This window comes from Mucilaginibacter sp. 14171R-50, from assembly GCF_010093045.1.
GTDB lineage: Bacteria > Bacteroidota > Bacteroidia > Sphingobacteriales > Sphingobacteriaceae > Mucilaginibacter.
The window spans coordinates 57,672-288,357 of the sequence record NZ_CP048115.1 but is presented as its reverse complement, the minus strand read 5'-3'; the positions used below and the strand labels follow the sequence as shown (position 1 = coordinate 288,357).

207 protein-coding genes, 4 tRNA genes and 1 riboswitch (2 of these 212 only partly in view) are annotated in these 230,686 nt (G+C 45.4%); of the genes, 116 read left to right on the top strand and 95 right to left on the bottom strand.

Features of this window, described 5'->3' with window-relative positions; all coding sequences use genetic code 11:
- From dnaE to trxA, 3 genes are all read left to right on the top strand, one after another.
- Positions 1-799: the final stretch of a DNA polymerase III subunit alpha gene (gene dnaE, locus GWR56_RS01290; protein WP_162429390.1), read on the top strand. The gene continues 2,792 nt to the left of window position 1, outside the view; 799 of the gene's 3,591 nt are visible here — the last part of the coding sequence; its start codon lies off the left edge, out of view; the stop codon is at positions 797-799.
- Between the two features lie 58 nt (positions 800-857).
- Positions 858-1,262 (top strand): EthD family reductase, encoded by a 405-nt coding sequence (locus tag GWR56_RS01285; RefSeq protein WP_202925360.1) that lies wholly within the window; start codon positions 858-860, stop codon positions 1,260-1,262.
- A 164-nt stretch (positions 1,263-1,426) separates the two neighbouring features.
- Positions 1,427-1,747, top strand: coding sequence for a thioredoxin (gene trxA, locus GWR56_RS01280; protein WP_129876852.1), 321 nt, complete (start codon positions 1,427-1,429; stop codon positions 1,745-1,747).
- Positions 1,748-1,844: 97 nt separating this feature from the next.
- Here the strand turns inward: trxA and GWR56_RS01275 are convergent, their stop codons facing one another.
- The 3 genes from GWR56_RS01275 to GWR56_RS01265 all read right to left on the bottom strand — a co-directional run bounded on the left by GWR56_RS01275 (position 1,845) and on the right by GWR56_RS01265 (position 6,329).
- Positions 1,845-2,540, bottom strand: coding sequence for a head GIN domain-containing protein (locus GWR56_RS01275; RefSeq protein WP_162429389.1), 696 nt, complete (start codon positions 2,538-2,540; stop codon positions 1,845-1,847).
- Between the two features lie 169 nt (positions 2,541-2,709).
- Positions 2,710-4,359, bottom strand: a complete 1,650-nt coding sequence (locus GWR56_RS01270; protein WP_162429388.1) for a M1 family metallopeptidase — start codon at positions 4,357-4,359, stop codon at positions 2,710-2,712.
- A gap of 104 nt (positions 4,360-4,463) precedes the next feature.
- Positions 4,464-6,329, bottom strand: a complete 1,866-nt coding sequence (locus tag GWR56_RS01265; protein ID WP_162429387.1) for a CocE/NonD family hydrolase — start codon at positions 6,327-6,329, stop codon at positions 4,464-4,466.
- A gap of 168 nt (positions 6,330-6,497) precedes the next feature.
- Here GWR56_RS01265 and GWR56_RS01260 point away from each other — a divergent pair, with 168 nt between their 5' ends.
- The 5 genes from GWR56_RS01260 (at position 6,498) to GWR56_RS01240 (ending at position 10,958) form a co-directional block, all read left to right on the top strand.
- A complete protein-coding gene (locus tag GWR56_RS01260) occupies positions 6,498-6,872 on the top strand; it encodes a GxxExxY protein (RefSeq protein WP_162429386.1) in 375 nt (124 codons plus the stop codon).
- A gap of 206 nt (positions 6,873-7,078) precedes the next feature.
- A complete protein-coding gene (gene lpdA / locus GWR56_RS01255) occupies positions 7,079-8,482 on the top strand; it encodes a dihydrolipoyl dehydrogenase (protein WP_162429385.1) in 1,404 nt (467 codons plus the stop codon).
- A 68-nt stretch (positions 8,483-8,550) separates the two neighbouring features.
- Positions 8,551-8,988, top strand: a complete 438-nt coding sequence (locus GWR56_RS01250; RefSeq protein WP_162429384.1) for a sterol desaturase family protein — start codon at positions 8,551-8,553, stop codon at positions 8,986-8,988.
- A gap of 141 nt (positions 8,989-9,129) precedes the next feature.
- Positions 9,130-10,149, top strand: a complete 1,020-nt coding sequence (gene murB, locus GWR56_RS01245) for a UDP-N-acetylmuramate dehydrogenase (RefSeq protein ID WP_162429383.1) — start codon at positions 9,130-9,132, stop codon at positions 10,147-10,149.
- A 272-nt stretch (positions 10,150-10,421) separates the two neighbouring features.
- Positions 10,422-10,958: an RNA polymerase sigma factor gene (locus GWR56_RS01240; protein WP_162429382.1), complete on the top strand. Its 537-nt coding sequence runs from the start codon at positions 10,422-10,424 to the stop codon at positions 10,956-10,958.
- Positions 10,959-11,117: 159 nt separating this feature from the next.
- On the opposite strand, the gene GWR56_RS01235 is transcribed toward GWR56_RS01240, so the two are convergent.
- Genes GWR56_RS01235 through GWR56_RS01220 form a run of 4 tightly spaced genes read right to left on the bottom strand, consistent with a single transcriptional unit; the run spans position 11,118 to position 13,457 of the window.
- The gene (locus GWR56_RS01235; protein ID WP_162429381.1) at positions 11,118-11,357 is read right to left on the bottom strand and encodes a cytochrome b5 domain-containing protein; all 240 of its coding nucleotides are present in this window, start codon (positions 11,355-11,357) and stop codon (positions 11,118-11,120) included.
- Positions 11,357-12,037, bottom strand: a complete 681-nt coding sequence (locus GWR56_RS01230; protein ID WP_162429380.1) for a lycopene cyclase domain-containing protein — start codon at positions 12,035-12,037, stop codon at positions 11,357-11,359. The genes GWR56_RS01235 and GWR56_RS01230 overlap by 1 nt, the downstream gene beginning before the upstream one ends.
- A complete protein-coding gene (locus GWR56_RS01225; protein ID WP_162429379.1) occupies positions 12,038-12,601 on the bottom strand; it encodes a hypothetical protein in 564 nt (187 codons plus the stop codon).
- Between the two features lie 22 nt (positions 12,602-12,623).
- The gene (locus GWR56_RS01220; protein ID WP_162429378.1) at positions 12,624-13,457 is read right to left on the bottom strand and encodes a phytoene/squalene synthase family protein; all 834 of its coding nucleotides are present in this window, start codon (positions 13,455-13,457) and stop codon (positions 12,624-12,626) included.
- A 130-nt stretch (positions 13,458-13,587) separates the two neighbouring features.
- Between GWR56_RS01220 and GWR56_RS01215 the strand changes: the two genes are divergently transcribed.
- Positions 13,588-15,072, top strand: a complete 1,485-nt coding sequence (locus GWR56_RS01215; RefSeq protein WP_202925358.1) for an NAD(P)/FAD-dependent oxidoreductase — start codon at positions 13,588-13,590, stop codon at positions 15,070-15,072.
- A gap of 335 nt (positions 15,073-15,407) precedes the next feature.
- Here GWR56_RS01215 and ilvA read toward each other — a convergent pair whose 3' ends face one another.
- The 15 genes from ilvA to GWR56_RS01140 form a co-directional block, all read right to left on the bottom strand.
- A complete protein-coding gene (gene ilvA / locus GWR56_RS01210) occupies positions 15,408-16,658 on the bottom strand; it encodes a threonine ammonia-lyase IlvA (protein ID WP_162429377.1) in 1,251 nt (416 codons plus the stop codon).
- Between the two features lie 3 nt (positions 16,659-16,661).
- On the bottom strand, positions 16,662-17,828 hold the full coding sequence (locus GWR56_RS01205; RefSeq protein ID WP_162429376.1) for a 2-isopropylmalate synthase: 1,167 nt from the start codon (positions 17,826-17,828) through the stop codon (positions 16,662-16,664).
- Positions 17,829-17,960: 132 nt separating this feature from the next.
- Positions 17,961-18,719, bottom strand: coding sequence for a class I SAM-dependent methyltransferase (locus GWR56_RS01200; RefSeq protein ID WP_162429375.1), 759 nt, complete (start codon positions 18,717-18,719; stop codon positions 17,961-17,963).
- An 81-nt stretch (positions 18,720-18,800) separates the two neighbouring features.
- Complete coding sequence (leuB, locus tag GWR56_RS01195; RefSeq protein ID WP_162429374.1) at positions 18,801-19,877, bottom strand: 3-isopropylmalate dehydrogenase; 1,077 nt, start codon at positions 19,875-19,877, stop codon at positions 18,801-18,803.
- 37 nt (positions 19,878-19,914) lie between these two features.
- Positions 19,915-20,709, bottom strand: coding sequence for a methyltransferase domain-containing protein (locus GWR56_RS01190; protein WP_162429373.1), 795 nt, complete (start codon positions 20,707-20,709; stop codon positions 19,915-19,917).
- 56 nt (positions 20,710-20,765) lie between these two features.
- Positions 20,766-21,356, bottom strand: a complete 591-nt coding sequence (gene leuD, locus GWR56_RS01185) for a 3-isopropylmalate dehydratase small subunit (protein WP_162429372.1) — start codon at positions 21,354-21,356, stop codon at positions 20,766-20,768.
- 1 nt (position 21,357) lies between these two features.
- Positions 21,358-21,696, bottom strand: a complete 339-nt coding sequence (locus GWR56_RS01180; RefSeq protein ID WP_162429371.1) for an antibiotic biosynthesis monooxygenase — start codon at positions 21,694-21,696, stop codon at positions 21,358-21,360.
- Positions 21,696-23,114, bottom strand: coding sequence for a 3-isopropylmalate dehydratase large subunit (gene leuC, locus GWR56_RS01175; RefSeq protein WP_162429370.1), 1,419 nt, complete (start codon positions 23,112-23,114; stop codon positions 21,696-21,698). Before leuC ends, GWR56_RS01180 begins: the two co-directional genes overlap by 1 nt.
- A gap of 87 nt (positions 23,115-23,201) precedes the next feature.
- The gene (ilvC, locus tag GWR56_RS01170; protein ID WP_162429369.1) at positions 23,202-24,260 is read right to left on the bottom strand and encodes a ketol-acid reductoisomerase; all 1,059 of its coding nucleotides are present in this window, start codon (positions 24,258-24,260) and stop codon (positions 23,202-23,204) included.
- A gap of 110 nt (positions 24,261-24,370) precedes the next feature.
- Positions 24,371-24,976, bottom strand: a complete 606-nt coding sequence (gene ilvN, locus GWR56_RS01165; RefSeq protein ID WP_162429368.1) for an acetolactate synthase small subunit — start codon at positions 24,974-24,976, stop codon at positions 24,371-24,373.
- 19 nt (positions 24,977-24,995) lie between these two features.
- Positions 24,996-26,750, bottom strand: a complete 1,755-nt coding sequence (ilvB, locus tag GWR56_RS01160) for a biosynthetic-type acetolactate synthase large subunit (protein ID WP_162429367.1) — start codon at positions 26,748-26,750, stop codon at positions 24,996-24,998.
- A gap of 97 nt (positions 26,751-26,847) precedes the next feature.
- On the bottom strand, positions 26,848-28,557 hold the full coding sequence (ilvD, locus tag GWR56_RS01155; RefSeq protein WP_162429366.1) for a dihydroxy-acid dehydratase: 1,710 nt from the start codon (positions 28,555-28,557) through the stop codon (positions 26,848-26,850).
- Between the two features lie 363 nt (positions 28,558-28,920).
- Positions 28,921-29,175, bottom strand: coding sequence for an ATP synthase F1 subunit epsilon (gene atpC, locus GWR56_RS01150; protein ID WP_162429365.1), 255 nt, complete (start codon positions 29,173-29,175; stop codon positions 28,921-28,923).
- Positions 29,176-29,320: 145 nt separating this feature from the next.
- Positions 29,321-30,826, bottom strand: coding sequence for a F0F1 ATP synthase subunit beta (gene atpD, locus GWR56_RS01145; RefSeq protein WP_162429364.1), 1,506 nt, complete (start codon positions 30,824-30,826; stop codon positions 29,321-29,323).
- 205 nt (positions 30,827-31,031) lie between these two features.
- Positions 31,032-32,129, bottom strand: coding sequence for an NAD(P)H-quinone oxidoreductase (locus GWR56_RS01140; RefSeq protein ID WP_370463807.1), 1,098 nt, complete (start codon positions 32,127-32,129; stop codon positions 31,032-31,034).
- A gap of 149 nt (positions 32,130-32,278) precedes the next feature.
- Here GWR56_RS01140 and GWR56_RS01135 point away from each other — a divergent pair, with 149 nt between their 5' ends.
- The 4 genes from GWR56_RS01135 (at position 32,279) to obgE (ending at position 34,651) form a co-directional block, all read left to right on the top strand.
- Positions 32,279-32,740, top strand: a complete 462-nt coding sequence (locus GWR56_RS01135; RefSeq protein ID WP_162429363.1) for a redoxin domain-containing protein — start codon at positions 32,279-32,281, stop codon at positions 32,738-32,740.
- A gap of 101 nt (positions 32,741-32,841) precedes the next feature.
- A tRNA-Arg gene (locus GWR56_RS01130) sits at positions 32,842-32,915 on the top strand.
- Between the two features lie 56 nt (positions 32,916-32,971).
- Entirely contained in the window at positions 32,972-33,544 is a 573-nt protein-coding gene (locus GWR56_RS01125) for an adenylate kinase (protein ID WP_162429362.1), read from the top strand.
- Between the two features lie 108 nt (positions 33,545-33,652).
- Positions 33,653-34,651, top strand: coding sequence for a GTPase ObgE (gene obgE / locus GWR56_RS01120; protein WP_162429361.1), 999 nt, complete (start codon positions 33,653-33,655; stop codon positions 34,649-34,651).
- Positions 34,652-34,657: 6 nt separating this feature from the next.
- Here obgE and GWR56_RS01115 read toward each other — a convergent pair whose 3' ends face one another.
- A complete protein-coding gene (locus GWR56_RS01115) occupies positions 34,658-35,431 on the bottom strand; it encodes a polysaccharide biosynthesis/export family protein (RefSeq protein ID WP_162429360.1) in 774 nt (257 codons plus the stop codon).
- Between the two features lie 87 nt (positions 35,432-35,518).
- Between GWR56_RS01115 and GWR56_RS01110 the strand changes: the two genes are divergently transcribed.
- From GWR56_RS01110 to GWR56_RS01070, 9 genes are all read left to right on the top strand, one after another.
- Positions 35,519-36,265 (top strand): glycosyltransferase family 2 protein, encoded by a 747-nt coding sequence (locus tag GWR56_RS01110; RefSeq protein ID WP_162429359.1) that lies wholly within the window; start codon positions 35,519-35,521, stop codon positions 36,263-36,265.
- A gap of 54 nt (positions 36,266-36,319) precedes the next feature.
- The gene (locus tag GWR56_RS01105; RefSeq protein WP_162429358.1) at positions 36,320-37,423 is read left to right on the top strand and encodes an MraY family glycosyltransferase; all 1,104 of its coding nucleotides are present in this window, start codon (positions 36,320-36,322) and stop codon (positions 37,421-37,423) included.
- Positions 37,424-37,475: 52 nt separating this feature from the next.
- A complete protein-coding gene (gene gap, locus GWR56_RS01100) occupies positions 37,476-38,474 on the top strand; it encodes a type I glyceraldehyde-3-phosphate dehydrogenase (protein ID WP_162429357.1) in 999 nt (332 codons plus the stop codon).
- A complete protein-coding gene (locus GWR56_RS01095) occupies positions 38,471-38,905 on the top strand; it encodes a GNAT family N-acetyltransferase (protein ID WP_162429356.1) in 435 nt (144 codons plus the stop codon). Before gap ends, GWR56_RS01095 begins: the two co-directional genes overlap by 4 nt.
- Before the next feature lie 97 nt (positions 38,906-39,002).
- Positions 39,003-40,196, top strand: a complete 1,194-nt coding sequence (gene pgk, locus GWR56_RS01090; RefSeq protein ID WP_162429355.1) for a phosphoglycerate kinase — start codon at positions 39,003-39,005, stop codon at positions 40,194-40,196.
- A gap of 60 nt (positions 40,197-40,256) precedes the next feature.
- Entirely contained in the window at positions 40,257-40,718 is a 462-nt protein-coding gene (locus GWR56_RS01085) for a DUF2314 domain-containing protein (protein ID WP_162429354.1), read from the top strand.
- A gap of 86 nt (positions 40,719-40,804) precedes the next feature.
- Entirely contained in the window at positions 40,805-42,661 is a 1,857-nt protein-coding gene (locus GWR56_RS01080) for a CocE/NonD family hydrolase (protein WP_162429353.1), read from the top strand.
- A 212-nt stretch (positions 42,662-42,873) separates the two neighbouring features.
- A complete protein-coding gene (locus tag GWR56_RS01075) occupies positions 42,874-43,290 on the top strand; it encodes a VOC family protein (RefSeq protein ID WP_162429352.1) in 417 nt (138 codons plus the stop codon).
- 110 nt (positions 43,291-43,400) lie between these two features.
- Complete coding sequence (locus GWR56_RS01070) at positions 43,401-44,921, top strand: glycoside hydrolase family 32 protein (RefSeq protein WP_162429351.1); 1,521 nt, start codon at positions 43,401-43,403, stop codon at positions 44,919-44,921.
- A 5-nt stretch (positions 44,922-44,926) separates the two neighbouring features.
- On the opposite strand, the gene GWR56_RS01065 is transcribed toward GWR56_RS01070, so the two are convergent.
- Together GWR56_RS01065 and purU are read right to left on the bottom strand one after the other, a co-directional pair.
- Positions 44,927-46,033, bottom strand: coding sequence for a toxin-antitoxin system YwqK family antitoxin (locus GWR56_RS01065; RefSeq protein ID WP_162429350.1), 1,107 nt, complete (start codon positions 46,031-46,033; stop codon positions 44,927-44,929).
- Between the two features lie 73 nt (positions 46,034-46,106).
- Positions 46,107-46,931: a formyltetrahydrofolate deformylase gene (gene purU, locus GWR56_RS01060; protein WP_162429349.1), complete on the bottom strand. Its 825-nt coding sequence runs from the start codon at positions 46,929-46,931 to the stop codon at positions 46,107-46,109.
- A 157-nt stretch (positions 46,932-47,088) separates the two neighbouring features.
- Between purU and mraZ the strand changes: the two genes are divergently transcribed.
- The 15 genes from mraZ (at position 47,089) to GWR56_RS00985 (ending at position 64,967) form a co-directional block, all read left to right on the top strand.
- Positions 47,089-47,553 (top strand): division/cell wall cluster transcriptional repressor MraZ, encoded by a 465-nt coding sequence (mraZ, locus tag GWR56_RS01055; protein WP_162429348.1) that lies wholly within the window; start codon positions 47,089-47,091, stop codon positions 47,551-47,553.
- Positions 47,546-48,448: a 16S rRNA (cytosine(1402)-N(4))-methyltransferase RsmH gene (gene rsmH, locus GWR56_RS01050; RefSeq protein WP_162429347.1), complete on the top strand. Its 903-nt coding sequence runs from the start codon at positions 47,546-47,548 to the stop codon at positions 48,446-48,448. Before mraZ ends, rsmH begins: the two co-directional genes overlap by 8 nt.
- On the top strand, positions 48,445-48,852 hold the full coding sequence (locus GWR56_RS01045; protein ID WP_162429346.1) for an FtsL-like putative cell division protein: 408 nt from the start codon (positions 48,445-48,447) through the stop codon (positions 48,850-48,852). Before rsmH ends, GWR56_RS01045 begins: the two co-directional genes overlap by 4 nt.
- On the top strand, positions 48,852-50,942 hold the full coding sequence (locus GWR56_RS01040) for a penicillin-binding protein (RefSeq protein WP_162429345.1): 2,091 nt from the start codon (positions 48,852-48,854) through the stop codon (positions 50,940-50,942). The genes GWR56_RS01045 and GWR56_RS01040 overlap by 1 nt, the downstream gene beginning before the upstream one ends.
- Positions 50,939-52,399: a UDP-N-acetylmuramoyl-L-alanyl-D-glutamate--2,6-diaminopimelate ligase gene (locus tag GWR56_RS01035; protein WP_162429344.1), complete on the top strand. Its 1,461-nt coding sequence runs from the start codon at positions 50,939-50,941 to the stop codon at positions 52,397-52,399. The genes GWR56_RS01040 and GWR56_RS01035 overlap by 4 nt, the downstream gene beginning before the upstream one ends.
- A 65-nt stretch (positions 52,400-52,464) precedes the next feature.
- Positions 52,465-53,706, top strand: coding sequence for a phospho-N-acetylmuramoyl-pentapeptide-transferase (mraY, locus tag GWR56_RS01030; protein ID WP_162429343.1), 1,242 nt, complete (start codon positions 52,465-52,467; stop codon positions 53,704-53,706).
- 77 nt (positions 53,707-53,783) lie between these two features.
- The gene (murD, locus tag GWR56_RS01025) at positions 53,784-55,139 is read left to right on the top strand and encodes a UDP-N-acetylmuramoyl-L-alanine--D-glutamate ligase (protein ID WP_162429342.1); all 1,356 of its coding nucleotides are present in this window, start codon (positions 53,784-53,786) and stop codon (positions 55,137-55,139) included.
- 50 nt (positions 55,140-55,189) lie between these two features.
- A complete protein-coding gene (locus tag GWR56_RS01020) occupies positions 55,190-55,531 on the top strand; it encodes a four helix bundle protein (protein ID WP_162429341.1) in 342 nt (113 codons plus the stop codon).
- Between the two features lie 57 nt (positions 55,532-55,588).
- Positions 55,589-56,737: an FtsW/RodA/SpoVE family cell cycle protein gene (locus GWR56_RS01015; RefSeq protein WP_162429340.1), complete on the top strand. Its 1,149-nt coding sequence runs from the start codon at positions 55,589-55,591 to the stop codon at positions 56,735-56,737.
- Positions 56,738-56,876: 139 nt separating this feature from the next.
- A complete protein-coding gene (gene murG, locus GWR56_RS01010; protein WP_162429339.1) occupies positions 56,877-57,980 on the top strand; it encodes an undecaprenyldiphospho-muramoylpentapeptide beta-N-acetylglucosaminyltransferase in 1,104 nt (367 codons plus the stop codon).
- Between the two features lie 182 nt (positions 57,981-58,162).
- The gene (gene murC / locus GWR56_RS01005) at positions 58,163-59,518 is read left to right on the top strand and encodes a UDP-N-acetylmuramate--L-alanine ligase (RefSeq protein WP_162429338.1); all 1,356 of its coding nucleotides are present in this window, start codon (positions 58,163-58,165) and stop codon (positions 59,516-59,518) included.
- Positions 59,511-60,425: a cell division protein FtsQ/DivIB gene (locus tag GWR56_RS01000; protein WP_202925357.1), complete on the top strand. Its 915-nt coding sequence runs from the start codon at positions 59,511-59,513 to the stop codon at positions 60,423-60,425. Before murC ends, GWR56_RS01000 begins: the two co-directional genes overlap by 8 nt.
- 5 nt (positions 60,426-60,430) lie before the next feature.
- The gene (gene ftsA / locus GWR56_RS00995; RefSeq protein ID WP_202925356.1) at positions 60,431-61,780 is read left to right on the top strand and encodes a cell division protein FtsA; all 1,350 of its coding nucleotides are present in this window, start codon (positions 60,431-60,433) and stop codon (positions 61,778-61,780) included.
- Positions 61,781-61,992: 212 nt separating this feature from the next.
- A complete protein-coding gene (gene ftsZ, locus GWR56_RS00990; protein ID WP_162429337.1) occupies positions 61,993-63,600 on the top strand; it encodes a cell division protein FtsZ in 1,608 nt (535 codons plus the stop codon).
- A 128-nt stretch (positions 63,601-63,728) separates the two neighbouring features.
- A complete protein-coding gene (locus GWR56_RS00985; RefSeq protein ID WP_162429336.1) occupies positions 63,729-64,967 on the top strand; it encodes a pyridoxal phosphate-dependent aminotransferase family protein in 1,239 nt (412 codons plus the stop codon).
- Positions 64,968-65,014: 47 nt separating this feature from the next.
- Here the strand turns inward: GWR56_RS00985 and GWR56_RS00980 are convergent, their stop codons facing one another.
- Positions 65,015-65,752: a DUF5020 family protein gene (locus GWR56_RS00980; protein ID WP_162429335.1), complete on the bottom strand. Its 738-nt coding sequence runs from the start codon at positions 65,750-65,752 to the stop codon at positions 65,015-65,017.
- A 104-nt stretch (positions 65,753-65,856) separates the two neighbouring features.
- On the opposite strand from GWR56_RS00980, the gene GWR56_RS00975 reads away from it, so the two are divergent.
- Both GWR56_RS00975 and GWR56_RS00970 read left to right on the top strand, forming a co-directional pair.
- Positions 65,857-67,008, top strand: coding sequence for a hypothetical protein (locus tag GWR56_RS00975; RefSeq protein ID WP_162429334.1), 1,152 nt, complete (start codon positions 65,857-65,859; stop codon positions 67,006-67,008).
- Between the two features lie 288 nt (positions 67,009-67,296).
- Positions 67,297-67,473 (top strand): histone H1, encoded by a 177-nt coding sequence (locus tag GWR56_RS00970; RefSeq protein WP_129876789.1) that lies wholly within the window; start codon positions 67,297-67,299, stop codon positions 67,471-67,473.
- 185 nt (positions 67,474-67,658) lie between these two features.
- Here GWR56_RS00970 and fabG read toward each other — a convergent pair whose 3' ends face one another.
- Positions 67,659-68,402 (bottom strand): 3-oxoacyl-[acyl-carrier-protein] reductase, encoded by a 744-nt coding sequence (gene fabG, locus GWR56_RS00965; RefSeq protein WP_162429333.1) that lies wholly within the window; start codon positions 68,400-68,402, stop codon positions 67,659-67,661.
- 156 nt (positions 68,403-68,558) lie between these two features.
- On the opposite strand from fabG, the gene GWR56_RS00960 reads away from it, so the two are divergent.
- A complete protein-coding gene (locus GWR56_RS00960) occupies positions 68,559-68,897 on the top strand; it encodes a hypothetical protein (protein WP_162429332.1) in 339 nt (112 codons plus the stop codon).
- A gap of 620 nt (positions 68,898-69,517) precedes the next feature.
- On the opposite strand, the gene GWR56_RS00955 is transcribed toward GWR56_RS00960, so the two are convergent.
- From GWR56_RS00955 to sucD, 6 genes are all read right to left on the bottom strand, one after another.
- Positions 69,518-69,724, bottom strand: coding sequence for a cysteine-rich CWC family protein (locus tag GWR56_RS00955; protein ID WP_162429331.1), 207 nt, complete (start codon positions 69,722-69,724; stop codon positions 69,518-69,520).
- Positions 69,725-69,881: 157 nt separating this feature from the next.
- A complete protein-coding gene (locus GWR56_RS00950) occupies positions 69,882-72,257 on the bottom strand; it encodes a ribonucleoside-diphosphate reductase subunit alpha (RefSeq protein ID WP_162429330.1) in 2,376 nt (791 codons plus the stop codon).
- Positions 72,258-72,392: 135 nt separating this feature from the next.
- Entirely contained in the window at positions 72,393-73,367 is a 975-nt protein-coding gene (locus tag GWR56_RS00945; protein WP_162429329.1) for a ribonucleoside-diphosphate reductase small subunit, read from the bottom strand.
- 670 nt (positions 73,368-74,037) lie between these two features.
- Positions 74,038-74,412: a methionine-R-sulfoxide reductase gene (locus tag GWR56_RS00940; RefSeq protein WP_162429328.1), complete on the bottom strand. Its 375-nt coding sequence runs from the start codon at positions 74,410-74,412 to the stop codon at positions 74,038-74,040.
- A gap of 230 nt (positions 74,413-74,642) precedes the next feature.
- Positions 74,643-76,163, bottom strand: a complete 1,521-nt coding sequence (locus tag GWR56_RS00935) for a serine hydrolase (protein WP_162429327.1) — start codon at positions 76,161-76,163, stop codon at positions 74,643-74,645.
- Between the two features lie 234 nt (positions 76,164-76,397).
- Positions 76,398-77,273, bottom strand: coding sequence for a succinate--CoA ligase subunit alpha (gene sucD / locus GWR56_RS00930; RefSeq protein WP_162429326.1), 876 nt, complete (start codon positions 77,271-77,273; stop codon positions 76,398-76,400).
- Positions 77,274-77,455: 182 nt separating this feature from the next.
- On the opposite strand from sucD, the gene GWR56_RS00925 reads away from it, so the two are divergent.
- The gene (locus GWR56_RS00925) at positions 77,456-78,226 is read left to right on the top strand and encodes a carboxypeptidase-like regulatory domain-containing protein (protein ID WP_162429325.1); all 771 of its coding nucleotides are present in this window, start codon (positions 77,456-77,458) and stop codon (positions 78,224-78,226) included.
- A 4-nt stretch (positions 78,227-78,230) separates the two neighbouring features.
- On the opposite strand, the gene dctA is transcribed toward GWR56_RS00925, so the two are convergent.
- From dctA to GWR56_RS00910, 3 genes are all read right to left on the bottom strand, one after another.
- A complete protein-coding gene (gene dctA / locus GWR56_RS00920) occupies positions 78,231-79,472 on the bottom strand; it encodes a C4-dicarboxylate transporter DctA (RefSeq protein ID WP_162429324.1) in 1,242 nt (413 codons plus the stop codon).
- Between the two features lie 103 nt (positions 79,473-79,575).
- Complete coding sequence (locus GWR56_RS00915; protein ID WP_162429323.1) at positions 79,576-80,415, bottom strand: sulfite exporter TauE/SafE family protein; 840 nt, start codon at positions 80,413-80,415, stop codon at positions 79,576-79,578.
- Between the two features lie 89 nt (positions 80,416-80,504).
- A complete protein-coding gene (locus GWR56_RS00910) occupies positions 80,505-80,957 on the bottom strand; it encodes a hypothetical protein (RefSeq protein ID WP_162429322.1) in 453 nt (150 codons plus the stop codon).
- A 50-nt stretch (positions 80,958-81,007) separates the two neighbouring features.
- Between GWR56_RS00910 and GWR56_RS00905 the strand changes: the two genes are divergently transcribed.
- On the top strand, positions 81,008-82,846 hold the full coding sequence (locus GWR56_RS00905) for a UbiD family decarboxylase (RefSeq protein ID WP_162429321.1): 1,839 nt from the start codon (positions 81,008-81,010) through the stop codon (positions 82,844-82,846).
- Between the two features lie 10 nt (positions 82,847-82,856).
- Here GWR56_RS00905 and GWR56_RS00900 read toward each other — a convergent pair whose 3' ends face one another.
- Positions 82,857-82,994, bottom strand: coding sequence for a hypothetical protein (locus GWR56_RS00900; RefSeq protein ID WP_162429320.1), 138 nt, complete (start codon positions 82,992-82,994; stop codon positions 82,857-82,859).
- A gap of 44 nt (positions 82,995-83,038) precedes the next feature.
- Between GWR56_RS00900 and dapA the strand changes: the two genes are divergently transcribed.
- The 7 genes from dapA to GWR56_RS00865 all read left to right on the top strand — a co-directional run bounded on the left by dapA (position 83,039) and on the right by GWR56_RS00865 (position 91,076).
- On the top strand, positions 83,039-83,920 hold the full coding sequence (dapA, locus tag GWR56_RS00895; RefSeq protein WP_162429319.1) for a 4-hydroxy-tetrahydrodipicolinate synthase: 882 nt from the start codon (positions 83,039-83,041) through the stop codon (positions 83,918-83,920).
- Between the two features lie 149 nt (positions 83,921-84,069).
- Entirely contained in the window at positions 84,070-84,312 is a 243-nt protein-coding gene (locus GWR56_RS00890) for a DUF3253 domain-containing protein (protein WP_162429318.1), read from the top strand.
- A gap of 85 nt (positions 84,313-84,397) precedes the next feature.
- The gene (locus GWR56_RS00885; RefSeq protein ID WP_162429317.1) at positions 84,398-86,461 is read left to right on the top strand and encodes a hypothetical protein; all 2,064 of its coding nucleotides are present in this window, start codon (positions 84,398-84,400) and stop codon (positions 86,459-86,461) included.
- Between the two features lie 132 nt (positions 86,462-86,593).
- On the top strand, positions 86,594-87,442 hold the full coding sequence (locus GWR56_RS00880; RefSeq protein ID WP_162429316.1) for an endonuclease/exonuclease/phosphatase family protein: 849 nt from the start codon (positions 86,594-86,596) through the stop codon (positions 87,440-87,442).
- A 93-nt stretch (positions 87,443-87,535) separates the two neighbouring features.
- Complete coding sequence (ligA, locus tag GWR56_RS00875; protein WP_162429315.1) at positions 87,536-89,542, top strand: NAD-dependent DNA ligase LigA; 2,007 nt, start codon at positions 87,536-87,538, stop codon at positions 89,540-89,542.
- Positions 89,543-89,555: 13 nt separating this feature from the next.
- Positions 89,556-90,548, top strand: coding sequence for a Gfo/Idh/MocA family protein (locus GWR56_RS00870; RefSeq protein WP_162429314.1), 993 nt, complete (start codon positions 89,556-89,558; stop codon positions 90,546-90,548).
- 15 nt (positions 90,549-90,563) lie between these two features.
- Complete coding sequence (locus tag GWR56_RS00865; RefSeq protein WP_162429313.1) at positions 90,564-91,076, top strand: hypothetical protein; 513 nt, start codon at positions 90,564-90,566, stop codon at positions 91,074-91,076.
- A gap of 76 nt (positions 91,077-91,152) precedes the next feature.
- Here GWR56_RS00865 and GWR56_RS20525 read toward each other — a convergent pair whose 3' ends face one another.
- Positions 91,153-91,326, bottom strand: a complete 174-nt coding sequence (locus GWR56_RS20525) for a DUF6496 domain-containing protein (RefSeq protein WP_183551407.1) — start codon at positions 91,324-91,326, stop codon at positions 91,153-91,155.
- A 185-nt stretch (positions 91,327-91,511) separates the two neighbouring features.
- Here GWR56_RS20525 and GWR56_RS00860 point away from each other — a divergent pair, with 185 nt between their 5' ends.
- Positions 91,512-92,606 (top strand): AI-2E family transporter, encoded by a 1,095-nt coding sequence (locus GWR56_RS00860; RefSeq protein ID WP_162429312.1) that lies wholly within the window; start codon positions 91,512-91,514, stop codon positions 92,604-92,606.
- A 27-nt stretch (positions 92,607-92,633) separates the two neighbouring features.
- Here GWR56_RS00860 and GWR56_RS00855 read toward each other — a convergent pair whose 3' ends face one another.
- Positions 92,634-92,939 carry a hypothetical protein gene (locus tag GWR56_RS00855; protein ID WP_162429311.1) on the bottom strand — a complete coding sequence of 102 codons (306 nt, stop codon included), beginning with the start codon at positions 92,937-92,939 and terminating at the stop codon, positions 92,634-92,636.
- 28 nt (positions 92,940-92,967) lie between these two features.
- Here GWR56_RS00855 and GWR56_RS00850 point away from each other — a divergent pair, with 28 nt between their 5' ends.
- On the top strand, positions 92,968-93,927 hold the full coding sequence (locus GWR56_RS00850) for an MBL fold metallo-hydrolase (protein WP_162429310.1): 960 nt from the start codon (positions 92,968-92,970) through the stop codon (positions 93,925-93,927).
- 2 nt (positions 93,928-93,929) lie between these two features.
- On the opposite strand, the gene GWR56_RS00845 is transcribed toward GWR56_RS00850, so the two are convergent.
- The 5 genes from GWR56_RS00845 to rpsF form a co-directional block, all read right to left on the bottom strand.
- A complete protein-coding gene (locus GWR56_RS00845) occupies positions 93,930-94,526 on the bottom strand; it encodes a lipopolysaccharide assembly protein LapB (RefSeq protein ID WP_162429309.1) in 597 nt (198 codons plus the stop codon).
- Positions 94,527-94,576: 50 nt separating this feature from the next.
- Positions 94,577-95,320 carry a monofunctional biosynthetic peptidoglycan transglycosylase gene (gene mtgA / locus GWR56_RS00840; protein WP_162429308.1) on the bottom strand — a complete coding sequence of 248 codons (744 nt, stop codon included), beginning with the start codon at positions 95,318-95,320 and terminating at the stop codon, positions 94,577-94,579.
- A 150-nt stretch (positions 95,321-95,470) separates the two neighbouring features.
- Positions 95,471-95,914: a 50S ribosomal protein L9 gene (gene rplI / locus GWR56_RS00835; RefSeq protein ID WP_162429307.1), complete on the bottom strand. Its 444-nt coding sequence runs from the start codon at positions 95,912-95,914 to the stop codon at positions 95,471-95,473.
- 16 nt (positions 95,915-95,930) lie between these two features.
- A complete protein-coding gene (rpsR, locus tag GWR56_RS00830) occupies positions 95,931-96,194 on the bottom strand; it encodes a 30S ribosomal protein S18 (protein WP_095705209.1) in 264 nt (87 codons plus the stop codon).
- Complete coding sequence (rpsF, locus tag GWR56_RS00825; protein WP_162429306.1) at positions 96,194-96,559, bottom strand: 30S ribosomal protein S6; 366 nt, start codon at positions 96,557-96,559, stop codon at positions 96,194-96,196. Before rpsF ends, rpsR begins: the two co-directional genes overlap by 1 nt.
- 172 nt (positions 96,560-96,731) lie before the next feature.
- Here rpsF and GWR56_RS00820 point away from each other — a divergent pair, with 172 nt between their 5' ends.
- Positions 96,732-97,025: a hypothetical protein gene (locus tag GWR56_RS00820; RefSeq protein WP_162429305.1), complete on the top strand. Its 294-nt coding sequence runs from the start codon at positions 96,732-96,734 to the stop codon at positions 97,023-97,025.
- A gap of 72 nt (positions 97,026-97,097) precedes the next feature.
- Positions 97,098-98,924: a DNA polymerase III subunit gamma/tau gene (locus GWR56_RS00815; RefSeq protein ID WP_162429304.1), complete on the top strand. Its 1,827-nt coding sequence runs from the start codon at positions 97,098-97,100 to the stop codon at positions 98,922-98,924.
- Between the two features lie 65 nt (positions 98,925-98,989).
- Here GWR56_RS00815 and GWR56_RS00810 read toward each other — a convergent pair whose 3' ends face one another.
- Entirely contained in the window at positions 98,990-99,424 is a 435-nt protein-coding gene (locus tag GWR56_RS00810) for a hypothetical protein (protein ID WP_162429303.1), read from the bottom strand.
- 69 nt (positions 99,425-99,493) lie between these two features.
- Positions 99,494-100,204 carry a hypothetical protein gene (locus tag GWR56_RS00805; RefSeq protein WP_162429302.1) on the bottom strand — a complete coding sequence of 237 codons (711 nt, stop codon included), beginning with the start codon at positions 100,202-100,204 and terminating at the stop codon, positions 99,494-99,496.
- Positions 100,205-100,463: 259 nt separating this feature from the next.
- Here GWR56_RS00805 and GWR56_RS00800 point away from each other — a divergent pair, with 259 nt between their 5' ends.
- Both GWR56_RS00800 and GWR56_RS00795 read left to right on the top strand, forming a co-directional pair.
- Positions 100,464-101,693: an NADP-dependent isocitrate dehydrogenase gene (locus tag GWR56_RS00800; protein ID WP_162429301.1), complete on the top strand. Its 1,230-nt coding sequence runs from the start codon at positions 100,464-100,466 to the stop codon at positions 101,691-101,693.
- A gap of 215 nt (positions 101,694-101,908) precedes the next feature.
- Entirely contained in the window at positions 101,909-102,889 is a 981-nt protein-coding gene (locus tag GWR56_RS00795; protein ID WP_162429300.1) for a type I phosphomannose isomerase catalytic subunit, read from the top strand.
- Positions 102,890-103,008: 119 nt separating this feature from the next.
- Here GWR56_RS00795 and GWR56_RS00790 read toward each other — a convergent pair whose 3' ends face one another.
- Both GWR56_RS00790 and GWR56_RS00785 read right to left on the bottom strand, forming a co-directional pair.
- The gene (locus GWR56_RS00790; RefSeq protein WP_162429299.1) at positions 103,009-103,443 is read right to left on the bottom strand and encodes a response regulator; all 435 of its coding nucleotides are present in this window, start codon (positions 103,441-103,443) and stop codon (positions 103,009-103,011) included.
- Between the two features lie 13 nt (positions 103,444-103,456).
- The gene (locus GWR56_RS00785) at positions 103,457-104,938 is read right to left on the bottom strand and encodes an ATP-binding protein (protein ID WP_162429298.1); all 1,482 of its coding nucleotides are present in this window, start codon (positions 104,936-104,938) and stop codon (positions 103,457-103,459) included.
- A gap of 437 nt (positions 104,939-105,375) precedes the next feature.
- Between GWR56_RS00785 and GWR56_RS00780 the strand changes: the two genes are divergently transcribed.
- The 4 genes from GWR56_RS00780 (at position 105,376) to GWR56_RS00765 (ending at position 109,133) form a co-directional block, all read left to right on the top strand.
- On the top strand, positions 105,376-106,443 hold the full coding sequence (locus GWR56_RS00780; protein WP_162429297.1) for a glycoside hydrolase family 2 TIM barrel-domain containing protein: 1,068 nt from the start codon (positions 105,376-105,378) through the stop codon (positions 106,441-106,443).
- Positions 106,444-106,488: 45 nt separating this feature from the next.
- Positions 106,489-108,036 (top strand): SulP family inorganic anion transporter, encoded by a 1,548-nt coding sequence (locus GWR56_RS00775; protein ID WP_162429296.1) that lies wholly within the window; start codon positions 106,489-106,491, stop codon positions 108,034-108,036.
- 114 nt (positions 108,037-108,150) lie between these two features.
- Positions 108,151-108,269: riboswitch (SAM riboswitch) on the top strand.
- 140 nt (positions 108,270-108,409) lie between these two features.
- On the top strand, positions 108,410-109,045 hold the full coding sequence (locus GWR56_RS00770) for a peroxiredoxin (protein ID WP_162429295.1): 636 nt from the start codon (positions 108,410-108,412) through the stop codon (positions 109,043-109,045).
- A gap of 16 nt (positions 109,046-109,061) precedes the next feature.
- A tRNA-Cys gene (locus GWR56_RS00765) sits at positions 109,062-109,133 on the top strand.
- Positions 109,134-109,213: 80 nt separating this feature from the next.
- Here GWR56_RS00765 and GWR56_RS00760 read toward each other — a convergent pair.
- Positions 109,214-109,726 (bottom strand): hypothetical protein, encoded by a 513-nt coding sequence (locus GWR56_RS00760; protein WP_162429294.1) that lies wholly within the window; start codon positions 109,724-109,726, stop codon positions 109,214-109,216.
- A gap of 90 nt (positions 109,727-109,816) precedes the next feature.
- Between GWR56_RS00760 and GWR56_RS00755 the strand changes: the two genes are divergently transcribed.
- The gene (locus GWR56_RS00755; RefSeq protein ID WP_162429293.1) at positions 109,817-110,746 is read left to right on the top strand and encodes a DUF5996 family protein; all 930 of its coding nucleotides are present in this window, start codon (positions 109,817-109,819) and stop codon (positions 110,744-110,746) included.
- Positions 110,747-110,787: 41 nt separating this feature from the next.
- Here GWR56_RS00755 and GWR56_RS00750 read toward each other — a convergent pair whose 3' ends face one another.
- Positions 110,788-111,441, bottom strand: a complete 654-nt coding sequence (locus GWR56_RS00750) for a bifunctional 2-polyprenyl-6-hydroxyphenol methylase/3-demethylubiquinol 3-O-methyltransferase UbiG (protein WP_162429292.1) — start codon at positions 111,439-111,441, stop codon at positions 110,788-110,790.
- Positions 111,441-111,920: a RidA family protein gene (locus GWR56_RS00745; protein WP_162429291.1), complete on the bottom strand. Its 480-nt coding sequence runs from the start codon at positions 111,918-111,920 to the stop codon at positions 111,441-111,443. The genes GWR56_RS00750 and GWR56_RS00745 overlap by 1 nt, the downstream gene beginning before the upstream one ends.
- Positions 111,921-112,163: 243 nt before the next feature.
- On the opposite strand from GWR56_RS00745, the gene GWR56_RS00740 reads away from it, so the two are divergent.
- Together GWR56_RS00740 and GWR56_RS00735 are read left to right on the top strand one after the other, a co-directional pair.
- Positions 112,164-114,293, top strand: a complete 2,130-nt coding sequence (locus GWR56_RS00740; RefSeq protein ID WP_202925355.1) for a carbohydrate binding family 9 domain-containing protein — start codon at positions 112,164-112,166, stop codon at positions 114,291-114,293.
- 211 nt (positions 114,294-114,504) lie between these two features.
- Positions 114,505-114,575: transfer RNA gene (locus GWR56_RS00735), tRNA-Gln, on the top strand.
- A gap of 59 nt (positions 114,576-114,634) precedes the next feature.
- Here GWR56_RS00735 and GWR56_RS00730 read toward each other — a convergent pair.
- The 5 genes from GWR56_RS00730 to GWR56_RS00710 are packed head-to-tail and all read right to left on the bottom strand — an operon-like array spanning position 114,635 to position 119,180.
- A complete protein-coding gene (locus GWR56_RS00730) occupies positions 114,635-115,726 on the bottom strand; it encodes an alginate lyase family protein (protein ID WP_162429290.1) in 1,092 nt (363 codons plus the stop codon).
- 6 nt (positions 115,727-115,732) lie between these two features.
- Entirely contained in the window at positions 115,733-116,920 is a 1,188-nt protein-coding gene (uxuA, locus tag GWR56_RS00725; protein ID WP_162429289.1) for a mannonate dehydratase, read from the bottom strand.
- A 23-nt stretch (positions 116,921-116,943) separates the two neighbouring features.
- A complete protein-coding gene (locus tag GWR56_RS00720; protein WP_162429288.1) occupies positions 116,944-117,306 on the bottom strand; it encodes a cupin domain-containing protein in 363 nt (120 codons plus the stop codon).
- A 3-nt stretch (positions 117,307-117,309) separates the two neighbouring features.
- Complete coding sequence (locus tag GWR56_RS00715; protein ID WP_162429287.1) at positions 117,310-118,536, bottom strand: glycoside hydrolase family 88 protein; 1,227 nt, start codon at positions 118,534-118,536, stop codon at positions 117,310-117,312.
- A 20-nt stretch (positions 118,537-118,556) separates the two neighbouring features.
- The gene (locus GWR56_RS00710) at positions 118,557-119,180 is read right to left on the bottom strand and encodes a YhcH/YjgK/YiaL family protein (protein ID WP_162429286.1); all 624 of its coding nucleotides are present in this window, start codon (positions 119,178-119,180) and stop codon (positions 118,557-118,559) included.
- A gap of 281 nt (positions 119,181-119,461) precedes the next feature.
- Between GWR56_RS00710 and kduI the strand changes: the two genes are divergently transcribed.
- From kduI to GWR56_RS20520, 11 genes are all read left to right on the top strand, one after another.
- Positions 119,462-120,298, top strand: a complete 837-nt coding sequence (kduI, locus tag GWR56_RS00705; protein ID WP_162429285.1) for a 5-dehydro-4-deoxy-D-glucuronate isomerase — start codon at positions 119,462-119,464, stop codon at positions 120,296-120,298.
- A gap of 11 nt (positions 120,299-120,309) precedes the next feature.
- A complete protein-coding gene (locus tag GWR56_RS00700; protein WP_162429284.1) occupies positions 120,310-121,125 on the top strand; it encodes an SDR family oxidoreductase in 816 nt (271 codons plus the stop codon).
- Entirely contained in the window at positions 121,125-122,162 is a 1,038-nt protein-coding gene (locus GWR56_RS00695; RefSeq protein ID WP_162429283.1) for a sugar kinase, read from the top strand. The genes GWR56_RS00700 and GWR56_RS00695 overlap by 1 nt, the downstream gene beginning before the upstream one ends.
- Positions 122,152-122,808 (top strand): bifunctional 4-hydroxy-2-oxoglutarate aldolase/2-dehydro-3-deoxy-phosphogluconate aldolase, encoded by a 657-nt coding sequence (locus tag GWR56_RS00690; RefSeq protein ID WP_162429282.1) that lies wholly within the window; start codon positions 122,152-122,154, stop codon positions 122,806-122,808. Before GWR56_RS00695 ends, GWR56_RS00690 begins: the two co-directional genes overlap by 11 nt.
- Positions 122,809-122,819: 11 nt before the next feature.
- Positions 122,820-124,112: an MFS transporter gene (locus GWR56_RS00685; protein ID WP_162429281.1), complete on the top strand. Its 1,293-nt coding sequence runs from the start codon at positions 122,820-122,822 to the stop codon at positions 124,110-124,112.
- 88 nt (positions 124,113-124,200) lie between these two features.
- The gene (locus tag GWR56_RS00680) at positions 124,201-125,238 is read left to right on the top strand and encodes a LacI family DNA-binding transcriptional regulator (RefSeq protein WP_162429280.1); all 1,038 of its coding nucleotides are present in this window, start codon (positions 124,201-124,203) and stop codon (positions 125,236-125,238) included.
- Between the two features lie 142 nt (positions 125,239-125,380).
- A complete protein-coding gene (locus GWR56_RS00675; protein ID WP_162429279.1) occupies positions 125,381-126,187 on the top strand; it encodes a DUF4350 domain-containing protein in 807 nt (268 codons plus the stop codon).
- Positions 126,188-126,313: 126 nt separating this feature from the next.
- Positions 126,314-127,480 carry a polysaccharide lyase 6 family protein gene (locus GWR56_RS00670; RefSeq protein ID WP_162429278.1) on the top strand — a complete coding sequence of 389 codons (1,167 nt, stop codon included), beginning with the start codon at positions 126,314-126,316 and terminating at the stop codon, positions 127,478-127,480.
- A 263-nt stretch (positions 127,481-127,743) separates the two neighbouring features.
- Positions 127,744-131,568: a two-component regulator propeller domain-containing protein gene (locus GWR56_RS00665; protein ID WP_162429277.1), complete on the top strand. Its 3,825-nt coding sequence runs from the start codon at positions 127,744-127,746 to the stop codon at positions 131,566-131,568.
- Between the two features lie 82 nt (positions 131,569-131,650).
- Positions 131,651-134,158 (top strand): hypothetical protein, encoded by a 2,508-nt coding sequence (locus GWR56_RS00660; protein WP_162429276.1) that lies wholly within the window; start codon positions 131,651-131,653, stop codon positions 134,156-134,158.
- A 52-nt stretch (positions 134,159-134,210) separates the two neighbouring features.
- The gene (locus GWR56_RS20520; RefSeq protein ID WP_183551297.1) at positions 134,211-134,387 is read left to right on the top strand and encodes a hypothetical protein; all 177 of its coding nucleotides are present in this window, start codon (positions 134,211-134,213) and stop codon (positions 134,385-134,387) included.
- A 178-nt stretch (positions 134,388-134,565) separates the two neighbouring features.
- Here GWR56_RS20520 and GWR56_RS00655 read toward each other — a convergent pair whose 3' ends face one another.
- On the bottom strand, positions 134,566-135,810 hold the full coding sequence (locus tag GWR56_RS00655) for a cystathionine gamma-synthase family protein (RefSeq protein ID WP_162429275.1): 1,245 nt from the start codon (positions 135,808-135,810) through the stop codon (positions 134,566-134,568).
- A 193-nt stretch (positions 135,811-136,003) separates the two neighbouring features.
- On the opposite strand from GWR56_RS00655, the gene GWR56_RS00650 reads away from it, so the two are divergent.
- Positions 136,004-136,606, top strand: coding sequence for a trimeric intracellular cation channel family protein (locus GWR56_RS00650; protein ID WP_162429274.1), 603 nt, complete (start codon positions 136,004-136,006; stop codon positions 136,604-136,606).
- Between the two features lies 1 nt (position 136,607).
- Here GWR56_RS00650 and GWR56_RS00645 read toward each other — a convergent pair whose 3' ends face one another.
- On the bottom strand, positions 136,608-138,971 hold the full coding sequence (locus GWR56_RS00645; RefSeq protein WP_162429273.1) for a TonB-dependent receptor: 2,364 nt from the start codon (positions 138,969-138,971) through the stop codon (positions 136,608-136,610).
- A gap of 143 nt (positions 138,972-139,114) precedes the next feature.
- Here GWR56_RS00645 and GWR56_RS00640 point away from each other — a divergent pair, with 143 nt between their 5' ends.
- A complete protein-coding gene (locus GWR56_RS00640) occupies positions 139,115-140,425 on the top strand; it encodes a hypothetical protein (RefSeq protein WP_162429272.1) in 1,311 nt (436 codons plus the stop codon).
- Positions 140,426-140,434: 9 nt separating this feature from the next.
- Here the strand turns inward: GWR56_RS00640 and GWR56_RS00635 are convergent, their stop codons facing one another.
- The 3 genes from GWR56_RS00635 to GWR56_RS00625 all read right to left on the bottom strand — a co-directional run bounded on the left by GWR56_RS00635 (position 140,435) and on the right by GWR56_RS00625 (position 143,243).
- Positions 140,435-141,616: a hypothetical protein gene (locus GWR56_RS00635; protein WP_162429271.1), complete on the bottom strand. Its 1,182-nt coding sequence runs from the start codon at positions 141,614-141,616 to the stop codon at positions 140,435-140,437.
- Positions 141,603-142,592, bottom strand: coding sequence for a DUF2157 domain-containing protein (locus GWR56_RS00630; RefSeq protein ID WP_162429270.1), 990 nt, complete (start codon positions 142,590-142,592; stop codon positions 141,603-141,605). The genes GWR56_RS00635 and GWR56_RS00630 overlap by 14 nt, the downstream gene beginning before the upstream one ends.
- 114 nt (positions 142,593-142,706) lie before the next feature.
- Positions 142,707-143,243, bottom strand: a complete 537-nt coding sequence (locus GWR56_RS00625; RefSeq protein ID WP_162429269.1) for an OmpA family protein — start codon at positions 143,241-143,243, stop codon at positions 142,707-142,709.
- A gap of 277 nt (positions 143,244-143,520) precedes the next feature.
- On the opposite strand from GWR56_RS00625, the gene GWR56_RS00620 reads away from it, so the two are divergent.
- From GWR56_RS00620 to GWR56_RS00595, 6 genes are all read left to right on the top strand, one after another.
- Positions 143,521-146,547: a TonB-dependent receptor gene (locus GWR56_RS00620; RefSeq protein WP_162429268.1), complete on the top strand. Its 3,027-nt coding sequence runs from the start codon at positions 143,521-143,523 to the stop codon at positions 146,545-146,547.
- A 26-nt stretch (positions 146,548-146,573) separates the two neighbouring features.
- Complete coding sequence (locus GWR56_RS00615; RefSeq protein WP_162429267.1) at positions 146,574-148,079, top strand: RagB/SusD family nutrient uptake outer membrane protein; 1,506 nt, start codon at positions 146,574-146,576, stop codon at positions 148,077-148,079.
- Positions 148,080-148,098: 19 nt separating this feature from the next.
- Positions 148,099-149,022, top strand: a complete 924-nt coding sequence (locus GWR56_RS00610; protein ID WP_162429266.1) for a hypothetical protein — start codon at positions 148,099-148,101, stop codon at positions 149,020-149,022.
- A 268-nt stretch (positions 149,023-149,290) separates the two neighbouring features.
- Entirely contained in the window at positions 149,291-150,349 is a 1,059-nt protein-coding gene (locus GWR56_RS00605; RefSeq protein WP_202925354.1) for a glycoside hydrolase family 26 protein, read from the top strand.
- A gap of 16 nt (positions 150,350-150,365) precedes the next feature.
- A complete protein-coding gene (locus GWR56_RS00600; RefSeq protein WP_162429265.1) occupies positions 150,366-152,057 on the top strand; it encodes a DUF5060 domain-containing protein in 1,692 nt (563 codons plus the stop codon).
- A 244-nt stretch (positions 152,058-152,301) separates the two neighbouring features.
- Positions 152,302-156,423, top strand: a complete 4,122-nt coding sequence (locus GWR56_RS00595) for a two-component regulator propeller domain-containing protein (RefSeq protein ID WP_162429264.1) — start codon at positions 152,302-152,304, stop codon at positions 156,421-156,423.
- On the opposite strand, the gene GWR56_RS00590 is transcribed toward GWR56_RS00595, so the two are convergent.
- Positions 156,420-157,226, bottom strand: coding sequence for a class I SAM-dependent methyltransferase (locus GWR56_RS00590; RefSeq protein WP_162429263.1), 807 nt, complete (start codon positions 157,224-157,226; stop codon positions 156,420-156,422). The two genes, GWR56_RS00595 and GWR56_RS00590, sit on opposite strands and share 4 nt — an antisense overlap.
- 142 nt (positions 157,227-157,368) lie before the next feature.
- On the opposite strand from GWR56_RS00590, the gene GWR56_RS00585 reads away from it, so the two are divergent.
- A complete protein-coding gene (locus GWR56_RS00585; protein ID WP_162429262.1) occupies positions 157,369-157,638 on the top strand; it encodes a hypothetical protein in 270 nt (89 codons plus the stop codon).
- On the opposite strand, the gene GWR56_RS00580 is transcribed toward GWR56_RS00585, so the two are convergent.
- From GWR56_RS00580 to GWR56_RS00570, 3 genes are all read right to left on the bottom strand, one after another.
- Positions 157,635-158,237, bottom strand: a complete 603-nt coding sequence (locus GWR56_RS00580) for a DUF2238 domain-containing protein (RefSeq protein WP_162429261.1) — start codon at positions 158,235-158,237, stop codon at positions 157,635-157,637. The two genes, GWR56_RS00585 and GWR56_RS00580, sit on opposite strands and share 4 nt — an antisense overlap.
- Positions 158,238-158,271: 34 nt before the next feature.
- Positions 158,272-158,682, bottom strand: a complete 411-nt coding sequence (locus GWR56_RS00575) for a GNAT family N-acetyltransferase (protein WP_162429260.1) — start codon at positions 158,680-158,682, stop codon at positions 158,272-158,274.
- A 237-nt stretch (positions 158,683-158,919) separates the two neighbouring features.
- Positions 158,920-160,461 carry an acyl-CoA carboxylase subunit beta gene (locus tag GWR56_RS00570; protein ID WP_162429259.1) on the bottom strand — a complete coding sequence of 514 codons (1,542 nt, stop codon included), beginning with the start codon at positions 160,459-160,461 and terminating at the stop codon, positions 158,920-158,922.
- A gap of 108 nt (positions 160,462-160,569) precedes the next feature.
- On the opposite strand from GWR56_RS00570, the gene GWR56_RS00565 reads away from it, so the two are divergent.
- The 5 genes from GWR56_RS00565 to can all read left to right on the top strand — a co-directional run bounded on the left by GWR56_RS00565 (position 160,570) and on the right by can (position 164,948).
- Positions 160,570-160,902, top strand: coding sequence for a hypothetical protein (locus GWR56_RS00565; RefSeq protein ID WP_162429258.1), 333 nt, complete (start codon positions 160,570-160,572; stop codon positions 160,900-160,902).
- 149 nt (positions 160,903-161,051) lie between these two features.
- The gene (locus GWR56_RS00560; RefSeq protein WP_162429257.1) at positions 161,052-162,653 is read left to right on the top strand and encodes a SulP family inorganic anion transporter; all 1,602 of its coding nucleotides are present in this window, start codon (positions 161,052-161,054) and stop codon (positions 162,651-162,653) included.
- Between the two features lie 14 nt (positions 162,654-162,667).
- Positions 162,668-163,393: a carbonic anhydrase gene (locus GWR56_RS00555; protein ID WP_162429256.1), complete on the top strand. Its 726-nt coding sequence runs from the start codon at positions 162,668-162,670 to the stop codon at positions 163,391-163,393.
- Positions 163,394-163,523: 130 nt separating this feature from the next.
- Complete coding sequence (locus tag GWR56_RS00550; RefSeq protein ID WP_162429255.1) at positions 163,524-164,273, top strand: YoaK family protein; 750 nt, start codon at positions 163,524-163,526, stop codon at positions 164,271-164,273.
- 15 nt (positions 164,274-164,288) lie between these two features.
- Complete coding sequence (gene can / locus GWR56_RS00545) at positions 164,289-164,948, top strand: carbonate dehydratase (RefSeq protein ID WP_162429254.1); 660 nt, start codon at positions 164,289-164,291, stop codon at positions 164,946-164,948.
- A gap of 171 nt (positions 164,949-165,119) precedes the next feature.
- On the opposite strand, the gene pruA is transcribed toward can, so the two are convergent.
- The gene (gene pruA, locus GWR56_RS00540; protein ID WP_162429253.1) at positions 165,120-166,757 is read right to left on the bottom strand and encodes an L-glutamate gamma-semialdehyde dehydrogenase; all 1,638 of its coding nucleotides are present in this window, start codon (positions 166,755-166,757) and stop codon (positions 165,120-165,122) included.
- A 309-nt stretch (positions 166,758-167,066) separates the two neighbouring features.
- Here pruA and GWR56_RS00535 point away from each other — a divergent pair, with 309 nt between their 5' ends.
- Positions 167,067-167,327, top strand: a complete 261-nt coding sequence (locus GWR56_RS00535) for a hypothetical protein (protein ID WP_162429252.1) — start codon at positions 167,067-167,069, stop codon at positions 167,325-167,327.
- Positions 167,328-167,381: 54 nt separating this feature from the next.
- On the opposite strand, the gene GWR56_RS00530 is transcribed toward GWR56_RS00535, so the two are convergent.
- Complete coding sequence (locus GWR56_RS00530; RefSeq protein ID WP_162429251.1) at positions 167,382-168,272, bottom strand: M12 family metallopeptidase; 891 nt, start codon at positions 168,270-168,272, stop codon at positions 167,382-167,384.
- 215 nt (positions 168,273-168,487) lie between these two features.
- Between GWR56_RS00530 and GWR56_RS00525 the strand changes: the two genes are divergently transcribed.
- From GWR56_RS00525 to GWR56_RS00515, 3 genes are all read left to right on the top strand, one after another.
- Positions 168,488-168,850 (top strand): helix-turn-helix domain-containing protein, encoded by a 363-nt coding sequence (locus tag GWR56_RS00525; RefSeq protein ID WP_162429250.1) that lies wholly within the window; start codon positions 168,488-168,490, stop codon positions 168,848-168,850.
- 116 nt (positions 168,851-168,966) lie between these two features.
- Positions 168,967-171,744 (top strand): TonB-dependent receptor, encoded by a 2,778-nt coding sequence (locus GWR56_RS00520; protein ID WP_238395281.1) that lies wholly within the window; start codon positions 168,967-168,969, stop codon positions 171,742-171,744.
- Between the two features lie 81 nt (positions 171,745-171,825).
- Complete coding sequence (locus tag GWR56_RS00515) at positions 171,826-173,283, top strand: hypothetical protein (protein WP_162429249.1); 1,458 nt, start codon at positions 171,826-171,828, stop codon at positions 173,281-173,283.
- Between the two features lie 81 nt (positions 173,284-173,364).
- Here GWR56_RS00515 and GWR56_RS00510 read toward each other — a convergent pair whose 3' ends face one another.
- Entirely contained in the window at positions 173,365-174,657 is a 1,293-nt protein-coding gene (locus tag GWR56_RS00510; protein ID WP_162429248.1) for a hypothetical protein, read from the bottom strand.
- 180 nt (positions 174,658-174,837) lie between these two features.
- Between GWR56_RS00510 and GWR56_RS00505 the strand changes: the two genes are divergently transcribed.
- The 3 genes from GWR56_RS00505 to GWR56_RS00495 all read left to right on the top strand — a co-directional run bounded on the left by GWR56_RS00505 (position 174,838) and on the right by GWR56_RS00495 (position 177,563).
- Positions 174,838-175,182: a hypothetical protein gene (locus GWR56_RS00505; protein ID WP_162429247.1), complete on the top strand. Its 345-nt coding sequence runs from the start codon at positions 174,838-174,840 to the stop codon at positions 175,180-175,182.
- Positions 175,183-175,185: 3 nt separating this feature from the next.
- Complete coding sequence (locus GWR56_RS00500; protein ID WP_162429246.1) at positions 175,186-175,740, top strand: arylesterase; 555 nt, start codon at positions 175,186-175,188, stop codon at positions 175,738-175,740.
- Positions 175,741-175,847: 107 nt separating this feature from the next.
- Entirely contained in the window at positions 175,848-177,563 is a 1,716-nt protein-coding gene (locus GWR56_RS00495; protein ID WP_162429245.1) for a GMC oxidoreductase, read from the top strand.
- Between the two features lie 40 nt (positions 177,564-177,603).
- On the opposite strand, the gene GWR56_RS00490 is transcribed toward GWR56_RS00495, so the two are convergent.
- The gene (locus GWR56_RS00490) at positions 177,604-178,938 is read right to left on the bottom strand and encodes a rhodanese-like domain-containing protein (protein WP_162429244.1); all 1,335 of its coding nucleotides are present in this window, start codon (positions 178,936-178,938) and stop codon (positions 177,604-177,606) included.
- Between the two features lie 134 nt (positions 178,939-179,072).
- Here GWR56_RS00490 and GWR56_RS00485 point away from each other — a divergent pair, with 134 nt between their 5' ends.
- On the top strand, positions 179,073-179,588 hold the full coding sequence (locus GWR56_RS00485; RefSeq protein ID WP_162429243.1) for an O-acetyl-ADP-ribose deacetylase: 516 nt from the start codon (positions 179,073-179,075) through the stop codon (positions 179,586-179,588).
- 35 nt (positions 179,589-179,623) lie between these two features.
- Here the strand turns inward: GWR56_RS00485 and GWR56_RS00480 are convergent, their stop codons facing one another.
- The gene (locus GWR56_RS00480; protein ID WP_162429242.1) at positions 179,624-180,028 is read right to left on the bottom strand and encodes an EVE domain-containing protein; all 405 of its coding nucleotides are present in this window, start codon (positions 180,026-180,028) and stop codon (positions 179,624-179,626) included.
- Positions 180,029-180,184: 156 nt separating this feature from the next.
- On the opposite strand from GWR56_RS00480, the gene GWR56_RS00475 reads away from it, so the two are divergent.
- Complete coding sequence (locus tag GWR56_RS00475; RefSeq protein ID WP_162429241.1) at positions 180,185-180,448, top strand: hypothetical protein; 264 nt, start codon at positions 180,185-180,187, stop codon at positions 180,446-180,448.
- 105 nt (positions 180,449-180,553) lie between these two features.
- Entirely contained in the window at positions 180,554-181,513 is a 960-nt protein-coding gene (locus GWR56_RS00470) for a PAS domain S-box protein (protein ID WP_162429240.1), read from the top strand.
- Between the two features lie 5 nt (positions 181,514-181,518).
- Here the strand turns inward: GWR56_RS00470 and holA are convergent, their stop codons facing one another.
- Positions 181,519-182,541 carry a DNA polymerase III subunit delta gene (gene holA / locus GWR56_RS00465; protein WP_162429239.1) on the bottom strand — a complete coding sequence of 341 codons (1,023 nt, stop codon included), beginning with the start codon at positions 182,539-182,541 and terminating at the stop codon, positions 181,519-181,521.
- A 123-nt stretch (positions 182,542-182,664) separates the two neighbouring features.
- Between holA and GWR56_RS00460 the strand changes: the two genes are divergently transcribed.
- Entirely contained in the window at positions 182,665-183,123 is a 459-nt protein-coding gene (locus GWR56_RS00460) for a type I restriction enzyme HsdR N-terminal domain-containing protein (protein ID WP_162429238.1), read from the top strand.
- On the opposite strand, the gene GWR56_RS00455 is transcribed toward GWR56_RS00460, so the two are convergent.
- Both GWR56_RS00455 and GWR56_RS00450 read right to left on the bottom strand, forming a co-directional pair.
- Positions 183,120-184,946 carry an ATP-binding protein gene (locus GWR56_RS00455; RefSeq protein WP_162429237.1) on the bottom strand — a complete coding sequence of 609 codons (1,827 nt, stop codon included), beginning with the start codon at positions 184,944-184,946 and terminating at the stop codon, positions 183,120-183,122. The genes GWR56_RS00460 and GWR56_RS00455 overlap by 4 nt on opposite strands.
- Before the next feature lie 109 nt (positions 184,947-185,055).
- On the bottom strand, positions 185,056-187,758 hold the full coding sequence (locus GWR56_RS00450) for a valine--tRNA ligase (protein WP_162429236.1): 2,703 nt from the start codon (positions 187,756-187,758) through the stop codon (positions 185,056-185,058).
- A gap of 382 nt (positions 187,759-188,140) precedes the next feature.
- Here GWR56_RS00450 and GWR56_RS00445 point away from each other — a divergent pair, with 382 nt between their 5' ends.
- Positions 188,141-190,210: a M13 family metallopeptidase gene (locus GWR56_RS00445; protein WP_162429235.1), complete on the top strand. Its 2,070-nt coding sequence runs from the start codon at positions 188,141-188,143 to the stop codon at positions 190,208-190,210.
- A gap of 122 nt (positions 190,211-190,332) precedes the next feature.
- Here GWR56_RS00445 and GWR56_RS00440 read toward each other — a convergent pair whose 3' ends face one another.
- The 4 genes from GWR56_RS00440 to GWR56_RS00425 all read right to left on the bottom strand — a co-directional run bounded on the left by GWR56_RS00440 (position 190,333) and on the right by GWR56_RS00425 (position 195,324).
- Positions 190,333-190,860 (bottom strand): acyl-CoA thioesterase, encoded by a 528-nt coding sequence (locus GWR56_RS00440; protein WP_162429234.1) that lies wholly within the window; start codon positions 190,858-190,860, stop codon positions 190,333-190,335.
- A gap of 187 nt (positions 190,861-191,047) precedes the next feature.
- Entirely contained in the window at positions 191,048-192,307 is a 1,260-nt protein-coding gene (locus GWR56_RS00435; protein ID WP_162429233.1) for a type IX secretion system plug protein domain-containing protein, read from the bottom strand.
- Between the two features lie 230 nt (positions 192,308-192,537).
- Positions 192,538-194,460: a ribosomal protection-like ABC-F family protein gene (abc-f, locus tag GWR56_RS00430; RefSeq protein ID WP_162429232.1), complete on the bottom strand. Its 1,923-nt coding sequence runs from the start codon at positions 194,458-194,460 to the stop codon at positions 192,538-192,540.
- Positions 194,461-194,565: 105 nt separating this feature from the next.
- A complete protein-coding gene (locus tag GWR56_RS00425; RefSeq protein ID WP_162429231.1) occupies positions 194,566-195,324 on the bottom strand; it encodes a GDSL-type esterase/lipase family protein in 759 nt (252 codons plus the stop codon).
- A 122-nt stretch (positions 195,325-195,446) separates the two neighbouring features.
- Between GWR56_RS00425 and GWR56_RS00420 the strand changes: the two genes are divergently transcribed.
- On the top strand, positions 195,447-196,484 hold the full coding sequence (locus GWR56_RS00420; RefSeq protein WP_162429230.1) for a quinone-dependent dihydroorotate dehydrogenase: 1,038 nt from the start codon (positions 195,447-195,449) through the stop codon (positions 196,482-196,484).
- An 82-nt stretch (positions 196,485-196,566) separates the two neighbouring features.
- Here GWR56_RS00420 and GWR56_RS00415 read toward each other — a convergent pair whose 3' ends face one another.
- From GWR56_RS00415 to GWR56_RS00405, 3 genes are all read right to left on the bottom strand, one after another.
- Positions 196,567-196,743, bottom strand: a complete 177-nt coding sequence (locus tag GWR56_RS00415) for a spore protein (RefSeq protein ID WP_162429229.1) — start codon at positions 196,741-196,743, stop codon at positions 196,567-196,569.
- A 30-nt stretch (positions 196,744-196,773) separates the two neighbouring features.
- Positions 196,774-196,844 (bottom strand) — tRNA-Cys (locus GWR56_RS00410).
- Between the two features lie 47 nt (positions 196,845-196,891).
- Positions 196,892-197,566: an RNA methyltransferase gene (locus tag GWR56_RS00405; RefSeq protein ID WP_370463806.1), complete on the bottom strand. Its 675-nt coding sequence runs from the start codon at positions 197,564-197,566 to the stop codon at positions 196,892-196,894.
- A 65-nt stretch (positions 197,567-197,631) separates the two neighbouring features.
- Here GWR56_RS00405 and GWR56_RS00400 point away from each other — a divergent pair, with 65 nt between their 5' ends.
- Complete coding sequence (locus GWR56_RS00400; protein WP_162429227.1) at positions 197,632-200,025, top strand: BamA/TamA family outer membrane protein; 2,394 nt, start codon at positions 197,632-197,634, stop codon at positions 200,023-200,025.
- A 59-nt stretch (positions 200,026-200,084) separates the two neighbouring features.
- Here the strand turns inward: GWR56_RS00400 and GWR56_RS00395 are convergent, their stop codons facing one another.
- The 4 genes from GWR56_RS00395 to GWR56_RS00380 all read right to left on the bottom strand — a co-directional run bounded on the left by GWR56_RS00395 (position 200,085) and on the right by GWR56_RS00380 (position 203,726).
- On the bottom strand, positions 200,085-200,621 hold the full coding sequence (locus GWR56_RS00395; protein ID WP_162429226.1) for a hypothetical protein: 537 nt from the start codon (positions 200,619-200,621) through the stop codon (positions 200,085-200,087).
- A gap of 40 nt (positions 200,622-200,661) precedes the next feature.
- Positions 200,662-201,159: a TspO/MBR family protein gene (locus tag GWR56_RS00390; RefSeq protein ID WP_162429225.1), complete on the bottom strand. Its 498-nt coding sequence runs from the start codon at positions 201,157-201,159 to the stop codon at positions 200,662-200,664.
- A 204-nt stretch (positions 201,160-201,363) separates the two neighbouring features.
- Positions 201,364-202,488, bottom strand: a complete 1,125-nt coding sequence (hppD, locus tag GWR56_RS00385) for a 4-hydroxyphenylpyruvate dioxygenase (RefSeq protein WP_162429224.1) — start codon at positions 202,486-202,488, stop codon at positions 201,364-201,366.
- An 80-nt stretch (positions 202,489-202,568) separates the two neighbouring features.
- On the bottom strand, positions 202,569-203,726 hold the full coding sequence (locus GWR56_RS00380) for a homogentisate 1,2-dioxygenase (protein ID WP_162429223.1): 1,158 nt from the start codon (positions 203,724-203,726) through the stop codon (positions 202,569-202,571).
- 425 nt (positions 203,727-204,151) lie between these two features.
- Here GWR56_RS00380 and GWR56_RS00375 point away from each other — a divergent pair, with 425 nt between their 5' ends.
- The 3 genes from GWR56_RS00375 to GWR56_RS00365 all read left to right on the top strand — a co-directional run bounded on the left by GWR56_RS00375 (position 204,152) and on the right by GWR56_RS00365 (position 207,011).
- Positions 204,152-205,147 (top strand): fumarylacetoacetate hydrolase family protein, encoded by a 996-nt coding sequence (locus tag GWR56_RS00375; protein WP_162429222.1) that lies wholly within the window; start codon positions 204,152-204,154, stop codon positions 205,145-205,147.
- Between the two features lie 120 nt (positions 205,148-205,267).
- A complete protein-coding gene (locus GWR56_RS00370) occupies positions 205,268-206,158 on the top strand; it encodes a flavin reductase family protein (RefSeq protein WP_162429221.1) in 891 nt (296 codons plus the stop codon).
- A 127-nt stretch (positions 206,159-206,285) separates the two neighbouring features.
- On the top strand, positions 206,286-207,011 hold the full coding sequence (locus GWR56_RS00365) for a DUF3891 family protein (protein WP_162429220.1): 726 nt from the start codon (positions 206,286-206,288) through the stop codon (positions 207,009-207,011).
- 113 nt (positions 207,012-207,124) lie between these two features.
- Here GWR56_RS00365 and GWR56_RS00360 read toward each other — a convergent pair whose 3' ends face one another.
- On the bottom strand, positions 207,125-208,843 hold the full coding sequence (locus GWR56_RS00360) for an amino acid permease (protein ID WP_162429219.1): 1,719 nt from the start codon (positions 208,841-208,843) through the stop codon (positions 207,125-207,127).
- 81 nt (positions 208,844-208,924) lie between these two features.
- Between GWR56_RS00360 and GWR56_RS00355 the strand changes: the two genes are divergently transcribed.
- Positions 208,925-209,587 carry a phosphatase PAP2 family protein gene (locus tag GWR56_RS00355; protein ID WP_162429218.1) on the top strand — a complete coding sequence of 221 codons (663 nt, stop codon included), beginning with the start codon at positions 208,925-208,927 and terminating at the stop codon, positions 209,585-209,587.
- Positions 209,588-209,594: 7 nt separating this feature from the next.
- Here GWR56_RS00355 and GWR56_RS00350 read toward each other — a convergent pair whose 3' ends face one another.
- From GWR56_RS00350 to yihA, 5 genes are all read right to left on the bottom strand, one after another.
- A complete protein-coding gene (locus tag GWR56_RS00350) occupies positions 209,595-210,239 on the bottom strand; it encodes a hypothetical protein (RefSeq protein ID WP_162429217.1) in 645 nt (214 codons plus the stop codon).
- A 77-nt stretch (positions 210,240-210,316) separates the two neighbouring features.
- Positions 210,317-210,805: a hypothetical protein gene (locus GWR56_RS00345; protein WP_162429216.1), complete on the bottom strand. Its 489-nt coding sequence runs from the start codon at positions 210,803-210,805 to the stop codon at positions 210,317-210,319.
- A gap of 38 nt (positions 210,806-210,843) precedes the next feature.
- On the bottom strand, positions 210,844-212,544 hold the full coding sequence (locus GWR56_RS00340; protein ID WP_162429215.1) for a M3 family oligoendopeptidase: 1,701 nt from the start codon (positions 212,542-212,544) through the stop codon (positions 210,844-210,846).
- A gap of 214 nt (positions 212,545-212,758) precedes the next feature.
- Positions 212,759-213,613, bottom strand: coding sequence for a UbiA-like polyprenyltransferase (locus tag GWR56_RS00335; RefSeq protein WP_162429214.1), 855 nt, complete (start codon positions 213,611-213,613; stop codon positions 212,759-212,761).
- 100 nt (positions 213,614-213,713) lie between these two features.
- Positions 213,714-214,343: a ribosome biogenesis GTP-binding protein YihA/YsxC gene (gene yihA / locus GWR56_RS00330; RefSeq protein WP_162429213.1), complete on the bottom strand. Its 630-nt coding sequence runs from the start codon at positions 214,341-214,343 to the stop codon at positions 213,714-213,716.
- A 146-nt stretch (positions 214,344-214,489) separates the two neighbouring features.
- On the opposite strand from yihA, the gene GWR56_RS00325 reads away from it, so the two are divergent.
- Positions 214,490-214,978 (top strand): VOC family protein, encoded by a 489-nt coding sequence (locus GWR56_RS00325; protein ID WP_162429212.1) that lies wholly within the window; start codon positions 214,490-214,492, stop codon positions 214,976-214,978.
- Between the two features lies 1 nt (position 214,979).
- Here GWR56_RS00325 and GWR56_RS00320 read toward each other — a convergent pair whose 3' ends face one another.
- On the bottom strand, positions 214,980-215,888 hold the full coding sequence (locus GWR56_RS00320) for a serine hydrolase (RefSeq protein ID WP_162429211.1): 909 nt from the start codon (positions 215,886-215,888) through the stop codon (positions 214,980-214,982).
- 98 nt (positions 215,889-215,986) lie between these two features.
- On the opposite strand from GWR56_RS00320, the gene lpxK reads away from it, so the two are divergent.
- Genes lpxK through GWR56_RS00305 form a run of 3 tightly spaced genes read left to right on the top strand, consistent with a single transcriptional unit; the run spans position 215,987 to position 219,940 of the window.
- On the top strand, positions 215,987-217,042 hold the full coding sequence (lpxK, locus tag GWR56_RS00315; protein WP_162429210.1) for a tetraacyldisaccharide 4'-kinase: 1,056 nt from the start codon (positions 215,987-215,989) through the stop codon (positions 217,040-217,042).
- Complete coding sequence (locus GWR56_RS00310) at positions 217,014-217,829, top strand: purine-nucleoside phosphorylase (RefSeq protein WP_162429209.1); 816 nt, start codon at positions 217,014-217,016, stop codon at positions 217,827-217,829. Before lpxK ends, GWR56_RS00310 begins: the two co-directional genes overlap by 29 nt.
- Entirely contained in the window at positions 217,829-219,940 is a 2,112-nt protein-coding gene (locus GWR56_RS00305; RefSeq protein ID WP_162429208.1) for a putative porin, read from the top strand. The genes GWR56_RS00310 and GWR56_RS00305 overlap by 1 nt, the downstream gene beginning before the upstream one ends.
- A gap of 88 nt (positions 219,941-220,028) precedes the next feature.
- Here the strand turns inward: GWR56_RS00305 and GWR56_RS00300 are convergent, their stop codons facing one another.
- Positions 220,029-221,210: an asparagine synthetase B gene (locus GWR56_RS00300; RefSeq protein ID WP_162433059.1), complete on the bottom strand. Its 1,182-nt coding sequence runs from the start codon at positions 221,208-221,210 to the stop codon at positions 220,029-220,031.
- A gap of 301 nt (positions 221,211-221,511) precedes the next feature.
- Between GWR56_RS00300 and GWR56_RS00295 the strand changes: the two genes are divergently transcribed.
- Positions 221,512-221,949 (top strand): peptidylprolyl isomerase, encoded by a 438-nt coding sequence (locus GWR56_RS00295; RefSeq protein ID WP_162429207.1) that lies wholly within the window; start codon positions 221,512-221,514, stop codon positions 221,947-221,949.
- An 80-nt stretch (positions 221,950-222,029) separates the two neighbouring features.
- Positions 222,030-222,530 carry a DUF5606 domain-containing protein gene (locus GWR56_RS00290; protein ID WP_162429206.1) on the top strand — a complete coding sequence of 167 codons (501 nt, stop codon included), beginning with the start codon at positions 222,030-222,032 and terminating at the stop codon, positions 222,528-222,530.
- A gap of 184 nt (positions 222,531-222,714) precedes the next feature.
- Here GWR56_RS00290 and GWR56_RS00285 read toward each other — a convergent pair whose 3' ends face one another.
- The 3 genes from GWR56_RS00285 to rlmH form a co-directional block, all read right to left on the bottom strand.
- Complete coding sequence (locus GWR56_RS00285) at positions 222,715-223,137, bottom strand: Dabb family protein (protein ID WP_162429205.1); 423 nt, start codon at positions 223,135-223,137, stop codon at positions 222,715-222,717.
- A gap of 33 nt (positions 223,138-223,170) precedes the next feature.
- Positions 223,171-224,082 carry a cation diffusion facilitator family transporter gene (locus GWR56_RS00280; protein WP_162429204.1) on the bottom strand — a complete coding sequence of 304 codons (912 nt, stop codon included), beginning with the start codon at positions 224,080-224,082 and terminating at the stop codon, positions 223,171-223,173.
- A 131-nt stretch (positions 224,083-224,213) separates the two neighbouring features.
- Positions 224,214-224,687: a 23S rRNA (pseudouridine(1915)-N(3))-methyltransferase RlmH gene (rlmH, locus tag GWR56_RS00275; protein ID WP_162429202.1), complete on the bottom strand. Its 474-nt coding sequence runs from the start codon at positions 224,685-224,687 to the stop codon at positions 224,214-224,216.
- A gap of 88 nt (positions 224,688-224,775) precedes the next feature.
- On the opposite strand from rlmH, the gene GWR56_RS00270 reads away from it, so the two are divergent.
- The 5 genes from GWR56_RS00270 to eno form a co-directional block, all read left to right on the top strand.
- Positions 224,776-226,581 (top strand): DNA mismatch repair protein MutS, encoded by a 1,806-nt coding sequence (locus GWR56_RS00270; RefSeq protein ID WP_162429201.1) that lies wholly within the window; start codon positions 224,776-224,778, stop codon positions 226,579-226,581.
- Positions 226,582-226,964: 383 nt separating this feature from the next.
- Complete coding sequence (locus tag GWR56_RS00265) at positions 226,965-227,729, top strand: ABC transporter ATP-binding protein (protein WP_162429200.1); 765 nt, start codon at positions 226,965-226,967, stop codon at positions 227,727-227,729.
- 74 nt (positions 227,730-227,803) lie between these two features.
- A complete protein-coding gene (locus tag GWR56_RS00260) occupies positions 227,804-228,922 on the top strand; it encodes an ABC transporter permease (protein WP_162429199.1) in 1,119 nt (372 codons plus the stop codon).
- A 168-nt stretch (positions 228,923-229,090) separates the two neighbouring features.
- Positions 229,091-229,828, top strand: coding sequence for a DUF2490 domain-containing protein (locus tag GWR56_RS00255; RefSeq protein ID WP_162429198.1), 738 nt, complete (start codon positions 229,091-229,093; stop codon positions 229,826-229,828).
- Between the two features lie 105 nt (positions 229,829-229,933).
- On the top strand, positions 229,934-230,686 hold the 5' portion of the coding sequence (gene eno, locus GWR56_RS00250; RefSeq protein WP_162429197.1) for a phosphopyruvate hydratase. It continues 546 nt past the right edge of the window; only the first 753 of its 1,299 coding nucleotides appear in the window; it begins with the start codon at positions 229,934-229,936; its stop codon lies off the right edge, out of view.

Below are 230,686 nucleotides of genomic sequence, written 5' to 3'. Positions count from 1 at the left end.
GCAAAGCAGTTCGCAGTCGTCGTTATTTGGAGGATCGGTGGCTTCGTATATCCCTGAACCAGCCATGCCCGAGGCCGAAGAGTGGCCGCTGATTGAAAAGCTTAAATACGAAAAGGAAGTTATAGGGATTTACTTGACCGGGCACCCGCTTGATAATTACAAACTGGAGCTTGACAAATATTGCAATACCACCATTACCGAGCTAAAGAATATCCAAAAAGCCCGCTCGGGCGAAGGCGGCGAAGAGGTGATGGAAAACCTGGCCAACCTGCGCAAGCGCGGGGAAATTTGCATAGGCGGCCTGGTAGCTAATGTGCAGCACAAAACCACAAAAATGGGTAAGCCTTTTGGCACCTTTGTTTTGGAGGATTATAACGAGAGTTACGAATTCGCCTTTTTTGGCGAAGACTATGTAAAATTCCGTAACCTGATGGTTGACGGATATTTCTTGCATATCAAAGGTAACATCGAAGAGAAGTTTAGGCAGAAGGATAACTGGGACCTGAGGGTAACTACCATGAGTCTGTTATCTGAAATGCGCGATAAACTAACCAAATCGCTGACGGTATGCCTCGACGTAAAAGCACTGAACGATCAACTGCTTGATGACCTGCTACAGGTTATCAATACCAATAACGAAAAGTACCCCGCAAAAAGCTGCCAGCTTAAATTTAAGATCCGCGACGGCGAGGAGGCCATGTATGTAGACCTGCTCTCCAAATCGCACAAGGTTAGCCCCAGCGACGACCTGATGGCGGATATTTTTACTTTAACAAACGCGCCGGCTGTTTTGATGTAGTGCCGAAATTTTTCTGTAATTTGCTGATAACAATTTAAACCATTAACCTCAAAATTACATGAAAACGAAGATCTGTTTACTAATTGCGGCACTTGCATTTGTTTTTGCTTGCCAGGCTAACACAGCAAGTGCCCAGGCAGTTAAAAAGGGAATGATAAAAGTAACTATCGTATATCCAAACGGCGAAGGCAAAACGTTCGACATGAACTATTATACCACCAAACACTTCCCGATGCTGAGACGGTTGTTTGGCGATGCCATGAAAGCGACGGCGATAGATAAAGGTATTGCAGGCGGCGCACCAGGGGCGGCAGCACCATACGCTGCAATTGGTTACCTGTACTTTGACAATATTGCTGCATTTCAGGGGGGAATGAAAAATCATGCCGCGGAGATAAGAGCCGATATCCCTAACTACACCAATATTACACCGGTGATACAGATAAGCGAGGTGGTTGAATAACACGTTATCCACACCAAAAGTAACCATCCAATTAATTGCAACTATAAAGGGTTTGTAATTACGGCAGGTGTTGATAATATAATTGTCACATTGTCATGCACCCAGTTGTGGCAAGCTATTTGAATACTATATATTTGTACGACAAAATTTAAAAAATAGAAATCATGGCTTTAGAAATAACTGATGCAAACTTTGACGAACTTGTATTAAAATCAGATAAACCGGTACTGATTGACTTTTGGGCAGAATGGTGTGGCCCATGTAGAATGGTAGGCCCGGTAGTTGAAGAACTTGCTAAAGACTACGAAGGCAAAGCTGTTGTAGGTAAAGTAAACGTAGATAACAACCCCGGCATATCGATGAAATATGGTATCCGTAACATCCCTGCTTTATTATATTTTAAAGGGGGCGAAATTGTTGACAAACAAATTGGCGCTGTACCAAAATCAGTACTTGCAGATAAGTTAGCTAAGCAATTAGCATAACATCATCATATAAATGAGAAGCCTCCCGGATTATCCGGGAGGCTTTTTTTGTGGACATTCGTCCCTTATCTTCGTCTATTTATTTTTATTAAAAGAATTACATCCTGCTAACGCTGCCGCTGCCTGCTTTGGAGCTGGAAATGTTCTTGGCAGAGCCGGTGTAATGTACATCGCCCGAACCTACAACAGAGGCATCTATCTTATCGTTAGCATTTACCCTTGCATCGCCTGAACCTGCAACCTTAACTCTGGTATTGGTTGTCACTAAGTTCGACCCGGTAAAATCGCCCGAGCCTACTACGCTAACTGTTGAGTTATCAGCACGGCCTGATAAAGTTATATCGCCTGAGCCGCCAATGCTGCTTTCCAGTTCTTTTACATCAACTTTACCGCTTATATCACCAGAGCCGGTTAGCTTTATTTTTAACGATGGCGCTCTTAAGCCCTCTTTAAAGAATACATCGCCTGAACCTGCAAGGCTTACGGCATTTACATCCTTAATGGCGACGTAAACGATCATTTTTTTATTGCCTGTCCAGTTCCAGTTAGTACCTTCTTTAGTGTGGATCATTAATACACCGCCTTTTACTTCGGTGATGATGCGGTCGATAATATCCGCCGGTGCGTCTACTTTAACCGACTCGGTTGAGCCTTGGGTAATGTATACATCGTACGAACCTGCAACGCTCACGGCGTTAAATCCGGTTAAGTGGCGATCTTGCGTATCAGCTTTGGCAATGCTTGTGGCTGCTACCATTAAGCCTGCAATAATTAATGTCTTTAGTGTTCTCATGGGGTTTGGTTTTAGTATTGTTTTACTATTAGACGCACCTTGTAACACGTTAGTTGCACGTTTTTCAAAATAAATTCAAACCGTCGTTGTGAGCGTAGCGTGGCAATCTTCGATAGAAAAGTGGGCGACAAGTGTGTAAGGAATTGCTTCGTTCCTGGTAATTACTCCTTTAATTCACCAATACGCCTATATAATAATTAAAGGTGTCAACCTCAATGTTGTCTTTGGTAGCGCCCTCAATATTAACCGGTGTATAGCGTGTTTTTGGGGTGATAAACTTATATTGTCCTCCTTTAATACGTACCCTTACCGGCATATTAAACTCGCGCACATCAGCTATCCACTTACACATCAGTTTGCCGTTAATGGTCATAAAATCAAGCGTTGGGATATTGGCGTGCCTTAAATATTGATCGAATACAGGCGTTAAATTCTTGCCGCTTTGTTCGTTAATGTAGCCTACGATCTGCTCGTGGGTAACGGTTTGGTGATAGAATGTTTTATTTAACCCACGCAGTATACCGCGCCATTTTTCATCATCGTTAATAATGGTGCGGATCATATTGAGCAGGTTGCCGCCCTTGTAATACATATCGCCCGAGCCTTCTTTGTTAACATTATACGGACCGATAATCGGGCGGTCGTTCTGGATATTCATTCGGGTGCCGTGTACGTACTCCTGACCGGCCTGCTTGCCCCAATTATCTTCAATAAATAACGATTCGCTGTAATTGGTGAATCCTTCATGTATCCACATATCGGCAAGGTCTTTTGAGGTGATGTTGTTGGCAAACCATTCGTGGCCGCTCTCATGCACTACTATAAAATCCCACTTTAAGCCCCAGCCGGTACCCGATAGATCGCGGCCCAGGTAGCCATTTTGGTAATGGTTGCCATAGGCGGTTCCGCTTTGGTGTTCCATACCCAAATGGTGTGTTTCTATCAGCTTATAGCCGTCTTCGTAAAACGGGTATGGCCCAAACCAATGCTCAAAGGCTTTTAACATGGGTTTGGTGTTGGCCCCCCACTGTTTTTTTGCTTTCTCCAGGTTGTAGCTTAGCGGCCAAAAATCAAGTGTTAGCTTGCCCTTTTCGCCCATGTAGGTATCGCTGTAATGCACGTAATCGCCAATGTTGGCTTCTATGTTATAGTTGTTGATAGGGTTTGCCACAAACCAATCGAAGCGGGTGTAGCCATCCTTTAACTTGGTAACCTTACGCAGGCGGCCGTTACTTACATCTTTCAACCCATTTGGTACGCTGATGCTAATGAGGGCGCTGTCCACCTCGTCGGCCTGGTGATCTTTTGTGGGCCACCACACACTGGCACCCATCCCCTGGCAAGCGGTTGAAACCCATTTATGCCCAAGCGAATCTACATTGTACTCGATACCGCCATCCCATGGCGCGCGTTTGGCAATGGTTGGGTTGCCTGAATAATACACGGTAAACTCCTCCTTGCTGCCACTTTTGATGGTTTGCGGGAAGGTTACAAACACCGCGTTAAACTCGCGGGTATAAGGTACTTCCTTACCTTTGTAAACTACCTTTTCCACCTTCATATTGGCAAACAGGTCGAACTGCAGTTTGGTAAAATCCTGTGTAGCGGTGTATTTAAAAAGCACATTGCCGCTGATGAATTTGTTATCGATATCAAACTTCACATCAAGGTGATAATAGTTAATATCGTAACAGGTGCGCAGCGGCGTAAGCATTCCCCGCAAAGTATCGGCACGGATAAAGGTTTCTTTTTGCGCGCCAAGCTGGGCGTGAGCAGTAAAACCGCTTAGAACCAGGAGAGCGAATATGCGTAATTTCATTTTTTATTTTTCAATTTCTAAATAAGTAATTGCAGCGTAGGTCCAACGCCCTTTCCTTCCCGCCCCTCGCAATTACAGGCGGGGATTTTCATGATCGCGATCTATTACTTCAAAACCTCCACATCAATAAAACTATCGTTAAACACGGTATGCGTAGCTTTTTGGTAATCGCTTTCGCTGGCCTTGTAAGGGTTCTCTACAAACTTTTGCGGGTTACGCGCATACAGCGGGAACGATGTACTTTGTACTTGTATCATTATACGGTGGCCTTTTTTAAAGGTATGCAACACATCCTGCAGGCGGAAGTTCACATCTGTTTTTTGGTTGGCGACCATCGGCACCGGCTTTTCAAAGCCATCGCGGAAACGTGCCGGCATGATCTCTGAACGAACCATTTGCTGGTAATTGCTCAGGATGATGTTTTTGTTCGGCATGTAAGGGTTGTTCTTTTCGTCCGGCGGGTAAACGTCAATGAGTTTTACTATCCAGTCGGCATCGGTACCTGTGGTAGCTACTTTAAGGTTTGCCATGATCTCGCCGCCCAGGGTAACGTCGTCAGCTAAAACATCGGTCTGGTAAACCAGCACATCCGTACGGCGGCCTGCAAAACGCTGATCCTCGCTCATGTAGTTATGAGGCGTAAAGCCCATAGTGGTGGTATTGTCCTCGGTGTAAGGTACCGGTTTCATCGGGTCGCTTACAAAACTTGTGCTGCCCGGTGCAGATGGCTGGGTCGAAGCCAGTTTACCATCGTTGCTTAAATAAAACTTCATGTGTGTAGCCTCTGCAGCAGGCCATTTATCAAATGTTTGCCATTCCTTTTTACCGGTGTTGTACATGTAAGCCTCTGGTAAGCCCGAGTTTTTATCGCCATTACCTTTCAGGAAGTGGTTAAAGAATTTCTGCTCGATATTTTTTTGATAAAAGGTTGCTATGCTATCGCCAAAGTAAATGTTGCTGTGCATGGTGTGCCCTGTCTCGCGCGACCACCTACCATGCCCAAACGGGCCCATCACAATGGTATTATACGCGTTAGGGTCTTTCTTTTCGATGGTTTTGTAAATAGCCAGCGGGCCTGTAAGATCTTCGGCATCAAACCAGCCGCCTACCAGCATTACAGCCGGCTTTACTTTATTGTAGTGTTTCAGCAGTCCGCGTTTTTGCCAAAATTCGTCGTAGTTGGGGTGATTAATGGTTTCCTGCCAAAAAAAGTTGTCTTTATAATATTTGTCGGCATTGCTAAGCGGACCAAGGTCAAGCAAAAACTGGTAGCCGTCGCGGGTGCCGGGGTTAAACATGGTGTTTTGGTACCACGCCTTGCTGGTAGTGTCTGTTTTTTGCACCCCAAAAACCGGGAATGTAAAAAAGTAGCTTTCTATGAAAGCACCGTTGTGATGAAAATCGTCAAAAAAGAAATCGGAAATGGGCGCCTGAGGTGATGAAGCCTTTAATGCGGGATGATTGCTAAGGATGCCGGCAGCCGTGTAAAAGCCCGGATAGCTAATGCCCCATTGGCCAACTTTACCATTATTACCGGTCACGTTTTTTATCAGCCAGTCGATGGTATCGTAAGTGTCAGAGCCTTCGTCTACATCCTTTTTGCTTTTTTTATTGTCGATAGCCGGCGTCATATTGGTCCAGGTGCCTTCGCTTTTGTAGCGGCCGCGCACATCCTGGTACACAAAAATGTATCCTTCCTGCATCATATATTTCGAGGGGCCCAACTGGCCGGGGTATTTGGTTTCGCCATAAGGCGCAATGCTGTAGCAGGTGCGCTGCATCATAATGGGATATTTTTTATTTTTTGATGCATCGTTTGGCGTGTAGATAGAGGTAAAAAGCTTTACCCCATCGCGCATGGTGATGTATACATCCCTTTTGGTGTAATGCTCTTTAACGTAGTTGCTTTGTGCAAATAACGAACTGCAAGCCACAGCCATTACAATTAATAATGCGGAGAGTTTTTTCATGATGGTCAGTATTTGAGTGATGGCGTAATTTACTAAGTATATTGCAAAAATGCTAAGCGTGATAAGAGTGTTACAAAGGCGACGATTTTCTGAACCATGATTTGCTTGATTTAAGGATTAATAGGATTTCTTCACTTGACTAAGTGAGTAAAATTGGTACATTGCTTAATGAAACATGCGGACTTGACGCAGAAAATTATTGGTTGTGCAATGAAAGTACATGGTGTTTTGGGTAATGGCTTTCAAGAAGTAATTTATCAGCGTGCGCTGGCAATCGAGCTATCAAAAGCCGACTTGGCATACGCGAGGGAACTCGACATGGTTATCTATTACGATGGTATTGATCTTGAGGCGCGCAGGGTTGATTTTTTTATTGAAGACGCCATTATGGTTGAACTAAAAGCAATTATCCAATTAGAAGAAGTCCATTTAGCACAGGCGATGAATTATCTTGAAGCTTATAATATAGAAATAGGCTTGCTAATAAATTTTGGATCAAAAAGTTTGCAATTCAAACGCGTCCACAGTAACAAAATGGCCTAAGGGAAAATCAAGCAATCATATAATCAAGCAAATCAAGGTTCAGACAATTGCGCAGGTAACACCATGGTTAGTTGGAAAAGATCAAACAATACATATTATAATCAATTCATTTCTAAATCCCCTTTGTCAACCCCACCACATTTAATAAATTACCTATTTATAAGCCTGCAAACATTCCTTAACTTTGACCACCAAAATACACTGCTATGCAATATGATGTTATCGTTATAGGTTCTGGTCCGGGTGGTTATGTGGCGGCTATCCGCTGCGCCCAATTGGGTATGAAAACCGCCATTATAGAAAAATACAACACCCTTGGCGGTACCTGCCTTAACGTGGGTTGTATCCCCTCGAAGGCGCTGTTAGATTCATCCGAACATTACCATAACGCTGCCCATGCCTTCGCTGCGCATGGTATAAAACTGGATAACCTGGGTGTTGATTTTGGCCAGATGATTAAACGCAAACAGGAAGTTGTTGATGCCAATACCAGCGGTATCACCTACCTGATGAAGAAGAACAAGATTGACGTACACGTAGGTGTAGGGTCGTTTAAAGATAAAAATACCATTATTGTTACAGCTGCTGACGGTAAAACCACTGAGCTAACCACCGAAAAGGTGATCATTGCCACTGGTTCAAAACCGTCAAGCCTGCCTTTCCTGAAGATCGATAAAAAACGTATTATCACTTCAACCGAGGCTTTAACCCTTACCGAGATACCAAAGCACCTGATACTGATAGGCGGTGGTGTTATTGGTTTGGAACTGGGGTCGGTTTACGCGCGTTTGGGCGCCAAGGTATCGGTAATTGAATATATGGACAGCATTATCCCCACGATGGATAAAGCGCTTGGCCGGGAGCTGCAAAAAGTGTTGAAAAAACTGGGCATGGAGTTTTACCTGGGTCATAAAGTTACAGGCGCTACTGCCAAAGGCAAAGAAGTTACCGTTACATTTGATAACCCCAAAGGCGAAAAACAAGAGCTTAAAGGCGACTACTGTATGGTTGCTGTAGGCCGTGTTGCTTATACTGATGGGCTTGGCCTTGACAAAATAGGCATCACCGTTGAAGAGCGTGGCCGTAAAATTACGGTTGACGAGCACCTTGAAACCAGCGTTAAAGGTGTTTACGCCATTGGCGACGTAATTAAAGGCGCTATGCTTGCCCACAAGGCCGAAGATGAAGGCACCTTTGTTGCCGAGCTGATTGCCGGACAGAAGCCACACATTAACTATAACCTGATACCTGGTGTTGTTTATACCTGGCCTGAAGTTGCCGCCGTTGGTTATACCGAGGAGCAACTGAAAGAAGCAGGTACAAAATATAAAGTAGGGTCGTTCCCGTTCAAGGCGAGTGGCCGTGCCCGTGCCAGCGGCGACCTGGATGGGTTTGTAAAAGTTTTGGCTGATGCCGCTACCGACGAAATTTTAGGTGTGCACATGATTGGTCCGCGCGCTGCCGATATGATCGCCGAGGCGGTTATCGCTATGGAGTTCCGCGCCAGTGCCGAGGATGTAACCCGTGCCAGCCACGCCCACCCAACCTACACCGAAGCCATGCGTGAAGCCTGCTTAGCGGCTACGGAGAATAGGGCTATACATATTTAAGAAGTTTGCAGTTGGCGGTGTAGTTTGCAAGCTGCCCTGCCAACTGCAAACTTTTAACTGCCAACTAAATGCAAGTCCTTAGCAACATCGGTATCATTATCCTTACCATCGCTACCATGGAGTTGCTCTCCTGGGCGATGCATAAGTATCTGTTTCACGGGCCGCTTTGGTTTATCCATAAAACACACCATCAGCAGCGCCACGGCTGGTTCGAGCTCAATGATTTGTTCAGTATTGGCTTCGCGGCGCTTGCCTTATGGCTGATGTGGGTAGGGCATATCGATTTAAATTACCGCTTTTGGATAGGTGCCGGCATCAGTACCTACGGCTGCATTTACTTCATCTTCCACGATTGGTTTATTCATAACCGATTTAAGGCCTTCAAAAGCAATAACCGTTACTTATCCGCCATCCGCCGGGCGCATAAAATACACCATAAATCAACTGAGAAGCTTCCTTCGGAAGAATTTGGGTTGTTGGTAGTAGGGAAGAAGTGGTTTAGATAATTCCGGCACGTCATTGCGAGCGTAGCGCGGCAATCTTCTACATGCTTGTGGCCAGCTTTTCTTTTGAAGATAGCTTCGTACCTTGCAATGACGATTTCAATTAAAATTCCGAAATTCGCCACCATTCCAATTCATCGTCCCATGCTGCAAATACAGGAAAACGTATCGCTAAAAAAATTCAACACGTTTGGTATTGATGCCAATGCCCGCTACTTTGCCGAAATAAGCCATGAGGACGAGTTGATCGAGCTTTTTGCCGACCCGCAATGGGCGCACATGAACCGGCTGGTTGTTGGCGGCGGCAGCAATATGCTGCTGGTAAAGGATTTTGAAGGGCTGGTTATCCGCATGAATATTCGCGGGATAGAGCACCGCATCAGTCACGATGATGTTTTTGTGGAGGTTGGCGCCGGTGAGGTTTGGAACGACCTGGTGAACTTTTGTGTTGACCGCAACTATGCCGGTATGGAAAATCTGAGTTTGATACCGGGTTCGGTAGGGGCGTCGCCCATACAAAATATTGGCGCTTACGGGGTAGAACTGAAGGATGTTTTTGCAAGCTGCCGCGCGTTTGAAATAGCTACAGGCACTTTCCGCACGTTTACTAAAGAGGATTGTAAATTCGGCTACCGCGAAAGTGTGTTCAAATCAGAACTGGCAGGGCAGTATATTATTGTATCGGTAAAGTTCCACCTGTCGCTTAAACCTAACATCAATTTAAAATATGGTGCTATAGAGCAGGAACTGGCCAACCGTGGCATCAGTAACCCTACTATCGAGGATGTATCGAAAGTAGTGTCGCATATCCGGGTATCTAAATTACCCGACCCTTCAACTATTGGCAATGCAGGTAGTTTTTTTAAAAACCCGGTTATCGGCGATGTGCAGTTCCGCCTGCTGCAGGGGCAATTTCCTGACGTAGTTAATTATCCCGCAGGCGAGGGGTTGCACAAACTGGCCGCCGGATGGCTGATAGAACAATGCGGCTGGAAGGGAAAAACCGTTGGAAACACCGGCACCTGGAAGAACCAGGCCCTGGTTTTAGTTAACCACGGCGGGGCAACGGGCGAAGAAGTGTACAGTCTTTCGTCGCAAATCATAGACAGTGTGTACACTAAATTTGGCGTTACCCTACAACGCGAGGTGAATATTATAAGTTAATTAACTTAATTAAGAATATAATTTTGCACGTTACTCATCTACAGTCAGTTAAGTAAACAATTGTTTTAGAAATTTAAAATAGTTTACATAACAACTACGTTTGGTTTATTTTAGCTGTAAAAATCTTAATAACAAGCATTTAACTATATAAAATAAACCATTGTCATTTTCCTACCGGTGTTTCGCATCTGGCTCAAGGCTTATCTTATTCCGAATGACTTTCTATAAGTGGTATCATGTTTGCCTACTACTCAATACAAAACATTAACAGAATGACAAAGATTGAGTTTAACACCCTTGTATTACGTCAGGCGACTTCGCTAAGGTCATACGCCTTACACTTTACCCACGACGCAGATGATGCTAACGACCTTGTTCAGGATACAATGTTGAAAGCTATAACTTACTACAACAAGTTTAAAGAAGGCACCAATTTAAAAGGATGGTTATATACCATCATGAAAAACACCTTCATCAATAACTATCGCCGTTTTGTTAAAATGAGCACTTTTGTTACCAAAAGCGATGAGATATCATCTCCGAACCTGGTATTCAGCTCTACCAAAAACCAGGGCGAAGCTAAGTTTGTTATGGACGATATAAAACGCGCTTTAGACAGGTTGCCATCAGATTACTACGTGCCATTCACCATGTACTTTGAGGGCCACAAATACCATGAGATAGCCGACCATTTAACCATACCTATTGGTACTGTTAAAACCCGCATCCACGTAGCCCGCAAATTGCTTAAAAAGAATTTGAAAGCTTACGACAATGGTATTGCAAAACCGGTATATGCCGAAAACTAAAATAAACTCAACATATATATAGAAAACCTGCCTTCGGGCGGGTTTTTTTGTTTCACCGTGCGTCATTGCGAGGTACGAAGCAATCTTCGATAGAAAAGTTGGCGTATTTGCATGTCGAAGATTGCCACGCTACGCTCGCAATGACGCCACGTTTGAGGATTACGACAGCTTCCCCACAGCTGTAAACTTTTCAAAAACGGTTTCGGTATGCGGCGCATCCGGCAGTTCATCGGTCAGGTCCTGGCCGGCCCAATGCTCGTAATGCTTACCATTTCGCCAAAGGCGGCTCTCGGTCACATCGTAGATAATACCTCTGTAAGCTACCCATATCTGGGGCTTATCCTGCCCGTTACGCAGCGCCAGTTGAAATTTGGTATATTCAGGCAGGTCCGGCGTCATTAGGCAAGGGTTTTACGGTTCTTAAAATATTCAAAAGAACCTACATTCATCAGCAATAAGGCCATACTGTAAAAATGGTCCTCAAACGGGATGGTGCCTACCCTTACGCCCATATTTTGTGCATTGTTATAAAGCACAACCGGTATGGCCGTTAGTAAGCCGTTAACAATATAGAAGGGGATAAGCGATACGGCGAATGCTACGTAAAACCTGTTTAGCCAATCAACTTTAAAAAGATATAATAACAGTGCAAGCAATACTGCAAGCAGGCCAAAGGTTATTGCTGTGTATAACCGGGTATAGTTAGCAACCAATAAAGCTACAGCCATACCGATAAGTAAATTAGATATTACCCTTGCCAAAACCGGGCTTGGCTGCCATTTAACATAGTAATTTAAACAGGCGTAAATAAAAATACAGGCAAAGGGCACCGTTAAAAAAAATAGGATTTCTTCCAGCGGCAGGCCCAGCAATTTTATGCCGACAATATATTCATCGTTAAACGACCAAACGCCGTGAATGGTGAATAGCACATCCCAAAACAAAAACAGCAAACCAGTTATTCCCATCCCGGGCCATATAAATTTCCAGTTTTTGGCGAAAGCCACCCGCTTATCAAACGACAGCACCACCGGAAAAAATACAGTAAGCGCATTGATGATAAGATAGGTGTATTTCATTTACAGGGAAGCTAAATGCTGTGATAGTTTGATTTGCTCGGCAGGGGAGCATCTTTTTGAATCGAGCAGAAAGGTGACGATGGTTTTAACGAGTGTTTCATCTGCCGGGGAAGAATGTTTCCGGTCTAACTGTTTGATGATCTCCTCCCTGTCGGCCACCAGGTTTTTAGTATAGCCCAAAAATCCGGGTACATTATGCTCTACCGAAAACCGCATAAAACGTATCTCGATATTATGCGGATCGCCGAATACAGCTTTGGCAAACGTTTTTTCGGCATCGCTCAGATATTTCAGTTTATAATAAGGGTTCCAGGTATGCTTTGCTTTTAAAGCCTGTAAAGTGCCTATGTATCCGTTAATAAGCGCTGTAGGGTTTTTAATTGCCGTTAATTTACGATACAGCGAATCGGTTACCTTTCCGTTATTGATAGCGTTAACCAGTAGCTTACGTATTACCTGCGGGCTATGCTCGTCGGGGTGCGTGGGGGCGCCATTACTTTTGTAAAGCGGCGAAAACAACAGTAGTATCGCGGTAAATAATATATATTTTGATCTTAAAAGCATTGGACGATCGGCGAAGTAAAGCCTAAATTATATTTAGTTTTTGGTGCAGCCTGGCCTTAAAGTACAAGCCGAGTTTTTGCGTATCAGAAACCCTTATCCGCTTCTGCATAACAGTTAGAGCGGCGGTTGCCTTTATTTTTTTAAAAAGCTGCAGGTAATATATATAAGCCACGTATACGCCCAGCCTGCTGCCTTTAGGCAAAAGCTTTATGCCCTCAAATGCATCGTCAAAATCTCTTTTTATGTCGGTTTCTATCACTTTTTTATCTGCTTCGGTAAAATTTGTAAAATCCACTTCTGGGAAATAGGTACGTCCGCGGTCTTCATAGTCTGACTTAATATCCCTTAAAAAGTTTATTTTTTGAAACGCCGAGCCTAAACTTTGTGCTTTAGGCACCAGTTTACTGTACAGCTCTGCATCGTTTTCACAAAAAACGCGCAGGCACATTAATCCTATAACCTCGGCCGAGCCATAAATGTATTTTTTATAACCGTCCTCGTCATACGCAGTTTTATCAAGGTCCATTTTCATGGAGGTTAAAAAAGCTTCTATCAATTCTTTTTCGATATGATAATGGTTAACCACCTGCTGAAACGACTGTAACACGGGATTGGTGCTGATACCGCGGTCAATAGCTTTAAAGGTTTCCTCCTTAAACTCATCTATCAGGCTGCGCTGGTCGTGCCCGTAAAAAGTATCCACAATTTCATCCGCATAGCGTACAAAACCGTAAATAGCGTAAATCGGGTACCTGAGCCGTTTATCGAAAGCCTTAATGCCTGTACTAAACGAAGTACTGTATTTGGTGGTAATTAGCTTACTGCATTCAAAACACGTTTTATCGAACAGGTTCATCAATCAAATGTACAAAATGAATGCTGTATTGTTTCAGCCCCCTCTAAATCTCCCGATAGGGAAGACTTTTTTTCACTCCCTCTCCGAAGGAGAGGGTTGGGGTGAGGCTTTTTTGCTTAATTTGGTACCGATGGATATCAACAAACGAGTTATTGTTATCGGGGCAGGTTTTGCGGGGCTGGCTTCGGCCTGTGTGCTGGCAAAAGAGGGTTACCGTGTAACCATATTGGAAAAGAACGACCAGCCCGGCGGCCGCGCACGCGTATGGGAAAAAGACGGCTTTAAGTTTGATATGGGCCCCAGCTGGTACTGGATGCCCGATGTGTTCGAAAACTTTTTTGCCTTGTTCGGTAAAAAACCATCAGATTTTTATGAGCTTAAGCGGCTCGACCCCGGTTACCGTGTTTATTATGGTAAGGACGATGTACTGGATGTACCTGCCAACATGGGCGAGCTGGAAAGACTTTTCGATGCGATAGAGCCCGGCAGCAGCGCCGGATTGCGCAAATTTTTAGAACAGGCCGCCTATAAATATAAGGTGGGTATGGGCGAGTATGTTTTCCGCCCTTCGCATTCCATTACAGAGTTTATCGACTTTAACCTGATCCGTAAAAGCATGAGCATGCAATTGCTTACCAGCATGAGCAGCCATGTGCGCCAATATTTTAAAAACCCAAAACTGATAAAGCTACTGGAGTTTCCCGTGCTGTTTTTGGGCGCGACCCCGCAGGATACCCCCGCCATGTACAGCATGATGAACCACGCCGACCTCGCCCTGGGCACCTGGTACCCCATGGGTGGGATGAACGAGATTGTTAAAGCTATGGTAGCCGTTGCTGAAAGCTATGGTGTAGATATCAAACTAAACACCGAAGTGACAAAAATTGAGGTGGCTGATGGAAAAGCAAAAGCTGTTGAAACCAATAATGGTAGCTATACCAGTGGCTTTGTAATCGCGGGTGCGGATTATCAGCATACCGATCAGTATCTTTTAGATAATCCCGATAGGAACTATACTGAAAAGTACTGGGCTAGTCGCACTATGTCACCATCGAGTTTGCTGTTTTATATCGGCACCAATAAAAAGGTAGCGGGCATACAACACCACAGCCTGTTTTTTGACGAAGATTTTGAACTGCATGCCCGGGAGATCTATAAAAACCCGCAATGGCCTACAAAGCCGCTGTTTTATGTATGCTGCACGTCGAAAACAGACCCCGAGGCTGCACCGAATGAAGGAGAGAATCTTTTCTTTTTAATGCCGATTGCCCCCGACCTGACTGATGACGACGCTACCCGCGAGAAATACTTTGATATAATGTTGGATAGATTTGAGCATATCACCGGTCAAACCATACGCGATGCGATAGTGGTAAAACGCAGTTATGCATTAAAGGATTTCAAAGCCGACTATCATTCTTTTAAAGGCAATGCCTATGGGTTGGCCAACACCCTTGCCCAAACGGCTTTTTTTAAACCCAGCATGCGCGCAAAACATGTTAAAAATATGTTTTATACCGGCCAGCTAACCGTGCCGGGGCCGGGAGTGCCTCCCGCATTGATATCAGGGCAGATAGCGGCGATAGAGGCGATGAAAATTATGGAAAAATTATGAGCAGGTTTTGGTTCATATCAAAGCAGTCGCCCGGCTCCAGCCGAGTGGCCTGTTATTATAAGGTCTCTGGCCGAACATCACACACTACGGCCGGAGGCCGCCTAAAAGTCATCACTCGGCAGGAGCCGAGCGATTGCGATAAGTAAGTAATTAAGCAGTCGCTCGGCTCCAGCCGAGTGACCTGTATTATAAGGTCTCTGACCGAACAGCATACACTAAGGCCGGGGGGGCCGCTTAAAAGTCCTCACTCGGCAGGAGCCGACGATTGCGATACGAAATGAAAACAAGAACGCCGGGCTAACCCGGCGCTTCTTGTTTTCATAGCTCTATTATCCTTACACCAAATACTCAAACAAAGTTTGGTCGCGGTTTAGTTCTATTACCTCAAAACGGTGTTCTTCCATACGCTGTAACAGGGCAGGATAGTCCTCGGCGTTTTTAAGCTCGATGCCAACCAATGCCGGGCCGTTCTCTTTAGAGTTTTTCTTGATGAACTCAAAACGGGTGATGTCATCGCCCGGAGCGAGCACATTGTTTACAAATAGTTTTAATGCGCCGGGTCGTTGCGGGAAACGGACAATGAAATAATGTTTCAGTCCTTCATACAATAAAGATTTCTCTTTGATCTCCTGCATGCGGTCGATATCGTTGTTACCTCCGCTGATAACGCAAACCACTTTTTTACCTTTTATCTGCTCTTTAACAGCATCAAGCGCGGTTACCGATAAAGCGCCCGCGGGCTCAACCACAATGGCATCCTCATTGTATAACCTTAGGATGGTAGTACAAACCTTACCCTCGGGCACGGTAAGCATCTCATCCAATATCTCGCGGCAAATGGCAAACGTTTTATCGCCCACACGTTTTACGGCGGCGCCGTCAACAAACCGGTCAATGTCTCCCAGGGCAGTGTTTTCCCCATTTTCTATAGAAGTACGCATAGAAGGTGCGCCTTCAGGTTCTGCGCCTATCAGGGTGATATTGGGCAGTTGTTGCTTAAGATAGGTTCCCATGCCCGCGGCCAGGCCGCCACCGCCAACAGGCATTATGGCCACATCAAAGGCTGGCAGGTCCTGTAGTACTTCTACACCCACAGTACCCTGGCCCTCAATGGTCCGGTAATCATCAAAAGGCGGGATGAAAACCATATCGTGTTCCTTTGTATAAATTAAGGCTTCCCGCAGGCAGTCGTCAAAAGTATCGCCGGTTAAAACCAGTTCTACATTGCCGTTGCCGAACATCTCTGTTTGCTTAACTTTTTGTTTCGGGGTAATCTCGGGCATAAAAATAACACCTTTGATGTCTTTTTTTTTGCATGAATAGGCCACGCCCTGCGCGTGATTGCCCGCGCTGGCGCAAACTACGCCTTTTGCCAGTTGTTCATCGCTTAGCTGCGCTACCAGGTTATACGCGCCCCTTAATTTATAAGAGCGTACTATCTGCAGATCTTCGCGTTTTAAATAAATATCGCATTCGTATTTTGCCGACAGGCGTTCGTTGTACTCCAGGGGCGTATGTTTCACCACATCTTTGAGCCGTTGGTAGGCCGCGTCAAAATCCAAATGCACTTGCGTTGCTGTATCCATTACTTAGTTCTTTACCAGCCTGTACGCCATCAGGCCCTGCAGGTCATCATCATTTATATCCAGCTTTGAATCGGCAAGCGTTAAAAAGCGTTTGTAGGCATCATACAGCTCGTCTTTATCCAACTTGTGCCCTAATCTTTCCAGGTGGAATTTAAGTGCGTGTCGGCCGCTGCGTGCGGTTAAAACAATACTCGCGCTCGGGAAGCCAACGTCTTCGGGTCGGATAATTTCATAGTTTTCGCGATTCTTTAAAAAGCCATCCTGGTGGATACCGCTGCTGTGCGCGAACGCATTGCTGCCAACAATAGCCTTGTTTGGCTGTACAGGCATCCGCATCTGGCTGCTGATCATGCGGCTTATTTCATAAAAATTGCGGCTGTTTACATTGGTATGCAAGCCAAGCGCTGAGTGTGTTTTGAGGATCATCACTACCTCTTCGATAGAGGTATTACCCGCGCGTTCGCCAATGCCATTGATGGTGCCTTCTACCTGGCGGGCGCCGTTCTGTAAACCGGCTATAGAGTTGGCTGTTGCCAGGCCCAGGTCGTTATGGCAGTGTACCGAAATAATGGCCTGGTCGATATTCTTAACATTTTCCTTAAGGTATTTGATCTTGCTGCCATATTGGTCGGGCAGGCAATAGCCATTAGTATCCGGAATGTTCACCACGGTGGCACCTGCAGCAATAACCGCTTCTATCATCTGTGCTAAAAAGGCAACATCGGCCCGGCCGGCATCCTCAGCGTAGAACTCAATATCTTCTACAGATTTTTTAGCATAGCTTACCGCATCTACGGCACGTTGCAGGATCTCTTTCCGGGTGCTGTTAAATTTGTGCTGGATATGCTGGTCGGATGAACCGATACCCGTATGGATCCTTGGGCGTTTAGCATATTTTAATGATTCTACCGCTACATCAATATCGGTTTTGTTGGCGCGGGTAAGCGCGCAAACTACAGGCTCTTTTACAGCCTTTGATATCTCAACAACGCTCATAAAATCCCCCGGACTCGAAACAGGGAAACCCGCTTCTATAATATCCACACCCAGAGCCTCCAGTTCGTGGGCTATCTCAATTTTTTCGGGGGTTGTCAGTTGGCAGCCCGGTACCTGTTCGCCATCGCGAAGCGTGGTATCGAAAACATAAACGCGGTTTGGATCGTGTAACATATTCTTAAATTTGAGATGTTAGTTATGAGATTCGAAACTCTTAGCCTCCATCGGTTAATGCTTAATTTTTCTTTAATTTCCTTTAATTTATTCGAGTTTTTTCAGGTAAACACAAGGTGTACGCCTGTATCATCACGACTCTTTTATTGCTATAAATCTTAATCTTTTATAATCAGCATACCATTGCCCGTTCTCGTTGTAGTGGGGCTCCAGTAATGCTGTCACTTCCTTTAGCATTTCCTGTTTTTCCTCAGCAGGCACACCCACCAGGTACAACGGCGCAAACATTGTTATCCATTTAGCTACGCCCTGGTCGCCATCCTGCAACGGGGTTTTACGGTCGAAATGGGCTGCGTAAGTAACCCTAAAACCGTGTTTCTCTAACCTTGTAGCGTATTCGCCTATTGATGGAAAATACCATACCTGGGTTTTTGCCTGTTTGTGGTACCCGCGTTGCTCCAGCACCTGTTTGGTTGCTGCTATCAGTTTGCCTACATTGCCTTTGCCGCCCATTTCGGCAACAAAACGACCGCCGGGTTTAAGGCTTTTATAAACGCTGTCCATCATACCGTCCTGGTTTTTTATCCAGTGTAAAACAGCGTTTGAGAACACGGCGTCATACTTACCCGGCTCGTCAAATTTGCTTGCGTCGGCAACTTCAAACTCCACATCGGGGTAGGTTGCTTTGGCCTGCGATATCATCTCAGGCGAATAATCCGTCCCCTTTACAATAGCCCCGGCATTTTGGATCTGCTGGGTTAAATAGCCGGTACCGCAGCCAATATCCAGGATGTGCTCGCCTTGTTTAGCATCCAATGTTTCCAGCACATTTTCACCAAATTGGTAAACAAATGCATGCTTCTGGTCATATAGTTCAGCGTTCCATTTCATGTTAGGTCATTTGTTAAATGGTTCATTTGTTCATATAGGATATTCTAATTTGCACATCTGTATATTCGCATACCTGCACATTTACAAGTATTCCAATACTTTTTGCCCTATAGCTTTACAGCCTAATATTTTGCTTTTGTCGGTGTTGGCATCGGCTATATCGCCGGTGCGGTACCCTTGTTTTAATGTTTTATCTATAGCGTCGGTTATCTTTTTAGCTTCTTCTTTTAAACCGAAGCTGATCTCGAGCATCAGCGCTACTGATAAAATAGAGGCCAGCGGGTTAGCTTTGTCCTGCCCGGCAATATCGTGTGCCGAACCGTGGATAGGCTCGAAAAAGCCGGTGCCATCGCCTATTGAGGCCGATGCCAGCATCCCCATAGAGCCTGCTATCTGCGAAGCTTCGTCGGTAAGGATATCACCAAAAAGGTTGGCGGTTAACACCACATCAAACTTTTTAGGGTTTTTAACCAGCTGCATGGCGGCGTTATCAATAAACATGTGCTCGGTTTCAACATCCGGGTATTGTTTTGCCAGTTCCTGTACCACCTCGCGCCACAGGCGTGAGGCTTCCAGTACGTTGGCCTTATCTACCGAGCAAAGCCTTTTGCCGCGTACACGGGCGGCCTCAAATGCTTTGGTAGCGATGCGCTCTACCTCGTAACGGTGATAGATCATCAGGTCGGACGCGGTGTTGCGATCTTCGCTGCGTTTCTTCTCGCCGAAGTAAACATCGCCTGTCAGCTCACGGAAGAATAGGATATCTGTACCCTTCAATATCTCCGGCTTTAAGCTTGATGCATCCAGCAACTCATCAAATAGCATGATAGGGCGCAGATTGGCATACAAACCCAGTTCCTTACGGATCTTTAACAAACCCTGCTCCGGGCGTACCTTAGCAGAAGGGTCGTTATCATATTTGATATGGCCGATGGCGCCAAATAGAATGGCATCGCTTGCCTTCGCTTTTTCAAGCGTTTCGTCTGGCAATGGACTACCTGTGGCTTCGATACCGGCGTGCCCCATCAGGGCCTCGTCGAACGTAAATTCGTGGCCAAAATCGGCGCCAATTTTTTCTAATACGGCTTTGCCCCAGGTGGTAACCTCAGGGCCGATGCCATCACCGGGTATTACTAATATGTGTTTTTTAACTGCCATGCCCCCATACCCCCTAAAAGGGGATTTATTTTATTGTTTATATTTTATTTATTCCGCGTACTTCTTTTAGTTTCATCACCATCAGTTGCGCGTCGCTTGTTATCCAATTATCATAGTCTTCGATGGCCTTTAAACGGTCGTCATCGGTTATGTAACCTTCCTCAACCATTTGGGTTGATTTAGCTACTGACGACCAGATCCCTATTTTCGGGATAAAGTTTGGTGCGCCTTTTTTATAAACCTCGTTCGCCTCCAATACCTCCACATCGCTTAAGCCGGCTTCGGTAAAATAACCGGGAAGGTCTTCCGCAATGTGATTATTCATGCCAGCATCGCCGCGCCATCTTAAAAAGGTAGCGTAAAACTGGCGCATACTTGCCGGTGGTTCGGGTTGCCATTCTAAAGCTTCGTGGTTATAATCCAGTACAGATAGTATGCCGCCCGGCTTTAGCATGCTTTTCAGTTTTGCCACCGCTTCCTGCGGGTTGTTCAGCCATTGCAGTACCCTCGCGGCCACTATCAGGTCGAACTTTTCTGTCGGTTCGTAGGTGAACAGATCGCCATGTATCAATTCCAGGTTTTTAACATCGGCATAGGTTTCTCTACCACTTTCAATAAAGTACGCCGTGTTATCTATGCCGGTTACATGCCCGGTTGAACCAACTTTTTGAGCGATGCCCTTAGAGATAGCCCCGGTCCCGCAGCCGATATCCAGCACGCGCCATCCTTGCTTAAGCAGAGGAGGCAGTGTGGCATAATCGGCTTCAAGGCTGCGCTCGTCAAATAACTTTGCGGTGCCTTTACCTTCCCGTTTTATCTCTTTTTGGTTCATTAGTTCACTGGTTCAATTGTTCATTGGTGCATGGTTTGTGACTTTAGCCAACAACTTCACCGCGCAGCCTCAAATTCCTCAACCAATTCCTTTTTGCTCAGGATATAGTCGATATCATCGTAACCGTTGGTCATGCAGGCTTTTTTATAAGGGTTAACCTCAAAGCTTTCCTGTTCACCGGTTTTTACAATTTTGATGAACTGGTCTACCAGGTCTATCTCCACTTCCGCATGCGGGTCTGCTTCTATCACCTCAAAAAGTTTCTTCAGGAAATCGTCGCTTACCTGTACCGGCAGCAGGCCGTTGTTAAGCGCGTTGCCCTTAAAAATATCCGCGAAAAAGCTGCTTACTACGGCATCAAAACCATAATCGGCAATGGCCCAGGCCGCATGCTCGCGGCTGCTGCCGCAGCCAAAGTTTTTGCCCGCAACCAATATCTTACCACTGTAAGTAGGGTTGTTTAGCACAAAATCCTGTTTTGGGTTGCCCTCGTTATCAAAACGCCAGTCGCGGAACAGGTTGTTACCAAATCCCTCGCGGGTGGTGGCCTTTAAAAAACGAGCGGGGATGATCTGGTCGGTATCGATATTCTCGATAGGCAACGGCACCACGCTGGTTTGTATGTGTTTAAAAATTTTAGTTGGCATCTTAATTTATGTGAGATGTTAAATAAGAGGTTTGAGATTTGCCGCTCAATCCCTCAATATCCTCGTAATGTTCAACAGTTGGGAAGGGGCTGTAAAAGTGGTGTAATAATTTTTTCCATTCCTGGTATCCGATTGATCTCCGGAAGCCTTCTGTATGGTCGGTAAGTTTTTCCCATTGCATCAGCAGAATAAATTTGCTGCTGTCCTCTGTGCATCTTTTTAACTGATGCGACAAGTAGCCCGCCATGCCGGATATAATAGACTGCGCCTGGTAAAACGCCTTTAAAAAAGCGTCCTCCTGACCGGGTATTACATTCAATATGGCTACTTCCAATACCATTAGCTTACCAATTCCCCTTCTTTTAAAAATTCTCTTATATCTGTAACCCTCCCTGTAATTGCGCTGGCTGCCGCGGTTAACGGGCTGGCCAGGAAGGTACGAGAGTTTGGTCCCTGCCTGCCTTCAAAGTTCCTGTTTGAGGTGGACACACAATACTTACCTGCCGGGATCTTATCTTCGTTCATGCCCAGGCATGCGCTGCACCCGGGTTCGCGCAACGGGAAACCTGCTGCTTCAAAGATCTTATCTAAACCTTCGCGGATGGCTTGTTCCTGCACTTGTTTGGAGCCGGGCACTACCCAAACGGTAACATTATCGGCCTTGTGTTTGCCTTTTACAAATTGGGCAACCTCGCGCAGGTCTTCAATGCGGCTATTGGTACAGCTGCCAATAAAAACATAATCGATAGGTTTGCCTAAAAGCTGCTCGTCATCGTGCAGGCCCATGTAATCCAGGGCTTTTTTGTATGATCCCTGTTCCTTTTGCTCAAACGAAGCAGTTTCCGGAACGTGCTGTGTAACGCCAATGCCCATACCCGGATTTGTTCCGTAGGTTATCATCGGCTCAATATCTTCGGCCCTGAAGCTTAATACACTGTCGAACTGTGCGTCTTCATCAGAATAAAGAGTTTGCCAGTAAGCTACTGCCTTATCCCATTCTTCGCCCTTAGGAGCAAATTCGCGGCCTTTTACGTAGTTAATGGTGGTTTCGTCAGGAGCGATCAATCCGCAGCGGGCACCCATTTCGATGCTCATGTTGCAGATGGTCATGCGGCCCTCCATGCTTAACCCGCGAATGGTATCGCCGGCGTACTCAACAGCATAACCGGTACCGCCCGCGGCCGAGATCTGGGAAATAATGTACAGGATGATATCCTTTGCACCAACGCCTTTTTGTAAAGTACCATTCACTTCTATCTTCATGCGTTTTGGGCGCTGTTGCAGTAAACATTGAGTAGCCATTACCTGCTCAACCTGCGAGGTGCCTATGCCAAAGGCGATAGCACCAAAAGCGCCGTGAGTAGAGGTGTGGCTGTCGCCGCAAACATAAGTGCCCCCGGGGCGGGTGATGCCCAACTCGGGGCCTATAACGTGGACAATACCCTGGAAGGGATGCCCTAAACCGTAAAGTTCGATGCCGAACTCCGCGCAGTTTTTGGTGAGCATATCAACCTGGTATCGGGAAAGTTCTTCTTTAATGGGGAGGTGCTGGTCCCACGTAGGGACATTGTGGTCGGCCGTGGCAACGGTTTGTTTTGGCCTGAAAACCGGTAGCCCTCTTGCGCGCAAACCATCAAATGCCTGCGGACTGGTTACTTCGTGGATGAAATGTGTGTCGATGTACAAAATATCGGGGAAACCCTCGTTGCTACTGACGACGTGCGCGTCCCAAATTTTGTCGAATAATGTTTGTCCCATTTTTTTAAGTATAAAGTCTAAAGTGGAAAGTTAAAAGTGTAAAGAGGAAGTTTGTGCTTCACTTTACACTTTTAACCTTAAACTTAGTTACGCTTCTACAGCCTGGTTTTCGGGGCGTAAGCTGCGCACAGTTTTGCCTGCCTGCCACATTTCGCTGTCGCGTAATTCTTTCAATTCCGCGTCTAATTTTTCGCGGTAGTCAGTTTTACTGTTGCTGTCAATAGATTTTTGCGATTCTTTACCGGTTGCAACACTTTCGTAAAGTTCTTCAAACACGGGTTTAGTAGCGTCACGGAATTTTTTCCACCAATCAAGCGCACCACGTTGCGCTGTGGTAGAGCAATTGGCGTACATCCAGTCCATACCATTTTCAGCAACAAGTGGCATTAACGACTGGGTAAGTTCTTCAACTGTTTCATTGAAGGCCTCAGATGGCGAGTGGCCTTTACTGCGTAATACATCATATTGCGCGGCAAAAACACCCTGGATACAGCCCATTAGCGTTCCACGTTCGCCCGTTAAGTCGCTGTAAACTTCTTTTTTAAAGTCGGTTTCAAAAAGGTAACCACTACCCACAGCAATACCTAAAGCTATAACACGGTCTTTAGCCTTACCGGTAGCATCCTGGAAGATGGCGAAGCTTGAATTTAAGCCACGACCCTGTAAAAACATACGGCGTAATGAAGTGCCTGAGCCTTTGGGGGCAACCAAAAACACATCCACATCGGCCGGAGGTATGATACCGGTTTGTTCTTTAAAAGTGATACCGAAGCCGTGAGAGAAGTATAGGGCTTTGCCCGGGGTAAGGTGTTTTTTAACAGTTGGCCATAAAGCTATTTGCGCAGCATCGCTCAATAAATAGCAAATAATGGTTCCTCTTTCAAGAGCCTCTTCAATTTCAAAAAGCGTTTCGCCCGGTACAAAGCCATCACTTACGGCTTTATCCCACGATTTTGAATTTTTACGCTGACCTACGATCACGTTAATGCCATTGTCTTTTTGATTAAGCGCCTGGCCCGGACCCTGAACACCGTAGCCGATTACTGCAACAGTCTCATCCTTCAATACGTCCTGAGCTTTTGATAAGGGGAACTCTTCGCGGGTTACTACGTTTTCCTCGGTACCGCCGAAATTTAGTTTTGCCATTGTTTTTTACTTTTTGTGATTACACCAGTGCTTTTTGGTTGATACACCGATTTTGCTTGTATATTTTATTTATGATTTACTTTTTGTTCCCTTTCAGGATGTTAAGGGGTTTACATCGTAAACACTTTTTGCCCTTTGTTTAAATATTCGTTTTCGATAACATCTTCACCCGGTTCCAGTCTTTCAAACTCGCGCAGCTTACTGTTAAACCCTTTACTGTTTTTGATGATAGCCACCCGGGCGCTGCGTACAAATTCTATCAATCCGTAGGGCTGCAATATCTTGATCAGGTTATCAGTTTCTTCGCGATGCCCGGTTGTTTCAAATACCGTATAATCCTTACGGATGACCACCGCACGCGCTCCATTTTCGCGCAGCAGGCGCTCTACACTCACCTTTTCGGCAATAACATCTGTTGACATTTTGTATAAAGCCAGTTCCTGCCAAATAACATCATCGTTGGTATGGTAATATACTTTCAGTACTTCCACCTGTTTTTCTATCTGGCGGGTCAGCTTGCGCACCACATCTTCCGACTCGTTTATCACGATGTTAAAGCGGTGAATGCTCTCGATCTCCGACGGGGAGGTATTCAGGCTGTCGATATTGATCTTCCGGCGGGTAAAAATAATAGCGATGCGGTTTAGCAAACCAATCTGGTTTTCGGTATAAACCGTTATGTTGTATTCCTGCTTATGTATTTCCTGATTATCCATGTTTTTGCTTTTAGGGGATTTATTTAAGCCTTATCTCGGCAACACTGCAACCTTGCGGTACCATCGGGAATACATTGTTCTCTTTGGTAACCATAACTTCTAAAAGGAACGAGCCTGGGTTATTCAGCATTTCATTCAATGCCGATGGCAGGTCCTTACGGTCGTCTATCCTTTTCCCCGGGATGCGGTATGCCGCAGCCAAAGCCACAAAATCAGGGCTTTCTATATCTACGAACGAATAGCGGCGGGCATTGAACAGTTCCTGCCACTGGCGAACCATGCCCAGGAAACGGTTGTTCAGAATGACAATCTTTACGTCTATCCCGCTTTGCATAATAGTACCCAGTTCCTGGCAGGTCATCTGGAAACCGCCATCGCCAATTACGGCAACCACGGTACGGTTTTGTGCGCCAAACTTTGCGCCAATGGCAGCAGGCAGGGCAAAGCCCATTGTGCCTAAACCACCGCTGGTAACATTGCTGCGGGTTTGGTTGAACTGCGCGTAACGGCAGGCCACCATCTGGTGTTGGCCAACATCAGTTACAATAACTGCTTCGCCTTTGGTTATTTCGTTCAGTTGCTTGATAACTTCGCCCATAGTCATTTCGGCCGTTGTAGGGTTAAGTTCCTGGTGTATCACCTGTTCAACCTCCTGGCGGGTGTAGTCTTTAAACTTGTTATGCCATTCGGTATGTTCTTTTTTATCCACCAATGCGGTAAGCATAGGTAAAGTCTCTTTACAATCGCCCCAAACAGGTACGGTGCTTTTTACGTTTTTGTCTATCTCGGCAGGGTCGATATCCAGGTGGATAACCTTTGCCTGTTTGGCGTATTTATCCAGGCGGCCGGTTACGCGATCGTCAAAACGCATACCTATGGCTATTAATACATCACATTCGTTTGTTAAAACGTTTGGCCCGTAGTTGCCATGCATGCCCAGCATACCCACGTTGAGCGGGTGATCTGTTGGAATAGCGCCCGCGCCCAAAACTGTCCAGGCCGACGGGATGCCGCTCTTCTCAACAAAAGCTTTAAACTCCTGCTCGGCGCTGCCTAATATTACGCCCTGACCCCATAGAACAAATGGCTTCTTAGCCGAATTGATAAGCCCCGCAGCTTCCTTAATATACTGTGGGCGAACAATAGGTTTTGGCCTATAGCTGCGGATGTGCTCGCATTTCTCGTAGCCTGCAAAATCAAATTTTTGTATCTGGGCGTTCTTGGTTATATCTATCAATACCGGGCCGGGCCTGCCGCTTTTGGCAATATAAAAGGCTTTGGCAATAACTTCGGGGATCTCGGTAGCATCAGTTACCTGGTAGTTCCATTTGGTAACCGGCGTGGTTATATTGATCACGTCTGTCTCCTGGAAGGCATCGGTACCTAAAAGGCTCGCGAAAACCTGGCCGGTGATACAAACCAACGGTGTGCTGTCAATCTGTGCATCGGCTAAGCCGGTTACCAAATTGGTGGCACCGGGGCCGCTTGTGGCAAAAACAACACCTACCTTACCCGATGTACGTGCGTATCCCTGACCGGCATGGGTAGCGCCCTGCTCGTGGCGTACCAGTATGTGGTTCAGCTTATCGTTATAATGATATAAAGCATCATAAATAGGCATGATAGCGCCGCCGGGGTAACCAAAAATGGTATCCACACCTTCCACAATCAGCGCTTCTAATAACGCTTCCGACCCTGAAACTTCTGTCGTTGGTGATTTTGCAGGCTCCGCTGTTTTTTCACTTACTTCCTGTGCGATTGTTTGTGTTTCCATTATAACCCCCAGCCTCCGTTAGCTAACGGAGAGTTTTTGATTGATTTCTATGTTATATATTTTAGTCCCTTTGTTCCCCCTTAAGGGGGTTAGATGGCTACATTTCATCGGTTACGCAGCCTTCGGCAGCGTTGCTCACGGTTTTTGCGTAGCGGTATAAAAGCCCTTTGCTTACCTTTAAAGCCGGCTGTTTCCATGCGGCTCTACGGGCTGCAAACTCTTCTTCGCTTATCAATACATTAATAGTGCGGTTAATCGCATCAATAAATATCCTGTCGTTATCCTTTACAAAGGCAATGCCCCCGCCGTCGTAGGCTTCGGGCGTTATGTGGCCTACCACAAAGCCATGCGTACCACCGCTAAAACGGCCATCGGTAATTAATGCTACCGAACTGCCAAGGCCCGCGCCAAATATGGCAGAAGTTGGTTTTAGCATTTCGGGCATACCCGGCGCGCCTTTTGGGCCAACGTTGCGGATAACCACCACATCGCCTTTTTTTACAAGACCGCTTTGTATGCCGTGTATCAGCTCAAATTCGCCATCAAACACGCGTGCAGGGCCTTCAAAGCTGGTGCCCTCTTTACCGGTAATTTTGGCAACGCTGCCGCCTTCGGCAAGGTTTCCGTATAATATCTGTAAGTGCCCGGTTGCCTTGATAGGGTTCTCTGCCGGGAATATTATTTTCTGACTTTCAAAATCAAGTTCAGGAACGTCTGCAAGGTTTTCGGCAATAGTTTTGCCTGTTACAGTTAAGCAACTGCCATTAAGCCAGCCCTGCGCCAGGCAGTACTTCATTACAGCAGGTACGCCGCCAATGTTATGCAGATCCTCCATCATGTATTTACCGCTTGGCTTCATATCGGCCAGTACGGGGATGCGGTTGCTTACGGTCTGGAAATCGTCCTGGGTAACCTTTACGCCAACACTTTTGGCCATTGCTATCAGGTGCAGCACCGCGTTTGTGCTTCCGCCTAATACCATTATCACCACGATGGCGTTCTCGAAAGCCTCGCGGGTCATGATATCCGATGGTTTGATGTCTTTCTCTAATAGTATTTTTATTGCTTTACCGGCAGCTAAGCATTCCGCTTTCTTATCCTCGCTTAACGCAGGGTTTGATGACGAGTAAGGCAAGCTCATGCCCAATGCCTCGATAGCTGCTGCCATGGTGTTCGCCGTATAAATGCCTCCGCAAGCCCCGGCGCTTGGGCAGGCGTTTTTTATAACGCCTTCAAAATCTTCGGGGGTTATCTGGCCGGCTATTTTTTTACCTAAAGCCTCAAATGCCGATACAATGTTAAGGTCTTCGCCTTTCCAGTGGCCGGGTTTTATGGTCCCCCCATATACCATGATCGACGGGCGGTTTAAACGGCCCATAGCCATGATAGAGCCGGGCATATTTTTATCGCAGCCAGGCAGGGTAATCAAACCATCATAATATTGCGCGCCGGTAACCGCCTCAATAGAATCAGCAATTATATCGCGGCTCATCAGCGAATAGCGCATGCCCTCGGTGCCATTGCTCATGCCATCGCTTACACCTATGGTATGAAATATCAGGCCTACCATATCTTCGTCCCAGATGCCCTGTTTAACCAGCTTGGCCAGGTCGTTCAGGTGCATGTTGCAGGTATTGCCATCGTAACCCATGCTGGCTATGCCTACCTGTGCTTTTTGCATGTCATCATCGGTAAGGCCAATGCCGTAAAGCATTGCCTTGGCCGCAGGCTGGGTTTCGTCCTGCGTGAAGGTTTTACTGTATTTATTTATCTCTACAGCGTTTGTAGTATCTGACGATGAACTCATTTTTAATAGCGTTTTTTAAGCATTACGCCTGCAAAAAATTGCATGCGCCATGTAAGTTGTATTGTGTATTTGTAAGTTAGATATAGCAATAAAGAATAGCAATAGCGCAAAATATTTTTTTAAAAAAGTATATAATTTTATTAATTTAAATAATGCGATATAATAATTTAAAAAATTATATAAATATAAAATAATATTTTTATTAATTTATACCAAAGTTTAAAACGGTATTCGGTATGTTTTTTATGCATGCATAGTAAAAGATCAAAATTCGGCGTGAAATGGGGGATATGACAAAAAAACTTATACAAAAAAAGTCCGGCCATTACTGACCGGACTTTTCATTTATCAGTATAAAAAGTTCTATTTCTGAATAATACCTTCGGCTAATACGGTAACCTTATTGTTTAAGGCCTCAACTACACCGCCCTGGATAAAAAATACTTCTTCCTTAGCACCGGCAGTACCGCGGATGGTAAGTTTACCATCGTTTAAGGTAGAAATGATAGGGGCGTGATTGTTTAAGATCTCTAAAAATCCTAACGTACCGGGTAAGGTAACCGAGGTAGCCTCGCCTTCGTAAACTTTTTTATCAGGAGTAAGAATTTCTAATGTCATCTGTTTTAGATATGAGATATGAGATTTGAGATGTGAGACATTTGCCTTGCGATCCCCCGAACTTATATCCGTTTCTTAATATATTTAGAAGAAGATATGAGATTTAAAACCTTCGTCTCAAATCTCATATCTATAATCTCAAATCTTAGTTATTAGCTTCTGCTAACAGTTTTTTACCTTTTTCAATAGCATCTTCAATGCTGCCCACAAGGTTAAATGCTGCTTCGGGATATTCATCAACTTCGCCATCCATGATCATGTTAAATCCTTTGATGGTATCTTTGATGTCAACCAATACACCTTTTAAACCGGTGAACTGCTCAGCAACAAAGAACGGCTGAGAAAGGAAACGCTGAACACGGCGCGCGCGCGATACAACTAATTTATCTTCTTCAGATAGCTCGTCCATACCTAAGATGGCGATGATATCCTGCAACTCTTTGTAACGCTGTAAAATTTCTTTAACGCGCTGAGCTGTTCTGTAGTGCTCTTCGCCTAAGATAGCTGCGCTAAGGATACGCGAGGTAGAATCCAACGGATCCACAGCCGGGTAAATACCAAGCTCGGCAATTTTACGTGAAAGTACGGTTGTAGCATCTAAGTGGGCAAATGTTGTTGCCGGTGCAGGGTCAGTCAAGTCATCCGCAGGTACGTATACGGCCTGTACAGATGTAATTGAACCACGTTTTGTTGAAGTGATACGCTCTTGCATGGTACCCATCTCGGTAGCCAGTGTTGGCTGGTAACCTACCGCCGATGGCATACGGCCTAATAACGCCGATACCTCAGAACCTGCTTGTGTAAAGCGGAAGATGTTATCAATAAAGAATAATATATCACGGCCTTTACCTTCTTCGTCACCATCGCGGAAATACTCTGCAAGGGTTAAGCCCGAAAGCGCCACACGTGCACGTGCGCCCGGGGGCTCGTTCATCTGTCCGAAAACGAATGTCGCTTTTGATTCTTTTAAAGCCTCGGTATCGATCTTTGTCAGATCCCAGCCGCCTGCTTCCATCGAATGCATAAACGCATCGCCATATTTTATAATGCCCGATTCAAGCATCTCGCGCAGTAAGTCGTTACCTTCACGGGTACGCTCGCCTACACCTGCAAATACAGATAAACCTGCATATGCTTTCGCGATGTTATTGATCAGTTCCTGAATTAATACTGTTTTACCAACACCGGCACCGCCAAACAAACCAATTTTACCACCTTTTACATAAGGTTCTAAAAGGTCGATTACCTTGATACCTGTAAACAACGCTTCGGTTTCGGTAGATAGGTCTTCAAAACGCGGAGGGGTTGCGTGGATAGGGCGACCGGCAGATTTATCCAGGTCTGGGATACCATCGATGGCATCGCCAACTACGTTAAATACACGGCCTTTTATTGATTCACCAACCGGCATTTTTATAGCAGCCTCGGTATCTAAAACCTTCATGCCGCGCAGCAAACCGTCGGTCGAGTCCATGGCGATGGCGCGCACACGGTCTTCACCTAAATGTTGCTGAACTTCTAAAATGATTTTTTGTCCGTTGTCTTTTGTGATCTCAAGCGCATCATAGATCTTTGGAAGATGTGCATCATCAGCGAAACTTACGTCAACTACCGGACCAATGATCCGTGATATTTTTCCAATGTTTGGCATATATAACCTGGTGTTTTAAAGAATTTAAAATGAAACAGATACCTTGTATACAAGGCGGTACTATTTCAGAGGCGCAAAGTTAAGCTTTATTGCCAAATATTTAAACACTTATATCAACTTTTTATCCGAAAGATTTTAACGCCTTAAACCAGGCTTAATTTTAATGTTTTTAAAAAGATCACTGCTAACTATCCTATGCAAACTGCTAACTTCTGAGGTCAAACTCTAAAACAATTTTACCCATATGTGCGCTGCTTTCCATCAACCGGTGCGCTGCTGCTGCTTCATCAGCAGCGAAAGTTTTGTATATAACAGGTTTTATTTTGGCCGATGCCAGCAACGGCCAAATGTGTTTTTCCAGGTTTTGGGCAATGGCGCTTTTAAACTCAACATCCCGCGCCCGTAGCGTTGAACCCGTTATATTGATGCGCTTGCGCATTACGGCCGACAGGTTAATTTCTGCATTTTTGCCCTTCATGGTATTGATGAGTACAAGCCGACCTTCGGGGGCAAGGCTTTTAATGTTTGGAGCAGTATAATCACCGCCTATCATATCCAATATCACATTTACGCCATTGCCGCCGGTGAGCTGGTCTATCGTATTGCTGAAATCCTGATGATTATAGTTTATGGCCTTCGCGGCGCCAAGCTCTTCGCAAAACCTGCATTTTTCATCGCTGCCTGCCGTAACATACACAGTACTGCCCAGCGCGGTTGCCATTTGTATGGCCGCCACGCCGATGCCGCTGCTGCCGCCATGTACCAGCAGGCTTTCGCCGGGCTGCAGGTGGCCACGGTCGAACACGTTGCTCCAAACGGTGAAGAATGTTTCGGGTAAGGATGCTGCTTCGGCAAACGACAGGTTACCGGGCACAGGGAGGCATTGCTCTTCGGGGGCAGTGCAGTACTCGGCGTAGCCGCCCCCAATTACCAATGCGCAAACTTTGTCGCCAACCTGCCAGCGGGTTACATCATTGCCAACCTCGGCAACAATACCGGCAATTTCAAGGCCGGGAATATCAGGCGGCGCACCGGCGGGTGGGGGATAATTGCCTTTTCGCTGCGCCACATCGGGCCGGTTAATGCCTGCGGCCATCACTTTAACCAACACTTCGTTAGCGTTACAGGCAGGAACGGGCCTGTCGGATAATTCTAAAACTTCGGGGCCGCCAGGCTCGCTGATAATAATGGCTTTCATATAAACAATAATAGCCTTTATACGTGATATGTTTGAGATGTTACCCCCTTTAATCATCCCGCTTAGATCTTTGTTGGTCGACGCGGCTTCGATGCGTTGCAACATAGAAAAGGTCAAGGGGGCAGTAATCTTCTGTTGCTTTTAAAATACGTATTTGAACAACAATCAACCATTAATTTATTTTTGTTTTAATACACACCGGTGATAAAGCACTGCTTATTTATTGTTTTATTTGTAGTATAAAATTCAAGCTTATGTCAATTACAGCAGGCCAGGCGGCTCCCCAGTTTACATTAACCTCGTCAGATCTTAAGGAAGTATCATTAGCCGATTTTAAGGGCAAAAAGGTGGTTCTGCACTTTTTTCCGCTGGCGTTTACGGGTGTGTGCACCACGCAGCTTTGCACCATGCGGGATAGTTTTGGTTATTACGATGGCTTAAACGCGCAGATCTTAGGCGTATCGGTCGATTCGCCTTTTACATTGGCAAAGTTTAAAGAAGAGAATGGTTACCAGTTCCCGCTGTTGTCTGATTTTAACAAGGAGGTATCGGCAGCCTACGGCGCGCTATATGCCGAGTTTGCCTTTGGGATGAAAGGCGTATCAAAACGCGCTGCCTTTGTGATAGATGAAGATCAGAACGTGCTATACGCCGAGGTGCTGGAGAACGCAGGAGATTTGCCAAATTTTGAGGCAATTGCGCAAAAAGTAAAGTAATTGATAAAAAAGTTTGCAATGGATGCAGAAAATCCTATTTTTGCAGTCCTTTAAAAAAGGTCTTGCATCGGTTTGTGATGTAAGTTTAATATGTTGAAAACGCACTTGTAGCTCAATTGGATAGAGCATCTCACTACGGATGAGAAGGTTTGGGGTTCGAATCCCTACAAGTGCACACAAACTAAGCCTTTCTGTATAAAACGGGAAGGCTTTTAACTTTAATCGCAAGGGATGCTTAACTTAGTTCTGTTTGGTCCGCCCGGTGCCGGGAAAGGTACTCAATCACAAAAACTTATCGAACAATTTGGCTTAATTCACCTTTCAACGGGCGACCTGTTGCGCGGTGAAATATCGCAGGGCACCGAATTAGGTATCGAGGCAAAAAAGCTGATGGATGAAGGGATGTTAGTACCTGATAGCGTTGTCATCGGCATGATCAGTAACAAACTGGATGCTAACAAAGATGCCAAAGGATTTATTTTTGATGGGTTTCCTCGTACAGTTGCCCAGGCACAGGCTTTAGACGAATTGCTGGAATCGAAAAACTCCGCCATTTCGGGCATGATAGCGTTAGAAGTTACCGATGGCGAATTGGAGCAACGCTTATTAAAGCGCGGCGAAACCTCAGGGAGGCCTGATGATGCCAACCCCGAAGTAATACGCAAGCGCATTAAAGAATATAATGATAAAACTGCACCTGTTGCAGGTTTTTATAAAAACCAAAATAAGTTTACAAGCATTAATGGTATAGGTTCGATAGACGAGATATTTGATTCTATTAACACCGTTATAGCTTCGTATTAATATATAGTCCGAAAGTCGGCAAAACGGTAAAGTCCGGAAGAAGGAAGTGTATATTTCTTTACTTTCGGACTTTACTGTCTTTCGGGCTTCCTAACTAAAATAAAAACGATGTCTCAAGGCTCAAATTTTGTTGATTACGTAAAGATATGCTGCCGTTCGGGACATGGAGGTGCCGGTTCATCGCACCTGCACCGCGATATTTTAACCTCGAAGGGCGGACCAGATGGTGGCGATGGCGGCCGGGGCGGCCATGTTATTGTAAAAGGTAACGCCCAGCTATGGACTTTGCTTCACCTTAAGTTCCGCAAACATGTGATAGCCGGCGATGGCGAGTCGGGCGGGAGTTCCCTGCGGTCGGGAAAAACCGGTCGCGATGAGATCCTTGAAGTGCCGTTGGGTACCATTGCCAAAAACGCCGAAACAGGCGAAGTGCTATTTGAGATAAGCGCCGACGGCGAAACAAAAATATTGGCGCGTGGCGGCCGTGGCGGCCTGGGTAACTGGCACTTTAAAACTGCCACGCAGCAAACCCCGCGTTTTGCCCAGCCCGGAGAAGATGGTGAAGAGGACTGGAATATTCTTGAGCTTAAACTACTGGCCGATGTTGGTTTGGTAGGCTTCCCCAACGCGGGTAAATCAACGTTATTATCGGTAGTATCTGCCGCTAAACCCGAGATAGCCGATTATGCCTTCACCACACTGGTACCCAATCTGGGGATCGTATCCTACCGAAACAACAAATCGTTTGTGATGGCCGATATACCGGGTATTATTGAGGGGGCATCGCAGGGCAAGGGTTTGGGTATCCGTTTTTTGCGTCATATCGAACGTAACTCTGTATTATTGTTTATGGTACCGGCTGATACCGGCCGCACTATAAAAGAGGAGTACAGCATCTTGTTAAAAGAACTGAATGAATATAACCCCGAACTGATGCATAAGCCCCGCGTGCTGGCCATAACCAAAGCCGATATGCTGGACGATGAATTGCAGCAGGAAATGGAAAAAGAGGTGCCGGCGGATATCCCCTATGTATTCATATCTTCTGTAGCCCAAAAAAACATTACCGAGCTTAAAGACCTGCTCTGGAAAGAGATCAATAAATAATTTTTTTTATCGCCTGCCAAGCGTAAATATAAGCAGTGCTGTGTTCAGTAGCAATAACGCCGGCTGTACCCAGGTGTTAAAGCTTTGCAGATTGTCTGACCGGATAGCGCGCTTGTTTTGCGCGATATATACAATGTCGCCGTTTTGAAGTATGGATCGTGGGTCGGATAAAGAATTGATATTACTCAGGTCAATTTCAGTTACGTTCTGAAGTTTCCCCTTGCCCCGTATAATTTTGATATTTTTTTCGTTGGCCGCAGGCGTTAAACCCCCAGCCTGGCCAATCATTTCAACCAATGTTGTGTTGTCTTTTACGATCGGAAAATTGCCCGGCGACCTTATTTCGCCCAGTAACGTTACCTTTAAGTTTATAACTTTTAACTCAATTATCGGGTCTTTTAAAAGGCTTTTGCGGTATAGGTCTTCAATAAGCTTTGTGGCCTGGCTGCGCGTTAAGCCGGCAACCTGAATATGGCCTAAAGCCGGCAAAGCCACGGTACCATCCTCTTCCACCTGGAAGGTTTGCCCTTGTCCGGCAGTAGTATTAGCCGAGGTGGCTGATACGGGCATCTCATCAACAATATAACGCAGGCTTTGCAGGTTCCTTATTTGTAAAATATCCTGTGGCTGTATTTTGTAACTTAAGGTTGCAGGCATTTGTTGTGCTGTATCGGCAATGGTCGACGCCCGTTTTTCAAACAGTATCTGGTTTTGCTTATATGAACATGAACAGCCGAGCGTTATTATGAAGGCAAAACAAATAAAATATAAAGCACGCATATATATTATTACCGCTTAATGTTACTGATAATTAGGCAGCAATTCCAAAATTACATATTTTGCACCTAAATAAGTGTATTATCCAACGTGCATTACCCTAAAATATCTGTAATTACTGTTTGCTATAATGCCCAAAGCACTATTGAACAATGTATACGATCGGTGGTCAGCCAGGACTATCAGGACATCGAGTACATCATCATTGACGGGGCGTCCACAGATAATACCGTTTCTATAATCGAAAAATATATAAAGGATATCCGGCTATTTGTATCAGCGCCCGATAATGGCATTTACGACGCCATGAATAAAGGCATAGCTTTAGCCCGGGGCGATGTAATTGGTATACTTAACGCAGATGATGTGTTTGCGGGTAACCATATTTTAAGCGATATAGCCCAGGCCTTTGCCAGCAATGCGGCTGATATTGTTTATGGGGATCTGGACTATATCAAACCCGGCAAGGGGATCGTTCGCAAATGGCGTGCGGGGCAATACAAAAAAGGGATGTTTAACCGGGGCTGGATGCCGCCGCACCCTACCTTTTATTGTAAGCGGCAGGTATTTGACAGGTTTGGTAATTACAGCCTGGAATTTGGCACCGCTGCCGATTATGAGCTGATGTTGCGGTTTATGCACTTGAGGCAGGTGCCATCGTTTTATTTGCAGCAGGTGTTTGTAAAAATGATGGTGGGCGGGGTTAGTAACAAAAATATTATTAACCGTATTAATTCTTTATTTTTCGACCTGAAGGCCATGTATCGCAATGAAATAATATTTCCGCCTATTGCATTGCTGTTCAAGCCATTGGTAAAAATTGTTCAATATTTTTAATTTAAAATGAAATTAATACATTTGCTTTATAATTGCCCCTAACAATTAATTTAAATGCCGGAGTATTTTAGCACGTATTACTTTGTATACTATTTACTAATTATAGCGTTCTCTACTCTGGTAACGGTTCTCGCGATCCCTTCCATTTTGCATGTTGCCCGCACCCGGCACTTATATGATGATGTTGGCCATTTCCGCAAACAGCATGACCACGGCATACCCCGTTTAGGTGGGGTGGCAATCTTTGTAAGCTTTACCATTACTTTATTATTATTCAGCATTATAGATAAAACCATACCGGTTAGTTATTTGCTGGCGGCCAGCATAGTGTTGTTTATAATGGGCTTAAAGGATGACCTTTCGGGGGTAAATTCAAGCACAAAGTTTTTTATACAATTTATAGTAGCAACCATCCTGGTTATCCTGGGCGATATACGCTTTACCAGTATGTATGGTGTACTGGGTATTTATAATATATCATATGTTATAAGTGCTGTATTGTCTATCCTGTTTATTATCCTTATTATAAATGCCTTTAATTTAATAGATGGTATTGACGGCCTTGCCGGTACTACCTGCATTATCGTTAATGGTACCTTCTCTGTTCTTTTTATATCAATAAGGCATTACGAACTGGCAGCGGTATCGCTGAGCATAGCCGGTGCTACATTTGGCTTTTTACGCTTTAATTTAACACCTGCCAGGATATTTATGGGCGATGCGGGGTCTTTGCTCATCGGCCTGATATCAGCAATTATGGCGGTTAAATTTATCGAGCTTAATAAAATTACGGAGGGTAATACATCTGCTGTCGTATCGGCACCCGCTTTAACATTCGCTATATTAATGGGGCCTATTTTTGACACCCTGCGTGTGTTTGTATTGCGTATTGTTAAAGGCAAATCGCCGTTTACTGCCGACAGGAACCACATACATCACCGCGTACTGCGGCTGGGCTATACCCATTTGCAAACCACGCTTATTTTAGGTGCTATTAATATTATACTGATTATTATGGCGTTTGCGTTTGCCCACCTGGGTAACTTTATGCTCATCGTAATTATACTCTCAAGCTCTGTTTTATTTAACTGGGCAATAACGTTCCTGCTTAGGTCAAAAGAGCGCGACAAGGTGTCCCTGCGCAACCTTTTTGCATAACGCCCCCGCACGCTATTTAATTTGCTAATTTTGCATCCTTAACTTAACATAAATGAGGATCGCTATAAACGGTTTCGGCCGTATAGGCCGTATATTTCTGAGAACCATTCTTGCAAAGCCGGGTATTGTTGTGGTGGTTATAAACGACCAAACCGACACCGCTACGCTTGCCCACCTGTTTAAGTACGACTCTGTTCACCGTGGCTTTAAAGGTACAGTTACTGCCGATGAGGAAAACCTGTATGTAAATGGCAACACTATAAAAGTACTACGCCAGGCCGACCCCGCATTGCTGCCCTGGAAAGAACTGGATATCGACCTGGTAATAGAATCTACAGGCAAATTCATAAGTCGCGAAGGTGCATCAAAGCATCTTACCGCCGGTGCTAAACAAGTTATCATATCAGCCCCGCCGGCAGATAAAAGCATACCAACAGTTGTTTTGGCCGTTAACGATGGCGCGGTCGACCTACGATCGCCTATACTGTCAAACGCTTCGTGTACCACCAACAATGTGGCTGCCATGGTTAAGATACTTGATGATAACTGGGGAATAAAAGATGGGTATATTACCACTGTACACTCTATGACCGGCGACCAAAACCTGCACGACGCCCCGCATAAAGACCTGCGCAGGGCAAGGGCCGCGTCTGCGTCAATCATACCCACAACCACCGGGGCCGCAAAGGCCATTACCAACATATTTCCACATTTAGAAGGCCGGTTGGGTGGCGCGGGCATACGTGTACCGGTGCTTAACGGCTCGTTAACCGATTTTACCTGCAGCCTAAAAAAAATGCCAACCGTAGCCCAAATAAACGCCGCCTTTAAAGCCGCCGCCCATGGCTCCATGAAAAACGTACTGGAATATACCGAGGACCCTATCGTATCGACAGATATTTTAGACAACCCGCATAGCTGCATATTTGACGCGCAGTTAACATCGATAGTTGGCGGATTGGTAAAAGTGGTGGGCTGGTACGATAACGAGATGGGTTACAGCAGCCGCCTGGCCGACCTGGTTGAAAAAATAAGCCAATTGTCCGCATGATAAAATTTATTACTGCCGATGAGGTGCTGCCCATACGCAACCAGGTATTACGCGACGGTAAGCTAACACTTGATGAATGCCGTTTCCCGAATGATGATGCAGAAGAAGCTTTCCATGTGGGGTATTATAAAGATGGTGAACTGGCCTGCATCGCGTCTTTTCATCCAATGGCGTATAAGGATATGGGGGGCAAGGCGTACCAGTTAAGGGGTATGGCCACACTGGAAAAATATCGGGGCAAAGGCTATGGTACCATGCTGGTTAATTTTGCTATTACCTACCTGCGGGGGCAAAAGGTAAACTACCTTTGGTGCAATGCACGTAAAAAAGCGGTGCCATTTTATTTAGGGGTCGGTTTCGAGATCATTTCTCAGGAGTTTGAGGTACCCGGCATTGGCCCGCATCATGTAATGTATGTTAAGATACAATGAAATTTTGATGAAAACATAGCACCTTTTTAACTTTTGGGTTGGGTTTTAAGATAAATTTCGACAAATTGCCCCGTTCGTAAAAATTATAACATCAAATATGAAGACAATAGATCAGATCAGTTTTAACGGTAAAAGAGCGCTTATCCGTGTAGATTTTAATGTGCCTTTGGATAAAGACTATAACATTACCGATGATAACCGTATGACCGCCGCGTTACCAACCATTAAAAAGATATTGAAAGATGGTGGTGCCGTTATCCTGATGTCGCACTTGGGCCGCCCTAAAAACGGGCCTACCGAAGAATTTAGCCTAAAACATATAGTACCTCACCTGGCCGATCTGCTGGGCCAGCATGTAGATTTTGCCGACGATTGCATTGGCGAACAAGCTGTAGAAAAAGCCAAAAACCTGGAAAAAGGCGAAGTGCTTTTGTTAGAGAACCTGCGTTTTTATAAAGAGGAAGAAAAAGGTGATAAGGATTTTGCCGAAAAACTGTCAAAATTGGGCGATGTATATGTAAACGATGCTTTTGGCACAGCTCACCGCGCCCATGCCTCAACCGCTGTTATAGCCCAGTTTTTCCCCGAGGCTAAGTTTTTTGGTTACCTGATGGCTGCTGAATTAAACAACGCCGAAAAAATATTGAATGATGCCCCTAAGCCATTTACGGCTATCATGGGCGGGTCTAAAGTATCTGATAAAATTGAACTGATTGAAAAGCTGCTGGATAAGGTGGATAACCTGATCATTGGCGGGGGTATGGCCTATACCTTTGCCAAAGCCGACGGTGGTACCATAGGTACGTCGCTGGTTGAGGCCGATAAGCTTGACCTTGCTTTGAGCCTGAAGCAAAAAGCAAAAGAAAAAGGCGTTAACCTGCTGCTGCCGGTTGATAACGTAATTGCCGATGCTTTTTCTAACGATGCCAATACTGATGTTGCCAAAACAGGCCAGATCCCCGATAACTGGATGGGACTTGATATCGGCCCCGAAACGGTTGAACTATTCAGCAAGGTGGTTGAAGAATCAAAAACTATCCTTTGGAACGGTCCGATGGGTGTATTTGAGATGGAGAAGTTTTTGGTGGGCACTAAAGCCATTGCCGAAGCGGTGGCCAAAGCTACAGAAAATGGCGCTTTTTCATTAATAGGCGGTGGCGATTCGGCTGCTGCGGTAGCCAAGTTTGATATGACAGCCGATGTTAGCTACGTATCAACAGGCGGTGGCGCTTTGCTGGAGTATATGGAAGGTAAGGAATTGCCTGGCGTTAAAGCGATAAACGAAGACTAATTGTAATAACAAGCGAGGGCAGCCATTCAAATGGTTGCCTTTTTAATTTAACCCGCCGTTATGACCAAAAATTACTTAAAGGCATCAGTTGTACTGCTACTGGTTTGGAGCGCGTGCAATAATCCGAAAAAAGATAAAGCCGAAAAAGTTGAGGTGATAAATCTGAAGACTGACGATGAAAAGTTTTTGGCACTTAAAGATACGGCGCAGGCTAAGCTGAATATCTTTCTGGATAGCCTGAAACCCCACGCGCTTGATAGCAACTACCGGTTTTTGGTGAAATCGGATTTTGCGGAAGGCAAAGATCACGAACATATGTGGAGCGTTGTTTACAAATATGCCGATGGAAAATTCACGGGAATATTTGCAGACTCGGCAGTATATTTAAAAAACATTAAAATGGGCGACCACGTGCTGATCAATCAAAAAGATGTGGAAGACTGGGCCATATACGATTATAAGCGAAACACCGATATGGGTAATTTCTCTGATAAATACCTCCGTAGCAAGCAGGGTAAATAACTTTAGTAACGATTTTGTGCAGGGCGCTGATTTATCAGCGCCTTTTTTGTTTTATTCATTACTTTTAATGCTATCAATCCATTACAATGAAAAGAACTTTACTTTTTGCTTTAAGCTTTGTGCTTTTGGCTTTCAATTCTTTCGCGCAAAGCGATGCCGCTTACATAAAAGAGAACTATACCAAGTTTGAATACCAGATACCCATGCGCGATGGCAAAAAGCTGTTTACATCGGTATACGTACCAAAAGATCAGACCAAAAAATACCCCATCATGATGGACCGCACCTGCTACAGCGTTGCACCATACGGGGTCGATAAATATAAAGGCAGCCTTGGTCCCTCAAGCCAGTTTACACACGATAGTTACATTTTTGTTTACCAGGATGTACGCGGGCGCTGGATGAGCGAGGGCATTTACGAGGAGATGACTCCCGAACTGGAAGTACACAAAACCACTAAGGATGTTGATGAGGGCACCGATACGTATGATACCATAGACTGGCTGCTTAAAAACTTGCCAAATAACAACGGTAAGGTAGGGGTATGGGGGATATCTTACCCAGGTTTTTACACCACAACTGCTTTATTGAGTCGTCATCCGGCGCTGGTTGCCGCGTCGCCGCAGGCGCCTATTGCCGATCTGTACCGAGATGACGCCTTTCACAATGGCGCGTTTATGCTGGTAGCAAACTTTGGTTTTTACCCCGGCTTTACCAACAGGCAGGATGATAAGCCAACCCAACGCCGCGCAAAGGGTTTTAACCCGGGCACCGAAGATGGTTATAAATTCTTTTTGGATATGGGCAGCATGCGCAACTCCAATGTAAAATATTATAAAGATACCATCCGCCTGTGGAACGAGATGATGGACCACCCCGATTACGACCAGCACTGGAAAGACCGTAACGTGCTAACCCACCTGCACGATATTAAAACCGCAGTACTGGTTACCGGCGGCTGGTACGATGCCGAAGACTTATACGGCGCTATCAACACTTATAAGGTATTAGCTAAAAAGAACCCAACCACGCCCGTTTACTTTGCTATGGGCCCATGGGTGCATGGCGGCTGGGCGCGCGGAAACGGCGACCACCTGGGCGATGTTGGCTTCGGCTGGCCAACCGGTTCGTTTTACAGGGAGAAGATAGAATTCGCGTTTTTTAGTCATTACCTGAAAGGCACCCCGCTGGATATGGCAAAGGTGAACACCTTTGAAACCGGCGTAAACGAATGGAAAACCTACAAATCCTGGCCGCCTGTTGAAGCGCAGGAGAAAAATCTGTACCTGTTGCCGGGCGGTAAGCTATCGTTTACGGCGCCCGTAAACACTAAAGATGATTTTAAAGAGTTTGTATCAGACCCGATGAACCCGGTACCTTTTATTGATGGTATTGATTTTGACATGAAACGCGAGTACATGACTGCCGACCAGCGTTTTGCCGAAAAACGCCCCGACGTGTTAACATATAAAACCGAAGTGCTTGATAAAGATATTACCATTGCAGGCAACATTTGGGCAAACCTAAAGGTGAGCACCACCGGCACCGATGCCGACTGGGTGGTAAAAGTGCTGGATGTTTACCCTGATACCGCCACAGCTGGTAAATTTACAGGTAAGGATGTGCAAATGGCAGGCTACGAGCAAATGGTGCGCAGCGAGGCCATGCGCGGCAAATACCGCAACAGCTTTAGCAAACCCGAGCCGTTTGTGCCCGGCAAAGTAACCCCGGTAAACTTCGAACTGCAGGATGTGCTGCATACCTTTAAGAAAGGGCACCGAATTATGGTGCAGATACAAAGTACCTGGTTCCCGCTAATCGACAGGAACACACAGCAGTTTCAGGATATCATGAAGGCTAAGGATACCGACTTTAAAAAGGCTACACATAAGGTGTATACATCAAAGGCGCACCCAAGTTATTTGAAGGTGAGAGTGTTGTAAGGCCGAATATGTAATTGTTTGATTATCAGGTGTTCATGAGTGTTCACGGTGTTCACGTGCGGCGAACGTGAACACCTGCCTATCCAAATTCGCTGTTGCGGGTGTTGTTGGCACAGTTTTAAAGGTAAAAACGATGAACCTTACAACCGTTTTATAGCTTATTGTTGTTTGTTTTTTTTGTAGAAGTACGGCATTTACTTATTTTTATACTAATGAAACCGCACATCAATATCACCGCCATACAGCACATCGGCATCCCGGTAACCAACATCGGCGATTCGCAAACGTTTTATGAACGGCTGGGCTTTACCAAGGCTATGCTGGCCGGCTTTATGGATGGTGGCCGGCCAGGTACATGCGTAATGATGCGGCGCGGCGAAATGCTCTTAGAGTTATACCAGTTACCCGAGCCTCAGCTACAGGAGGTACGAAATCGTAAGAACGGACATATAGACCATATAGCTTTCAATGTAGAGAATATTGACGAGGCTTTTGCTGAGATAAAACGTACCGGGTTCAATATTATTGAACCAGAACCCGTATTGTTGCAGTTTTGGGCAAAGGGCTGCCGTTATTTTAATATAACCGGCCCCGACGGCGAACGGCTGGAATTTAACCAGATACTTTGATCGTTCTCAATAAAATGTTCGATAACGTTTTTATACATGGGTGGTTGTAACTATGTTTACAGTAATTACCATTGGCGTAATTAATCTAAAAGCCGGTAAATCATGAACTTATGGTAAAAAAAGGATTGCTCTTGGGGTGCTTTGTTTTAGCATCATTATCATCGTTTGCACAAAAGGCACAAATAACGCCCTACCATGAACCCTATCGTCCACAGGTGCATTTTTCGCCTAAAGAACACTGGACGAACGACCCAAACGGCCTGGTATATTATAAAGGTACATATCACTTGTTTTTTCAGTATTACCCCAAAGCAACGGTTTGGGGGCCAATGCACTGGGGCCACGCCGTGAGTAAAGATCTGATCCACTGGAAACAGTTGCCTATTGCATTATATCCTGATAAGCTGGGCTATATATTTAGCGGCAGCGCGGTTATAGATAAAGATAATACATCCGGCTTGGGCACTAAAGATAAGCCTGCCATGGTTGCCATATTTACCCATCACGACCCGAAAGGCGAGAAAACGGGTTCTACAAAATTTCAAAATCAAAGCCTTGCTTACAGCTTAAATGAAGGCCTTACCTGGACAAAGTATAAGGGCAACCCGGTGCTCAAAAATCCGGGTATCAGAGATTTTCGGGATCCGAAAGTTTGCTGGTATGCCCCCGGTAATAAGTGGATAATGACCCTTGCCACTAAAGACAGAGTTACCTTTTACTCATCGCCTAATTTAAAGGAGTGGAAAAAAGAAAGCGAATTTGGCCAGATGCTTGGCGCGCACGGCGGCGTTTGGGAATGCCCCGATCTGATATCGCTTAAACTAAATGGTAAAGAATATTGGGTGCTGCTGGTTAGCATTAACCCGGGCGGTCCAAATAAAGGTTCGGCTACGCAATACTTTGTGGGTCATTTCGACGGGGGGAAATTCACGCCGATAGGCAGCCAAACCAAGTGGATAGATTTCGGGCCCGACAATTACGCGGGCGTAACCTTTGGCAATACAGGCGCTCGCAAAGTGTTTTTGGGTTGGATGAGCAATTGGCAGTATGCCAACCAGGTGCCAACCCTGAAGTGGCGCAATGCGATGACCATACCGCGACAGCTTTCTTTAAAACTGATGGCCGGCGATATCTGGCTCGCCTCTAACCCGGTTGAGGAATTGGATAAAATAGTTACCAAAACCATTAAGGTAGACGCAGGCCTGCTGGCAAAAGACAACAATATCTTTTCGGTTATCAAACAAACGCCTGCACAATACCGGCTAAAATTTAATACCCGGGCCGTAAAAGATTATTCGGTTATTTTATCTAACGGTTCGGGCGAAAAACTGGTTATAGGATATGAAGCCAAAAACAGCCGCTATTATATCGATCGAACCAAAGCAGGCCAAAGCGGCTTTAGCCAAAATTTCGCGGCTGTACTCTACGCCCCGCGGGTATCATTATCACCTACCTCAAATTTTGAGCTGCTGGTAGATGCGTCGTCTGTAGAATTATTTGCCGATGGCGGGTTAAGCAACCTTACCTCCCTTTATTTCCCTAAAAAGCCATATACCCGTTTAAGCATCGTCAACAACGGTATGGAGATTGAACATTTACAGATCCAGCCGCTCCAATCTATCTGGCAATGACGGGGTTATGGCCTGACAGGTAAAAAGCTATACTTGTATCTATATGAGCCTGTTTGAAAAGTGTAGGTTATAGTAAAACCCTGTTTAACAGGTTTTCCGTTAACTGTAGCGGGTTGCAAATTGGGCAGCGAGCGTAGCTTGGAAATCAATGCCTGTGCAAGATCTGAATACCCCGGATCGCGGTTTTTTAACTTAACAATAGCGCCTCGTTCGTTTACTTCACCATCTAATGTTATCTGCCCGCTTATCGACCAAAGATTGCCGTTTTTTATAAAGGCGTTTGTTAGTTCTGCTATATGGTCATTAAAAGATGAGGTTCCTCCTATATACGAAGCATTAACAACTGACCCGGGCTTTACGCCATTGCAAGGCGTTAAGGATATTTGGAGTTTTTCGGCATTTGTAAAAGGGAATATATCCGGGGAGATCAACACCATTCTGGACACATCATGATACTCCGAAACGGAGGTACTGCCCCCTTGAAAAACGCCATTTTTATAAACCTCGGTTGTAAGGTCGCTGTCGTCAGATGTTTTTTTGGATTTCCACTTTCCCTCAGGTTTGCCATTAAGCAGCTTTCCTTTCCAGTATATAAAGCCCATATCTGCCCGGTAGGTTCCGTTGCCGTTGTTTACGGTCCTGTTACCTTTGGCATCCCATTCATCAATAATTTTAATGTCCTTGCCATCCGCCTCAAAAGTTATTTTGGGTTTGCCGTTATCATAAAAAACCTCCCATCTCCCGTCAAAAAGCCCGTTCTTAAAATTGCCCTTTGCCTGCAGCCTACCATTTAAATAATTGATGGTAAACGGCCCTTCCTTAAGGCCTTCGGACGTGTATGTGCCCTGGGTGATCAGCAGGTTAGCATCGGCCTTGCTTACATCTCTGAATGGCCCGGTATATTTTCTGCCTTGAATATTCACATGCGCATAGCGGTAAACCTGGCTGCAGCTATCTTCAATCAGGTTAAAGTCCTCGTTAAAGCTAAGGCGGGTGCTGTCACCGCTGATAAAATCAAATCGGATGCTTCTTTGAACCGGAGGCGTAACTTGTTGTGCCAATGCGGCGCATGCGCAGAATGCTGTGAAAAAGGTAATTAGGAATGATCTCATTGCGGCGGTTTGGTACCTGTAAAGTACAAATATTTACCAATTAATGCCAATTGTTTAAATATTGTTACAAGGCTTACTCCAGCACCACCGTTTTGTTCTTATACACAAAAACCCGGTCGTCAAAAACCAGCTTTAAGGCTTTGGCTAAAACGGCAGTTTCTATTTCCTTCCCGGCCTTTACCATATCAGATACGGCAAGCGAGTGATTGGCAGGGATAATTTGCTGCGCAATGATGGGGCCTTCGTCCAGTTCATCGGTTACATAATGCGCCGTTGCGCCTATTAGCTTAACTCCCCGCTCGTAAGCCTGCCGGTAGGGACTGGCCCCTGCAAAGGCCGGCAAAAACGAGTGATGGATATTGATGATCTGCATTGGGAAACGGCTTACAAATTGGTGCGAAAGTATCCGCATAAATTTGGCCAGCACCAGGTAGTCATATTCATATTTCCCGATTGTGTTGAGCAGCTTTTGCTCAAACAACTCTTTATCCCCGGTTGCGGGCAAATGGTAAAACGGCACGTCGAACCGCCGGCAGATATCCTGCAGGGTATCATGATTGCCAATTACACATTGTACGCTGGCGCCAAGTGTTTTAAAATAATTACGCACCAAAATGTCTGCAAGGCAATGGTATTCTTTGGTAACCAGTACAATGATCTTTTTTTCGGGCAGGGGGTTTATTTTAACTATCGCGCCGTTAGGTAAAATTTGGCACAGGTCTTCTTCAAGTCCTTCAGCATTATCTGTTTTGTCTACTTCAAGCCGCATAAAAAACAGGTTGGCGTTATTGTCCACATGCTCATGCATGCTGGTAATATTAAACTGTTTTTGAGCAAGCAGGCCCGATATAGCCGCAACCAGGCCCACACGGTCGGTGCATTGGATAACGATGATCATGTTTTGGCGTGTAATACAGTTTCAAAGCTATAATTATTCGCAACATAACATAGCCGCGAAGGCACCAAAAGTGTTGAAAACTTTTTGGTGGTAAAAAGTGGTAAAAAGTGGTAAAAGTAATATACTTTTACGTTACAAATGTTGTTGACCTTGTAGAATGTCCTATTTAACCGGAGAATTTAATTGTAAACTGGATGCCAAAGGGCGGATGATGATCCCTGCGGACCTTAAGAAGCAGCTCCCGGAAGCTGACAATGAAGGTCTTGTGATCAATCGCGGCCTTGAGAACTATCTTGTTATTTACACTAAAAAGGAATGGGACATAAAGCTTGGTGAACTGAGCAAACTTAACGAATACGACAGGAAAAGTATCAAGTTTGTAAGATATTTTACCGGTGGCGCAACGGTTTTACAGCCGGATGCTGCCGGCAGGGTAAACCTGCCAAAGCATCTGTTGGATTATGCAGGTATTACCGGCGAGGTTGTGCTTACCTGCTTATTAAATAAGGTTGAGGTTTGGGATAAAAAGGCCCACCTTGAAATGATAAGTAACGAGCCCGATAATTTCGCCGATCTGGCCGAAGAGGTTATGGGCAATAAAGGAAGGGGGCGCGATGAGTAATTATCATACCCCTGTAATGCTTGCCGAATGCATCGAGGCTTTGAGTATAAAACCCGATGGCACCTATGTTGACGTAACCTTTGGCGGCGGCGGCCACTCGCGCGAGATAATGAAGCATTTAGGGGCGGGCGGGCGATTGCTGGCGTTTGACCAGGATGCCGATGCGCAGCAAAATTTGATAGACGACGAACGCTTCACCTTTATCGATCAAAACTTCAGGTACCTCAAAAATTTCACAAGGCTGCACGATGCCATTCCCGTTGATGGTATACTGGCTGATCTGGGTGTATCGTCATACCAGTTTGACCAGGCCGACCGCGGATTTTCGATACGCTTTGATGCCGAGCTGGATATGCGCATGAACCAGGCATCTGATCTTAGCGCTAAAGAAGTAGTGAACAACTATAGCGAAGCTGACCTGCACCGCATTTTTGGCATGTATGGCGAAGTGCAAAACGCCAAATCGCTGGCTAAAACTATTGTAACCGCCAGGCTTAACGGCCCCATAGTTACTGTTGCCGACCTGAAAAATGCGATAAGCAATATTACCCCACGGGGTAAAGAGAATAAATACCTGGCGCAGGTTTTTCAGGCGCTGAGGATAGAGGTGAACCAGGAGCTGGAAGCTTTGAAAGATTTCCTGATACAATCCGCTGAAGTATTAGCAACCGGCGGCAGGCTGGTAGTGATGTCATATCACTCACTTGAAGACAGGCTGGTGAAAAATTTTATTGCTAAAGGCAAGTTCAGCGGCGAGGTAGAGAAAGACCTTTATGGTAACAATAACCGGCCTTTTGACGCGGTTAGCCGCGGTGCAATTGTAGCTACCGAAGAAGAGATATTAAGCAATAACCGGGCACGCAGTGCCAAATTAAGAATAGCTGTAAAAAAATGACCAATCGTTTACGTACAGAAATTCAGGAGGAAGAATTAGAAGAACAAAAGCTTATCGTGGAAGAAAAGCCTGCAAAGGAAATACCCGATAACTTTTTAACGCAGTTCTTAAAAAACGGGGTCATCACAACTGACGATGCTACCCGTGCACTGCCATTTGTATTATATGTGGCGTTTTTGGGCATGCTGTATATTGGTAACAGGCATGTATCTGAAAACAACATACGCGATATTGATAAGATAAGCAAGGAAGTTAAAGAACTAAGCTGGGAATATAAAAGCAGTAAAGCCGACCTGGCCTTTAAAAGCACTTTAACCGAGGTTGCCAAACGTGCCGATACCCTGGGTATAAGAGAACCTACGGAGCCGCCACAAAAAATAACCGTAAAGGAGGACGCGCAGTAATGAGTATCAGAACAAACATACTGTTAAGGGTTTACCTGGCCTTTGGGTTAATCCTGCTGTTTGCAGCAGCGGTAGTGTTCCAGCTTTGCCGTGTGCAGTTTATACAAGGTAAAAAGTGGCAGGCGATGTCAAAAACCATGTCTACCCGTTACAGAAACATTGAAGCGGCCCGGGGGAACATTTTTTCGGTAGATGGTAGCCTGCTGGCTACATCGGTGCCCGAGTATGAACTGCGAATGGATATGCTGGCCGGTGGTATAGAGAATGATAAGGTGTTTAATCTTAAAATAGATTCGCTGGCCATGAAATTGTCGGCCTTTTTTGGCGACAGATCAGCCCGCGATTATTCAAGGATGTTTCGGGATGCGCGTAAGGACAGCTCGCGCTACCAGTTAGTAAGGCGTAAAGTTACTTACAGCGAGTTAAAGGAGATCCGTAAGTTCCCAATTTTTAATATGGGTAAATACAAGGGCGGGCTGATAATTGTGCAGCAAAATAAACGTATCAGGCCTTTCCGCTTTTTAGCGGCGCGTACCATAGGTTATAAAAACGAAAATGTTAAAAATGGGGTAGGCCTTGAAGGGGCGTATGCCGAATACATTAACGGCGAAAGCGGCAAGCGTTTAGAACGGCGCATGGCGGGCGGTGTGTGGATGCCTGTTAACGACGATAACGAAATAGCGCCAAAAGAGGGAGCAGATATTATATCTACCATTGATGTAAACATGCAGGACCTGGCACAAAGCGCCCTTGAAAAGCAACTTATTAAAAGTAAGGCAGATCATGGCGTTGTGATTGTAATGGAAGTTGCCACCGGCGAAGTAAGGGCCATAGCCAATTTTTCTAAAGTAGAAGAAGGGGTTTATAAAGAAAAATTTAATTATGCTATAGCAGGTAACCAGGACCCCGGCTCTACATTCAAGCTGGCATCATACATGGCCCTGCTGGAAGATAAACTGGTTGATACCAATACCATGATAGGCACAGGTTATTACCAGATACCCGGTAAGCTGATAACCGACTCGCACCCGAAAATTGAAACTGTAACGGTAAAAAAGGCCTTTGAAGAGTCGTCTAACGCGGCCATTGCCAAATTGATCAATACGCATTACGGTAACAATCAGTCAAAATTTACCGACCATTTATATGCCTGGCATTTAAATGAGAAAATGAAGCTGCAAATTCCGGGTGAGGCACAGCCGGTGGTGAAAAATCCAGGCAACCGAAGCTGGAACAAGAACATGACCCTGCCGCAAATGGCTTATGGGTACGAAATGCAGCTAACGCCGTTAAAAATGCTTTCGTTTTACAACGCGGTGGCAAATAATGGTAAATACATAGCCCCCATTTTTGTACGCGAGATCAGGAGACTGGGCAACCCCATCGAACAGTTCAAGGCGCGTGTGGTAAACGATAAAATATGTTCGGACGAAACGCTGAGTAAAATTAAAAGCATGCTTGAAGGTGTGGTAACCGAAGGCAGCGGTAAACAGGTGGTTTACAACCCCGAGTACAAAATTGCCGGTAAAACCGGCACGGCCCAGGTTGCAGACGGAAACAGGGGATATAAGGTAAAAAGCCAATATCAGGCATCGTTTGTAGGTTATTTTCCGGCGGATAAGCCTAAATATTCTATGATAGTGGTTATCAATGATCCTAAGGGTGCTTATTATGGTGCATTGGTGTCGGGCCCGGTTTTCAGAGAAATAGCCGACCGTATCTACGCAGGCGATATGGAAGTGAACCAAACGCCGGCGCATTTAATAGGAAACACCACCCTGCCCAAATTTAAGCAGGGTAATATAAAAGCGTTAAAAAAGGTTTACAGTAAGCTTGGTATAAAACCGCTATATGCTTCGGCCAATTTAAACGGTGTTGATACCAGCAGCGGCATTGCTTTTGAAGATAATAAATACAAAACCGGCACGGTGCCTAATGTAACAGGCATGGGCCTGAGCGATGCGCTTTACGCGTTAGGCAATGCAGGATATAAAGTGGCGGTAAAGGGCAGCGGATCAGTTACTGCGCAATCGGTAACGGGGGGAAGCGTGATTCCAAAAGGTTCAAAAATAACAATAGAACTGCAATGAGATATTTGAGCGACATATTAGAAGGAGTGGCATTTACCGAACTGCAGGGAAGTGCCGATGTGGAGATCTCGGCCGTTGTGTTCGACTCGCGCCAGGTAGTGCCGGGCTGCATGTTCGTAGCCGTTAAAGGTACCGCGGTAGATGGGCACGACTATATTGACCAGGCAATAAAAGACGGCGCTATAGCTATTATTTGCGAAGAGCTGCCGGCTCATACAGCGGCCGAGGTTGACTTTTTAATGGTTGCCGACTCGGCTAAAGCACTGGCGACACTCGCCGCCAACTTTTACGAAAACCCATCATCAAACCTTAAGCTGGTTGGGGTTACCGGTACAAATGGCAAAACCACTATTGCTACCCTGCTTTACAAGCTGTTCCGCGATATGGGTTACAAATGCGGGCTGCTCTCAACGGTTGAAAACCAGGTGAACGGGCGCATTATCCCGTCAACCCATACCACCCCTGATCCGGTAGCGCTGAATAAATTGCTGGCCGATATGGTGAACGAGGGTTGCGACTACTGCTTTATGGAAGTAAGCTCGCACGCTATTGCGCAGCACCGTATAGACGGGCTGGTGTTTTCGGGCGGTATATTCTCAAACCTTACACACGATCATTTAGATTATCATAAAACATTCGATAGCTACCTGAAAGCTAAAAAGGCATTTTTTGACCATCTGCCAAAAAGCGCGTTCGCCCTTACCAACAGCGACGATAAAAATGGTAATGTAATGCTGCAAAATACATCGGCTCACAAAAAAACATACGGGCTTAAAAGCATGGCTGATTACAAAGCCCGCATTATTGAGAATCAGTTTGGCGGTTTGCTGCTTAATATTGATAATGAAGAAGTATGGTTTAAACTGGTAGGTACATTCAATGCCTACAACCTGTTGGCGGTTTATTCGGCAGCACTGCTTTTAGAACAGGATAAATCGAAGGTGCTGGTGAGCCTGAGCAAATTAACCGGTGCCGAAGGCAGATTTGAATATATAGTGGCCCCTAACAAGGTTATTGGTATTGTTGATTATGCCCACACGCCCGATGCAGTGCAGAATGTGTTAAGCACCATTCACGACATACGCAAGGGAAGCGAAAAAGTAATTACAGTTATCGGCTGCGGCGGCGATAGGGATAAGACCAAGCGGCCGGTTATGGCCAAGGTAGCAACCGAATCGAGCGATAAGGTTATCCTTACATCAGATAACCCGCGCACAGAAGACCCGGCGCAGATCATCAAAGATATGGAGGAAGGTATAGATCCGGCTTTTAAGCGTCATACCGTAAGTATTGTTGACAGGCGCGAGGCGATTAAAACGGCCTGCATGTTGGCGCAGCCCGGGGACATCATCCTGCTGGCAGGCAAAGGCCACGAAAAGTACCAGGAAATAAATGGCGTTAAAAACCATTTTGATGATATGGAAGAATTGCAGGAGCAATTTAAAATGATGAGTTGATTAGAAATTTGAGATTTGAAAAATGGTCAGTTAATCATAAAACTGTGAAATCATAAAACAAGCCAATGTTATATTACCTGTTTACCTACCTAAGTAAAAATTACAGTATCCCCGGGATAGGTGTGATGCAGTACATTACCTTTCGGATGGCTATGGCGGTAATTGTATCGTTATTGGTAACAACGGTTTATGGCCGCAGGCTTATTGATTATTTAAGGTTTAAACAAGTTGGCGAAACAGTGCGTAACCTGGGTTTAGAGGGGCAAATGCAAAAATCGGGTACCCCTACAATGGGTGGTATCATTATTATTTTGGGTATCCTTATTCCTACGCTGCTGTTTGCTAAAATTGATAACATCTACATCATCATGATGCTGGTTACTACTATTTGGCTGGGTGCTATTGGCTTTCTGGATGATTATATTAAGGTATTTAAAAAGAATAAGGAAGGCTTAGCAGGTAAGTTTAAAATTACCGGCCAGGTTGGGTTAGCTATTTTTATTGGCTGGACGATGTACTTTAATACAAGTATTACTATGCGCCAGGAAGTAAAGCTGCCTATAAAATACGACGTGCCGGTAGCTTTTCATATGCGGGGCGATAAGCAGGTGTTAACGCAGGATATCAAATCGACCAAAACCACCATGCCTTTCTATAAAAACAACGAGTTTGATTACGGTAAGGTGTTGAAATTTCTTGGGCCGGGTTATGAGCATTATGCCTTGCTTGTATTTATGCTTTTTGTGATCGTTATCATTACCGCGGTATCAAACGGCGCCAACATTACCGATGGCATCGACGGATTGGCTACGGGTACATCAGCTATCATTGGCTTAACGTTGGCCATTCTGGCGTACGTATCCAGTAACACGCTGATAGCCGAATACCTCAACATCATGTACATACCCAATTCGGCCGAACTGGTAATATTTGCAGGCGCTTTTGTGGGGGCATGCGTGGGCTTTTTATGGTACAACTCGTACCCGGCGCAGGTTTTTATGGGCGATACCGGCAGTTTAGCCATAGGAGGTATCATAGCGGTGTTTGCCATCATTATACGTAAGGAGTTATTAGTCCCGGTACTGTGCGGTGTATTTTTAGTTGAAAACCTGTCGGTTATAATGCAGGTGGGCTGGTTTAAGTTCACCAAGCGCAAGTATGGCGAAGGTCGCAGAATATTTCTGATGGCACCGCTGCACCACCATTACCAGAAAAAAGGTTTTCATGAATCGAAGATCGTTACCCGGTTTTGGATCATTTGCATCTTTTTGGCAATAATAACAGTGATTACGTTGAAACTAAGGTAAAAGAAGTCCATGGTCCATAGTTAATGGTCCATGGTAATAAAATATAAGGTTAAACTATGGTCTATCGACCATCGACTATGGACAACAAAACGAGAACAAATACCAAAATAGCCATTCTTGGCGCCGGCGAAAGCGGTGTTGGGGCGGCATACCTGGCCTTACAGCAGGGGTATGATGTATTTGTATCTGATTTTGGACCGGTTGCAGATCATTACAAACAGCAGCTGCAGGACTGGAACATAAAATTTGAAGAAAACGGCCATACCGAAGCCGAGATACTGAAGGCTGCCGAGGTAGTAAAAAGCCCGGGCATACCCGATAAGGCGCCGATAGTGAAAAAGCTGGCAGAGAACAATATTCCCGTGATATCTGAAATAGAGTTTGCCGGGCGGTACACTAATGCCAAAATGATATGTATAACAGGCTCAAACGGCAAAACAACAACTGCCAGCCTTACTTATCATATCCTTAAAAACGGCGGACTTAACGTAGGGCTGGCAGGTAATATTGGCAAAAGCTTTGCCTACCAGGTAGCTACAGAAAAATTTGATTATTACGTGCTGGAGATAAGCAGCTTTATGCTGGATAACATGTACAGGTTTAAGGCGGATATAGCGGTGTTGTTAAACATTACGCCTGATCATCTTGACCGGTACGAATACAAGCTTGAAAACTACGCCGCATCAAAATTCAGGATAACGCAGAACCAAACCGGCGCCGACCATTTTATTTATTGCGCGGATGATGCCGAAACAATAAAGGTGATGCAAGGCAAAGAGATAGCGGCGCAGCAACTGCCGTTTTCGATACAAAAAAAGATTACAACGGGAGCATATCTCGATAAGGATAACCTAATTATAAACGTACACCAACAACATTTTCAAATGTCAATAAACGAACTGGCCCTGCAGGGAAAGCACAACATCTACAATTCTATGGCTTCGGGTATCGTAGCCAAAGTGCTTGAGCTACGCAACGAAACAATGCGGGAGAGTATGGGCAACTTCCGGAACATTGAGCACAGGTTGGAGTCGGTTGGTAAAATATCGGGCATCAGCTTTATTAATGATTCAAAAGCTACCAATGTAAATTCCACCTGGTACGCGCTCGAGAGCATGACAACCGATGTTGTTTTGATCTTAGGCGGCGTTGACAAGGGCAACGATTATAGCATGCTTAGGCAGCTGGTTAAGCAAAAAGTAAAGGCCATAGTATGTTTGGGTAAAGATAATAAACGCATTCACGATGCATTTGAAGAGGATGTTGAAGTTATTGTAAATACCTCATCGGCCCAGGAAGCAGCGCAGGTTGCCTATCACCTGGCTGAAAAAGGCGATACCGTATTGTTATCACCTGCCTGCGCAAGTTTTGATCTGTTTAAAAATTATGAAGACAGGGGCAGGCAGTTTAAGGACGCGGTGAAGGAACTATAGATGATGTGCAGATGTGTGAATATGCAGATGTGCAGATGAAGAAATAATTAATGAATGATAAACCAAATTTAATAGTTGACTTAACCTTCAACTTTTCTTTGAAGATCATTGAGTTTACAGAATTACTCGAATCGAAAAAGAAATTTAATATGGCTAATCAATTATTCAGAAGCGGAACATCAATAGGGGCAAATGTAAGAGAGGCGCAAGGGGCGCAAAGTAAAATTGACTTTAGGCATAAATGTAAAATTGCATACAAGGAAGCGGAGGAAACAGAGTACTGGTTATTGCTTTGTAAGCATGCCGAAAGTTACCAGTTTGAGGAAGCAATGTATAACGATATACAATCAATATTAAAGGTGTTAGGTAAAATTATATCATCAACGCATTAAATAAAATTAATAATCTGCACATCTGCACATTTGCATATCTGCACATTTAAAAGCAATATGAATCAAATACTCAGTAACGTAAAAGGCGACCGCTGGATATGGCTTATCGTTATCCTGCTTTCTATTTTATCATTGCTGGCTGTGTACAGCTCGACAGGTACGCTGGCTTATATAAAAGGAAAGGCAAACGAAACCTACCTGGTTAAGCATATGGCCATGCTGTTTGGCGGGTTAGCGCTCATGTACATTTCGCACCGTATAGATTACCGCTATTATGCTGGTATCTCAAAAATACTGATGGTGATCACCATCCCTTTATTACTTTATACACTGGTATTTGGTAACCACGTTAATGATGCCAGCCGCTGGATATCTATACCGGGTACAGGGCTAACCTTCCAAACTTCCGATTTGGCCAAACTGGCTTTGATCACTTACCTGGCGCGCACATTATCGCGTAAGCAGGAGAATATAAAGGATGTAAAGCAATCATTCATCCCTATAATGGGATCGGTTTGTGTAGTATTTATACTGATAGCACTGGCCAACCTTTCAACCGCGTTAATGCTGTTTGGCGTAAGCATTTTGTTGTTGATCATAGGCCGTATCAGCATTAAACAAATATCGGTGGTTTGCTTGGCAGGCGCGGTGTTGCTTGCAGGCGTTATTATGCTGGGGCCGCGCAGGCAAACGTATATTTCGCGTATACACGCCTTTATGCACCCCGAACTGGCGACTGCTGATAAATCGTTCCAGTCCGACCATTCAAAAATTGCCATTGCCACGGGCGGTGTGCTGGGTAAAGGGCCGGGTAATAGTACCGAGCGTAATTATTTACCGCACCCTTATTCAGATTTTATTTATGCAACCATTGTTGAAGAATACGGTTTAATAGGAGGTATAGCATTAGTGGGTATTTACCTGTTCTTATTATACAGGTGTATAAAAATTGTGACTAAAGCCCCAAAAGCATTTGGTGCGCTGCTGGCCGCAGGGCTAAGCTTTAGCTTAACCATACAGGCGTTTGCCAATATGGCGGTGGCAGTAGGATTGGGGCCGGTAACCGGTGTGCCGTTGCCACTGGTAAGTATGGGTGGTACATCCATATTATTTACCAGTGTGGCGTTCGGTATCATACTATCGGTAAGTCGCGATATAGACGAGCCGAAGAAGGTGGTGGTAGGAGAAATAAGCGTAGCAAGATAATTTCGGATTTCGGATTTTCGATTTCGGATTTCGAATGCAGCTATTTACAGTTTAGAGTTTGGGATTCAGAGTTTAGAATTTAGGATTTAGAGTTTAGGATTTAGAATTTAAAGTTTAGGATTTAGAATTTAAAAAAGAAATGTCAAAAAGGATCATCATAAGCGGCGGCGGTACGGGGGGGCACATCTTCCCGGCTATTGCTATTGCCAACGCTTTAAAAAAGCTTGATCCGGCTACCGAGATATTATTTGTTGGTGCCAGCGGCCGTATGGAAATGGAGAAAGTGCCGGCGGCCGGCTACAAAATTATTGGGTTGGATATCCAGGGCATTCAGCGTAAATCCATCATCAAAAACCTGATGTTCCCGGTAAAACTGATAAACAGTGTGCGCAAGGCCATTCGGATAATAAAGGATTTTAAGCCCGATGCCGCTGTAGGTGTTGGAGGCTATGCCTCGGGGCCGTTATTATATGCGGCATCATTACGTGGCATTCCAACCTTGATACAAGAGCAAAATTCGTACGCGGGTATCACCAATAAATGGTTGGGGGCTAAAGCCAGAAAGATATGCGTAGCGTTTGACGGGATGGAGAAGTTTTTCCCTTTCGATAAGATCATTAAAACCGGCAACCCTATACGTAAGGAATCGGTAAATATAGCTGGTAAACACATGCAGGCGCTTGAGCTGTTTAAGTTATCGTCGTTCAAAAAAACAATACTTGTAACAGGTGGCAGCCTGGGTGCGCGCACTTTAAATAACAGTATACAGGCAGGCATTGATAAATTGATTGCCGCCGATGTGCAGGTGATCTGGCAAACGGGTAAGTTCTACTATAAAACCATTGTAGAACAGTTAGGGCCAAACCGCCACCCGGACATTTGCGTGGTAGAGTTTTTAAACCGCATGGATTTGGCTTATGCCGCTGCCGATGTGATCATATCAAGAGCCGGCGCGGGTACTATAGCCGAGCTTTGTGTAGTAAAGAAACCCGTGATACTGGTGCCATCGCCAAATGTAGCCGAGGACCACCAAACCAAGAATGCCCTGGCTTTGGTTGAAGAGAATGCCGCGGTATTTGTGGCCGACAGGGATGCCGAAACAAAACTGGTTGATAAAGTGCTGGCACTTTTAAATGATAATGATAAACAAAAGAAATTAAGCAATAACATTGGTAAGCTGGCCCTGCCCGATGCCGACGAGGTAATTGCAAAAGAGGTTATCCAAATAACAAACAACAATTAAAGTAAGTCATTCCGTCCGCTATGCGGGCGGAAGACTTTGTTATTAGTTATTGGAGAGCAATTGAATAGAGAGTAATTAATACGGGAATAGTTAAGAATTTAAAGAGTAGATGAATAATGAAGCGTGATGAGCAGTTTTGAAACCACTCACCACTTAACCAATCAACCACTCACCAAATCAACATGGAACTAAACAACATAAAAAGAGTTTACCTGGTAGGGATAGGCGGCATAGGCATGAGCGGCCTGGCCCGCTATTTCCATCATTTAGGCTGTGTTGTTTGCGGCTACGATAAAACCCATACCCCCTTAACGGACGAACTGCATAACGAAGGCATCTGCGTGGTTTTTGAGGATAGGGCGGATTGGATACCAATGAGTTTCCAGGAATTGGATAGCGATACCCTTGTTATATATACTCCGGCTATCCCCAAAGATTCCCAAATATTAAATTTTTTCCGCCGTAAGGGTTTTGAATTGTATAAGCGTTCGCAGGTGTTGGGTATCATCAGCAAAAGCATGTATACCATTGCTGTGGCAGGCACACACGGCAAAACCACCACCTCGTGCATGATAGCGCATATATTAAAAGATTCGGGCAAGGATTGCTCGGCTTTTTTGGGTGGCATATCATCAAATTATCAAACCAATGTGTTGTATGGCGATAATAACATTGTGGTGGTTGAGGCCGACGAGTATGATCGTTCGTTCCTTACCCTGCATCCTGATATAGCCATCATCACCTCGATGGATGCAGACCACTTGGATATTTACGGCGACCATGCGCATCTCGAGGAGTCGTTTAAGCTGTTTGCTTCGCAAATAAAACAGGGTGGTACGCTAATTTACCACAAAGGCCTGCCTTTGGGCAACGGGTTTACTTATGCTATGAACCATGACGCGCAGGCTATGGCCACCAATGTGCGGATAGAAGAAGGCAATTTTTATTTCGATTTTAACGATGGCAGCACCAGCATTCCTGATATAAAAATGGGTATAGCAGGGCTTCATAATATCGAAAATGCCGTTGCGGCGATTGAGGCTGCCCTGCATGTTGAAGTACCGCCTGCTGCCATACACGAGGCACTGGGCTCATTTAAAGGAGTTAAGCGCAGGTTTGAGTATATCGTAAAAAACGCAGACCATATCTATATTGACGATTATGCGCACCATCCCGAAGAATTAAGGGCAGCCATATCATCTGTAAAACGCTTGTATCCGGATAAAAAACTAACGGTTATTTTTCAGCCGCACCTGTTTACACGTACGCGCGATTTTGCCGATGGCTTTGCTGAAGTGCTGGATATGGCCGATGAACTGCTGATGCTGGATATTTACCCGGCCCGCGAGTTGCCCATTGAAGGTGTGGATAGCGACATGATACTGAGCCGCATGAAAATGTTGAATAAACGCAAATGTGGAAAACAAGAAAGCATTGAAATTGTGCGATCTGAAAAACCCGCGTTACTTTTAACTGTAGGCGCGGGCGATATTGACCAATTGGTTACACCTTTAAAACAAGCTTTACAGGATGTTTAAAAAACGCATATGGAAGCCGCTTCTTATTGGGTTTGGCTGGCTTATAAGCCTGGCCGGCCTGGTGGTGCTTATGAGTTTTATCGAGGTTAAAAAGGCCGGGCTTACCTGCAAAAAGGTAAACGTTTACATTCCGGGCAACCAATATTTTATTGACAGGCAGGAGATAGATAATATACTGCAAACCACCAGCCACACACTTATCGGCCGCAGGTTAGAGAATATTGATATACACGCGCTCGAAAACAAATTAAAGGTTAATCCCTTTGTTGAGTTTGCAAAGGTGTTTATTGAGATGGACGGAACCCTACAGGTTGAAGTGAGCCAGCGCCAGCCCATACTGCGGGTAATGAATAGGTTTGACCAGGATTTTTATGTGGATCAGCATGGGCTAAAAATGCCGTTATCGCCAAACTTTACCGCAAGGGTGCTGGCGGTTAACGGGTACATCGACGAGCTGTTTGCCAATAAGGTCGATTCGTTACACACCGCGCTGGCAAAAGAGATATTTAAAACAGCTGATTTTATCAGGAAGGATTCCCTTTGGGATGCACAGATAGAACAGCTGTATGTGAACCAGGACCACGAGATAGAATTGATACCCCGCGTGGGCAACCAGCGTATTTTACTGGGCAATGCCGACTCGCTGGCAACAAAGTTTAATAACCTTAAGGTATTTTATAAGCAGGCTTTGCCTTTGGTTGGGTGGGATGCTTATAAGCTGATCAACATAAAATACATAAACCAGGTGGTGGGTGTAAAAAACGAAACCTTGCTGGATTCGTTGAAGCGCCGCCGCGAGTTTATGGCCGACTCGGTAAAAAAGGCGCAATTTAATCAGGATACGGCAAGCGTGAACGCGGCTGCTTTAAAAGATACAACGGGTAAAAAGACATCTATTAAAAACTAATTTATATGGACAAGAGTTCAACACAAGAAAAAAGTTCGCCAATTGTAGTAGGCCTTGATATAGGAACCACTAAGATCTGCGCGATAGTTGGCCGAAGGAGCAAGAACGGCAAAATAGAGGTATTGGGCATAGGCAAGGCCGAGTCGGCCGGTGTAACACGCGGTATGGTATCAAATATCGACAAAACCGTGCAGGGCATATCAACCGCGGTTGATATAGCGGGTACACAGTCAAACGTCGAGATCAGGATAGTTAACGTAGGTATTGCCGGTCAGCATATAAAAAGTTTGCAGCACAGGGGGCTTATTACCCGTAAGGATTTGAGTTCCGAGATCGGCCGCAAGGATATCGACAAACTGGTTGAAGATATGTATAACCTGGTAATGCCTCCGGGCGAAGAGATCATTCACGTCTTGCCGCAGGAATTTACCGTGGATAACGAACCGGGCGTAAAAGATCCGATAGGTATGGCGGGTGTGCGCCTAGAAGCAAACTTCCACATCATATCGGGGCAGGTAACCGCTATCAAAAATATTGTAAAGTGCGTAAACAAAGCCAGCCTGGAGAGCCAGGAACTGATACTGGAGCCCCTGGCATCGTCGGAATCTGTGTTGAGCGACGAGGAAAAAGAGGCGGGTGTGGTGTTGGTTGATATTGGTGGCGGTACCACGGATGTGGCTATTTTCCACGAAGGCATTATCCGCCATACAGCAGTTATTCCGTTTGGTGGTAACAGTGTAACCGAAGATATCCGTGAAGGCTGCTCGGTAATGCGCAACATAGCAGAACAACTTAAGGTGAGGTTTGGTTCGGCGCTGGCAGAGGAAAATAAAGAGAACGAAATAGTTTGCGTGCCTGGTTTACGCGGTCGCGAGCCAAAGGAGATTTCGGTGAAAAACCTGGCGTTTGTAATACAGGCGCGTATGGAAGAAATTATAGAGCATGTGTACTACGAGATCAAATCATCCGGCTACGAAAAGAAACTGATAGCGGGTATAGTAGTAACCGGCGGCGGCGCACAATTAAAGCACCTGACCCAATTAATAGAATACGTTACCGGCCTTGACTGCCGTGTGGGTTACCCCAACGAGCACCTGGCCAAAAACGAGGTATTGCCAAAAAGCACTTACGAGGAACTGCAAAGTCCAACATTTGCTACAGGTATAGGCCTGCTGATAAAAGGTATCCAGAAAATGGAATACAACGGTGCTGCACAAGTGCCGGCAGCGGCTGCTGTTAAAGCTGAAAAAGCAAAATACACCGACGACCGCAAGTTTGGGCTATTGGGCAAAATACTTGAATCGGGCAAAAAATTTATTAAGGACGACATAAAAGACGAGGACTTTTTGAAGTAGAGAATAGAGAATGGTGAGTAGAGAATGGAGAATGGTTTTAATTTGATAAGAACTAATCTCTGCTCACTAATCAACTACTCGCCAACTTATTCACATCCTAAAACTTTTCCACATTGTGCACAATTGTGGAAAAAGCTTGTGGAAAAAGTCATATTATTACATTAAGAAAATCTATTTATTCACCAGAATACATATAGCTGAAAATAAGGATTATGCAGTTTGAGATGTTAAAGGAAAAATCGTCTATCATCAAGGTAATTGGTGTTGGCGGGGGCGGCGGTAACGCGGTAAACCATATGTACAGGCAGGGAATTACCGGTGTCGATTTCATAATTTGTAACACCGATGCCCAGGCGCTTGAGTTAAGCCCTATCCCAAACAAAGTTCAGTTGGGCGCAAGCCTCACCGAAGGTATGGGTGCGGGTTCTATACCCGAAGTGGGTAAAAACTCGGCCATCGAAAACATCGACGACATTAAACAGATGCTGGGCTCAAACACCAAAATGCTGTTTATTACGGCGGGTATGGGTGGTGGCACCGGTACAGGGGCAAGCCCTATTATTGCCAAAGCAGCCCGCGAGCTGGATATCCTTACCGTAGGTATCATAACAACTCCTTTCTCGTTTGAGGGCAAGCGCCGTAAAATGCAGGCCGATGCAGGTATGGAAGAGCTGAAAAAATACGTAGATTCTTTCCTGGTGATATCAAACGACAGGCTGCGCCAGATATTTGGCAACCTAACGCTGGGTTCGGCATTTGCACAGGCCGATGATATTTTGACCACAGCTGCAAAAGGCATCGCCGAGATCATCACCCTGCCGGGCTATATCAACGTAGATTTTAAGGATGTGCGCACGGTGATGAAAGACAGTGGCGTATCTATCATGGGTAGCTGCTCTGCCGAAGGCGAAAATCGTGCCTTAAAAGCAGTAGAAGGTGCACTATCTTCTCCGCTGCTGAAGGATAACGAAATTGAAGGCGCGCGTTATATTTTATTGAATATCAGTTCGGGCGATAAGGAAGTTACCATGGACGAGGTAAGTATTATTACCGACTATATACAGGAAGAAGCCGGCCTGGCCGCAGACCTGATATGGGGTAACTGCCGCGACGAGAATTTGGGAGATAAGCTTTCGGTTACCATTATCGCAACCGGTTTCCAAACCAAAGATGAGCGCGAGAAAGAGAACAGTAATAAAAAAATTGTATCGATGCTGGTGCCCGAGAACGAGCCATTGGTAAAACCGGTGAACGAATTTATCACCCCGGTTAAAGCCGATGCCGAAATGGATGCCGCGCCGTATATGAAACTGAAGGATGAGCCAAAACAAACCGGCTTATTTGACCTGTTTGCGCGCGCCGAACAACAAGACGCGGCTGACGATACCGTTATAAAATACGACCTTAACGAGGAAACCCCTGCTGCCGAAGAGAACGACCCATCGGAGTTTACCTTTAAGGTTACCGAAACGGTAATGAACTTTGAACCGGTTACCGCAAAAGTACAGGCCGAGCCTGAACCGGAACCGGAACCCGAAATAGTTAGCGCCGACGAGAACAAAACCGACGAATCGATAGAAGAGCAGCTGCGTAAATCGCGCGAGCGTATTATGCGTTTAAAAGACCTTAGTATGAAGCTGCGCAACGGCAACATACAGGAGCTGGAGAATATCCCGGCCTATAAACGTAAGGAAATTGCCCTGCAGCAAACCCCGGCATCCGACGAAAGCCAGGTGTCAAGGTTCTCGTTACTGCCTGATAGCGACGGTAAAACCGAGATCAGGAACAATAATTCCTTTTTACACGATAACGTAGACTAATTGATCTGAACCCATTATATAAAAGCCCCTTGCAACAATGCAGGGGCTTTTTTGTTATAAGGTTGTTACGCAATAAACAGCCTTTTTAAGGGTTCTATTTTTACAGCATTTAACAAAAGAAACTCACCTTGGACTTGTTTGATAAGATAAACAAAAATATGGGCGGCCCTATCGGGCAGCACCAAAAGTGGTCGCATGGGTATTTCTCTTTCCCCAACCTGGAAGGAGAGTTAGGCCCCCACATGACATTTAACGGAAAGAAACAACTGGTGTGGAGCCTTAACAACTACCTGGGTCTTGCCAATCACCCAGAAGTGCGCGAGGCCGACGCGAAAGCCGCCGCCGATTATGGTATGGCTTACCCAATGGGCGCCCGGATGATGTCTGGCAATACCCGGCAGCACGAAGAACTGGAGGACAGCCTGGCCGAATTTGTAGGCAAGGATGCCGCGTTCCTGCTCAACTACGGCTACCAGGGTATGGTATCCATTATTGATGCGATGGTTGACCGTAACGATGTGATCATTTACGATGCCGAATCGCACGCTTGTATAATTGATGGTGTGCGCCTGCATATGGGCAAACGTTTTGTTTACAGGCATAACGACATGGAAAGCTTTAAAAAACAGCTTGAGCATGCCCGCCATATAACCGATGCTACCGGCGGCGGCATACTGGTAATAACCGAGGGCGTTTTTGGCATGTCGGGCGCGCAGGGTAAATTAAAGGAGATCATATCATATAAACAGCAATATAACTTCCGCCTTTTGGTTGATGATGCGCACGGTTTTGGTACCATGGGTAAAACCGGTTCGGGTACGCACGAGGCGCAAAACTGCGTTGATGGGGTAGATCTTTACTTCGGTACCTTTGCTAAGTCTATGGCCGGAATAGGCGCATTTATAGCTGCCGATACCGGCATCATCAATTACCTGCGTTATAACATGCGGTCGCAAACGTTTGCCAAGGCATTGCCTATGCCAATGGTGATGGGTTTGAAAAAGCGGTTCGAGTTGTTAAAAACAAACCCGCAGTTGCGCGAAAACCTTTGGATAATTGCCAAAACCCTGCAAAAAGGCTTAGTTGCCCAGGGCTTTGATATTGGTGTAACCGACACTATGGTAACGCCGGTATTTTTAAAAGGCGACCTTACCGAAGCCACCAGCTTAACTACTGAACTGCGCGAAAAATATGGTGTTTTTTGCTCAATTGTAGTTTACCCGGTAATACCAAAAGGCCTGATCATGATAAGGTTGATACCCACAGCCATGCATACCCTGCAGGATGTAGAGTACACGCTAACAGCCTTTAGCGCCGTTTCGGCCAAGTTGCAGGAGGGGCATTATAAAATGGCAATTGCATCTTAGTATATTTACTGCATCATATAGCCCTGCATTATTGCGGGGCTTTTAGTTTATAATTTAGCCCTTATCCCAAGTGTTGGGTACGCTTGGGTGCGGTTATCAGGGCTAAGTATATGATAATAAAGATTGAGCCTGGTGCCACAGGCTAAGCTTTTATTAATATTGTACCATAACTGCGGCTCGGCAAAAAATATAAAACGCTTGCCATGCAGGCTGGCCGTAAATTCATCGCCATGGTTTCTGTTTTCGGTGCCAAAAGAAAAATCACCCGCAAACTCAACTTTATAATTCCATAACCCCTGGTAGAAATAAAGGGTGTAAAAAAAGTCGTGACTTGGCTTTTTATAGGATATATACTTGTAATTTAAAACGCTGCTAAAGTATCCTTTTCCTATTTTAAACGGATAACTTACCCCAACCTGGTAAGTGTTTTGTATATAGTAGCTATACTGCCGGGGGTAGGTAACGCCCAGGCCGCCGCTATATTGCAGGTTTATAAAAATTCGGGGTTTCCAAAAGCGCACTTCCTGCGATACCTGCATATAACACTTACCAATGCTGGATTGATCGCCCGACATATCCGCCTGCAGCTTTAAAAGAAATGTGCCGGGCTTTATAAATGTTTTGCCCGTGTCTAATTGTTTCAGATACTCAAACTGTACTGAAACAAAGTTTTTAGGATTGTTTTCAGGGTCAATAGCGTGCCTGGCATCGTAATGTAATTGTAACGACTGGCCTTTGATCTGCAAGGCGTAGAGCACGAAGAAAATAACCATTAGGTGTTTCATTGGTCCGTTTTATTAAGTTTGTTTAGGATCGCACAAAAATGTTCTGGACAGGCGAGATAATGCGGTAACGTAACGGAAACGTAACGGAATTGTATATTTGAGTAATGGAAGACCCCGACTTTGTTGTATTTGCAAAATTATACGCCGAAGCCTATGCGCGCTGTTTTAACAAGCTGTTTACCGGCGCAATAAGCGAGACCGAAAGCAAGCTCTTTTATCAGCAGATCTTTGAGAAAACGGGCTTAACTATTGGCTGGCGCAGCCTCAAAAACTATTCGTTTTTTGTGTTGGATAAAAGTCGGGACGAGAACCCTTCCGTCGCTTCTATGGATACCCTGGCACGGTACGTACTGCAAGCGCCATACACTAACGAAATAGCCCGTAAGAACGACGAAGGGCACCATCCGTATTGGTTTATGTACCGCAGTAAAAACTTAACCGTGGCGGGCGCGGATAAGCCATCCGGGAATAAAAAAATCTTATTCACTTTCGTGCTGGTACTTGTGTTTACGGCTGCAGCTTTCCTTTGGTTCCCTAGAAAGCATGAGTTATCTGTTAATGAGGATTTTGCCGATCTGAGCGCTACGCACCTCACCAATACCGGATGGAGCGTATTGGGTAAGGATAGCACTTATTGGACAAAAAGGGCGGGCAGGCCCGGCAGTTTAACACTGTTCACTTTGCAAGGCGATAACTGGCCCGACGGGAACACCCCGCCTGAAATAAAAAATTTGCTTGTACACGCGCTGCCCGACGGTTGTTTTAACGCCGAACTTCAAATGCAGAACTTTGTACCCATGGCCGAGTGGCAGCAGGCCGGGCTGTTGCTTTTAGAAGATACCACCCTAAACAGCCCCAGCGTAAGGATATCTTTGGCTTACAATGATATGTTCGGCGGGTATAACAAGCCTAAGGAAGTGTTGGTACAAGCAATCGTGTCGGCAGGGCACAATAATAAGCCCGAAGAGTTTGCACATTCAACAGTAATGCTTTTAGATAGTATTAGGCTTAAACCAACGCTGGCAGACAATCTGAAATATACCGCCCTCCGCATTGAAGGGACCGACAAGCATTACCGGTTTTTATACGCCGGGGGCAATACGCCCAACGCCGCCTTTAAAGAGGTAGCCGCAAAAGATATTTCGTTTAAACCGCGTTATATCGCATTGTTTGCCTTAAAAGGCAGGGTGCCCAACACACCCGTGGTGCCGGTTACTGTCAAAAAATTTATAATGCAAATAGCTAATTGTGAATAACTTACTTAGGTTGTAACTAACAAACTCATTAGTTGTAATTATTTGAATATTTGCCAAATAAAATTGCCTATGATGTAACTAATTATTCAAATACTTAAAATTTTAATAAACGGGCGATTTTTAAATGAGCGTTTGCGTGGTTTTTCGGTACTAAAAAACGGTGAAATGTGGAAAAAAACCACTTTAAAGGCACTATTTTTATAGGGTAAAAGTTTTTTTTTAAATAAAAACACTTTAGATTAGCTTAAGTTAAAACAATAAACCTCAAAAATTAAAGGAGCATTCACAATGAAAAAATTTACTGAAGTAAAAGAACTGGTTGCATCACTGGAAGCTGATGCCGACAAATTTTATAACAAAGGCAACAGTGCTGCCGGCACACGCGTTCGTAAAGGTATGCAAGACCTGAAAAACTTAGCGCAGTCGATCCGTCTTGAAGTTCAGGAAGCGAAAAACAAAGCGTAATAAAATAGTCGAAAGGTTATTTTACTTTTAATAGAAAAAATCCGGGTAGTTAAGGCTATCCGGATTTTTTGTTGATTACTTCTATTGTTTTATGCCGGTTTTGCAGCATCCGGGGCAAGCCGACCGGATGGACCCTAAAGCAAGTTCATAGCACGGACTTTCAACTTTGTACTTTCAACTTGCTGCTACAACATTCCACCGTCAACAGGTATCACCTGGCCGGTGATGTAGGCTGCCATATCTGACGCCAGGAATACGCAGGCGTTCGCCACATCTTCGGTTTCGCCGGCACGTTTAAGCGGGATAGCCGCTGCCCAGCCTTCAACTACTTTGGGGTCTAAAACCTCGGTCATTTCCGTACGGATAAAGCCCGGTGCTACCACGTTGGTGCGGATGTTACGCGAGCCAAGCTCTTTGGCCACCGACTTTGAGAACCCGATGATGCCTGCCTTTGAAGCGGCATAGTTTGCCTGCCCGGCGTTGCCCTGCACACCCACTACCGAGCTCATGTTAATGAAAACCCCCTTACGGTTCTTCATCATTATCTTGGATGCGGCCTTGGTTACGTTGAATATCGATTTCAGGTTTACATTAAGTACCTCGTCCCATTGTTCTTCGGTCATGCGCATCAGCAGGCCGTCTTTGGTGATACCGGCATTGTTCACTACGATATCTAAAGTGCCAAAATCGGCAACAATATCGTTAACCAGTTTTTCGGCTTCATCAAACTTCGAGGCATCGCTGCGGTAGCCTTTTACCTGCGTGCCAAAGCTTTGCAGTTCCTGCTCAAGCGCCTGCCCTTTTTCAACAGACGATAAGTATGTAAAGGCTACATTGGCGCCGTGCTCGGCAAATTTCTCTGCTATTTTGCGGCCTATACCTTTTGATGCACCAGTGATCAGTGCCGTTTTTCCTTCAAGTAGTTTCATAATTTAAGTATGAGTTTTACAGTGGGTGAAGATATGGAATTAGCGCGAAAGACGGAAGCGGGGCGCGCCGTAACATCAGTAAAGCAAACAAAATTTGCCTCGCCTCAAACGCTTGCCCAATTTTGTTGTTAGGCTAATACACAATAGCACAACAACATGTTAACCGCAAAGATCATCCGCCACCGCCATAAGTATCACCATTACATGAACGACGACCTGAAGGACGTTACCGAAGAAACCTTTTTCAAGATCGTTTTCTCCGAACCATCAGAGATGGACCTGTTTAAAGAATGGATACGCAAGCACGATGGTGAGTACAACTACAACAAAGAAGAAAGCAAACAGGAAGGCACGTTCCCCAAAGTGCCTATGTTTCATGACGAGATCTGCTGGTGCGATATCATGACCTATTACCTGCTGCACGTTGCCGGCTACAGTTTCCACTCGGTAATTGAGCCTTATAAGGGCGAGGTGTATGTAAAGGATAAACTGTAAGTGTAAGATACACTCCCAGCGCCGTTCCCTTCTTGAGAGGGGCGCGAAAGGCAGTGCGGCTGCAGGGGTGCTTGTATTGGCGGGAGGGGTTAGTCCGCTTTATTAAACCCCTCCCTACACCCTCCCGTTGGGAGGGAATCGCACACGGCCTCTGCTATGCTACTTTTCCCGCCCTTATGTTGGCAGATCATAATTCCCTCCTTGGGAAGGGGTGCGGGGGGGCTTGTATTGGCGGGAGGGGTTAGTCCGCTTTATTAAACCCCTCCCTACACCCTCCCGTTGGGAGGAAACCTCACAGGCCCTTGCTGTGCTACTTTTCCCACCCTTATGTTGGCAGATCATAATCCCTCCTTGGGGAGGGGCGCGGATGGCATGAGCGTTGGCGGGGAGGGGTAGTCCGCTTTATTAAACCCCTCCCTGCACCCTCCAGTTGGGAAGGAATCGCGCAGTCCCTGCTTTTCTAATTTTTCCGCCCTTATGTTGGCAGATCATAATTCCCTCCTTGGGGAGGGGCGCGGATGGCATGAGCGGTGGCGGGAGGGGTTAGTCTGCTTTATTAAACCCCTCCCGCCACCCTCCCGCTGGGAGGGATCGCACAGGGCCTCTGCTTTTTAGCTATGTTACAATCCTTCCTGATACTCCTTCTGCAACTCCAGCAGGCAATTGGCGCACAGGCAGCCGTCGTATAGCTCGCTTACGTACTGCACCTCGTTAATGGTAAGCTGCACGGTACTACACTGGCACTTGGTGAATGAATTTGCTTTACATTCAAAAGGTGCCCGGCAGCGGTCGCAATAGAGTATTTCGTGTTTGGGCGAGATGAGCATTGTTTTGAGTCCGGAAGTCGGGAAAGACCGAAAGTCCGGAAGATATTCTTGTAATAAAAAAGTCCGAAAGCAAAGATGAGAAAACATCTTTAACTTTCGGACTTATGCGGACTTTCTGACTTTCCGACTACTTATAATCTATGTAGTATTAGGCTATTTATGCAGAGCAGGTAACACAACCTTCTTCCATTGAACAGGTTGGGCCTGCCGGTATCTCGTCGTTGCTGTCGGCAACAACTTCGGGTATAACGGCTTCCATGTTTTTGCCGCCGCCCTGGTTCTCAACAGTAAATTTAACCGCTTGCGATGCCGCTTGTGTGCGCAGGTAGTACATACCTGTTTTTAAGCCTTTCTTCCATGCGTAGAAGTGCATCGAAGTCAGTTTTGAAGCATTTGGCGAGTTAATGAACAGGTTTAACGATTGCGACTGGCAGATATAAGCGCCCCGGTCGGCAGCCATATCTATAATGTTACGCATCTTAATTTCCCAAACAGTTTTGTACAGTTCCTTGATATCTGCAGGTATCTCGGCAATGTCCTGGATAGAACCATTGGCGCTGATAATCCTGTCTTTCATGTTGTTGGTCCATAAACCACGGTCAACAAGGTCGCGCAACAGGTGTTTGTTCACTATTACAAACTCACCGCTTAATACACGGCGGGTGTAAATGTTTGAGGTATATGGCTCAAAGCACTCGTTATTACCCAATATCTGCGATGTTGATGCGGTTGGCATCGGCGCTACTAACAGCGAGTTGCGTACGCCATGGTTCATTACGTCAAGGCGCAGGTTATCCCAGTCCCAACGGGTGCTGGCAGGTTTTACGTCCCAAAGGTCAAACTGGAACTTACCTTCAGATAATGGCGACCCTTTAAAGGTATCGTAAGCGCCGTCTTTAATGGCCAGGTCTTTTGAAGCCGTCATGGCAGCAAAGTAAATGGTCTCGAAGATCTCTTTGTTCAGTTGTTTTGCTTCATCGCTCTCAAACGGTAAGCGCAGCAAAATAAAGGCATCGGCCAAACCTTGTACACCTAACCCAATAGGGCGGTGGCGCAGGTTTGAATAGCGCGCTTCTTCAACCGGGTAGTAGTTGTTATCAATTATCTTGTTAAGGTTTATGGTAGCCTGGTAAGTTACCTCGTATAGTTTAGCATGGTCAAACTCGCCATTGATCACATAACGAGGTAACGCTAATGATGCCAGGTTACAAACCGCAACTTCCTTATCAGAAGTGTACTCCATAATTTCGGTACACAGGTTCGAGCTTTTTATGGTGCCCAGGTTTTGCTGGTTTGATTTCACGTTGGCGGCATCTTTATACAGCAGGTATGGTGTACCGGTTTCAACCTGTGCATCAAGCACGGCAAACCATAGCTCCTGCGCTTTAATGGTTTTACGGCCACGGCCTTCTTTCTCATAACGCTCGTAAAGTTCTTCAAACTCCTTACCGTGGCAATCGGCCAGGCCCGGTGCTTCGTGCGGGCAAAACAGGGTCCACTCTTCGTTGGCCTCTACACGGCGCATAAACAGGTCAGATACCCAAAGGGCATAGAACAGGTCGCGCGCACGCATTTCTTCCTTACCGTGGTTTTTACGCAGGTCAAGGAACTCAAATATATCTGCATGCCATGGCTCCAGGTAAATAGCAAAGGCGCCTTTACGCTTGCCGCCGCCCTGGTCAACATAACGTGCGGTATCGTTAAATACTTTCAGCATCGGTATGATACCGTTGCTGGTGCCGTTTGTGCCACTGATGTACGAGCCTGTAGCCCTTACATTGTGGATGCTTAAACCAATACCACCCGCGCTTTGTGAGATCTTGGCGGTTTGTTTAAGTGTATCGTAAATACCCTCGATGCTGTCGTCCTTCATGGTCAGCAAAAAGCATGATGACATCTGCGGTTTTGGTGTGCCCGCGTTAAATAACGTTGGCGTAGCATGGGTAAACCAGCGCTCGCTCATCAGGTTGTAGGTTTTGATAGCGCTTTCGATGTCATCCTTATGGATACCTACCGATACGCGCATAAACAGGTGCTGCGGGCGCTCGGCAATTTTACCGTCTATTTTCAACAGGTACGATTTTTCGAGTGTTTTAAAACCGAAGTAATCAAAACCAAAGTCGCGGTCGTAAATAATGCTGCTATCCAGGATATCGGCATTGGCCATAATCACCTCGTAAACATCATCGGCCAGTAAAGCGGCATTTTTACCTGTTTTTTTGTCAACGTACTCATACATACGTTTCATGGTTTCAGAGAACGATTTGGTGGTGTTCTTGTGCAAGTTTGATACCGCTATACGCGATGCAAGCAAAGCATAGTCGGGGTGCTTGGTGGTTAACGATGCCGCCGTCTCGGCTGCAAGGTTATCCAGTTCGGAGGTTGTAACACCATCAAACAAACCTTCAATTACTTTTTTTGCCACATCAATTGGGTCAACCAGGTTAAACCCATAGCACAGTTTTTCAATCCGTGCCGTGATCTTGTCGAACTTTACCGACTCTTTTCTTCCGTCTCTTTTTACTACGAACATTTTGCCACCTCCTTATTCCCTGCCAACCCGGCAGGGGTATTTTATTTTAATTAGTTAGTTTAATATTTCAGATAAATCACCCCGAATTTTCTCGAATTTTCTTTAATTTTTTCGAGTTTTTTCAGGTTTCAATCCTTAAAAATCCTCATCGAGCGAGAACGCTTTGCTCTCGGCAGTGCTGTTCATTACGCCGCTTTTTTGGTAGTCGCCAACGCGCTTCTCAAAAAAGTTGGTTTTACCCTGCAGGCTTATCATCTCCATAAAATCAAACGGACATGATACATTGTAAACCTTAGGGTAACCCAGTTCGGCCAGCCACCTGTCGGCCACAAACTCGATATACTGGCTCATCATTTTAGCGTTCATACCTATCAGGCTTACCGGTAAGGCATCGTTCACAAATTCTTTTTCTATCTCAACCGCATCGGTAATAATTTTGGTAGCTGCCTCGGTTGATAGTTTATTTTGCAGCATACCATATAGCAGGCAGGCAAACTCGCAGTGCGAACCTTCGTCGCGCGATATCAGCTCGTTACTAAAGGTAAGGCCCGGCATCAGGCCACGTTTTTTAAACCAGAAGATAGAGCAGAAGCTGCCGCTGAAAAAGATACCCTCTACAGCTGCAAAGGCAACCAGGCGCTCGGCAAATGTGCCGTTATTTATCCATTTTAAAGCCCATTCGGCTTTTTTGCCTACACAAGGCACTGTCTCGATAGCGTGGAACAGGCGGTCTTTTTCCGCCGGGTCTTTAACGTAGGTATCTATTAACAGGGCGTAAGTTTCTGAGTGGATATTCTCCATCATGATCTGGAAACCGTAGAAGCAACGTGCCTCGGGCAGCTGCACCTCGCTCATGAAATTGATGGCCAGGTTTTCGTTTACAATTCCGTCGCTTGCTGCAAAAAACGCCAGGATATGCGATATAAAATGTTTTTCACCAGGGGTTAAGTTCTCCCAGTGCTTCATGTCGTCCGACAGGTCTATCTCCTCGGCTGTCCAGAAACTGGCTTCGGCTTTTTTATACATTTCCCAAATAGCGGGGTACTTAATGGGGAGGATCACAAAGCGGTCTTTGTTCTCCTTTAAAAGTAATTCGGTTTCCTCTTGCATGACGACGTATATATTATATTTTTTAAATTCTTTCCCTGTTAACGTATCTATGAAACCGCTTTTGTACCGAGCCGACAATAGACAGGTGTACCACGCGAGTTTCATTTTCAAAGGCGAAAACTTGTTTTTTCGCGTTTATTTTACTCGCTTTTACACCCCCGCACTAATCGTTTCTTAACTATTTTTAGTTGCACATTAGCCCATGTTTTATCATGGTCTTTCTTTTCTGTTATGATAGAAATATCGATAACATAGATAGCGTTAAAAGAACTTGTACTTCAAAGATAGGGCAACATGTAATTGCATGTTAGTCTAAGTTTTTAACATCACCTATAAGTTGTCCACAAATTATTTAATGGTGTTAAAATTATTATGTGATGACAAAAAATTCAAGCGATTAGGAAACAACACTTTATGATCTTTTTAATCACATATTTGATAAGCCATAAATAAAAATCAGGAAACACTTGCAGGATATAAACATGTTTCTAACAGCCCTAAAACTCAGCGGAATACTTAAGGTAAAAGGCCCTGGAAAGGCCGTTTTCGCACGCCGAAAACCTGCCAAAACCCACCGTGTTTTTTAATAAAATCACATGTGGAAAAAGAAAAACCCCTGCCAGGTTTTTATGCCTCGCAGGGATCAATTTTCAGACCACTTGGTTGCCGCTTATTTCTTCAGCTCGGCAACCGGGACAAATTTCATGGACACCGAATTTACGCAATGCCTTACATTTTTTGGGGTAAGGTATTCGCCCTCGAAAACATGGCCCAGGTGCGCCCCGCAATTGCTGCAAAGTATTTCGGTACGGCGGCCATCGGCATCGGTTTCGCGCCTTACCGCGCCGGGTATCTCGTCATCAAAACTTGGCCAGCCGCAATGCGACTCAAATTTCGATTCGGAAGTGTACAAAGGTGTGTCGCAGCGTTTGCAAACATATACACCTTCGGCCTTATTGTTCAGCAATTCGCCTGTGAACGGGCGCTCGGTACCTTTATGTAATATGATATATTCTTCTTCGGGGGTTAATTGATTGTATGCCATTTTATATAGTGAATTAGTGATGATTGAATTAGCGATTTGAGCTTCGTCTCTCACTTCGTTCTATATAAATATACGACAATTTGCTGGCGAATTTTGTTTGGCAGGAGCATGTTTACATAGGTTTGACTATTCGGGATTTGTCATCCTGAGGAACGAAGGATCTATTCGAAAACTTGTATGTCGGCGATAGATGCTTCACTCTCGTTCAGCATGACAAAGCAGGTTCCCCTTCAGGGGGTTATGGGGCTGATATGGTACTCCTGCACCAGCGGCGGGTTTTCTGGTGTTAGGGTGAATGATACTTTAATGTTCGCCTTTTCGCCCTGTATTATAAAATAGCCGCGCAGGTTGTTCTCGGGTACTACTTCGCCCACACTTAATACCTTACCTGCCTTTGCATAAACATCCAGCGCTTCGGCTTTCAGCTTATCGGGGAAGTAATCCATAAAAAAGTTGTCGGCAAAGATGCCGGTCGCTTGCGCGTTATCCCAATTGGGCAGTAGCTTCACCAGTTCATCCCTGCGCTGTGTAAGTATCTGCGATGCCGGCAGCGTGCGGGGCTTAATTCCTGATAAGGCCAGTAAGGTGTCTAAAGCAATGCTATTTGCCCTACCTGCGTTGGCATAAGTTAAATTAGCATAGCAAACTACGCCCACGCCATAGTCGGGCAGGATGTTCCAGTTACTGCCGAAGCCGGGCAAGCCACCTGTATGGCCAACATACACGCGGTTATCACAATCCTTAGCCCAGCGCAGGCCATAGGCATAGGCCGATACGGTTGGGCAAAGTCTGCCGGTGGTGGTGCGCGCATTGGCATTTAAATAGCTTACATCCCACGGGTACTGCATCTCGCGGACCGAACTCCGTTTAACCGGACCGGTCTCGGCATCATCACGCATGGGCCAGGCGTTCATGTGCACGGCCATATACTTGCTAAAATCTTCAATTGTGGTTATCAGCCCGCCCATAGCGCCGTATGCGCCATCGTGCAGCAGGGGTTGCTCCACCCATTTGTCATCAAGCCAGCGGTAACCCAGGGCAAGTTGCTGTTTAGGCACTTTGGTGTATTCCCAATAGGTATGGGTCATGCCCAAGGGGTTTAAAATATTATCGGTAATGTATTGCTCGTACGTTTTGCCTGATATCTTTTTAATGATATAGCCCAGTGTTGCAAAACCCAGGTTGCTGTATTCGTACCCATAGCCAGGATTATTGGAAAACGATACCCCTTTTTTATAGATATCTATCAGCTGCGCATCAGACACGGCCAGTTGCCTGTCGCCCCAGGGATTATCTTCGGGGTAGCCCGCCGAATGGGTAAGCAAGTGGCGGATGGTTACCGGGGTTGCATCTTTAGTAAGGTATTTATTATTCTTCATCTCGGGGATGTAGCGGTATGCCGGGTCGTCCAATTTTAGTTTACCCTCATCGCGAAGTTTAAGGATAGCCATTGCGGTTAGGCTTTTGGTCATGCTGGCGATACGGAAGTCCGACTGCGAAGTCACCGGTGTTTTAGCATCAATGTCGTTATAACCTGTATTGCCGGTATGCACCAGTTTACCATCAACCAAAATACCGTAGGCCATCCCCGGCCAGTGATTCTTTTCCGCGTAGTCTTTATACAATTGATCTATTACCGGGAATGTAGCCTCAATCTTTTTAAGCCTGTCGGAATCGTTAAAAGCGGCCGGTCTGTATTGAGCGAAAGCTGTTGTAGATATAAAGAGGAAAAGGGTGAGGCTTTTTTTCATAGCGTAAATTTGCGTGAACCTGAATTTACCGAATTTAAGAATTTTTTGGAATACCTTTTTTGTCATCCTGAGCGATAGCGAAGGATCTATTCGCGAACTATGCATGGTCGTTGTGCACATCGGCGATAGATGCTTCACCAGGTTCAGTATGACAAATTTGGCATAAAAAAATCCCGGCCAAAAATTGACCGGGATTTTCTTTTATCCTGATTCCTGACTCTTTAAGTCCTGACTCTATTTCTTCGCTAATTCTTCTGCCATGGCAGCGCCAATTTCGGCAGGTGATTCTACCACGCGGATACCGCACTCGCGCATGATCTTCATTTTAGCGGCAGCAGTATCGTCGGCACCGCCAACAATAGCACCTGCGTGGCCCATACGGCGGCCCGGAGGCGCTGTTTGGCCGGCAATAAAACCAACAACTGGTTTAGTGCCATTTTCTTTTATCCAGCGCGCAGCATCAGCTTCCATTCCGCCCCCAATCTCGCCTATCATAATGATACCGTGTGTTTCAGGGTCGTTCATTAATAATTCAACAGCTTCTTTGGTTGGGGTACCAATGATGGGGTCACCCCCGATGCCGATCGCGGTAGTAATACCTAAACCGGCTTTAACAACCTGGTCAACCGCCTCGTAAGTAAGCGTGCCTGATTTTGAAACCACACCAACATTACCTTTTTTGAAGATAAAACCCGGCATAATGCCAATTTTGCTTTCATCTGCGGTGATAATGCCCGGGCAGTTGGGGCCAATCAAGCGGCTATCCTTATCAGTTAAGTATTCTTTTACCGCAATCATATCCTTTGTAGGGATGCCTTCGGTAATACATACAATAACCTTTATGCCGGCTTCGGCGGCCTCCATAATAGCATCAGCGCCAAAAGCAGGGGGTACAAAAATAATAGATACATCAGCACCGGTTTGGTCAACCGCATCTTTAACGGTGTTAAAAACCGGCCTGTCCAGATGGCTTTGGCCACCTTTGCCTGGTGTTACACCACCAACCACTTGTGTGCCATAGGCAATCATCTGCTCGGCATGGTAAGTGCCTTCTTTACCGGTAAAACCCTGTACTATAACTTTAGAATTTTTATTTACGAGAACGCTCATCGGCTTTTGATTTTTGTAGGGCAAAGCTAAAAAAAATTTCGCCCTCAATCCTGCTAATGGGTTAAATTTTCAAAAATTACATTTGGGTTATCAGTTGACGGGATATTTACTGCAGTGCGTCCTTGTTAAAATGTGTTAAATCAATTTTACAGCGCTATTATACCCGTATATTTAACTGCCGCATGAAATACCTGCTATCTGCCACACTGTTACTCCTTTGCATCAACGCGAGTGCGCAACTGGTAACAGGTTTTGTTATCGATAAAAAAACGCGCAACCCGGTTGAATATGTTATTGTATCGGCATCAACCACCAACACCATGACCAACGAGCAGGGCGCATTTACGCTGAGGATAACAAAAGTCATCGATACGCTGCGCATAAAAACAATGGGCTATAAAACTTATACGCTGCCAGTTAGTCCGTGGAGTGGTAAGTTAAAGCTGATAGAACTGGAAACAGCTTCGATCAGGCTGAACGAGGTAGCCATTTTAGCTAAACGCAATTACCTGCGCGATAGCACGAACAACCGCAAGCAGTTTGCCAAAGAGTTTGCATTTAAAGGGCCCGCCTTTACTGAAATTATGCGGCCAACTACCGTAAATGTGCCCTTTGCCTTTGTTACCATAGATGTGTTGTCGCTGTTTAAATCGCTCACTAAAAAGAAGACCACGCAGTACCGGCTGCAGCAAACTATGCTGCGGTACGAGCGGGAAGACCATACCAACCAGCGCTTTACCCGGAAACTGGCAGGCGGGATAACGGGGCTGCAAGGCGATACGCTGGACGATTTTATGAATGAATACCGCCCCACCCCCGCACAGATAGATGCCATGACGGATTACAACCTGATATTTTATATCAAAGACAGCTTCAGGAAATTTAAAGAGAAACCTGCAAAGGATAAGATAACCAAGCCGGAGTTTAAAGTAGATACGGCGAAAATAGACTAAGCTTTTAAGCTCCCCCTTCAGGGGGCCGGGGGGTAAACTCCTTTTCGCTCTTTGCCACTACGATAGTTGCCACACCATTACCTATTACATTGGTTATTGCCCGGGCTTCGCTCATAAAGCGGTCGACCCCAAGCAGGATAGCCACACCTTCAACCGGGATTATTTTAATGGCCGCCAGTGTTGAGGTAAGCACGATAAAACCACTGCCGGTAACACCTGCTGCGCCTTTTGAGGTGATCATGAGGATGCCGATAATAGTTAATTGCTGCTCTATCGAAAGATCTATCTTAAACACCTGCGCTAAAAATATGGTAGCCATAGATAAGTAAATGGTAGTGCCATCCAGGTTAAAGGAATATCCTGCGGGGATAACCAGGCCTACTACCGATTTTGAGCAACCAAATTTTTCCAGCTTTTCCATCATCCCCGGCAGTGCCGATTCTGATGACGAAGTACCCAGCACGATAAGGATTTCCTCCTTAATGTGTTTAAGGTACTGCCACAAACTGAATTTGAACAGGTAACTTATAATATTCAATACCACAAATATGAACACGAACATGGTAATGTAAACCGACCCCATTAGTAGGGCCAGCGGCTTAAGCGTGGCCAGGCCGTAGGTGCTTATGGTATATGCCATCCCGCCGAAAGCGCCAATAGGGGCCACTTTCATCACTATCCGCATAATGTTAAAAAAAACTTTGGACAGCTTATCAAACAACGTGATCACTGATTCGCCCGCAGCACCCATCCGGCTTAAACCGAAACCGAATAATATGGCAAAGAAGAGTATCTGCAAAATATCGCCTTTGGCAAACGCCTCGAAAGCGTTAGCAGGCACAATATGGGCGATAAAATCGCCCCATTTCATTTCAGACGCAGCCTTCTCGTACACCGCGAGCTTGCTTACATCTGCCTTAACATGGTTATTGATAAAGTTAGCGCCGGGTTTCAATACATTGGCAACGGTTACACCAATAATCAGGGCCAGTGTGGTAACCAGCTCAAAATACAGCAAGGCCTTACCGCCTACTCGGCCTACCTTTTTCATATCGCTCATGCCGGCAATACCCAGTACAATGGTGAAGAAGATAATAGGGGCGATCAGCATGGTGATCAGGCTGATAAATACCTTACTGATCAGTTGCGCCGTTGGCGCAAAGCCTTTGAAATACAGGCCCACAAGCACACCTAATATAATGGCAACAATTACCTGAAAAGTTAAATTAGTGATAAGGCGTTTCATTGCGGCTGGTGAGTGGTGAATGGTTTATTGGTGAGCGTTTACAAATTAAATAGAAAATTTAAATATAGGATATTGCAACTATTCACCGCTCTCCACCCAACAATTACAATTTCCCCGTGATGCCGTTGTAGATCATTTGCCCGGCTAAAAAGGTAACCACTATGGCAAACACCCACCGCAGCCACCGCGACGATTTGGTATGCACCAGTATTTTCGACCCGGTAATGGCGCCCAGTAAAACGCCTATTACAACCGGCATGGATATGGCCGGATCGATGTACCCTCTTTGCAGATAAACCACCGCGCTGGCCGCGGCAGTAACGCCTATCATAAAATTACTGGTGGTGGTTGATACCTTAAAAGGGATCTTCATGATGGTATCCATAGCTATAACCTTTAAAGCCCCCGAGCCAATGCCCAGCAAGCCGGATATGGTACCTGCAAAAAGCATCATAAAAAAGCCTCCGCCAACATGGGTAACACCGTACTCAATTTGTTCGCCATTACCGTTAGGGTAACTGCCGTATAGCTTTAGTTTTGCAGCAAGATAGGTAGGCTTCGAGATAATGCTTTCGGCCTTTTTCCGTAACGACATTAGTGCCGATAGTATCAGTATCACGCCAAATAATATGGCTATATATTGGGTAGGGATATATACCGCTACCAGCGCACCTGTGAGCGCCCCAATAGTGGTGGCAATTTCAAGGAACATGCCCAGCCGTATGTTGGTGATACCTTCTTTTACATACGCTGCTGCCGAGCCCGACGAAGTGGCGATAACCGAAACCAGCGAGGCGCCGATGGCATAATGGATGTTAACGCCCAATAAAAGCGTAAGTAAGGGTATAATTACCACCCCGCCGCCAAGCCCGGTTAATGAGCCAAGCAGTCCGGCAAAATAGGCCCCAATAAGTATAATTACAGTGAAAACAAGTACCGACATACGGCGTTCAGTTGATTTGAACCGTAAAAGTAATATAACTTTTTTAATGATAAAAAGGAAGTAAATCTATCGTCTAACTTATTTTAAGATCAGTGTATCACCCCAAAATAGTACACCCAGGCAATAAAAAATAATTGCAGCGGTATCCGGAACCAGAGATACTTCAAGCCATTTCCGCAGGTATCGGGTTTCTCAAGGTTCACTTTGTTTTGGGCCGCATGGATATTGGCAGGCAACAGTATCACCAAAAAGAAAATAACAAACAAAGCTACCGGCCCGCGCACTGCTTTAACCAGCAAGCCTATCCCGGCCAATATCTCTATATATCCGGTTATGTAGATAACGGCCTTTTTAAACGGTACAAAAGCAGGTAGCATTAGTACCATGCCTTTGGTGAATTTAAAATGCGCGGTTGCTGTAAACACCAGCATTATGCCCATGGCCAGCCTGCCGCAAAAATAATAATCTGCCGGGTGGCCTGCCACAAAAGTAGCCAGGCAGCTTACGGCAAACACGGCCAGCAAAACTATAAGTGGTTTCATAAGCTAAATATCGCCAAAAACATTAAAATGTATAATATCTTTGGGGCTAAATGGGATACAATAGTTTACAAGCCTGCATCACCGATCTGGAAAGGAACGGTCACCTTATCCGCATAAAGGACGAAGTTGATCCGTACCTGCAGATGGCGGCCATTCACCTGCGTGTATTTGAGCACGAAGGACCCGCAATTTTGTTCGAAAATGTGAAGGGGAGTAAGTTTCCGGCGGTATCAAATTTGTTTGGCACGCTGGATAGGTCGCGGTTTATTTTCAGGGATACGCTGGATAAAATAAAGGCCCTGATCGACCTCAAAAACGACCCTATAAAAGCCATAAAGCATCCTTTTAAGTATGCCAACACCGCCTTGACTGCGCTATCGGCTATGCCCATGAAAGTTGGGAAGGGCGCGCCCATTAATTTTGGCAAAACCCTGATAAACCAGCTGCCGCAAATAGTGAACTGGCCGATGGACGGCGGCCCCTTTGTAACCATGCCGCAGGTATATACCGAAGATGCTGATATGCCCGGGATCATGCATGCCAACCTGGGTATGTACCGTATCCAACTGGCGGGTAACGATTACGTGCAGGACAAAGAGATCGGTCTGCACTACCAGCTGCACCGGGGTATTGGCGTGCACCAAACCAAGGCCAATGCAAAAGGCCAGCCTTTAAAGGTAAGCATATTTGTAGGCGGCCCGCCGGCGCACCCTGTGGCTGCTGTTATGCCCCTGCCCGAAGGTTTATCTGAAATGACCTTCGGCGGTGCATTGGGTAACCGCCGTTTCCGATATTTTTACGATGATGAGGGTTTTTGTATTTCGGCCGATGCCGACTTTGTGATAACCGGCACTGTTATGCCGATGGAGAATAAGCCCGAAGGGCCCTTTGGCGATCACTTAGGTTATTATAGCCTAAAGCACCCCTTCCCGCTGATGAAAGTACATAATGTTTATCACCGCAAGGATGCCATCTGGTCGTTTACGGTAGTGGGCAGGCCGCCGCAGGAGGATACCAGCTTCGGCGCTTTGATCCATGATATTACCGGCAATGCCCTGCCTAAAGAGATACCCGGCCTGCATGCCGTTAACGCGGTTGATGCCGCCGGGGTGCATCCGCTTTTGTTTGCCATCGGCAGCGAGCGTTACACGCCATATGTAAAAGAGCGCTATCCGCAGGAGATCATTACCATTGCCAACCACATTTTAGGCAAGGGGCAGCTAAGCCTGGCTAAATACCTGTTTATCGCCGCAAAAGAGGATAACCCCGACCTGGATGTGAATGACATCGGCGGCTTTATGAAACATATCCTGCAGCGCATGGATCTTACCCGCGACCTACATTTTCATACCCGCACCACCATTGATACGCTTGATTACAGCGGCGAGGGGCTAAACAGCGGCAGCAAAGTTGCCATTACCGTTGCCGGCGATATAAAGCGGGAACTTTGGAACGAATGGCCATCGTTGTTTACGCTGCCAAGGCCGTTTGTGAATTACAAAATGGTAATGCCGGGTGTATTGGCGGTTGAAGTACCAAAAAACATCCGCGCAAGCGATATGCCTTTAATGCTGGAGATATTACAGGAGCATCTTGGCGAAACCGAATTAAGCGGATTGCCGCTGATGGTTTTATGCGACGATGCTGCCTTTACCGCGCAAAACCTCAATAACTTTGTGTGGGTAACCTTTACCCGCAGCAACCCAAGCCATGATATTTACGGCATCAACAGCTTTACAGAGCATAAGCATTGGGGCTGTAACGGTCCGCTCATTATAGATGCCCGCATAAAACCACATCACGCCCCGGTGCTGGAACGCGACCCGGCAGTTGAAAAGCTGGTGGATAAAATGGGCGAAAAGGGTGGGGCGCTGCACGGGGTGATATAAGCCTTCCTGGTTAATTAAGCGTCATTGCGAGCGTAGCGTGGCAATCTTCGATAGAAAAGTTCGCTAAAGTACCGGTGATCACCGCGCCGCTATCGCTCCTCGCAATGAGATGGTTTTTGGCGGTCTGCACATTTGCATATCTACACATCTGCACATTTTAATTATCTTAGCAGCCTTATAACATTCAGGCACATGAACAAATTTCACGGAACAGGAGTTGCAATGGTCACTCCTTTTCAGGCAGATGGACAGGTAGACTATGATGCGTTGCAAAAGCTGATAGATCACCTGATTGATGGCGGGGTAGAATACCTGGTATCACTTGGTACAACCGGCGAGAGCGCCACATTAAGTAAGGAAGAGAAGAAGCAGGTATTTTCCTTTACTGCCAAAGCCGTGAATAAGCGTGTAGGATTGATAGCCGGCATAGCAGGCAACAATACACTGGATGTGGTTGAGGATATAAAAGCTTTTGATACCACCGGCTATGATGCCATACTATCGGCAAGCCCGCATTATAATAAGCCAACACAAGAAGGTATTTATCAGCACTATAAGGCCATTGCCGAAGCTGCACCGCTCCCTATTATATTATACAATGTACCCAGCCGTACAGGTACATCGGTAAGTGCCGAAACCACCGTTAGGCTGGCCAATGATTTTAAGAATATCATCGGTATAAAAGAAGCATCGGGTAGTTTTGAGTTGCTTAATCAGTTATTTCGCGATAAACCGGAAGACTTTCTGGTAATATCCGGTGATGACCCGATAAGCCTGCCGATGATAGCAATGGGCGCCGTTGGCGTAATATCTGTTGTAGGCAATGCGCTGCCAAAGCAGTTCAGCAATATGATACGTAAATGCCTTAAAGGTGATTTTAAAGGCGCACACGCGGCTCATTACAGCATGATAGAGTTTACCCGCCTGATGTTTGCCGAGGGCAGCCCGGCAGGTGTAAAATCGGCCTTAAAAACTTTGGGCGTTTGCGGTGAAACTTTGCGCTTACCATTGGTGCCAGTTAGCGCCGATGCTGTTGAGAAGATAAAGAACCAGATAGGACTTATAGGGAAATAACCACCGGTCATCTTAAGTTTGTTCGGGGGCTCTTCCCAAGAATTTGCCTGCGGTGTGCACTCTGTAAATGAGGCGTCGAAGTAAATCGGGCATAACTCGAATAATAACAAGTAAGGCAAGCATAAGCTGGCCTTACTTGTTATAAAATCATGACTGACCCCTCCATCTCCCAAACCATCTTAACCATGGCTGCTGAGCGCGGACCTCATAAAACGGTTTGCCCGAGCGAAATTGCCCGGGCCTTATTCCCAACAAATTGGCGCAAACATATGCAGGAGGTGCGAGACGTAGCAATAACCTTGCAAAAGGCAGGTAAAGTTGCTATAACGCAAAAAGGCCGGCCGGTAGATGTTGAATACATTAAGGGCCCTATCCGCATAAAAATTAATTAACCCATTCCATAATAATTTCGCATTTTGCGGGTATGGATGTTATGTGCCTCAACTCACTATTCACCACTCAATACTTACTAAGCTAATGTCGTTATCCTGGGGATCGGTTTCAGGGTGGTGGGTTCCTGCCTGTATGGTGCTGGGCTTGCTTTATGCCTGGCTCATGTATCGAAAACCGGTGCAACTGGATAAGCGTATGCGCTACGCCTTATTCGCCCTCAGGGCTCTTGTTGTTTTTATATTGTCGATGCTCATCGTATCGCCTTTGGTACGCTCCACCCGCTACCAGCCGCAAAAGCCGGTAATATTAATAGCGCAGGATAATTCAGAATCGGTAAGATTGTTTGGTAAAAATGCGCTTTCGGCAAACTGGGGCCAGGCTTTAAAAACAGAACTCGGCGACAGTTACGAAGTCCACGAATTTCATTTCGATAAAGACCTGAAGGATGGCCTCTCAAATTCTTATAACGGCAGGCAAACCGATATTTCAGAAGCCCTGCACCAGTTGAACGAGCGCTTTGTAAACCAAAACATAGGCGCGCTGGTGCTGGCTACCGACGGACTGTATAATCTGGGCGCTGATCCGCAATACGAAGCCCGTAACATTAAAACAAATATATACACTATTGCCCTGGGCGATACCACGCCACGGCGAGACCTGCTCATTGGCAATGTGAACTATAATAAAACCGCGTTTTTAGGTAACGACTTTGAGGTGGAAATACTGGCCGAAGCCTACCAAAGCGCGGGCGAGAACATGCGCCTAACCATAACTGAAGATGGCCGCCAGGTGTACGCACAAAGCATCGCGATAGCATCGGCAGCGTTTAAAAAGGTGATACCGCTGAAATTAAACGCCGATAAAAAGGGTACCCGTAAGTTTACCATTAATTTAGCGCCGGTTAAAAATGAGCTATCGGTACAAAACAACAACGAAACTATTTATGTGGATGTGCTTGATGCGCGGCAAAAGATACTGCTGCTTTATGACAGTCCGCACCCCGATATAAGCGTGATTAAACAGGCTATAGAAAGCAATAAAAATTTCGAGGTAAAAACGAGTTTAGTAAGTGATGCAGCCCCGGCAAAAATGGGTGAATATACACTGGCTATACTGTACCAGCTTTCTGCCAATAGTTATGACAAACTGCAAAGCCTGTTGCAAAGCAAAACGCCGGTGTTGCATATAGCGGGTACGCAGGCCGGCATACAAGCATTTAACAGCAATCAAAAAACAGTGCAGGCAAACACCGATGGGCAGCAAATACAGGAAACCTTCGCCGTGCCCGTAAGCACATTTGCGGCTTTTACGCTGACTGATTCAACACGCTTCAAACTAAGCAAAATGCCCCCATTGGTTGGGCAATTTGGCAGCTATACAGCCTCACCAACCGCATTGGTGCTGTTGAAGCAAAAGATAGGCAACGTAGAAACCAATTATCCGCTGCTGGCCTTTAATGACGAAGGCGGGCGCAGGCTGGCTGTGCTTACCGGAGAAGGTTTGTGGCGCTGGCAACTGGCCGAATACCGCGAATATGGCAATCACCACGCCATTGAGGAACTCTTAAGCCAAACGATACAATACCTAACGGCCAACACCAACCGTCAGCGGTTTAGGGTGTACGCGTCAAAAAATGTTTTTGACGAAGGCGAGAATGTGTTGCTGAATGCAGAATTATACAACGACGCATTGGAACTGATCAACACGCCCGATGTGAAGATAAACCTGAAAAGCCGATCGGGAAAAAATTACAGCTTCCTGTTTACCCGTAGCGGGCAAGGTTACCAGCTAAATGCAGGCACTTTGCCGGTTGGGGATTACACTTATCAGGCCACAACTACCATTGGTAAACAACAATTTGCGGCAAACGGGCAATTAACCGTTAAACAGCTAAACCTGGAAGCACGCCAAAGCACCGCCAACCACCGGCTACTGCGCGATATGGCCACACGATCGGGCGGACAAATGTTACTGCCATCGCAACTAAATAAACTTGCCGACCTGATCCGCAAGAACGAAAACATTAAAACCGTGGTTTATGAAGATAAGCGTTACAGCGACCTGATTGATGTATGGTGGGTTTTTGTACTGATACTGCTGCTGCTAAGCACCGAATGGTTCCTGAGAAAACGCGAAGGGGAGGTTTAGAGAGTGGTGATTAGTTGATTGGAGAGTAGTGTGCGGTTCTTTGTGATTCCCGCCAATTGGAACAAGATTTTTACCTGCTGTTTTCGCCCCGGTTAACATAGTTTGCTATACTTGCACATCAATACATCTATTATGAAGATAAAATTAACGCTCATCTTTCTGCTGTTGACCATAACAGCTTCATTGGTTCATGCTCAACAATTAAACATAGGTACATATAACCTGCGTTACTCTAATAAAGGCGACTCCACCGCGGGCAATGGCTGGGGGCAGCGTTTCCCCTGGGCAGCCAAGCTGATACAATTCCAGGACCTGGATATTTTTGGTACGCAGGAAGCCAAGTATCATCAGTTGGTGGAGTTAACCGATAGCCTGCCCGGCTACAAATGGGTAGGTGCCGGCCGTGATGATGGCAAGCACGGCGGCGAACACTCGGCTATTTTTTATAAAGCCGACAGGTTTAAAATATTAAAAACAGGTAACTTCTGGATGTCGACCATTACTGATAGGCCTAATACAGGCTGGGATGCGGCGCTGCCGCGTATTTGCACCTGGGCGCAGTTTAAGGAGTTAAAAACAGGGTTTGCCTTTTATTTCTTTAACCTGCACATGGACCATATAGGCGTGGTTGCCCGCCAGGAAAGTGCTAAACTGGTACTTGCGAAGATCAGGCAGATGGCGGGGAACATGCCAACCATCCTTACCGGCGACTTTAACGTAGATCAAACATCAGATAGTTACGCGGTTATAAATAATTCCGGATTACTAAAAGATAGTTACGTACTGGCTCCTGTAAAACTGGCGCCAAACAATACTTTTAATGCTTTTGATGTTACTACCGCAGGTGATAAACGTATCGACCATATTTTTGTGACCAAACAGTTTAAAGTAAAACGCTACGGGATATTAACTAATACCTACCATGGCCGCGCTCCGTCAGACCATTATCCGGTAGTAGCTATAATGGAAGTTGTTAAGTAGGTGATAGATCATAGTTCATAGATCATGGTAAAAAAATCAGCAGCTATGAACTATGAACCATCAACTATGAACTAAAAAAATTATCTTCGTTACATGTCGCCCAAAGAGCAAATTAAGGCCCTCACTGCCGAACTGAAACAGCACACTTATAATTATTATGTGCTGGCCATGCCTACTATTTCTGATTACGAATTCGACAAAAAGCTGGAGTATTTAAACGAACTGGAAAAGCAATTTCCAGAATTTGCCGATCCGGAATCGCCTACACAGGTGGTGGGCGGCGATATCACCAAGGAGTTTGTGACGGTTAAGCACCGCTGGCCAATGTTATCGTTAGGCAACACCTATAACGAGCAGGAACTGGTAGATTTTGACCAGCGCATACGTAAGGCCATCGGCGATAATTTTGAGTATGTGTGCGAATTGAAGTTCGACGGTTTGTCTATGAGCCTTACTTATGAACAAGGCAAGCTGGCACGTGCTGTTACCCGTGGCGACGGCACCCAGGGGGATGAGGTAACCACCAATGTACGCACGATACATAGCATCCCGAAAAAACTGGGGGAGGGCGATTATCCCGATCTGTTTGAGATACGCGGCGAGGTGTTTATGCACTTAAAAGCATTTGAAAGGCTAAACAAAGAGCGTGTTGATAACGGCGAAGTACCGTACGCTAATCCGCGCAACTTTGCATCGGGCACTATAAAATTACAGGACTCGGCCGAGGTTGCCCGCCGCCCGCTGGATTGCTTTCTGTACGGCCTGTATACCGAGAGGTCCTTATTTAAAACGCATTGGGAAAGCCTGGAAGCTGTTAAAGGCTGGGGCTTTCATGTAGATAATCATAGCCGCCTGGTAAAAGATATCAACGGTGTGTTAGATTTTATAGCTCATTGGGATACCGAGCGCCATAACCTGAGTTATGACATTGATGGCATAGTCATTAAAGTAAACAATTATTCGCAGCAGCAGGAGCTTGGCTATACCGCCAAATCTCCGCGCTGGGCCATATCTTATAAATTTAAGGCAGAAAGAGTTGAGACCGAGCTGCTTGCCGTTACTTACCAGGTAGGCCGTACCGGTGCTGTTACGCCGGTTGCCAATTTAAAACCGGTATTGCTGGCAGGTACCACAGTAAAACGCGCCACCCTGCACAACGCCGACGAAATTACCGAGCGCCTTAAACTGCACGAGCACGATACCGTTTACGTGGAAAAGGGCGGCGAGATCATTCCCAAAATTATCAGTGTAAACCTTGATAAACGCAAACATGGCGCAAAGGCCATTGAATACATAACCCATTGCCCCGCCTGCGATACTAAACTATTGCGCACCGAAGGCGAAGCCGCCTGGTACTGCCCCAATGATGAAGGCTGCCCGCCGCAAATTGTAGGCAGAATGCAGCACTTTATTGGACGTAAGGCCATGAATATCGACGGCTTGGGCGACGAAACCATCAATACACTGTATAACCGCGGTTTTATACGGCATATAAGCGACCTTTATCATCTGCAGGATCACATTGACGAGTTAAAGCAAATGGACCGCTTTGGCGAACAATCCATTAACAACATGCTGGATGGTATCGAAAAATCAAAGCAGCAGCCATTTGAAAAGGTGCTTTTTGGCCTGGGAATACGTTACGTTGGCGAAACCGTTGCCAAAAAACTGGTAGCTCATTTCAAAACCATAGATAAGCTGATGGCGGCCAATGCCGATGAACTCATGGCTGCCGAGGAGATAGGTGGCCGTATTGCCGAAAGTATCACCGATTACTTTGCGGACGCAGATCACCGGCAGGAAATTGAGAGATTAAAGGCCAGCGGCTTGCAGTTTGTGGCCGAGGAAAAAGAATTGACCCTGGCAAGCGATAAGCTAAGCGGGCAAAACTTTATAATATCAGGTACGTTCGAAAAGTTCTCGCGCGATGAATTGAAGGATATCATAGAACAGAACGGCGGCAAAATATTGAGCAGTATTTCTGCCAAGCTAAGCTACCTGGTGGCCGGCGAAAATATGGGCCCTGCCAAACTGGAAAAGGCTAATAAATTAAACATTCCGATAATCAGTGATGACGAATTGCTGGCGATGATCAGCTAAAAATATTTTATAAATGGCTACAATTAAATGGGGTATAATAGGCTGCGGTAACGTAACCGAAAAAAAGAGCGGGCAGGCATACAATAAAATTGCCGGCAGCAAACTGGTGGCCGTAATGCGCCGCGATGCCGAAAAAGCCGCCGACTACGCCCAACGCCACCATGTTGATAAATGGTACAGCGATGCTGAGGACCTAATGAACGACCCTGAAGTAAATTCCGTATCGATAGCCACACCCCCTGCATCACACCTGGAATATGCTTTGCGGGCGATTAAAAAGGGCCTTAATGTGTATGTGGAAAAACCGGTTACCCGCAACGCCGGCGAAGCACAGCAAATGGCTGATGCCGTTAACCAAAGCGGCGCAAAGCTTACAGTAGCGCATTACCGCCGCGCCCTGCCTATGTTTTTACACGTAAAAGGCTTAATAGACAGCGGCGCTATAGGCGATATCAGAACCGTGCAGATAAGGATGTGGCAATATCCGCGGCCTAAGCTGGCGGAGAACGCGCCACCAAACTGGCGGCTACAGCCAGAACTATCCGGCGGCGGGTATTTTCATGACCTGGCCCCCCACCAGTTAGATCTGATGCTTTATTATTTCGGCGAGCCTAAATATTCAACTGGTTCCAGCTTAAACCAGGCCGGCTTTAGTCCGGCTGATGACCATGTTTGCGGGCATATTGTATTCAAAAACAATGTGGTGGTTAACGGCTCGTGGTGCTTCAATGTCGCAAAAAGCGAAGCAGTTGACAGTTGCGAGATCATCGGCACGAAAGGAAAGATCACCTTCCCGTTTTTTGGCACGTTTGTAACCTGTAAGACCGACGAAGGGGAGGAAACGGTAAACTTTACGCACCCCGAGCATATTCAGCAGCCTATGATCACCAAAATAGTATCATACTTTAAAGGTGAAGGCCCAAACCCGTGCACTATTGACGAAGCTGTAGTTTTGATGAAAGTGATGGATTCGTTCACTATCTCTCAGAAATTAGAATTATCTTAGCATCAGCGCAATAGCATGAAAAAGATTTTAACAACCGTTTTGGCTCTTACCTTATTAGGAGGTGTGAAAACTTGGGCGCAAAGTTATGAAGCGCCTAAAGATTATCATTTTAATAACCACGAAGATTATACTAAATACGAGGGAGAGATTGTTAAAACTGCAGACTGGCTGATGAAAACGCCATGGGGGGCCGAGCCTGCTAAAACTGAAGCGGCGACTCAATTTCTTTTGGTATGGGCCCAGGGTACGCCGGATGTTGTAATCGAACTGAAACAGGTGATTATGGATCTTTCGGATGCAAATCCGCAGCTTGGATTTATCTATATGGCACAATTTTCTAAATACGCGATACAGCACAAGGCCGATTTTGATAAAACAAAAGCCAACATGGTTGCTTTAAGGGCAGTGATAGCGAAATATAATATGGAGCCAACCCATAAGCGCGACGGCGATATAGAACGGTTAATTGAACTGGATAAGAACAATAAATTGGAATCGTGGGTAAGCCAAACCTTCGAAAGCAATTAAGCTCAGTAGCGATACTATTTTCAAATACAAAAGCCGTCTAATTTTTTGAGACGGCTTTTGTATTTGAAGATCAATGTTATTTTTTCTTAGGCACCTTAGCACCTTCTTTCCGGGCTTCAGATAAACCTATCGCGACAGCTTGCTTCTTACTGGTAACTTTTTTACCGCTGCCGCTTTTTAACTTACCTTCTTTCATCTCGTGCATGGTTTTTTCCACCTTTTCGCCCGCTTTTTCTGAATATTTTGCCATGGTAGTATGTTTTTTATACTATAATTTATAGCAAAGTGCTTGCCAAAATGATACCAGCAAAGGTTACGCATAACATTTAAAGACGGCACATAAAACATTGTAAAGCCTGAAAATTGTTGCACATTTACATTGCTATTGAAACATATAAAATATATGTATGTTGAGCATTGAAACGTAATACCTGTATGCCTGCAAAAAAACTTATTGCTCCGTTTTACGAAAGATTGGCCCTTATACTTATAGGCCTTTGTGTGTTGGGTTACCTGGTGGTAATGGCCAAGGAGCTGATAGACCCTATGATATTCGGGTTTTTGTTTGCCGTGTTGCTGCTGCCTGTTTCAAACTTCTTCGAAAAAAAGTGCAGGTTACCACGCAGCGCATCATCCTTTATTTCTATACTGCTGCTGGTGGGCTTTGTAGGTAGTATCATGTACCTGATAGGAGCTCAAATCTCTAATATCGCTAATGATTGGCCTATGCTGCAGAGCCAGGTAAAAGAGTCTGTGAATAACCTGTCAGACTGGGTTCAAAATACGTTCCATATTAACGGACATAAACAAATAACCTATGTGAATAGCGCTGCCGACAAAATTATGGCATCGGGTACTGCGGTTCTGGGTACCACTTTCGGCGCGGTATCGTCGCTTGTGCTGTTCTATGTATTTATATTGATATTTACGTTTTTTATACTGTTTTACAGGCGCCTGTTGTTCCGCTTCATTACCTGGGTTTTCAGCGACGAGAACAGGCAAATTGTAGTTGATATAGTAGAGAACGTACAAAGAATACTGCGGCAATACATTTTAGGATTACTTATAGAAATGGTTATTGTAGCAGGCATGGCCATTACAGTTTTTTATATTATTGGTATAAAGTATGCCGCCTTGCTGGGGATTATTGTAGGTGTGTTTAATATTATACCTTACATCGGCATCTTTAGTGCTTTGTTGCTAAGTACTGTTGTAACGTTTGCCACCGGTACTATAAGCCAAACGCTTACCGTGGCTGCATGTACAATAGGCATACACATAGTTGATGCTAATTTTTTGCTGCCTGCGGTGGTGGGCTCAAAGGTGCGGCTTAATGCGCTTATCTCATTCATCGGCATTGTTATCGGCGAAATGATATGGGGTCTGTCGGGCATGTTCTTATCTATACCAACTATCGCCATTTTTAAAATAATATTCGATAGGATAGAAAGCCTTAAGCCATGGGGCTACCTGCTTGGCGGCGATTACGAGTATAAGGAAACTGCGCAAAGGAAAATGAAAACAGAGTGATGTAATAATCGGAGATGGCTACCGCAGTTAGTTTATCAAATCGTAAATACGAATGAACAATGTGGCGGCGTAAGCCATAAGTACCACTGTATTTACCACCAGCAGCCAGTTAAGATCGGTTTTACTGAACTTTTTTACCGAGCATATTATCAGCAAAGCCACGAAGCCAAGTATCAACAAAATAGGGAATATGAGCGTCCAGGCATGCTGTGGGGCAAGGTAAATGTGCTTGAGTTTAGAGGTATCACCCTGCAAAAATGGGATAAGGGCTATCAGCAGTAAAATAAAAAATAAACGGGTTACAATCTTGGCGGCTATCTGGCTTGTCTTCATTAGCGGCCAAATTAGTAAATTTGATGTAATGAATGATTACCGCAAACTATTGCTGCTTGTTTTTTTATGGTTGCCCTTTATCGCAATTGCACAGGTCAATACGGCTGCAACCTCATTTCGCATCGTACCATTAGGCGTTTTAGGTGGTGCCGACGAAAGTAACCTGTCGGCCTATATGCTCGCGCCAAAAGGATCGGATAATTATATCTGTTTAGATGCCGGTACAATTCGCGCGGGGATAGCCAAAGCCATAGCATACAAAACCTTTACCATCCCGGCAGAGCAGGTACTTAAAAAGGATATTAAAGGCTATTTCATCTCGCATGCTCACCTCGACCATGTGGCGGGGCTTATTATGAACTCGCCGGAAGATAGCACCAAGAATATTTATGGTTTGCAAAGTACCCTGAAAACTGTTAAAACGCATTACTTTACCTGGGATAGCTGGGCCAACTTTGCCGATGACGGCGTTGCGCCGCAATTAAAGAAATATCATTATCAATCATTAACGCCCGGCACAAAAATGCCTGTTGAAAATACCGGTATGCAGGTACAGGTATTTCAGCTAAGCCATGCTAATTTAAGCAGTACTGCATTTTTAGTAAGCAGCAAGGATAACTATATACTTTATTTAGGCGATACGGGCGCCGATGAAGTAGAGAAAAGCCAAAACCTGCATAATTTGTGGGTGGCGGTTGCTCCGCTGATAAAAGCCAAAAAGTTGAAAGCGATTATGATAGAAGTATCGTTCCCGAACGAACAACCGGAGAAAAACCTGTTTGGCCACCTTACTCCGCACTTGCTAATGAACGAAATGACAGAACTGGGCAAACTATCCGGTAGATCTTTAAAGGGCTTGAATGTAGTGATAACCCATTTAAAGCCGCCTTATAAAAGCATCCTGAAAATAAAAGCGCAGTTAAAAACCGCAAATAAGCTACAACTGAACTTAATATACCCCAAACAAGGTATAGCTTTACAATTATAAGGCTATTTATCATCCAGCAGATCGATACAGTTTTTGGAAAGGGCCTTTAAACGGCCGTTTAATGTAGCTGCCCCCTGTGCATCATTGATGTTTTTATAAAGCGATTTAATAAGCGATAGGGTATCGTCGTTTGGGTCGCAGGCCTGGGCTTTTTCCAGGCAGGGCAATGCCTTTTTTACCGCTGCTGTATAAAGGCTGGTCAGTCGTTTGGCTTCGTCTTTGTTAGACCTGTTAGCATTAAGTTTATCACCAAGGGCGGTAACATCCTTCATGTACAGGTAGCCTAACGCGCGCTGCACCACATAGTAATCGGGCACGGCCGCGGCAACTTTCTCGTAATATTCCAAGGCCTTTACCGACTGGCCGTCGTTCTCGAACAGGTTGCCAATGGCATAATAAAAGTTTGTCCGGGCGTTGGCCTTCAGTTTGTCCACGTTGGGGATCAGGTCCTGGCCAAGTGTTAACGCCTTATCAGTTTCGCCTTGCAGGCGGGCCAGGTTAAAATCAAGGTATTGATTATACACATCATCGGCAGTTTGTGCACGGCTTGTAAACGCGGCAAAAACTATCGATAAAATTATTAATGATCTTTTTAACATAGACGATGTAATAACGGCGGATTTAGGGTTTTATGTACAAACCAATATAATTAAAACTCGAGCGGGCCAAGCCTGCGCATGTTTTTCATGATCAGGTATTGCCGGTGCTTTAAATAACGCGTTGGCCTGGTGGCGCTCCATTTAAGCGGGCTTGGAAATATAACTGCAATAGCTGCCGCCTGCCGTTTGGTTAGCTTTGATGCCGGTTTGTGAAAATACGCCTGCGATGCGGCTTCGATGCCGTAAATACCATCGCCCATTTCAATAACGTTAAGGTACACCTCCATAATGCGCTTTTTACTCCAGAAAGTTTCTATCAGTATGGTAAACCATGCCTCGAAGCCTTTGCGCACAAACGAGCGGCCCGGATACAGGAAAACATTTTTGGCTGTTTGCTGGCTAATGGTGCTGCCGCCTATCAATTTTTTGCTTTTAGCGTTTTTTTGAATAGCGCGTTCGATGGCCTTAAAGTCAAACCCGTGATTTTCCAGGAAGGTTTGGTCTTCCGCAGCCACGGCGGCACGTTTCATGTTATCGGCAATATCATCAAACGCAACCCATTTCTTATCTATTTTCCAGTCCTTACCATCGGCTTTGCGTTCAAAGCCGCGCTGTATCATCAGCCAGGTAAATGGAGGGTTTACAAATTTGAACAACAATACACCAAACAAGCTGGCAGCAACAAACACAATAACCGCAAGTTTAAGTATGCGTAATACCAGCCTTACTACACCGTTATTGAAAAATCCTTTTGTTTTACTGCCGCCTTTACGGTTGTTTGCTTTTTTAGCCATTTGATGTTTAATCTCCCTAATCTCTGTATAATCTTTATTAAACAAAAAAGGTGCTTAGCCTAAACTAAACACCTTTTTTAAAAATTCCAATATCTAATTCTAAATCCTAATTTCAAATCCGAAATCGTAAATCTAAAATCCGGAATCGATTTACTCAGCAACAACTGAGAAAGGAACCTGAACTTTAACTTCTTTATGCAGGTTAACTATTGCGATGTAATCACCAACAAATTTTGGCTCCTGGTCAAAAGTGATGCGACGACGGTCAACTTCAAAACCTTCTTTTTTAAGGGCATCAGCTACCTGTATGGTATTGATAGCACCGAAGATTTTGCCGCTTTCGCCTGCTTTAGCGCCGATAGAAAGTTTAACACCTTCTAATTTAGCGGCGATAGCATCTGCATCTTTGCGTATTTTTTCTTGTTTAAACTGTGCCTGCTTTAAGTTTTCTGCTAAAACTTTGCGAGCGCTTACAGTTGCTAATATTGCGTAACCTTTAGGGATAAGAAAGTTGCGGCCATAACCTGGCTTTACATTCACTACATCGTCTTTATCGCCGAGGTTTTTTACGTCTTGTTTTAAAATAACTTCCATTGCTTTTTACCTCCGATTATTTTAATGAGTCTGTAACATAAGGTAATAAACCGATGTGGCGGGCACGCTTAACGGCCTGTGCCACTTTACGCTGAAACTTCAACGAAGTACCTGTTAAACGGCGTGGTAACACTTTACCCTGGTCGTTAACAAACTTTAGTAAAAAGTTAGCGTCTTTGTAATCGATATACTTAATACCATTCTTTTTAAAACGGCAGTATTTCTTACGGTTATCCTCCACCTTTGGAGCGGTAACGTATTTAATTTGGTCGTTTGCCATTAGTTGTTTTCCTCCACTTTAGCTGCAGGCTTCTTGTTAAAGGCACCGCTGCGTTTTTTGTCGTTGTAAGCTATGGCATGTTTATCCAAAGCAATAGTAAGGAAGCGTAACACACGCTCATCGCGCCTTAATTCAACTTCCAGTTTGTTAATAAGATCACCGGGAGCCTTGAATTCAGTTAGGTGATAGTACCCTGTAGTTTTCTTTTGAATAGGGTACGCTAATTTTCTCAAACCCCAATTATCCTCCTGGACAATTTCGGCTCCGCCATCAGTTAAAACTTTGCTGTATTTGGCAATTGCCTCTTTAGCAGTTTCATCTGATAACAACGGGGTTAGAACGATCACGATTTCGTACTGTTGCATTATTATTTTGATTTTTAATTATTTATCCCTGTATATCGGGGCTGCAAATGTAGGTATAAATAATATATAAAGCAAACGATATGAGTTGTATTTTAAGGCATATTTGCCGGGGCTAAAGCGCTTTAAATATCACCTATGGCATGTTCTTTGACTGTATAATAAAAACATCGCCATGAATTATATATTTCACCCTTACGATTTTAATGATGTTCGGTTTGCTGTAATGGCAATGCAATTGCCAGGGGGCGTAAATCAGGACCATCATGAGGACTTTGCAGATGACCTTAACCTTGAACCAACAGATACCGGGAACCCGGTGGAAGGCGATTGGAACGACGAGGACGATGAGGATTTTGACGACCAGACGGAGTCTGTCAATGACCTGCACGAAATACAGGTTGATGATGACCTTGGCGAACCCGACCCCGAGGATGACGATCACCTACCCGAAGAGGAATTGCAATAGCACGCGTTTGATTTTATTCACAATCCCTATTTGAGGTTTTAACTTAAAGCAATTGTTGCTACCTTAGCATCTGTGGATAATTTCATTGTTTCGGCACGCAAATACCGCCCGGCTACTTTCGATACCGTTGTAGGTCAGCAACATATAACTAATACGTTAAAAAACGCTATTAAGAATAACCAGCTGGCGCAGGCATTTTTATTCTGCGGGCCACGCGGGGTGGGTAAAACAACCTGTGCGCGCATACTGGCAAAAACCATTAACTGTACCAATTTACAACCCAATGGCGAAGCCTGCGGTGAGTGCGATAGCTGCCGCGCGTTTATGAACGGAAACTCGTTTAACGTACATGAGCTTGATGCGGCATCGAACAACTCGGTTGATGATATCCGCAGTTTGATAGAACAGGTACGCATTCCGCCACAAGCTGCCCGCTACAAAGTTTATATTATCGACGAGGTGCACATGCTGTCGCAGGCCGCTTTTAACGCCTTTCTGAAAACGCTTGAAGAACCACCCAGCTATGCGATCTTTATATTAGCTACTACCGAGAAGCATAAGATACTGCCAACCATATTATCGCGCTGCCAGATATTTGATTTTAACCGCATCAGGGTAGAGGATATGGCCGGCCACCTGGCAGGCATAGCGCAAAAGGAAAATATTGCTTACGAAACTGACGGCCTGCATATAATTGCCCAAAAAGCCGATGGCGGCTTGCGCGATGCGTTGTCTATGTTTGATCAGATAGTGAGTTTTAGCGGTGCGAATATTACTTACAAAACAGTAATTGATAACCTTAATATCCTTGATTACGATTACTACTTTAATATAACCGATAAGCTTTTAACAGAGGACGGCGCCGCCACGCTGCTGCTGTTCGACGAGATATTAGGTAAAGGGTTTGACGGGGCGCACTTTATTTCCGGCCTGTCAGAACATTTCCGTAACCTGCTGGTGGGCAAGGATGCGTCAACCATAAAATTATTGGAAGTTAGCGAAACCATTAAGACGCGTTACCTGCAGCAGTCGCAGGCGGCCTCTGTATCGTTTTTGCTATCGGCCATGAATATTGCCAACCAGTGTGATATCAGTTATAAGCTAAGCAAAAACCAGCGCTTGCAGGTTGAACTTGCCTTGCTTAAAATGAGTAACCTGCTCTCGGTGTTCAACCTCGCTGCTCTGCCCGCGGGCGAAAACGCTGCTGCCCCAAACGGGGAGTTAAAAAAAAAACCTGATACCTCAGTAAATAGTACACCGGCTGCAGCGACCGACGAATTAAGAGTTGCAAGGGACAACCCGGTTACCTATAATAAAACCCCATCCGTTGCATCGCCCGCTACACCGTCAATGGCTATGCCGACTGCCGAAGCAAAGGCAGAACCCGTTGTTGATAAGCCAAAGGTTTTTATCCCTAACGTGCATTCGGCGGCTACTTCTGTTAAAATACCCTCGTTAAAAGATTTGGGTAAGCAGGTTGAAGAAGCGGCGTTAGAGGAAGACGACCCTTACTTGAAAGGTACCGATAAAGAGCCTTTTACCATAGATGAGTTTTTACAGTTATGGACCAACCATGGCGCTAAACTTAAGGCCGAAGGCAAACCCGCTACTTTATATACCATATTTACCTCGGTAACGCCGATAGTTTTAGGCCCCGAAGCTTTTGAGGTGCCGGTATCCAACAAGGTACAGGAACTTGCCTTTAGGGACGAGCGGCCATATTTGCTTAACTTTTTACGTACCACGTTAAAAAACTTCAGCATTGAGGTTAACGCACGTGTAGATGAGCAAACTGTTGCCCGCAGGCCGTACACGGCTATGGAGAAATTTCAGTACCTGGCAGCCAAAAACCCCCAGCTAATAGATCTGAAAAATAAATTTAACCTTGATTTTGATTGACAAAAGATGCGAAGCATCGCGTTCCCGGCAAAATTTGCAGATACGCAATACTTCGCTTTTAATTATTACTTCAAAATATCCGGTGTGTCGTTTTTAGGATAACCTTCTTCGTCAAGATCATCCCGGTCATCTTCGGGTGTATGTGCCAGGGCTGCATCGCGTGGGTTAAGCTCTACTATTTTCCCGGTATCAATATGCATACCCAGGGTATCAGCATCGGTTTCTAACGACCGGTTAGCATCATATTCACCGTTGGTATCGTATGGGTTAGCTTCGTCGTAGGTGGAGTTGAAGTCCTCGCCATCTTTTGCAGCGGTATCATACGGGTCAGGATGATCGTAATCGGGATTGTCACCTTTTACATCGTATTCGTAGCTATTGGTGCTTTCGTCGTAGTTAAGGTTTTCGCCGTCGCCGGTTTCGTTAATATCGTCGTTTAGCGGGGTGTTCCTGTCCTCTGGGTCAGTAACAAAATCCTGGTTTTGGTTATCGGGTATCATAGCTTATAGTTTTACGTATATACACTAAAATCCTGCCAAAAAGTAACGTAGCTATAATATAGCTGCGAATTAATTTATAGACTTACGGTACGATATCACATCGCCAAGTGCGAATTTGACACCTAACGAGTATTGTACCAGTTTATCGTTGCTACTCCCGGCAGTGAAACCGTCCATGTTATCTGTAAGGTCCATGTTAAACTGGTAAGCCAGGTCTATTTTTATAGACGGTTGATTATACTTGTTAAATATCTTAAACTCGTAACCTATCCGGGCCGGTATGTATAACTCGTTACTTTTGTTTAACCCCGCGGTAGTAAATTCGGGTGTCGTGTTTGATATACGGTTGATATTTTTCTCGTCTATTTTGTTGAAAATGTAGCCAAATCCCGTAGACAAATAAAAGTTCTTAGCTATATTCATCAACCCGCCGCCCGAATAATCTATTAATTCGCCGGCTTGCAGTTGCCCTCTGAATAATATTGATGTATATCCGTTTTTAAAGTACCTGCCCGATTTCGATTTCCGGTTTCCGCCTTCTAGAGTGCCATTTTGTAATTCAACCAGGTAGTTAACAAATGGTGTTTGATTATAAATAAAGCTAACGTTTGCCGCTACTGTAGATTTTAAGGACTCTGCGTCGCCGTATAACTGATTTACGCTGCCCCCAAAACCAATATCATATTGAGCATAATCGTAGCCCACCTGCGCCTTTGATATAAGTGTAATTGAGGATAATAATAGGGTAAAAAACGTTGTTTTAGTAAGCAACTTTATCATATGTAAGGCAATAATAGGCTAAAAAGCAGATGTATAAATTTTTATAAAAGTAGCATCAAACTTTTAAATAGCAACAAAAACGTCAAATAAATTGTACTTGCTAACAAAAACGAAACGCTGGCGATAGTATTTTAATGAACGCAAATTATACGCTATATTATTGTTTGTGCAGATGGAAATGTAATTTAATGGGCGTATGTTTTTGCAAATAAAAATGTAAGTTTGAAGCCGTTTAATAAAAAATTATCATAAATCAGGTATGTCAAAAATTAAAGTAGAAAACCCGGTAGTAGAACTGGATGGCGATGAAATGACCCGCATAATCTGGAAGTTCATAAAAGATAAACTGATCATCCCTTACCTTGACCTGGATATAAAATATTACGACTTAGGTATCGAATACCGTGATGAAACCGATGACCAGGTTACTGTTGATGCCGCTCATGCTATTTTAAAATATGGCGTAGGTATAAAGTGTGCTACCATTACGCCTGACGAGCAGCGTGTAAAGGAGTTCAACCTTAAACAAATGTGGAAGTCGCCAAACGGAACTATTCGTAATATCTTAGATGGCACGGTTTTCCGCGAGCCTATCGTTATGGCAAACGTACCCCGCCTGGTACCTAACTGGACAGCTCCAATATGCATTGGCCGCCACGCTTTTGGCGATCAGTACCGGGCTACTGATTTTGTAACCAAAGGAAAAGGTAAACTAACAGTAACGTTTACGCCCGAAGATGGGGGTACAGAGCAGTCATTTGAAGTATATAACTTTAAAGGTGATGGCGTTGCCCTTACTATGTACAATACCGACGAATCTATCCGTGGGTTTGCACATGCCTGTTTTAACCAGGCGCTGATGAAAGGCTGGCCTTTATACCTGTCTACCAAAAACACCATCCTTAAAAAATACGACGGGCGTTTTAAAGATATATTTGAAGAGATATACCAGGCCGATTATAAAACCAAGTTTACTGAAGCAGGTATCACTTACGAGCACCGCTTAATTGACGACATGGTTGCATCGGCCCTTAAATGGAATGGTAACTTTGTTTGGGCTTGTAAAAACTACGATGGCGACGTACAATCTGATACGGTTGCACAGGGCTTTGGCTCGTTAGGATTAATGACGTCTACGCTGGTTACGCCAGATGGCACCGTAATGGAAGCCGAAGCCGCGCACGGTACGGTAACACGCCACTATCGCGAGCACCAGGCAGGCCGCCCGACCTCAACCAACCCTATCGCTTCTATCTTTGCATGGACACGCGGTTTGGAGTTCCGCGGATTGCTGGATAATAACCAGGAACTGGTTAACTTCTGCAAAACTTTAGAGGAAGTTTGCATTGAAACGGTAGAAAGCGGCAAAATGACCAAAGATTTGGCTATCACCATAAAACCAAAGGTTGAGCATGGTACCGATTACCTGTACACCGAAGAATTTTTGGAAGCTATTAACGAGAATTTAAAAGCGAAGTTGGGTAAGTAAAAAGCCCGATAAAAGTATGAAGCCTGCTCTTTTAGAGCAGGTTTTTTTATGCCTTATTTTTCGAATAGTAGTGACGCCGTTGTGTCACCACTATTTTTAAACGCTTGACTATGAAGTGTTCACGAGCGTTCACGGGTGTTCACGACAGTGAACGTGAACACTTCTATTTTTGCTCCTTCAAAATCCCTAACTTAGCCGCATTAATATATACTACCATGTCAGCATTATATCCGCTAAAATTTAAAACCATATTTAAAGATAAAATATGGGGAGGCCATAAGATTGAAACTTACCTGCATAAAAACATTGGCAATTTGCCAAACTGCGGCGAAACCTGGGAGATCTCGGGCGTAAAGTCGGATGTTTCGGTTGTAGATAGCGGAGAGCTAAAGGGACAGTCGCTTGCCGACTTGCTGGAAAAATACCAGGGCGAATTGGTAGGTGAGAAGGTTTACAAGCACTTTGGTAACATATTCCCCTTGCTGGTTAAATTTATTGATGCGAATGATGACCTGAGCGTACAGGTTCATCCTAACGACGAACTGGCCAAAAAACGCCATAACTCGTTTGGTAAAACCGAAATGTGGTACGTGATAGAAGCCGACCCGGGCAGCAGCCTGATAGCCGGCTTTAACCGCGAAATGACCGAAAAGGAATATGTGGAAGCTTTAAACAGCGGCCATATTATGGATATCCTTAACCGGGAAGATGTAAAGGCTGGTGATGTTTTCTTTTTACCGGCGGGCCGTGTGCATACCATTGGCAAAGGTTTATTGATTGCCGAAATACAGCAAACATCTGATATTACCTACCGCATTTACGATTTTGACCGGGTAGACGACAAGGGCAACAAGCGCGAGCTGCATACCGAAGAGGCCCTGGCAGCAATTGATTACAAACATTACCCGGAATATAAAACGCTTTATACCCCGCATAAAAACGAGGATGTGCATTTGGTAACCTGCCCGTACTTTACTACTAACATGCTTGATTATACCCACGGCCTTGATAAAGATTATTCGAACTTAGATTCGTTTGTGATACATGTTTGTATAGGCGGCGAATACACCATCAAATACGATGGCCTGGCTTACCCGGTAAAAATGGGCGAATGCATACTGTTGCCAAAAACCATCGGTAAAGTAGAGCTTAAAACCACATCGGGCTTTAAAATTTTAGAGAGTTATATAGAATAACAGATTTCACGGGTTCCTTTTACTTCATCGATATAAAAAGACCGGGTTAATTTGAGCCCGGTCTTTTTATTTATTTATTTATTATTTGTGCAATCGACTGTCAATCGGTGTAATCCTGATCAATTATAGCGTTCCATATCGGTCGGGTTTTGCAGTTTTCTTGCTATCTCGGCCAGGTATAACTCGTCAATAGGTTTTAAAAGATAATCAGCAATCAGCGGGTTATTTTTGGCGCGCTTGATATCGCCCAGATCAACCGACGAACTGATCGTGTAAATTGTGATATTTTTTCCCAGTTGAGATTTTATTTCCTCAAAAGCAGCGTTAAATTCCCAGCCGTTCATCACCGGCATGTTAATATCTACAAATAAAACGTCAGGTAAATGGTTGCTATTTTGCGGATCTGTTAAATAATCAATAGCTTCTTTGCCATTGTTAAAATGCAGTATTTTGTCAAATAAGCGCCTTATAGCTATTAATTTTTTAAAACCGTAAGTGAAAATTTCATCATCATCAACAATTCCGGCTGTCACAATTTTGTTTTCGGTATTCATTAAAGGGTATTAGTTATACCAGCTTTATAGTAAATTTTGTGCCAACGTTTACGGCGCTGTCTACCTGTATGCTTCCGCCCAGGGCTTCTACCTGGTTCCGCGTAATAAAAAGCCCTATGCCCTTAGCGTCCTGATTATGGTGAAACGTTTTGTACATGCCAAAAAGCTCGTCGCCATAACGTTTCAGGTCAATGCCAATCCCATTATCTTCAAACACCAGGTAAACCTCGCGCCCAATTTTGTGGGTGTTAATATTTATAACCGGGTTACGATCGGGATGCTTATATTTTATAGCGTTGGTAAGCAGGTTCTGAAAAATGCTTTCCAGGTAAGCGGGTATATAATCTATTTGCGGACAGCCGGCAAAATCAATATTGATCTGAGCACCGGAATTGGCAATATTGGTATGTAATACCGATTCAACGTTGTTGTATATGGTCTCAAAATCAATAACCTTCCTTCCCTTGCTGATTTCTGATTGTATTTTAACTATCTCATCTAAATGCCCCATGGTGGCGCTCAGGCTTTCGCTAATGGTTTTGATGTGCGAGAATATTTCGGTACGGTCGTCCTGCAGGTGCGATTCTTCAAACAGGTTTACCATAAACTTAAGGTTTCCCGCGTGCGAACGCAGGTTATGCGATACAATATAAGCAAAGTTTTGCAGCCGCTTGTTTTGGTCGTCTAACAAATTTAAAGATGATTGCAGCGTGATGCCCTTCTTTTTGATGCTGTCGATATCCTGGAAGATGCCCCTTAGAATAATGCAATTGCCATAATCATCAAGCACGGGCACGCCCTTGCACCGTACCCATATTACGTTATTCCTGGCGGTTTTAAATAACACCTCAATATCATAAGGCTTGGAATATTTTATAGCGTTTTCGATAGCTGCTGTAAGCACCTGGCGATATTGAGGTTCAAAAAAACTGATGGCTTCGGGTACCGTGATTTGGGGCTGTGCATCCAGCTCAAAAATGTTGTATGTCTCTTTCGAAAACCTCAACGCCATTGTAGCGGCATCGATTTCCCAGCTGCCAATTTTGGCTATACGTCCAATTTCGGCGCACTTAAGTTCTTTTTCAGCAACCTTTGTCTCGCTTACTTTAAGCACATTAATATTGCTAAGTACGCCGTATATCACCGGTCCGTCTGCGGTATCATGTTTTTGAGTGGTACTTTCAAACCATTGATAACCATTTTGTTTGGTAAGCAGCCTGATATGCACAACCGGCGAATTGCCAAGCCTTGTATGATAGGTTGAGGCTAAGAAGGCCTGTTTATCGTGGTAATATAGCAGATGTTCAAAAAAGTAATTGTATGAGCATTCTATCTCGCCCGGTTTATACCCCAACGCAGTATAAAACCCCGGCGACCATTTAACCTGCCGGGTATCGGTGTTATACTCCCAAATGCCTAAATGTATGTTGTCAATTATACGCGCAATATGAGCTATGCTTTCGCCAGAAAACTTATGACCGTCAGAAAAACTCATTTTACACTTTAATCACTAATCTATAATTACCACATGGCCTAATAAAATATATGCCAAAAGCGCAATTCTGTTATAATTAAAACCAAAAGTTGTATTAAACCCGCAGTCTTAAATATTTTTTATTGCTTGCCATCCGGGCTTTTCAACGCTTATTGGTTATTGTCAAAATTTCTATAGCGCTGAAAATTACCTCATTAAACAATGTAAGGGTCTTATACGGTTTTTTACCCGCAGGGTTATGAAAATTTGAGCGGATAAAAATAGTATAATATTCGGCGAAATAATATCATAACTGAAAAGAAATATTATTGCTATTCAATGTGTTCATAAAACCCGTAGCGTATTAGGCGGATTTATATCCGTTTAAATTATATGTGAGTTTGACATTATTAATTACAGCATCATTTTCTATATTTAACCCTATCAAATTTAAAACGATGGGAAAACAATTTTTGAAGCTGCTTACAATTGTTCTGATATCAATAACGGCCGGCGCATCCGCACAAACAGCGCCTGCAGGTAAAGTATGGTCGGTAGCCAAGGCTAATGCCTGGTACGCCCAGCATAAATGGATGACCGGTGCAGATTTTATACCCAGCACCGCTATAAACCAGTTAGAGATGTGGCAGGCATCAACCTTTGATCCTGCAACCATAGACCGCGAACTGGGTTATGCCGAAGGGATTGGTTTTAATACCATGCGCGTGTTTTTACACAGCCTTGCCTGGCAGCAGGATAAAGCCGGTTTTAAAAAACGTATTGCCCGGTACCTCGCCATTGCCGATAAGCACGGCATTAAAACCATGTTTGTGTTTTTTGATGACTGCTGGAACGCCGGTGCCAAAATTGGTACCCAGCCTGCGCCAAAGGTTGGCGTACACAATTCAGGCTGGCTTCAGGACCCGGGCAACCGCCTGAACAACCCCGGTGAAACCGCCATGCTGCAGGCTTACGTAACTGACGTTATGACTGCCTTTAAGCACGATAAACGCATCCTGCTATGGGACCTGTATAACGAGCCTGGCAATTCAGGCAAAAAGGAAGCATCACTAAACTTATTAAGCAAGGTATTTAGCTGGGCGCGGGCGGTAAATCCCGATCAGCCTATATCTGCTGGTTTATGGGATTGGAGTTTTGAAAAATTGAATGCCTACCAGGCCCTTAACTCGGATATTATTACTTACCACGATTATACCGACGAAGCCTCTCACCTAAAAACCATACAACTATTAAAAAGCCACGGCAAACCGCTTATCTGTACCGAATATATGGCCCGCACCCGCGGAAGCAAATTTGCCAATGTAATGCCTATGCTCAAAAAAGAGAACGTGGGCGCACTTAACTGGGGTTTTGTAATGGGTAAAACCAACACCATTTACGCCTGGGATAACCCTATGCCTGATGGCAGCGAGCCTAAAGAGTGGTTTCATGATATATTCCGGAAGGATGGCACACCTTACAGGGCCGAAGAAGTGGAGCTGATAAAAAAACTAAACGGAAAGTAGAACAGCAATACGCCCGGTTGCAGGCATTTTTATAGCTTTGCAGCTATGAAGGCGAGCTTTAAACTATTTGATTTTACACAAAAGGTTAACTATAAAACCGAAATACTGGCCGGCCTTACTGTTGCCATGACCATGATGCCCGAATCATTGTCGTTCGCCATATTGGCGGGCTTCCCGCCATTGGTAGGTTTGTACGCTGCTTTTATAATGGGGCTCGTTACGGCTATATTCGGCGGAAGGCCGGGGCTCGTTTCGGGCGGGGCAGGGGCCACGGTTGTAGTGCTGATAGCATTAATGAAGGCCAGCGGGATAGAATATGTATTTGCCGCGGTGGCATTAGCAGGCGTTATCCAGATCGCCATTGGTTTATTTAAACTGGCAAAGCTTATCCGCCTGGTGCCGCAACCTGTTATGTATGGTTTTGTAAACGGCCTGGCGGTAATCATTTTTATGGCGCAGCTACAACAATTTAAAACGGTGGTTAACGGGCAACCGGCCTGGCTTAGCGGCGCTCCATTGTTAATTATGGGCGGCCTTGTGGCGTTAACCATAGCTATTGTGGTGCTTTTCCCAAAAATTACCAAGGCGGTACCATCGTCGCTGGTGGCAATTATTATTGTATTTGTTTTGGTGCTGGGTTTTGGTATCCCCACAAAAACAGTAAGCGATATTGCGTCTGTCAGCGGTGGTTTTCCGCCTTTTCATATCCCAGCCATTCCGCTAAACTTTCACACGCTCAACATTATTTTCCCTTATGCTTTAATTATGGCAGCAGTAGGCTTAACAGAGGGGTTATTAACCTTAAACCTGGTTGATGAAATGACCGCAACAAGGGGCAACGGCAACCGCGAATGTATAGCACAGGGTAGCGCCAATATTTTAAATGGTTTCTTTTTTGGGATGGGCGGCTGCCCCATGATAGCGCAAACTTTGGTAAACCTGTCGGCGGGGGCAAGGGCCCGGTTATCGGGTATTATAGCATCGCTTACTATTTTATTGATCATACTTTTTGGAGCGCCTGTGATAGGCAGGTTGCCAATGGCTGCCCTTACCGGTGTGATGATCATGGTGGCCTTTGGCACTTTTGAATGGATAAGCTTTAGGATATTTAATAAAATGCCTAAACAAGATGTATTTGTGGGGATATTGGTTGCTGTTGTAACCATACTGCTGCACAACCTTGCATTGGCTGTGTTGATAGGCGTTATTATATCGGCCTTGGTGTTTGCCTGGGAAAGTGCAAAACGCATCCGCGCCCGTAAATATATAGACGGTAATGGCGCCAAACATTACGAAATTTACGGCCCGTTATTTTTTGGATCGGCAACGGCGTTTTCTGAAAAGTTTGACATCTCCGGCGATCCTGACGAAGTGATTATAGACTTTAAAGACAGTCGCGTTGCCGATATGTCGGGTATTCAAGCCCTTAACAAATTAACAGAGCGATATCATAAGGCAGGCAAAAAACTCCGTTTAAAGCATCTGAGTAAAGATTGCATCGCTCTGCTAAAAAATGCCGCTGATGTTATTGATGTAAATATTATGGAAGACCCGCATTACTGGGTAGCAACAGAAAAAGCCGGAATAAATTAAAAATTTCTTGCTGAAATTCAGATGTTTAAAACCGAGGGTAAAAATAAATTATAAAGTCTATAGGAATTATAGAATTTATAATTACTTTTGTGATGTAATCGTTCTTTAAATATATACTTATCCAGAAAGACAGAGGGAAAAGGCCCTATGATGTCTTAGCAACCTGTACAGCTTTTAGCTTGTATAAGGTGCTAATTCCTGCTTCGCCACATAGCGTCGAAGATAGATAAGCTGATTTAAAAGACCAACGTGTTTTGCATCCAAAACATGCTCTTGCATCTGCCGGCATCCCTTTAAATTTCTTGTATAAGTTTTTTGCTACTTTTAAACATAGCTATGCTACGTATTAATATCAACTTAAAACAAAAAAACCATGAGTTTACGAATTGGCGACGACGCCCCAAATTTTAAAGCACAAACATCACAAGGCGAAATTGATTTTTACGAATACCTGGGCGATAGCTGGGGAGTGCTTTTCTCGCACCCGGCCGACTATACCCCCGTTTGCACCACCGAACTTGGTAAAACAGCTGCCCTTAAAGATGAGTTTGCGAAGCGTAATGTAAAAGTAGTAGCCTTAAGCACCGATAATGTAGAATCGCACAAAGGTTGGATAAAGGATATCAACGAAACGCAGCATGTTGAGGTTAACTTCCCTATTATTGGCGATGAGAACCGCGAGATATCGCAGGCTTATGATATGATACACCCCAATGCCTCGCTAACAGCTACCGTACGCTCGCTGTTTGTGATAGGCCCGGATAAAAAGATAAAACTGATCATCAGCTACCCTGCCTCAACCGGTCGTAATTTCCAGGAGATATTAAGAGTGATAGACAGTCTGCAGTTAACCGCCTATCATAGCGTAGCAACCCCTGCGGATTGGAAAGATGGCGAAGATGTAGTGGTGCTGCCATCAATCAAAACAGAAGATATCCCGGCTAAATTCCCTAAAGGTTTTAAAGAGGTAAAACCGTATTTGCGTACAACGCCGCAGCCTAATAAATAATCGGGCTGAAAGATAAAGTCGCGTGGCCGAGAGGATAGGTGTTGGTCTGCAAAACCATTTAACGGTAGTTCGAATCTACCCGCGACGTCTGAAACTATACTGACTGACTATAATGACGGGGCGGTGGGCTGAGGAGTCCATCGCCTTTTTTGGTTATTGCAAGGCATTTTAATTAGCCTTTAAAATGGCTAATTTCATGTCAGAAATTTCTGTTATCAATCTCTTAGCCAAATCTACCTGTTTCATAAGCTTTTGATTTTGCTCAATTAATTCTTGAGGAGAACCTTCATCAACCTGTAAAATATTTAGGTTGTTATCAAATTGGAACGAATAACATTTAAATACAGTAGAGCCTTTTGCCTGTACAATATGAATCACTTTATAAATAGTTGTTGTGTTAGGGTAACCGGGATATGATTTATCAATAGCTAAAAGGCTGTCAATTTTTACATTTATTTCCGGATAAGTGGTTCTTTCTAAAATTTTTTTATTAATGCGGGGATGCTCTGCAGATACCTCACTCCAATTTGTAGCAGCCCGATTTTTAGGGTAATGGGAATTAGAATTAAGATAATTTTGAGCTTTAGCCCTGATTTTTTGAATAAGAATATTTGATGTAACATTTTGCGCTTTGGCAAATAAGCCAAGAATAATTAAAGCGATCGTAAAGGTGAGTTTCATGATGTTAGTTTATAGTCGTTAAATATAGTAATGCTAATTTAAATAGTAGAATATTACACATATTATACTTCTTGAATTGTATATTTACGTATGAATACTACCACCAACACCTGGCCAAAGCTCGATTATCATTACCTGAAAGATACCCTTGCCACCGTTCACATGTGGACGCAAATGATAGGCAAGGTGCGCCTTAAAAAAATGCCATGGATAAACCATTCGTGGCAGGTTACGCTTTATGTAAGCGCAACGGGCTTAACAACAGGCAGCATACCCTACGGCGGCGGCGTGTTCCAGATAGACCTTGATTTTATAAAGCATCAACTGCATATCACCACCAGTACGGGCGAAAATATCTCATCGGCATTAGGCGCCGAAACCATTGCAGCTTTCTACAACGAGTTAATGGCTAACCTGAGGTTGGCGGGTGTTGATGTCGAGATTTATGCCGCACCTAACGAGGTTGACCCTGCCATACCCTTTGCCGAGAACCAAACCCCATGTACTTACGATGGGGAGGTGATGCACAACCTGTGGCAGGCGCTTATCAGGATACATAATGTTTTTACTGAGTTCAGGGCTGGCTTTTTGGGCAAATGCAGCCCGGTACATTTCTTTTGGGGCGCGTTCGACCTAGCAGTTACCCGTTTCAGCGGCAGGCCTGCGCCAAAACATCCCGGTGGTGCCCCAAATATGCCCGATAACGTAATGCAGGAAGCCTACTCACACGAGGTTAGCTCATGCGGGTTTTGGCCTGGCAGCGAGGCGTTCCCCCAGCCGGCATTTTACGCCTATTGTTACCCAACTCCCGAAGATTACGGCAAGCAGCAGGTAAGCCCGCCCGAAGCGTTTTACAGCCAGGAAATGGGCGAATATTTTTTAATGTACGAAATGGTGCAGCAAGCCGCCAACCCCGAAGATACCCTGATGCAGTTTTTGCAAACTACCTATAATGCCGCCGCCACAACAGGTAATTGGGATAGAGCGTTAGAGTGTGATCTGCAAGGATTTAAAAGTTAATTGCACGGTGAAGCGCTCAAGCATGAACGGATGTTGCGTTTTTATAAAGGGAAAGTCCTATCTCCTGCAGAGGACTTAGGCGTGGCAGCTTTCCGCAAACACCAGGTCGTCATGCACCTTAAATTTTGCACGTTTGTGGTTTTTATCGGCTCAAAAAGCTCGCCGCCTAAGTTGGCTGTATACTCCAGCAGCACCTGTTCATTCACCAGAAAACGTTCGGAGCCATCGGGCAAGGCGTAACGGCTGTTGCCCAGGGGAATCACTTTATCTTCTATCCCAATATCAGAGGCCAGCCGCGCGAAAAAATAACCGTCGGTTTTTAATGCGCGCCATATTGATCGGAGCATTGCGTCGAAGTGATTGCTATCGGCTGCAAAATGCAGTACTGCGCTGCAAACTATCAGGTCGAACATTTCATCTTCAAAGGGCAGTTGTTCTGCCTTGCCTATGCTGAAGTTTGTTGGCGGAGTAGCCGGAGCGAGCTCTTTAGCCAATGCTTTTACCAGCGCCACTGCTTCAGGATTTGGGTCGATGCCATAAACCTCATAGCCGTTTTGCAGAAAGTATACGAGGTTTCGCCCGCCGCCGCAGCCAACATCCAGCACGTTTGTGCACCCATCAAAGCGCCCTTTTAAAAGCTGGTCGAACAGGTAAATATCAATATTGCCGTAAAGCTGCTGCAGGTTGTTTGCCATTACTTCTTTTCTATTATTGCCGTCGCTTCAATTTCTATCAAAATATCATCCCTGAAAAGTTTACTAACCTCAACCAGGGTGCTGGCCGGTGGCGTTTGGATGTTAATATACTTATCGCGCGCATCACGTACCGCCTGTATCTTTGATACATCTTTCAAATAGTAGGTCAATTTAATCACATCCCCCATGGTGCCGCCGGCTGCTTCAACAATATGTTTAATATTGGCAAAAACCTGCTCGCTTTGTTTGCCGACATCTTCCTTACCCACCAATTCGCCCTTTTCATTTAAAGCCACCTGGCCCGACAGAATAAGCATTTTGCTTTTGCCCAGGTCAACCTCTGCCAAATGCGAGTACCCTTTAGGCGTTGATAAGCCCGGAGGGTTTTTAAAGGTGACTGTACGCTGCTGCATCAAAGGCGCTTGTGCAAGGCAATTGGCGCTTATGCAAAGTAAAACCAGATGTAAAAACTTTTTCATTGTTGAATTAATTTATTGTTGCATTTACCCAACCGTGCATAAGGTGAATCAAGGCCCCTGCAATGTAACAATATTAGCACGTGTTTTAAAAATACATATGTGGCTAAGGCATGGTTAGCTATTTTAATTTAATATTTATATTATTGTGTACCGTTAACACAATAGCGGTGGTATTATCTCACATCCTAAGTACCATACCAATTGCTAAAACCAAAGTTTACCCTATTACTAATGTGCTGTTGCATGTTTAGTAGTTTTGTTTTCGCCCAAAAAAAGAACGCCGGCTACCGGTACCACATCAAGCGGGCGGGGTCACCCATAAAAATTGATGGCTTGCTCGACGAAGCCGACTGGCTTAAGGCCGATACCACAAGCCCGTTTTTTATGGTATTGCCTATGGATACCAGCCTTGCCAAACTACGCACAGTAGTTCGCCTGGCCTATGATAACGATAACTTTTACATATCGGCGGTTTGCTATACGCCAAAGGCGGGATACATGGTCGAATCGCTGAAGCGCGATTTCAGTTTTTTAAAGAACGATAACTTCATTTTTTTTATGGACCCCTTTGATGCCCGTACCGATGGCTTTAGCTTTGGCGCCAACGCGGCAGGGGCCCAATGGGATGGCACCATGTATGAAGGCAGCAAGGTTGACCTGAGCTGGGATAACAAGTGGTACTCGGCTGTAAAAAATTATCCGGATAAATGGGTGTTCGAAGCGGCCATTCCTTTTAAAAGTATTCGTTACAAAAAAGGCATAAAAGAGTGGGGGATCAACTTTAGCCGCAATGATCTGGTCACTACCGAGAAATCGAGCTGGACACCTATACCAAGACAATTCCCAACCGCCGCGCTGGCTTACACCGGTACGGTTGTTTGGGATGAAGCGCCGCCGGTGGCTACACATAACATATCAGTCATCCCTTACGCATTGGGTGGCATCACCAAAGATTTTCAGAGCAATAAACCGGCAGTTTGGCGTAAAGAAATTGGGGGTGATGTAAAGGTAGGGCTTACATCGTCGCTTAACCTGGACATGACCGTTAACCCCGATTTTTCGCAGGTGGATGTGGATCAGCAGGTGATAAACTTGAACAGGTATGAGCTGTTCTTCCCCGAAAAGCGTCAGTTTTTTCTGGAGAACGGCGACCTGTTCGCAAACTTTGGTTATGGCGATATCAGGCCGTTCTTTTCGCGCCGGATTGGGCTTAACGCGCCTATAAGGGCCGGTGCAAGGCTAACCGGCAAAATTGATAAGGACTGGCGCGTAGGGGTAATGGATATACAAACCGGGCAGTCATCGTCTGATAATTTACCGGGGCAAAACTTTGGCATAGTAACCCTGCAAAGGCGGGTTTTCTCGCGGTCGAATATTGGTTTTATGTTTGTAAATAAGGACGGTACCGGCAGCGCCCCCGCACCGGGTAGTGCAGCCAACGCGTACAACCGTAACATAGGCGCCGAATTTAACCTGGCATCATCAAACAACCAATGGACCGGCAAGCTACTGGGTTTAAAATCTTTTACGGCAGGGGTAAAAGGGCGCGAATTTGTGCAGGCGGCCAATTTGCAATACCTAAGCAAATACTGGACAGCGGCCTTGCAACAGCAATATGTAGGTAAAGATTACAACGCCGAAGTGGGCTATGTACCCCGTACCGGTTATAATAAGTTGAACCCGCTGCTGCAGCACAACTTTTTTCCTAAAAGCGGGGTGGTATTATCACATGGCCTGCAGTACACCGGTATTTACTTTTTTGACGAGGCTTATAAACCAACCGATAACGAAAGCATCCTCAGCTACCTGATCACCTTCCGCAACCGTGGTACCTTAACCATATCCGCGCTTGATGATTATGTGAAGCTGCTGCGCGAATACGACCCTACCAATACCGGTAAGGACAGCCTGCCCGTGGGCTTTAAAAGCCATTGGAACACCATCGATGTACAATACGCATCAAAACCACAAAGCGTGTTTACATATCTTTTTGAGGTTGCCCGCGGCGGTTATTATGATAACGGTACCAAAACCACGTTGGTAGGGCAGTTGGGCTACCGTTTTCAGCCGTATGTTAACCTGATATTAAATGCCTCATACAACGATCTGCAATTGCCCGCGCCATATGGCCGTAATAAATTCTGGCTCATTGGTCCGCGGGCTGATGTTACCTTTACCAATACGCTGTATTTTACTACGTATGTGCAATACAACGAGCAGGCACGCAACATGAATATCAACAGCCGCCTGCAATGGCGCTACAAACCAGCATCCGACCTGTTTATCGTTTATGGCGATAACTCCATCCCATCGCCCTTCACTGTTAAAAACAGGCAGTTTACCATTAAATGGACCTATTGGTGGAATATATAGTTGGATGGCAGATGAATGGAGAGATGTGTTTCACCAGTGTCACCGTTGCGAAGTTCTTCACCACGTCATTGCGAGGAACGAAGCAATCTCTTTAGGACAATGATAGACATGTATAAACCCATAGCTTAAAGAGACCGGAGAAATTTTACTGCATTATGGTTGCAAACATCTGTCAATTTTATACTTTTGCAGCATTAAGCAATACCGCTATTTTCCTGTAGTGTAACGGTAGCACACCAGACTCTGACTCTGTTAGTAGTGGTTCGAATCCATTCAGGAAAACTAAAAAGGGCGAATGATCTGATGGTCATTCGCCCTTTTTATTCATAAATAGCTGTCTGTTATGGTTTTACAACAGTAAAAGCATTAAGTGCCATTCGCCAGTTCAAGTAGTTGTCATCGTGCATAGCCAGGTGGATTATTTTGTTATATCCTTTATCAAAGTAAGCTGCCAGCGAGAAGGTGTGAACGCCGTTAACAGGCTCGAACAATGTACCTGGCGCATAGCCCTTTTCGCCGTTTTCGGCCCGTTTTTTATCAAAGGGAACGGTACTTTTTACAAATTCCGGGTGGGTTTTTTCGCCGGTCATATAGGGTGTCATATAATCAACGCAGTTTTTTATGGTAGATCCGTTGGCGGTTTCCCAGTCAAAATAATTTTTGCCTGTTGCCCGGTAAATGGCTATGCAAGCCGATATAAGTGGCTCAATATCATAAGTTTGGTAATGGAAGGCGTCGCGTTCCATCAGGTCGTGCGTGGTGCCATCAGGGTTTAAGTTTACGTTAAGCTGTTTTTCAATTTCTGTAGTGATGATGCCATCGTATTTGTTATTGTGCAACGTATAGGCTATCAGCGTTATCATCTTGATACGGTGCGAGTTCCAGTTGTTAATGGCGGTGCCGCGGCTGCCTTTGGCGTATTTGCTATCCACCATTGCATCGGCAATGCTGCGCAGCCAATCGTCTGTAAGGGTGCGGCTTTCTGCTGTAACATCCTCTCTCACAAGGTCGTACGCGGTAACCATGTCTTCCAGTTTGGTTTGGTTGATGGGGTCGTCGGTGGCTTTGTTGATCTTTGCCCAGGCGGTAAAAAAGTCTGTTGCTTTGTTCAGATAAGCGGTTTTTCCCGATATTTTGTAGGCAAATGCCAGCGCGTAAACCTTAGTGGCATCTTCCAGGGCTTTCAGGCTTGCGGTCTTCCTGGGGTCGCCGGCGAGCAGGCCCTGCGACAAAATAACTGCTATCGGGTTGGGAGTTTCACTCAGCGATTGGATGGCAATTACTTGAAAATTCCTGAATATTTTCGAGAAATTTCTGTCTTTTTTGAGGGTTTCGCGCATCAGTTTTACCTCGTTTTTGTCAAGGCTTACAAACTGCGCGTCGGCACAAAAAGTTACAAGCGCGAGGGTCAAAAAACAGAGGATCTTTTTCATGTCAAATTAAATTTCTAATGATCTTTTGATACCCAGTTCCAGCCCGCGCAATTCGGCCAGCCCGCGCAGGCGGCCAATGGCCGAGTACCCGGGATTTGTTTTTTTGTGCAGGTCATCGAGCATTTTATGCCCGTGGTCCGGGCGGAAGGGCATGATGGTATCTGTTCGGCCCGCAGTTACCCTTTTCTGCTGTTCCAGCAGCAGGGCTTTCATCACGGCGTACATATCCACATCGCCGGTAAGGTGGTCGGCTTCATGAAAGTTGCCCTCATCGTCGCGTTTAGTGCTGCGCAGATGGATAAAGTGGATGCGATGGCCCAGGCGCTCAACCATTCCCGGCAAATCGTTACTTGCTATTACCCCGAACGATCCGGTGCAAAAGGTAAGGCCGTTATTTGGGCTATCTATGGCGTTGTAAATATCCATAATATCCTGTTCGTTACTTACCACGCGCGGCAGGCCGAGAATAGGGTAAGGCGGGTCGTCGGGATGGATGCATATTAGCACGCCACCCTGCTCTGCTGCCGGAATAACCTCGTGCAGAAAATGCGCCAGGTTGGCTTTCAGTGCTTGCGCGCTGATATGGCCGTACGAGGCCAACATATTTAAAAACCCGGCCGGGGTGTAACCCTCCTCTGACCCGGGCAAGCCGGCTATTATGTTTTTTACCAATTGCTGTTTGGCGGCTTCGCTTAAACTATCGTGGTATGCCTTTGCCTTTAACTTTATGGCTTCCGGATGGTCGTGTTCCGCGCCCGGCCTGTTCAGAATATAAATATCGAAAGCGGCGAAGGCAGTGGTGTCAAACCTTAACGCGGTAGAGCCATCGGGCATGGGGTAGTCCAGGTCGGTGCGGGTCCAGTCGAGCACCGGCATAAAATTATAGCAAACAATGTTTATACCGCATTGCCCTATATTAAGCAGGCTTTGGCGGTAATTTTGGATGTACCGCTCATAGTTGCCGCTTCGTTTTTTGATGTCCTCGTGTACGGGAACACTTTCAATTACCGACCATCTTAGTCCTGCTTCCTCTATCAGCTTTTTCCGTTTCAAGATCTCTTCTACCGGCCAAACTTCGCCATTGGGGATGTGGTGCAGGGCGGTAACAATACCTGTGGCACCGGCTTGCGTGGCATCGGCCAACGTCACCGGGTCATCAGGGCCGTACCAGCGCCATGTTTGTTCTAAGCTCATTTAAGTAGTTTTGATCGCCTAATTTACAAAGTATATTGTTCGCTATCGGCAGCTAAAAAATCCCAGCGGGCGGGGCTAAAGGCGTCAATCAGCATACCGTCTTCCAGGCAAACGCAGCCGTGCACCGTAAACGGCGGCACATAATACCCATCACCTTTACTAATGATCTTTACCGTTTCGCCCATTGTCATTTCAAATGCGCCACTTTCTACATAGCTAACCTGCGCGTGCGCATGGCTGTGCAGGGCACCGCAAGCCCCTTTGCTAAATCTTACCTTTACCATCATCAGCTTATCATCATAGCCAAAAACCTGCCGCTGTACCCCATCGCCAACCTGTTGCCATTCAATGGCATCACCCTGCTGAAATAAACCGCTTTGTATCATAGCCTAATTTTTTAGCGTCCCTGGCGAGTTGATGACCGGCTTTTTTTCGGCCAGGCGTTTTTGCCGAAGCAAGGCCTCCAGGTAATAATAATCGGCATAAATAATGGGCACATCTATTTCGCTGTTGGCCGGTTTATGTCCGGTGCTGTGCAACAGCAAAAAGCCCCTGGCGCTATCGGGCTGCGCCTGGTAGCCTTTGCCCAGGCTGTTTAATATCTTGTCGGCTGTTTTTTTGTAGCTAGCGGCGTTTTTGCTGTAGGTGCTTAATTCGTACAAAGCAGACGCGGCAATAGCTGCTGCCGATGCATCGCGTGGCTGGTTACCCAGTTTAGCCGCGTCGTAATCCCAATAGGGCACCAGGTCGGGCGGCATCTGCGGGTTGCTGAAAATGTATCGGGCGATTTTCTCAGCCTGGTCAAGATAGGTTTTGTTACCGGTTTCGCGGTAGCACATGGTGTAGCCATAAAGCCCCCATGCCTGCCCGCGAGCCCAGGCCGAGCTATCGGCAAAGCCCTGGAGGGTTTGTTTGTTAAGCACCTTGCCGGTTTCAGGGTCGTAATTAATAACGTGGAACGAACTGTTGTCGGCCCTGAAATGGTTTTTAAGCGTAGTGTTGGCGTGTGTTACCGCCACCTTATAAAAGCTGGAATCGCCGCTTAGTTTGGTCGCCTCGAACAACAATTCCAAATTCATCATATTATCAATGATCACCGGGAACTGCCATTGTTTTTGATGGTCCCATGATTTGATGCAACCGACAGTTGGGTTAAAACGGGTAATAAGTGACCGGGCCGCCTGGATGATGTCGTCCTTATATCTCTGCTGGTGCGTTAAGCGGTAGGCGTTGCCTACGCTATTATATACCATAAAGCCAAGGTCGTGTGTGCCGGTATTGCTTTTTTCGGCTTCCATCGCTGCAGTAAACGGTTCAGATCGTTCTTTCCAGAATTTATCGCCGCTGTATTCATACAGAAACCACAGGTTGCCGGGAAAAAAACCGCTGCACCAATCCTTTGGCGATACCATCACCAGGTCGCCATTTGTGTTCAGTGCACGCGGCGATAACAGGTTGGGCTTGTTGGCAGCCGCGTTGGTTTTGGCTGTTTCGGCTAATAAAAGTTTTGTTTGATGCTTTGCGAATTTGAATGCTTCGCGCGCGTTGTTTTGAGCCGATACGCTAACAGCAGCGACGCTCAATGCTATAAGGGGTATAATATGTTTAATGTTCATGGATGTATTTAATAGGCCGTTTAATTGACCACTTTAATTTTTATCACTAATTTTTTTACCACATCATAACCCGCCACCTTAATGTTAGGGCGATGTACATCCTGCGGAAAAAACAAAAAGAATGTGCCGGGTTCGGCGATGTACGAAGCACCTTCGGCAGTATAGTTTGCGGCGTCGCTGGTTTCGCTGTAGGGTTTGGTAATGGTGGCTTTATTTATGTCGATAACATTAATGCGCTCTTTGCCCTTTATTACATATTGCAGATCGATGTATTTGCGGTGCGATTCCCACCCCGCCTTATCCAGGTCTTTGGAAGGCGCCTCGGTTACGCTGGCATAAGCGTTCTCTCCATCAATAGGGTGCTTGCCCGCGCTTAGGGTATCCAGGTTTTGTTCGCGTAAATAGCTAAACACTTTATCCCACACCGCTTTGTTGTTATGGTATTGCTTATAAAACTCAACCGCGTTTACATGCTTATACAAGTTTAATTTTAAGCCGTTCTTCCATTTATTGCTTTGTACCCAATCCCGGGCGGTTTTGGGGTTAACATTATTGCCGGTGCCGGTTTGGGCCATTGCTGTATTTTCCATCGCGATAAAACTGATAGCAGCTATTGTTAGCCGAAATAAAGGTTTAACTTTCATGATATTATTCAATTGGTTTATAACAAGCAATGCACCCGGCGGCTATGCCTGAACTGCGCTGCCATAGGTCAATATTACAAGGAAATAGTTTAAATATCAGCCGGTGGCTGCCACTAATTCTACGCAAACGTTATAGTAAAGGCCGTGTATTTTATATTAATTTAGTAAGCGAAAGTTTTCGATAACGTTTGCGTAGAAATAACAACACGTTTATTTCAAATTAAAATATCATAATTGTAGACTTGCTGAACATTATACATTAAACTCTAACACTTCCTGTTTTGAAAGTAATACATAGCGTTCATCCCGGTGATTTTAAAACCTACCAGACCGAACAGATACGCGACCGCTTTTTAATTGACGACCTGGTAAAGGCAGACCAGGTAAACTGCGTTTACACACATTACGACCGCATGATAATAGGCGGTGCACACCCGGTTAGTAAAACCTTAGTACTTGAAAATTACGATAACCTCAAAGCCGGGTATTTTTTAGAACGCCGCGAGTTAGGCATCATCAACGTTGCCGGTGATGGCCGGGTAACTGCCGACGGCCAAACTTTCGACCTGAAGAAAATGGATTGCCTGTATATAGGTAAAGGCGTAAAACAGGTAAGCTTTACCGCAGTTGATGCCGCCACGCCGCCGGTGTTTTATTTGCTATCGTCGCCGGCGCATGCAACTTATCCAACAACCTTTTTGCCCATTGAGCAGGCCGAAAAGGTACACACCGGCAGCAGCGCCACCGCTAACAAGCGCACCATTAATAAATATATACATAACGGCGCGGGCGGCATAAAAAGCTGCCAGCTGGTTATGGGTTTAACTACACTGCACGAAGGCAGCGTATGGAACACCATGCCGCCGCACGTACACGACCGCCGTATGGAAGCTTATTTTTACTTCGATATCCCCGCGGGGCAAAGGGTGTTTCACCTGATGGGCGAGGAAGCCGAAACCAGGCATATATTAATTGATAATTACGGCGCTGTTGTATCGCCGCCGTGGAGCATGCACGCGGGGGCAGGTACCGGCAGTTACAGCTTTATATGGGGCATGGCAGGCGAAAACCTGGATTATACCGATATGGATGCCATCAGCATTGATAACATAAAATAGAAATAAGCACAGTGGAGAATAATTTTTCGTTAAAAGGGAAGGTAATTGTTGTAACCGGCGGCACAGGCATACTGGGCAAATCTTTTATAGATGGCATTGTAGCAGCCGGAGGCGCCGTAGGGATACTGGGCCGCAACAAAGAGGTTGCCGAAGAAAGGGCCGAAGCTATTAATAAAAGCGGCGGCCAGGCCATCGCGCTGATTGCCGACGTGCTGAAAGAAGACGACTTAAAAGCCGCCGCTAAAGCGGTGCTTGATAAATTTGGCCGCATAGACGGGCTGGTTAACGGCGCGGGCGGCAACATGCCCGAAGGTGTGCTGCAGCCCGATGAGGACATATTCAATATGAACCTTAACGGGATGAAAAAAGTAATGGAAGTAAACCTTTGGGGCACCCTGCTGCCTACGCAGGTGTTTGGCGAAGCCATTGCCAAAACAGGCAAGGGTAGTATTGTTAATATATCATCCATGAACTCCAAGCGGGCTATTACCAGGGTATTGGGCTACAATATGGGCAAGGCCGCGGTTGATTGCTATAATCAATGGTTTGCCGTTGAGCTGGCCAACCGTTATGGCGATGCGATAAGGATGAACGCCCTTGCTCCCGGCTTTTTCTTAACAGAACAAAACCGTAACCTTTTAACAAAGCCCGAAGGCGGTTACACCGACAGGGGCGCATTAGTTATTAAGCAAACGCCGTTTAAACGCTTTGGCCACCCGGATGAACTGATTGGCGCGCTGGTTTGGCTGCTGAGCGACGCATCGGCATTTGTAACCGGCTCTATGATATGTGTTGACGGCGGGTTCTCGATATTTGGAGGAGTTTAATGGAAACAGGCACGCAAAGTAACGACACGGTTTTAACCTTTGGCGAACTGCTGCTCAGGATATGCCCTGATGCAAGCGGCAACTGGCTTGAAAGCAGCAGCCTGCCGGTTTATGTTGGCGGCGCCGAATTGAACGTGGCTACCGCGCTGGCTTTGTGGAATGTTAAAACAAAGTATTTTACCGCCATGCCCGATAACAGCTTGTCGGAGCAGATCATTAATTATGTCGCCGAAAGGGGCATCGATACTTCGGCTATCCATAAAGGTGCAGGCCGCCAGGGTTTATTTTATTTAACCAGCGGTGCCGACATGAAACACGACGCGGTGATCTATGACCGTGCAGGCTCGGCATTTGCCGAATTAAAGCCCGGCGTTATTGATTGGGACCAGGTTTTAACAGGTGTAAGCTGGTTTCACTTCAGCGCTATCTGCCCGGCGCTGACGCAGCAAACGGCCGACCTTTGCGAAGAGGTGCTGATAGCAGCATCCAAACGAAACATCACCATATCTATCGACCTTAATTATCGTGCAAAGCTTTGGAAGTATGGCAAGGAGCCGGAGCAAATTATGCCGCGACTGGTAAAATATTGCAACATGGTAATGGGCAATGTTTGGGCGGCCGAAAGCTTATTAGGCATACCGGTTAGTCCGCAGTTGACAGATAGTGATACAAAAGAAAACTACCTCGCCGAAGCGCTTAGCAGTTCGAAAAAGATAATGGAAAGATTCCCTGCATGCAGAACAGTTGCCAATACCTTCAGGTTCGATGATAAAGGCGGCATAAAATACTATACCGCTTTATACCAGGACGGGCAACTATATAACTCGGCCGACTATACCGCCGACACAGTAATTGATAAAGTAGGCAGCGGGGATTGTTTTATGGCCGGGCTGATATACGGATATCAGGAAAAAATGGAGCCTTTGGCAACGCTGAGTTTTGCCACTGCCGCCGCGTTCGAAAAATTATTTATTAAGGGCGATGCCACGCAAAGTACTGTTGACGAAATAACCAAAGCCATTAAAAATGACAACTAAGCAGCAGGTACAGGATAGTATTGTAGAACAAGGTGTGTTGCCGCTTTACTATAACGAAAGCCGCGAAGTGAGCATAGCTGTTACCGAAACCCTTTACAAGGCAGGCATCCGTGCCATTGAATATACTAACCGTGGGCCGGCAGCGCTTGATAATTTTAAGGCACTTAAAAAGCAGCAGCTGCAATTGCCGGGCTTGCTTTTGGGCATCGGTACCGTTAAATCTGCCGACGAGGCCGAACTGCTTGCCGCCGCCGGTGCGGATTTTTTAATATCGCCGCTGGTTAACCACCAGGTTGCAGCGGTTGCCGCAAAACACGGCCTGCTTTGGATACCGGGCTGTATGACGCCCACTGAAATTTACGAAGCGCAGGAGCTTGGCGCCAAAATGGTGAAGCTCTTCCCCGCCAATATACTGGGGCCTGCGTTCGTATCGGCGGTTAAAGACCTTTTCCCGGGGGTGCAAATGATGCCTACCGGCGGAGTAGAAATGAGCCTGGAAAATATTACGGGATGGTTTAACGCGGGTGTATCGGCTGTTGGGATGGGCAGCAAGCTGATCACAAAGAGCATCCTCGAGAACAAAGCGTACGACCAGTTATATACAGAAACGTTGCGGGCATTACAGTTAGTAAAGTCGGCACGATAACAAAACCAATTATGACCGATACCAAAAAAACCAACTACCGGTGGATCGTTGTGATCCTGCTGTTTTTTGCCACGACCATTAACTACCTCGACAGGCAGGTTATCGGCTTATTGAAACCAAAGCTTGAAGAAGAATTTAACTGGACAGAAGAAGATTACAGCCACATAGTTATGGCTTTTCAGGCGGCTTATGCTATTGGCTTACTGGCCTTTGGCGGCTTTATCGATAAGCTGGGCACCAAACTGGGGTACACCATATCGCTCATTTTTTGGAGCGTGGCGGCCATGCTGCACGCCATTGTAAAAACAACTTTAGGTTTTGGCGCGGTAAGGGCGGCGTTGGGCCTTGGCGAGTCGGGTAACTTCCCGGCGGCCATTAAGGTTGTTGCCGAGTGGTTCCCCAAAAAGGAGCGTGCCCTGGCAACGGGGATATTTAATTCGGGCGCGAACATAGGCGCGGTAGCGGCACCCATAATGGTTCCCTGGATACTGGGTATTTACGGCTGGCAGATGGCCTTTATCATAACCGGCGCCATCGGTTTTTTATGGCTGATATTCTGGTGGATATTTTACGAGGTTCCGTCAAAGCATAAAAAGATTAACAGTGCCGAGTTTGAGCACATACACAGTGATGTTGACGAACCAGCCGCGGAAGACGGCCCGCAGGAAAAGATAAAATGGGTGCGGCTGTTCGGCATCAGGCAAACATGGGCGTTTGTGGCGGGCAAGTTCCTCACCGATCCCATCTGGTACTTCTTCCTGTTTTGGCTGCCATCGTACTTTGCAAGCACCTTCAAGCTTGACCTTACCAAACCAAGCCTGCCCCTTGTATTGGTTTATACCGCTACAACTATCGGCAGCATAGGCGGGGGATATTTATCGTCGCGGTTCATTAAAAGCGGTATGCCCATATTCAGGGCGCGTAAAACTGCTATGTTCATTTTCGCGTTGTGCGTAGTGCCCATATTTGCGGCAAGGTATGCGGCCAATATCTGGCAGGCTGTGGGGTTAATAAGTCTGGCAGCAGCGGCCCACCAGGCCTGGAGTGCCAATATCTTTACCTCAGCATCAGATATGTTCCCTAAACGGGCGGTAAGCTCGGTTGTGGGTATAGGGGGTATGGCGGGGGCCGTAGGCGGTATAGCGTTCCCGTTCTTTATCGGCTGGATATTAGATTCGGCCAAGGCATCGGGTAATATCACCGCGGGTTATAACATTATTTTCACCATGTGCGCCTGCGCTTATTTGCTCGCCTGGTTCATTATGCACCTGTTAACCCCCAGGATGAAGGTGGTGAAACTGTAACCTGATATTTCCATAAACAAGTAAGATTTATTACATTGGTGAAATGTTAAGCACAGTATTGATGGTGTTTGCTTGGCATTAACCTAATATGAATTTTAACAGTATTACAATTAAGGATATAGCTACGGCGCTTAACCTCTCGGTTTCTACCGTATCAAAGGCGTTAAGGGATAGCTACGAGATCAGCGAGAATACAAAAAAGCTTGTAACTGAGTATGCCGAGCAGCACAACTACCGGCCAAACCCCATTGCCCAAAGCTTAAAACAGGGGCATAGCAAATCAATCGGTATCGTAGTTTCGACAATCGAAAACCAGTTTTTCTCGCAGGTGATCAACGGCATCGAATCCGTAGCTTACGAGGCAGGCTTCAATGTGATCATTACCCAAACCCACGAATCGTTCGACCTGGAAGTAAAAAACGTTGACCACCTTACACACCGGTCTATTGATGGACTGTTGATATCATTATCTACCGAGACCAAAGACTTTGAACACCTGCACAAGCTGCACCGCCAGGGCTTGCCTATTGTTTTTTTTGACCGCATAACCGACGAGATAGACACCCATAAAGTAATTGCCGATAATTTTAAAGGAGGGTATGACGCCACCCGCCACCTGCTGGATTCAGGCTATAAACGGATAGCGCATATTACCAGCCCGCCAAATATTTCTATCACCAAAGAACGTTTTGCCGGGTACAGTAAAGCGCTTGAGGAGGCAGGCATAACTATGGGCGATGAATACATTAAACACTGCCCGCATGGGGGGCGCGATGTGGGCGAAATTGAGAACGCGCTGAACGAACTGCTATCGCTGAAAGAAAAACCCGACGCGATCTTCACCACATCCGACAGGATAACCACCACCACTTTGCTGCTGCTGAATAAACTGCAAATAAAGATCCCGCAGGAGATTGCCCTGATAGGCTACACCAATACCACCCTGGCCGACGCGCTGAACCCCTCGCTTAGCTCGGTTTATCAGCCGGGTTTTGAAATGGGGCAAAAGGCCACCCAAATGCTGTTAAGCCTTATTTTATCAAAACGCCCTGTACACGAGTTTGAAACTATTGTATTGCCTACCCAACTGGTTACCCGCCATTCAACCGCGCGCAAAACATCATAGTTAGCCAGGCCGCAGCGAAAACGATATCGTAAATAAATATCCCTTAAACATGCCACCGGTATGGTAATCAGGGTATTTTTGATTCGCAGTTGCTTAATTACCAATTATAAACGCTGCTTATTTACCCGGTTATTTACAAAGCATGAAACGCAGTTTTTTTGGTGTTATAATATCCTTGTATTTAGTTACCGGCACGGTAATGGCACAAACCGTTACCCTTGATTATTTTTTTAACCACGAAACACATCAAACAAAGGGCGGCCAAACCGAGCGGTTTCATTACTTATGGGAGGATACCGCCAATTCAGGGTTCTCGGTATGGGGCGATATCTTCAGATCAAAGGGGGCAACTTTAAGCAGACTGGATACGGCGCCAACGGCAGCAAATTTAAAGGGCACATCGGTATATATTATTGTTGACCCCGATAGCCGGAAAGAGAACCCGAACCCCAACTACATACAGCAGGCCGATGCCGATAATATTGCCCGGTGGGTAAAGGCCGGCGGTGTGCTTATCATGATGGCCAACGATAGCGCCAATGTGGAGTTAAACCATTTTAACCTGCTTGCCGGCAAGTTTGGCATGCACTTTAACAACGACATGCAAAGCCATGTAATTGATGATGCCCATTTTGAAGATGGCGCGGTTTTGATAAACAACAACCCCGTTTTTAAAACATCAAAAAAGGCTTTTATAAAAGATGCATGCAGCATAGGTTTATCCGGCCGGGCGAAGCCGCTTTTAAAAGCTGCGAACGGTACCGCGATAGCAGCCATAACTAAATATGGCAAAGGCACTGTTATAGCCATAGGCGACCCCTGGCTGTATAACGAATATGTTAACGGCCGTTTGCCCGCCGGTTTCGATAATGATAAAGCAGCGGCAGACCTTGCGGTTTACGTACTATCTCAGTGTAAACTGCACCCGAACCGAAACATGGTTAATTAATATAGTGAGTAAGTGCCATTTCGCCGGTCCCGCGCATAGCGGGGCCGGTATTTGGTTAACGCACGTATGATCTTTTGATTAAGTACACCTACTGCCGTGGATAAAACTATAAACAACATAAATTTAATGAAGATTTTACTGGTAACACTTGCCTGCCTGTGCGTTCAGGTAAGCTTTGGCAAAAAATATAAAGTAAAAACACCCGGTGAGTTCAGCAAAGCTGCGGCTATTGTGCAGCCGGGGGATGAAATTGTAATTGCCAATGGCAGCTACCAGGGCTGGGCCGCTGCTGTTAACAGTAATGGTACAGTCAGCAAGCCTATTATCATCAGGGCCGAAAGTACAGGCAAGGCGGTATTTACGGGCGAGGTGCACCAGGCAGTACTAGAGGTAACGGGTAGTTACATACAAGTTAGAGGTTTAAAATTTGAAGGCTGCCAATTGTTTAAAGAAAAAAGCGCTAACGTGGTGCTTATTGAAATGAAGGCCGCTAAATATTGCAGGGTAACCGATTGCGTTTTTACCAGGAATACAGTAAATGCTCAGTTTATGCCTATAGTGGCGGTATCCGGGCAGGGCGAGCATAACCGGGTAGATCATTGCACTTTTAGCGGCAATTTTAACAACCAGGAAGTACAGGTAAGAGTGGGCCCGAACGAGGTGTCGTTACATACACTAATAGATCATAACACTTTTATGGATAAGGACAGCGTAACCTGGAAGGGTAACAACGGCGGCGAATGTGTACAAATAGGGCAGGACCCCATACTGTTAGGTAACCGCTACTCGTATACAACCGTACGCGATAACCGCTTTATACGCTGCAACGGCGAGCCGGAAGTGATCAGTAACAAGGCATCGGGTAATAAGTATATCAATAACTATTTTGAAGATTGCCACGGCGAACTGGTAATGCGCGGCGGCCACGAATGTTTAATAGATAGCAATAGCTTTGAAGGCGGTACAGGAGGCATACGCGTTAACGGCACCACCCATACCGTTACCAACAATACTTTTAAAGGATTGCCCATAGCCATCAGGCTGATGTACGGCATGGCCAAAGGAAGGGCAGACACCGGTTTTTACATAGCAGCAAGCGATTGCATCATCAAAAACAACCAGATAAGCCATTGCATTACGGGTATTTTAGTTGGCGGCAGTAAAAACGCCGACTGGACGGGCAAATTCGATACCAGGCGTTATCCATCGCGCACTATCCAGGATATTGCACCTTTCAACAATGAAATAGCCGGTAATATAATCGCCGATACGCAAACCCCGGTATTACAATAAATAGCGTTTGTCATATTATTATTTATAAACCTTTTTCCTTAATATTAAGTTATAGCTTATTTTTTTGTTGTAATAATGGTCTGATTGACAGATATTTTACTTGCAGAAAAAAAATAGTGTTAAATACTTTCATGTAAAGAAAATTTACAACCTTTATACATTACTTTCGTACAAACCAGTAAATCTAAATTCAATAAGTTATTATTCTGCTTGCTAATTAGTTCTGTACGAGCGTGTTTAAGTATTTAAAAAAGTAGTATTTAATGAGCAGACGATCTTTAAGGCCTGTACAGGTGTTTATCATATTAATAATAAGTGCCTTATCTGTAATATCTGTAAAGGTTTCCGCGCAATATCAAAATGCCTATAAAACTACCCTGAGCATCAGCGATGGCCTGTCGCACAGTAACGTTAAGTTTATTTTTGAGGATAGGGTAGGTTATATCTGGCTGGCTACCGATGATGGCCTTAACCGTTACGACGGGTACGGTTTTAAAGTTTACCGCCACAACGCCAAAGATAAAAACTCGTTAAGGGTCAACAACATCAATGTTCTTGCCGAAGATGCCGCGGGCAACTTATGGGTTGGCACGGGGGGCGGCGGCCTAAGTTTGTATGACCGGAACACCGATTCGTTTATAAACTTTACCGCAAATAAAAATGTTGTCACCACCATATCTAACGATGATATCAACAGCATCTATCGCGATAGCAAAAACAACATGTGGGTGGGCACCTATTCGGGTTTAAACCTGCTCGATCCGGTAACGCATAAGGTAACCCGGTTTTTTTACGAAAAGGACAAGGATTACATTGCCGACCATCATATTTATTCGGTAAAGGAAGATAAATACGGCTACCTGTGGTTGGGTACAGATGGCGGCTTGGTCAGGTTTAATTACAAAACCGGGGAGAAGAAAAAATATGTTCATAGCGCTTCAAACAGCAAAAGCATCGCTACTGATCATATACGCAACCTGCTTGTAAAAAATAACGGGGATATATGGATCGCTACTGCGGATAGCGGGCTTGACCTGTTTAACCGCGCGGCGGAATCGTTTACGCATTACAGCCACCAGGCCAATAATCCAAATTCAATAACCCATAATTCGGTATTTAGCCTTGCCTTGGCATCCGGACACCAACTTTGGGTGGGTACCGAGGAAGGATTAGATCTTTTTGATGAAACTACTCATACGTTTGACCATCGTTATAACAAATTTAATAACAAGGTAAACTCGGTTAATTATGTTTACGATACCGGGAGTATACTGCGGGTTGGAACATTTGAGTCGGGCATGCTGAAATACGATAACAATGTCCCTTCGTTTTTACAATTCTCAAATCAAAGAGGTGCCGTAAACGCGTTAACCAACAATCATGCGCTGTGTTTTGCCGAGGTTGGCCCCGATATATGGATAGGTACCGACGGCGGGGGGCTAAACTACATGGACAAGGCAACACAAAAAATAACCCATGATAATATTGGCATAAGCGGTAGTAAGATACTCGCGCTTTTAAAGGATAAAGATAACAGGCTATGGGCAGGCACTTATGGCAACGGTTTAGATGTACTTGAGGGTAAAACCAAAAAAATAGCGCACTATTCAAAGGGCCTTACCCCCAAAAATATCAGTAGCGATATAGTGTTTTCGTTAATGCAGGACCAGAACAATGATATTTGGGTGGGGCTTGATGAAGGGGGCGTAAATGTTATACATAGCGGTTTGGTAACAAAGCGGTACAAGTACGACACGAAGGATACGCTACATTGCCTGAGCAACAACGATGTGCGCGTTATTTACCGCGACCGGAAGAACAACGTTTGGGTAGGCACCTATGACGGACTAAACTTATATAACCCGGGTAAAAATAATTTTACACAGTTTAAAACGTTTAATGCCGGTTTAACCAATAATACCATATCAGATATTTTTGAGGATAGCAAGGGTAACTTGTGGGTTGGTACAATAGGCGGGGGGCTAAACCTGTACAATGCCAAAAGCAAACACTTTGCAGGTTATCACTTCCCTAATGGCGACGTGTATTCTATCATAAACGTAATAACCGAAGATAAATATGGGTATATCTGGGTAAGCACAACAAACGGGTTAATTCGTTTTAAACCCGGCACCGGCAGTTTCAGGCATTTTACAAATCTTAACGGTTTGCAGGGCCCCGAGTTTTCAAAGGGCGCCGGCCTGGTAACCCAAAGCGGCAAATTGTTGTTTGGCGGGCTTAACGGTTTTAATATAATCGATCCGTCGAACCTGCCGGTTAACAGCCACCCACCCAAAATAATCATAAGCGGTTTTCAGCTGTTTAATAAGGCCTTACCCATTGGTAACGGCTCGCCGCTTAAACAGGTTATAAGCCAAACAAAAGAGATAAAGCTCGACTACAAGCAATCGGTTTTTACGGTTGAGTACATGGCATTAAGTTATACCTTACCGGGTTTAAGCCAATATGCATATCAGTTACAAGGTTTTGAAGACGGCTGGAATTATGTAGGTACGCAGCGCAGGGCAACTTATACCAATTTATACCCGGGCGAATATGTTTTTAAGGTAAAGGCCGCCAACAACGACGGCGTGTGGAACACCACCCCCGCGCAACTACGCATTATTGTAGCAGGCCCTTTTTGGATGACCTGGTGGTTTAAAATTTTGGCTGCGATAACTGTTGCCGGCTTACTGTATGGTTATTACCGGTACCGCTTAAGCGATATACGCTCAAAAAAAGCCGAGCTGGAACGTATTGTTAAACAGCGCACCGCAGAGATCAAAAAGCAGGCAAACGAGTTGCAGGACCAGTCGGAGGAGTTGACCGCCATAAACGAAGAATTACAGGCACAATCCGAAGAACTAAGAGGCCAGCGCGAACAGGAACTGAAAGCCAGAATGGAGGCCGAACGGGCTAACCGCGCCAAAAGCATTTTCCTGGCTACCATGAGTCACGAGATACGCACCCCCATGAACGGTGTAATGGGTATGGCATCGTTATTGTGCGAAACCAGGCTTGACCCCGAGCAACGCGAATATGCAGAAACCATCCGCATAAGCGGCGAAAGCCTTATTAACGTAATAAACGATATCCTCGATTTCTCGAAGATAGAATCGGGTGAGATGGTACTTGATATTCACGAGTTTAACCTGCAGGAATGCATCAACGAAGTACTAAAGCTGTTTAGCGGGCAAGCCGTTAAACAGAACATACAGCTTACCTGTTCAATTGACCAGAACATCCCCGAAAAGGTGATTAGCGACAAGCTACGGTTAAAGCAGGTTTTGATAAACCTGATAGGCAACGCACTAAAGTTTACTAAAGCGGGCACGGTATCTGTTGCCGCAGAATTACTTTATGTAGATAAAGCGGATGCGAAAATATCCTTCCATGTTAAAGATACAGGCGTTGGCATATCGCCCGACAAGCTTTCGCGCTTATTCAGGCCATTCTCTCAAGGTGATTCGTCTACAACACGCAAATATGGGGGCACGGGCCTCGGCCTGGTTATTTGCGAGCGCCTTGTTGAACTGTTAGGCGGATCAATGAATATCGAGAGTGTGCTGGATGTTGGTACCGAAGTAACCTTTAGCATGCTATGCCGGCTGCCTGCGGACGAGCCCTCGGCGCAGCATCAGCCCGCGCATAATCCGGTTCCGCAGGCTGTTTCTTCCGGTTTTGCCCTAAAGTTCCCATTGAAAATATTGGTAGCCGAAGACAATTTGATCAACCAAAAAGTTATTAAACAGATACTAAAGAAATTTGGGTACGAACCTTTTATGGTAGCTAACGGCCGCGAAGCGGTGGACATAACGCAGATGGAAAAATTCGATGTGGTTTTAATGGATGTACAGATGCCCGAGTTAGACGGTTTAGAGGCCACCCAAATAATACGGCGGCAAAACTCCCACCAACCCGTTATTATTGCCATGACGGCCAGCGCAATGCCCGAGGATAAAATGAAATGCCTGCAGGCCGGTATGAACTACTTTATGTCTAAACCTATTGGCTTTGCCGAATTGTTGGTCTATCTGGAAAAATCGTATCTGGATGTGGTAAAAAATGCATCGTCGTTTAAGGCATAACCCTGTTTATAAGGTGTAATTATTTATAAAGCACAGCAGGCATCAGTCGGGGTTTTTATAAACTTATTGTTATTTTTAGGCAATGGATAAGTTTATTTTTCGCCTCATCAGCTGCGTATTATTTGTTTTTATGGCGTCGCCGGCACTTCTTGCGCAGGACGAGGCTGAACTTTCGGATACGCTTGTTGCGAAAATGAATTTGTACGGGCTAAAAGACCAGTCGCCCGTTTTATTTATTCATTTCGATAAAAACATCTACACCAACAACGAGGAGATATGGTTTACCGGGTATCTCATCAGCTCGGATATTAATAAGGTTAAAGAACATCATATCCTTTCGGTGTCGCTTATTAGTGATGACGATAATAAAATAGCCACCCAGGCAAATTTTATTATGGATGGCGGCCTTAGTTTTGGCAGTATGTATATCCCCGACTCGGTAGCTGCCGGTAATTACCACCTGGCAGCTTATACAGATAGGTTGGTAAACGGCAAACCCCAGGCTTTTTTTAAGCAGGCAATAACCGTTAAAACAACAAATCCGCCGGCCTTTAACCTATCATTAAATTTGATAGACAGCGCCCAAACCCCGCCCGGTAAAATAAGCACCCTGCTTACGGCAAAATCAAAAGAGCTGCCCTTAATAGAGGCGCCTGTAAAATATAGAATGAGCAACACCCGCCGCGGAGCGGTGCTGGCTACTGCAAAAACAGGCGTTACCGGCGAACATATCCTTACGCTTGATAAGGGACAGGTATCAGAGGCCAGCCATGTTTTAAGGGCCGACGTTGGCGACGGAAAGCTAAAGGAAAGTATCCGTATCGCGCTCCCGGTGCGCAAAGCAAAGGCTACAATAAGGTTTTACCCCGAAGGGGGTAACCTGGTTACCGGCAAAGCCAGCAACATAGGCTGGGAAGCTAAAGGCGCTAAAGGCGAGCCATTGAGTATTAAGGGTATTGTGCTTAAAAACGGTAAGCCTGTGGATACAATATCTACCGACAGCTACGGAATGGGCGTGTTTAAGCTGGCGCCTCAAAAAGGTGCCGGTTACCAGGTAAAAGTGTCGCGCGCAGGGGTGATAGATACCGTTTGCGCTTTGCCAAAGGCTTTGGCGCAGGGGCTGGTACTACAGGTTGTGGATGCTTTGTCGCCCGATAGTATTACCATTAAATTGCAAAGCACCAGGCAGCAGTTAGTAAAAATACTATTGCATAACTACCGTGAGGTTTTTGCGTCGCGCGAAGAAGAGATCTACCCGGAAGGGCTGGTAGCTAAATTTGCCGTTGCCGACCTGCCTCGTGGTTTAACCATGATCACCGTATTAGACAGTATAGAAAGGCCTTATGCCGAGCGTGTGTTTTTTGCGCATTATGACAAAAGATCTGTTTTGAAGGTAAAAACCGACCAAAAGGAATATGACACACGGCAAAAGGTTAAGCTTAATATTAAGCTGGGCAATGCCGCCGGTATCCCGCTTTCGGGTTATGTTTCTGTGGCTTGCGTGCAGGATAACCGCATGAGTTATAAACTGACTAACAACATCGAAAGCTATTACTACCTTACAAGCCAGCTGCAAAACATCCCCCTTAAAGATAATTTGATGGGTGATGAAACAACAGACAGGGAATATTTGAACAAACTGCTGCTGATAAAGGGCTGGAGCCGCTACACCTGGCCGGAAATGATGAAAGCGCAGATGGCGGATACGATACAGCAATATCAGAACTTGGCCTATAATGGCGACGTCACGTTTAGTAACAAGCCATTAAAAAAGCCCATTGATTTAAGCGCCATTGCCGACACGTTAGCGCAGATAGTACATACCGACAGCAGCGGTCATTTTAAAATGAATGAGCGCAGCATGGTTACCCCCGCCGATAAAAAAATGATATTGTTTATTAATGGTAAAGCCAAAACGGCCCCCTACGCCATACACATTAACAACCCGTTTGAGGCTTTTACTCAAAAACTGGCGGATACGCTAACATTCAATAACGACGTAATGCCTGCATCGGGCGGCAGCAACGAGGATTTGGTGATGGCACTGCCCAATAAAATAAAGCAGTTAAAAGAGGTGCAGATAAAGGCTGTCAAAAGCAACCAGTTCTTTGCAAGCTTACCAAGGTTCACCGTTGATGATGACCTGGGTAAAAACGAGTGCGGCGATTGGGTGTGCTTTAATAATATCCTTAACTGCGGCAACCACCCGTTTGGCAATAACAGGTTCCAGCCCTTAAAAAAGGGGGACGTAGTAAAAGTTTTTCGAGGCGGGCAGTATGTAAACATAGTGTACCGCGGATGCATATTACGTAAAGAAAAAGAATATACAAGTATGCTGCGGTTAAAGGGCATTTATGCCCATAAAGAGTTTTATGTGGTAGATTACGATAAAGAGAAAGACGCACCGCCGGACTACCAGTCTACCATTTTTTGGAAATACCAGGTGCCTTTAAGTTCATCGGCAGAAACCAATCTGACGTTTTTTACCAACGATATTGCCGGCCCGTTTAAAATTGTAGTACAGGGCCTTACCGACGAAGATGTGGTTTACGGCGAACAAACCTTTAACGTAAAAAGGAAACTGCCCTAACAGCAGTTAAAACCATCTGCAAAAAATTGCGTTTAGCATATAAAAAAAGAGTATGAATAATTTTTTCAGGGGAATAATTGCAGCATGGGGCGCCAAAAAGTTAGGCGGTGGTTGCCTGTCTACCATCGTTATATTTATTGTGATATACACCTTGCTGGGTAAGTGCAATAACCAGCCGGCACGTGCAGCAACTTATCCGGCTAAAGCAGCAGTTTGCGTCTCCAAATAAATATATTCTAAAAGTCGTTATCGGTAATTATCGGATGTTACAGATATAGTTTTATAAAGAGATGGCCATGTGCGATTCCCTCCCGCCGGGAGGGTTTAGTAAAGCGTACAAACACACCCCTGCAATCGCACTATCAGGCGCGCCCCCTCTCGAGAGGGGAACTGTTGTTATCATTAATTTACAAAGCCTCTTCAAAAGCCTGCTTAAAATCTTCCAACAGGTCTTCACGGTCTTCGATACCTACCGATAGGCGTATCATCCCCTCGGGGATGCCCATTTCTGCGCGCCTTTCGGGGCCAAGTTCAAAAAATATGGTTTGGGCCACAGGTATTGCCAGCGTGCGGGTATCGCCAAGGTTGCTGCTTTTAATTACCACCCGCAGGCGGTTCAAAAACGCAAATACATCCACCCCGTCTTTCAGAGCAAAGCTCATTAGCCCACCCGGAAACTTAAATAATTTTTTTGCCAGCTGGTGCTGCGGGTGGTCTGTTAAGCCCGGGTAATAAACCTTGCTTACTAACGGGTGCGATTGTAAATACTCGGCCAACGCGGCGGCGTTGCCGCATGCGCGCTCTAACCTAAGGGCAAGGGTTTCGGCCCCTACCGATATGGTGTGCGCTGCTTCGGGTGCCAGGGTTCCCCCGCCATCGCGCAGGCCGCGTTTACGTATCTGGGTTATGCCTAAAAGTTCGGGTTTTATTTGCTGGCGTAACACTTGGGCTATTCCGGGGTAGTTGGCCCAGTTATAAAGGCCGGTATCGGTTACGCAGCCCCCAAGCGCGTTGCCGTGGCCGCCTATATATTTGGTTAACGCGTTTATAACAAGCGATGCCTTAACCGTTGCGGGTTTAAACAGGTAAGGCGAGGTCATGGTGTTATCTACCACGTATATCAGGTTTTTTTCCTGGGCAAATTTGCCGATGTTTTCCATATCGGCAATTTGGGTAGCGGGGTTGGCAATAGTTTCAACCATAACCATGCAGGTATTGGGCTGGTATGCCGCCTTTATATTTTCGACAGATGTAGCATCCACAAATGAAATATCCAAACCAATTTCTGTAAAGGTTTGCAGTACGCTACGGGTATTACCAAACAGGTACGAGCTGGCGATTATGTGGCTGCCCTTTTTTACCAGCGCAAAAACGGTAGCCATAATGGCTGCCATACCGGTGGCAAAACTCACCGAGGCCAGGCCGTTCTCCATCATAGTAACCTTGTTCTCGAGCGCGGCGGTAGTGGGGTTGCCCTGCCTGGAGTAGGCGTAACCCTTCGCTTTATTCTGAAACACGTTCACCAGGTCCTGCACATCATCAAATCCCCAGGTTACCGCAGTATGGATGGGCTGGTGAAGAGCCCCAAACTCGGGTTTACGTAAGCGGTCGGCGTGTAACAATGTGGTAGTGAATCCTTTTTGCTTGGTCATGATAGATGCAGAAATTTTAATACTTCGCAATTATAGCTATATGAGCATGAAAAACAAAGCGAATGGTTATATCGCTGCAAAAAGTTAGGTTTGCAATAAATGAAAGTCAGGAATCAGGAAGTCAAGAATTAAGGGAAATACAGGTATTCCCTTCCTCTCCTGACTCTAAATATCCTGATTCTTTTAAAACCATATGCACTTGAGCTTTTCAACCGTTATAGAGATACTGGGCATCATTGCCTTCACGGTATCGGGCGCTTTTTCGGCGATGCAAAAAAGGCTTGATGTTTTTGGGGTATTCATTCTGGGCTTTGTAACGGCCATTGGCGGTGGTACCCTGCGCGATTTACTTATTGGTAATACACCGGTTTCGTGGCTGCGGGATGTAAGCACCCCGCTCATCATACTGGCAACCACGGTGGTAACCATTCTTTTTAAAAAACGGGTTAAAAACTTCAAGGTAACGTTGGTGCTTTTTGATGCCCTGGGGTTGGGGTTATTTGCCATAATAGGCATCCAAAAAGGGTTGGATGCCCATCTGGGTACGGGCGCTTGCATAGCACTGGGCACTATTACCGGTTGCTTTGGCGGCGTACTGCGCGATATGCTGCTTAATCACATCCCGGTGCTGTTTCATAAAGAGTTGTATGCCATTCCGTGTATTACCGGCGGCATTTGCTATGTTCTTTTACTGCCATTGATAGAAAAGCAGCTCGCGGAATCTATTTCGGTGGTGTTGATCTGTAGCTTTCGCTTGTTATCAGTGCGCCATAACTGGCGGTTGCCCAGGGTATAACCTACAATTCGAAGATAACCCCAATGGTTGGCAGTACGTTTCCGCTCTTATTATCAAGCAATTTCGACTTAAACCGTGAGGGATCTCCCGGCGCATCGGCTATGTTTCCATCGGCATCTCTATCCGGCACTAGGTATGCTTGCAGTTGATACTGATTGTTGGTAAGGTTTTGTATATCCACATATATATTAAGAGTAAATCTTTTGAACGGATATTTTTTATCAACCCTAACATCCAGCTGGTAAAAATCTTTTAAACGCCTTGTATTAAGCTGCGTCCAATCAGGTATCCCCTGCGGAAAAATGCTGTAGTTGCTTTTCAATGTTGACGAGCTTATATCGTAAGGCGTATACGGGCTTCCGCCTGTATACCGTAATTTAGCGCCAACCTCCCAGTTGCGTTTAAATACTTTTCCACCCGTCATGCTTAAAATATAACGGTTGTTCCATGACGACTGCACATACCTGCCATTTTTATCCTGAAACTCGCTTTTGAAAAGCGTAAGAGCCAGTATACCGTAAAACCCCTTGTTCAACCGTTGCTGAGCAAAAAACTCCAACCCATAACTACGTCCGTTTGTAGCCCCAACAACCTCCTGGTTGCCAACTACGCCAAAATCGGCACCCAGATTGGCAAGTGGAATGCTATCGCCGAGTACCCGCTCAAGCGGATAGTTTTTATAAGCTTTATAAAAGCCCTCCACGGTAAAACGTGTATTTTTTTGCGTATTATATTCAACCCCCAGCACCAGTTGTTTATTGTTTATATAGTCAACGTTTTTATTGGCGGGTATACCGTTTTTATCGCGGTAGCCCAAAACAGTATAAGCAGGTAATTGATAATAAATACCGGTGTTGAAATTAAGGCTTATTTTATCGGTAAAATTATAAGAAGCTGATAAACGCGGAGAAAGGGTTTTTAACAAGTTATTCATCCTGCCCGAAAAAGTATTGGCATCGGCACGCACGCCAAATGATAGCATAAGCCTGTCCTGTAAATAAGGGCGGCTTAGCTGCCCGAACAAGCTATAGTTAAAAAAGCTGATGTTTGATGTGTAAATATTGCTGCCGAAGGGCAACAGGTTAAACGTGTTGGTGCTGTATTCGGCCGATTCGGCCCCGGCGCCAAAATTTAAGCGGTAGCCATTCATACTGCTTACGTTCTCGAACCTGAATTTATTTTCTATCTCCTGCGATACGTAATCCAGCGTTTTGGTGCCGGCTTCGTTGTTATCCTGGTATTTTATTGCCTGGTTATCTAAAAAATCGCGGCTTAAAACAAACAAACTGTACCCGTTGCTGCGAAAGTTTTTATACGTTGCCCCAATTGTATAGTTATTTTGCGAATTAACAGGGATGTTGGCCAATGTGTAGCTGTTTAGCTCGGTGTTCTTGGCGTTCAGGTTAAGTTTAAACCGGTCAATAGCGCCAAGGCCCAAAATAGTAAGTTCGTTATTTTGGTTAAACTTTGTTTTTAATTTGAACTGAAAATCCTGGTACGATGGCAGGAACGGCAGGCCAAGCAGTTTAAACAACCCTTGCAGGTACGAATAACGGTAAGACGATATAAAGGTGGTTTTTTTGCCCAGCGGCCCCGCCAGCGAAGCAGCGAAATCGCTCGAGCCTAAGGTTAAAGTGGCGTGCTGGCGGTCGGTTGGGCCATCTTTTTGTTTAAACTCGAATACCGAGCTTAAAGCGTTGCCGCGATTAGCCGGAAACGCGCCCGAATAAAAATCCACTTCGTTTATAAAATCAACATTGATAAGCCCCACCGGCCCGCCCGATGAACCCTGTGTTGCAAAATGATTGATGTTTGGTATCTCTACGCCATCAATATAAAACCTGTTCTCGTTAGGGGCGCCGCCACGAATGATAATATCATTCCGGAAACTTACCGGCGAAGATACCCCGGGCAGCGATTGTATCACTTTACTTATATCGCGGTTGCCCCCCGGGTTGCGTTTTATTTCGGTAGCGCCAATGGTACGTAACGATACCGGGCTTTCTAACGGTTTATAAAATTTTGATGCGGATATTTTTACTTCATCTAAAGTTTGCGCGTCTTCGTCAAGGTTGATATCAGCAACGGCTGTTTTGGCATTGGTAACCTGGATATCATAAATTATTTTGGTCCGGTATCCTAATAACGACACCTGCAGGGTGTAATAACCTGGTGTTAATTGGCTTATTTGGTAGTTGCCGGCACTATCTGTAACGGTACCGGTTGTTGCGGATAACAGGCTTACACTTACCCCGTATAGCGGTGCATTGCTTAGCGTATTGGTTATTTTGCCGCGAATTACCCCGGTTTGGCAAAACCCTGCTAAAGGAGCAATGCATAAGATGACAAGCAAGATTTTTTTCATATCAGATAACCAAAGATGAGGTTTAAACGCTTATGATGGATGGACTTTCAGAAAATTCTTCCGCGGCTTTTAATTGTACTTATAATGGCCATTGCAAATCCGTTTAAAAAGGAATTCTTAACTTGCGGCGCAAACATCCGCCCATGAAAAAACTACTGCTGTTGATACCTGTTTTGTTCGCCCTGTCGTGCAAACAGAAGGCTTCTGATACCGTCGAAGGTAAAAAACTGAATAAATTCGCGCAACAATATGTAACCCTTGGCCTTACCATTGGCCAGTTCGACAGCGATTTTGTGGATGCCTACTACGGCCCCGACTCGTTGAAACCGAAAGAAATTACGGATAAAACCTTCCCCCGGGATAGCCTGCTGGCCAGCATTAACATGTTAATGAACGATATAAAGCTGCTGGCGGACGGCTCGCAGGTCGACTCGAACAAAATAAGGGCGCACTGGATGTATAACCAGCTGATAGCGTTTGGCCGGCGGGTAAGAATTTACGCCGGCGAGTACCGCTCGTTCGATGAAGAATCGAGAGAATTATTTGGCGTTGCAGCGCCGGCTTACGCCGAAGAATATTTTAAAGCAGATTTAGATAAGCTGGATAGCCTGCTGCCGGGTAAAGGCAATGTAAACGACAGGTTTCAGAAACTGGCCAATAAATTTGTTATCCCTAAAGATAAACTGGATGCGGTAATGAAAGCTGCCATTGCTGAGGCCCGCAAACGCACGCTTGCACATTATAAGCTTCCTGCCGGCGAAAACTTCGCGTTAGAATATGTTACCGATAAACCCTGGAACGGTTACAACTGGTATAAAGGCAAGTATCAAAGCACGGTACAGATCAATACTGATATCAAAATATTTATTGACCGAGCTATTGATGTGGGCAGCCACGAAAGTTACCCGGGCCACCACGTATATAACATGCTGCTTGAGAAAAACCTGTATCACGACAGGGGATGGGTAGAGATATCGCTTTACCCGTTGTTCAGTCCGCAATCGCTAATTGCCGAAGGCAGCGCCAATTATGGTATCGAGGTAGCTTTCCCGGGGGATGATAAGGTAAAGTTTGCCAAAAATGTATTGCTGCCGCTGGCCGGATTAGATACCGCCGGCGTCGACACATACTTTAAAGCATTAGAATTGAAAGGCCGCTTAAACTATGCGCGCAACGAAGCCGCGCGGGGTTTGATAAACGAAACCATGAGCCAAAGCAAAGCCCGCAGCTTCCTTAAAAAGTATTGTTTAATGAACGATGAAACCGCTGATAAATCTATGAGCTTCATCAAAAAATACCGCAGTTATGTTATAAATTACAACTACGGGCAGGACCTGGTTAAAGGCTATATAGAACGCAACGGCGGCACTGCAAAGGCCCCCGAAAAACGCTGGGAACTGTTTGGACACCTGCTAAGCAATCCCGTTAACCCGGCAGATCTGGTGAAAAAGTAAAGCTGGGCTTTAAAAACTACCGCTCGACCCGCCGCCACCGCCGCTGCCACCCCCAAACGGGGTAGATGTCCCCTGGCCGGCAGGGGGTAAATGCGATGCGGCCTGGCCAATGGCTAAACCCTCTAAATTAAGGCTATCCAAGGTGCTGGTTTCTTCAGGTTCGGCGTAGGTAATGCCGTAACGCGGCTTTTTAAGGTAAGTGATCACGGCATAAGCTGCCGCCAAAAGAATAATTCCCGATAGGGTAAGCATTATTTCGATGGGTAACAAATGGTAATAGTTTCTGACAGTTGCTACCGTTGCGCCAACTAAAACAATACCTGTACGCATCAGCAGGGCATCTTTCTGTTTAAGGCCAAAAACAATGTAAACAACAGGCAGCAAAGCGGTCCACATCCAAAAGATAAAACCAACCGGGATAGTGGTATGGGTATCGTCAAGGCCGTTAAGCATATTATTTAAAGTGTTAACCACGTAATAGTTGCCGGCGGCATACAGAGTAAGCAGGCTTAGCAGTTTACCTATGCTAATGCAATTGGTGTAGTAAATATACCGGATGTTATGGCTTAGTTTGTCGAATAAATAGTACGATGCTCCTGCCGCTATCATCATCATAAAAGGCATGGTTGCCACGCCAATTTTACCCGCCATCTCCCAAAAAAAATAAACACAGGCAAATGCGGCTGCACAAGCTGCACCTGCGGTAACAACATCGGCAAAGCGCAAGGTAAGCGCGGCGCAAAGCAGTAAAATAATCATGGCCGACAAAAGGTTGTTGCCATCGGTTAGGTGCATTTTTGAGATCATCCAAATAAAACCGCCCCCCAGTAAAATGGCCGAAAAATATAAAAGCGCGTTATCTACTCCCGAGTGAAAGTAGTTTTTGTCTTTGGTTAATATTTCTAAAGTAATGTAATATATTACGCCTGAAAATAAAGGCCACCCAGGGCTCTCAAGCGCCCCGGCACCTGATGCTATTACACTTATTAAGCCGAGGGATACAATGGCAATAATAAAAGTTAATATAAATAAACCCGCGCTCACCATTAACCCCGGCGTATAAAAACCTATAGGGTGGGCAGCTTTTATTTTGATATATTCATCCTTGGTGATATAGCCTTCGTGGTAATCTACCGTAACCTGGTCGGTTATATATTTATTATCAAGCCACTGTTTGTTATATATGATCATCGTGCTTTAAGCTTTTGTTGACGTTTATCAATAGAAATATTAAACCAATGGCCGACCCAATGAAACACATTAGTAATAAGTAAATGGAACCTTCGCGCATAAGCGCGTAAAGTAACCGCACCAGTAGGCAGCTTAAGGCAAAGTAGCTGTATAAAATGGTGAGCAGTATAAAATAAAAAGATCTTTCCTTATAAGCATCCAAATAAATATAAACCGCCAGTGCCAAAAGCATCACTATCCATAAAACGCTTAAAGCAGTATCGTAGCGGTCAAAATATCCAGCCAGCAATGCAATAAATGTAACGTGCACCCCGTAATGATGATAGCTGAATTTAAAGTGCTTTTTAATATCGAAGCGTTGGGTTATATAAGCCGCCGCAAGCAGCATTAAGCCCAGTACCACGTAGGTAGAAATAATTTCGCTGCTATTAAAAGTGCCGTAGGCCAGTAATGTTTTTGGGGTGATAGATACCCCCATCCACAGGGCAAGGGCGGCAATAGCCATACTCAGGATGCCTAAATGATCGAAATAATAAGCCAAAAAGAACAGCAACAGCATTGGAACAAATGTAGCCAGGCCGTAACTTAAACCAAAAACATTGTATTGGTATTGCAGGTAGCCTATAAAAGTTACCATGCTGATGCTACCCAATAACAAAATATAATCGAATCCCGTATTTGGCGCTTTTACTTTGCCCCAGCTAAACGGGGGTTTAAATTTAAAGCAATACGCAAAACTCCCAATACTTACCAAAGCTATAAAGGCCAATACCGCCTGGTGCCCAATGGTATCTATATTTTTATAAACCAGTATGCCCAACCCGGCGGTAAGCAGCATTACACCCAGGTAAAGCAAAATTTTTAGTTCCCAATGAACAGAGAATAGCTTTTTGGTGTGTTTTTGCCCGAGGTTTTCAAACGAATTATCGCTGATGTAGGCGTCTGCATGCAGTTTGTTGTAGATGTCGTTATTCAATCTTTGAGGTTTTAAGCTTTATAAAGATAGCAAAGTATATAACTGCTACAACCAATAAAAAGGGGCTAAACACTTTTTAAAATGCTTAGCCCCTTAAGTTTAAATAACTTAAACTTATTGTTTTTTTATTTCAACCCGGCGGTTTAACGCGCGGCCTTCTTCGGTTGCGTTTGAGGTGATGGGTTTCGATTCGCCGTAACCTTTCACTTCCAGGTTGGCGCCGTTTACACCGGTATTAACCAGGTAGGTTTTTACAGCGTTAGCGCGTTCAACCGAAAGTGCCATGTTATGCTCTTCGGTACCCTCGGCAGATGAATTGCCGTTCAGTACAAATTTCACCGATTGGTCTTTTTTCATTTCGGCGGCAGCCTTATCCAGAATAGGGTAGGCATCTGTTTTTAAAATGCCTGAGTTAAATTCAAACTGTATGTTGCTAAAATTATAGTCGGGTGGTGCGGGGGCTGGTGCAGGCGCTGGTTTCTCTGGCGCTGGTGCAGGTTTCTCCTGGGCTGGTGGCGGTGTGGTTGGCGTATTGCTTGCCGGCGCTACAAAGGGCGGCGATGGTTTCATTACTTTTTTTGAACAAGCCGGTAAAACGGCTATACCTAATAGTAGTGCGAACGGTAAAATAGATGTTTTTAAAAACTTCATGTTTTAGATGATTTGGTAAATAAAAAAAACGATAACGGTTACCCGATATTGTAAATATAGGTTTTTACGCTTCATGCAAAATGAATAAACATGTAATGAAGCCTTTAGTTTATTTATTTATGCTAATAAGAAAAGCGCCCCTTTGTTTTACGAAAAAATAATGCCTTAAGCCTATTGTAACGCGGTTTAACGCGTTTGTGTACTACTTAGTAACTATAGTGTAATAACAAGTTTTGCGGCTAAACTAATATTGCCGCTATAAACCAATTAAAAATTTATGAGGACAATTTTTTACACAACATTTGTTTGTGTGATCTTACTTTGCTTTAGCACCGCAAATGTGTTAGCCCAGCAAAGGCAGGTTACAGGTACGGTAGCAGACCAGGAGGGGATTACCCTGCCGGGTGTTACCATTGCAGTAAAAGGTACCGCTACAAGGGCGGTATCTGATGTTAACGGTAAATACGTTATATCTGTGCCGGGAACAGGAGCTACCCTTGTTTTCTCGTTTATAGGGATGCAAACCCGCGAACTGCCGGTAAACGCATCGCAAACTAAATTAGATGTTACCCTGCAAAACGCCACACGCGACCTAAACGATGTGGTAGTTGTAGGTTACGGGACTACCAAAAAACGCGATGTGACCGGTTCGGTAGGCTCTATCAAGGGCAGCGACCTAAACCGCGTTCCGTCGGGCAATGTAGACCAGTTGTTACAAGGTAAAATTGCCGGTGTGCAGGTAATTGCGCCATCGGGCCAGCCTGGCGCGGGCGCAACTATCCGCGTAAGGGGTTATGGTTCGCGCAGCGATGCCAACGCGCTTGTGGTTATTGACGGTATCCCATTGGGCGATGCCGGCGATATTAAACAGGTAAACCCTGATGACATCGAATCGGTAGAAGTACTGAAAGACGCGTCGTCAGCGGCCATTTACGGGTCCAGGGGGGCCAATGGGGTGCTTTTGATCACCACACGTAAAGGTAAAAAAGGCCAGGCGCGTATTACATTAAATGCACTAACCACCCTTTCTACGTTAGGTAACAAGCTCGACGTATTTCATGACCCGGCCGATGTGGCCATTTTAAGTAACGAGTCGCGTATAAACGGTGGCGAGGCGCCGCAGTATGTTGGCCAAACCATTGGCGGTACTTATTACCCATCGGTTGCCGAACTGCGTGGTATTGACCCAAACAAATCCAAATGGCCATACAACACCGATTGGGCAAAGCTGGTTTACCGCAACCCTATATCACAAAGCTATACCCTTACCGCCGACGGTGGTAACGATAAAACCATCTACGCCATATCGGGCAATTATTATAACGAGCAGGGCCTGGCTATAAAAAACGGGTACGAAAAGTACATCGGCCGTGTTAACCTGGAGCAAAAGCTTAAACAAAACCTTACCGCAGGTATAAACGTGATAAGCACCTGGACAAAAAACTACGGACAGGGCTTGTCGGTGGATCGTAATATTATCTTTCCCGCTTATAATGAGGACGGCACCTATTTCCACATTGGTAGTAACGACTATGGCAACCCGCTGCAAATAGCAAACGAGGTTACCAACCAAAGCAAAACTATCGACCTTTTGTCATCCGCTTTTATAAGCTGGGATATTATGAAGGGTTTAAATCTGCGCAGCCGCATCAGTAATGCCTACGGTAACTCCATAAGCGATAATTACCAGCCGCGCGATGCTACCGGGACCGGTTACCAGTTTCAGGGCTTTGGCCAGCTGAATAACTATAGCGCCAACCACCTTATTGTAGAGAACTTTTTAACTTACGACCGCGATCTGGGTAAAGACCATCACATCAACTTTGTGGCGGGTACCAGTTATGAGAACACTACCGTGCGCACATCGTTTATACAGGGCCAGGGCTTTGTGAACGATATTTTGGGCAACGAGAACCTTGCCGGCGCCACTACTTACGTAGTAGGTAACAACCTTACCCGCACGGTGTTGGAGTCGTACTACGGCCGTTTCAATTATACTTTATTTAACCGTTACCTGTTTACGTTTACCGGCCGTACAGATGGTTCGTCTAAATTTGGTGATAACAACAAATACGCTTTCTTCCCTACGGGTGCTGTAGCCTGGAAGGTGAACGAAGAAGCGTTTATGAAAGCTATACCCGAAATATCTGAACTAAAAGTACGCGGAAGCTACGGTTTGGTAGGTAATCAGGGCATATCGCCTTATCAGTCCCTGTCGTTATTGGGCAGCTACAAATATTTTACCGATGGGGGGTTCCAAACAGGTTACGGCCCGCCGTTCTTCAACGATGGATCGAACGTTAACGGCAAGGTGTTTAACGGCCTTGGTAATAAAAGCCTTAAATGGGAAACCACCCGCCAGCTTGACCTGGGTGTGGATATAGGCCTGTTTAACCAGCGCTTTACCATTACGGCAGATTATTACTACAAACATACTACCGATCTGCTTCGCCTAAACCAGATAGCACTGTCATCAGGTTACAGCGTTATCCAGATCAACGATGGTACTATTGATAACAAAGGCTTTGAGTTAGGTGTAAACGCCCAGGTACTGCAAGGTAAACTAAGCTGGAATGTAGGTGGTAACCTAAGTATTAACCGTAACAAAGTACTGAACATTGGTGGCGGTAACAGCATCGAAGCTGCACAGGGCGATATCGAGGCCATACGCGCGCCGTTAAATTATTATATAAACGGCCAGCCCGCCAACGTATTTGTAGGATACCTGTTTGATGGCATTGTGCAGCAGGATGGCGGTACATCGCCGGTTGACGGCACCACCCAAAAAGCGGGGGATATCAAATACATAGCAGGCGGCCCGCTGCCGGTAGGGCAAAACGGTAAGTATATCATAGGTAACCCTAACCCTAAGTTTACTTATAGCTTTAACACTTCGTTAAAGTACGACAGGTTCGATCTTTCGGCACAGATTTACGGCGTGCAGGGTAACGACATTTTTAACTTCTCGAAGTTTACCCCAAGCGCGCAGCTGCAACGCTGGACACCGGATAACCCAAGCAACACTTACCCGAGCGTAAACTCTACCCGTGTAAACTACGCATCGAACTGGTACGTGCAGGATGGTTCGTTCCTGCGTATCCAGAACGTAAACCTGGGCTACAACTTTAAACCAAATTTTGTAAAAGGAATATCAAACCTAAGGGTATACTTCTCGGGTAATAACCTGTACACCTTTACCAAATTTAACCCGAGCTACGACCCTGAAGTAGGCGAGAACGGACAATTTGGCGGTAACTATCGCAAGCCGCGGGCTTATTCGCTTGGCCTTAACGTAAGTTTCTAATTCCCTAAAAAAAGAATTGAATAAACATGAAAAAATTAAAATATATAGCGCTTATCCTGGCTGCAATATCGTTTACAGCATGCAGGAAACAGCTCGATGAGAAGCCCTACGGTTTCCTGTCGACAGCAAACTTTTATAAGACTGAGGCCGATGCTAATTCGGCATTGATATACGCGTATTCCATATTACCCGATCTGGATTATTACTCGCGTAACTTTATCACCCTTACCGAAGCGCCAACCGAGGATATCGAAATAGCTGCCGGTAAAAGCGCAGATAACGTACTGCTTGATAAGCTGGCCGCCACGCCGGTTAACGCAACGCTAAGGCCAGGCTTTCAGTTGCCGTATGTGGGGGCAAACCGCGCCAACCTGGTAATTGCTTATGTGCCGAAAATAACATCTATGAGCGAGGCTGCCCGCAACGAAGTGGTGGGCGAGGCCTACACCCTGCGCGCCCTGCACTACTTTAACCTGGTTAGGTTATTTGGCGCTGTGCCATTGCATCTGGAACCCGTTGACGACCCAAGCAAAACCAATTTGCCAAAATCATCAATGAAGGTTATTTATGATCAGATCATCGATGACCTGACCAAAGCCGCAGGCATGATGGACCAGGTACGCCGCCTGGGCCGTGTTAACCAGGTAGGGGCATGGGGCTTACTTTCAAAAGTGTACTTAACCCTGGCATCAGGCAAGGAAAGCGGTTCGCCGGGCTACGAGTTTGTTGAAAATGCCGACGCGATGTACGCCAAGGCAAAAGAGTACGCGGGCATGGTAGTAAATAACCAAAGCGTTTATGGCCTTGATCCAAATTTGGTAGATATTTATGATGTAAACAAAAAGAACGGCCCCGAGCACCTGTGGGATGCATCTGCCGACCGTACCGGCACCAACGAAGGCTTGTACTCAAAACTGCCAAAGATGTTTATGCCAAACCTTAACTTCAAACTGCCGAACGGCGTATTTGTACCGGGAGGTTTTAATGAGTTTTTGACCGAGGCGGCTTTATACAACAGCTTTGACAATAATGATAAACGAAAAAATGAGCTGATCATATCAACCATTTATGATGTGGGCAGCGGCAACTCGGGCACAGGGCCAACACAAAACCTGAGTATAAACGATGCGTACACCAGGCCATTCAGTAATAAGTTTAACGATAGCGGCTGGAAGGCCGGCGATCAAACCAGCTGCAACACGCCTATACTGCGCTACTCGGATGTGCTGCTGGTTTATGCCGAGGCATGCGGCCCTACAACCGAAGGTTACAATGCTGTAAAAGCGATAAGGAACCGTGCCGGATTAGGCGACCTGCCGCCGGGTTTAAGCGTTAAGCAGTTCAGGGATGCTGTGCTTCAGGAGCGCTCATGGGAGCTTTGTTTTGAAGGCCAGCGTTTGTTCGACCTGCGCCGTACCCATAATATCGAAAATATCCTGGTTGATAAATATGGCAAAACGGTAACCGGCGACCCTTATTTCTTCCCTATTCCGCAATCAGAGGTAGACAGGAACCCTAACCTAAACAACTAATTAAAGCAAGCAGATCATCATGAAACGTATAAATTATATATTCATCATAGCCATCATTTTATTGGGGGCTTGTAAAAAAGATCCCTCAGAGGGCATTCAAAGCCACGAGCGCGCCATTGAAGCTGTAACCCTTGGCGATGGTTTGGTACAGGTTGGCCCCGCTGTGGTCGACCGAGCAAACTCAAAAGTTACCGTGCGCGTTTTAATGCAGAACGGAACAACGTTCGAGAACGTTAAAGCCAATATTCAAACATCTTATAAATCAACTGTAAAACCTGAATCGGGCACATCTATTGACTTTGCCGCCCACGATAACCAGGCAACCTACACAGTAACTGCTGAAACGGGCGAAACCCGCGACTGGACGGTAGAGCTTGTGCCGTTTACGGAGCCTTTACTGGGCACATTTAACGTGCAAAGCCTGGTGGTTTACGGTGGTACCGGCCCCGAGTATGGCGGCGGCGGTGTGATAAAAATGACCGATAAACCGTGGGTATGGCCTGCGGTTGGCGGCCCGGAAGCCGAACAGGATAACACACTTACCTTTGTTTACACCGGCGTAACACCCGAAGGAAATACAACAGGTACTGTTACCAATAATGCCGGTGCAGACGGCAAATACGCCGACTTTAAGTATATCCTGAACCCGCCGACAGATGTAAATAATTTCTATCGTACCATACCAAAAGGCGAGGGTACCTGGATACACGATTACAACGCCAATAAGGTGATATTCAAGTCTGCCGACGGAAAAACCACTACAGCAACGTTTGTAAGCCCCGGCACAACTACCGACCTGGGTAACGGCAAATCAAGAACGGTTACCGATAACTCGTTCATGTTCACGCTTAACGGTACCGACGACTGGAACAACATCTACTCGGATTACGACAAATTTGTTAAGCACCCACGTGTTTACTGGATAGATGTTAAAAAACAATAAAGTACATGCGCACAGCGGCGCTGCCCATATTTAGGAAAAGATCAAAGCGAATGATGGTTAACACGGTTTTAACATAAGTATCTAATTATCAAATTTTTAAACGAAAAATTAACTTAATTATGTTAACCATGTTAACCATGATTGGAATTGTAAAGAAGTACTGCGAACCTCATTGCAGGGCGCGCCGCTGTAGCATATTGTATTGTATAAATTATAAACTGCATTCCTGAAAAAGATTAAAGTGTTGATAGTATTAATAACAGACCTTATGAAAAAAAGATATTTTCCGTTGATGTGCCTGGTAGCTGTAGCTGTCTTATTTTCGATAATAAGGTGCGGTAAGGATGGCGGGAACAATATTACACCTGTAAAAAATGATCCGCCGGTTGTGGTTACAGACCCACCGGTTGTGCCGAATACCCCATTTAAATCGCTGAAATACCTGTACAGCATAGCAGGTAGCAAAACGCTCTCGGGTATCCATAACCGCGAGCCCAACAGTACCCCAAAAGCATGGACAGACAAAGCATTTAGCGTAACAGGCAAATACCCTGCGCTGTGGAGCGGCGATTTTCTGTTTCAGGCGGATAACATCAATAACCGCCAGCTGATGATCAACGAGGCGGAGGCCCAGTTTAAAAAAGGGGCTATCGTTAACATCATGTGGCACTCATGCAACCCAGCCCTGGCCGAGCCCTGCGGGTTTGATGCCAGCGGCGTTAAAAGCAAATTAACCGATGCCCAATGGAACGACCTGTTAACCGATGGCACCGCCATTAACATCCAGTGGAAAAACCTGGTTGACGAAGTGTGCGTTTACCTGCAGCAGTTGAAAGACAAAAATGTAGAGGTATTGTGGCGCCCTTACCACGAAATGAACCAGGGCGCGTTTTGGTGGGGTGGCAGGCCCGGCCCAAACGGCACGCGCAAACTGTACCAGCAGCTGCACGATTACATGACCAATACCAAAGGCCTTACCAACCTGATATGGGTTTGGGATATGCAGGACTTTGGTACCCTGGAAACTGATATGAACGCTTACAACCCCGGTTCGGACTACTGGGATATAGCAGCACTTGATTTTTACGACGGAAGTGGTTATACAACGGCAAAATATAATATTATGGTAGCTGCTGCAAAAGGCAAGCCCATTGCTATTGGCGAATGTGATAAACTGCCTACCGCGGCGCAACTTTCTGCACAACCTAAATGGGCGTTCTTCATGAGCTGGTCTGAACTTACCTTCTCTTCAAATACAGATGCACAGGTAAAGTCTTTATATACAGCGCCAAACGTGGTAACCCTGGATAAAATGCCGGGCTGGTAAACTATCTTTATAATAAATGAAAAGCTTTTATAGATTGATTGGTGTATTGATTGTAGTATCGCTGCTGCGCGTGGGCAATGCCTGCGCGCAACCCGGCGGTATCACCTATAGCCAGGTAAACAAAAAAATAAATGAATATGAAAAAGCGGAGTGGGATATTCAACTGTCCGTTCCCTTTAAAAATCCTTACGACCAGCAGGAGGTAAGTGTTGATATGGTGCTTACCAGCCCATCGGGCAAGCCGCTTGTACTGCCTTGTTATTTTGATAGGGGCGATAGCAATTCGTCTGCGTGGAAGGCCCGTTTCGCGGCACAGGAAACCGGTGTTTACAGTTATTATTTTAACGTGACCGCCAAAGGTGAAACTACCGAAAGCATTAAAGGTAAATTTACCGTACAGCCTTCTGCCAAACGCGGATTTTTGCATAAGAATAACCTTTGGACATTTAAATTTGATAACGGTGAGTTGTTCAGGGGAATAGGTGAGAACGTAGGTTGGGAATCGCGCTCGTTTGAAAAGGACAAGTATACTTACGATCGTTTGCTGTCCGAACTGGCAAAGAACGGCGCAAATTTCTTCAGGACATGGATGTGTTACTGGAACCTGCCGCTGGAGTGGCAAAAGGTGCGGTCGACAAAAAGATACAGCAATACCGACCAATACTTTAACCCCGGCGCCATCAAACGCATGGACGAGTTAGTGAACATGACCGATTCGCTTGGGCTATACTTTATGCTTACGCTGGACTGGCACGGCCATTTAATGGAAGACGGAGGCTGGAAAAACAGCCCCTATAACCAGCTAAACGGCGGTCCGGCAAAAACACCAACCGATTTTTTCAGCTTTACATCTGCAAAGCAAAAATATAAGAACAAGCTGAGGTACGTAATCGCCCGCTGGGGATACAGTACCAATATCGCCGCTATTGAGTTTTTCAACGAGGTGGATAACGCCGCCTTTACCAAAGAAGACAGCATCCTGATCCCGCATCATTTTATCACCCAGTGGCATGATGATATGAGCCGGTACCTCAAGGATATCGACCCCTATAAACATTTGGTTACCACCAGTGTCTCGCATCGCGATATAGCCGGCATGAATCAGATTGCGTACCTGGATTTTAACCAGAAGCATATTTATAAACGCACCGAAAAGATCCCTGCTATATATCCCGATTACATCGAAAACTATCGTAAACCTTACGTGGTGGGCGAATTTGGGTATAGATGGGAAGATGCCAACCCTAAGTACACCAAAGAGGCCAATTTTGATTTCAAGCGGGGGTTATGGTATGGTATGTTTAGTCCAACGCCTGTATTACCCATGAGTTGGTGGTGGGAGTTCTTCAACGATCAAAAGATGGAGCCTTACTTTAAGGGAGTAAGGCAAATCAGCGATATGATGCTGAAAGCAGGCAATGGTAAATTTGTACAATTTGCCGTTAACGCCGGCAGGCTGCACGCGCAGACGGTACAATGCGGCAATAAGTACTTTATTTACCTGCTTAACACTACCGGCGAGGATATGGATACTGATGTGTCATTCGCGTATGACGGTGCAGGAGCGGCGATGGTAAAGGCTTTTTATCCATCAGCGCTAAAAACCACACAATTTACACAGCTTAAGGCGATTAACAAGCGGTTAAATATTAAAGGCGTTAAACTTAGTGCCGGGCAGGAAGTTGTGCTTATCCTGTCGGTAAAATAACCCTGCAACTTCTTATGGTGTGTAATTAGTACACGTGTAAATTGTGTAAAAATGTTGTTTCATTTAAATTTTAGGGCGATTATAGCGGCCTAAACATTATTAAATGTTAAAATAGTATTACTCATATACGGGCTTATTTTATAAGTTTGTTATACCAGCTATAAACACATTTTACCATTTCGTATATCCGGGTTACTGCTGTATAAGAGCGGGGTAAGGTTTATATCTGCTTATGCTTTTGTATATGAGATATTTATACGCTTTAATTACCTGTATAGGCTTGTTGTTATGGAGCAGCGAAAGCCGGGCGCAATACACTTACCAGCAGATAGATAACAGCAGCGGCCTGTCAAACAGTTGCATCAACACCATCTACCAGGATTCTGACAATATCATCTGGTTTGGCAGCTGGGACGGGTTAAACTTTTACGACGGCAACAATATTCACGTATTCAATTACGAGAAAGGGAATAGCAAAAATGCCATCGCCAGCAATGTTATTTACCAGGTAACCGGCGATACTAAACGTAATATATGGATAGGCACCGTAGAGGGGCTCTCCAAGTTCAACAAAAACACGGGTGATTTTACCAACTACTTTTATAACCCCAAAAAGGTAAACTCCAATGGGTATACTGTTGCGGTGGACAACAAGGGACAGGTTTACGCGGCGCGCAAAAACAGTTCAGAGCTTTTTATCTACAACACACAAACCGATAGTTTTAACAGGGTAAATATTAAGGGCCTTACCAACTTTATGCTGCTGCGGATGCTGTTTGATGAACAGGGTACATTGTGGCTTTTGAAAGATAACGGCATACTGGAAGCATTCCGGAAAAAGGCTGCCGGTTTCGAGTCGGTAAAGCAGTTTACATCTGTACAGGATGTCGACAATGTCTTTATGGCTAATCACCGGGTTTTTTATACCACAAAAAGTGGCGTACTGGTGAGTATCAATAAGCAGTATGCAAAGCAAAGCCTGCTGAAATTACCGCACGAGGTACGGTCAATGAGCTTTTTTAAACAGCACTACGTTTTTGCCTGGGCCTCAAAAGGAATTGGTGAATACGATGAGCAATTCAAACCTGTAAGTACCATAGCTGCACAGATACCCGTTTTGCAGAATGTAAGGGTGACCTCGCTAATGAACGATGCCACCAGCCTGCTGTGGTTTGGTACCGATGGCAACGGCGTGTTAAAGGTTGCCAAAAAAGAGAACTATTTCGGTATCGTGCAAAAGCAGCCAAACGGGCAGTCGTTTCATATCCCGGTAAGGGCATTTGCCGAAATAAACGGCGAGCTATGGATAGGCACAAAGGGCAACGGCATCATCACTATAAAAAATTGGGGGAGTAAAAATGTGGCTTTCTCGGCCATTAAATCATTTCACACTAATGTAGACTTGCTGGATAACTGTGTTTATACTATTGAAAAGGGTAATGACGGGCTGGCGTATATTGGCTCGGATGCGGCGGGTGTAACCCTGTACGATCTGAAAACAAAGGCCTTTACCAAGTGGGAGGATATCAGCAACAGCGGTGCTTACCCGGCCTTTGGCTCTGTACATTGCATTTTATCAGATAACGATGGCTCGGTTTGGCTGGGGTTGAACGAGAGCGGGCTGGTACACCTTAAACTGGAACGTGATAACGGTAAGATCAGGATAAAATATCTTACCAAATACCAATACACGGGCGATGCCAGGGGCCCCGGTAATGATGTTATATATACCCTTGCGCAGGGCAGCAATAATAATTTGTGGATAGGCTGCCGGTATGGCGGCTTAAGCGTTTTTAATAAAACCACCCAAAAGTTCCGCACCATGAAGGCCCAAAGCTACGACGGAAGCCTGTCGAACAACGATGTGCTTTCGCTGTACGTTGATAACAGCAAACGCCTGTGGGTAGGCACCAGCTTTGGGCTTAACTGGGTGAACGAAGCTGAAGCTGTAAAAAGTGCGTGGCCCATATTCAAAAAACTTCATGTAGATAACGGCCTGCCCAATAACACTGTGCACGCCATAAGCGAGGACAATGCAAATAACATCTGGATAAGCACCAATAAGGGCCTGGCGAAGATAAACCCGGCAAGTTTAAAGATAGTACACTATAAAGAGTCGGACGGGCTGCAAAGCGACGAGTTTAGCGATAATGCTGTTTGGAAGGATAAAGCGGGCATGCTGTTTTTTGGGGGGATTTATGGCTTTAACTATTTCTTCCCGCAAAATATCCATGTGAGTAACGAACAGCCTCACCTGCTGATATCTGATATGCAGTTTGCCGGCAAAAACGCCCCCGAGCGTGGACTGAAAGTGCTGACAAAGAACGGTTCGGTAATTAACCAGCATTATATACTAAAACCGCAGGATAATTACTTTGAGCTCAACCTGCAGCCTATTACTTATGTTAATTCGCAAAAATGCCAATACGCTTATTTTTTAGAGGGATCTGACAAAGGGTGGCACTACATAGGCAAGCACGAAAAAATAATTTACAATAACCTGCCGCCGGGCGATTATACGCTGAAGATAAAGTGGTCGAACGGAGAGGGGGCGTGGACACCGGGTGTTACCGCTTTTACGGTAACCGTTAAGCAATACTGGTGGCTGTCGCTATGGGCGTTTTTGGCCTACGCAGTGGTTTTGGTAGGTGCCGGTTTCCTGTTGGTGCGCTATCGCAGAAATAAATTCCTGATGGAACATGAACTAAAAATGGAGCACATGCTGCGCGAAAAGGACGAGAACCTGCACCAGGAACAAATAAACTTTTTTACCAATATAGCGCACGAACTGCAGACTCCGCTAACGTTGATATTAGGCTCGCTGGAGCGTTACCTGTTTAAAACTAAACGATTTGAAGAGCCAATGCAGGGTAAACAGTTCCTGTCCATCGTAAGCCAGGAAGCATCCAGGCTGCATTACCTGGTACACCAGCTGCTGGAGTTCAGAAAGGCCGAATCGGGGCAATTGAAAAATCATTACAGCTACTTTAATATATCAGACCTGCTGACAAATCGGGCAGGTTTATTCAGTGTTCTGGTTGATCAGAAAGGGCTTGATTTCTCTATCCACATCGAGCCGGGCATCAGTATGTGGATGGATAAGGATAAGCTGGAGAAGATCATTTTCAACCTGCTCTCCAACGCGTTCAAGCATTGCGCCGTTAAGCAATACATTATATTTTCGGTAGACGCGTGCAAAAAAACCAACCAATTGAAAATCGTGGTAGCTAACTCGGGCTGTAACCTAACCGAAGGTGAAGTGGGGCAGCTGTTTGATAAGTTTTTTGTGGTGGATGGCAGCCAGCAAAACAAAATAAGTTCGGGCATCGGACTGGCGTTTACCCGGCAGATCGTGCAGCTCTTAGGCGGCGAAATAACCGTGACCTGCGAAAACAACTGGATAGCCTTTAAAGCCTTATTGCCGCTGAACTATATACCTGCTAAACACGAGCAGATAACCGATACCGATAAAACGGACAACGCGTCGTACATATTCAACTCGTTAACCACCGGCACAAAAACCATTGATCCGAGCACCGTTGCCGATAACAACAAAAGATCGATGGTCAAAAGTTTTGAGCAGGAAGAGAAAAAAGCTATACTGATCGTTGATGATGAACAGCTAATACGTTACCTGCTGAAAGATATTTTAGGCGATAGCTATATCATTTACGAAGCATCTACCGGTAAGCAGGCGCTGGAGGTTATCCACCGTGCTATGCCCGACCTGATCATCAGCGATGTAATGATGCCCGATATGAACGGCCTGCAGCTTTGCGATTTGATTAAAAACACGTCCGAAACCTGCCATATCCCGTTTGTGCTGTTATCTGCCCGCACCACTACCGAGCACATGACCGAAGGGTACAGCTGCGGCGCGGATGCTTATATCCCTAAACCCTTCCAAACCGAACATTTACTGGTAAGGGTGCAAAAGCTGCTGGAATACCGTGATAAGCTGCACAAGTTATTTAATTCGGGTAACGTTATCGCCCACCTGGATAGCCGGGACGTAGCCGACAGTGACAAGAAATTCATCGAAAAGGTAACCCGCGTTATCGAGGAAAACATTGACGAGGAACTTGATGGGGCTTTTTTGGAGAACGCTTTAAACCTGAGCAAGATACAGCTGTACCGCAAAATTAAAACCCTGTCAGACATGACCCCCACCGAGTTGATCCGCAGCATCAGGATCCAAAAGGCGTCGGCATTGCTCACCGGGTCTGACCTTACCGTTTCAGAGATATTTTATCGCACCGGGTTCAATAACAAAACTTACTTTTTCAGGGAGTTTAAAAAGATATTCAACTGCTCACCAAACGAATACCGGGCAAAGAACAGGCTGCCGGGTGTAAGGCAGGGTTAATCCTTAACCCCCCACACCCTGAAGATGCGCGGAAGGCTGATGATGGTTTCGGGGTGGTTGGTGAAGGCTTCAAGGTCGGTAATAATGGAATTAACAGTTTGGGCATCCGCAAGGCCTTCGGCTACTACCGCATCCTTTATTTTATCCATGGTGATCACGGCCATCTGTTTGCCGTCGCCTTTGGCGAACACGGGCTGTATCACGTCGAAGTTTATTTGAGCTATACCCGCTGCCTTAAAAAGCGACGGTAAACACGGCCCTATGTTGGCGTTTTGTTCCCTTTTTTTAGCTGTGGCTGTAAACAACCTTACGTACTCGTCAAAGGCGGTACACGCCGGGTAGCAAAAGTGACCGCTAAAATCAATATCCTCTATAATTATTCTTCCACCGGGCTTTACGCTTTTCAGCATGTTGTTTACCACCATTTGAGGTTCTGTAAGGTGCGATAACAGGAAACGCGAATACGCCACATCAAACTGGTTGTGATAGCTGATATCGTAAGCGCTTTGGGTATTATATAAAATATTGCTAATGCCCTTATCTTCGGCATCTTTTTTATTCAGCGCAATGATCTCTTTATCAAAATCTATCGCGGTAACCATGCCGTTGCTGCCGGCTATCTTGGCCGCCATTACCGCCACATCGCCGCCGCCGCACCCTACGTCAAAAAACGAGGCGCCGGGTACAAGGCCGTTTGCTTGCAGCAGCAATTGGGTGTGGCCGTGCAACACACCGGCAAGTAGGTTAAGGCGTTTTTTGCCTTCGATACCGCCGCTAATTATGTAACCCCTTGCCGGCTCCATGTATGTTTTTTTAGTTAAAGTATAAATATACATTTTAGCGGCAACTAAGCGAATATTCCCCTTTTAGAAAGGCGGTTTTGGCCCTGTACGTGCCTGTGTATTTTGCTTTACTTTACATAAAGGTTAAAAGCTGCCAATCACAATGGATCTACGGGACACAAGGCATATTACATTACAAACAAGCAATGGGTACTACCTGGTGCCCACCTTTAGCCAGGTTGAGAACACTGCCGATACAGTTAAGGTAAAATTTACCTTTCAGCGCGATTTTGTAAAGACCGAGTTCGACTATGTGATAGCCGATAACGAGCAAGGCTTTGTGCGCATGGTAACCTCAACGGGCGAAGAGTTTGCCACCGGCTCGCTGTTCGATCAACTGTTCATCTGGTATAATTATATCCTTAAAAATTAAGCGGCTAATTTTTTTACCGCGCTATCCTGTAACCCCGAGAAAAAAACAACCATACAAATGGCGCCTATCATGGCATAAAGCATATCCGATTGTGTATCCCAGATATATCCCTGTGTGCCCAGGAACGAGTCGCCCGACTGGCCGGAAATAACTGACACAAACCACTCTAAAAACTCGTACAGTACACTGATGGTGGTGCAAACGCACACGGTTAAAAACGCAATCCAGTTCTTTTTCTGAAAAACATGCAGGCGGATAAACAGCTCGCGGGTGATCATGGCAGGCACAAAGCCCTGGGTAAAATGCCCCACTTTATCGTAGTTATTGCGCGCCTGGTGAAAGGCATCGCGCAGCCAGTTAAAAGCAGGTACTTCGGCGTAGGTGTAATGCCCGCCTATAAACAGCACATAGCAGTGCAGCAGTATCATCACGTAGGTAAGGTAGCTAAACTGAAAGCGCCGGTAAGTAAGCACCAGTACGAAAAAACCCAGCACGGCCGGGAAAACTTCCAGCATCCAGGTAAAATAATCGTGCGGGTTGATAGCTGACAGTATCAGCCCGGCAAAGAACAGCAATATTAAAACAGCATGTTTATTCATGTATCGAAACCTAAATAAAGCAATTTATATTTTATTACAGGCTTTTTTGCATGATGATGTAATCAAAACCGTTTTTATGGAATTCGGCGCCGGTTTTAGTAAATCCAAATTTTTGGTAAAAACCTGTGGCCGATAGCCTGGCATTGCACCAAAGCCTGCTGCCGTTTTCGCGCACAACAAATGCGGTGATATAGTTTAACAATTGTGTACCGATCCCCTTCTTTTGCACATCAGCAACCACCGCAAACTTGCGGAACTGCCAATCGTCATCGCCATGCTTAAACAGCGATACCACACCCACCAGCGCATTATTTTCAAATGCCCCAAAATGATAGCCGTGGTTATCCTCCTCTATCTCCATATCATGCAGGTATTGGCCCGGATAAAGAACATCCCTGCGTAGCCGCCAGGTTAGGTGAGGGGTTATTTGTTCGATGCTTATCATGAGGTAAAAAGCGAAAGGATAAAGGTAAAAGGTTTTTTAATATCGAACACCGGATGATGAAGTGTCGTTCCCTCCCTTGCGAGGGGGCAGGGTAGCGCGTTGGCGGGGAGGGGTTTGAACGCTGCTTATCGCTTTGTAAAACCCCTCCCTGCACCCTCCCGTTAGGAGGGAATCACGCGGTTATTGCTTTATACTATATACTAGCAAAATCCGAAATCGTATATCTAAAATCTAAAATCACAACGGAATATTGCCGTGCTTCTTCTTAGGGTTATTCACCACTTTATTTTCCAGCATTTTAAAGGCGTGGATAAGTTTTGCGCGGGTTTCGGCTGGTGTTATTACCTCGTCTATAAAGCCACGTTCGGCGGCGCGGTATGGATTGGCGAAGATGCTGGCATACTGCTCTTCCTTTTCGCGCCATTTGGCTTCCGGGTCTTCGGCGGCGGTTATCTCGCGTTTGAAAATGATCTCGGCAGCGCCCTTGGCACCCATTACGGCAATCTCTGCCGATGGCCACGCGTAATTCATATCCGCTCCTATGTGCTTGGAGTTCATTACATCATACGCGCCGCCATAAGCCTTGCGGGTAATAACGGTTATGCGTGGCACGGTAGCCTCGCAAAAGGCGTAAAGCAGTTTAGCGCCGTTGGTGATAATGGCGTTCCACTCCTGGTCGGTGCCCGGTAAAAAGCCCGGTACATCTTCAAAAACCAATAATGGAATGTTAAAACTATCACAAAAACGCACAAATCGCGCTCCTTTGGTTGATGAGTGAATATCCAGCACCCCGGCTAAAAAAGCGGGCTGGTTGGCTACAATACCTATACTGCGGCCGGCCAGTCGGGCAAAGCCAACCACAATGTTTTCGGCAAAATCCTTATGCACTTCCATAAATGACCCGCCGTCTATCACCTGTTCTATTACCTCACGGATATCATATGGCTGCGAAACATTTTCAGGCAGTATATCGGTTAATGCGGGGCGCTCTTCGTTCTTAATCTCGTAAGGCAGGGCAGGGGGGCGGTCTTCGCAATTCTGGGGCATGTAGCTTAACAGCTTTTTTACGTTGTTTATGGCTTCTATCTCGTTGGCGCAGGCAAAGTGCGTAACACCACTTTTAGTTGCATGGGTATTGGCGCCGCCCAGCTCTTCAGATGTCACCTGCTCGTGCGTTACCGTCTTTACCACATTGGGGCCGGTTACAAACATGTAACTGGTATGCTCTACCATCAAAATAAAATCGGTAATGGCCGGCGAATACACCGCACCACCCGCGCATGGGCCCATAATGGCTGATATTTGCGGCACTACACCGCTGGCCATGGTATTGCGGTAAAATATATCGGCGTAACCGCCAAGCGATACCACACCTTCCTGGATACGCGCCCCGCCCGAGTCGTTGAGGCCGATAACGGGGGCGCCGTTCTTCATGGCCAGATCCATTATCTTACAGATCTTTTCGGCCTGGGTTTCTGATAACGAGCCGCCAAAAACGGTAAAATCCTGAGAAAAAACGTACACCAAACGCCCGTTCACGGTGCCATAACCGGTAACCACACCATCGCCGGGATATTTTTCATTTTCCATGCCAAAATCGGTAGAGCGGTGCGAAACCAGCATCCCTATCTCCTGGAACGAGCCCTCGTCCAATAGAAAATGGAGCCGCTCGCGGGCGGTAAGTTTCCCTTTTTTATGCTGACTTTCTATACGTGCAGCCCCTCCACCCTCAAGCGCTTGGTCGCGCTTTTTTTGTAAAATCTCCAACTTTTTATTCACAGTGCGGTTTAATTGGTAAAGCGTTAAAATTAGTAATTATATTGTAAGATTAGCGTTTAAGGCAGGGATGATACTTTGCTTTTACAAAAAATCATATCTTTGTAGCACATGAAAAACCGGATTTTTAAAAATTCATTGGCCGCTTTATTTATGGGCATCTTTATTATAAAGATGGTTATATCTACTGCGTCGGTTTTTGTGTGCATCGATAATAAAACAGTTCATGCGGTTATCATGCAGTTAGAGCATGAATCGAAAAATGAAAAGGAAGACCCCGAGAAAGAATCTGTTAAAGAAAAAAAGGTCTTCGATGAAAGTATCAACCACCTGGTTGTTTACCGCCCTTTCATTGTCGAAACCAATATACTGCACAACTTAGAAAAATCGCTTTACAAGCAAGTTTACCACCCTACGGTACCTACCCCGCCTCCCAACGTTTAATGAAAATAGCCGGATACCAAGTATCCGGTAAGTAACCGCGCGTTCCCTGTTTTTTAACTCAGGCCGAACAAATTGTGCTGTTTTCAATACCCTGTTTAGGGCGTTGTTTAACATGCTGTTTATTTAATTTTCATTATAAAATCATTGTTATGCAAATCAAGCAAGGCGGCGTTACCGCCGGCGATCTTAACCTGAAAAAGTATTTTCTTGCTAAAAATCTAAAAAAGGATATCCCCTCGGGCCTGGTGGTGTTCCTGGTTGCCCTGCCACTATGTTTGGGTATAGCCCTGGCATCGGGCGCGCCATTATTTTCCGGTATATTATCGGGTATCATCGGCGGTATAGTTATCGGGGCTTTAAGCGGCTCGCAGCTAAGTGTAGCCGGCCCGGCCGCGGGGCTAACCGTAATTGTGTTAAACTCCATTGCTACATTGGGTTCGTTCGAGGCTTTTTTACTGGCTGTTTTGTTAGCGGGTGCCATGCAGATATTGCTTGGGCTGGTAAAGGCAGGTACTATTGCCAACTATTTCCCGTCGGCGGTTATTGAGGGGATGCTGGCAGCCATTGGTATCATCCTCATCATGAAGCAGTTTCCGCACGCTGTTGGTTACGATTCGGACTTTGAGGGTGACGAAGGCTTTAGCCAGGCCGATTCAAACAACACCTTTTCGGGCATTATAAGCGCTGTAAGCAAAATAAATTATGGCGCGGTGATCATAGCAGGTGTTTCGTTACTGCTGATGATATACTGGCCAAAATTTAAAAAGGTGGCCATTGTGCCCGCGCCGTTAATGGTTGTGGTTATCGGTGTGGTGTTAGCCTCGTTATTTAGCGGTACAAGCTTAGCGCTTTTAGATAAGCAGTTTGTGCAGATACCTGTTGTAAACAGCACAAGCGAGTTTTTTGGCCTGTTTAAATCACCAAATTTTAGCGGCATAGGCAATAAACAGGTATGGATAACTGCTGCCACTATTGCCATTGTGGCCAGTTTAGAAACCTTGTTGAGCCTTGAAGCAGTAGATAAAATCGACCCCATTAAACGCGTATCGCCTACAAACCGCGAGCTGATTGCCCAGGGTGCGGGGAATGTAGTGAGCGGCTTGCTGGGCGGTTTACCCATGACTGCCGTGATCGTTCGTTCATCGGCGAATGTTAATTCGGGTGCGCGTACTAAAGTAAGCGCCATATTCCACGGTTTTTTACTGCTTATATGCCTGCTAACCATACCATCGCTGTTGAATAAGATACCGCTATCGTGCCTGGCAGCCATATTATTAACAGTAGGGTATAAGCTGGCAAGGATAGGCCTGTTTAAGCACATGTGGCATAAAGGGCTAAACCAGTTTATCCCGTTTGTGGTAACCATAGTGGCCGTTATTTTTACCGATCTGCTTATTGGTGTGGGTATTGGTATGCTGGTTGGCGTATTTTATATACTGCGCACAAACCTGCGTAACCCCTATTTTTACACCATTGCGCCAAACGGCGAAAAAAACACCATCCGCATAAAGCTGGCCGAAGAGGTATCGTTTTTAAACAAAGCTGCTATACAGGTAACATTAACAAGTTTGCCAAAGGGCAGCGATGTGGTTATCGATGGCTCGCAGTCGCGCTATATTGACCCCGACGTATTAGAGATCATACACAATTACAAGCACAACGCCTACACCAAAGGTATTGTTGTGCAATTACAGGATGTAAAGGAAAGGTACGATGTGCCGCCTTTAAAAGAATTAGTTTATAAACCATAAAACAAAAAAGTATCATGTCGACAATTGAAAATAATAAGAACGGAAACAAGCAGGCTATTGATGCCGGCAGCATCAAGCTGGACCAGGCCCAGAGCTATAAAAAATTGATTAACGGCAATAGCAGCTGGGTAGCCGAGCGCGTAAAAGAAGACCCTGAGTATTTTAAAAAACTGGCACAGGGACAAAGCCCCGAGGTTTTGTGGATAGGCTGCTCTGACAGCCGCGTGCCCGCTAACGAAGTTACGGGTACCAAACCGGGCGAGGTATTTGTGCACCGCAACATTGCCAACGTTTGCGTGCACTCTGATATGAATATGCTTAGCGTGCTTGATTATGCCGTTAACGTATTAAAAGTAAAACATGTTATTGTTGCCGGACATTATGGCTGCGGCGGCGTGGCAGCTGCTTTAACAGGCAAGCAGTTTGGTATTATAGATAACTGGCTGCGCCATATTAAAGACGTTTACCGCTTACACGCTTACGAGCTTGACCGTATTACCGACGAGAAGCAAAAAGTAAACCGCCTGGTTGAACTGAATGTGAGCGAGCAGGTGTATAATCTGTGCAAAACATCCATCATACAGAACGCCTGGATGCACCGCGCCGACCTGCAGGTGCACGGCTGGGTAATTGATATAAGCACCGGCTTTATTAAAGACCTTGGCTTAACCAGCAGCGGGCCCGATAACCTGGGCTATGTGTACGAACTGGAGGGTACCGAAGCGCTGGCCGCCCATTAATCCGCCCTATATCTATCTATACATATTGCCCCGGCTGTTATTGCAGCCGGGGTGTTTTATGGCGTATTTTTTTATAGCGCCGCACTTTAACAGGTTTTAAGAGTAATTTAGCCTTTATAAAACAGTACCTATGCTAAGGCAATCAAAAAACGACCGCACGCTTAAAGAAAACCTGTTGCTGGCATCGTCAACGGCGGCGGTAGCAGGCATTACCAACGTAGTGGGCATGGTGGCGTTCCTGGCGTTTACGTCAAATATTACCGGGCATGTGGCGAACCTCGCCCGGCATATTGTCGAGCAAAACTTCGCCCAGATAATTATATTCCTGGTGTGGCTGTTCATGTTTTTCGCTGGGGCGTTCGTGTCCAGCTTTATCATCCGGTCGTACGAAGAACGGAGCTACTACCGCGCGCATTCTGCACCGGTTATTATCGAAATTATCATTTTGTTATTTGTGGCCATATACGGCCATAATTTTTATGAAGAAACCCAAACCGAACGCGAAATTGTAATTGCCGCCATATTGTTCTCGATGGGTTTGCAAAACAGCATGGTATCTATTGTATCGGGCGGGCTCATCAAATCATCGCATTTAACGGGTTTATTTACCGACCTGGGCGGGGATATATCAGACTGGTATCACCCTAAATCAACCAAGACCGAAATAGTAAGAAATAAAATATACATCCGCTTAACAGTGCTTGGTTTTTATTTTTTAGGTGGCATAATTGGCGGATACTTCTTTAATTTGTACGAGTTTGCCATATTTTACTTTATACCCTTAATATTGCTCACGATATTATACTACGATTTATCAACAGTTGCCCGGCACAAATTGATGCGCTTTTTTTCGCGGAAGAATGCGCCGGTCAGTAAATAAGAAACAATTATCGCCATGTCTAACCATATACACGAAACCAACCACATTAGCTACGAGAGCCTTTTAGAGGGCAATAAAAACTTTGTGGCCAACGCTTTAAAAGAAGACCCCGAGTACTTTACCACGCTTGCAAACGGGCAAAAACCGCCGGTGTTGTGGATAGGCTGCGCCGATAGCCGGGTGCCTGCCAACCAGATAACCAATACCAAGCCAGGCGAGATATTTGTGCACCGCAATATTGCCAATATGGTGATACACACGGATATGAATATGCTTAGCGTATTAGATTACGCCGTGAACGTTTTGCAGGTAAAGCATGTTATTGTAACAGGGCACTATGGCTGCGGCGGCGTACTGGCCAGCATGACCAATAAACAATTCGGCCTGATAGACAACTGGCTGCGCCACATAAAAGATGTTTATCGTGTGCATGCTGCCGAGCTTGATGCGATTGAAGACGAATCCAAACGCGGCGACCGCCTGGTTGAACTGAACGTGATAGAGAACGTAAGCAACCTCTGCAAAACATCTATTGTACAAAACGCCTGGGCAAACGGGCAGGAGCTAAACGTACACGGCTGGGTGTACAGCCTTGCCACCGGTATTATTACCGATATGAAGGTAAGCACCCATAATAACCTGAAAATGGACGAGGTGTTCAGGTTTGAGAAATAGCAGGATCAATACCTAAAAGACATAACCCGCTTGTCATATTGAGGAACGGAGGATCAGTTCTGCTGTGCAGGTTTGCTTGCCACAGCGCGGTATTCATAAATAAAGGCCAAAGTAAAAACTTTGGCCTTTATTATGCTTTTTTAAAGCCTTCGCTTAAAGGGGGCTGTAGGATTAAACCTCGGCCGTTAAAAATGGGTACCTGTAATCCGTTGGCGGGTCAAAGGTTTCCTTTATCGTTCTTGGCGATACCCAACGCAGCAGATTGATCATTGATCCGGCTTTATCGTTAGTACCCGAACCACGGGCGCCGCCAAATGGCTGCTGACCAACAACTGCACCGGTTGGCTTATCGTTTATGTAGAAGTTACCCGCAGCGTTGCGCAGGCGTTGTGTAGCCTCGGCAATGGCATACCGATCTTGCGATAAAATGGCACCTGTTAACGCGTAAATAGATGTTTTATCTACAATATCCAGTATGTTGCTCCACTCGCTGTCATCGTAAACATACACGGTTAATACCGGGCCAAACAGTTCTTCGCACATGGTTACATAGTACGGGTCGTTAACCTTTAAAACGGTAGGCTCAATAAACCAGCCCTTTGATTTATCGTACTTGCCGCCTGCAACAATCTCAACGCTGTCGTCGGTTTTTGCCGCATCAATATATTTTGCCAGTTTATCAAACGATGCTTCAGTGATAACGGCATTAATAAAGTTCTCAAAATCTTCGGTAGGGCCCATTTTAAAGGTAGCCATCTCGCGTACCATGTGCTCTTTAACAGCGGGCCACAAGTTTGCTGGTATATAAGCCCTTGAAGCAGCCGAGCATTTTTGCCCCTGGTATTCAAAAGCGCCGCGCAGCAAGGCTACCGCAACGGCATCAGCATTGGCGCTTGGGTGGGCAAGCACAAAGTCTTTACCGCCGGTTTCGCCCACAATGCGCGGGTAGGTTTTGTATTTATGGATGTTGTTGCCAATGGTTTGCCAGATGTTCTGGAAAACACCGGTTGAGCCTGTAAAGTGGATCCCGGCAAAATCGGGATGGTTAAATACCACATCGCCAACCTCGGGGCCGGGTGCGTATATCAGGTTGAGAACACCAGCCGGCAGGCCTGCTTCAATTAAAACCTGCATAATTACGTTGGCAGCATACACCTGCGTATCGGCAGGCTTCCACACCACCACGTTACCCATCATGGCTGCCGATGTTGGCAAGTTGCCCGCTATGGCCGTAAAGTTAAATGGCGTAAGCGCGAACACAAAACCTTCAAGTGGGCGCTGTTCTACGCGGTTCCATACGCCCTTACCCGATACCGGGGGCTGCTGCTGGTAAATTTCGGTCATGTATTGCACGTTAAAGCGCAAAAAGTCGATGAACTCGCAGGCCGAATCTATCTCGGCCTGGTAAGCGTTCTTGCTTTGGCCAAGCATGGTAGCCGCGTTTATTTTATAACGGTATGGGCCGGCAAGCAGGTCGGCAGCTTTTAAAAATATGGCCGCGCGCTGCTCCCATGGCAGGTTTTCCCAATCGGCTTTGGCAGCCAGGGCTGCATCAATAGCCGCCGTTATATGGGTTTTATCGCCGTAGTGAAATGTGCCTAATAAGTGCTGATGATCATGAGGTGGGCGCAGCTCTTTAAGCTTGCCTGTACGCACCTCATTGCCGCCAATATACATGGGTATATCCGCCTGTTTTGAGCGTGCCTCGGTTAAAGCGGCTTTAAGCGCCGCGCGCTCCACACTGCGCGGGCCGTAGTTCAATACGGGCTCGTTTACCGGTGCCGGAACGTTAAAAAATCCTTTTAACATAGATGATTATTTTGGTGCCGCAAAGATACGGCGAAATGTGCAGATGTGCGAATGTACGAATGTGCAAATTGGAATTTGTGACACGGGTTTGATGAGCTTTAAAACATCGGTAAACATCAATGGCACCAATAACAACCCAGGCTATGGCAAGCAGAATGCGCTTACAGAAGGCCCAGTATCCGCACGAAAATTAAATATCATTATATTTTGAATTGTTGGTTTAATATATAATATTTGATATAACCTATTGTAGTACAGTAATTAGTAATACATTTTTATTAAAACCTTCAACTAAACCTTTCACAAATTATGGAACAAACCAATCCTCAACAACAGCAAATTATTATTGTAGCCAAACAAAAGAGTGTTGGCACCGCATTTTTGTTAGCCTTTTTATTTGGGCCGCTAGGCTTACTGTACGCTTCGATACTTGGTGGCGTGGTAATGTTTTTCGCTACCGTTATCCTCTTTTTCGTTATCCCCATTATTGGTGCCGCGATCGCTTGGGTAGGATGTATTATCTGGGCAGTAATGGCAGCACAAAACGCTAATAAAGTTATTGTTAGATAACATAGCTAAGTTTCGCAAAATAAAAGGGCAGGGAACGTCTGCCCTTTTATTTACTTAATCCGGATATACCCTGGCGATAAACTTTTTATCCTTATCGCTCAGGTAGTAATTATAACCTATCGACGAACCGTCTGTAGTAAATTCTTTTGGTACAGGGTATTGCATAATCGATTCCGGGTCGAACTTGGTGTTGCGTACATCGTGCTTTTTATATTTATCAAAAATGTTATGGTCTACCTGTTTTCTTGTCCAATTGTTTGGCGGGCCGGTGTAATAATCGTAAACCGCCGGTTTATCCCAGGGGATATCAGCTACCGGGCTTAGCTGCTCGTGGCCCAGGCCAATGGCATGGCCAAATTCGTGCACTACGGTACGGCTAAATTCCTTATCCTCGGTGTGTTTGTTAAACCATCCAAAATTCATGGTTTGGTAAGCCTTATATTTTTCGGCGTCGGTACCCAGCAATGACCATGAACCATGGTCTTTGTTGATCTTGAAGCCTACACGTATGTTCGATTCGGACTTTTTGTTGGTAACCACAAAATGCAGGGTAGTATGGTTGGCCCATTTCCGGGCGTAAAAAATTACCTTGTTGCGTAAAAAGTCGCTGCCGTTTATAAAATATACTTTAAGCGTTTTGCCTTTTGGCCACTTGGTACCTTTTACAAAAACGCCTTTTTTGCTTACTTCATCATCCTCCTCATCTAATACAATAGGCTGGCTACTTGTAAACTTATCCACGCAAACTTTTGGGATAGCGTCGTCTGTGGCAAAATCAGATTCGTTTTGTTCATCAGAAGCGGTGTTTGCCAGTAACTCCTGGTCCGACGCATCGGCACCGGCGGGGCTGTTATTTGATGGTGATGTAATATCACCTTCGGGTGTTTTGGTACATGCAGATGCCATACAAGCTATCAGCATGGCTATCAGATATCTTTTACGCATAATTAATTCTTTTAAGGTAATTAAATTTCGTCCTGTATTATACTGTAACGCCTATGTATCAGATATGTTTAATTTTTTATTACAAACGAACACGTCAGAAAAGTATTGAGTTTGCCGGAGGCCGGTCCCTTAACTTTCATCATTTGTTGGGGCGGCCGCTATAGCAATTTTTAAGCAAATGTGCCTGCTTTATCAAAAATGTTTATACTTGCAGCATGTCTGATGAAGCAGTTGTAAAACGGATAAAGGTTATCGTTAAAGAACATGGCGGCCAGCTGGCCCTTGCCAATGCCATTGGGGTAGATCAGGGTTTTATTAGTAAGGTTATTAACCAAAAGCAGGATGTGAGCTATTACCTGATTCGTAAACTGTGTTTCCAGCTAAAGTACTCGCCCGAGTGGCTGATACTGGGCACGGGCGAAAAAATGATACACAAGCCCGATTCGGCCAAGCTGATAACCGAGATACAAATGCTGCGTACCGAGGTGGATATACTGCACGCCCGCATGCGTGCCTACGAACTGGAACTGCAGGAATTAAAGCAGCAAGGCGTGGCCGGGCGCCAAAAAGCTGGTTGATAACCGCTTCCAAAATCAGTTAACATTTTATTAATATTAAGTGGTTGTTATGGTAATAAACGCATAACATTCAACTAACATAGCGGTAATAGTTTTGCGGTATTAAATTAATACACGTGAAAAAAGTTTTATCTGCTATAACCATTATCATTGTTTTAAGCCTTAACGCAGGCAGTTTATTTGCACAAGGCACCGGCCGTATATCAGGCAAAATAATCGATCAGAAGACAAGCGAGACCTTAATTGGCGCCACCGTAAATATTGAGGGCACCACCAAAGCCGCCGCTACCGATGTAGAAGGCCATTATGTATTGGGCGGGCTTGCCCCGGGCAAATACACCATATTGGTGCGTTACATTGGCTATCAAAGCAAAACCGTATCTGATATCGAGGTGAAGGCAAACGCCAATACCCCGCTTGATATTACCGTAGCGCCGGCCGAGTCGCAGGCGCTTAAAGAGGTGGTGGTGCGCGCCACTTACCGCCAGGAGTCGGTAGGGGCTTTATATGCCATTCAAAAAAACAGTGTTTCCATATCTGATGGTATCTCGTCAGAACTGATCAAAAAATCGCCCGACCGCAACACCAGCGACGTGCTTAAACGCGTAAGCGGCGCTACCATACAAGATAATAAGTTTGTTGTAGTGCGCGGCTTAAGCGACAGGTATAACACCGCATCGCTTGACGGTGCGCCGCTGCCCAGCACCGAGCCCAACCGTAAAGCGTTCTCGTTTGATATTGTACCCTCAAGCCTGGTAGATAATATCGTTATCAGCAAAACCGCCAGCCCTGATATGTCCGGCGATTTTGCAGGCGGCAGCGTACAGATATTGACCAAAGATATCCCCGACCAAAACTTTGTAACCGTAGGCCTTGGTGTGGGCTACAATACCCAAAGCACTTTTAAAGATTTTAAAAGCGGCTACCGCAGCGGTATTGATTATTTGGGTTTTGACGATGGTACCCGCAAACTGGCAAACAATTTTCCGACTACCAGCCAGATCACCTTAAGGCAGTTGCCTGCTAAGCAGAATATACAGGCTATCAACACCCTTAATAACGATTATAACGTTTACACATCTAAAGCATTACCTACGCAAAACTACCAGTTGACCATTGGCAACGTAAAGGAAATAGGCGAAAACAAAAACCGCTTTGGTACCACCGTTGCGCTAACTTACCGCAACGCGCAAACCATTGTGCCCGACTTTATACAACAGTACGATAACTTTGATTATCGCAGCCAGCAGTATAAGTTTTCGACCAATATTGGGGCGTTGGCAAACTTTGCCTACAGCTTTGGCAAAAGTAAGATCACTTTAAAAAACTTGTATAACCGCGTTTTAGACGATCAGTTTACGAACCGTACCGGTGCCAACACCAGCACCTCGTCAAACGATAACCGTTTTTACGCTTTCGACCTTTTAGAGAAAGCGTTGTTTAAAACAACTTTAGAGGGCGAGCACGGCCTGGGGCAAAAAAGCTCTAAGTTAAAATGGAACCTGAGCTACAGCAATATACTTAACGACCAACCCGACCAAAAGAAAGTAAACTATACGCAACACAACGCCGGCGAAGACTTTATTGCACAGGTAACCAACTTGAATAAAGAGAACGCCCGCTTGTTCTCGCACCTTAACGAAAATATTTACTCGGGTAAGGTTGATTATAACGTACCGGTAAACCTGTTTAAACAAAGCACGCTTAAACTGGGTGTAAGCTCGCAGTACCGCGACAGGTCCTTCGACGCCCGGTTTATTGGCCTGGTGCTAAACACCAACGACCCCAATGCCGAGGCGATAAGGATGCGCCCGATACAAACCTTGTTTGGCCCAAATGTGATAGCCGCAGGTTTATACAACCTTGATGAATTGCAAAACCTGACAGACAGGTACACCGCCAATAGTACAACCAGCGCTGGCTATGCCATGCTGGATAGCAAAATTGGCGATCATGTGCGTGTGGTGTACGGTTTAAGGGCCGAAAAATTTGACCTTAACCTGCTAACCAAAGACCCTACTGCCAAAGCGGTTAACCTGGATAACCTTGATCTGTTGCCATCAGTAAACTTTACCTATGCGTTAACAGATAAAGCTAATTTAAGGGCATCATACTACCGTACCGTGGCGCGCCCCGAGTTCAGGGAGCTTGCGTTGTTCTCATATTACGATTACGAATTGCTGGCCAACCAGCAGGGTAACCCTGATTTGCAGCGCACGATAATAGACAATGCCGACCTGCGTTACGAATTTTATCCTTCGGCAGGGCAAATATTTTCGGTATCCGCATTCTATAAAAAGTTCCAGAACGCGATTGAGCCGCTGATACAGGACGAGAACTCGACTACCAACATCACCTACTTTAACTCTAAGTCGGCTTATGTGTATGGTTTTGAGTTGGAGGCCCGCAAATCGCTTGATTTTATTAACGGCAGCAATTTCTTTAAAAATACCACGGCTTATGCCAACCTTTCTATAAACCGTTCAAAAGTAACCAACCCTACCGATGGTATACCACGTTTAGAAAAGACCCGTCCGTTGGTTGGGCAATCGCCTTACGTAATAAACGCGGGCCTGCAGCATACCGAGTTGAATAACAAACTATCAATTAACGTGCTTTATAACCGCCTGGGCGAAAGGATATTTTTTGCAGGCGGCGGCAGGTTCTCGAGCATCTACGAGAAACCGCGTGATATGCTGGATTTTCAGATAGGCTACAAGGTTATTAAAAGCCGCGGTGAAATTAAGTTTAGCGGCAGCGACATCCTTAACCAGCGCTACAATTTTGTTTACCAGCTTGATGGCAAACCATACGCACCATCAGGTACCGGCACCACTTTTAAAAATTATGCAATGGGTTCAAGTTACTCATTATCATTTAATTACACATTTTAATAATATTTATTTGTTAAACGGCAGTTAATATTTACTTAATACGGGCGGCCGTTATTTGTTAAAAAATCGAGAGATATCAGCATGAAAAAATCATTATTATTTTTAGCGCTTAGCGCAGTTATTATGGCAAGTTCTTGTAGTAAAAAAGATGCCATTATCGACCCTATTGTTGACCCGCCTACCCAAACCGGCAACACCGTAGAGGTTAGCGGAGATATAGCTACCAACACCACCTGGACAGCCGATAAGATCTACACTTTAAAAGGCTTTGTATACGTTACCGAAGGCGCAACCCTTACCATTGAGCCTGGCACCATCGTTAAAGGTGATAAAGCAAGCAAAGGCACATTGATAATTACCCGTGGCGCAAAAATTTCGGCCATAGGCACACCGGCTAAACCTATTGTATTTACCTCATCTTTTGCTGCAGGTACACGTACAGCCGGCGACTGGGGCGGTATTATCCTTTTGGGTAAGGCGCCGGTTAACCAGGGCGACAACGTAAATATCGAAGGTGGCCTTGATGGTAAAGGTAACGATGCCAAATACAAACAATTTGGCGGTAACGATCCTAACGACAACTCAGGCACTTTGAAATATGTACGTGTAGAGTACGCAGGTATCCCATTCTCGCCCGATAACGAGATCAACGGTATTACTTTTGGCGGCGTTGGCGCCGGTACTACTATTGATTATGTAGAGGTTTACCGCTCTGGCGATGACGCTTACGAATGGTTTGGCGGTACAGTAAACGCTAAACACTTATTAGCTATTGGCAGCCTTGACGATGATTTTGATACCGACTTTGGTTTCTCGGGTAAAGTTCAGTTTGGTTTGGCACAACGTTATCCAACCATTGCCGACGTATCGGGTTCAAACGCTTTTGAATCTGATAATGATGGATCGGGTTCAGATAAAACCCCTCAAACTTCGGCTGTGTTTGCTAATATGACTTTATTAGGCCCTGTATTACCTGCATCAGCAGGTGCAACATTGCCAGCTGTTAATGCTAACTATCAGCATGCTGCGCAAATACGCCGCAACTCTGCCGAAAGTATCTTCAACTCCATATTCTCAGGTTTCCAGGAAGGTATTTATATCGACGATTCAAAAGTTGCAACAGCGGGTGCTACCTCAACAAACTTTACAGCCGGCCGTTTAAAATTTGCTAACAACATTATTTACGGAAGCAACAAAAAAGGTAACGAAGTAAAAGGTGACAACGCAACCCAGAAGGCTATTTTTGAAGCTACCCTGCGCGCTGCCAACATTTTTGACGCAAGCCAGTACGCTGATGCTTTGATAAACGATCCGTTTAAATTCTCATCAGACTTTGCATTGCCGGGTACACCAATATTTACAGTAAAAGCAGGCTCAATTGCTGCATCGGGCGCGGTATTTACCGACACCAAACTGGCCGATGCGTTTTTTGAGAAAGTAGCTTACCGCGGTGCATTTGGTACCGAGGATTGGAGCGCAGGCTGGGCTAACTATAACCCGCAGGTGATGCCTTACACAACACCAGGCGCAGTAAACTAATAATAAAATCAGTTAATAGTTATAAACAGAGCGGCTATCCATACGGGTAGCCGCTCTGTTTTTTATACCATCTTCAATTTGTTAACGGTTATACGGATACTCATTTATCCAGTGAAAGCCCCGGTTTAATAGCCTGAAATTTTTCAGGTCGTATTTTTTAAGCCGTATACTGATGGAATCTGTTCTCATGGTACCTTTTAGCAGCAGCACGTCTTTAGATGGTTGGCTGTAAGTGTAATGCGCTTTGCCGGTAGTATCAGCGTAGCTGTACATATCAATGGTATGTTTAAGCGTATCTATCTTAAAATCGTGCATCCGGCTGGTATCGTCGCTCATGATCACCCTCGCCCGGCCAGCATAACTAATAGTCAGCTTATCCCATCGGGTGGTATCCGTTTTAAGCGGCGGGATGGTGTCTTTATTGCGTACAAAGCTTTGCACGTTATATATGCCATATAAAGGTGGTTTTTTAGCGGCATCGCCATATTGGTCCATTGCTTCTACGTCACCGTAAAAGTTCATTACTACGGTGTATATCACCAATACATACTTTACAATGCACAGGGTAAGGTTTTTCCAGCGCTTCTTAAAAGTGTGCCGGCCTAAATTTGCGGCCGAAGCCGGTTTATTAAGGATAAAAAAATTTGTAAGCCGGATAAAGTCCTTGCTTAATATATACAGGCACATGATCACCAGCATGGTTGACAGCAGTTTAACAGGCACATCAAAAGCATAGTTGATAGCCATGATGTTACCCGCCACAACCAGCCCCACAATAGCGCCGAGTGTAGCGGTGCGCCGAAAAAATAGCAACACACCGCATGTAAACTCGGCAAAGCCTGTAAAGTAGTTAAAGCCGGTTGAATACCCCATGTAGGTCCAGGCCAGGCCCATAGGCGACGCATTGCCAAATGGCTGCAGCAACCTATCGGGCGATGGCGACGGAAACTGCAGTTTTATAATTTTTACACAGCCATAAGTTATCATGGTGATGGCTACATAATAACGTACAACTACCGTAAGCCAGTAAAATAAGTTGTTGTAATTGCGGGCTTTTCTATCGGCCACCGACCATATTACTGCACCAACAATTGCCGTAACAAAACAAAAAAACAGCAGCACATAATCGTATGTGGTGTCGCCGCTTCCATTGGTAAACACGGTTATGGGCTTACTTAAATGCAGTACATGCTTACCCAGCCAAACAACTAACGTGTGTACAGGCTCAATATAAATTTCGTACAGCTTATCAATATTAGGCAAAACGCCGTTGGGGTTAAAAACAATGTACGCAATAAAAAATATCATGAAGAAGCGCAAAGAGAGCTTGCGCAATGGCGACCAGTAGGCCGGTTCGGCTGCGGTGTTTGTCATTTAATTAAGGTTGGCTACCCTAAAATAATAATAAACCGTTTATTTTAAAGCATTTACACCCTTTAAAATTGAGTACGCGGTAAGTTTTGGCTTAAAACAAATGTTTATAATTACTAAATAACAGGCAACGCAGCGCTTATTTGGTACAACATTTGTTTTTTGATAACCAAAGCGCAGCCAATGATACCTATATACTTTACAGTGGGGAATGACAGGCCTGTAAAGGTTATACCGAACACGCAGGCCCGGGTGAATGGTCATCAGGTAATAACTTATACTTATAATATTTATAATGACGGGGGTTTTGATGTGGAAGAGGAAGACCGCCAGGAAAGCGAACTGCTCCTGGAAAAAAAGCTCGACCCCAATTACCTGGGTTATATAACTTTTGAGGAGCCGGGCAAATTGTTTACATACACCGCCGACGGCCGCGATGAGCTAACCACAGAAGAGATAGAAGAAATTATAGAAAGCGTAAGCCATTACCGCGACCACCCCGGTCTGTGGAATTTGGAGGGGAACTGATCCATGCAAAATATATTATTTTTTGGTGATAGCCTCACAGCGGGCTATGGGCTTGGTAATGCCGCGACCCAATCGTTCCCGGCGCTTATCGGCGACAAAATAAACGCCCTGGGGCTTCACTATCAAATAATAAATGCCGGCCTTAGCGGCGATACTACAATAGGCGGCCTTTCCCGGTTGGATTATTGGCTAAATAAACCTGTTGATGTATTTGTGCTTGAATTAGGTATAAACGATTTACGCAAAGGCACGCCGGCTGGTAGTATTGCACAAAACCTGCAGCAAATAATTAACAGGGTTAAGGCCCGGTACCCGCAAGCCAGGCTGGTATTGCTGGGCATGGAGGTGCCTGCATTTTTGGGTGGCCATACGGCCCTCGCCTTTAACGGCATATACCGTAAGCTGGCAATGGATAACCAAATGGCTTTTGTGCCTTTTTTGCTGGCCGGCGTGGCTGGGGTTAAACACCTCAATTTATGGGACAGGCTGCACCCCTCGGCCGAAGGGTATAAGGTTGTGGCCGAAACCGTTTGGCCGGTGATATGGGAAGTGTTGTAAAGGTTTCGGCATGCAGGTTGACTACAGGAAGTATTTGACAATAGCGTCAATATATCTTTGCGCTTACGGTTAACAATCGCTAATTTCAATTTACAAAACCGGTTATAATGGTATATGTAAATTCAAACAAGCTTGCGGCTAATACCTTTGATGCTATCGTGATAGGGTCTGGCATCAGCGGCGGCTGGGCCGCTAAAGAGCTTTGTGGCCAGGGCCTTAAAACTTTAGTGCTGGAACGCGGTAAAGATGTGGTGCATTTAAAGGATTATCCTACAGCGACAAAAAACCCCTGGGATTTTCCGCATCGGGGCCAATTGCCCTTGCAGGTTAAGCAGCAAAACCCCATTGCCGAAAGGTGTTATGCATTTGGCGAAGCGTCTGAACATTTTTTTGTTAAAGATAAGGAACACCCCTATGTGCAGGATAAACCCTTTGACTGGATACGCGGGTACCAGGTTGGCGGTAAATCGCTGCTTTGGGCACGGCAAACGCAGCGCTGGAGCAAATTTGATTTTGAAGGCCCCGCGCGCGACGGTTTCGCGGTAGACTGGCCCATACGCTATAACGACCTGGCGCCCTGGTACACCCACGTGGAGCAGTTTGCGGGTATAAGCGGTAACCGCGATGGCCTGGAAACACTGCCCGACGGCGACTTTTTGCCGCCATGGCAAATGAACGTGGTGGAAAAGGAGATCCAAAAGCGCATTATGGCCCATTACCATGACCGGGATGTTATCATTGGCCGCTGCGCGCATCTTACCCAACCCAAAGAAATACATTTGCAGCAGGGCAGGGGCCAGTGCCAGGCCCGCAGCCTGTGCGAACGGGGCTGCCCTTTCGGCGGATATTTCAGTTCTAACTCATCTACCCTACCCTGGGCCGCAAAAACAGGTAACTTAACCCTTCGGCCAGATTCGGTTGTACATTCCATCATTTACGACGAAAAAAAACAAAAGGCCGTTGGCGTAAGGGTGATAGATGCGCATACCAACAAAGCCATTGAGTATTTTGCCAGGATCATTTTTGTTAATGCCGCTGCTTTAAACAGCAACCTTATCCTGCTTAATTCAACATCGGGCCGCTTCCCCAATGGTTTAGGCAACGATAACGGCTTGCTGGGTAAATACGTTGCATTTCATAACTACCGCGGTTCTATGACGGCCAGTTTTGACGGGCCTATGGATAGTTATTATTACGGGCGCAGGCCAACAGCGGTGATGATGCCCAACTTCCGGAACGTACGTAAACAGGAGACGGACTTTTTGCGTGGTTATATGACGTTTTATACCGCAACACGCCCGGGCTGGGGCCATTTTACCCAAGGCGCACCCATTGGCGCGGACTACAAAAATGCCATTGCCGAACCCGGCCCATGGGGAATTTATATGATGATGCAGGGCGAAACCATACCTAAGGAAAGCAACTTTGTACAGCTAAGCCGCCAGCAAAACGATAAATGGGGCATACCGCAATTACGTATTGCCGTTGATTATGATGATAACGATGAAAAGCTGCTGAAAGACTTTTTGGTGCAAGGTGCCGAAATGCTGGACAAGGCAGGCTGCAAAGATATTGCCACTAATGATAGTAAACAGGCGCCGGGGCTTGATATTCACGAAGTGGGCGGCATACGCATGGGGCACGACCCTAAAACATCGTTACTGAACAAGTGGAACCAGTTGCACGCATGCCCAAATGTATTTGTAACTGATGGCGCATGTATGACGTCTACCGGTACGCAGAACCCTTCGCTTACCTTTATGGCCCTAACCGCGCGCGCTGCAAATTACGCTGTAAGCTCGCTGAAAAAAGGCGAAGTGTAGCTATGTGTAATATTACTTGATGCAGTTTTAACGCCGGGACTTACTTCCAGTCGTTAATGGCTTCGCCAAGGTCATAAACCGGCACGCCGGTTATTTTACTTTCGACAATACCTGCCGCCGCTGCCGAGCGGTAACCCGCGGCGCAGTGCACCACTATGGCTTTATCGGCCGGTATTTCGCTTATACGCTCGCGTAACTCGGGCAAGGGAACGGTAAGGGCGTTGTTGAATAATTTGCCTGCCTTTATTTCGGCCCAATTGCGCACGTCAATAATGGTGTAGTTATCCGGGTGAGCTTTAAAAGCATCGTATTTAAGCTCAGGCGACCGCTCAGTGGCGACTTCAGGAGGTAGCATCGCGGCAATTATGTTTTTTTCGTAACCAATTTTAGCTGTTTTGGCTATCATTCGCTCTAATTCCTCATCATTGCCGGCAATTAAATAAAACTGTTCATCAGGCCCTATCACCGATCCCAGCCAAGTCTCGAATTTTTCAGCGTCCTGCAGGTTGATCGAGCTTTTAACGTGGCCAGCGCGGTAAACATCTTTGGTGCGGGTATCAATAACTAAAGCGCCTTTTTCCAAAGGGATACTTTTCGACGGCCGGTTTACCATGCCAATACTTTCCTCAAAATTAGGCGCGCCGGTTTTATTCAGCTCTACATCATAACCAAAATATTTTGGCATAAAGGGCTGGTCGGCAGTTAAGGTTTTTACAAATGCCATTTCGTCCATCAGCTGGAGGGCGTAATTTTCGCGCAGTTCTTTGCCAATGGTGGTTTGCAGGTCGGGGCTCATGCTTTTACCACATAGCGAGCCGGGACCGTGGGCGGGGTAAACCGTAACATCGGCGGGCAGCACCATCAGCTTTTCGCGGGTGCTATGGTACATTTGCCGGGCCAGTTCCTCCTTTTTTGCGGTAATGTTACCTGCGTTCTCGCGCAGGTCGGGCCGGCCCACATCGCCGGCAAAAAGCGTATCGCCGGTAAATACGGCACAGTCGCGACCGTTTTCGTCCTCCAGTAAAATACAAATAGAATCGGGCGAATGGCCTGGGGTGTTCATAGCCTTAAGTTTGATATCATCAAGGGATATCACGTCGCCGTCGTCAAAGCTTTCGTGCGGGTATCCGGCGCCGGCCAGTTTGCTCACATAAATTACCGCGCCGGTAGTTTGATGTATCTCCAGGTGCGAACTTACAAAATCGGCGTGGGGGTGTGTTTCAATAACGCCGGTGATGTCCGCGTTATGCAGGGCGGCAAAGTCATAGTATGGCTGCGGATCGCGGGCAGGGTCGATAACAACCATCCGGCCCGAGCGGATAATAGCGTACGAGGCATGTGCGAGGCCCTTATCGTAAAATTGGTGAACTATCATATAATGTGTCAGTGCCGCAAAGATATACGTTTAGTTGAATGGTTGAAAGCCATCAGTGTAGGGGCGAGGTAAATATTGACAATATGCCGTATGCAGTTTTAAAACATACGTTAAGTATTGTTGGTTAACCTGATATGGATAAACGTATAATACTGCGGCAGGGCGATATTACCAAACTGGCCGTTGACGCTATTGTAAATGCGGCCAACAGCAGCCTCATGGGCGGCGGCGGCGTTGATGGCGCCATACACCGTGCGGGCGGCAAGGAGATACTGGAAGAGTGCGTTAAAATAGTTAACCGGCAGGGAGGCTGCAAAACCGGTAATGCTGTAATTACCACCGGCGGCAAGCTGCCGGCAAAATATGTGATACACACCGTGGGGCCGGTTTGGGGTGGTGGCAAACGCGGCGAGGAAACACTGCTTGCAAATTGCTACGTCAACAGCCTTGCCATAGCAGTGAGCAATAATGTTAACACCATCGCTTTTCCGAATATCAGTACCGGTGTTTACCGTTTCCCGAAAGACAAAGCGGCGGAAATAGCGGTTAAAACAGTTAACGAATTTCTATATCGGAACGAAGAAATTCAGGAGGTAATGTTTATTTGTTTCGACGACGAGAACTATAGAATTTACCAGAAATTACTCTAAAAATCTTTAATTTTTTTAAGAATTTTTCCGGAAAGTTAGCTGCCTAATTCAATTATCCGGTCAAATTCTTCACGCTTTAATGCCATTACTGATAAGCGCCCCTGCCTGATCAGCCCGACGTCTTTCAGGCGTTCATCGGCTTTTATTTGTTCCAGGGTAACGGGTTTTTTTAACGGTTCAACGGGTTCAAGGTCAACCACTACCCAGTTGGCATCATCGGTTGTAGGGTCCTGGTAAAACTCTTTCACCACGCGGGCAATGCCCACAATTTCCTTACCCTCGTTGCTATGGTACCACATTACCAGGTCGCCTTGTTTCATCAACTTTAAGTTGTTGCGGGCCTGGTAGTTACGAACGCCATCCCAAAAGGTGCGGCCTTCTTTATTAAATTTTTCCCAGCTATATTTTACAGGTTCCGATTTTACAAGCCAATGGTTCATATTAACAGTATCAGGGGTGTTTAGTTTGTTGCCTTAACTTGCGGTAAAGGTGACAAAATGCCTTGAAAAACTAAAATTATTTGATCCCGAATATATTTAACAATACTATATACTACTATAAATAATTGCGATATTGTTGGCTAAACCTTAACCATCATGATAGAAATCAACGGCATTTATACAGGCAAAAACCTATATGTACAAAACCCTTTCAGTAACTCGGGTGAAACTTATTGTGTTTACGAGGTTAAAGTGAACGGCATGACTGCCTCGGATCCATTTGAGTCCTCGGCTTTTGAAATAGATCTAAGTAAATATTCTTTTAAGTTGGGGGATGCCGTTACGGTACATATATACCATAGAGATGGCTGCCTGCCAAAAATTTTAAACCCCGAAGTGTTACAGCCGCGTACTCATTAGTGAGGCATTCATTTCCTTTTACGAAAAAACTAATTTATAGCTAATCTTAACGCCATATTATATATAATTGTATTAATAGTGTTTATCTGCGTAGCTATGTAAATTATGTCTTTAAGGATCAGTAACGATGATGCCAGCTTTAGTGTGTTGTTCCATCACAACCCAAACCCCATGTGGATTGTGGAGGTTGATACGCTGATGTTTAAAGAAGTGAACGATGCGGCCATAAAACACTATGGCTATACCCGAGAAGAATTCCTGTATGATATAACACTTTCGCAAATACGGCCTGTTTATGAACAGCAGGATATGCTTGCCCTTATCAAACGGATAAAGCATAGCCAAACTGTAAAAAAGGAACTCACTCACTTAAAAAAGGATGGCAGCACCATTTATGTGAACATTACATCGTACAATGTAACGTATAACGGCTGCCACTGCCGCATGGTTATTATACACGATATCACGGAGCAAAAACTTAAGGATATACAACTTACCGAAGCGGTAAAAAAAATTAACGAGACCCTGGAAAGTATAACAGACGGGTTTATTACGCTGGATAGTAAACTGTGTATAACTTACCTGAACAAGGAAGCGGAACGCATACTTGTAACAGAACGGGCCGCCGTTTTGTACAAAACGTTATGGCATTTATACCCATATTATCGCCAGCTGGAGGTTTTTAAGCAATTTAACTTTTCGCTCGAAAAACATGAAACGGTTAAGTTTGAAGAATATGTGGCGCCGCTGAATAAATGGATATGCTTTACCGTTTATCCCGGTTCCGAAGGGCTTGCAGTTTACTTTCAGGACATCAGCGGGCAAAAGCACGGCGAAGAACAGATAAACCTTAAAAACCAAAGCCTGGACCAGATAGCTTATATTAATTCGCACCTGATACGCAAGCCGCTGGCCAACATATTGGGGATCATCAATTCCTTAGACGGCACTCCCCATAACAACGAGCAACTGGAGCAGCCATTGAAAATGCTTAAGCTAAGCGCCGTTGAGCTTGATCATATCATCAAAGATATTAACGCCCGGGTTGAGAAAACCTTGACCTGATGCGGCTAATGCAATATTTTAAACATCAGCTCTTTCATCAAACCACCGTGGTCGGTGTTTGATTCTACACCCTTGCTTTTCAAATCGTACTCGCGCAGGTAGCTTATCACCTCAAAGGTTTTACCCAGGTTGTAACCACGCGCCGCCTGTTCATAATCCTTTAAAAAGTAGGGGCTAACACCCAGTTCGCGGGCAAGGTTTTGCGGGGTGCGGTCCTTAACATAATGGTAGGCCAGCACCTTGCTGAAAAAGTTATTAAGGTTACCCAATACCAGCACAATAGGATTCGATTTTGGGTTGGCATCGAAGTAATTTATGATCTGGTTGACTTTATAGGCGTCTTTTTTTGTTAAGGCGCTCTGCAGCTCAAAAACATTATACTCTTTGCTGATACCGATATTATCCTGTATCAGCTGTAGGGTTATTTCCTGGCCGGCAGTAACGTTAAGCATCAGTTTATCCAGCTCATTGGCAATTTTCGACAGGTCGTTACCCAGGTATTCGGCAAGCATGGCCGCCGCCTGCGGGCTTATCTTGTATTTCTTATAGTTTACGTAGCCTTCTATCCAACCCGGTATTTTGCTGTCGTACAAAGCTGCCGACTCAAACACCAGCCCATTCTTCTCGATAGCCTTATAGGTTTTTTTACGCTTGTCAAATTTGCCGTATTTATAGCAAAAAACCATTATTGTGCTTGGCAGCGGGTTTTCCAGGTAGCTTAGTATGGGGTTAATGTTTTTTTTATCGTCATCATCGCGGCCCCATTTCATATCCTGCGCCTCTTTGATCATCACCACCTGGTAATCGCTCATCATGGGGTAACGTTTGGCAGCGTTAATGGCCGTCATGATATCGGTGTCCTTGCCGTATAGTATGGTTTGGTTAAAGCCCTTTTCGGCATCGGTTAACAGGTTGTTTTCGATGTAATTGCTTATCAGGTCTATATAATAAGGCTCTTCACCGTGTAGCAGGTACAGGGGTTTAAACTTACGGTTCTTAAGGTCTTTTATAATGTCGGGAGCGGCCATGGGTTAAGCCAAAAGTAAAAAGTTAAAAGTAAAAAAGTAGTGTTTGTGGAATAATAAACCTCAACTTAATTAGATATACTATGCGTTTTGACTTTTTACTTTTTACTTTTGATTTATTCAAAAATGGATTTATTGCAGCCCCTTAACTTACCGCCATACCCTTTTAAGCTTACCGACCAAAACGGCAAGCTAACGGTGTTTGACGAGTTGCGGAAGAAGACCATTATTATTACCCCCGAAGAGTGGGTTCGGCAGCATTTTGTCCAATACCTGATCAGGCAAAAGCAATACCCCAAAACATTGATAAAGCTGGAAGGGGGGCTTAAGCTGCACGGCATGGCTAAACGCACCGATATTATTGTGTTTAACCCAGCCGGCCAAAAAATACTGCTTGTTGAGTGTAAGGCTCCTTCGGTTACGATTAACCAGGCTACCTTTAGCCAGGCGGCCCGCTATAACATGGTACATAAAGTACAACTTATGGCAGTAACCAATGGTTTACAGCATTATTACTGCCACATTGACCACGATACCGAAAGTTTTAAGTTTTTACAGGACCTGCCTGCTTATAATATGCTTTAACTGTTTACAGCAGCTACCAGGTTTTGCATCTTTTCCATCAGCTCATCTGGTTTAAAGGGCTTGGCCACGTAATCGTTCATGCCGGCGTTGATCACCTGTTCGCGTATATCAAACAAGGCGGATGCTGTTAAGGCTATGATCGGAATATTCGCTTTGGCCGGGTCGGGCATTTTGCGTATTTCCATGGAGGCGTCGAAGCCGTTCATCACCGGCATTTGCAAATCCATTAAAATAATATCGAAGTTGCCATATTGCATAATTTCTACGGCGCGCTCACCATTTTCGGCTATCGTTGGCACTATCTTCCATTTCGAAAGCAGCTTTTTCATCAGCATAACATTAACCGGATTGTCCTCGGCAATCAAAACACGCAGGCTGCTGCTGCCGTCCTCAACTCCGGCCACATGCGGCTGTTGCTGTTGTTGTGGCTGCGGTTCGGCTGTGGGTTCTTTTACCCGGGCAACGGCTTCGGTGGATACCGGGAACTCCATATTGAACGAGAATTCCGAGCCTTCGTTCACTTTGCTGCTTACATGCATCTGCAGGTTTTGCAGCTCAAGCAGGCGCTTTACAATAGCCAGCCCCAGGCCGGTGCCGCCGTATTGGCGGGTAGTGGTTATCGATTCCTGGGTAAAAGGCTCGAATATGGTTTCGAGGTTTTCTTTTTTGATACCAATACCGGTATCTTTTACCGAAAAACCAACCGTGATGTTATTATGACGGTCTTCTAAGCAGGTTACCCTCACCCATATATTGCCTTGCGCTGTAAATTTTATGGCGTTGCTAACCAGGTTAAAAATTATTTGGGTTAAGCGGGTGGGGTCGCCAAATATTACCTTACGCCTCAACGAGCTGTCGATATCCAGCTTAAACAACAAGCCTTTTTCCTCGGCTTTAATAATTTGCCCGCCGCAGATATTTTGCATCAGGTCAACCAGGTTAAACTTGATCTTCTCGAACACCACCTTGCCTGATTCTATCTTATTAAAATCAAGTACATCGTTAACAATAGCCAGCAAGTTATTGGCCGAGAATTTCAGTATCTCCAGGTTTTCGCTTTGATCTTGCCGGGGGTTATTCATCAGCAGCAGGTTGCTCATGCCAATTACCGCGTTTAACGGGGTGCGTATCTCGTGCGACATGGTGGATAAAAACTCCGACTGCACCTGCGACGATTTTTCGGCCTTTTCAATGGCCCTTTCAAATTTTATATTCAAAGCCGCCTGCTCTTCGCCGGTTTCTTTAAGCTGCTTTATATTTTTTAAAAACGCGCTGTAAAAGTGGCTGTGAATAAATATGATGAGGATAAAATTGGCGAAAATGGCGATAATAGTGGTTGACTGATCAGACTTTTCAGGCTTGAAATCGATATAATAATTGTGGTCATACTGCATTACCATAAATATCAATACCGGCAGCAGGTTAAGCAGCGAAAAAAACATCCCCCAGTTTTGCCCCAGCATATAAAAGCTGAATACGATAACCAGGATGATGATTTGTATGGTAATGATGTTTACATCCTGCATGATCACAAACACCGTGGCCAGGTTTATGAGCGTACCCATTACAAGCAGTATGTGCGATATGGTATGCCAGTGTGGTTTATAGGTTAGATACTTGAACAGCGCAATGATAAGCAAGAGGGTAGCACCTAATGTAAGGGACATTACATGCAAATCCTGAAGGTATACGCTCAGATACAGCGCGCCAATGCCAACAATAGCTAACAAAAAGCCATAGTATAGCAAGCGGATGCGGGCCTGGTCAAGTATTGACTGCTCCCGGGTAAGTATTTTATTAATAGAGAAATTAAAAAAATCCACTTCCTTTGCTTGCCGGTAAAATTAGGGCGAACTAAAATATTAAATATTGCGGTAATAATATACACAATAACTTAATAATTAAGTATCAACGTGCCTTTATGCCATGCAATTAGCCTGCCAGGCCGCGTAAATTATCTTCCACTATTTTTAACCGGGCCTCGGCATCAGCTTTCTTTTTAAGTTCGTTCTCAATTATCTCGGGTTTGGCATTTGCCATAAAACGTTCGTTTCCCAGTTTGGCGTTTACCGACTTCAGGAACCCTGCCAAATAATCGCTTTCCTTTTCAAGCCGGGCCCTTTCAGCTTCAACATCAATTTCTATGTTAAGGGAGATAAAAAACTCGTCGGTACCTGCAATAAAGCTATTTGCGCCGGCAATTGCATCGTTCACCAAACTCACATCGCTGATGTTGCCCAGTTGCTTAATAACGCCTTCGTACGTTTTATAATTAATAGCCGAATTTGTTTTTACCGCTAACGGTAACGTGTCCTTAGGCGATAATTTATTGCTGTTGCGCGTGTTTCTTACCTGTGCTATTACCTGCTGCACTACTTCTATCTCGGTAACCAGGCGGGTATTTATTTGCCCGATAACTGGCAGTTGTGCAACAATACAGCAATCCAGATCCGCCCGGGTGCCAAACAACTCATCATGCCAAAGTTCTTCGGTAATAAACGGCATATAAGGATGCAATAGCTTCAATATATCCTGAAAATAAGCTACCGTAGCATTGTAGGTTTCGCGGTCGACTTTTTGTTTTTCAACGCCTTGCTGGTAGGCGGGTTTTACCATCTCCAGGTACCAGGCGCAAAAATCGTCCCACACCAGTTTGTAGGTGGTCATGAGCGCCTCAGATAACCTGTATTGTTTAAAGTCGCTTTCAATATCAACCAATGCCTGGTTCAGCCTGCTGCCAAACCATTCAATGGCAATTTGATTTGCCGGCGCAATACTATCGTCGGCTTCCCAGCCCTTTACCAGTTTAAAGGCGTTCCATATTTTATTGGCGAAGTTGCGGCCCTGTTCGCAGTAGCTTTCGTCAAACATCAAATCGTTACCCGCAGGCGAGCATAACAGCATACCCACGCGTACACCATCCGCCCCGTATTTTTCTATCAGGTCTAAAGGGTCGGGCGAATTACCTAACGATTTGGACATTTTGCGGCCCAGCTTGTCCCTCACAATACCGGTTAGGTACACGTTGGTAAAAGGTTTTTGCGCGCGCAGTTCGTGCCCTGCCATGATCATCCTGGCTACCCAGAAGAACAAAATCTCGGGGGCAGTCACCAGGTCGTTTGTTGGGTAGTAATAGTTTATCTCGGCGTTATCAGGGTTGCGTACGCCATCAAAAACCGACATCGGCCACAAACCCGACGAGAACCAGGTATCTAAAACGTCTTCGTCCTGGGTAAGGTCGTTTATAGTAAGCGATGCATCAATTTTTTGCGCCTGGGTTAATGCTTCTTCTTTGGTTTTGGCTACTACAAACTCGCCGTTTGGCAGGTAGTATGCCGGTATTTGCTGACCCCACCATAGCTGGCGACTGATGTTCCAGTCCCTAACGTTCTCCATCCAATGGCGGTAAGTGTTGATAAATTTCTCGGGTATCAGCTTTACATCGCCATTCAGCACATAATCCAGGGCAGGTTTAGCCAGCTCGGGCATTTTGCAAAACCATTGCATGCTTAGCTTTGGTTCTATAGCGGCGTTTGTGCGTTCGCTGTAGCCTATCTGCGAGGTGTAATCTTCTGTTTTTTCAAGCGCGCCGGCCTCTTCCAGGAGCACCGCTATTTTTTTACGGGCGGCAAAACGGTCTTCGCCTACCAGTATCTGCGCCTTTTCGTTAAGCGTGGCGTCGTCGTTTAAAATATCAATAACCGGCAGCTTATGGCGCTGGCCAAGCTCGTAGTCGTTCAGATCATGCGCCGGGGTAACCTTTAAACAGCCGGTACCAAAGTCCATGGTTACATATTCATCCAGTATAACCGGTATCTCGCGGTTTATCAGCGGAATAAAAACCGATTTGCCATGCAAGTGCGTGTACCGCTCATCATTTGGGTTGATACATATCGCTGCATCGGCCATAATGGTCTCAGGGCGCGTGGTAGCGATGGTTAGGAAGTCCGAATGTCCGGAAGTCGGTGAGTCCGAAAGATAGGCTTCGTCTTTCGGACTTCCTGACTTTCCGTCTTTCTGACTCAAATAATATCGAATATAATAAAGCTTCTGATTTACCTCCTTACGGATAACTTCCTCGTCGCTAACGGCAGTTTTCCCCTGCGGGTCCCAGTTAACCATACGCACGCCGCGGTATATCCAGCCTTTTTTATGCAGGTGAATAAAGTAGTCTATAACCGACTCGCTCATATCCTCGTCCATGGTGAATTTGGTGCGTTCCCAATCGCACGAAGCGCCGAGCTTTTTCAATTGCTCCAGGATGATGCCGCCGTATTTTTCTTTCCATTCCCAGGCGTAGTTCAAAAACTCCGCGCGGGTAAGGTCTTTTTTGCTGATGCCCCGCTCTTTTAGCATGGCCACAACCTTTGCTTCGGTAGCAATGCTGGCGTGGTCTGTACCCGGTACCCAGCAGGCATTCTTGCCGTTCATCCTGGCGCGGCGTATCAAAACATCCTGTATGGTATTGTTTAGCATATGGCCCATATGCAGCACGCCGGTAACGTTTGGCGGAGGGATCACAATGGTATAGGGTTCGCGTTCGTCAGGTACCGACCTGAAAAAATTGTGTTGTAACCAGTAACTATACCATTTTTCTTCGGCTTGTGCGGGCGAATAGGTTTTTGCAATACTCATAGCCTGCAAAAATAACTATTTGGCGCTAATTGGGAATAGGTAAATGAGATAGCCTCTCCCCAGCCCGTTGCAAAGGAGCCAAGATTATTTAAAATTGGTTTTAACGCCCTCTCCCGCGGAGAGGGTTTGGTGAGTTTTTATGTGGAACAATTATAAATTAATCGGTTTAAACAGTCAGCAACAATATTTTTACATATAGGCGTTTATACATTGTAAACACATCCAGACATGAAAACAGTGCCCTTAAATCGTTTTTTGGTGGCTTTTATCAAAATGTCGCGCCTGTCAGTTGTTATCAACTGGTTTAATAAATAACTGCGCCTGCTCAAATATTTGCCATCCCGCGGATAAAAAATTAACTTCATAGTTTTACTGATTTATCATGAAACTAAAGTTTACCAATTTAATGCTGATGGGTGCGCTGTGCCTGTCGGTAACCGCTTTTGCCGGTAACGGCCCCAAGCCCGCCAAGCAAAAACATCATACTATCCCGCCAAAAAAATATATCGACCCGGCCAATATGGATCTGTCGGTAAAACCCGGCGATAACTTTTTTGAATATGCCAACGGCAACTGGATAAAACAGAACGCCATACCTGCCAAAGAGACCCGCTGGGGCAGCTTCAATATTTTAAGGCAGGAAAATACCGACCGCCTGTTGGGCCTGCTCAACGAGGTTAGCAAAACCCCGGGCCAGCCAAAAGGGAGCCTTAAGCAGCGCGTTGGCGATCTTTACGCCAGCGGTATGGATAGCCTTACTATTGAAAAGAAAGGCTATACACCAATTGCAGCCGACCTGGCGCGCATTAACAAGATAACCGATCTTAACGGCGTTGTGAATGAACTGGTTTACGAGCGCGTTAACGGAATAGGCAGCCCACTGTTTGGTTTTGGCGTTGGCCAGGATGAAAAAAATGTCGACCGCTATATTGTTAGCTTAAGGCAAGGCGGTACCACCCTGCCCGATAGGGATAATTACCTGAAAAGTGATGCCCGCACTCAAAAGATACAGGACGCGCTGAAAACTTACATTACCACGTTGTTTACCTTAACTGGTACCAGCGCAGACGAGGCGGCTAAAAACGCGGATGTGATCTTCGAATTGGAAAAAGCGCTGGCAAAATCGCAACTGAGCCGTGTAGCTCAGCGCGACCCTCATTTAACCTACAATAAGCTGTCGGTTGCTGATTTTAGCAAAACCACCCCGCATTTAAACTGGGTGAAGCTGTTGCCTATGCTTAAGGTTAACGGCCAGGATACTATCATAGTTGGGCAGCCCGCGTTTTTTAAAGATGCTGATGCACTGCTGGCTGCCACGCCGGTAAACGATCTGAAAACCTATTTAAAATGGAACATATTAAAGGGTTCCGCGTCGTCGCTGAGCTCTCCGTTCGTTAAGGCCGGGTTTGCGTATAGCAGCAGCCTTAGCGGCCAAAAAGTACAAACGCCGCGTAACGAGCGCATGAGCGGCCTGATAGACGGCAGCATTGGCGAGTTGCTTGGCCAGTTGTACGTGGAAAAATACTTTACCCCGGCGGCGAAAAAATACATGGTTGACTTGGTGAACAACCTTAAGGTTACCCTTGGAGACCGCATAAAACGCCTTGACTGGATGAGCGAAGAAACAAAGGCACGCGCGCTTAAAAAACTGGCTGCGTTCCGCGTTAAAATTGGCTACCCTGATAAATGGGAGGTTTACAACGGCCTGGTGATCAACCGTGATGATTATGCCGGAAACTTAAGGCGTATAGCCGTATGGCGTTATAATTTCAACGTTAGCCGCCTGGGCAAACCGGTAGACAGGACACGATTTGGTATGACCCCGCCAACCGTAAATGCATCATACAACCCCACCAATAACGAAATTGCTTTCCCGGCCGGGATACTGCAATTCCCGTTTTTTGATTTTGGTGCCGATGACGCCATAAATTATGGTGGTATAGCTGCGGTTATAGGCCACGAAATGACACACGGCTTTGACGACGAAGGCCGCCAGTATGACGCCGACGGCACCCTGCGGGACTGGTGGACAAAAGACGACGCAGATAAATTTAAAACGCGCGCCGATAAGGTAGTAGCCCAATACAATGCCTTTACCCTGGTTGATACCATGCACGTAAACGGCAAGCTTACCTTGGGCGAAAACCTTGCCGACCTGGGCGGACTTAACGTTGCCTATGAAGCTTTTAAGAAAACCAAACAAGGTCAATCAAACACAAAAATTGATGGCTTTACGCCCGACCAGCGTTTCTTTTTGTCGTGGGCACAGGTTTGGAGGAGTTCGCAGCGACCGGAGGCAGCAGCGCAGCGTATCCTGACTGATCCTCACTCGCCCGAGCAGTTCCGCACCAACGCCCCGGTTACTAATATGGATGCCTGGTACACCGCCTTTAATGTAAAACCAGGCGATAAAATGTACAAAAGCCCCGAGGATAGGATAAATGTGTGGTAGAGGTTTAGATATTAGAGGTTTGTTAGTCAGAGACTAAAAGCATTTGATTGATATAAATAAGGAAGCCCGACGAACGTCGGGCTTCCTTATTTATAAGTTCCTAATCTCCGACTAACAAATCTTTAATCTTTATCTAATGCTCCAAAAAACAGGGCTTTTAGTTCGGTAGCATCATCCGGTTTCATTTTACCGCCAAGTATCAGTCTTAACTGGCGGCGGCGCAGTGCGCCATCATAAAGGGCAACTTCTTCGTTTGTTTCGGGCAGCATGGGCGGCACCGGTATGGTGCGACCATTTTGGTCAAGGGCTACAAATGTATAATAAGCCTCGTTGCTTTTAACTTTCGTACCGGATGGTATGTTTTGGGCATATACATCCAGCCTAACCTCAACAGAGGTGGTAAACGCGCGCGAAACCTTTGCTTCTATAGTAATTACATCGCCCAGTTTTATCGGGTGCTGAAAGGATACATTATCTACCGACGCGGTTACCACTATGCGGTTACAATGTTTTTGAGCCGATATAGCCGCCGCAATATCCATCCAATGCAGTAAACGCCCCCCCATTAAATTGTTAAGGGTGTTGGTGTCGTTGGGTAACACCAGTTCGTTCATGATGGTGTACGATTCTTTGGATGATTTTCCTTTCATGCTGCAAAGATAAACTTTAGGAGGGAAGTATAGAGTTTAAAAAGTTGTGGAGAAGATAGTCCTGAATGCCTAAACCATCACGTCATCCTGAACTTGTTTCAGGATCCCTCGGATATTATAGCTGACTGTGCTGTGAGATGCTGAAACAAGTTCAGCATGACTTTTCTTATATTTACTGTTAGAGCGGCTAGTGCCTTTGCGTGGTCAGCATGTTATAACCTACCAGTTGTTCATAACGTGCGCCGGTTTGGCGGTAGTAAACAAGTAATTGATATTCGTTCTCGGTTTCAAAATAGTTGCCTTCTAAAGCGGTATCATCAGGTTGCCTGGTGGCGTTGCTTACCCAAACGTACTGGTAATCGTAAACGCCCTGTTTTAACAGTAAATTGGTGTACCAGCGCCCGCGGTCATCGTAGGTTAGCTTACTGTTATCGTCTAGCTTATAATCATTAAACTGGCCCACAATATAGGCCGTGCCCTCTGCCTGCGATTTATTGGCTGCCAGGGTAAAATACATGTAAGCGTAATCCGCGTCGCGGCGCGGGTCGTTACCATCCTGGTTAATGATAAAAAACTTGCCGTCGATATCATACAACAACGTGTAATTAGGCAGGTTACGGTTAGGGTCGCCCAATAACATTACAGTGTTAGCGGTATCCTTGTAAATTTTTGAGATACGCTCCGAGTTTAGCTTTAATGTGCGGGTATCAAAATGCCTGAACTCGTTACGGCCGGCAAAATCGTTGATGTTAACGTCGTTATAAACCAGCTGCGTACCGCGTATGTAGGTTGGCTTGTTGTTCATGATGCCGGTTTCGGGCCGGGCGTTCTGCATTAAAAATGCCCGGATGTCGGTGTTGGGGTTTTGTACGGGCAAGCCGGTATAGTCAATGGTGAAATTTACCTTTTGATTGGTGCGCCTTGCCGATACATTGTTTGATGCAATAATATTTGCACTTACCGATACCCGCTTATCAACCACGTAAAGCCTGCGGGTAAGTATCAGTTTGGCAGGGTCGCCGTCCTCATAAACCTTTAATATGTAATTGCCGGATATCTTAGGAATGATATTGCGGTTAGGTATCTTAACCTCGTAGTGGGTGTATTTTTGGAATGTACCTGATGAGTAGGTATAATCATTAATGCGATCGTCGGTAAAGCTTTCCAGGTACTCAGAGGGCGACAGGTTAGATGGGCGCCAGTTGGCATCGCAATGCTGCAGTGTGTAGTTAAAAGTGCGGCTGGCACCGCTAAGGTCGTCAAAACCCAAAGTAACCGTTTCGCGCCCGCCCAGTTCTATTACCGGGAAGGATGCCGGTTTTTTTGAGTTGTAAAACTCAACGCTTTTTATTTCGTGCCGGTAAATGCTGTTATCAAACGGCGGGTTTTGGGCAAAACATGCAATCGGAATTAACAGGAACAGGCTTAGTAAAAAACTTTTCATCATCACAAGATAACAACAAAACGTTTGCGATGCCCTAATTATTTCGGGATAGGAAAATGAGATACGGTTGTCAGCCTGAGCTTGTCGAAGGGTGAGCGGCGGGCATAATCCGCTAACGGTTCGACAAGCTCACCATGACATTGCGCTTTTTGATCGCTCATACTATGCTGCTGCCGCGAACAAAAAGGCAGCTGCTCTTGCAAACTGCCCATACTACTTAAAACTTTTTAGACTTACGCCTCCAGCTCCATTATCTGTTCGGCGAGGGCCTCCCAGCGTGCCTGGTTTTCCCTAAGCTCTAACTTTTTGAGCTGATAATTATCGTTAACCTGCTTTAGTTTCTCGGCCTGGTTGTAAATAGTGTCGTCGGCCAGTTGTGCTTCCAGTACCTTCACATCCTTTTCTATTTCGGCAATACGTTCTTCCAGCTTATTAAGGTCCTGATTTAACTTTTTTAGCTGCTGGCTCTTGTTTTCGCTTTGCGGCTGTTTAACAGGCTCTGGTTTTTTTTCTTCCTTTTTAGGCTGCGGGGCAGGCACGGTTGCTTTGGGCTCTAACTTGCGTTTAGCCGCCCATTCGTCATACTCGGCATAAGTGCCCGGGTATTGCTTTATTTTCTGGTCTTCAATAAACCATATCTTATTAGCCACATTATCCAGAAAATGCCTGTCGTGCGATACTACTATCACTGTACCTTCGTATTGCTGTAACGCCTGTATCAATATGTTTACCGATGCCATATCCAGGTGGTTGGTAGGCTCATCCAGTACTAAAAAGTTTGCATCCGCGGTTAAGGCCTTAGCCAGCGCCACGCGCGATTTCTCGCCACCCGACAGCACCTTGATCTTTTTAAACACATCATCCCCCGTGAACAGGAACGAACCCAATATCGAGCGCAGCTCTGTTTCGGTATGTTTTGGGGCGAATGATTGCAGTTCCTGCAGTATCTGGTTCTCCAGGTGCAGGCTCTCTAACTGGTGCTGCGCAAAAAAGGTTTGCGTAACGTTATGGCCGGTTATGGCCTTGCCTTCAAAATCTTTATCAGCGCCGGCTACAATGCGCAGCAGGGTTGATTTACCTTTACCGTTGGCACCTATCAGCGCTATTTTATCACCTTTTTCAATAATAGCTTCTGCGTCGTCAAGGATGTCTATCGCCGGATATTTTTTGGTGATATGCTCTAATGTTACCACATGGCGGCCCGATTGCTTACTGAATTTAAAACTGAAGTTAACTTCAGGGTTATCGTCGTCCACATCTTCAACACGCTCCATTTTGTCGAGCATTTTAATGCGCGATTGCGCCATTTTTGCTTTGGATGCCTTGGCGCGGAAACGCTCTATCAGGCGCTCTTCCTGTCGTATCTTCGATTGCTGGTTCTTGAACTCGCCGCGCTGGATCTCGGCCCTCAGTGCTTTTTCTTCCAGGTAAAAAGTATAGTTACCTGCATATACAGTTAGTTTACCCTTGCGCGATTCAACCGTGCGGTTAATTACCCTGTCTAAAAACCACCTATCGTGCGATACGATGATAATAGCCCCGCTAAAGGCCTTTAAATAATCTTCCAGCCATTGGATGGATGGTAAGTCAAGGTGGTTGGTAGGCTCATCCAGTAAAAGGATATCCGGCGCCTGTAAAAGTATTTTGGCAAGCATCACACGCATACGCCATCCCCCGCTAAAGGTACTTAGCTTACGCTGGCAGTCGGCCTCGCTAAACCCAAGGCCCGCCAAAATTTCGTGGGCTTTATATTCAATATTGTACCCGTCAAGCAATTCAAATTCGTGCTGTTTATCGCTTAATTTGTGCAGCAGGTCTTCACTGTAATCTGTTTCCAGCTTTTTAAGCAGGTTCTCTATTTCGTCGTGCAGCTGGTTTTGGCGCTCAAAAGCCTCCATGGCAACGTGCACAATATTTTTATCAGATGAGTAAGATAGCAGGTCCTGGTTAAGGTAGCCCATGGTAAGATCCTTAGCCATTGATATAGTGCCCGAGGTTGGGGTATATTCACCAACGATCATTTTAAGCAGGGTGGTTTTCCCTGTACCGTTAGCGCCTATAAGGCCAATTTTTTCTCCCGGTTTAATATGCCAGTTGGCTTCATCATATAGGGCCCGCGCACCAATCTCGAACGTAAGGTTATTTATAGCTATCATTTCGGCCGCAAAGATACGAAAACCCCCCGACCCCCTGAAGGGGGAGTGGAAAAAATAACAAGGTGCGCGCAAATGGTTCAAAAGCTCCTTTTTAGGGGCTGGTGGTTACTTTATCGTTTCCATCCAGGCTTGCGCCATTAGTTTTGCGCCGGCAAGGCTGGGGTGTACGCCGTCGAGTGTCCAATAAGTAGCCGGCGCTTGTTTAAGCGCGTTATTAAATACGGTTTGGTAGGGTATAAACGGCAGGTCGTATTCCGCTGCGATGTCTCGTGCGGCTTTCCTGAAAAGGTCAAACGTGGGGTACCATTTGGCATCAACGGCTTTGGTACCTATCATGGCGAAAGGCTCGCCAATGATCAGCTTTACACCAGGCAGCGCGTTTTTAGTGCGGTCGAGCAGTTTTTTGTAGTCTGTTATGTAAGTTTCGATAGTGCCGGTATAGCCGCCGCCCAGGGTATGCCAAAAATCGTTCACCCCAATGTGGATGCTCAGTACGGTTGGTTTTAGCGCAAGCGTATCGGTGTCCCACCTATCCGCCAGCTGATAAACTTTGTTACCGCCCACGCCTTTGTTATAAATTTGCAGGTTTTTTGCAGCATATTTTTCAAGCAACTCGGCAGCGGTTAGCAAAACATAACTGTTGCCCAGGCTGCTGTTATCATTAGGGACAGTTTTATTATGGTCGCGCCCCCAATCGGTAATAGAGTCGCCCTGGAATAAGATCACATCGTTATCGTTCAATTGCACCTTTTTAGTTCTGTAACTTTTAGCCGAAGCAGATACAATTTGTGGGATGCTGATAGCCGCAGCTGCGCCCACAGCGGTGGTTTTTATAAAATTACGACGCGAGTTGTTATTGGTCATGTTGGTATTGGTTTATAACGGCGCAAATTATAGCGCTTGCCTAAGATACAAATTGTTAATTACCGCCGATGCTTAATTGTTAAAAGTTGATGCGTAATTGTTAAAATCGGTAAATTCGCGCCATGTATCAATTGCTTAAACCCCTGCTGTTTCAGTTCGACCCCGAGAACGTGCATTATTTTGTAACCCGTAACCTTAAGCGGTTTAACCGTTTCCCGGGGGGCGCGGCACTAAGTAAAGCCATTTGGGGCAGTAATGATAAACGATTGGAACGCGAGGTATTTGGCCTAAAGTTTAAGAACCCGGTAGGCCTTGCCGCCGGTTTTGACAAAAATGCCGAATTGATCAGCGAAATGGGTAACCTGGGCTTTGGTTTTGTTGAGGTTGGTACCGTTACCCCGTTGCCCCAGCCGGGTAATCCCAGGCCGCGGATGTTTCGCCTGCCGGCAGATGAGGCGCTGATAAACCGTATGGGCTTCAACAATCATGGCGTTGATGTAGCCGCGGAGCGTATTGCCGCTTATCGTAAAAGCCTTAAACCGGGGCAGCAGGCACTTATAGTAGGGGGCAACATCGGCAAAAATAAGGTAACATCTAACGAGGATGCGGTAAGCGATTACATCAAATGCTTTGACAGGCTGTTTGATGTGGTTGACTATTTTGTGGTGAACGTAAGTTCGCCCAACACGCCCGGCTTACGCGAGCTGCAGGAAAAAGGCCCCCTGATGCATATTTTAAACACGCTGCAGCAACGCAATAACAAGAATGGTATTAGCAGGCCCATTTTATTAAAAATTGCCCCCGACCTGACAAACGATCAGTTAAACGATATCGCCGATATTGTAAAACAAACAGGCATAGCAGGTATCATTGCTACCAATACCACGATCGGCCGCGAGGGGCTCACGTCTGCACATAAAGTGGAGACCGGCGGATTAAGCGGCAAACCGTTAGCCAAGCGCTCCACAGAGGTTATCGCTTATCTGCATAAAATATCAGGCGGGGCGTTCCCTATTATCGGGGTAGGCGGCATCCATTCGGCCGCGGATGCGATAGAGAAATTAAAGGCCGGCGCATCGTTAGTGCAGTTATACACTGGTTTTATTTACGAAGGACCGGGATTGATAGGGGAGATTAATAAGGCGGTGCTGAAAATGTAGAGATGCGATACTTCGCGTCTTTACCCAATAAAAAAAGCATACCATTACCGGTATGCCTTTTCAATTTCCTTAAAAAGAACAATTATTTGCCTGCAGCGGCTTTAGCTAAAACAGCATTGTTTTTTGCTATCTGGCTGTCTTTTTTCTCTGCAGAACGGCTGCCCAATTCAATGTTGGTAGCTAACTTTAAAAACTGAACTTCTAAACGCGAAGTGGTTTTGTTCCTTCTATCTTTTCTTTTTAAACGAGTAACGCCCATGACTTTTTATTTTAAATGTTTTTAACCTTGAGGTCGGGAGCGGATTCGAACCGCTGTAGGAGGTTTTGCAGACCTCTGCCTAGCCACTCGGCCACCCGACCAATTTTAAGGATTGCAAAAATAGTAATTATTTGTTGCTAATCAATTTTTATTTGTAGGATTTTGCGGCAAGCTCTGAGCAGCATATGGCCGTGGCTATGGCCACATTCAACGATTCGGCCTTACCAATGCGCGGAATGGTGATAGCTTTGGTTACTAACGCCTGAATATCAGGCCTGATACCGTTACCCTCGTTGCCCATTATTAGCAAGCCCTCGGTGCCAAAGTTTGTGGTATAAATATTTTCGCCGTTTAGTAAAGCGCCGAAAACGGGCAGCTTTGCTGCCGAAACCAGGCCTGCTAAATTGGTATAGGTAACATTTACCCGCGCAAGCGAGCCCATGGTGGCCTGTACAACTTTGGGGTTATAGGCATCAACAGTATCTTCCGAGCAAATAATGTTGCCGATGCCAAACCAATCGGCAGTGCGTATAATGGTACCCATGTTGCCGGGGTCCTGTATACCATCAAGCACCAAACTAAATTTATTTTTTAACGTTGTAGGGTTTAAGCTGCCCCATTGGGGTATCTTAACAGTAGCAATTGCATCAGCCGGGGTTTTCAGTGAGCTTACTTTTTGAAGGTCATTTAAAGAAATCTCCTGAAAGTTTATTTTTTGGGATAATTTAAGCAATTTTGGTGCAATATCAGGCGTATGATATATGGTATGCAGGTGGTAATCGGAACCGGCAAATTCAGTTATTGATTTGTAGCCTTCTACCATAAATAAACCATGTTCCCTGCGGAACTTTTTGTGTTGTAAAGACGTTAGTAAACTGATCTGAGATTTTGAAAGCATATAATACACCCGGACATTTCCGTCTTGCAATATTAAGTATTTTGGTGGTTATTATTGGTGCCGGCTGCAGTGTTACCAGGGGCATAAAAGATAACCAGGCCATTGTGCGCAAAGTTACGATCAAAGGCGTTGACAAAGAGTTTTCGGAAGAGGCGCTTAACTATGTTGATAAAGAGCAGCAGCCAAACAACTGGCTTAACCTGCAGTTTTATTACCTGTTTAGCGGTAATGGTAAACGCAAAATAGGCGAAGCACCCGCTTTGCTGGATAGCAACCTGGTGGAGTTTTCGCGATTGCAAATACAAAAGTACCTGGTTAACAAAGGTTTTTTAAAAGCCAAAGTAGCCGACTCCATTATTGTGAAGAAGAAAAAGGCCCAGCTGTTTTTTACCGCTACCGAAGGCCCGCTGTTTAAGATAAGGAACTTTAAGGATAGCATTGCCGACCCTAAGGTGCAGGAACTGTATCGCAAAACGCGTAAGGATTACTCGCATATCAATAAAGGCAGCCGTTTTGATACAGATAGTTTAGCTTACGACCGCGATCAGTTTTACCTGGTAATGAAACGTAACGGTTACTACGATTTTTATCGCCAGTATATAAACTACCTGCCCGATTCGAGTTTTAATAAGAGTATTGTTGATGTGGTAATGACCATTGATAACCCGCAGGGCAAAACCGAACACCCGGTTTATACCATTAATAATACCTTGGTTACCGTTGCACGCAGTAATGGCCGTACCCCCGGCAAGGCAGATACTATACAGGTAGACAGCCAGTTCAGGTTTGTTGATTTTTCGGGAAAGTTTAAACCCCGCACCGTTACCGATTATATTTTTCAACGGAAAGGTGAATTGTATGATATTGATAAGCAAACGCTCACCACATCACGCCTTTCGGAGCTTAACGTATTCAGGAACGTGCCAAACCCGACTTACGAGAAATTACCCGACAGCAGCAACCGGCTGAATACCAAAATTGATGTTGTGCCCCTGAAACTCATGAGCGACCGGGTAGAAGCCGAATTTTTGTTTAACCAGGGGCGCTTTGGCTATAACCTGGGTAACACCTTTACCAACCGAAATATCTTTAAACAGGCCGCAACGTTACAGATAAAGCTCAACTGGAGTATTCTGTTCGATAATGGCAACTCATCGGTTAACCAGGGGATACAAAACCAGGATTTCAGGGCCGGTGCCAGTGTTATTTATCCGCGGCTGCTGCTGCCCTTTAAATTTCCTAACCTGGCTAAATTCGGCGTGCCGCATACCACTTTCTCCACCAATTTCCAGTTGTTTTATCAAAAAGGATTGGTGGAGCGCCGCAGTTTTATAAACTCGGTTACCTACGATTTTTTTGAAACTGCCCGTAAACAGCACTCCGTTACGCCTATAAGCATCGAATTTTCGAGTGGCAGTATCGACCCTGTGGCGAAGGCAGAGCTTTTAAAGCAAAACCGCTATTCGTATGTGTACCTTATCGGGCGTACTACGTTTACATCGGGTAGCCAGTATACCTTCCAATACAACGCGCAGGAGTTAAACTCTTACAAAAATTTTATATACTTCAGGGGCGGTCTTGATCTGGGCGGGGGTACGCTTAGCCTGCTAAGCAAACTGGTAAACGCACCCCGCGATACGCTTGGCCAGCGCACCTTGTTTGGTTACGCTTTTTCGCAGTATGTAAAAACCGAGGTTGATTACCGTTGGTACCGTAGTTTAGGAGGTGAAAAGCAGTTTATATTTCGCTTTAATCCTGGTATCGGCGTGCCGTACGGTAACAGTAACCAGTTGATCTTTGAAAAGAATTTTTATACCGGCGGTGCAAACGATATACGTGCCTGGCTGCCGCGTACCTTAGGGCCGGGCCAGTTTAACCGTGCCAGCTACGGCGTAGGCGGTGCTGCCGATACCACACGCGCACGCCTGAAATACCTTGACCAGTTTGGCGAAATAAAAATGGTTGCCAATATGGAATATCGTTATAAATTAATGGATAACTTTTTTGGCACTAAGCTGAAAGGGGCATTTTTTATAGATGCGGGCAACGTTTGGCGCTTGCACAAAACTGCCGACAACCCTAACGGCGAATTCAGGTTTAACAATATTCTGCAGTCTACCGCGATTGGTATTGGCACCGGTTTAAGGTTTGACCTTGGCTTTTTTGTCTTCAGACTTGATGCCGCCTTTAAATTTAAAGACCCGCAGTTCAACGGATCAGAACAATGGGTGTTTGTTAAACATTTTGATGAATTGTTTAAAACGGGCGAATTTAAGGAGGCCTACCTCCGCGCAAATAAAACAGGGGTAGACAAGAACGGCAAGATAGTTGGTGACAACTACAGTTTTATGCAGCTAAACTTTGGTATCGGGCTGCCGTTTTAATCAGAGATTAGTTGTTAAAAAACCAAGCGTCCGGTAGTGCATCGCGCTCTAATTTCTTGCTACGAAAACACCCCCTTTAACCCATCAATAATACTCTGGAAGAACGTTGGGATGCTTAACCCGTTGCTGTGGTTAAAATACAGGAAGATACAAAAAATTATAAGCGCTATTATAATGAACCGCTTAAACAGGTAACCAAGCAATATCAACGCAAGCGGTATACCTATTAATACTATCCAGCTTATTTTTACAGGGGTAAGCCTGCTATCGTGCCTGTAAACGTAATAAAGTATGGCGTGGGTGCCATTAACATTCTCGTGCCTGGTGTATACAAAGCTCGACTTTTCTATCTTATGCCGATAAAAGGCAGTGCCCTTATCAAAAGTAAGCTCCTCGGTAAAGCCATTTATCGTAAAAGTGAACAGGCCGCTTACGTTTTCCTGGATCACCCCGGCGGTATCAACTGCTATAATGGCTATCTCATCTTTAGCAAATGGGTTCTCTTTTATTACAAAATGGTTGATGGCGATAGTATCGGCCAAAGCAAATGATACAGCAACAATTGTGAGGATACAGGTAAGCAAAAATCTTTTCATTTCAGGCACAGGATAACGTGCAATAAAAATAGTGTTTTTCTTATTTGTTAAGCACACTAATGCTAATGTTTAACAAAGCAGCAAAAAGTACCCACATCAGGTAGGGTACCAGCAGCCAGGCCGCTGTTTTACTGAACCGGGCAAACCAGCCGATGTTTAAAACGATGCTTACCAGTAACGCTACAATAATAAACAGCGCGGCCAATATGCGGTGCATGCCAAAGAACACTATCGACCACGAGAAATTGAGCGCAAGCTGCGTAACGTAAATAACAATCGTAGTTTTATAAGTTGATGTGCTGTCGCGGCGTTGCCAAACCAGGTACGCTGCAATGGCAATCAGCAGGTACAGGGTTGTCCATGCTACCGGGAAAAGCCAGTTAGGAGGTGTAAACGCCGGTTTTTTTAAGGCGGCGTACCATCCGGTTATTTCGGGGCGGGTAAAAAGTGAGGCCACAAACCCGATACCAAATGTTATTGCCACACTTACCAGCAATGGAAATATTCGGAACTTGGTATGTAAAGGGTTGGTGCTCATGGTAATACAACTTATGCAAGTTAATAATTGTTTCGGGCTTAAATTCACCTTTTTACAGGGGGAATTCGCCCTTGTCAAAAACGCTGAACGCGGGGTATAGCGCCCGGCATTTTACCTTACCCAACCTTTCAATAACGGGTATGGTTCAAACTTGAACCATACCCTGCGTGTTAATACGATGCTATTGAATTGGCAAGAGAGGATCTACAAGTTTCCGCGCAGTTCCTGCTCGCGTTCAATGGCTTCAAACAATGCTTTAAAATTGCCAGCGCCAAATGATTTTGCCCCTTTGCGCTGTATGATCTCGAAGAACAGCGTAGGGCGGTCTTCAACAGGTTTGGTAAATATCTGCAGCAGGTAGCCCTCGTCGTCTCGGTCAACCAGGATGCCTAATTGTTTAAGCGGCTCCAGGTCTTCGTCAATATGGCCTACACGATCGGTAAGCTCGTCGTAATAGGTAGTAGGCACTGTTAAAAACTCTACCCCCCGGCTTTGCAGATCAGTTACTGTTTTTACAATATCGTTGGTAGCCAATGCCAGGTGCTGCACGCCCTCGTCTTCGTAAAATTCCAGGTATTCTTCTATCTGACTTTTCTTTTTACCCTCGGCCGGCTCATTTATCGGGAACTTTACGTATCCGTTACCGTTACTCATAACCTTGCTCATCAGGGCCGAGTATTCGGTGGATATCATTTTATCATCAAACGTAAGAATATTACGGAACCCCATAATTTCTTCATAAAAATTTACCCAGTAGTTCATTTTATGCCAGCCCACATTACCCACGCAATGGTCTACATACAGCAGGCCTGCAACAGGCGGGTGGTAAGTGGTTTGCAGGGCTTTATATCCCGGCAGGAACGGCCCGCTGTAGTTTTTACGCTCGATGAACAGATGAACCGTTTCGCCATATAGTTTTATGCCGCTGGTGCGCACTTCGCCGTGTTCGTCGGTAATGGTTTGGGGCTCCTGAAAAGGCTCCGCCCCGCGGCTTGTGGTTTGTTTAAAGGCGTCGTAAGCGTCGTCAACCCATAGCGCAAGTACTTTTACACCATCGCCGTGTTTTTTAATATGCTCCGCTATCGGGTGATCAGAATGCAGCGGGGTAGTTAACACAATGCGTATTTTACCTTGTTGTAAAACATATGATGCGCGGTCGCGCACGCCGGTTTCGGGTCCGGCATATGCCAGGTCCTGAAAACCGAAAGCGGTTTTATAATAGTGGGCAGCCTGCTTGGCGTTACCCACATAAAATTCAACATAATCCGTACCGTTAAGCGGCAAAAAATCTGTTGTGGTTGGTTTGGTATCTAATGTTAATGTTTCCATTTTCTTTAATTAGTGAATCAGGGTATTATTGATTTAGTGATTTTTTAAAGCCTTTTACCTTTCTGCTTTTACCTTTCACCTCAAAAAACCCAGCTTTTATAGTAATTTTCGTCTTCAATTTGTACGGCATCCTCCGTCAGCATCAGCGGGCGGAAGGGATCTATCATCACGGCCAATTCATCCGTAAACTCTTTACCGATAGATTTTTCGACCGAACCCGGCGCCGGGCCGTGCGGGATGCCGCCGGGGTGCAGGGTTATCTGCCCTTTTACCACGCTTTTCCGGCTCATAAAATCGCCGTCAACGTAGTACAATACCTCATCGCTGTCTACATTGCTGTGGTTATACGGCGCGGGTATCGATAAGGGGTGATAATCAAACTTACGCGGCACAAACGAGCATATCACAAAATTGTGGCCTTCAAAAGTTTGGTGTACCGGTGGTGGCTGATGTACCCTGCCGGTTATCGGTTCAAAATCGTGGATGGAAAACGCCCATGGGTAGTGAAAGCCGTCCCAGCCAATAAAATCAAACGGATGGGTGCCATAAGTGTACGGATAAATAAGGCCCTGTTTTTTGATCAGGATCTTAAAGTCGCCCTTCTGGTCAATGGTTTCCAGGTCTGTAGGGCGTTTAATATCCCGTTCGCAATAGGGTGCATGCTCCATGAGCTGGCCATATGCGTTGCGGTAACGTTTTGGCGATCGGATAGGGCTAAAGCTTTCTACAATGAACAGGCGGTTATCTTCGCTGTTAAACTCCAGCTGGTAAATGGTACCGCGCGGGATAACCAGGTAATCGCCGTATTCGAATTTTATCTTGCCGAAACCTGTTTTTAACGTACCTGTGCCCTCATGAATAAATATTACCTCGTCGGCCTGGCTGTTCTTGTAAAAATAATCCGTCATACTTTGGCGTGGGGCCGCCAAGGAAATGTGCAGGTCGGCATTTACTAAAACCGGCTTACGGCTTTGCAGGTAATCGTCTTCGGGTTTTATGTTAAAACCTATCAGGCTGGTATGTTTAAGGTGCTTTTCGCGCGCTATTTTGGGCTCAACAGAATACGGCTCGCCAAGTTCTTTTACAATGGTGGGCGGGTAAGTGTGGTAAACCAGCGAGTACAAGCTGGAAAAACCCTCGGTTGATACCAGTTCTTCGGCATATAAAGTGCCATCCGGCTTACGGAATTGCGTATGCCGCTTGTGCGGGATAGTCCCTAAAGTATGGTAAATAGGCATGGTTTATATTGGTTTAAAATGTTGGAATCTGGAGATGTTTGAATGTTGAAAAGTTGTAAGGTTTAAAAGTTGGACTTTAGCCTTAATGGTTTCAAAATCAAACAAATAAATATTTATAAAGGTTTTAAAAGATTTAGTTGGTAATATTCCAACGTTCAAACCTTAAAACTTTACAACTTCTTTACAACAACAAACTTAAAATTGCGCCAGGGCTATCTTAGAGAGCACAGCATCCCTGAAAGAGGAGGAATTACTCATAGAAGTAAGCCCGAGGGAAAAGTAAAACTGTTTTTTAATGCTCATCATTACAATCAAAATTACAACATATGCAATTAATATGCAAGCATAGTTTTTCACCCGGTATCGCGTCTCTACAATCAACCAAAATAACTACTTTTGATTTCCGATAAACCAATTCCTAACGTATGAAATTAGTATCCTACAAAACCGAAGACCGGGAGCATTTAGGCATCTACATAAACGGCCATATCTACAACCTAAACTCGTGCGATAAGCTGATCCCCGATAATATGAACGAATTTTTATGGGGCGGCGATGAATTAATGGACCGTGCTAAAAAAGTTAACGAGGCCATTAAAACTGCTAAAATACAGGCGAAAGAGGAGTTGTTTTATGAATTGATGGCCCCCGTGCCGCACCCTACCTCGTGCCGTGATGGGTACGCCTTCCGCCAGCATGTGGCCGCCGCGCGCCGAAATCGTAAGGTAGATATGATAGCCGAGTTTGACCAGTACCCGATATTTTACTTTACCAACCATAACGCCATACAAGGACCCGGCGAGATCGAGTGCATGCCTGATCATTTCCAGAAGCTTGATTTTGAACTGGAAGTGGCCGTTGTGCTCAATAAAAAAGGGCGTAATATAAGGGCTGCCGATGCCGACAGCTTTATTGCAGGGTACATGATCATGAACGATATGAGCGCGCGCACACTGCAAATGGAAGAAATGCTGCTGAACCTTGGCCCGGCCAAAGGCAAGGATTTTTCGACCGTGATAGGCCCCTGGCTGGTTACACCCGATGAGTTGGAGCAATATAAAACCTCGCCAAAAGAAGGCCATACCGGGGTTACCTACAATCTGGAGATGAAATGCGTAGTGAACGGTAAGCAGGTAAGCGCCGGCAATATGGCCGATATGGACTGGACCTTCGCAGAAATTATTGAGCGCTGCGCTTATGGCTGCGACGTGCTTCCGGGCGACGTGATTGGCTCAGGTACGGTAGGCACAGGCTGTTTCCTGGAACTGAATGGTACAGGCCTGCTAAACGACCCCAACTATCAGCCCCAGTGGCTGCAGCCAAACGATCTGGTAGAAATGGAAATAACCGGATTGGGTATGTTGGGTAATATTATTAAAAAAAGTAAGGACGATTTTTCGCTGCTGGCGTTAAAGAAATAAACAATATTAAATAATAATAAAGCCGTCATTGCGAGGTACGAAGCAATCTCAAGGCTATGCATAGCCGATATACCTCAATGGAGATTGCTTCGTACCTCGCAATGACGCGTTGAGAACACCATGCTAACACTCGATATAAAAAATCTTTCGCCATTACAGATCCAGGCTTACCTTAACCACGCGGTAGCACCCAGGCCTATCTGCCTCGCCTCAACCGTTGATGCGGAAGGTAATGTAAACCTTAGTCCGTTTAGTTTTTTTAACGTGTTTAGTGTTAACCCGCCCGTTTGTGTATTCTCGCCATCGCGCAGGGTGAGGGATAATACTACCAAGCACACCCTCGAAAACTTAATGCAGGTGCCCGAGTGTGTGATCAATATTGTTAACTATGATATGGTGCAGCAGGTATCGCTCGCCAGTGTAGAATATCCGGCAGGAGTAAACGAGTTTGTTAAATCGGGCTTAACCGAGCTGCCATCGGTGATGGTTAAGCCGCCCCGCGTGGCCGAATCGCCGGTACAATTGGAGTGTGTAATAAGGGATATTATCAGGCTTGCCGATACCCCCGGCGCGGGCAACCTGGTAATAGCCGAGATAAAATTCATCCACATTAGCGAGGGTATCTTAAACGAAAATGGCATTATAGACCAGGAAAAGATTGACTTGGTAGCCCGCCTTGGCGCCGACTGGTACTGCCGCGTTACTGCCGATAACCTGTTTAAGGTGGCCAAGCCCGTAACCACTATTGGTATAGGGGTTGATGCCATACCGCGGGCTATCCGCAACTCAAAAGTGCTAACCGGTAACAACCTGGGGCAATTGGGTAATGTAGAGGTATTGCCCACAGATAAAGAAATAGAGGCGTACACGCAAAGCGATGAACTGAAGGACCTGTTCGATGCCACCATTGGCGACAGCCAAACCCGCGAATTACAACTGCATTTAAAAGCCAAACACCTGTTGGATGAAGGCAGGGTGAATGAGGCATGGATGGTGCTGCTGGCAGATTAAATTTTATGTAGAGACGCGATACTTCGTGTCTCATTTAGGCTGGTATAGCATGGGGGAGAGGCAAGTATTGCGTCTCTACAGAAACCGGCTGATGTAAACAATTTCCTTTCCAGATCATTATCCCTTTATGATCGCCAATTATACAGAACAGGGCTGGGAGATTATAACGCAGCGGGCGCATGGGGTGCTTGCGGCGCAAATTGCTATGCAATGGCGAAAAAACGACCGCCCCAACCGCTGGACGGAAACGCTTATAGCTATTGCCGATCATGATGACGCGCAAACCGAACTGGAGGCCGATGACCTGCTGACCCCTCAAGGCGGCCCGGTAGATTTTAGCATGAAAAAGTTTAAGCAGGAACATTGCATGCGATTGCATGACTTTTCGATATCAAAAAGCAGGTATATCGCCTTGCTCACTTCTATGCACATGGTTTTTCTGCACAAAAGCGAAGCCCTCTCAAACCCGCAGGTAAGGCGTTTCCTGGCGGGGCAGAAGCAGTTACAAAAGCAATGGATGAAGGAGCTAGGCATTACTCAAAAGGAAGCCGGCGAGGCATATGGTTTGTTGGAGTGGTGCGATGCTTTGTCGTTGCTGCTTGCCCAGCACCATGTGCCACCCGAAAACCGTGTGGTTGAAGTGAGCCGGGGGCCGGACAATAAACAATACAAGCTATCGCGTAACAGCAACGGCACCTTTACCATAGCGCCGTGGCCATTTGAAACAACAAGTTTTACTTTGAGTTTAGAAAGCCGGCTGCTCGGCACGCTGAAGTTTGAAAGCTGCGATCACTTTAAAAAGGAATTGGCCGGGGCTCCCGTCGTCGAGCAGGTTTGGCGGTTACAAAAGTAGTGGCTAATTCGTCTAATTATCCCCAATTTTCTCGAAGATTTTTAAGTGTTTTCAAATAAAAATGCCGGCATTTTGCCGGCATTTTTATCACTATTTAATAATATCCTTAAAGGCTATCGCTCCAAGTGCGCGTTTTCAGGTTTGCCCAGCTTACTGTGTTTATAGCCGTAGCTAAAGTAAATAACAAGGCCTATAATAAGCCATGCCAGGAAACGTATCCAGCTTTCATATTCTAACTCGGCCATCAGGTAAAAACAGCTTACAAGCCCTAATACGGGTATCAGCGACAATTTTTTGATAAACGCCAGCACAGCAAGCGTTGCCGATAATAGGATAAATAAAAAGTAAGGGAACTTTTGGTGCAGATCGGTACCGCTAATGAGGTTCATCAGGTTATGCCTGAAAAAGAACACCCCGACAACAAAAAGCGCCGGCGCTATCCACTGCGAATTGATATACGGCAAATGGAACTTCCCTTTTACGGCATTTTCGCGCGGCAGCAACAATACCCCACCGCACACCAGCACAAAGGCAAACAGTGTACCTATACTGGTTAAATTGGTAACCTCGGTAAGGTTTAAGAATAAGGCCGGTACAGCCACCACGAAGCCGGTAACTACCGTAGCAAACGATGGCGTGTGAAACCTGGGATGGATACGCGAAAAAGCCTTTGGCAATAACCCGTCGCGGCTCATGCTCATCCAGATACGCGGCTGGCCCAACTGGAATATGAGCAGTACGCTGGCGGTAGCAACAACCGCGCTGATGGATATTACATAGCTTATATTCTTTAATCCAACCTTGGCAAATACATAGGCAAGCGGGTCGCCAACCCTAAGGTCTTTATAGCTAACCATACCTGTTAAAACAAGGGCTATCAGTATATATAAAACGGTACAGATAACCAACGAATAGATCATCCCCCGGGGCAGGTCCTTTTGCGGGTTTTTACATTCTTCGGCGGTAGTTGATATGGCATCAAACCCAATATAGGCAAAAAATACGCCCGATACACCCTTCATTACCCCGCTAAAACCGTTTGGTAAAAACGGGTGCCAGTTGGCCGGCGTAACGTAAAAAAAGCCTATCACGATAACTATAATTACAATGGCAATTTTTAGGTACACCATGGCGTTAGTGGCCTTTTTGGTTTCGCGTATGCCAATGTATACCAGGTAAGTTATCACAAAAACTATAGCTAAAGCCGGTATATTGGCTATCAGTTTAAAGTTGCCCGTTCCAGGCGCGGTTGCCCAGGCCGAAGCTGCGATGCGCATCCGGTCGGTAATTTCGGCAAGGTGTCCGCCGGCGGTAAGCTCCTGTATTTTTTCGTGAGCGGTAAAGGCCGAGAAGTAATCTAAAGTAAGGTACGCGGGCATGTGTATATTAAACCCTTCAAGCAGGTTTACAAAATACTCGCTCCATGATATGGCTACCGCTATATTGCCTATGGCGTATTCCATCAGCAGATCCCAGCCTATGATCCAGGCAATAAGCTCGCCGAATGATGCATAGGCATACGTGTATGCACTGCCTGCAACCGGGATGCGCGATGCGAACTCGGCATAACATAAAGCCGAAAACCCGCAGGTAATGGCGGTAATAACAAACAGTATACTTACTCCCGGCCCTCCCTGAAAGGAAGCCTCGCCAATGGTTGAGAATATACCCGCGCCTACAACGGCTGCAATACCCATCAGGGTTAGGTCTTTTACGTTTAATGCTTTTTCAAGCCCGGACGGGCCACCGGAGTGTTCACTGTCGCTAAAACCGCTGGCTACATCAGCTAATATTTTAGAGACTGACTTTCTTCGAAATATACTTCTCGACATGTAATTTGATCAGTTTGGTCTTTTTCAAACCAAACATAACCATTTTTTTGCATTGAAAAACTATATGCTTACTTTGTGCCGATGAATGCAGGTGCAAAAGATGTTTTGTTTAAAATACGATACCTTTTTATCCCTTATGTATGTATTTTGTGCATTTGCCTGGTTATCAAACTCCTTTTTACCCATACAGAGATATATTTTGCCGTTAACGGTATCCATAGCAACTTTGCCGATAGCATAGAGCCCTATATTACCCATATCGGCGATGGCCTGACAGTTGTAGCGCTTGCCATTATACTGGTGCTGTTTAATTACCGCGCTTCATTTTTAGTAATAACCAGCTATGCCTTAACTGCGGTTTCCGCCCAGATCTTGAAATATAGTTTTGATATGCCGCGCCCCAAATTATACTTTGGCGACCAGTTAAATAAGATACATTTTGTAAAGGGGCTTTATATTTTAACTTACCACAGTTTCCCCTCGGGGCATACGGTAACGGCATTTTCGGCAGGGGTGGTAATTACCTATTTGGCTAAAAACAAAGCATGGGGCGCTGTATTACTTTTTGTGGCCGTAATGGTGGGCTACTCGCGCATGTATTTAAGCCAGCATTTTTTTGAAGATGTTACGGTTGGTTCGGTAGTGGGGGTTTTGGTAACCGTTTTGTGGCTTAGCTATATAGACCGTAAGGTTTTTATAAACAGCCCCCGGTGGAGCCGGGGACTGTTAAACAAAGGTGTTTGAGCGATCCTTATTTTTTCTTTTTCTTACGAACAACCAGCACAATTATCAGGATAAGTAGCAATGCACCGCCACCATATATCCCTATTTTAGCCGTAGGCGACAAACCTTTGGCGTTCGTCAGGTATTGGTCAGTACGTTTCATTTCGGGCGAAAGCTTTATTGAACTGGCGTATGCCTTATACTCATCTTTCATTACATCCTTACGCATTTCCTCGTAATAATATTCGAAGGTGTAAGTTACATCCTGGGTGTATATCACAATAAAGTTGCGCGTTTGTACACCCGCGCCTTCATCAACCTGTAGCTCAAAGGTTTTGGCCTTAAGATGTCCGATAAGGGTATCGCGCACATTCAGCGTGCTGCCTTCCGACTGCCCTTTAATGCCCTTTATATAATCTTTTAATACCTTGTTCAGGTCACGTTCTTTTTTTAACGGCTCATTATTGGAGGCATTAGGCGCGCGAATAACCACCATATAACCATATTGGCCATTGCCTGAATATATGGATTGACCGAGCGTATCTTTTTTTGTGTATTTTTCTGGTAGCGACACCGTAACCAGGCTATCTATCTTAACCGGTTTTAGGGGTGTTTGCGCAAAGCCACCTGCTGCTAACAACATAAGGCTAAATATTACAAATATCTTTTTCATAGATGGTTAAACCTATAAAACCCCTATAAGTTTTGATAGATGCCAAAAATAATATGCAGATGATGACGGTAAGTGGCTTATCTGTTGAGGTTTAGCACCCTTGCGCGGTTGTATTGCTGTAACAATATTGGTGATGCATTATAAACCATGTTAGCCAGGGTTATACCCGCAAAGTAGCTGTATTGCCGCGTAATCAGGCAAAATACCGAGGTAAGCATAAAGAAAACAAAGCAAAAAAAATGGAATCGTTCGTACATTTTTATGGTATGAATATACCGCAAAGCGTGCGCCTTGCTTTTTATTAATTTATACTGCGGGTTTTTTCTGCGGATAAGCCTGTTGGCATATTCGCCGTTTTGCACCAGCTTACGGATGAATTTTATGCCCAGCCCCTCGTAAAATTTAGGCTTATAGCTTAATTGTAAAACTTTGGCAGGGATAGCCAGGCTCAAAAAACTGATGAAAATAAGCACATAAAGCAATTGCATGGCCGCGGCACCAGCCCAAAAACTAATAACAGGGGCGAAACAGATGATGGTCCAGAAGAAGTTGATGGCTTGGTTCATATTTAAAAAAGCCCCCTCCAACGGAGAGGGCCTATCATTTATATCTTATCCATCTCGGCCTTTACAAATTCGGCAAGTTCTTTTACGTAGCCCGCGCTGAAATCAAATTTGATGCCGGCGGTTTCATAGATTTCCGTAATGGTTTTGGTGTAACCCAGTTTCAGGGCATCCAAGTATTGCTGCAGGCCTTTTTCGGGGTTTTCCTTGTAGTTTTTCCAAACTGCTATGGCGCCAAGTTGGGCCATCCCATATTCGATGTAGTAAAATGGTACTTCAAAAATGTGCAGCTGTTTTTGCCATAGGTTTTGCTCGGCCTCGGCGTGCCCGCTCCAATCGGCAAATCCGGCGCCAAATGGTTCGTAAATTTTTAGCCAGGCTTCGGTGCGCTCGGCATCGGTATGATCGGGGTTGGTATATATCCAGTGCTGAAACTGATCTACCACCGCCACCCAGGGCAGGGTTTTCAGTACATCAACAAGCTGGTCGCGTTTGGCGCGTTTCAGGTCTTCCTCGTTATCAAAATATACGTCCCAGTTATCCATCGATATCAATTCCATCGACATGGATGCCAGTTCGGCCACTTCGCTTGGGCAATGTTTAAAATCGTTCAACTCCAGATCGGCTGTTAGGAAAGTATGTACAGCGTGGCCGCCCTCGTGCACCATGGTCGTAAGATCGCGAAAGGTGTTGGCCGAGTTCATGAAGATGAATGGCGCACCAGTTTCTGATAAGGGATAATTATAACCACCCGGCGCTTTGCCTTTACGGCTTTCCACATCAAACAGGTTATTATCTTTCATGATCTCTAAACGCTCGCCCAGATAGCGGTTGATATTGCTGAAGCACTGGATAGATTTTTCTACCAACTCGGCACCGCTGTTGAAAGGCTTAAGCGCGGGTCGGCCTAATGGGTCCACTTCCATATCCCAGGGCTTAAGCGTATCAACGCCTAAAGCCTGTTTACGTTTTTCGGCCTGCTCCCGCAGGATGGGCACTACCTCAGTTTCTATAGCCGCGTGGAAAGCGTAACAGTCCTGGGGGGTATAATCAAAACGACCCAGCGCCTGGAACATATAATCGCGGAAGTTCTCGAACCCGGCGTTTAGCGCTACTTTATGGCGCAGGGCACGCAGGTGGTCAAACAAGGTATCAAGTACCGTTTTTTCCTGCAGGCGGCGGGCGGTAATCTTTTCCCAAACTTCCTGCCTTTTGCTGCGGTCGGTATCTTTCAGAAAAACGGAAGCCTGTTCAAGCGTATATTCTTTCTCGCCAATATGAACCGACATAGCGCCGGTTATCGACTGGTACTTTTGCTGCTCTACCTGTATCTCGGTTTGCAGCGGAATGTTCTCTTCGCGGAAAAGCTCTAATTGCTTACGTACCGCACGCAGCATAATGTAGAATTTCTCTTCGTTCAGTTGGCCAACGTATTTGTTACTAACCAGCTTTTTATTCAGCTCGTTATTATAAGGCGCGGTTTTTGGCTCTATTTCGGTAGCAAAATACTGAAAGCTTTGCAGCAATTCTTCACTCATGGTATCGCAGGTCATGCGGATGTAGCGCCAGGCAAAATCTTCTTCAAGGGCAGCCTGTAGTTCGCTGCAGTCCTTTAGCCATTGCTCCAGTTCTTCAACCGAATTGATGGGGCGGGCCAGTAGTTCCTTGTAAATAGGTTCCAGCGTTTCCCACTTAATTTCTAGGTTAGCCGGGATATATGTTCTTGTTTTTTTATGGATCATGGGTTTATAGATGTGCAAATATGCAGATATGCAAATGTGCAGATTATTTGGGATTTGGAAAAGAATGGAAACGCAGAAAAGACGGTGAGGATGAGTCAGAAAGTCCGGAAAGACGGAAAGTCCGCAGAGAAACAAGGGTATTGTCAAAATACGAAGCCCAACAGGAGCTCATCTTTCGGACTTTCCGACTTCTGCGGACTTTCGGACTAAAACGTTACCGCATCCACACCCTATCTAACAAGAAAAAGGCAGCGAACACCACGCTGGCGATACCGTTGGTGGTCATAAAGGCTAGATTTACACGGCTCAGATCATTTGGTTTTACCAGCAGGTGCTGATAGATGAGCATAGCACAAAAGAAACCGATACCAATGTAATATAATAACCCCACGGTGGTATAGAATACCGGCATGATGATAAATATTGAAGAAAGAACATGAAGAAAAGTGGAAAGCCTTAGCGCATTTACCTTACCCAGCCAGGCCGGTATGGAATGCAGTTGTTGTTCGCGGTCGAAATCTTCGTCCTGCAGGGCGTAGATAATATCAAAGCCGCTTACCCAGCATAAAACCGAAAGCGAGAAGAATACGGGTGTTAAAGCAAATGCACCGGTAACCACCAGGTACGCGCCGATAGGGGCGAGGGATAAACCCAAACCTAAAACCATATGGCAAAGCGCCGTAAAGCGTTTGGTAGCGCTGTAACCTAACACCACCAGCAATGCTACTGGCGACAGGTAAAAACACAGCGGGTTAATAAACCATGTTGTTAATATAAACAGGCCGCAGTTTACCAGGGTAAACGTTAATGCCGCCGCCGGACTGATCCTGCCTGACGGGATATCGCGCTGTTTGGTGCGTGGGTTTTTGGCATCTATATTTCTGTCCAGGTAGCGGTTAAAGGCCATAGCCGAGTTGCGGGCAAACACCATACAAAGCAGCATCATGGCCAGCTTTTGCCATTCAAACCTATGGTCAGTTGTGGTTACCGCCAAAAAGAAGCCGATAAAGGCAAATGGCATGGCAAAAATGGTATGCGTAAAAGTTACTAATGATAAATACTTTTTCATTTTATGATTGAATAACGAATATCGAATTTTGAATCAAAAATACCGAAGGTTTTGACCTTCATCATTTAGTGTTCAAAATTCATTGTTCGATATTATATTATCAACTATATCTTTCCTCGTCAAACTCCGGCACTTCAAAGCCCTGGTTTATGCTGCTTATAAAGCCCAGTACTTCATCGCGGCCCTGCATGCTTTCGGCCGAGGTGACGAAATGCTGCGGCACCTCTTCAAAAAAACCTAATAGAGCTTTGCGAAATTTGGCTATGTTCTGGTCGGTTTTTATGCTGCTTTGTTTATCGGCCTTGGTAAACACGGTAACAAACGGCAGGCCTTTTTCGCCGAGCCAGCTGCAAAATTCAAGGTCTATTTTCTGCGGCTCTAATCGGCTGTCTATCAAAACCATTACGCATTGCAGGCTCTCGCGCTTATCAAGGTAGGTTTGGATAAATTTGTTCCAATCCGCCTTTTTGCTTTTTGATACTTTTGCGTAGCCATAACCCGGCAGATCCACGATATACCAGGTGTCGTTAACTAAAAAATGATTGATAAGCTGTGTTTTACCCGGCGTTTGCGAGGTTTTTGCCAGTCCCTTTTTTTGGGTGAGCATATTTATCAGGGACGATTTACCCACGTTACTGCGGCCAATGAAAGCATACTCCGGCTTTAAGGGAGGCGGCAATTTTGATATCTGGGTATTGCTGCAAATAAAATCGGCTGATTTAATGATCATGCTGCAAAGGTAGGGTATATTGTTGAAACGTTAGAATGTTGTAAAGTTGGAATGCGCGATAAATACATGTTTAAACATTTATTTTACTTACTGTTGATATATAAAACCTCACAACGTTGTAACTTTACAGCATTAAAACAAACGCCATGAACGATTATAAAATACCAGCCCAAACCCGTATTGGCCATGTGCACTTAAAGGTGAGCGACCTGAAAAGGTCGATGGCTTTTTATTGCGACCTGCTGGGCTTCGAATTGATAACCATGTACGGCGACCAGGCAGCCTTTATATCCGCCGGCGGTTACCACCATCATATCGGGTTAAATACCTGGCACAGCAAGGGCGCTTCACCGGCACCCGAATATGCACCCGGTTTATATCATACGGCTATACTATATCCCGAACGGAAGGACCTTGCTGAAATACTGCAACGATTGATCGATGCTAAATACAGCATCACCGGCGCTGCCGACCATGGCGTATCTGAGGCCATATACCTCAATGATCCTGACCAGAACGGTGTTGAGTTATACTGGGACAGGCCCCGCGATAAGTGGCCACTGGATGAGCAGGGCAATATCACCATGTACACCCGCCAGCTGGATATCCCCGGTTTGCTTGCCTTGCTTAAATAAGTTATTCGTTAAACATGTATTTATCCACACCAGCCGCGGGCTGCCACTTGCTATGGGGTTCAAAATAATGCCATAACAGTGCCGATACTTTTTTAATGAGCAGATCTGCCTCGTTATCGGGCACCCATCGCTGGTCCTTATTGTTTTTGGTGATAACAGAGAATACGTAGTCGCCGTGCGGGGCGTTCACCAGTACCGTCTCAGATTTTGATGCATCAACCGCACCCTGTTTGGATATGGTTTGCACATAAGGCGGTACCTGCGACAGGGCCTTATCGTCCCAGTAGATCCTGTTCAGCATGCGGTACATGCGCTCGCTTGCTGCCGGGCTTACAACCTTGCCCGTTCTTATCATGGTAAATAACCGGCACATTTCGAGCGGGGTGGTTACGCCCCAGCCGTATATTTCCCAAATTGCCCTGCGCGCCGGTATGCGCGAATTTACCCGCATTACTTTAAAGCCGTTCTGTTCCAGCCAGGTGTTGATGTAATCGCCGCCCACCAGTTTTTGCAGCCATGTGCTGGCGGTATTATCACTCATGGTTATCATCAGCAGGGCAACCTTGCTAAGCTGTATGGTATCCTTATCCTTAAACGAACCGAGGATATCTTCGCCCGGGTACAACAGCGAATCGCGATACACAAGTTTTTGGTTGTACTGCATTTCGCCTTTTTCTATCTTGTCCATCAGGCCGCTTAAAATGCTTACTTTGATCATGCTGGCAGTAGGGAACAACGTATCGGCATTTATAGCAGCCGACTTGCCTGTTTTTAAATTTTGCACGTATATGCCTACCTGCCCGTTAAAACCTTTAACAGCGGTTTGTAATTGAGCGGTTAATTTTTTGTCGGTTTGAGCGAAGGCAGTTAGGGTACAAAAAATCAGGAAGATAAATGCAAGGTACTTCATAGGAGGAATTGATAAATAAAGTTATGAACTTTTCTGTAACCTATGCAGCGCAGCTTTATTAAATTTAAACATCCTGTTTTCCTATCTTTACATCATCTATGCAATACCTGCGCTGGCTTTTATTCCCTTTTTCGTTGCTTTATGGCCTGGCGGTTATTATCCGTAACTGGTGTTACGATGCGGGGTTGTTTAAATCACGGGAGTTTAAACTGCCGGTAATAGGCGTAGGGAACCTGGAGGTGGGTGGTGCAGGCAAAAGCCCCATGACGGAGTACCTTATCCGCCTGTTAAAAGACGATTACAAATTGGCTACGCTAAGCAGAGGGTACGGACGCAATACCAAAGGTTTTATAACCGCCGATGATGCCGCCACGGCCACGCAAATAGGGGACGAGCCCGCGCAATTCAAACAAAAGTTTCCGGATATTACCGTTGCCGTATGCGAAGACAGGGCCGCAGGGATAGTTAAGCTTCAAAACAGCCGCGATATTATTGTATTGGATGATGCCTTTCAGCACCGGCGGGTTAAGCCGGGCTTAAGCATTTTACTTTTTGATTATAAACATTTGCAGGGGCCAAAAATATTGCTGCCCGCCGGTAACCTGCGCGAACCTTTTAGCGGCAGGTGGCGCGCCGATGTGATGGTGGTAACTAAATGCCCGGAGGGGTTGACCGAAGCGGAAATGACCCGCTGCTATGAAAGTATCGCACCTTTGAACTGGCAGCCCCTGTTTTTTACATCGATTGCCTACCAGCCGTTGCAGGATATGCAGGGTAAGCCGGTAGATACTGTTATTGATGCCGATACAACAGTGTTTTTAATTACCGGTATTGCCAATCCAAAACCGTTGGTACAGCACATCAGGCAATCCGGCGCAAATATCATTCACCACAATTATCACGATCATCACCGGTTTAGCTTAAAAAATATCGCTAAACTTGCCGGCGAATTCTCTGCCTGCAGGGTGCGAAAAAAAGTTATTATCACAACAGAAAAGGATGCTCAGCGTTTAGGGATACACGAGATGTTGCCGGCCGTTAAACAATTGCCAATTTTAGTACTGCCTATAGGGGTTCACTTTTTAAATAACGGGCAGCAGCACTTTGATAAATTAATAAAGGATTATGTTAGAGAGCATATTACACACCACTGAATATATAAAAAATCGCATTGGCGATTTTGAACCCGAAGCAGGTATTATTTTGGGTACCGGCCTTGGCGCCCTGGTGAACGAGATAACGGTCGAAAAACAACTGATGTATTCGAATATTCCCGATTTCCCGATATCAACGCTTGAGTTCCATTCAGGTAAACTGATATTTGGGGTGCTTGGGGGTAAAAAGGTTGTGGCCATGCAGGGCCGTTTGCATTATTACGAGGGCTACACCATGCAGCAGATCACCTTTCCGGTAAGGGTGATGAAAATGCTGGGCATAAAAACGCTTTTCGTATCAAACGCCAGCGGTTCGCTAAACCCGGTGATCAAAAAAGGCGATCTGATGATCATTGAAGATCATATAAACCTGCAGCCTTTTAACCCGCTTACCGGCCGTAATAACGAAGGGCTTGGGCCGCGTTTCCCGGATATGAGTCAACCTTATCGCCACGATCTGGTAGATAAAGGCCTCGCCATTGCAAAAGCAAACAATATTACCTGCCATAAAGGAGTTTATGTTGCGGTTACAGGCCCCAATTTAGAAACACGCGCCGAGTATAAATACCTGCGTATAATAGGCGGCGATATTGTAGGTATGAGCACCGTGCCCGAGGTTATTGTTGCCAACCACATGGGCCTGCCGGTATTTGCCATATCGGTAATTACCGACGAGGGTTTCACCGAGGTACTTACACCGGTATCGCTCGAAGAAATATTGACCGTGGCCCGCGAAGCCGAACCGAAACTGACCGTGATACTAAAAGAATTAATAGCAGGGCTTTAATGGCGAACAGGCTTAAATATTTACTTATTTTATTGATCTGCGCCGCGGCGCACGATGTTTTTGCACAGGTGGGTGGTTCCAACCGTTTCCCCGGTCAAAACCGCAACGACCCGGTTTACTCGCGCGACACATCGCGCAATGCGTTAAGAAGGGGAGAATCACAAAACCTCGACTCGGTGCGTATGCGCGAGGAGAACAGGAAGGATTCCATTGTATTTACTTCTAAATTTATAAAGGTTACCAGCGAACGCCTGCTGATGGATAGCATCCAGCTATTTCCGTTGGATACCGGTTTGGTGAACTTTGAAAATTACAGCCCGCTTAACCAGCCGCGTAACCCTAAAATAAGCCTGGGATACCCCGGCGTATCGCAGCGCGACCTGCTGTTTAACCCGCGCAAAACCATTGGGTTTGACGAAGGCATGCACGCGCTGGATGCCTACATGGTAAACCCGCAGGATATAAATTATTTTAATGCGCGCGCGCCTTACACACTGCTTTCTTTATACAGTTCGCTTGGTGGCTCTAAAGAGCAGCTTTTTAAGACCCTGCATACGCAAAACGTAAAACCCAACTGGAATGTGGGCTTCCTGCTTAACTTTAACGGTTCAAGGGGATATTACAGTACCAATGGCATACTGGCACAAAACGTAAGCGATTTTACTGCGGGGATTTTTACGTGGTACCACAGCGTTAATAAGCGGTATAATCTGTTGGCAAATGTTTTATTTAATAACCTTAAAGCGCCCGAAACGGGATCGATATTAAAGGATACTATATTTAACAGCCGTCAATCGTCGTTTAATAAAACCGGCGAACCCGTACGCCTGCCAAGCAGCTTCACCAACTGGAAAAGCACCGGCATATATATTAAGCAGTTCTATTACATAGGCCATATTGATAGCCTTAACCAGGGTAAAGCGGGCAACAAAAATGTGCTGCCTACCCAGCGGGTGGCTTACACCTTATATTTCAATCAGCGTAAATACAACTATCTGCAAAACGACCTGGACCGGTACGGCGTATTCCCCGATTATTACTTCAGCGCAGGCCGCTCGCGCGATTCGTTGAATGTTATGCACCTGCAAAACGATTTTTCGTACAGTTTTTATTTAAGGGGAAAGTCGCTGAAAATGGTTAAGAATGAATTGAAACTGGATGTAGGGCTAACCCAGGACTTTTATAAAGTGAGCCAGTTTGTTGCCGATACCCTGATTAATGAATTTGGGCGCAAAGAAATAAAGCCATCAAGGGTACAAAACGAGACTTTTCAGAATATTACCTTAAAGGCAAGGCTGGGCTATAAATTTAGCGACAGGATAAATCTTGATGGCAATATAAACCAGATCGTTCAGGGCCGCAACTTTGGCGATCTGCTCTACGACGCCAAACTTACGCTTTCGGGCGGGCCTAAAGCCGGGCGCATTGTTTTGGGCGCTTATTTACAAAGCAGTTCGCCGGGCATGGTTTATACCAACTGGATATCTAACCATTATATTTTTAACAATAATTTCAGCAATCAGAAAACCACCAACCTGTCTTTTAACTATTTAAACGATATGCTACAGGTTGACCTGAAGGCAGAATACTTCCTGATAAACGATTACCTGTACTTTGCCGCGCAGCCCGGCGGTATCGATGCCACACCTAAGCAATATGGTTCAGCTATAAATATGCTCAAATTAAGCGTGGGTAAAAACCTGGAGTGGCGCAGGTTCCATTTTGATAATTATGTGGTTTATCAGAAAACCGATAACGCCAATATTTTGCGCACGCCCGAGGTTTACACTTTCAGCAGCTTGTATTATGGCGCTACGCTGTTTAATGTGTTAAACTCGCAGTTTGGCGTAAGTGTAAGGTATAACACCCCTTACCTCGCGCCTTCATATGCGGTAGGGTTGGGGCAGTTTTATAACGGGCCCGATATTACCTTTACTTCGTACCCCATAGCAACTGTATTCTTTAAGGCTACGCTCGATCGTACCAATCTTTTTATACAATACGACTACGTAAACCAGGGCCTTTTCAGCAACGGTTTTTACACCGTGAACCGTTACCCCCAAATGGATAAGATGCTGAAATTCGGCGTAGCGTGGACGTTCTATAATTAGTACGCCGTTGGCAGTAAAACTGTGTGCAGTTGCCAGTATGCAGCTACCGGTAGACAGCAAACTGCCAACTAAAAACTGCTAACTGAAATCACGTTTTCTGTTTCTTTTTCTTTGCCGCGGGGAACAATACGTTATTCAATATCAGCCGGTAACCGGGCGAGTTGGGGTGCAGTTTCAGGTCAGTTGGCGGGTCGCCTACGGCGTGCTGGTAATCTTCCGGGTCGTGGCCGCCGTAAAAGGTCCACTGGCCTCTGCCAAATTCGCCGTGTATGTAGCGGGCTTCGTTAGCTGTTTTCATTTCGCCCATAATGGTAACCCCGGGCTTTAGCTTATTTTTATTGTATGCGGTGGTTAGGCCCATAAAGCCCTTTATCACTTTATCATGGTCCTGCGTTAGCATGCTGGGTACCACATCCCACTTGGCCGAAAAATCAAACAGCGTAAAAAAATCGCGGGTACGGTCAACCTGCCTAACCGGGGTAACATCGATATTGCTGAACTGATGGGATAGCGGGTTTTGATCGAGTGTGAAATTCTGAAAGGCGAAGGTTTGCGTAAAATCGAGCTTAGCCTGTGCATCGGGGTCGGCGGGGTCGCCGTCAAACATGCTTTCAACAATATCCGTGTTCGAAGCGGCCAGGGCAATATCAAACGTATCGGTACCGCTGCACATGGCAAACAGGAAGCCCCCGCCGGCGCAAAAATCACGTATGTGCTGCACCACGGCAAGCTTCATTTGCGAAACCTTTTTAAAACCCAGTTTTGTGGCCATAGCCTGCTGGCTTTTTACATCATCGTTATACCACTGCGCGTAACGGTACACGCCATAAAACTTGCTGAACTGGCCCGTAAAATCTTCGTGGTGCATGTGCAGCCAGTCGTACTTTGGCAGGTCGCCGCGTATCACTTCCTCATCGTAGATCACATCATAAGGTATCTCAGCATATTTTAACACCAGGGTAACGGCATCATCCCATGGCAGCTTGTTTTTAGGCGAGTAGACAGCCATTTTGGGCGCTTTTTCCAGCTTTACCATATCCATATTTACAGATGGGTCGCTCACTTCGGTCAGTATTTCGTTAGCCTTTGCATCGGGGAGCACTTCGTAACTTACCCCGCGTATCTTGCATTCTTGTTCCAGCTTCTGGTCGTACTTCATCATAAAGCTGCCGCCGCGGTAGTTAAGCAGCCAGTCAACCGTTTCGCCGTTCTTCAAGGTCCAAAAAGCGATGCCGTAACTTTTCAGGTGGTCCTTTTGCTCATCATCCATCGGGATAAGGATGGAGGCAGCCCTTGTCAATTGAGTTAAAAGCAGAAAGGCTAAAAGCAGAAAGATTTTTCTTTTAGGTAAAAGGCGAAAGGAAAAAGGCAAAAGGAGCTTTTTTAAAATTTTCATGGCCGTTACCAAATGTAACGATTAATTGGAAATGGTATTGTTGAAAGATAATATCGAACATCGAATGGTGAATTTCGGTTAATGAAGTAACAGGTGATCGTAAACCTTTAATCCTTTCGCCTTTTACCTTTCCCCTTAATTCCCTACCTTTGCCACCTGTTTAAAATTTAAAACGATGAGCAAAGCAATAATTAAAACCGAAAAAGGCGACATGACCGTTCAATTTTTTGACAAGGATGCGCCAAACACCGTAGCTAACTTTTTAGGGCTGGCTAAATCAGGTTTTTATGATAACGTAACTTTTCACCGTGTTATCCCCAATTTTGTGGTACAGGGCGGCGACCCAACCGGCACAGGTGCAGGTGGCAGCGGCAAACGTATTGACTGCGAACTTACAGGCGATAACCAATACCACGACCGCGGCGTGCTATCAATGGCGCATGCAGGCCGTAACACCGGCAGCTCGCAGTTTTTTATATGCCACAGCCGCGATAACACCGCGCATTTAGACCGCAACCATACCGTATTTGGTAAAGTTATTGAAAATGTTGACGTGGTTGACGACATACGCCAGGGCGATAAAATTTTAGGAATAGAAGTAATTGAAGAATAGATAATAGTGAATGGTTGATTGGTGAGTAGTGATTAGTAAAACTACTCACCGATCAACTTAATCAACCAATAAGCTAACACATGAATTTACAGGGAATTGTTGCGGTATCGGGTAAACCGGGTTTATGGAGGGCGCTGGCCCAAAACAAAACGGGTTACGTTTTAGAAAGCCTTGACGACAAAAAAACAAAGCTGGTGGCTAATATTTCTACCGCGAAACTGGCTGCATTGAACGAGATAACCGTTTTTGGTTTAGAGGATGATATAAAGCTGACCGACATTTTTGAACGCATGAAAACGGCAGCAAGCGTGCCGTCTGTTAAGGACGACGGCAAAAAACTTCGCGGTTTTTTTTACGAAGTGGCGGCCGACCATGACGAGGAAAAAGTTTACTCATCAGATATTAAAAAGATCATCAGCTGGTTTTTGATATTAAAAGAATTCCCGCTGTTTAACGAGGAGCCTGCCACTGCGCCGGTTGCCGAAGAAGCAGCGCCTGCCGCCGAACCTGTAACAGAAGAAGCACCGGCCGCCGAAGCCCCAAAAGCTAAGGCTAAAAAGGCGCCTGCAAAAAAAGCATAAGCAGTTATTGCTGATAATATTAAAAGCCCCGTCAGGTAACTGTCGGGGCTTTAATATTACTATAAAACTATACCATTGCGAGGTACGAAGCAACCTCTTTAGGACAATTATACGCCTTGCATGGAGGAGTGGCTTAAAGAGATTGCCACGCTATCGCTCGCAATGACATGGGGTTTAGTTCTGGCTACGCGTCTACCGCATCATATACAATCACCTTTTCCCAAAGGTAGCTGTGGTCTTTAATAAACTGCTGATGGATAGGGTGACTTTGGTAGGCGGCCTGGTCCTCAAGACTGGCGAAGAACATCACTTCGGATACGCCCCAGCTGTTATCAACCACGTCGCGTTTCTCGGTGCTGGCCACTACGCCTACGTGCAGTTCTTTTATCAGGTTTATCTTACCAAGAGACTTTACACCGGCAACCAGTTTATCGCGGTCTTCTTTAGAATTTGGGTTTTTTAACCAGAAAAGCGCGTGATGTACAATTGGGTATTTGTTTGTCATGATAGTGGATTTTATTATTGAGGGCATAGCCGATGCTGCCACGGTGCTTGCGGTAATAGTAGCTGCAGTTGCTATAAATTTACGTCGGTTGGTAGTGTTCATTGGTAGTAATTTGAGGCTCAAATTAAGAAATACTTAACAATCCGGCTGCCCGCATTTTTCGTTGCTAAACTCCGGTTCAAAAGTACTGTGACTTATTGACAGGTGCTCCAGCCGGTGACGCAGGTCGTGTTTAATTTCGTCGAAGATACCCATATCCTCGGGGCTTACCACCAGGTGAGCGGTAAGCGCATTTTCGGTAGTGCTTAGCGCCCAAACATGCATGTGGTGAATGTCTACCACCCCTTTAGTTTTCATCAGCTCGGCCTTTATTTTTTTTAGGTCCATCTCTTTTGGTACGCCGTCCATCTCCAGGCGCAGGCTGTCTTTTAGCAGGTTCCAGGTGCCGGTTAATATCACAATGCCGATAACGATGCTCACCGCGCTATCAATCCATTCCAGTTTTGTAAAATAAATGACGATGCCCGATATCACTACCCCCAATGATACTATAGCATCTACCGCCATGTGCATATAAGCACCTTTAATGTTCAGGTCGGCATCCTTATCTTTTACAAACAGCCAGGCAGTAAAACCATTAATGGCTATCCCCACAAAAGCCACCCAGGCAACGGTACCGCCGGCTATGGGCTCGGGATGTATAAAGCGCATCACAGCCTCGTAAACTATAAAGCCAACGGCTACCAAAAGTATCACCGCGTTAAAAAACGACACGATGATGGTCGACCGCTTATATCCGTAGGTATAAACCTTATTTGATTTTGCTTTTGCCAGTTTAAAGGCCAGTAAGGCCAGCGCCAGCGATGCCACATCGCTGAGGTTATGACCCGCATCGGTGAGCAGCGATAATGAACCGCTGATAAAGCCATAGATCACCTCGACAACAACAAAAGCCGAATTAAGCGCAATGCCCCAGATAAAAGCACTGTTCAGGTGATCGATCTTCGGTGCGTGGTCGTGGTGATGGTGGTGGGAGTGGTCGTGCATGAGGATAATAAATGTGCAAATATGCAGATATGCAAATGTGCAAATAAATGTCTGTAGATGAATTTACAGAATTTAAGAATTTACAGATACTTACATCTGCACATCTGTAATCTGCACATCTGCATATCCATTTACTGATGATGATATGGTTCGCCTTTGATGATGCTGTACGCACGGTATAGCTGCTCTACAAAAAACAGGCGTACCATTTGGTGCGAAAAGGTCATGCGGCTTAGGGACAGCTTATCGTTGGCGCGCTGGTAAACAGATTGATCGAAGCCATAGGGGCCGCCTACAATAAAAACCAGGTTTGCTGATGACGATACCGAGCGCTTGCTGATATAGTTGGCAAACTGTACCGAAGTAAATTCCATGCCGTTCTCGTCGAGCAGGATCACATGGTCCTGCGGATTAATCTTTTTGAGGATAAGTTCCGCCTCTTTGGTCTTTTGCTGATCTTCGGTAAGAGCTTTGGTGTTTTTAAGCTCGGGTATCTCCGCCATCTCCAGGCGCGTGTAATGCTTAAGGCGCTTTACATACTTTTCAATACCATCTTTTAAATAGGCGTCTTCGGTTTTGCCAACGGTTATAAAAGTAATTTTCATTAACAGAGTTGTAACTTATAAAGTATAAATGTGCTCTTATTGTTGTAACATTGAAGGCAAAATTACCTATTATAAGCTGCAAAGCTACATGGAACAGGATATTATAAACAACTATACGCAAGCGGCCGCGCTGGCAAAGCAGCAAGCCGATAAATATAAAACGCAAGCCAACACCTATTCGCTGTTAAGGCTGGCCATTTTCGGGCTGATGATATTTTCGGTGTACTTAACGATCGCCAACGACGATTTTACCATTATGGCCGTCGCAATTGTGATATTGCTCGCTGCTTTTGCCTGGCTGGTTGCCCGCCAAAGCGAATACGAGCGCCGGCGCGATTACTACCTCGATCTGGAAAGCATAAACCTGAACGAGATAAACAGTTTGCAAGGCAACATTAACCTTTATAATAATGGCCAGCGGTACTATAACGAAAAACACTTCTACAGTTCTGATCTGGATATTTTTGGTGATGCATCGTTGTATAACCTGATCAACCGTTCGTCTACTGCTACCGGTAACGACAAATTAGCTTCGTGGTTAAATGCCCCCGCCGATAAACCAACCATACTAGCCAGGCAGCAAGCAGTGAAAGAAATAGCCGCCAAACACAATTGGAAAAAAGAGTTGCAAGCGCTGCTGCTGTTCAGTAATGATGGCGACATAAGCCGCTTGAATAAATTATTCAGTTATTTACGGCTGCCATTGAACCTGCCGGGCGAAAAGGGACTTGGAAAATATGCGTTGCTCGCGCCGTATATATTAGTCGCAGCTATTGTTGCAGCATACTTTTACGCACCGGCGAAAATACTTGCCATTGCAATAGGGCTTGCCAATTTGGGCATTGTAGCGTCAAAAGCGTCGTATATTAAAAAGGCCGACATGATAGCCGATAAAATTGGCACCATGCTGGGTAAATACGCCGGCGTGTTCAGTAAGATACAGAGTGAGGAGTGGACCGCTGCTTATTCCAATAATCTCGTTCAGAAGCTAAAGAACGATAAAACATCCCAAAAGATACAGGAGCTATCCGAACTTATCAACAAGCTCAATTATCACCTGAATATTATTGTAGGGGTTATCCTTAATTTATTTTTCCTGTGGGATATCAGGCAGATCATAGCCATTGAAAACTGGAAACGCAATAACCACGAAAATCTGGAGACTGCCTTTGATGTAATAGCCGAGTTTGAGGCGCTTATAAGTATAGCTGTAACTGCCATTAATTACCCGGATTGGGTTTGCCCGGCAATTGCAGATACTGAAGGTTACACCCTTACAGCTAAAAATATTGCCCATCCGCTTATCCGCGAAAACAGGGTTGATAACGATTATGAATTGAGCGATGCTTATAGCATCGATATTATCACCGGCAGTAATATGGCCGGCAAGAGTACTTTTTTGCGAACGGTAGGCATCAATACGGTAATGGCCCTGGCAGGGGCAAACGTATGTGCCAGGGCAATGGAAGTTTCGGTTATCACGATAGTAAGCTATATGCGCATAAAGGATTCGCTCAATGAAAGTACATCAACCTTTAAAGCCGAACTGGACCGCCTGCAGATGCTGATGGGTGCTGTTGAGCATGAGCACCGCGTTTTCTTTTTGATTGACGAGATGCTGCGCGGCACCAACTCTATGGATAAATACCTGGGCAGCAAGGCGGTCATCGAGCAGTTGATTAGAAAAAAAGGGGTGGGTATGGTTGCTACGCACGATTTGCAGATAGCCCGGCTTGAAGATAAGTACCCCAATTACGTACGTAATTATTACTTTGATATAAAGGTGCAAAACGGCGAAATGCTGTTTGACTATAAGCTAAAGCATGGCGAGTGCAAAACGTTTAATGCATCGCTGCTGCTAAAACAGATAGGTATTGATGTGGTTGGAGAATAGTTTTTAAAGGTCAACCTTTAAAATACCTGCGCTTATTCTTTATAAGAATACGTTTACCGACAATTTGGATATGTTCACCTAAAAACCCTGTCAAAAAGTTTGGTTTTGATACACATTTGTAGTGTAAAAACACTAAACATCATGACAACTTTATTAACACTACCTGTACTTACGGCAATAGTTGCCCTGCTTGCAAAAGCTGTTGTTTTAATTAGTTTGTTAGGCCATTTGATATTTTAATATCGAACCGGCCGCAGCCAGGCACGCCCCTAACCCCCCACCGGAAAGAGCATTTAAAACTCCCCTGCCAGGCGAGAGTTAGCGGGGCCGGAATGGCTCACTCCGGGCTTGTATATCACACTAATACATCTGATATTTACATCATGGCAAACCAACCTATTATTACAGTAAAAAACCTGGTTAAAAATTATGGCGATTTTCAAGCTGTAAAAGACATTAGCTTTGAAGTTTACGAAGGGGAGATATTTGGGCTGCTAGGCCCAAATGGCGCAGGCAAAACCACCACGCTGGAAATTATCGAGACCCTGCGCGAAAAGACGTCAGGCGAGATAATGGTTGACGGGTTCAATATCGGGACGGATGCTGATAGTATTAAAAAACGTATAGGCGTACAATTGCAGGCCGCGGGGTATTATCCAAACTTAAATCTTTCAGAACTTATCGTATTATTCAGCGGGCTATATGGGGTAAATAAAACGCCCGCAGAGATGCTGGAGAAGGTTGCCCTTACTGATAAAGCGAAAGCCAAATACAAAGATCTTTCCGGCGGGCAAAAGCAGCGGTTTTCTATCGCTACTACATTAATAAATAACCCGCGCATTATTTTTTTAGATGAGCCTACAACGGGCCTTGACCCGCAGGCCCGCCGTAACCTTTGGGACCTGATCCGCGAGATACGTGATGCAGGCACTACTGTTGTTATTACCACTCATTATATGGACGAAGCCGAAGTACTTTGCGACCGTGTAGCCTTTGTTGACGGCGGCCATATCATTGGCATAGATACGCCTGACCATTTTATTGACCAACTGGTAGCCAGCGGCTTTGAGCGCGAAAAACAAACCAAAGGCGCCAACCTGGAGGATGTATTTATAAGCCTGACAGGCAAGGAATGGCGGGAAAGTTAGGAAGAAGTTTGCAGTTGTTAGTTAGCAGTTTGCAGGCGCATTAAATACCAATAAACAAATGAATTATTGAACCAATGAACCAAAAATACAGCAACACCCGCGCTACACTGGCCATTGCCAGGGCCAGTTTTCGTTCTATTTTACGCAGCCCCTCGGCAGTGGTATTTAGTTTAGCCTTCCCGCTGATATTTATAGTGGTGTTTGCCAATATTGGCGGCGGCGGCATGACGATAGATGTAGGTGTAAGTAAGGGCTGCGATACCCTTAACCCTGTTTATAAAGCCTTGCAAAAAATTAACATGGTGCATTTAATAAAAAACCAAAGCACCGATCAGATGAACGCCAACCTGGCAAAGGGCAGTCTGGATGCCATTATTCATCTTACACCATTCAATCCGCCCAAAAGCATCAATATGAACGTGCAATACAGCCATGCGTCGGGCGATAAGAGCGCTGTATTACGGTCTATGCTTCAAAACATCTTTTACAACATACAGTCGCAACAATTAAGCCGGATCCAGTCGTATTCGGGTATAAAGATACCTCCTGCGGTCGAGCTTAAAGAAACCATTGTAACCGGCCGCGAATATAAATACATCGACTTTATATTGCCCGGTCAGTTAGGTTTTTCGTTGTTAAGCAGCGGTGTGTTCGGTACGGCTTTCGTATTCATAAGCCTGAGGCTAACACTGGTTATTAAACGTTTTTTTGCTACCCCGGTAAAAAGATACAGTATAGTTTTGGGCGAGGCCCTGGCGCGTATCGTGTTCTCGTTGTTGGGTGCGCTATTCATCATCATGATAGGGCATTACGTTTTTGGCTTCACACTTATTCACGGCATTGCAACGGTAGCCAATATGCTGTTACTGTGCACAATAGGGCTCATCATTTTCATGGGTTTCGGGTTCACCATATCCGGCATAGCCAAAAACGAAAGTACAGTGCCGCCGCTATCCAATATCGTTACCCTGCCGCAATTTTTGCTGTCGGGCACGTTCTTTTCAATAACTGCCTTTCCAACATGGCTGCAGCATATAAGCAAAGTATTGCCGCTAACACATTTAAATGATGCAATGCGTAAGGTCGCCTTTGAAGGGGCGGGCCTGGGCGATGTAACGCACCAGTTGTTTATCCTGCTGTTATGGGGCATTGGCATTTACGCCGTAGCCGTAAAAACCTTTAAATGGGAATAAGGGAAGAGCAGGAAACGAAATATGTAGAGACGCGATACCTCGCGTCTTTTGTTAACACTAATTTAACATTAACTATAATCCTTAACATTTTAATAATATTAACACTTGTGTACTTAACACGCAGGTAACAATCAGGAAATACATTTGCATTAAAATAATATTAATCAAATGTTAAAGAATATCACACGCTTAATATTGCCGCTTATTATCTTAACGGTATGTTCATTAAAAGTTAACGCACAGGATTCAAAAACAGGTACCTGGGGAATTGTAACTATTGTTATGCCCGGCGATAGCGTACACCGCTGGGGGGGCTATACCGAGTTTCAGGGGCGTACCAACGGCGCAGGCTTTAGCCAGTTTCAATATTACGAAGCCAAAGCAGGCGTAAGCTACGATATCGATAAAAATTTTATCGCCCTGTTGGGTACAGGTACCTACCATACCTACGATTATTTTGACCTGGGTAAAGGTCCGCTAACCAACGAGTTTAGGGTTTGGGAGCAAATGACCATTAACCAGTTTTTAACGCCTTTAAAATTTGAGCACCGCTACCGGGTGGAGCAGCGCTGGGTAAACGGCGATTACCGCAACCGTTTCCGCTACAGGCTAAACATGTTTGTACCACTTAACAATAAAAAAATAGTGGCTAAAACTTGGTTTTTATCAGTTTTTGATGAAATCTTCTTCACTAACGAAGTGCCCAACTTTGAACGTAACCGAGTATCGGCAGCATTGGGCTACCAGTTTGATAAAAAATGGATACTGCAGGCCGGCTGGATAAACCAGCGTAATTACACGCCGGTAACAAGCAGCGCCAAAAATAATATGATGTTTACGCTGATGTATCGTATAAACCGTAAAAACACTGCCGACCACGAGCGTTTACCGACCACAAACGATTAATAATGATTACAAATGCAAAATTTGCGTTGGTATTTCCTGTTTTTGCGCTTAACTTAGCCGACCAAATTAGTATAGTATTACATTCAAAAAAATTCGACAATAACTATGAGCTTGATAATTGATGTCCATGCGCGCCAGATACTTGATTCCCGTGGCAATCCTACCATCGAGGTAGACGTAATTACAGAAAATGGTGTGCTTGGCCGAGCTGCAGTGCCATCTGGCGCTTCAACCGGTGTGCATGAAGCTGTTGAGCTTCGCGATAACGACAAAGCGGTTTACATGGGCAAAGGTGTTTTAAAAGCCGTTGACAACGTAAACGAAAAAATTGCAGCTGAATTAAAGGGTGTTGATGTATTTGAGCAAAATGCTATTGACGCTATTATGATAGCCCTTGATGGGTCAGAAAATAAAGGTAACCTTGGCGCCAACGCCATACTTGGTGTTTCGTTAGCGGTTGCCAAGGCTGCTGCTCAGGAAAGCCGCCAGCCCTTATACCGCTACATTGGCGGCGTAAATGCAAATACCCTTCCTATCCCGATGATGAACATTGTTAACGGTGGTTCGCACTCTGACGCGCCTATCGCGTTCCAGGAGTTCATGATCATGCCGGTTGGCGCTTCATCTTTCTCTGAAGCACTGCGCTGGGGTACCGAAGTATTTCATAACCTGAAGAAAATTTTACACGACAGGGGTCTTTCAACAGCGGTTGGCGACGAGGGTGGTTTTGCGCCAACCTTTGAAGGCACTGAAGATGGTGTTGAAACTATTTTAAAAGCGATAGAAAAAGCAGGTTACAAACCGGGTGTAGACATTTGCCTGGCGTTTGACTGTGCCGCTTCTGAGTTTTACAAAGAC

Coding starts and splice junctions, on each gene's coding strand:
- GWR56_RS01205 (WP_162429376.1), bottom strand. CDS start 17,828: ATGTTACACGATCCAAACCGCGTTTATGTTTTCGATACCACGCTTCGC.
- GWR56_RS00535 (WP_162429252.1), top strand. CDS start 167,067: ATGGAACAAACCAATCCTCAACAACAGCAAATTATTATTGTAGCCAAA.
- mtgA (WP_162429308.1), bottom strand. CDS start 95,320: ATGGCTAAAAAAGCAAACAACCGTAAAGGCGGCAGTAAAACAAAAGGA.
- GWR56_RS00975 (WP_162429334.1), top strand. CDS start 65,857: ATGGAAGACCCCGACTTTGTTGTATTTGCAAAATTATACGCCGAAGCC.
- mraY (WP_162429343.1), top strand. CDS start 52,465: ATGTTATATTACCTGTTTACCTACCTAAGTAAAAATTACAGTATCCCC.
- GWR56_RS00375 (WP_162429222.1), top strand. CDS start 204,152: ATGAAATTAGTATCCTACAAAACCGAAGACCGGGAGCATTTAGGCATC.
- GWR56_RS00280 (WP_162429204.1), bottom strand. CDS start 224,082: ATGCACGACCACTCCCACCACCATCACCACGACCACGCACCGAAGATC.
- GWR56_RS00685 (WP_162429281.1), top strand. CDS start 122,820: ATGACCGATACCAAAAAAACCAACTACCGGTGGATCGTTGTGATCCTG.
- GWR56_RS00715 (WP_162429287.1), bottom strand. CDS start 118,536: ATGAACATTAAACATATTATACCCCTTATAGCATTGAGCGTCGCTGCT.
- GWR56_RS00450 (WP_162429236.1), bottom strand. CDS start 187,758: ATGAGTATTGCAAAAACCTATTCGCCCGCACAAGCCGAAGAAAAATGG.
- GWR56_RS00365 (WP_162429220.1), top strand. CDS start 206,286: ATGATCGCCAATTATACAGAACAGGGCTGGGAGATTATAACGCAGCGG.
- GWR56_RS01080 (WP_162429353.1), top strand. CDS start 40,805: ATGAAAAGAACTTTACTTTTTGCTTTAAGCTTTGTGCTTTTGGCTTTC.
- GWR56_RS00650 (WP_162429274.1), top strand. CDS start 136,004: ATGCACTTGAGCTTTTCAACCGTTATAGAGATACTGGGCATCATTGCC.
- GWR56_RS00665 (WP_162429277.1), top strand. CDS start 127,744: ATGAGCAGACGATCTTTAAGGCCTGTACAGGTGTTTATCATATTAATA.
- GWR56_RS00675 (WP_162429279.1), top strand. CDS start 125,381: ATGAAACGCAGTTTTTTTGGTGTTATAATATCCTTGTATTTAGTTACC.
- GWR56_RS00655 (WP_162429275.1), bottom strand. CDS start 135,810: ATGACCAAGCAAAAAGGATTCACTACCACATTGTTACACGCCGACCGC.
- GWR56_RS00945 (WP_162429329.1), bottom strand. CDS start 73,367: ATGCAAGAGGAAACCGAATTACTTTTAAAGGAGAACAAAGACCGCTTT.
- GWR56_RS00910 (WP_162429322.1), bottom strand. CDS start 80,957: ATGAAACCACTTATAGTTTTGCTGGCCGTGTTTGCCGTAAGCTGCCTG.
- GWR56_RS00845 (WP_162429309.1), bottom strand. CDS start 94,526: ATGTTAAAAAGATCATTAATAATTTTATCGATAGTTTTTGCCGCGTTT.
- GWR56_RS00335 (WP_162429214.1), bottom strand. CDS start 213,613: ATGAAAAAGTATTTATCATTAGTAACTTTTACGCATACCATTTTTGCC.
- yihA (WP_162429213.1), bottom strand. CDS start 214,343: ATGATCATTAAATCAGCCGATTTTATTTGCAGCAATACCCAGATATCA.
- dctA (WP_162429324.1), bottom strand. CDS start 79,472: ATGAAACGCCTTATCACTAATTTAACTTTTCAGGTAATTGTTGCCATT.
- GWR56_RS00640 (WP_162429272.1), top strand. CDS start 139,115: ATGAAAAAACTACTGCTGTTGATACCTGTTTTGTTCGCCCTGTCGTGC.
- GWR56_RS00420 (WP_162429230.1), top strand. CDS start 195,447: ATGTATCAATTGCTTAAACCCCTGCTGTTTCAGTTCGACCCCGAGAAC.
- GWR56_RS00755 (WP_162429293.1), top strand. CDS start 109,817: ATGAATACTACCACCAACACCTGGCCAAAGCTCGATTATCATTACCTG.
- GWR56_RS00495 (WP_162429245.1), top strand. CDS start 175,848: ATGGTATATGTAAATTCAAACAAGCTTGCGGCTAATACCTTTGATGCT.
- dapA (WP_162429319.1), top strand. CDS start 83,039: ATGAACAAATTTCACGGAACAGGAGTTGCAATGGTCACTCCTTTTCAG.
- GWR56_RS20520 (WP_183551297.1), top strand. CDS start 134,211: ATGAATAATTTTTTCAGGGGAATAATTGCAGCATGGGGCGCCAAAAAG.
- GWR56_RS00525 (WP_162429250.1), top strand. CDS start 168,488: ATGTCTGATGAAGCAGTTGTAAAACGGATAAAGGTTATCGTTAAAGAA.
- murC (WP_162429338.1), top strand. CDS start 58,163: ATGGAACTAAACAACATAAAAAGAGTTTACCTGGTAGGGATAGGCGGC.
- lpdA (WP_162429385.1), top strand. CDS start 7,079: ATGCAATATGATGTTATCGTTATAGGTTCTGGTCCGGGTGGTTATGTG.
- GWR56_RS00770 (WP_162429295.1), top strand. CDS start 108,410: ATGAGTTTACGAATTGGCGACGACGCCCCAAATTTTAAAGCACAAACA.
- GWR56_RS00730 (WP_162429290.1), bottom strand. CDS start 115,726: ATGAAAAAGATCCTCTGTTTTTTGACCCTCGCGCTTGTAACTTTTTGT.
- GWR56_RS00490 (WP_162429244.1), bottom strand. CDS start 178,938: ATGATAGTTCACCAATTTTACGATAAGGGCCTCGCACATGCCTCGTAC.
- GWR56_RS00760 (WP_162429294.1), bottom strand. CDS start 109,726: ATGAAACTCACCTTTACGATCGCTTTAATTATTCTTGGCTTATTTGCC.
- GWR56_RS00300 (WP_162433059.1), bottom strand. CDS start 221,210: ATGGATGATGAGCAAAAGGACCACCTGAAAAGTTACGGCATCGCTTTT.
- GWR56_RS00790 (WP_162429299.1), bottom strand. CDS start 103,443: ATGAATACCGAAAACAAAATTGTGACAGCCGGAATTGTTGATGATGAT.
- GWR56_RS00305 (WP_162429208.1), top strand. CDS start 217,829: ATGGCGAACAGGCTTAAATATTTACTTATTTTATTGATCTGCGCCGCG.
- GWR56_RS00390 (WP_162429225.1), bottom strand. CDS start 201,159: ATGAGCACCAACCCTTTACATACCAAGTTCCGAATATTTCCATTGCTG.
- GWR56_RS00740 (WP_202925355.1), top strand. CDS start 112,164: ATGTTTAGTAGTTTTGTTTTCGCCCAAAAAAAGAACGCCGGCTACCGG.
- GWR56_RS00445 (WP_162429235.1), top strand. CDS start 188,141: ATGAAACTAAAGTTTACCAATTTAATGCTGATGGGTGCGCTGTGCCTG.
- GWR56_RS00605 (WP_202925354.1), top strand. CDS start 149,291: ATGAAAAAAAGATATTTTCCGTTGATGTGCCTGGTAGCTGTAGCTGTC.
- GWR56_RS00775 (WP_162429296.1), top strand. CDS start 106,489: ATGAAGGCGAGCTTTAAACTATTTGATTTTACACAAAAGGTTAACTAT.
- GWR56_RS01215 (WP_202925358.1), top strand. CDS start 13,588: ATGGATATCAACAAACGAGTTATTGTTATCGGGGCAGGTTTTGCGGGG.
- rlmH (WP_162429202.1), bottom strand. CDS start 224,687: ATGAAAATTACTTTTATAACCGTTGGCAAAACCGAAGACGCCTATTTA.
- GWR56_RS00890 (WP_162429318.1), top strand. CDS start 84,070: ATGACTGACCCCTCCATCTCCCAAACCATCTTAACCATGGCTGCTGAG.
- GWR56_RS00405 (WP_370463806.1), bottom strand. CDS start 197,566: ATGGTAGAAGGCTACAAATCAATAACTGAATTTGCCGGTTCCGATTAC.
- GWR56_RS01225 (WP_162429379.1), bottom strand. CDS start 12,601: ATGCTTTTAAGATCAAAATATATATTATTTACCGCGATACTACTGTTG.
- holA (WP_162429239.1), bottom strand. CDS start 182,541: ATGGCCGCTCCCGACATTATAAAAGACCTTAAGAACCGTAAGTTTAAA.
- GWR56_RS00260 (WP_162429199.1), top strand. CDS start 227,804: ATGAACCAAAAATACAGCAACACCCGCGCTACACTGGCCATTGCCAGG.
- GWR56_RS00980 (WP_162429335.1), bottom strand. CDS start 65,752: ATGAAACACCTAATGGTTATTTTCTTCGTGCTCTACGCCTTGCAGATC.
- GWR56_RS00340 (WP_162429215.1), bottom strand. CDS start 212,544: ATGATCCATAAAAAAACAAGAACATATATCCCGGCTAACCTAGAAATT.
- GWR56_RS00485 (WP_162429243.1), top strand. CDS start 179,073: ATGGATAAACGTATAATACTGCGGCAGGGCGATATTACCAAACTGGCC.
- ilvC (WP_162429369.1), bottom strand. CDS start 24,260: ATGGCAAAACTAAATTTCGGCGGTACCGAGGAAAACGTAGTAACCCGC.
- GWR56_RS00440 (WP_162429234.1), bottom strand. CDS start 190,860: ATGAAAGGAAAATCATCCAAAGAATCGTACACCATCATGAACGAACTG.
- GWR56_RS00680 (WP_162429280.1), top strand. CDS start 124,201: ATGAATTTTAACAGTATTACAATTAAGGATATAGCTACGGCGCTTAAC.
- ftsA (WP_202925356.1), top strand. CDS start 60,431: ATGGACAAGAGTTCAACACAAGAAAAAAGTTCGCCAATTGTAGTAGGC.
- GWR56_RS00270 (WP_162429201.1), top strand. CDS start 224,776: ATGGAACAGGATATTATAAACAACTATACGCAAGCGGCCGCGCTGGCA.
- GWR56_RS00370 (WP_162429221.1), top strand. CDS start 205,268: ATGCTAACACTCGATATAAAAAATCTTTCGCCATTACAGATCCAGGCT.
- GWR56_RS01275 (WP_162429389.1), bottom strand. CDS start 2,540: ATGAGAACACTAAAGACATTAATTATTGCAGGCTTAATGGTAGCAGCC.
- GWR56_RS01285 (WP_202925360.1), top strand. CDS start 858: ATGAAAACGAAGATCTGTTTACTAATTGCGGCACTTGCATTTGTTTTT.
- leuC (WP_162429370.1), bottom strand. CDS start 23,114: ATGGGACAAACATTATTCGACAAAATTTGGGACGCGCACGTCGTCAGT.
- GWR56_RS00560 (WP_162429257.1), top strand. CDS start 161,052: ATGCAAATCAAGCAAGGCGGCGTTACCGCCGGCGATCTTAACCTGAAA.
- GWR56_RS00515 (WP_162429249.1), top strand. CDS start 171,826: ATGAAAAAATCATTATTATTTTTAGCGCTTAGCGCAGTTATTATGGCA.
- GWR56_RS00660 (WP_162429276.1), top strand. CDS start 131,651: ATGGATAAGTTTATTTTTCGCCTCATCAGCTGCGTATTATTTGTTTTT.
- can (WP_162429254.1), top strand. CDS start 164,289: ATGTCTAACCATATACACGAAACCAACCACATTAGCTACGAGAGCCTT.
- GWR56_RS00900 (WP_162429320.1), bottom strand. CDS start 82,994: ATGTGTAGATATGCAAATGTGCAGACCGCCAAAAACCATCTCATTGCG.
- GWR56_RS00435 (WP_162429233.1), bottom strand. CDS start 192,307: ATGATGAAAAGTTTTTTACTAAGCCTGTTCCTGTTAATTCCGATTGCA.
- ftsZ (WP_162429337.1), top strand. CDS start 61,993: ATGCAGTTTGAGATGTTAAAGGAAAAATCGTCTATCATCAAGGTAATT.
- GWR56_RS00870 (WP_162429314.1), top strand. CDS start 89,556: ATGGCTACAATTAAATGGGGTATAATAGGCTGCGGTAACGTAACCGAA.
- GWR56_RS00295 (WP_162429207.1), top strand. CDS start 221,512: ATGAGCAAAGCAATAATTAAAACCGAAAAAGGCGACATGACCGTTCAA.
- mraZ (WP_162429348.1), top strand. CDS start 47,089: ATGTCCTATTTAACCGGAGAATTTAATTGTAAACTGGATGCCAAAGGG.
- GWR56_RS00695 (WP_162429283.1), top strand. CDS start 121,125: ATGGAAACAGGCACGCAAAGTAACGACACGGTTTTAACCTTTGGCGAA.
- hppD (WP_162429224.1), bottom strand. CDS start 202,488: ATGGAAACATTAACATTAGATACCAAACCAACCACAACAGATTTTTTG.
- GWR56_RS00795 (WP_162429300.1), top strand. CDS start 101,909: ATGTCAGCATTATATCCGCTAAAATTTAAAACCATATTTAAAGATAAA.
- GWR56_RS01020 (WP_162429341.1), top strand. CDS start 55,190: ATGAATGATAAACCAAATTTAATAGTTGACTTAACCTTCAACTTTTCT.
- rsmH (WP_162429347.1), top strand. CDS start 47,546: ATGAGTAATTATCATACCCCTGTAATGCTTGCCGAATGCATCGAGGCT.
- GWR56_RS00595 (WP_162429264.1), top strand. CDS start 152,302: ATGAGATATTTATACGCTTTAATTACCTGTATAGGCTTGTTGTTATGG.
- GWR56_RS00415 (WP_162429229.1), bottom strand. CDS start 196,743: ATGGGCGTTACTCGTTTAAAAAGAAAAGATAGAAGGAACAAAACCACT.
- GWR56_RS00585 (WP_162429262.1), top strand. CDS start 157,369: ATGGATCTACGGGACACAAGGCATATTACATTACAAACAAGCAATGGG.
- GWR56_RS00350 (WP_162429217.1), bottom strand. CDS start 210,239: ATGAAAAAGATATTTGTAATATTTAGCCTTATGTTGTTAGCAGCAGGT.
- ilvD (WP_162429366.1), bottom strand. CDS start 28,557: ATGAGTTCATCGTCAGATACTACAAACGCTGTAGAGATAAATAAATAC.
- GWR56_RS00345 (WP_162429216.1), bottom strand. CDS start 210,805: ATGAACCAAGCCATCAACTTCTTCTGGACCATCATCTGTTTCGCCCCT.
- murG (WP_162429339.1), top strand. CDS start 56,877: ATGTCAAAAAGGATCATCATAAGCGGCGGCGGTACGGGGGGGCACATC.
- ligA (WP_162429315.1), top strand. CDS start 87,536: ATGTCGCCCAAAGAGCAAATTAAGGCCCTCACTGCCGAACTGAAACAG.
- fabG (WP_162429333.1), bottom strand. CDS start 68,402: ATGAAACTACTTGAAGGAAAAACGGCACTGATCACTGGTGCATCAAAA.
- atpD (WP_162429364.1), bottom strand. CDS start 30,826: ATGCCAAACATTGGAAAAATATCACGGATCATTGGTCCGGTAGTTGAC.
- GWR56_RS00290 (WP_162429206.1), top strand. CDS start 222,030: ATGAATTTACAGGGAATTGTTGCGGTATCGGGTAAACCGGGTTTATGG.
- GWR56_RS01140 (WP_370463807.1), bottom strand. CDS start 32,129: ATGTTGCAACGCATCGAAGCCGCGTCGACCAACAAAGATCTAAGCGGG.
- GWR56_RS00320 (WP_162429211.1), bottom strand. CDS start 215,888: ATGAAGTACCTTGCATTTATCTTCCTGATTTTTTGTACCCTAACTGCC.
- GWR56_RS01000 (WP_202925357.1), top strand. CDS start 59,511: ATGTTTAAAAAACGCATATGGAAGCCGCTTCTTATTGGGTTTGGCTGG.
- leuB (WP_162429374.1), bottom strand. CDS start 19,877: ATGGCAGTTAAAAAACACATATTAGTAATACCCGGTGATGGCATCGGC.
- GWR56_RS00710 (WP_162429286.1), bottom strand. CDS start 119,180: ATGAAAGTTAAACCTTTATTTCGGCTAACAATAGCTGCTATCAGTTTT.
- GWR56_RS01035 (WP_162429344.1), top strand. CDS start 50,939: ATGAGATATTTGAGCGACATATTAGAAGGAGTGGCATTTACCGAACTG.
- GWR56_RS00510 (WP_162429248.1), bottom strand. CDS start 174,657: ATGACAAACACCGCAGCCGAACCGGCCTACTGGTCGCCATTGCGCAAG.
- murD (WP_162429342.1), top strand. CDS start 53,784: ATGGACAACAAAACGAGAACAAATACCAAAATAGCCATTCTTGGCGCC.
- GWR56_RS00600 (WP_162429265.1), top strand. CDS start 150,366: ATGAAAAGCTTTTATAGATTGATTGGTGTATTGATTGTAGTATCGCTG.
- GWR56_RS00395 (WP_162429226.1), bottom strand. CDS start 200,621: ATGAAAAGATTTTTGCTTACCTGTATCCTCACAATTGTTGCTGTATCA.
- GWR56_RS00860 (WP_162429312.1), top strand. CDS start 91,512: ATGCCTGCAAAAAAACTTATTGCTCCGTTTTACGAAAGATTGGCCCTT.
- GWR56_RS01125 (WP_162429362.1), top strand. CDS start 32,972: ATGCTTAACTTAGTTCTGTTTGGTCCGCCCGGTGCCGGGAAAGGTACT.
- GWR56_RS00380 (WP_162429223.1), bottom strand. CDS start 203,726: ATGCCTATTTACCATACTTTAGGGACTATCCCGCACAAGCGGCATACG.
- purU (WP_162429349.1), bottom strand. CDS start 46,931: ATGATCATCGTTATCCAATGCACCGACCGTGTGGGCCTGGTTGCGGCT.
- GWR56_RS01230 (WP_162429380.1), bottom strand. CDS start 12,037: ATGAAATACACCTATCTTATCATCAATGCGCTTACTGTATTTTTTCCG.
- GWR56_RS00610 (WP_162429266.1), top strand. CDS start 148,099: ATGAAACGTATAAATTATATATTCATCATAGCCATCATTTTATTGGGG.
- GWR56_RS00925 (WP_162429325.1), top strand. CDS start 77,456: ATGAAATACCTGCTATCTGCCACACTGTTACTCCTTTGCATCAACGCG.
- ilvA (WP_162429377.1), bottom strand. CDS start 16,658: ATGGATACAGCAACGCAAGTGCATTTGGATTTTGACGCGGCCTACCAA.
- murB (WP_162429383.1), top strand. CDS start 9,130: ATGCTGCAAATACAGGAAAACGTATCGCTAAAAAAATTCAACACGTTT.
- GWR56_RS00635 (WP_162429271.1), bottom strand. CDS start 141,616: ATGATCATATATAACAAACAGTGGCTTGATAATAAATATATAACCGAC.
- GWR56_RS00950 (WP_162429330.1), bottom strand. CDS start 72,257: ATGTTCGTAGTAAAAAGAGACGGAAGAAAAGAGTCGGTAAAGTTCGAC.
- GWR56_RS01260 (WP_162429386.1), top strand. CDS start 6,498: ATGAAACATGCGGACTTGACGCAGAAAATTATTGGTTGTGCAATGAAA.
- GWR56_RS01235 (WP_162429381.1), bottom strand. CDS start 11,357: ATGACGCCGGACCTGCCTGAATATACCAAATTTCAACTGGCGCTGCGT.
- GWR56_RS00550 (WP_162429255.1), top strand. CDS start 163,524: ATGCTAAGGCAATCAAAAAACGACCGCACGCTTAAAGAAAACCTGTTG.
- GWR56_RS01135 (WP_162429363.1), top strand. CDS start 32,279: ATGTCAATTACAGCAGGCCAGGCGGCTCCCCAGTTTACATTAACCTCG.
- GWR56_RS01075 (WP_162429352.1), top strand. CDS start 42,874: ATGAAACCGCACATCAATATCACCGCCATACAGCACATCGGCATCCCG.
- GWR56_RS00915 (WP_162429323.1), bottom strand. CDS start 80,415: ATGTCGGTACTTGTTTTCACTGTAATTATACTTATTGGGGCCTATTTT.
- GWR56_RS00720 (WP_162429288.1), bottom strand. CDS start 117,306: ATGATACAAAGCGGTTTATTTCAGCAGGGTGATGCCATTGAATGGCAA.
- GWR56_RS00690 (WP_162429282.1), top strand. CDS start 122,152: ATGACAACTAAGCAGCAGGTACAGGATAGTATTGTAGAACAAGGTGTG.
- GWR56_RS00935 (WP_162429327.1), bottom strand. CDS start 76,163: ATGAAAAAAAGCCTCACCCTTTTCCTCTTTATATCTACAACAGCTTTC.
- GWR56_RS00500 (WP_162429246.1), top strand. CDS start 175,186: ATGCAAAATATATTATTTTTTGGTGATAGCCTCACAGCGGGCTATGGG.
- GWR56_RS00810 (WP_162429303.1), bottom strand. CDS start 99,424: ATGATACCCGATAACCAAAACCAGGATTTTGTTACTGACCCAGAGGAC.
- trxA (WP_129876852.1), top strand. CDS start 1,427: ATGGCTTTAGAAATAACTGATGCAAACTTTGACGAACTTGTATTAAAA.
- GWR56_RS00555 (WP_162429256.1), top strand. CDS start 162,668: ATGTCGACAATTGAAAATAATAAGAACGGAAACAAGCAGGCTATTGAT.
- GWR56_RS01040 (WP_162429345.1), top strand. CDS start 48,852: ATGAGTATCAGAACAAACATACTGTTAAGGGTTTACCTGGCCTTTGGG.
- GWR56_RS00575 (WP_162429260.1), bottom strand. CDS start 158,682: ATGATAAGCATCGAACAAATAACCCCTCACCTAACCTGGCGGCTACGC.
- GWR56_RS00970 (WP_129876789.1), top strand. CDS start 67,297: ATGAAAAAATTTACTGAAGTAAAAGAACTGGTTGCATCACTGGAAGCT.
- ilvB (WP_162429367.1), bottom strand. CDS start 26,750: ATGGAAACACAAACAATCGCACAGGAAGTAAGTGAAAAAACAGCGGAG.
- GWR56_RS00800 (WP_162429301.1), top strand. CDS start 100,464: ATGTCAAAAATTAAAGTAGAAAACCCGGTAGTAGAACTGGATGGCGAT.
- sucD (WP_162429326.1), bottom strand. CDS start 77,273: ATGAGCGTTCTCGTAAATAAAAATTCTAAAGTTATAGTACAGGGTTTT.
- GWR56_RS00565 (WP_162429258.1), top strand. CDS start 160,570: ATGAAAAACCGGATTTTTAAAAATTCATTGGCCGCTTTATTTATGGGC.
- GWR56_RS00360 (WP_162429219.1), bottom strand. CDS start 208,843: ATGTCGAGAAGTATATTTCGAAGAAAGTCAGTCTCTAAAATATTAGCT.
- rplI (WP_162429307.1), bottom strand. CDS start 95,914: ATGGAAGTTATTTTAAAACAAGACGTAAAAAACCTCGGCGATAAAGAC.
- GWR56_RS01240 (WP_162429382.1), top strand. CDS start 10,422: ATGACAAAGATTGAGTTTAACACCCTTGTATTACGTCAGGCGACTTCG.
- rpsR (WP_095705209.1), bottom strand. CDS start 96,194: ATGGCAAACGACCAAATTAAATACGTTACCGCTCCAAAGGTGGAGGAT.
- GWR56_RS00880 (WP_162429316.1), top strand. CDS start 86,594: ATGAAGATAAAATTAACGCTCATCTTTCTGCTGTTGACCATAACAGCT.
- GWR56_RS00620 (WP_162429268.1), top strand. CDS start 143,521: ATGAGGACAATTTTTTACACAACATTTGTTTGTGTGATCTTACTTTGC.
- GWR56_RS00615 (WP_162429267.1), top strand. CDS start 146,574: ATGAAAAAATTAAAATATATAGCGCTTATCCTGGCTGCAATATCGTTT.
- pruA (WP_162429253.1), bottom strand. CDS start 166,757: ATGTTAAAAGGATTTTTTAACGTTCCGGCACCGGTAAACGAGCCCGTA.
- GWR56_RS01270 (WP_162429388.1), bottom strand. CDS start 4,359: ATGAAATTACGCATATTCGCTCTCCTGGTTCTAAGCGGTTTTACTGCT.
- GWR56_RS00470 (WP_162429240.1), top strand. CDS start 180,554: ATGTCTTTAAGGATCAGTAACGATGATGCCAGCTTTAGTGTGTTGTTC.
- GWR56_RS01045 (WP_162429346.1), top strand. CDS start 48,445: ATGACCAATCGTTTACGTACAGAAATTCAGGAGGAAGAATTAGAAGAA.
- GWR56_RS00820 (WP_162429305.1), top strand. CDS start 96,732: ATGAATTATATATTTCACCCTTACGATTTTAATGATGTTCGGTTTGCT.
- GWR56_RS01115 (WP_162429360.1), bottom strand. CDS start 35,431: ATGCGTGCTTTATATTTTATTTGTTTTGCCTTCATAATAACGCTCGGC.
- GWR56_RS00960 (WP_162429332.1), top strand. CDS start 68,559: ATGTTAACCGCAAAGATCATCCGCCACCGCCATAAGTATCACCATTAC.
- GWR56_RS01200 (WP_162429375.1), bottom strand. CDS start 18,719: ATGAAATGGAACGCTGAACTATATGACCAGAAGCATGCATTTGTTTAC.
- GWR56_RS01085 (WP_162429354.1), top strand. CDS start 40,257: ATGACCAAAAATTACTTAAAGGCATCAGTTGTACTGCTACTGGTTTGG.
- GWR56_RS00480 (WP_162429242.1), bottom strand. CDS start 180,028: ATGAACCATTGGCTTGTAAAATCGGAACCTGTAAAATATAGCTGGGAA.
- GWR56_RS00670 (WP_162429278.1), top strand. CDS start 126,314: ATGAAGATTTTACTGGTAACACTTGCCTGCCTGTGCGTTCAGGTAAGC.
- GWR56_RS00285 (WP_162429205.1), bottom strand. CDS start 223,137: ATGAACACTACCAACCGACGTAAATTTATAGCAACTGCAGCTACTATT.
- GWR56_RS00265 (WP_162429200.1), top strand. CDS start 226,965: ATGGCAAACCAACCTATTATTACAGTAAAAAACCTGGTTAAAAATTAT.
- GWR56_RS01180 (WP_162429371.1), bottom strand. CDS start 21,696: ATGGTATTGGAAGTAGCCATATTGAATGTAATACCCGGTCAGGAGGAC.
- GWR56_RS01190 (WP_162429373.1), bottom strand. CDS start 20,709: ATGAACCAAAAAGAGATAAAACGGGAAGGTAAAGGCACCGCAAAGTTA.
- GWR56_RS00355 (WP_162429218.1), top strand. CDS start 208,925: ATGAATGCAGGTGCAAAAGATGTTTTGTTTAAAATACGATACCTTTTT.
- pgk (WP_162429355.1), top strand. CDS start 39,003: ATGAAGACAATAGATCAGATCAGTTTTAACGGTAAAAGAGCGCTTATC.
- GWR56_RS00530 (WP_162429251.1), bottom strand. CDS start 168,272: ATGCGTAAAAGATATCTGATAGCCATGCTGATAGCTTGTATGGCATCT.
- GWR56_RS01065 (WP_162429350.1), bottom strand. CDS start 46,033: ATGAGATCATTCCTAATTACCTTTTTCACAGCATTCTGCGCATGCGCC.
- GWR56_RS00255 (WP_162429198.1), top strand. CDS start 229,091: ATGTTAAAGAATATCACACGCTTAATATTGCCGCTTATTATCTTAACG.
- ilvN (WP_162429368.1), bottom strand. CDS start 24,976: ATGGATAATCAGGAAATACATAAGCAGGAATACAACATAACGGTTTAT.
- GWR56_RS00590 (WP_162429263.1), bottom strand. CDS start 157,226: ATGGAGCCGGCAAGGGGTTACATAATTAGCGGCGGTATCGAAGGCAAA.
- GWR56_RS00785 (WP_162429298.1), bottom strand. CDS start 104,938: ATGAGTTTTTCTGACGGTCATAAGTTTTCTGGCGAAAGCATAGCTCAT.
- GWR56_RS20525 (WP_183551407.1), bottom strand. CDS start 91,326: ATGGCAAAATATTCAGAAAAAGCGGGCGAAAAGGTGGAAAAAACCATG.
- abc-f (WP_162429232.1), bottom strand. CDS start 194,460: ATGATAGCTATAAATAACCTTACGTTCGAGATTGGTGCGCGGGCCCTA.
- GWR56_RS00425 (WP_162429231.1), bottom strand. CDS start 195,324: ATGACCAATAACAACTCGCGTCGTAATTTTATAAAAACCACCGCTGTG.
- GWR56_RS00625 (WP_162429269.1), bottom strand. CDS start 143,243: ATGAAGTTTTTAAAAACATCTATTTTACCGTTCGCACTACTATTAGGT.
- atpC (WP_162429365.1), bottom strand. CDS start 29,175: ATGACATTAGAAATTCTTACTCCTGATAAAAAAGTTTACGAAGGCGAG.
- leuD (WP_162429372.1), bottom strand. CDS start 21,356: ATGCCAACTAAAATTTTTAAACACATACAAACCAGCGTGGTGCCGTTG.
- GWR56_RS00580 (WP_162429261.1), bottom strand. CDS start 158,237: ATGAATAAACATGCTGTTTTAATATTGCTGTTCTTTGCCGGGCTGATA.
- GWR56_RS00460 (WP_162429238.1), top strand. CDS start 182,665: ATGGATTTATTGCAGCCCCTTAACTTACCGCCATACCCTTTTAAGCTT.
- rpsF (WP_162429306.1), bottom strand. CDS start 96,559: ATGCAACAGTACGAAATCGTGATCGTTCTAACCCCGTTGTTATCAGAT.
- GWR56_RS00325 (WP_162429212.1), top strand. CDS start 214,490: ATGAACGATTATAAAATACCAGCCCAAACCCGTATTGGCCATGTGCAC.
- GWR56_RS00865 (WP_162429313.1), top strand. CDS start 90,564: ATGAAAAAGATTTTAACAACCGTTTTGGCTCTTACCTTATTAGGAGGT.
- GWR56_RS00855 (WP_162429311.1), bottom strand. CDS start 92,939: ATGAAGACAAGCCAGATAGCCGCCAAGATTGTAACCCGTTTATTTTTT.
- GWR56_RS01265 (WP_162429387.1), bottom strand. CDS start 6,329: ATGAAAAAACTCTCCGCATTATTAATTGTAATGGCTGTGGCTTGCAGT.
- GWR56_RS01095 (WP_162429356.1), top strand. CDS start 38,471: ATGATAAAATTTATTACTGCCGATGAGGTGCTGCCCATACGCAACCAG.
- GWR56_RS00645 (WP_162429273.1), bottom strand. CDS start 138,971: ATGAAAAAAATCTTGCTTGTCATCTTATGCATTGCTCCTTTAGCAGGG.
- GWR56_RS00940 (WP_162429328.1), bottom strand. CDS start 74,412: ATGGCATACAATCAATTAACCCCCGAAGAAGAATATATCATATTACAT.
- GWR56_RS00745 (WP_162429291.1), bottom strand. CDS start 111,920: ATGAAAAAGTTTTTACATCTGGTTTTACTTTGCATAAGCGCCAATTGC.
- GWR56_RS01250 (WP_162429384.1), top strand. CDS start 8,551: ATGCAAGTCCTTAGCAACATCGGTATCATTATCCTTACCATCGCTACC.
- GWR56_RS01220 (WP_162429378.1), bottom strand. CDS start 13,457: ATGAACCTGTTCGATAAAACGTGTTTTGAATGCAGTAAGCTAATTACC.
- GWR56_RS00475 (WP_162429241.1), top strand. CDS start 180,185: ATGATAGAAATCAACGGCATTTATACAGGCAAAAACCTATATGTACAA.
- GWR56_RS01105 (WP_162429358.1), top strand. CDS start 36,320: ATGCCGGAGTATTTTAGCACGTATTACTTTGTATACTATTTACTAATT.
- GWR56_RS01070 (WP_162429351.1), top strand. CDS start 43,401: ATGGTAAAAAAAGGATTGCTCTTGGGGTGCTTTGTTTTAGCATCATTA.
- uxuA (WP_162429289.1), bottom strand. CDS start 116,920: ATGAGCTTAGAACAAACATGGCGCTGGTACGGCCCTGATGACCCGGTG.
- GWR56_RS00850 (WP_162429310.1), top strand. CDS start 92,968: ATGAATGATTACCGCAAACTATTGCTGCTTGTTTTTTTATGGTTGCCC.
- lpxK (WP_162429210.1), top strand. CDS start 215,987: ATGCAATACCTGCGCTGGCTTTTATTCCCTTTTTCGTTGCTTTATGGC.
- obgE (WP_162429361.1), top strand. CDS start 33,653: ATGTCTCAAGGCTCAAATTTTGTTGATTACGTAAAGATATGCTGCCGT.
- GWR56_RS00905 (WP_162429321.1), top strand. CDS start 81,008: ATGGGATACAATAGTTTACAAGCCTGCATCACCGATCTGGAAAGGAAC.
- GWR56_RS00750 (WP_162429292.1), bottom strand. CDS start 111,441: ATGGCAAACAACCTGCAGCAGCTTTACGGCAATATTGATATTTACCTG.
- GWR56_RS00805 (WP_162429302.1), bottom strand. CDS start 100,204: ATGATAAAGTTGCTTACTAAAACAACGTTTTTTACCCTATTATTATCC.
- GWR56_RS00885 (WP_162429317.1), top strand. CDS start 84,398: ATGTCGTTATCCTGGGGATCGGTTTCAGGGTGGTGGGTTCCTGCCTGT.
- GWR56_RS00780 (WP_162429297.1), top strand. CDS start 105,376: ATGGGAAAACAATTTTTGAAGCTGCTTACAATTGTTCTGATATCAATA.
- GWR56_RS01015 (WP_162429340.1), top strand. CDS start 55,589: ATGAATCAAATACTCAGTAACGTAAAAGGCGACCGCTGGATATGGCTT.
- GWR56_RS00505 (WP_162429247.1), top strand. CDS start 174,838: ATGATACCTATATACTTTACAGTGGGGAATGACAGGCCTGTAAAGGTT.
- GWR56_RS00310 (WP_162429209.1), top strand. CDS start 217,014: ATGTTAGAGAGCATATTACACACCACTGAATATATAAAAAATCGCATT.
- gap (WP_162429357.1), top strand. CDS start 37,476: ATGAGGATCGCTATAAACGGTTTCGGCCGTATAGGCCGTATATTTCTG.
- GWR56_RS00955 (WP_162429331.1), bottom strand. CDS start 69,724: ATGCTCATCTCGCCCAAACACGAAATACTCTATTGCGACCGCTGCCGG.